This is a genomic window from Paenibacillus sp. FSL K6-2859, from assembly GCF_038008265.1.
Classification (GTDB): Bacteria; Bacillota; Bacilli; order Paenibacillales; family Paenibacillaceae; genus Paenibacillus_AQ; species Paenibacillus_AQ nitricinens.
Genome location: NZ_JBBOYU010000001.1, coordinates 3744032 through 3974717, shown reverse-complemented (window position 1 = coordinate 3974717; position 230686 = coordinate 3744032). Strand labels below are relative to the sequence as shown.

249 protein-coding genes and 5 pseudogenes (2 of these 254 cut by a window edge) are annotated in these 230686 nt (G+C 42.2%); 203 read left to right on the top strand and 51 right to left on the bottom strand.

What is annotated here, in order from left to right; all coding sequences use genetic code 11:
- Nucleotides 1-3255: the 3' portion of a cadherin-like beta sandwich domain-containing protein gene (locus tag MHB64_RS17780; protein ID WP_341135038.1), read on the top strand. The gene continues 1401 nt to the left of window position 1, outside the view; only the last 3255 of its 4656 coding nucleotides appear in the window; its start codon lies beyond the left edge, outside the window; its stop codon occupies nt 3253-3255.
- A 94-nt stretch (nt 3256-3349) separates the two neighbouring features.
- Here the strand turns inward: MHB64_RS17780 and MHB64_RS17775 are convergent, their stop codons facing one another.
- A complete protein-coding gene (locus MHB64_RS17775) occupies nt 3350-4237 on the bottom strand; it encodes a fructose bisphosphate aldolase (RefSeq protein WP_341135037.1) in 888 nt (295 codons plus the stop codon).
- 771 nt (nt 4238-5008) lie between these two features.
- Between MHB64_RS17775 and zwf the strand changes: the two genes are divergently transcribed.
- From zwf to MHB64_RS17760, 3 genes are all read left to right on the top strand, one after another.
- Complete coding sequence (zwf, locus tag MHB64_RS17770) at nt 5009-6544, top strand: glucose-6-phosphate dehydrogenase (protein ID WP_094868868.1); 1536 nt, start codon at nt 5009-5011, stop codon at nt 6542-6544.
- Between the two features lie 72 nt (nt 6545-6616).
- Complete coding sequence (gene gnd / locus MHB64_RS17765; RefSeq protein WP_094868869.1) at nt 6617-7510, top strand: phosphogluconate dehydrogenase (NAD(+)-dependent, decarboxylating); 894 nt, start codon at nt 6617-6619, stop codon at nt 7508-7510.
- Between the two features lie 166 nt (nt 7511-7676).
- Entirely contained in the window at nt 7677-8321 is a 645-nt protein-coding gene (locus tag MHB64_RS17760) for a class I SAM-dependent methyltransferase (RefSeq protein ID WP_179281505.1), read from the top strand.
- An 85-nt stretch (nt 8322-8406) separates the two neighbouring features.
- Here the strand turns inward: MHB64_RS17760 and MHB64_RS17755 are convergent, their stop codons facing one another.
- Entirely contained in the window at nt 8407-9162 is a 756-nt protein-coding gene (locus MHB64_RS17755) for a DeoR/GlpR family DNA-binding transcription regulator (RefSeq protein WP_094875201.1), read from the bottom strand.
- Nucleotides 9163-9620: 458 nt separating this feature from the next.
- Between MHB64_RS17755 and MHB64_RS17750 the strand changes: the two are divergent.
- The 11 genes and pseudogenes from MHB64_RS17750 to MHB64_RS17700 all read left to right on the top strand — a co-directional run.
- A pseudogene (locus tag MHB64_RS17750) lies at nt 9621-9750 on the top strand (lactaldehyde reductase); the annotation flags it as partial.
- 27 nt (nt 9751-9777) lie between these two features.
- Nucleotides 9778-11244 (top strand): rhamnulokinase, encoded by a 1467-nt coding sequence (gene rhaB / locus MHB64_RS17745; protein ID WP_341135036.1) that lies wholly within the window; start codon nt 9778-9780, stop codon nt 11242-11244.
- A gap of 38 nt (nt 11245-11282) precedes the next feature.
- The gene (gene rhaA / locus MHB64_RS17740; RefSeq protein WP_094868871.1) at nt 11283-12539 is read left to right on the top strand and encodes an L-rhamnose isomerase; all 1257 of its coding nucleotides are present in this window, start codon (nt 11283-11285) and stop codon (nt 12537-12539) included.
- A 49-nt stretch (nt 12540-12588) separates the two neighbouring features.
- Nucleotides 12589-13434 (top strand): rhamnulose-1-phosphate aldolase, encoded by an 846-nt coding sequence (gene rhaD / locus MHB64_RS17735; protein WP_341135035.1) that lies wholly within the window; start codon nt 12589-12591, stop codon nt 13432-13434.
- Nucleotides 13435-13592: 158 nt separating this feature from the next.
- Nucleotides 13593-14687: an NADH:flavin oxidoreductase gene (locus MHB64_RS17730; protein ID WP_341135034.1), complete on the top strand. Its 1095-nt coding sequence runs from the start codon at nt 13593-13595 to the stop codon at nt 14685-14687.
- A gap of 273 nt (nt 14688-14960) precedes the next feature.
- A complete protein-coding gene (miaB, locus tag MHB64_RS17725; RefSeq protein WP_341135033.1) occupies nt 14961-16547 on the top strand; it encodes a tRNA (N6-isopentenyl adenosine(37)-C2)-methylthiotransferase MiaB in 1587 nt (528 codons plus the stop codon).
- Between the two features lie 28 nt (nt 16548-16575).
- Nucleotides 16576-17025: a RicAFT regulatory complex protein RicA family protein gene (locus MHB64_RS17720; RefSeq protein ID WP_060623306.1), complete on the top strand. Its 450-nt coding sequence runs from the start codon at nt 16576-16578 to the stop codon at nt 17023-17025.
- Nucleotides 17026-17190: 165 nt separating this feature from the next.
- Complete coding sequence (locus tag MHB64_RS17715; protein ID WP_042128449.1) at nt 17191-17961, top strand: NUDIX domain-containing protein; 771 nt, start codon at nt 17191-17193, stop codon at nt 17959-17961.
- A gap of 30 nt (nt 17962-17991) precedes the next feature.
- The gene (locus MHB64_RS17710) at nt 17992-18531 is read left to right on the top strand and encodes a cysteine hydrolase family protein (protein ID WP_341135032.1); all 540 of its coding nucleotides are present in this window, start codon (nt 17992-17994) and stop codon (nt 18529-18531) included.
- A gap of 52 nt (nt 18532-18583) precedes the next feature.
- Entirely contained in the window at nt 18584-20035 is a 1452-nt protein-coding gene (locus tag MHB64_RS17705) for a nicotinate phosphoribosyltransferase (protein WP_076283476.1), read from the top strand.
- A 96-nt stretch (nt 20036-20131) separates the two neighbouring features.
- Entirely contained in the window at nt 20132-20818 is a 687-nt protein-coding gene (locus MHB64_RS17700; protein WP_341135031.1) for a DUF6273 domain-containing protein, read from the top strand.
- A gap of 95 nt (nt 20819-20913) precedes the next feature.
- Here the strand turns inward: MHB64_RS17700 and MHB64_RS17695 are convergent, their stop codons facing one another.
- A complete protein-coding gene (locus MHB64_RS17695) occupies nt 20914-21369 on the bottom strand; it encodes a hypothetical protein (RefSeq protein WP_306440371.1) in 456 nt (151 codons plus the stop codon).
- Nucleotides 21370-21606: 237 nt separating this feature from the next.
- Nucleotides 21607-22950, bottom strand: a complete 1344-nt coding sequence (locus MHB64_RS17690) for an amino acid permease (RefSeq protein WP_094868877.1) — start codon at nt 22948-22950, stop codon at nt 21607-21609.
- 322 nt (nt 22951-23272) lie between these two features.
- On the opposite strand from MHB64_RS17690, the gene MHB64_RS17685 reads away from it, so the two are divergent.
- The 4 genes from MHB64_RS17685 (at nt 23273) to MHB64_RS17670 (ending at nt 28274) form a co-directional block, all read left to right on the top strand.
- Nucleotides 23273-24283, top strand: coding sequence for a 2-oxoacid:acceptor oxidoreductase family protein (locus MHB64_RS17685; protein WP_094868878.1), 1011 nt, complete (start codon nt 23273-23275; stop codon nt 24281-24283).
- Nucleotides 24284-24308: 25 nt separating this feature from the next.
- Nucleotides 24309-26615 carry a thiamine pyrophosphate-dependent enzyme gene (locus tag MHB64_RS17680; protein WP_341135030.1) on the top strand — a complete coding sequence of 769 codons (2307 nt, stop codon included), beginning with the start codon at nt 24309-24311 and terminating at the stop codon, nt 26613-26615.
- A gap of 152 nt (nt 26616-26767) precedes the next feature.
- Nucleotides 26768-27250 carry a helix-turn-helix domain-containing protein gene (locus MHB64_RS17675; RefSeq protein WP_094868880.1) on the top strand — a complete coding sequence of 161 codons (483 nt, stop codon included), beginning with the start codon at nt 26768-26770 and terminating at the stop codon, nt 27248-27250.
- 16 nt (nt 27251-27266) lie between these two features.
- Entirely contained in the window at nt 27267-28274 is a 1008-nt protein-coding gene (locus MHB64_RS17670) for a carcinine hydrolase/isopenicillin-N N-acyltransferase family protein (protein ID WP_341135029.1), read from the top strand.
- Here the strand turns inward: MHB64_RS17670 and MHB64_RS17665 are convergent.
- Nucleotides 28258-28491: a hypothetical protein gene (locus MHB64_RS17665; RefSeq protein ID WP_341135028.1), complete on the bottom strand. Its 234-nt coding sequence runs from the start codon at nt 28489-28491 to the stop codon at nt 28258-28260. The genes MHB64_RS17670 and MHB64_RS17665 overlap by 17 nt on opposite strands.
- Nucleotides 28492-28613: 122 nt before the next feature.
- On the opposite strand from MHB64_RS17665, the gene MHB64_RS17660 reads away from it, so the two are divergent.
- Entirely contained in the window at nt 28614-29048 is a 435-nt protein-coding gene (locus MHB64_RS17660) for a hypothetical protein (protein WP_341135027.1), read from the top strand.
- Between the two features lie 577 nt (nt 29049-29625).
- Here MHB64_RS17660 and MHB64_RS17655 read toward each other — a convergent pair.
- Complete coding sequence (locus MHB64_RS17655; protein WP_094868883.1) at nt 29626-29838, bottom strand: hypothetical protein; 213 nt, start codon at nt 29836-29838, stop codon at nt 29626-29628.
- A gap of 99 nt (nt 29839-29937) precedes the next feature.
- Complete coding sequence (locus tag MHB64_RS17650) at nt 29938-30450, bottom strand: MogA/MoaB family molybdenum cofactor biosynthesis protein (RefSeq protein WP_094868884.1); 513 nt, start codon at nt 30448-30450, stop codon at nt 29938-29940.
- Between the two features lie 172 nt (nt 30451-30622).
- Here MHB64_RS17650 and MHB64_RS17645 point away from each other — a divergent pair, with 172 nt between their 5' ends.
- The 6 genes from MHB64_RS17645 to MHB64_RS17620 all read left to right on the top strand — a co-directional run bounded on the left by MHB64_RS17645 (nt 30623) and on the right by MHB64_RS17620 (nt 34763).
- Nucleotides 30623-31648 (top strand): CobW family GTP-binding protein, encoded by a 1026-nt coding sequence (locus tag MHB64_RS17645; protein ID WP_094868885.1) that lies wholly within the window; start codon nt 30623-30625, stop codon nt 31646-31648.
- A 94-nt stretch (nt 31649-31742) separates the two neighbouring features.
- Nucleotides 31743-32090, top strand: a complete 348-nt coding sequence (locus tag MHB64_RS17640) for a four-helix bundle copper-binding protein (protein ID WP_042128424.1) — start codon at nt 31743-31745, stop codon at nt 32088-32090.
- 146 nt (nt 32091-32236) lie between these two features.
- Nucleotides 32237-32407 carry a hypothetical protein gene (locus MHB64_RS17635; RefSeq protein WP_341135026.1) on the top strand — a complete coding sequence of 57 codons (171 nt, stop codon included), beginning with the start codon at nt 32237-32239 and terminating at the stop codon, nt 32405-32407.
- A gap of 173 nt (nt 32408-32580) precedes the next feature.
- Nucleotides 32581-33543 (top strand): ATP-binding cassette domain-containing protein, encoded by a 963-nt coding sequence (locus tag MHB64_RS17630; RefSeq protein ID WP_179281508.1) that lies wholly within the window; start codon nt 32581-32583, stop codon nt 33541-33543.
- Nucleotides 33540-34253 carry a hypothetical protein gene (locus MHB64_RS17625; protein ID WP_094868887.1) on the top strand — a complete coding sequence of 238 codons (714 nt, stop codon included), beginning with the start codon at nt 33540-33542 and terminating at the stop codon, nt 34251-34253. Before MHB64_RS17630 ends, MHB64_RS17625 begins: the two co-directional genes overlap by 4 nt.
- Nucleotides 34254-34298: 45 nt before the next feature.
- Nucleotides 34299-34763: a hypothetical protein gene (locus MHB64_RS17620; protein WP_042188942.1), complete on the top strand. Its 465-nt coding sequence runs from the start codon at nt 34299-34301 to the stop codon at nt 34761-34763.
- On the opposite strand, the gene MHB64_RS17615 is transcribed toward MHB64_RS17620, so the two are convergent.
- From MHB64_RS17615 to MHB64_RS17605, 3 genes are all read right to left on the bottom strand, one after another.
- Entirely contained in the window at nt 34740-35993 is a 1254-nt protein-coding gene (locus tag MHB64_RS17615) for a winged helix-turn-helix domain-containing protein (protein WP_341135025.1), read from the bottom strand. The genes MHB64_RS17620 and MHB64_RS17615 overlap by 24 nt on opposite strands.
- A gap of 109 nt (nt 35994-36102) precedes the next feature.
- On the bottom strand, nt 36103-38190 hold the full coding sequence (locus MHB64_RS17610) for an ABC transporter ATP-binding protein (protein ID WP_094868889.1): 2088 nt from the start codon (nt 38188-38190) through the stop codon (nt 36103-36105).
- 47 nt (nt 38191-38237) lie between these two features.
- Nucleotides 38238-39986, bottom strand: coding sequence for an ABC transporter ATP-binding protein (locus MHB64_RS17605; RefSeq protein ID WP_341135024.1), 1749 nt, complete (start codon nt 39984-39986; stop codon nt 38238-38240).
- Nucleotides 39987-40589: 603 nt separating this feature from the next.
- On the opposite strand from MHB64_RS17605, the gene MHB64_RS17600 reads away from it, so the two are divergent.
- A complete protein-coding gene (locus MHB64_RS17600) occupies nt 40590-40907 on the top strand; it encodes a HesB/YadR/YfhF family protein (protein WP_094868891.1) in 318 nt (105 codons plus the stop codon).
- 74 nt (nt 40908-40981) lie between these two features.
- Here the strand turns inward: MHB64_RS17600 and MHB64_RS17595 are convergent, their stop codons facing one another.
- Nucleotides 40982-41497, bottom strand: coding sequence for an ADP-heptose synthase (locus MHB64_RS17595; protein ID WP_094868892.1), 516 nt, complete (start codon nt 41495-41497; stop codon nt 40982-40984).
- 124 nt (nt 41498-41621) lie between these two features.
- Here MHB64_RS17595 and MHB64_RS17590 point away from each other — a divergent pair, with 124 nt between their 5' ends.
- The 3 genes from MHB64_RS17590 (at nt 41622) to MHB64_RS17580 (ending at nt 44954) form a co-directional block, all read left to right on the top strand.
- The gene (locus MHB64_RS17590) at nt 41622-43370 is read left to right on the top strand and encodes an ABC transporter ATP-binding protein (RefSeq protein WP_094868893.1); all 1749 of its coding nucleotides are present in this window, start codon (nt 41622-41624) and stop codon (nt 43368-43370) included.
- A gap of 134 nt (nt 43371-43504) precedes the next feature.
- Nucleotides 43505-44023, top strand: coding sequence for a sigma-70 family RNA polymerase sigma factor (locus MHB64_RS17585; RefSeq protein WP_094875273.1), 519 nt, complete (start codon nt 43505-43507; stop codon nt 44021-44023).
- The gene (locus MHB64_RS17580; RefSeq protein ID WP_341135023.1) at nt 44016-44954 is read left to right on the top strand and encodes a DUF4179 domain-containing protein; all 939 of its coding nucleotides are present in this window, start codon (nt 44016-44018) and stop codon (nt 44952-44954) included. The genes MHB64_RS17585 and MHB64_RS17580 overlap by 8 nt, the downstream gene beginning before the upstream one ends.
- Before the next feature lie 76 nt (nt 44955-45030).
- On the opposite strand, the gene MHB64_RS17575 is transcribed toward MHB64_RS17580, so the two are convergent.
- A complete protein-coding gene (locus tag MHB64_RS17575) occupies nt 45031-45474 on the bottom strand; it encodes a DUF441 domain-containing protein (protein WP_042188929.1) in 444 nt (147 codons plus the stop codon).
- A 1-nt stretch (nt 45475) separates the two neighbouring features.
- Nucleotides 45476-46480 (bottom strand): YpdA family putative bacillithiol disulfide reductase, encoded by a 1005-nt coding sequence (locus tag MHB64_RS17570; protein ID WP_094868895.1) that lies wholly within the window; start codon nt 46478-46480, stop codon nt 45476-45478.
- Between the two features lie 180 nt (nt 46481-46660).
- Between MHB64_RS17570 and MHB64_RS17565 the strand changes: the two genes are divergently transcribed.
- The 4 genes from MHB64_RS17565 to rsgA all read left to right on the top strand — a co-directional run bounded on the left by MHB64_RS17565 (nt 46661) and on the right by rsgA (nt 50252).
- A complete protein-coding gene (locus tag MHB64_RS17565) occupies nt 46661-47257 on the top strand; it encodes a DUF2087 domain-containing protein (protein WP_341135022.1) in 597 nt (198 codons plus the stop codon).
- 121 nt (nt 47258-47378) lie between these two features.
- Complete coding sequence (locus MHB64_RS17560; RefSeq protein ID WP_094868897.1) at nt 47379-47837, top strand: DUF3939 domain-containing protein; 459 nt, start codon at nt 47379-47381, stop codon at nt 47835-47837.
- 156 nt (nt 47838-47993) lie between these two features.
- Complete coding sequence (locus MHB64_RS17555; RefSeq protein ID WP_341135021.1) at nt 47994-48665, top strand: HAD family hydrolase; 672 nt, start codon at nt 47994-47996, stop codon at nt 48663-48665.
- A 495-nt stretch (nt 48666-49160) separates the two neighbouring features.
- A complete protein-coding gene (gene rsgA / locus MHB64_RS17550; protein WP_094868899.1) occupies nt 49161-50252 on the top strand; it encodes a ribosome small subunit-dependent GTPase A in 1092 nt (363 codons plus the stop codon).
- 116 nt (nt 50253-50368) lie between these two features.
- On the opposite strand, the gene MHB64_RS17545 is transcribed toward rsgA, so the two are convergent.
- Nucleotides 50369-50995 carry an FMN-dependent NADH-azoreductase gene (locus MHB64_RS17545; RefSeq protein ID WP_042128394.1) on the bottom strand — a complete coding sequence of 209 codons (627 nt, stop codon included), beginning with the start codon at nt 50993-50995 and terminating at the stop codon, nt 50369-50371.
- A 495-nt stretch (nt 50996-51490) separates the two neighbouring features.
- On the bottom strand, nt 51491-51730 hold the full coding sequence (locus MHB64_RS17540; RefSeq protein ID WP_042128392.1) for a hypothetical protein: 240 nt from the start codon (nt 51728-51730) through the stop codon (nt 51491-51493).
- A 142-nt stretch (nt 51731-51872) separates the two neighbouring features.
- Between MHB64_RS17540 and MHB64_RS17535 the strand changes: the two genes are divergently transcribed.
- Nucleotides 51873-52541 (top strand): hypothetical protein, encoded by a 669-nt coding sequence (locus MHB64_RS17535; protein WP_094868900.1) that lies wholly within the window; start codon nt 51873-51875, stop codon nt 52539-52541.
- On the opposite strand, the gene MHB64_RS17530 is transcribed toward MHB64_RS17535, so the two are convergent.
- Nucleotides 52528-54228: an alpha-amylase family glycosyl hydrolase gene (locus tag MHB64_RS17530; protein WP_256989702.1), complete on the bottom strand. Its 1701-nt coding sequence runs from the start codon at nt 54226-54228 to the stop codon at nt 52528-52530. The two genes, MHB64_RS17535 and MHB64_RS17530, sit on opposite strands and share 14 nt — an antisense overlap.
- Nucleotides 54229-54501: 273 nt before the next feature.
- Between MHB64_RS17530 and MHB64_RS17525 the strand changes: the two genes are divergently transcribed.
- The 7 genes from MHB64_RS17525 to MHB64_RS17495 all read left to right on the top strand — a co-directional run bounded on the left by MHB64_RS17525 (nt 54502) and on the right by MHB64_RS17495 (nt 61802).
- On the top strand, nt 54502-55524 hold the full coding sequence (locus MHB64_RS17525) for an ABC transporter substrate-binding protein (RefSeq protein WP_094868901.1): 1023 nt from the start codon (nt 54502-54504) through the stop codon (nt 55522-55524).
- Between the two features lie 53 nt (nt 55525-55577).
- Nucleotides 55578-56354 carry an ABC transporter ATP-binding protein gene (locus tag MHB64_RS17520; protein WP_094868902.1) on the top strand — a complete coding sequence of 259 codons (777 nt, stop codon included), beginning with the start codon at nt 55578-55580 and terminating at the stop codon, nt 56352-56354.
- Nucleotides 56354-57190, top strand: coding sequence for an ABC transporter permease (locus MHB64_RS17515; protein WP_094868903.1), 837 nt, complete (start codon nt 56354-56356; stop codon nt 57188-57190). Before MHB64_RS17520 ends, MHB64_RS17515 begins: the two co-directional genes overlap by 1 nt.
- Before the next feature lie 95 nt (nt 57191-57285).
- Nucleotides 57286-58272 carry an aromatic acid exporter family protein gene (locus tag MHB64_RS17510; protein WP_094868904.1) on the top strand — a complete coding sequence of 329 codons (987 nt, stop codon included), beginning with the start codon at nt 57286-57288 and terminating at the stop codon, nt 58270-58272.
- Nucleotides 58273-58437: 165 nt separating this feature from the next.
- Complete coding sequence (locus MHB64_RS17505) at nt 58438-59460, top strand: HD-GYP domain-containing protein (protein ID WP_094868905.1); 1023 nt, start codon at nt 58438-58440, stop codon at nt 59458-59460.
- 225 nt (nt 59461-59685) lie between these two features.
- Nucleotides 59686-60243 carry an outer spore coat protein CotE gene (locus MHB64_RS17500; RefSeq protein ID WP_036687755.1) on the top strand — a complete coding sequence of 186 codons (558 nt, stop codon included), beginning with the start codon at nt 59686-59688 and terminating at the stop codon, nt 60241-60243.
- A 566-nt stretch (nt 60244-60809) separates the two neighbouring features.
- Nucleotides 60810-61802, top strand: coding sequence for a putative amidoligase domain-containing protein (locus tag MHB64_RS17495; protein WP_179283561.1), 993 nt, complete (start codon nt 60810-60812; stop codon nt 61800-61802).
- Between the two features lie 113 nt (nt 61803-61915).
- Here the strand turns inward: MHB64_RS17495 and MHB64_RS17490 are convergent, their stop codons facing one another.
- Nucleotides 61916-62713 carry a GNAT family N-acetyltransferase gene (locus tag MHB64_RS17490; protein WP_341135020.1) on the bottom strand — a complete coding sequence of 266 codons (798 nt, stop codon included), beginning with the start codon at nt 62711-62713 and terminating at the stop codon, nt 61916-61918.
- Between the two features lie 373 nt (nt 62714-63086).
- On the opposite strand from MHB64_RS17490, the gene mutS reads away from it, so the two are divergent.
- From mutS to glnA, 13 genes are all read left to right on the top strand, one after another.
- Nucleotides 63087-65840 carry a DNA mismatch repair protein MutS gene (gene mutS, locus MHB64_RS17485; protein ID WP_341135019.1) on the top strand — a complete coding sequence of 918 codons (2754 nt, stop codon included), beginning with the start codon at nt 63087-63089 and terminating at the stop codon, nt 65838-65840.
- Between the two features lie 32 nt (nt 65841-65872).
- Entirely contained in the window at nt 65873-67858 is a 1986-nt protein-coding gene (gene mutL, locus MHB64_RS17480; protein ID WP_341135018.1) for a DNA mismatch repair endonuclease MutL, read from the top strand.
- A gap of 42 nt (nt 67859-67900) precedes the next feature.
- Nucleotides 67901-68680, top strand: coding sequence for a class I SAM-dependent methyltransferase (locus MHB64_RS17475; protein ID WP_094868910.1), 780 nt, complete (start codon nt 67901-67903; stop codon nt 68678-68680).
- Nucleotides 68670-69650 carry a tRNA (adenosine(37)-N6)-dimethylallyltransferase MiaA gene (gene miaA / locus MHB64_RS17470; protein WP_076283510.1) on the top strand — a complete coding sequence of 327 codons (981 nt, stop codon included), beginning with the start codon at nt 68670-68672 and terminating at the stop codon, nt 69648-69650. The genes MHB64_RS17475 and miaA overlap by 11 nt, the downstream gene beginning before the upstream one ends.
- Nucleotides 69651-69669: 19 nt before the next feature.
- Complete coding sequence (gene hfq, locus MHB64_RS17465) at nt 69670-69909, top strand: RNA chaperone Hfq (RefSeq protein WP_042128368.1); 240 nt, start codon at nt 69670-69672, stop codon at nt 69907-69909.
- A gap of 139 nt (nt 69910-70048) precedes the next feature.
- Nucleotides 70049-72619, top strand: a complete 2571-nt coding sequence (locus MHB64_RS17460; protein WP_094868912.1) for a transglycosylase domain-containing protein — start codon at nt 70049-70051, stop codon at nt 72617-72619.
- A gap of 208 nt (nt 72620-72827) precedes the next feature.
- Entirely contained in the window at nt 72828-73382 is a 555-nt protein-coding gene (locus tag MHB64_RS17455) for a DUF402 domain-containing protein (RefSeq protein ID WP_042128364.1), read from the top strand.
- 4 nt (nt 73383-73386) lie between these two features.
- A complete protein-coding gene (locus MHB64_RS17450; protein WP_094868913.1) occupies nt 73387-74043 on the top strand; it encodes a YdcF family protein in 657 nt (218 codons plus the stop codon).
- Nucleotides 74044-74136: 93 nt separating this feature from the next.
- Nucleotides 74137-75102 (top strand): AAA family ATPase, encoded by a 966-nt coding sequence (locus MHB64_RS17445; protein ID WP_042188887.1) that lies wholly within the window; start codon nt 74137-74139, stop codon nt 75100-75102.
- A gap of 40 nt (nt 75103-75142) precedes the next feature.
- Nucleotides 75143-76432 carry a GTPase HflX gene (gene hflX, locus MHB64_RS17440; protein ID WP_341135017.1) on the top strand — a complete coding sequence of 430 codons (1290 nt, stop codon included), beginning with the start codon at nt 75143-75145 and terminating at the stop codon, nt 76430-76432.
- Nucleotides 76433-76564: 132 nt separating this feature from the next.
- On the top strand, nt 76565-77818 hold the full coding sequence (locus MHB64_RS17435; RefSeq protein WP_094875166.1) for a methionine gamma-lyase family protein: 1254 nt from the start codon (nt 76565-76567) through the stop codon (nt 77816-77818).
- 83 nt (nt 77819-77901) lie between these two features.
- The gene (locus MHB64_RS17430) at nt 77902-78312 is read left to right on the top strand and encodes a MerR family transcriptional regulator (RefSeq protein WP_042128355.1); all 411 of its coding nucleotides are present in this window, start codon (nt 77902-77904) and stop codon (nt 78310-78312) included.
- Nucleotides 78313-78345: 33 nt separating this feature from the next.
- On the top strand, nt 78346-79674 hold the full coding sequence (gene glnA / locus MHB64_RS17425; protein ID WP_042128352.1) for a type I glutamate--ammonia ligase: 1329 nt from the start codon (nt 78346-78348) through the stop codon (nt 79672-79674).
- 115 nt (nt 79675-79789) lie between these two features.
- Here the strand turns inward: glnA and MHB64_RS17420 are convergent, their stop codons facing one another.
- From MHB64_RS17420 to MHB64_RS17410, 3 genes are all read right to left on the bottom strand, one after another.
- A complete protein-coding gene (locus tag MHB64_RS17420; protein WP_280787648.1) occupies nt 79790-80923 on the bottom strand; it encodes a site-specific integrase in 1134 nt (377 codons plus the stop codon).
- Nucleotides 80924-80999: 76 nt separating this feature from the next.
- Entirely contained in the window at nt 81000-81422 is a 423-nt protein-coding gene (locus MHB64_RS17415; RefSeq protein WP_280787647.1) for an ImmA/IrrE family metallo-endopeptidase, read from the bottom strand.
- Nucleotides 81423-81443: 21 nt separating this feature from the next.
- Nucleotides 81444-81851, bottom strand: a complete 408-nt coding sequence (locus MHB64_RS17410; protein ID WP_280787646.1) for a helix-turn-helix domain-containing protein — start codon at nt 81849-81851, stop codon at nt 81444-81446.
- 103 nt (nt 81852-81954) lie between these two features.
- On the opposite strand from MHB64_RS17410, the gene MHB64_RS17405 reads away from it, so the two are divergent.
- From MHB64_RS17405 to MHB64_RS17395, 3 genes are all read left to right on the top strand, one after another.
- Nucleotides 81955-82188 (top strand): helix-turn-helix transcriptional regulator, encoded by a 234-nt coding sequence (locus tag MHB64_RS17405; protein ID WP_280787645.1) that lies wholly within the window; start codon nt 81955-81957, stop codon nt 82186-82188.
- 454 nt (nt 82189-82642) lie between these two features.
- Complete coding sequence (locus MHB64_RS17400; protein ID WP_280787643.1) at nt 82643-82840, top strand: hypothetical protein; 198 nt, start codon at nt 82643-82645, stop codon at nt 82838-82840.
- Entirely contained in the window at nt 82837-83019 is a 183-nt protein-coding gene (locus MHB64_RS17395; protein ID WP_280787642.1) for a hypothetical protein, read from the top strand. The genes MHB64_RS17400 and MHB64_RS17395 overlap by 4 nt, the downstream gene beginning before the upstream one ends.
- On the opposite strand, the gene MHB64_RS17390 is transcribed toward MHB64_RS17395, so the two are convergent.
- Nucleotides 83016-83420 carry a DUF6173 family protein gene (locus MHB64_RS17390; protein ID WP_280787708.1) on the bottom strand — a complete coding sequence of 135 codons (405 nt, stop codon included), beginning with the start codon at nt 83418-83420 and terminating at the stop codon, nt 83016-83018. The genes MHB64_RS17395 and MHB64_RS17390 overlap by 4 nt on opposite strands.
- Before the next feature lie 103 nt (nt 83421-83523).
- Here MHB64_RS17390 and MHB64_RS17385 point away from each other — a divergent pair, with 103 nt between their 5' ends.
- The 19 genes from MHB64_RS17385 (at nt 83524) to MHB64_RS17295 (ending at nt 92713) form a co-directional block, all read left to right on the top strand.
- The gene (locus MHB64_RS17385) at nt 83524-84300 is read left to right on the top strand and encodes a phage antirepressor KilAC domain-containing protein (RefSeq protein WP_341135016.1); all 777 of its coding nucleotides are present in this window, start codon (nt 83524-83526) and stop codon (nt 84298-84300) included.
- A 213-nt stretch (nt 84301-84513) separates the two neighbouring features.
- Nucleotides 84514-85032 (top strand): hypothetical protein, encoded by a 519-nt coding sequence (locus MHB64_RS17380; RefSeq protein WP_280787639.1) that lies wholly within the window; start codon nt 84514-84516, stop codon nt 85030-85032.
- A complete protein-coding gene (locus MHB64_RS17375; protein WP_280787638.1) occupies nt 85022-85420 on the top strand; it encodes a hypothetical protein in 399 nt (132 codons plus the stop codon). The genes MHB64_RS17380 and MHB64_RS17375 overlap by 11 nt, the downstream gene beginning before the upstream one ends.
- Nucleotides 85420-85743, top strand: a complete 324-nt coding sequence (locus MHB64_RS17370; protein WP_280787637.1) for a hypothetical protein — start codon at nt 85420-85422, stop codon at nt 85741-85743. The genes MHB64_RS17375 and MHB64_RS17370 overlap by 1 nt, the downstream gene beginning before the upstream one ends.
- An 18-nt stretch (nt 85744-85761) precedes the next feature.
- Complete coding sequence (locus tag MHB64_RS17365; protein ID WP_341135015.1) at nt 85762-86754, top strand: Lin1244/Lin1753 domain-containing protein; 993 nt, start codon at nt 85762-85764, stop codon at nt 86752-86754.
- Nucleotides 86751-86918, top strand: a complete 168-nt coding sequence (locus MHB64_RS17360; RefSeq protein WP_341135014.1) for a hypothetical protein — start codon at nt 86751-86753, stop codon at nt 86916-86918. The genes MHB64_RS17365 and MHB64_RS17360 overlap by 4 nt, the downstream gene beginning before the upstream one ends.
- Complete coding sequence (locus MHB64_RS17355; protein ID WP_341135013.1) at nt 86912-87181, top strand: hypothetical protein; 270 nt, start codon at nt 86912-86914, stop codon at nt 87179-87181. Before MHB64_RS17360 ends, MHB64_RS17355 begins: the two co-directional genes overlap by 7 nt.
- Nucleotides 87178-87369 carry a hypothetical protein gene (locus MHB64_RS17350; RefSeq protein ID WP_341135012.1) on the top strand — a complete coding sequence of 64 codons (192 nt, stop codon included), beginning with the start codon at nt 87178-87180 and terminating at the stop codon, nt 87367-87369. The genes MHB64_RS17355 and MHB64_RS17350 overlap by 4 nt, the downstream gene beginning before the upstream one ends.
- Nucleotides 87323-87847, top strand: a complete 525-nt coding sequence (locus MHB64_RS17345; protein ID WP_341135011.1) for a Holliday junction resolvase RecU — start codon at nt 87323-87325, stop codon at nt 87845-87847. The genes MHB64_RS17350 and MHB64_RS17345 overlap by 47 nt, the downstream gene beginning before the upstream one ends.
- A gap of 92 nt (nt 87848-87939) precedes the next feature.
- A complete protein-coding gene (locus MHB64_RS17340; protein WP_076144262.1) occupies nt 87940-88329 on the top strand; it encodes a hypothetical protein in 390 nt (129 codons plus the stop codon).
- A gap of 2 nt (nt 88330-88331) precedes the next feature.
- Entirely contained in the window at nt 88332-89039 is a 708-nt protein-coding gene (locus MHB64_RS17335) for a hypothetical protein (RefSeq protein WP_341135010.1), read from the top strand.
- Between the two features lie 54 nt (nt 89040-89093).
- Entirely contained in the window at nt 89094-89456 is a 363-nt protein-coding gene (locus tag MHB64_RS17330; RefSeq protein ID WP_341135009.1) for a hypothetical protein, read from the top strand.
- Entirely contained in the window at nt 89428-90093 is a 666-nt protein-coding gene (locus tag MHB64_RS17325; RefSeq protein WP_341135008.1) for an HNH endonuclease, read from the top strand. Before MHB64_RS17330 ends, MHB64_RS17325 begins: the two co-directional genes overlap by 29 nt.
- Before the next feature lie 49 nt (nt 90094-90142).
- Nucleotides 90143-90421: a LexA family protein gene (locus MHB64_RS17320; protein WP_341135007.1), complete on the top strand. Its 279-nt coding sequence runs from the start codon at nt 90143-90145 to the stop codon at nt 90419-90421.
- A gap of 38 nt (nt 90422-90459) precedes the next feature.
- Nucleotides 90460-91146 (top strand): hypothetical protein, encoded by a 687-nt coding sequence (locus MHB64_RS17315; RefSeq protein WP_341135006.1) that lies wholly within the window; start codon nt 90460-90462, stop codon nt 91144-91146.
- 53 nt (nt 91147-91199) lie between these two features.
- Nucleotides 91200-91370, top strand: a complete 171-nt coding sequence (locus tag MHB64_RS17310) for a DUF6877 family protein (RefSeq protein WP_341135005.1) — start codon at nt 91200-91202, stop codon at nt 91368-91370.
- 5 nt (nt 91371-91375) lie between these two features.
- Nucleotides 91376-91786: a YopX family protein gene (locus tag MHB64_RS17305; protein WP_341135004.1), complete on the top strand. Its 411-nt coding sequence runs from the start codon at nt 91376-91378 to the stop codon at nt 91784-91786.
- The gene (locus tag MHB64_RS17300) at nt 91783-92247 is read left to right on the top strand and encodes a hypothetical protein (protein ID WP_341135003.1); all 465 of its coding nucleotides are present in this window, start codon (nt 91783-91785) and stop codon (nt 92245-92247) included. Before MHB64_RS17305 ends, MHB64_RS17300 begins: the two co-directional genes overlap by 4 nt.
- A 118-nt stretch (nt 92248-92365) precedes the next feature.
- Nucleotides 92366-92713 carry a hypothetical protein gene (locus MHB64_RS17295; RefSeq protein ID WP_341135002.1) on the top strand — a complete coding sequence of 116 codons (348 nt, stop codon included), beginning with the start codon at nt 92366-92368 and terminating at the stop codon, nt 92711-92713.
- Between the two features lie 135 nt (nt 92714-92848).
- Here MHB64_RS17295 and MHB64_RS17290 read toward each other — a convergent pair whose 3' ends face one another.
- A complete protein-coding gene (locus MHB64_RS17290; RefSeq protein WP_341135001.1) occupies nt 92849-93319 on the bottom strand; it encodes a DUF2716 domain-containing protein in 471 nt (156 codons plus the stop codon).
- A gap of 277 nt (nt 93320-93596) precedes the next feature.
- Between MHB64_RS17290 and MHB64_RS17285 the strand changes: the two genes are divergently transcribed.
- The 4 genes from MHB64_RS17285 (at nt 93597) to MHB64_RS17270 (ending at nt 96109) form a co-directional block, all read left to right on the top strand.
- Nucleotides 93597-94004: a YopX family protein gene (locus MHB64_RS17285; RefSeq protein WP_341135000.1), complete on the top strand. Its 408-nt coding sequence runs from the start codon at nt 93597-93599 to the stop codon at nt 94002-94004.
- 13 nt (nt 94005-94017) lie between these two features.
- Nucleotides 94018-94239, top strand: a complete 222-nt coding sequence (locus MHB64_RS17280; protein ID WP_341134999.1) for a hypothetical protein — start codon at nt 94018-94020, stop codon at nt 94237-94239.
- Nucleotides 94240-94283: 44 nt separating this feature from the next.
- Entirely contained in the window at nt 94284-94805 is a 522-nt protein-coding gene (locus MHB64_RS17275; RefSeq protein WP_341134998.1) for a sigma-70 family RNA polymerase sigma factor, read from the top strand.
- Nucleotides 94806-94963: 158 nt separating this feature from the next.
- Complete coding sequence (locus tag MHB64_RS17270) at nt 94964-96109, top strand: DUF3800 domain-containing protein (protein ID WP_280787621.1); 1146 nt, start codon at nt 94964-94966, stop codon at nt 96107-96109.
- 191 nt (nt 96110-96300) lie between these two features.
- Here the strand turns inward: MHB64_RS17270 and MHB64_RS17265 are convergent, their stop codons facing one another.
- Entirely contained in the window at nt 96301-97101 is an 801-nt protein-coding gene (locus MHB64_RS17265) for a hypothetical protein (protein ID WP_280787620.1), read from the bottom strand.
- Between the two features lie 238 nt (nt 97102-97339).
- Here MHB64_RS17265 and MHB64_RS17260 point away from each other — a divergent pair, with 238 nt between their 5' ends.
- The 38 genes from MHB64_RS17260 to MHB64_RS17075 all read left to right on the top strand — a co-directional run bounded on the left by MHB64_RS17260 (nt 97340) and on the right by MHB64_RS17075 (nt 124221).
- A complete protein-coding gene (locus MHB64_RS17260) occupies nt 97340-97633 on the top strand; it encodes a hypothetical protein (RefSeq protein WP_280787619.1) in 294 nt (97 codons plus the stop codon).
- Nucleotides 97634-97691: 58 nt separating this feature from the next.
- Complete coding sequence (locus MHB64_RS17255) at nt 97692-98549, top strand: terminase small subunit (protein ID WP_280787618.1); 858 nt, start codon at nt 97692-97694, stop codon at nt 98547-98549.
- Nucleotides 98542-99786 (top strand): PBSX family phage terminase large subunit, encoded by a 1245-nt coding sequence (locus MHB64_RS17250; protein WP_341134997.1) that lies wholly within the window; start codon nt 98542-98544, stop codon nt 99784-99786. The genes MHB64_RS17255 and MHB64_RS17250 overlap by 8 nt, the downstream gene beginning before the upstream one ends.
- A gap of 19 nt (nt 99787-99805) precedes the next feature.
- The gene (locus MHB64_RS17245) at nt 99806-101317 is read left to right on the top strand and encodes a phage portal protein (protein ID WP_341134996.1); all 1512 of its coding nucleotides are present in this window, start codon (nt 99806-99808) and stop codon (nt 101315-101317) included.
- Nucleotides 101295-101528 carry a hypothetical protein gene (locus tag MHB64_RS17240; RefSeq protein WP_341134995.1) on the top strand — a complete coding sequence of 78 codons (234 nt, stop codon included), beginning with the start codon at nt 101295-101297 and terminating at the stop codon, nt 101526-101528. The genes MHB64_RS17245 and MHB64_RS17240 overlap by 23 nt, the downstream gene beginning before the upstream one ends.
- Entirely contained in the window at nt 101525-103330 is a 1806-nt protein-coding gene (locus tag MHB64_RS17235) for a minor capsid protein (RefSeq protein ID WP_341134994.1), read from the top strand. The genes MHB64_RS17240 and MHB64_RS17235 overlap by 4 nt, the downstream gene beginning before the upstream one ends.
- Nucleotides 103287-103448, top strand: coding sequence for a hypothetical protein (locus MHB64_RS17230; protein ID WP_341134993.1), 162 nt, complete (start codon nt 103287-103289; stop codon nt 103446-103448). The genes MHB64_RS17235 and MHB64_RS17230 overlap by 44 nt, the downstream gene beginning before the upstream one ends.
- 54 nt (nt 103449-103502) lie before the next feature.
- Nucleotides 103503-103658 (top strand): hypothetical protein, encoded by a 156-nt coding sequence (locus MHB64_RS17225; RefSeq protein WP_341134992.1) that lies wholly within the window; start codon nt 103503-103505, stop codon nt 103656-103658.
- A 54-nt stretch (nt 103659-103712) separates the two neighbouring features.
- Nucleotides 103713-103964, top strand: a complete 252-nt coding sequence (locus MHB64_RS17220) for a hypothetical protein (RefSeq protein ID WP_341134991.1) — start codon at nt 103713-103715, stop codon at nt 103962-103964.
- A gap of 105 nt (nt 103965-104069) precedes the next feature.
- Nucleotides 104070-104711 (top strand): phage scaffolding protein, encoded by a 642-nt coding sequence (locus tag MHB64_RS17215; RefSeq protein ID WP_341134990.1) that lies wholly within the window; start codon nt 104070-104072, stop codon nt 104709-104711.
- A gap of 18 nt (nt 104712-104729) precedes the next feature.
- Nucleotides 104730-105101: a hypothetical protein gene (locus tag MHB64_RS17210; RefSeq protein ID WP_341134989.1), complete on the top strand. Its 372-nt coding sequence runs from the start codon at nt 104730-104732 to the stop codon at nt 105099-105101.
- A 23-nt stretch (nt 105102-105124) separates the two neighbouring features.
- A complete protein-coding gene (locus tag MHB64_RS17205) occupies nt 105125-106168 on the top strand; it encodes a major capsid protein (RefSeq protein ID WP_341134988.1) in 1044 nt (347 codons plus the stop codon).
- A 45-nt stretch (nt 106169-106213) separates the two neighbouring features.
- On the top strand, nt 106214-106579 hold the full coding sequence (locus MHB64_RS17200; RefSeq protein ID WP_341134987.1) for a hypothetical protein: 366 nt from the start codon (nt 106214-106216) through the stop codon (nt 106577-106579).
- Entirely contained in the window at nt 106518-106889 is a 372-nt protein-coding gene (locus tag MHB64_RS17195) for a phage head-tail connector protein (RefSeq protein ID WP_445671642.1), read from the top strand. The genes MHB64_RS17200 and MHB64_RS17195 overlap by 62 nt, the downstream gene beginning before the upstream one ends.
- A gap of 1 nt (nt 106890) precedes the next feature.
- A complete protein-coding gene (locus MHB64_RS17190) occupies nt 106891-107262 on the top strand; it encodes an ABC transporter ATP-binding protein (protein WP_341134985.1) in 372 nt (123 codons plus the stop codon).
- Nucleotides 107259-107663: an HK97 gp10 family phage protein gene (locus tag MHB64_RS17185; RefSeq protein ID WP_340974564.1), complete on the top strand. Its 405-nt coding sequence runs from the start codon at nt 107259-107261 to the stop codon at nt 107661-107663. Before MHB64_RS17190 ends, MHB64_RS17185 begins: the two co-directional genes overlap by 4 nt.
- Nucleotides 107664-107665: 2 nt before the next feature.
- Nucleotides 107666-108088 (top strand): phage tail terminator family protein, encoded by a 423-nt coding sequence (locus MHB64_RS17180; protein ID WP_341134984.1) that lies wholly within the window; start codon nt 107666-107668, stop codon nt 108086-108088.
- A complete protein-coding gene (locus tag MHB64_RS17175) occupies nt 108085-108279 on the top strand; it encodes a hypothetical protein (RefSeq protein WP_341134983.1) in 195 nt (64 codons plus the stop codon). The genes MHB64_RS17180 and MHB64_RS17175 overlap by 4 nt, the downstream gene beginning before the upstream one ends.
- 3 nt (nt 108280-108282) lie before the next feature.
- A complete protein-coding gene (locus MHB64_RS17170; RefSeq protein WP_341134982.1) occupies nt 108283-109599 on the top strand; it encodes a phage tail sheath family protein in 1317 nt (438 codons plus the stop codon).
- A complete protein-coding gene (locus tag MHB64_RS17165; RefSeq protein WP_341134981.1) occupies nt 109600-110061 on the top strand; it encodes a phage tail tube protein in 462 nt (153 codons plus the stop codon).
- A gap of 26 nt (nt 110062-110087) precedes the next feature.
- The gene (locus tag MHB64_RS17160) at nt 110088-110510 is read left to right on the top strand and encodes a phage tail assembly chaperone (protein ID WP_341134980.1); all 423 of its coding nucleotides are present in this window, start codon (nt 110088-110090) and stop codon (nt 110508-110510) included.
- 247 nt (nt 110511-110757) lie between these two features.
- The gene (locus tag MHB64_RS17155) at nt 110758-111402 is read left to right on the top strand and encodes a hypothetical protein (protein ID WP_341134979.1); all 645 of its coding nucleotides are present in this window, start codon (nt 110758-110760) and stop codon (nt 111400-111402) included.
- Nucleotides 111403-111463: 61 nt separating this feature from the next.
- Nucleotides 111464-113899, top strand: coding sequence for a tape measure protein (locus MHB64_RS17150; RefSeq protein ID WP_341134978.1), 2436 nt, complete (start codon nt 111464-111466; stop codon nt 113897-113899).
- Nucleotides 113899-114594, top strand: coding sequence for a LysM peptidoglycan-binding domain-containing protein (locus MHB64_RS17145; protein ID WP_341134977.1), 696 nt, complete (start codon nt 113899-113901; stop codon nt 114592-114594). Before MHB64_RS17150 ends, MHB64_RS17145 begins: the two co-directional genes overlap by 1 nt.
- A 4-nt stretch (nt 114595-114598) precedes the next feature.
- Nucleotides 114599-115564 carry an XkdQ/YqbQ family protein gene (locus MHB64_RS17140; protein WP_341134976.1) on the top strand — a complete coding sequence of 322 codons (966 nt, stop codon included), beginning with the start codon at nt 114599-114601 and terminating at the stop codon, nt 115562-115564.
- Nucleotides 115565-115566: 2 nt separating this feature from the next.
- The gene (locus MHB64_RS17135) at nt 115567-115860 is read left to right on the top strand and encodes a DUF2577 domain-containing protein (protein WP_341134975.1); all 294 of its coding nucleotides are present in this window, start codon (nt 115567-115569) and stop codon (nt 115858-115860) included.
- Complete coding sequence (locus MHB64_RS17130; protein WP_341134974.1) at nt 115857-116270, top strand: DUF2634 domain-containing protein; 414 nt, start codon at nt 115857-115859, stop codon at nt 116268-116270. The genes MHB64_RS17135 and MHB64_RS17130 overlap by 4 nt, the downstream gene beginning before the upstream one ends.
- A complete protein-coding gene (locus MHB64_RS17125; RefSeq protein WP_341134973.1) occupies nt 116257-117321 on the top strand; it encodes a baseplate J/gp47 family protein in 1065 nt (354 codons plus the stop codon). Before MHB64_RS17130 ends, MHB64_RS17125 begins: the two co-directional genes overlap by 14 nt.
- Before the next feature lies 1 nt (nt 117322).
- Nucleotides 117323-117736 carry a phosphoglucomutase gene (locus tag MHB64_RS17120; RefSeq protein WP_341134972.1) on the top strand — a complete coding sequence of 138 codons (414 nt, stop codon included), beginning with the start codon at nt 117323-117325 and terminating at the stop codon, nt 117734-117736.
- Between the two features lies 1 nt (nt 117737).
- Nucleotides 117738-118760: a DUF2793 domain-containing protein gene (locus MHB64_RS17115; protein WP_341134971.1), complete on the top strand. Its 1023-nt coding sequence runs from the start codon at nt 117738-117740 to the stop codon at nt 118758-118760.
- A gap of 11 nt (nt 118761-118771) precedes the next feature.
- Nucleotides 118772-119110, top strand: coding sequence for a hyaluronate lyase N-terminal domain-containing protein (locus MHB64_RS17110; RefSeq protein ID WP_280787594.1), 339 nt, complete (start codon nt 118772-118774; stop codon nt 119108-119110).
- A gap of 3 nt (nt 119111-119113) precedes the next feature.
- Nucleotides 119114-119722, top strand: coding sequence for a putative phage tail protein (locus MHB64_RS17105; protein WP_341134970.1), 609 nt, complete (start codon nt 119114-119116; stop codon nt 119720-119722).
- Between the two features lie 11 nt (nt 119723-119733).
- Nucleotides 119734-121977 (top strand): right-handed parallel beta-helix repeat-containing protein, encoded by a 2244-nt coding sequence (locus tag MHB64_RS17100; RefSeq protein WP_341134969.1) that lies wholly within the window; start codon nt 119734-119736, stop codon nt 121975-121977.
- Nucleotides 121978-121993: 16 nt separating this feature from the next.
- Entirely contained in the window at nt 121994-122527 is a 534-nt protein-coding gene (locus MHB64_RS17095; RefSeq protein WP_341134968.1) for an XkdW family protein, read from the top strand.
- Nucleotides 122527-122631: a CD1375 family protein gene (locus MHB64_RS17090; protein ID WP_341134967.1), complete on the top strand. Its 105-nt coding sequence runs from the start codon at nt 122527-122529 to the stop codon at nt 122629-122631. Before MHB64_RS17095 ends, MHB64_RS17090 begins: the two co-directional genes overlap by 1 nt.
- 95 nt (nt 122632-122726) lie before the next feature.
- Nucleotides 122727-123011, top strand: a complete 285-nt coding sequence (locus MHB64_RS17085) for a hemolysin XhlA family protein (protein ID WP_149647245.1) — start codon at nt 122727-122729, stop codon at nt 123009-123011.
- Nucleotides 123012-123929 (top strand): peptidoglycan recognition protein family protein, encoded by a 918-nt coding sequence (locus MHB64_RS17080; protein WP_341134966.1) that lies wholly within the window; start codon nt 123012-123014, stop codon nt 123927-123929.
- A 13-nt stretch (nt 123930-123942) separates the two neighbouring features.
- On the top strand, nt 123943-124221 hold the full coding sequence (locus tag MHB64_RS17075; protein WP_341134965.1) for a holin: 279 nt from the start codon (nt 123943-123945) through the stop codon (nt 124219-124221).
- Between the two features lie 391 nt (nt 124222-124612).
- Here MHB64_RS17075 and MHB64_RS17070 read toward each other — a convergent pair whose 3' ends face one another.
- Nucleotides 124613-125647, bottom strand: coding sequence for a hypothetical protein (locus tag MHB64_RS17070; RefSeq protein WP_341134964.1), 1035 nt, complete (start codon nt 125645-125647; stop codon nt 124613-124615).
- Nucleotides 125648-126058: 411 nt separating this feature from the next.
- Here MHB64_RS17070 and MHB64_RS17065 point away from each other — a divergent pair, with 411 nt between their 5' ends.
- Both MHB64_RS17065 and MHB64_RS17060 read left to right on the top strand, forming a co-directional pair.
- Entirely contained in the window at nt 126059-126763 is a 705-nt protein-coding gene (locus MHB64_RS17065) for a hypothetical protein (protein ID WP_341134963.1), read from the top strand.
- Nucleotides 126764-126768: 5 nt separating this feature from the next.
- Nucleotides 126769-126987 carry a hypothetical protein gene (locus tag MHB64_RS17060; RefSeq protein WP_341134962.1) on the top strand — a complete coding sequence of 73 codons (219 nt, stop codon included), beginning with the start codon at nt 126769-126771 and terminating at the stop codon, nt 126985-126987.
- 47 nt (nt 126988-127034) lie between these two features.
- Here the strand turns inward: MHB64_RS17060 and MHB64_RS17055 are convergent, their stop codons facing one another.
- Both MHB64_RS17055 and MHB64_RS17050 read right to left on the bottom strand, forming a co-directional pair.
- Nucleotides 127035-127373, bottom strand: coding sequence for a hypothetical protein (locus MHB64_RS17055; protein WP_341134961.1), 339 nt, complete (start codon nt 127371-127373; stop codon nt 127035-127037).
- A 116-nt stretch (nt 127374-127489) separates the two neighbouring features.
- The gene (locus MHB64_RS17050) at nt 127490-127843 is read right to left on the bottom strand and encodes a hypothetical protein (protein WP_341134960.1); all 354 of its coding nucleotides are present in this window, start codon (nt 127841-127843) and stop codon (nt 127490-127492) included.
- Nucleotides 127844-128211: 368 nt separating this feature from the next.
- Here MHB64_RS17050 and MHB64_RS17045 point away from each other — a divergent pair, with 368 nt between their 5' ends.
- The 4 genes from MHB64_RS17045 (at nt 128212) to MHB64_RS17030 (ending at nt 130169) form a co-directional block, all read left to right on the top strand.
- Complete coding sequence (locus MHB64_RS17045) at nt 128212-128457, top strand: hypothetical protein (RefSeq protein ID WP_341134959.1); 246 nt, start codon at nt 128212-128214, stop codon at nt 128455-128457.
- Between the two features lie 11 nt (nt 128458-128468).
- Complete coding sequence (locus MHB64_RS17040; RefSeq protein WP_341134958.1) at nt 128469-128684, top strand: hypothetical protein; 216 nt, start codon at nt 128469-128471, stop codon at nt 128682-128684.
- Between the two features lie 254 nt (nt 128685-128938).
- Entirely contained in the window at nt 128939-129664 is a 726-nt protein-coding gene (locus MHB64_RS17035; protein WP_341134957.1) for a hypothetical protein, read from the top strand.
- A 79-nt stretch (nt 129665-129743) separates the two neighbouring features.
- The gene (locus MHB64_RS17030; RefSeq protein ID WP_339316847.1) at nt 129744-130169 is read left to right on the top strand and encodes a hypothetical protein; all 426 of its coding nucleotides are present in this window, start codon (nt 129744-129746) and stop codon (nt 130167-130169) included.
- Nucleotides 130170-130366: 197 nt separating this feature from the next.
- Here MHB64_RS17030 and MHB64_RS17025 read toward each other — a convergent pair whose 3' ends face one another.
- The gene (locus MHB64_RS17025; RefSeq protein ID WP_341134956.1) at nt 130367-130582 is read right to left on the bottom strand and encodes a DUF3006 domain-containing protein; all 216 of its coding nucleotides are present in this window, start codon (nt 130580-130582) and stop codon (nt 130367-130369) included.
- Nucleotides 130579-131640, bottom strand: coding sequence for an MBL fold metallo-hydrolase (locus tag MHB64_RS17020; RefSeq protein WP_341134955.1), 1062 nt, complete (start codon nt 131638-131640; stop codon nt 130579-130581). The genes MHB64_RS17025 and MHB64_RS17020 overlap by 4 nt, the downstream gene beginning before the upstream one ends.
- 188 nt (nt 131641-131828) lie before the next feature.
- On the opposite strand from MHB64_RS17020, the gene MHB64_RS17015 reads away from it, so the two are divergent.
- The 7 genes from MHB64_RS17015 (at nt 131829) to MHB64_RS16985 (ending at nt 136889) form a co-directional block, all read left to right on the top strand.
- Nucleotides 131829-132407 carry a YdcF family protein gene (locus MHB64_RS17015; protein ID WP_341134954.1) on the top strand — a complete coding sequence of 193 codons (579 nt, stop codon included), beginning with the start codon at nt 131829-131831 and terminating at the stop codon, nt 132405-132407.
- A gap of 154 nt (nt 132408-132561) precedes the next feature.
- Nucleotides 132562-133119 (top strand): GNAT family N-acetyltransferase, encoded by a 558-nt coding sequence (locus MHB64_RS17010; RefSeq protein WP_341134953.1) that lies wholly within the window; start codon nt 132562-132564, stop codon nt 133117-133119.
- Between the two features lie 149 nt (nt 133120-133268).
- The gene (locus MHB64_RS17005; protein ID WP_341134952.1) at nt 133269-133862 is read left to right on the top strand and encodes a DUF2441 domain-containing protein; all 594 of its coding nucleotides are present in this window, start codon (nt 133269-133271) and stop codon (nt 133860-133862) included.
- A gap of 113 nt (nt 133863-133975) precedes the next feature.
- Complete coding sequence (locus MHB64_RS17000) at nt 133976-134317, top strand: hypothetical protein (protein WP_341134951.1); 342 nt, start codon at nt 133976-133978, stop codon at nt 134315-134317.
- A 161-nt stretch (nt 134318-134478) separates the two neighbouring features.
- Nucleotides 134479-135276, top strand: a complete 798-nt coding sequence (locus MHB64_RS16995; RefSeq protein ID WP_341134950.1) for a phosphotransferase — start codon at nt 134479-134481, stop codon at nt 135274-135276.
- Nucleotides 135277-135604: 328 nt separating this feature from the next.
- On the top strand, nt 135605-136108 hold the full coding sequence (locus tag MHB64_RS16990; RefSeq protein ID WP_341134949.1) for a GNAT family N-acetyltransferase: 504 nt from the start codon (nt 135605-135607) through the stop codon (nt 136106-136108).
- 643 nt (nt 136109-136751) lie between these two features.
- A complete protein-coding gene (locus MHB64_RS16985; RefSeq protein ID WP_341134948.1) occupies nt 136752-136889 on the top strand; it encodes a hypothetical protein in 138 nt (45 codons plus the stop codon).
- 152 nt (nt 136890-137041) lie between these two features.
- Here MHB64_RS16985 and MHB64_RS16980 read toward each other — a convergent pair whose 3' ends face one another.
- Nucleotides 137042-137302 carry a DUF2642 domain-containing protein gene (locus MHB64_RS16980; RefSeq protein WP_094868916.1) on the bottom strand — a complete coding sequence of 87 codons (261 nt, stop codon included), beginning with the start codon at nt 137300-137302 and terminating at the stop codon, nt 137042-137044.
- Between the two features lie 544 nt (nt 137303-137846).
- Here MHB64_RS16980 and MHB64_RS16975 point away from each other — a divergent pair.
- Complete coding sequence (locus MHB64_RS16975; protein WP_341134947.1) at nt 137847-137978, top strand: hypothetical protein; 132 nt, start codon at nt 137847-137849, stop codon at nt 137976-137978.
- 135 nt (nt 137979-138113) lie between these two features.
- Here the strand turns inward: MHB64_RS16975 and MHB64_RS16970 are convergent, their stop codons facing one another.
- The gene (locus tag MHB64_RS16970; protein WP_341134946.1) at nt 138114-138281 is read right to left on the bottom strand and encodes a DUF4083 family protein; all 168 of its coding nucleotides are present in this window, start codon (nt 138279-138281) and stop codon (nt 138114-138116) included.
- 335 nt (nt 138282-138616) lie between these two features.
- Here MHB64_RS16970 and MHB64_RS16965 point away from each other — a divergent pair, with 335 nt between their 5' ends.
- Nucleotides 138617-138832: a hypothetical protein gene (locus MHB64_RS16965; protein ID WP_094868917.1), complete on the top strand. Its 216-nt coding sequence runs from the start codon at nt 138617-138619 to the stop codon at nt 138830-138832.
- A gap of 449 nt (nt 138833-139281) precedes the next feature.
- Here MHB64_RS16965 and MHB64_RS16960 read toward each other — a convergent pair.
- Nucleotides 139282-139608 (bottom strand): annotated as a pseudogene (locus MHB64_RS16960) (transposase); the annotation flags it as partial.
- A gap of 890 nt (nt 139609-140498) precedes the next feature.
- Here MHB64_RS16960 and MHB64_RS16955 point away from each other — a divergent pair.
- The 5 genes from MHB64_RS16955 to MHB64_RS16935 all read left to right on the top strand — a co-directional run bounded on the left by MHB64_RS16955 (nt 140499) and on the right by MHB64_RS16935 (nt 143857).
- Nucleotides 140499-141143: a hypothetical protein gene (locus tag MHB64_RS16955; protein WP_341134945.1), complete on the top strand. Its 645-nt coding sequence runs from the start codon at nt 140499-140501 to the stop codon at nt 141141-141143.
- A 208-nt stretch (nt 141144-141351) separates the two neighbouring features.
- Complete coding sequence (locus MHB64_RS16950; RefSeq protein ID WP_094872980.1) at nt 141352-141555, top strand: DUF5316 family protein; 204 nt, start codon at nt 141352-141354, stop codon at nt 141553-141555.
- Nucleotides 141556-141821: 266 nt separating this feature from the next.
- Nucleotides 141822-142445: a DUF4352 domain-containing protein gene (locus tag MHB64_RS16945; protein WP_094877461.1), complete on the top strand. Its 624-nt coding sequence runs from the start codon at nt 141822-141824 to the stop codon at nt 142443-142445.
- Between the two features lie 135 nt (nt 142446-142580).
- Complete coding sequence (locus MHB64_RS16940) at nt 142581-143078, top strand: cupin domain-containing protein (RefSeq protein WP_341134944.1); 498 nt, start codon at nt 142581-142583, stop codon at nt 143076-143078.
- Complete coding sequence (locus MHB64_RS16935; RefSeq protein ID WP_445671612.1) at nt 143075-143857, top strand: MBL fold metallo-hydrolase; 783 nt, start codon at nt 143075-143077, stop codon at nt 143855-143857. Before MHB64_RS16940 ends, MHB64_RS16935 begins: the two co-directional genes overlap by 4 nt.
- A gap of 122 nt (nt 143858-143979) precedes the next feature.
- Here the strand turns inward: MHB64_RS16935 and MHB64_RS16930 are convergent, their stop codons facing one another.
- The 4 genes from MHB64_RS16930 to lexA all read right to left on the bottom strand — a co-directional run bounded on the left by MHB64_RS16930 (nt 143980) and on the right by lexA (nt 146457).
- Nucleotides 143980-144558, bottom strand: a complete 579-nt coding sequence (locus tag MHB64_RS16930; RefSeq protein WP_341134942.1) for a hypothetical protein — start codon at nt 144556-144558, stop codon at nt 143980-143982.
- Nucleotides 144559-144792: 234 nt separating this feature from the next.
- A complete protein-coding gene (locus MHB64_RS16925; protein ID WP_094872972.1) occupies nt 144793-145173 on the bottom strand; it encodes a hypothetical protein in 381 nt (126 codons plus the stop codon).
- Between the two features lie 147 nt (nt 145174-145320).
- Entirely contained in the window at nt 145321-145659 is a 339-nt protein-coding gene (locus MHB64_RS16920) for a L,D-transpeptidase (protein ID WP_094872971.1), read from the bottom strand.
- Between the two features lie 171 nt (nt 145660-145830).
- On the bottom strand, nt 145831-146457 hold the full coding sequence (gene lexA, locus MHB64_RS16915; protein WP_042188849.1) for a transcriptional repressor LexA: 627 nt from the start codon (nt 146455-146457) through the stop codon (nt 145831-145833).
- Between the two features lie 295 nt (nt 146458-146752).
- On the opposite strand from lexA, the gene MHB64_RS16910 reads away from it, so the two are divergent.
- The 18 genes from MHB64_RS16910 to MHB64_RS16825 all read left to right on the top strand — a co-directional run bounded on the left by MHB64_RS16910 (nt 146753) and on the right by MHB64_RS16825 (nt 164782).
- The gene (locus MHB64_RS16910; RefSeq protein ID WP_179281700.1) at nt 146753-147166 is read left to right on the top strand and encodes a LysM peptidoglycan-binding domain-containing protein; all 414 of its coding nucleotides are present in this window, start codon (nt 146753-146755) and stop codon (nt 147164-147166) included.
- 109 nt (nt 147167-147275) lie between these two features.
- Entirely contained in the window at nt 147276-147485 is a 210-nt protein-coding gene (locus MHB64_RS16905; RefSeq protein WP_042128334.1) for a DUF896 domain-containing protein, read from the top strand.
- 49 nt (nt 147486-147534) lie between these two features.
- The gene (locus MHB64_RS16900; protein WP_094872968.1) at nt 147535-148062 is read left to right on the top strand and encodes a hypothetical protein; all 528 of its coding nucleotides are present in this window, start codon (nt 147535-147537) and stop codon (nt 148060-148062) included.
- A 33-nt stretch (nt 148063-148095) separates the two neighbouring features.
- Complete coding sequence (locus MHB64_RS16895) at nt 148096-148881, top strand: HAD family hydrolase (protein ID WP_094872967.1); 786 nt, start codon at nt 148096-148098, stop codon at nt 148879-148881.
- 259 nt (nt 148882-149140) lie between these two features.
- Entirely contained in the window at nt 149141-149572 is a 432-nt protein-coding gene (locus MHB64_RS16890; RefSeq protein ID WP_094872965.1) for a FixH family protein, read from the top strand.
- Between the two features lie 174 nt (nt 149573-149746).
- A complete protein-coding gene (metH, locus tag MHB64_RS16885; protein WP_373455903.1) occupies nt 149747-153124 on the top strand; it encodes a methionine synthase in 3378 nt (1125 codons plus the stop codon).
- A 144-nt stretch (nt 153125-153268) separates the two neighbouring features.
- Nucleotides 153269-154216 (top strand): ribonuclease Z, encoded by a 948-nt coding sequence (gene rnz / locus MHB64_RS16880; RefSeq protein ID WP_094872961.1) that lies wholly within the window; start codon nt 153269-153271, stop codon nt 154214-154216.
- Between the two features lie 284 nt (nt 154217-154500).
- Nucleotides 154501-155289: an HAD-IIA family hydrolase gene (locus MHB64_RS16875; RefSeq protein WP_341134941.1), complete on the top strand. Its 789-nt coding sequence runs from the start codon at nt 154501-154503 to the stop codon at nt 155287-155289.
- 46 nt (nt 155290-155335) lie between these two features.
- The gene (locus tag MHB64_RS16870; RefSeq protein WP_341134940.1) at nt 155336-156151 is read left to right on the top strand and encodes an Fpg/Nei family DNA glycosylase; all 816 of its coding nucleotides are present in this window, start codon (nt 155336-155338) and stop codon (nt 156149-156151) included.
- On the top strand, nt 156045-156998 hold the full coding sequence (locus MHB64_RS16865) for a deoxyribonuclease IV (protein ID WP_341134939.1): 954 nt from the start codon (nt 156045-156047) through the stop codon (nt 156996-156998). Before MHB64_RS16870 ends, MHB64_RS16865 begins: the two co-directional genes overlap by 107 nt.
- 2 nt (nt 156999-157000) lie before the next feature.
- Complete coding sequence (locus MHB64_RS16860; protein WP_341134938.1) at nt 157001-157345, top strand: cyclic-phosphate processing receiver domain-containing protein; 345 nt, start codon at nt 157001-157003, stop codon at nt 157343-157345.
- A complete protein-coding gene (locus MHB64_RS16855; RefSeq protein ID WP_341134937.1) occupies nt 157342-157665 on the top strand; it encodes a thioredoxin family protein in 324 nt (107 codons plus the stop codon). Before MHB64_RS16860 ends, MHB64_RS16855 begins: the two co-directional genes overlap by 4 nt.
- Nucleotides 157665-158447, top strand: coding sequence for an ABC transporter ATP-binding protein (locus MHB64_RS16850; protein WP_094872949.1), 783 nt, complete (start codon nt 157665-157667; stop codon nt 158445-158447). The genes MHB64_RS16855 and MHB64_RS16850 overlap by 1 nt, the downstream gene beginning before the upstream one ends.
- Nucleotides 158444-159511, top strand: a complete 1068-nt coding sequence (locus tag MHB64_RS16845; RefSeq protein ID WP_341134936.1) for an SAM-dependent methyltransferase — start codon at nt 158444-158446, stop codon at nt 159509-159511. The genes MHB64_RS16850 and MHB64_RS16845 overlap by 4 nt, the downstream gene beginning before the upstream one ends.
- 118 nt (nt 159512-159629) lie before the next feature.
- Complete coding sequence (locus tag MHB64_RS16840; RefSeq protein WP_341134935.1) at nt 159630-161132, top strand: serine/threonine protein kinase; 1503 nt, start codon at nt 159630-159632, stop codon at nt 161130-161132.
- A gap of 145 nt (nt 161133-161277) precedes the next feature.
- The gene (locus MHB64_RS16835) at nt 161278-162831 is read left to right on the top strand and encodes an ABC-F family ATP-binding cassette domain-containing protein (protein WP_042188823.1); all 1554 of its coding nucleotides are present in this window, start codon (nt 161278-161280) and stop codon (nt 162829-162831) included.
- A 72-nt stretch (nt 162832-162903) separates the two neighbouring features.
- Entirely contained in the window at nt 162904-163944 is a 1041-nt protein-coding gene (locus MHB64_RS16830; protein ID WP_341134934.1) for a ThiF family adenylyltransferase, read from the top strand.
- Nucleotides 163945-164059: 115 nt separating this feature from the next.
- Nucleotides 164060-164782, top strand: a complete 723-nt coding sequence (locus MHB64_RS16825; RefSeq protein WP_179281698.1) for a response regulator transcription factor — start codon at nt 164060-164062, stop codon at nt 164780-164782.
- Between the two features lie 45 nt (nt 164783-164827).
- Here the strand turns inward: MHB64_RS16825 and MHB64_RS16820 are convergent, their stop codons facing one another.
- Together MHB64_RS16820 and MHB64_RS16815 are read right to left on the bottom strand one after the other, a co-directional pair.
- Nucleotides 164828-165328 carry a C40 family peptidase gene (locus tag MHB64_RS16820; protein ID WP_094872940.1) on the bottom strand — a complete coding sequence of 167 codons (501 nt, stop codon included), beginning with the start codon at nt 165326-165328 and terminating at the stop codon, nt 164828-164830.
- 326 nt (nt 165329-165654) lie between these two features.
- Nucleotides 165655-166296: a thiamine diphosphokinase gene (locus MHB64_RS16815; protein WP_094872938.1), complete on the bottom strand. Its 642-nt coding sequence runs from the start codon at nt 166294-166296 to the stop codon at nt 165655-165657.
- Nucleotides 166297-166457: 161 nt separating this feature from the next.
- Here MHB64_RS16815 and MHB64_RS16810 point away from each other — a divergent pair, with 161 nt between their 5' ends.
- Nucleotides 166458-166922 (top strand): low molecular weight protein-tyrosine-phosphatase, encoded by a 465-nt coding sequence (locus tag MHB64_RS16810; RefSeq protein WP_094877464.1) that lies wholly within the window; start codon nt 166458-166460, stop codon nt 166920-166922.
- Between the two features lie 136 nt (nt 166923-167058).
- Here the strand turns inward: MHB64_RS16810 and MHB64_RS16805 are convergent, their stop codons facing one another.
- Nucleotides 167059-167790, bottom strand: a complete 732-nt coding sequence (locus MHB64_RS16805) for an alpha/beta hydrolase (protein ID WP_280787560.1) — start codon at nt 167788-167790, stop codon at nt 167059-167061.
- A gap of 265 nt (nt 167791-168055) precedes the next feature.
- Between MHB64_RS16805 and pdhA the strand changes: the two genes are divergently transcribed.
- From pdhA to MHB64_RS16760, 9 genes are all read left to right on the top strand, one after another.
- Nucleotides 168056-169123, top strand: a complete 1068-nt coding sequence (pdhA, locus tag MHB64_RS16800) for a pyruvate dehydrogenase (acetyl-transferring) E1 component subunit alpha (protein WP_042188812.1) — start codon at nt 168056-168058, stop codon at nt 169121-169123.
- A gap of 15 nt (nt 169124-169138) precedes the next feature.
- On the top strand, nt 169139-170116 hold the full coding sequence (locus MHB64_RS16795) for an alpha-ketoacid dehydrogenase subunit beta (RefSeq protein ID WP_094872934.1): 978 nt from the start codon (nt 169139-169141) through the stop codon (nt 170114-170116).
- Between the two features lie 103 nt (nt 170117-170219).
- A complete protein-coding gene (locus MHB64_RS16790; RefSeq protein WP_280787559.1) occupies nt 170220-171866 on the top strand; it encodes a 2-oxo acid dehydrogenase subunit E2 in 1647 nt (548 codons plus the stop codon).
- 2 nt (nt 171867-171868) lie between these two features.
- Nucleotides 171869-173281, top strand: coding sequence for a dihydrolipoyl dehydrogenase (gene lpdA, locus MHB64_RS16785; protein WP_094872930.1), 1413 nt, complete (start codon nt 171869-171871; stop codon nt 173279-173281).
- 178 nt (nt 173282-173459) lie between these two features.
- Nucleotides 173460-174434, top strand: a complete 975-nt coding sequence (locus MHB64_RS16780; protein WP_341134933.1) for a S66 family peptidase — start codon at nt 173460-173462, stop codon at nt 174432-174434.
- Between the two features lie 107 nt (nt 174435-174541).
- Nucleotides 174542-175522, top strand: a complete 981-nt coding sequence (locus MHB64_RS16775; protein ID WP_094872926.1) for a thymidylate synthase — start codon at nt 174542-174544, stop codon at nt 175520-175522.
- Between the two features lie 53 nt (nt 175523-175575).
- Nucleotides 175576-176067, top strand: coding sequence for a dihydrofolate reductase (locus tag MHB64_RS16770; RefSeq protein WP_094872924.1), 492 nt, complete (start codon nt 175576-175578; stop codon nt 176065-176067).
- 230 nt (nt 176068-176297) lie between these two features.
- Complete coding sequence (locus MHB64_RS16765) at nt 176298-177785, top strand: glutamate synthase subunit beta (protein WP_341134932.1); 1488 nt, start codon at nt 176298-176300, stop codon at nt 177783-177785.
- A gap of 321 nt (nt 177786-178106) precedes the next feature.
- On the top strand, nt 178107-179819 hold the full coding sequence (locus tag MHB64_RS16760) for a proline--tRNA ligase (protein ID WP_341134931.1): 1713 nt from the start codon (nt 178107-178109) through the stop codon (nt 179817-179819).
- Between the two features lie 10 nt (nt 179820-179829).
- On the opposite strand, the gene MHB64_RS16755 is transcribed toward MHB64_RS16760, so the two are convergent.
- Nucleotides 179830-180693 carry a pentapeptide repeat-containing protein gene (locus MHB64_RS16755; protein ID WP_341134930.1) on the bottom strand — a complete coding sequence of 288 codons (864 nt, stop codon included), beginning with the start codon at nt 180691-180693 and terminating at the stop codon, nt 179830-179832.
- A gap of 186 nt (nt 180694-180879) precedes the next feature.
- Between MHB64_RS16755 and MHB64_RS16750 the strand changes: the two genes are divergently transcribed.
- Complete coding sequence (locus MHB64_RS16750; protein WP_341134929.1) at nt 180880-183135, top strand: type IA DNA topoisomerase; 2256 nt, start codon at nt 180880-180882, stop codon at nt 183133-183135.
- 89 nt (nt 183136-183224) lie between these two features.
- Here MHB64_RS16750 and MHB64_RS16745 read toward each other — a convergent pair whose 3' ends face one another.
- The 3 genes from MHB64_RS16745 to MHB64_RS16735 all read right to left on the bottom strand — a co-directional run bounded on the left by MHB64_RS16745 (nt 183225) and on the right by MHB64_RS16735 (nt 185754).
- Nucleotides 183225-183950, bottom strand: coding sequence for a DsbA family protein (locus MHB64_RS16745; protein ID WP_094872916.1), 726 nt, complete (start codon nt 183948-183950; stop codon nt 183225-183227).
- A 103-nt stretch (nt 183951-184053) separates the two neighbouring features.
- Nucleotides 184054-184800 (bottom strand): HAD family hydrolase, encoded by a 747-nt coding sequence (locus MHB64_RS16740; protein WP_094872914.1) that lies wholly within the window; start codon nt 184798-184800, stop codon nt 184054-184056.
- 36 nt (nt 184801-184836) lie between these two features.
- The gene (locus MHB64_RS16735; RefSeq protein WP_280787556.1) at nt 184837-185754 is read right to left on the bottom strand and encodes an ArsR/SmtB family transcription factor; all 918 of its coding nucleotides are present in this window, start codon (nt 185752-185754) and stop codon (nt 184837-184839) included.
- Nucleotides 185755-185916: 162 nt separating this feature from the next.
- Between MHB64_RS16735 and MHB64_RS16730 the strand changes: the two genes are divergently transcribed.
- The 7 genes from MHB64_RS16730 to MHB64_RS16700 all read left to right on the top strand — a co-directional run bounded on the left by MHB64_RS16730 (nt 185917) and on the right by MHB64_RS16700 (nt 192421).
- Complete coding sequence (locus MHB64_RS16730) at nt 185917-187071, top strand: MFS transporter (protein ID WP_094872984.1); 1155 nt, start codon at nt 185917-185919, stop codon at nt 187069-187071.
- Between the two features lie 90 nt (nt 187072-187161).
- Entirely contained in the window at nt 187162-187887 is a 726-nt protein-coding gene (locus MHB64_RS16725) for a phosphonate ABC transporter ATP-binding protein (protein WP_060623387.1), read from the top strand.
- A gap of 40 nt (nt 187888-187927) precedes the next feature.
- Nucleotides 187928-189205: a hypothetical protein gene (locus MHB64_RS16720; protein WP_094872983.1), complete on the top strand. Its 1278-nt coding sequence runs from the start codon at nt 187928-187930 to the stop codon at nt 189203-189205.
- Nucleotides 189198-189896: a response regulator transcription factor gene (locus MHB64_RS16715; protein WP_042128265.1), complete on the top strand. Its 699-nt coding sequence runs from the start codon at nt 189198-189200 to the stop codon at nt 189894-189896. Before MHB64_RS16720 ends, MHB64_RS16715 begins: the two co-directional genes overlap by 8 nt.
- Nucleotides 189893-191350 carry a sensor histidine kinase gene (locus MHB64_RS16710; RefSeq protein ID WP_094877440.1) on the top strand — a complete coding sequence of 486 codons (1458 nt, stop codon included), beginning with the start codon at nt 189893-189895 and terminating at the stop codon, nt 191348-191350. The genes MHB64_RS16715 and MHB64_RS16710 overlap by 4 nt, the downstream gene beginning before the upstream one ends.
- Nucleotides 191351-191361: 11 nt before the next feature.
- Nucleotides 191362-191751: a GNAT family N-acetyltransferase gene (locus tag MHB64_RS16705; RefSeq protein ID WP_341134928.1), complete on the top strand. Its 390-nt coding sequence runs from the start codon at nt 191362-191364 to the stop codon at nt 191749-191751.
- A 58-nt stretch (nt 191752-191809) separates the two neighbouring features.
- Nucleotides 191810-192421: a GNAT family N-acetyltransferase gene (locus tag MHB64_RS16700; RefSeq protein WP_341134927.1), complete on the top strand. Its 612-nt coding sequence runs from the start codon at nt 191810-191812 to the stop codon at nt 192419-192421.
- 195 nt (nt 192422-192616) lie between these two features.
- Here MHB64_RS16700 and MHB64_RS16695 read toward each other — a convergent pair whose 3' ends face one another.
- Nucleotides 192617-193840: a glucose-1-phosphate adenylyltransferase gene (locus MHB64_RS16695; RefSeq protein ID WP_341134926.1), complete on the bottom strand. Its 1224-nt coding sequence runs from the start codon at nt 193838-193840 to the stop codon at nt 192617-192619.
- Nucleotides 193841-194141: 301 nt separating this feature from the next.
- On the opposite strand from MHB64_RS16695, the gene glgB reads away from it, so the two are divergent.
- From glgB to MHB64_RS16665, 6 genes are all read left to right on the top strand, one after another.
- Nucleotides 194142-195992, top strand: coding sequence for a 1,4-alpha-glucan branching protein GlgB (glgB, locus tag MHB64_RS16690; RefSeq protein WP_445671641.1), 1851 nt, complete (start codon nt 194142-194144; stop codon nt 195990-195992).
- A gap of 48 nt (nt 195993-196040) precedes the next feature.
- Nucleotides 196041-197465: a glycogen synthase GlgA gene (glgA, locus tag MHB64_RS16685; RefSeq protein ID WP_341134924.1), complete on the top strand. Its 1425-nt coding sequence runs from the start codon at nt 196041-196043 to the stop codon at nt 197463-197465.
- 332 nt (nt 197466-197797) lie between these two features.
- The gene (locus tag MHB64_RS16680) at nt 197798-198616 is read left to right on the top strand and encodes a transporter substrate-binding domain-containing protein (RefSeq protein ID WP_341134923.1); all 819 of its coding nucleotides are present in this window, start codon (nt 197798-197800) and stop codon (nt 198614-198616) included.
- Between the two features lie 106 nt (nt 198617-198722).
- On the top strand, nt 198723-199388 hold the full coding sequence (locus tag MHB64_RS16675) for an amino acid ABC transporter permease (protein ID WP_256989731.1): 666 nt from the start codon (nt 198723-198725) through the stop codon (nt 199386-199388).
- Nucleotides 199375-200097 (top strand): amino acid ABC transporter ATP-binding protein, encoded by a 723-nt coding sequence (locus MHB64_RS16670; protein ID WP_042188767.1) that lies wholly within the window; start codon nt 199375-199377, stop codon nt 200095-200097. The genes MHB64_RS16675 and MHB64_RS16670 overlap by 14 nt, the downstream gene beginning before the upstream one ends.
- A gap of 157 nt (nt 200098-200254) precedes the next feature.
- Nucleotides 200255-201784 (top strand): Ppx/GppA phosphatase family protein, encoded by a 1530-nt coding sequence (locus MHB64_RS16665; RefSeq protein WP_179281529.1) that lies wholly within the window; start codon nt 200255-200257, stop codon nt 201782-201784.
- On the opposite strand, the gene ppk1 is transcribed toward MHB64_RS16665, so the two are convergent.
- On the bottom strand, nt 201732-203846 hold the full coding sequence (ppk1, locus tag MHB64_RS16660) for a polyphosphate kinase 1 (RefSeq protein WP_094869161.1): 2115 nt from the start codon (nt 203844-203846) through the stop codon (nt 201732-201734). The genes MHB64_RS16665 and ppk1 overlap by 53 nt on opposite strands.
- Nucleotides 203847-204247: 401 nt before the next feature.
- Between ppk1 and MHB64_RS16655 the strand changes: the two genes are divergently transcribed.
- Nucleotides 204248-204907: a 3D domain-containing protein gene (locus tag MHB64_RS16655; RefSeq protein WP_094869160.1), complete on the top strand. Its 660-nt coding sequence runs from the start codon at nt 204248-204250 to the stop codon at nt 204905-204907.
- 138 nt (nt 204908-205045) lie between these two features.
- Here MHB64_RS16655 and MHB64_RS16650 read toward each other — a convergent pair whose 3' ends face one another.
- The gene (locus tag MHB64_RS16650) at nt 205046-205927 is read right to left on the bottom strand and encodes a polysaccharide deacetylase family protein (protein WP_341134922.1); all 882 of its coding nucleotides are present in this window, start codon (nt 205925-205927) and stop codon (nt 205046-205048) included.
- A 186-nt stretch (nt 205928-206113) separates the two neighbouring features.
- Between MHB64_RS16650 and MHB64_RS16645 the strand changes: the two genes are divergently transcribed.
- From MHB64_RS16645 to MHB64_RS16610, 8 genes are all read left to right on the top strand, one after another.
- A complete protein-coding gene (locus MHB64_RS16645; RefSeq protein ID WP_341134921.1) occupies nt 206114-207148 on the top strand; it encodes an NADH:flavin oxidoreductase/NADH oxidase in 1035 nt (344 codons plus the stop codon).
- Between the two features lie 87 nt (nt 207149-207235).
- Nucleotides 207236-207940, top strand: a complete 705-nt coding sequence (locus tag MHB64_RS16640; RefSeq protein ID WP_341134920.1) for a dihydroorotate dehydrogenase electron transfer subunit — start codon at nt 207236-207238, stop codon at nt 207938-207940.
- Complete coding sequence (locus MHB64_RS16635; protein WP_094869157.1) at nt 207933-208865, top strand: dihydroorotate dehydrogenase; 933 nt, start codon at nt 207933-207935, stop codon at nt 208863-208865. Before MHB64_RS16640 ends, MHB64_RS16635 begins: the two co-directional genes overlap by 8 nt.
- Before the next feature lie 23 nt (nt 208866-208888).
- On the top strand, nt 208889-209227 hold the full coding sequence (gene lpdD / locus MHB64_RS16630) for a prenylated flavin chaperone LpdD (RefSeq protein ID WP_341134919.1): 339 nt from the start codon (nt 208889-208891) through the stop codon (nt 209225-209227).
- A gap of 70 nt (nt 209228-209297) precedes the next feature.
- The gene (locus MHB64_RS16625; protein ID WP_094869155.1) at nt 209298-209966 is read left to right on the top strand and encodes a PspA/IM30 family protein; all 669 of its coding nucleotides are present in this window, start codon (nt 209298-209300) and stop codon (nt 209964-209966) included.
- A 122-nt stretch (nt 209967-210088) separates the two neighbouring features.
- A complete protein-coding gene (locus MHB64_RS16620; RefSeq protein ID WP_094869154.1) occupies nt 210089-210493 on the top strand; it encodes a DUF350 domain-containing protein in 405 nt (134 codons plus the stop codon).
- A 14-nt stretch (nt 210494-210507) separates the two neighbouring features.
- A complete protein-coding gene (locus MHB64_RS16615) occupies nt 210508-211014 on the top strand; it encodes a DUF4178 domain-containing protein (protein WP_094869153.1) in 507 nt (168 codons plus the stop codon).
- A gap of 171 nt (nt 211015-211185) precedes the next feature.
- Nucleotides 211186-212448 (top strand): molybdopterin molybdotransferase MoeA, encoded by a 1263-nt coding sequence (locus MHB64_RS16610; protein WP_341134918.1) that lies wholly within the window; start codon nt 211186-211188, stop codon nt 212446-212448.
- Nucleotides 212449-212677: 229 nt separating this feature from the next.
- On the opposite strand, the gene xerS is transcribed toward MHB64_RS16610, so the two are convergent.
- Nucleotides 212678-213760 carry a tyrosine recombinase XerS gene (xerS, locus tag MHB64_RS16605; RefSeq protein WP_060623783.1) on the bottom strand — a complete coding sequence of 361 codons (1083 nt, stop codon included), beginning with the start codon at nt 213758-213760 and terminating at the stop codon, nt 212678-212680.
- 164 nt (nt 213761-213924) lie between these two features.
- On the opposite strand from xerS, the gene MHB64_RS16600 reads away from it, so the two are divergent.
- The 4 genes from MHB64_RS16600 (at nt 213925) to MHB64_RS16585 (ending at nt 216101) form a co-directional block, all read left to right on the top strand.
- Complete coding sequence (locus MHB64_RS16600; RefSeq protein WP_094878198.1) at nt 213925-214434, top strand: GNAT family N-acetyltransferase; 510 nt, start codon at nt 213925-213927, stop codon at nt 214432-214434.
- A gap of 219 nt (nt 214435-214653) precedes the next feature.
- Nucleotides 214654-214755: a YjcZ family sporulation protein gene (locus tag MHB64_RS16595; RefSeq protein WP_218832623.1), complete on the top strand. Its 102-nt coding sequence runs from the start codon at nt 214654-214656 to the stop codon at nt 214753-214755.
- Nucleotides 214756-214941: 186 nt separating this feature from the next.
- On the top strand, nt 214942-215589 hold the full coding sequence (locus MHB64_RS16590; protein WP_094869150.1) for a TetR/AcrR family transcriptional regulator: 648 nt from the start codon (nt 214942-214944) through the stop codon (nt 215587-215589).
- Nucleotides 215590-215621: 32 nt separating this feature from the next.
- Nucleotides 215622-216101, top strand: a complete 480-nt coding sequence (locus tag MHB64_RS16585) for a flavodoxin domain-containing protein (protein WP_094869149.1) — start codon at nt 215622-215624, stop codon at nt 216099-216101.
- Between the two features lie 260 nt (nt 216102-216361).
- Here MHB64_RS16585 and MHB64_RS16580 read toward each other — a convergent pair whose 3' ends face one another.
- Entirely contained in the window at nt 216362-217297 is a 936-nt protein-coding gene (locus MHB64_RS16580; protein ID WP_341134917.1) for a Gfo/Idh/MocA family protein, read from the bottom strand.
- A gap of 110 nt (nt 217298-217407) precedes the next feature.
- On the opposite strand from MHB64_RS16580, the gene MHB64_RS16575 reads away from it, so the two are divergent.
- The gene (locus MHB64_RS16575; RefSeq protein WP_341134916.1) at nt 217408-218379 is read left to right on the top strand and encodes a helix-turn-helix transcriptional regulator; all 972 of its coding nucleotides are present in this window, start codon (nt 217408-217410) and stop codon (nt 218377-218379) included.
- Nucleotides 218380-218517: 138 nt separating this feature from the next.
- On the opposite strand, the pseudogene MHB64_RS33910 reads toward MHB64_RS16575, so the two are convergent.
- Nucleotides 218518-218726 (bottom strand): annotated as a pseudogene (locus MHB64_RS33910) (Tn3 family transposase); the annotation flags it as partial.
- Between the two features lie 305 nt (nt 218727-219031).
- Between MHB64_RS33910 and MHB64_RS16565 the strand changes: the two are divergent.
- The 7 genes and pseudogenes from MHB64_RS16565 to MHB64_RS16535 all read left to right on the top strand — a co-directional run bounded on the left by MHB64_RS16565 (nt 219032) and on the right by MHB64_RS16535 (nt 224381).
- A complete protein-coding gene (locus MHB64_RS16565; protein ID WP_094869147.1) occupies nt 219032-219568 on the top strand; it encodes an RNA polymerase sigma factor in 537 nt (178 codons plus the stop codon).
- On the top strand, nt 219555-220994 hold the full coding sequence (locus tag MHB64_RS16560; RefSeq protein ID WP_341134915.1) for a hypothetical protein: 1440 nt from the start codon (nt 219555-219557) through the stop codon (nt 220992-220994). The genes MHB64_RS16565 and MHB64_RS16560 overlap by 14 nt, the downstream gene beginning before the upstream one ends.
- A 428-nt stretch (nt 220995-221422) precedes the next feature.
- Nucleotides 221423-222100 carry a stalk domain-containing protein gene (locus MHB64_RS16555; protein WP_280787543.1) on the top strand — a complete coding sequence of 226 codons (678 nt, stop codon included), beginning with the start codon at nt 221423-221425 and terminating at the stop codon, nt 222098-222100.
- 338 nt (nt 222101-222438) lie between these two features.
- Nucleotides 222439-223270, top strand: a pseudogene (locus MHB64_RS16550) (tyrosine-type recombinase/integrase).
- Nucleotides 223254-223544: a hypothetical protein gene (locus MHB64_RS16545; protein ID WP_341134914.1), complete on the top strand. Its 291-nt coding sequence runs from the start codon at nt 223254-223256 to the stop codon at nt 223542-223544. Before MHB64_RS16550 ends, MHB64_RS16545 begins: the two are co-directional and overlap by 17 nt.
- Complete coding sequence (locus MHB64_RS16540; protein ID WP_341134913.1) at nt 223519-223848, top strand: DUF6262 family protein; 330 nt, start codon at nt 223519-223521, stop codon at nt 223846-223848. The genes MHB64_RS16545 and MHB64_RS16540 overlap by 26 nt, the downstream gene beginning before the upstream one ends.
- A 182-nt stretch (nt 223849-224030) precedes the next feature.
- Nucleotides 224031-224381 (top strand): hypothetical protein, encoded by a 351-nt coding sequence (locus tag MHB64_RS16535; RefSeq protein WP_094869142.1) that lies wholly within the window; start codon nt 224031-224033, stop codon nt 224379-224381.
- Nucleotides 224382-224551: 170 nt separating this feature from the next.
- Here the strand turns inward: MHB64_RS16535 and MHB64_RS16530 are convergent.
- The 3 genes and pseudogenes from MHB64_RS16530 to MHB64_RS16520 all read right to left on the bottom strand — a co-directional run bounded on the left by MHB64_RS16530 (nt 224552) and on the right by MHB64_RS16520 (nt 228834).
- Nucleotides 224552-225760, bottom strand: a pseudogene (locus MHB64_RS16530) (IS110 family transposase).
- Nucleotides 225761-226176: 416 nt separating this feature from the next.
- Nucleotides 226177-227022: an AraC family transcriptional regulator gene (locus MHB64_RS16525; RefSeq protein ID WP_094879056.1), complete on the bottom strand. Its 846-nt coding sequence runs from the start codon at nt 227020-227022 to the stop codon at nt 226177-226179.
- A 567-nt stretch (nt 227023-227589) separates the two neighbouring features.
- Nucleotides 227590-228834, bottom strand: a complete 1245-nt coding sequence (locus tag MHB64_RS16520) for an MDR family MFS transporter (RefSeq protein ID WP_094869140.1) — start codon at nt 228832-228834, stop codon at nt 227590-227592.
- A gap of 143 nt (nt 228835-228977) precedes the next feature.
- On the opposite strand from MHB64_RS16520, the gene MHB64_RS16515 reads away from it, so the two are divergent.
- A protein-coding gene (locus MHB64_RS16515; RefSeq protein ID WP_341134912.1) for an ABC transporter substrate-binding protein crosses the window boundary here: on the top strand, nt 228978-230686 show its 5' portion. The gene runs 67 nt beyond the window's last position; only the first 1709 of its 1776 coding nucleotides appear in the window; the start codon lies at nt 228978-228980; the stop codon falls past the right edge of the window.

Below are 230686 nucleotides of genomic sequence, written 5' to 3'. Positions count from 1 at the left end.
GGAATCTCATTACTCCGGTATAGTCAACCTGTTCTTTCTGACGAAGCTCGAAAGCAAGTGGTTGAACAAAGAATTATAGCGGACAATACCGGATTTAATGATCCGGTTACTAAAGCATATAAATATGGAAGTGATGCGATGGGAGCTAATGCTTATACTTTTTTACGGGGTACGAATTCATTGTTCAAATCCGATCAGGCGAATCATCTCATTCCATCCCCCGATTCGGTTATCGCAGGGTGGAAAGACAAAGATATTCAAACCTACACACAAGGTGATGCCCATATTCAGAATGTGGGAACCTTTAATGACAGCACAGAAACGATGGTATTTAGTCTGAACGATGTGGATTCTGCGGGAATCGGAAGCTTCTATAACGATCTGGTTCGTTTTGTGACAAGTGTTTACGTCGTGAAATATGATAAAGACAGTTCTGGCATTTTAAATTTACAGGACGCTGATTTCCGTGAAGTATCTGATAAATTCTTGGAAACGTATAAAGATACTCTAGTAGAAATTAATAACGACAATAGTAAGAAGACTACCAAGTTGACCAAAAGCAATGTCACGCCTTATACGAAAAACGTAATGGACAGTGTCTCCAAGGTGTCTTACCCTGAGGCACTGCAAAAACTATTAGGTAAACGTACCTTGAACGGAAAAATTAACATCACCGGCAATTCGGATAAGTTTGAACTTGCGACTGAGGCTGAAATGACATCCTTGCGTGCAGATTGGGAAAATTATAAGACTCAGGTCAGAGGGAATTTTCCGAACCTAACCGACGAGCAATTTGAGGCTTATTTCACCATCAAGGACATCGCGCGCCGCATTCATCAAGGGATAGGCAGCATCGGCGTTGAACGCTATAACGTGCTGATCGAAGGTCGAAGCGTGGCGAACACGGATGACATCCTGCTTGATGTGAAGGAGCAGAATACCAGCGCGTACATCTCCAAAGACGCTTATATCAAGACAGCGGTAGACCCTGATGTTTATCTGGGTGTAGTCGAAGCTGCGAACCGTTCTTATCTGATCCGGGAAGTCTCGCCTTATAAAGGAGATTACACAGATAAGCCATTCAAAAATAAAGATGAATTGGAGCAATATTTAATAGATGCGGCAAAAGCCTATGCTTATTCGGATTCTCGTCTAGACAAAGTATCCGAAGCACTGAACTACAAATTTGAAGAGCGTTTTGTAACAGATGTACTTCCAGTGTGGAACGATCTTAAGAGCTTTATTCTGAATGCTGCCGAGGATTATTCACACCAAGCGGTAGCGGATTTTGCATTAGTCCAAAGCGATATGCTGGCAGGCAAGCTCATTGATGTCTCGACACTAAATGATTTGACTGTTCAGACAGGTACGTTATTCCCGTCATTCGCTACCGGTATCACCCAGTATGCAGTTAAGGTAGAACACTCCGTCGATTCTATTGAACTAATGGCGAAGGCTACCGATGGCAAAGCGGAGTTGACTGCCCAAGGACAACCCTACAGCAACGGAACCGGAATATCATTTGAGCTTTCAGTTGGAACGAATGAAATCCCATTCACAGTGACGGCTCGGGACGGCTCTACCAAGACTTATACCGTGATCGTGACAAGATCTAAGGCAGAAGAAGTGAAAGGTGTTACAGACTTGAGTGCTCTTACATTATCTAGCGGCACATTGGACCCTTCATTTGCTTCAGAAACCACCGAGTATTCGGTGCATGTGAATAAGGAAGTAACAGGCATTACGGTAACAGCTAGTGTGTACGATAGCTCAGCCACACTTACGGTGAATGGTAAACCGTCCACAAGCGGCCAGCTCAGTGACATGATTCATCTAGAGGTTGGAAGCAACAACATTCCGGTTGTGGTGACCGCGGTCGATGGCACGAGTAAAACCTACAACGTAGACGTTGTAAGAGGAGCTGAGGAAGCAGCCAGTCATGACATGGATTTAAGTGCTCTGATGCTGTCTCACGGTATACTGAACCCGGCCTTTAAACCAGAGGTAACAGACTATACTTCTAAAGTGGGCAATGAAGTGTCCAGCATTACGGTAACAGCAAGTGTATATGACAGATCTGCTGCCTTTACTATAAATGGTACTCCGGCAGTGAATGGACAAACCAGTGAAGCGATTAATTTGAATGTTGGCAGCAATGTTATTCCGATTATAGTGACATCATCAGACGGTATCCGCAAGACGTACTCTTTGACTGTGATCCGAGCTGAAGCTGTTACAACGTTACCAACGGAGCCTTCTAATCCGTCGACCTCGACAGGTGGGACGAATCATGTTAATCCTTCGGTCAATAGCGGAACAGTCACAGTGAATGGTGGTGTACTGTCTTTGAACGGGATAGAAATTAATGTTCCGGCTGGGGCAAAGGATAAAGGATTTACGGTAACAGTAACTAAACTAAGTGATATCTCGAACCTTTTCACTGAAGTAGAATTGAAATTGCTGGGTGATATTTATGAGATCATCAAGAATGTGGAAGGGGATTTTGCTAAAGCGATCACAATTACACTACCTTTTGATAAGCAGAAAGTGGACTTTAACAAATCCGATGTAGGGTTGTACTGGTTGAACGAGCAGACGAAAAAGTGGGTGAAGCTGGATAATCTGCAACTGGATCTGGAAAGTGGAACGGTGTCGGGAACAGTTACGCATTTTACGAAATTTGCTGTTCTGGTCTCTGATAAAATAGTGGCACCCACCCCTTCACAGGATGTGAATTTTGTTGATATGAAGGGACATTGGGCTGAAGCGAGCATCAGAGATCTGATTAAACTCGGTGCGATTAATGGCTATCCGGACAATACTTTTAAACCAGATAGTAAGATTACAAGAGCCGAATTTGTAACGATAATCGTCAAAGCCTTCCAGCTTCAGGCTGAAGTCGGCAAAGTGTTTGGAGACACGAAGACGCATTGGGCTAATGAAGCCATTGCAACTGCATCGGCGCTCGGTGTTGTTAATGGCTATAACGATGGTAACTTTGGACCAGACGAGATGGTTACTCGTGAGCAGGTAGCTGCAATTGTCGTTCGCGCAGCGCACCTCTCAGAAGCGGAGATGAGTGTGAACTTCTCGGACGGCGCCAAGGTCTCCACCTGGGCTCGTCCTGCGCTGGGCGCAGCAATAGCTGAGGGGCTTCTTAAGGGTTATACAGATGGAACATTGAAGCCACAAGGCAGTACTACTCGTGCTGAAGCAGCAACTATTATTCTGAGAGCACTAGCTTTGAAAAAGTAAATCCAAATGAAAAGGGCTGTTTCCTGGCAGGCATTCACCTGCCAAGGAAACAGCCCTTTTATGTGTCTGGCATCTTTACGAAGAGAATAGCTGCTTATTGATTAGAGGCAGCATATATCGCTTCTACAGATTTGGAGAGGAGCGCGTTAAACTCTTCGTCTGACTGCCCGGCGCTTAGTCCTTGCGATAACGCACGCGAGAAGCTGGCGATTAATCCTTGATTACGGGCGAGTTTATCGTTGGCCTCTGCTTGTGTGTAACCGCCGGACAAAGCGACAATTCTTAAAACGTGAGGATCATCCATTAATTCACGATAGAAGTTATTCTCCGTGGGTATGGAGAGCTTAAGCATGACCTTCACATCGTTGCCCAGCTTAGACAATTGAGCTGAAAGTTCTTCTTTTAACAGCTTTTCGGACGCTGTTTTATCATCAGAATGGATATCAACCTCAGGTTCGATAATCGGGATCAGTCCTGCTTCTAAAATTTGCTTGCCGACTTCAAATTGCTGTTCAACCACTTTTTTGATGCCGGAAGGATTGGCTTCTTTAATCACCGAGCGCATTTTCGTTCCAAAGATACTCCGTTCGTTGGCCCGCTTCAGAAGATCACTTAAGCCGGGAATTGGCTTCATGAGCTGTACCCCGTTTTCTGGTTCGGCAAGTCCTTTATCGATTTTCAAAAAGGGCACAATGCCTTTTTCCTCCCACAGATAATCAGCAGTATATTTTCCGTCGATGAGACGGTCCATTGTGTTCTCGAATAAGATGGCACCCAGTATATACTTCGAATCAAATGCAGGGCTCTTGATAATGCGCGTTCGCATCTCGTGAACCATTGCATACATTTGATCTTCATTGGAGTAGCTGTCCTCTGTAATGCCATATTGCAGCAGCGCTTTAGGTGTACTTCCACCACTTTGGTCCAAAGCAGCTATAAATCCCTGTCCCGTCCGAATTCGATCCCATTGTTTCATATTCATGAAAAAATCTCCTTCCTTTCGTGAACTGAATGGCTATTCATGCGTTCTTTAATTATAACACTTAATATACTGGCCTTAAACAAGAGGCAGGGTGAACAAGGGGATTGCCGTCCAACATGAGTGGGTCTCAAGCAAGGAGTTAAGGGCTTCTGAGTCCGATTCAACCAAGGAGATCAGCACGAGTTGACGTAACGGACTGCTTTGCAACTATTTGGTCTAGTTTGCGCATTTTTTGAGAGAAATCGGACTGTGTAGCTCTTATCATCCCTCCGAAGCATACTCTGATAATCTTCCTCGAAGAGGACCTTTTTTATGCTTAAAAATCTAAGTTGAGATAAAGCAAGATCGATTTGTAATATTTTATTGACGTCGTCCATTTTAAAATGATCAATTACTTGAAGTTAGTTTAAAGATACAAGGTAGCGTGAGTAAAGTTGACGACTGGAAATTTTATTCTTGTTACTAATTGGCTGTTGTGATGGATTTTAAACCGGAGGGAGAGGATTCAAGTTGGTTAAAGCCGCACTGGGATTGGAATTTTTCTTTAATCAACGTGAATATCCGAGTAATTTAATGCGAATGATCCCATACTATTTTCTTTGTGACATTAATCATAATTTCCAATTCACAGCTTTGTGAAAATAATAACTTTTCGTAAATGTCGAAATGAGGTTGACGTATGAAAATATCAGTCGTATGATTGATTCTACTGAGTATGTTAGTAATTAAAAGTAAGTATATAAATAATATATAACAACAGGAGGAATGAAAGTGGAATCATCAACATTTGTGCTATTCGGCGCTACAGGAGATTTGGCAAAACGTAAAATCTATCCTGCACTATATAACCTCTTTTTAGATGGTCAAATTTCAGGTCCTCTTTCTGTGATTGGATTAGGAAGAAGAGAAGTTTCGAATGAAGCCTTCCGTAAGCAAGTTCTGCAATCCTTACAGACTTTTTCCAGACAACCAGCGGTTGACTCACCGCAATTGCAGGTGTTCTTGGAAGCTTTTGAATATAGTGTTCTAGATGTGGGGAATACCGAAGATTACTTGAAGCTCCTGGAGCATGTTAAACGTCGCGAGCAGTTGTTCAATATTCCAGAGAATCGGATGTTCTATTTGTCTGTGGGTCCTGAGTTCTTCAAGGAAATCGCAGCTAATATTCACTCCAGCGGTCTGGGTTCCACGAAAGGCTGGAAGCGTCTGATTATTGAGAAGCCTTTTGGCACAGATTTAAAATCAGCAAGAGAACTGAATGATAGCTTGAATGCCGTATTTACTGAAGAAGAAATCTTCCGTATTGACCACTTCCTGGGTAAACCGATGGTCCAGAATTTGGAGGTTCTGAAGTATTCTAATCCAGTGCTAAGAGCACTGTGGAAAAATAGATATATCGCGAATGTTCAAATTACAGCGAGTGAGACTGTCGGCGTTGAAGAACGGGCAGGCTATTATGATAAAGCTGGTGCACTTCGTGATATGTTCCAGAACCATATGCTGCAGTTGATGATGATGATGGCAATGCAGCTTCCTAAAGGCAGTACACCTGAAGAAATCCGTGGGAAGAAAATATACGTCATGGAACATCTCATTCCAATTAGCAAAGATGAGGTTAATAAACATGTTGTCCGTGGACAATATGCAGAGGGTGAAATTAAAGGGAATGCTGTAACAGGTTATTTGAATGAGCCGGGAATTAATCAATCCTCGCAAAATGAGACGTTTATCGCAGCGCGTTTATTTATAGATGATCCGCTATGGAATGATGTACCTTTCTATGTTCGTACTGGGAAGAGAATGAAGGAGAAATCCACACGTATTGTTATTGAGTTTAAAGAACCGTTTAATGATAGTAATAACTTGAATAAAGGAAATGACGTACCGAATTTACTAATTATCGAGATTGGACCGAATGAAGCCATAACGCTACAGCTTAACACGAAAGATCAGCTGCAAAAAGGAAAGCTTGAGCCTGTCCGCGCGACTTATGAAGCGGGTACCTCAGATGTTCCGGAAGCCTACGAGAATCTAATCTTCGATGCACTTCGTGGAGATGCTACCTTCTTCGCTCACTGGAGAGAAGTAGAGCTGTCATGGCAGTGGGTTACACCTATTCAGGAAGCGATGGAAGAGGGGCTTATGCCACTTCACACTTATGCGTCAGGATCATATGGTCCAGATGCGGCTATGGAGCTATTGGGTGAAGATCGCTGGTGGTTCGATGAGGCAGATCAGGAGACAGAAGTTACGTCTGCTCAAGCTGAAGTTGCAGCAACGCAAGAATCTATACGGCCAGGGGCGTAAGCCCCTGCCTGTTTTTTTTACCAAATTTGGAGAAATTACATCACAAGAAGCTATATATCGGAGGGGAATTACATGAAAGTAGGATTAGTTGGATTAGGAAAAATGGGCTTTAATTTGGGCCAGAATTTGCTGGATCATGGGCATGAGGTTGTCGCATTTGATTTGAATGCACCTGCTGTGGAGGAAATGAAAGCAAAGGGCGCTAAAGGAGCAGTGACACTTACTGAACTGGTACAACAATTGGAAACGCCTAGAATCATTTGGATTATGGTACCACATCAGGTTGTGGACTCTGTCATCGCTGAGATCACACCTTTGTTATCCAAAGGAGATATCGTCATAGAAGCGGGGAATTCCCATTATAAGGAATCCATTCGCCGTTATGAGCAATTGAAAGAATACGGAATCAGCTTTATGGATGCAGGTACCTCAGGAGGAATGGAAGGCGCGCGGAACGGCGCTTGTTACATGGTTGGTGGAGATCCTGAAGCTTGGGAGGTTGTGGAGCCCATCTTCCGTGATACGGCTGTGGAAAGCGGCTTTTTATATGCCGGTAAAGCTGGTAGCGGCCATTTTCTGAAAATGGTGCATAACGGTATCGAATACGGCATGATGGCTGCCATCGGTGAAGGCTTTGAGGTGCTGGAGAAGAGTGAGTTTGATTACAACTTTGAGGAAGTCGCCCGGGTGTGGAATCATGGATCTGTTATCCGTTCTTGGCTGATGGAACTGGTTGAACGTGCGTTCTCGAAAGATGCTAAATTGGATGAGATCAAAGGGATTATGCACTCCTCCGGAGAAGGCAGATGGACCCTCGAAACCGCATTTGATCTGCAAGCTGCAACACCAGTGATCGCGATGGCGTTATTAATGCGCTACCGTTCACTTGAGACCGATACCTTCACTGGTAAAGTAGTGGCTGCACTCCGGAATGAATTTGGTGGACATGCCGTTGAAACGAAGTAATTAATGTTAATCATTAGCCCGAATTTCCTCGCAATTCATTCTGCGGTGAAATTTGGGCTTTTGTTTTGCAAAAATTAATAAATGGAGAGAATAGATCGAGTACGACTTTAATCCTTTTAACATATTTTAGAGTTAGATGGGGAAATTACGATAAGGGGGAGTTGACATGCGAAACGGAATTCGAGAAAGAATTCATTTTCTGTATAAATTTCTGCATGCGCCCCGACAATTAGGAAGCGTTACTCCCAGTTCACGCTGGCTGGCAAAAACGATGCTCGACATCCTTCCGTGGCAAGAAATGCATAACATAGCTGAGCTGGGTGCGGGCACTGGAGCAATCACAAGATTTATTCCAAGCAGGGAAGAGACCGGGATGAATGTGCTCCTGTTTGAGAAGGATCCTGATTTTCGTCATCAACTAAGACTTAAATTTCCTGGCCGTATTTTTCTAAACGATTGCCTGCGGCTAAGGCTTGCACTTCATAATAGAAGGTTAGAGAAGTTAGACTGCATCGTGAGCAGTTTGTCTTTTAGGAATTTCTCAGCCTCAGATCGGACGCTTTACTTTGAACAAATCATCTCTTCTTTAAAAGAGAGTGGCTGGTTCATCACTTTTGAATATTTTCCTCAAATGAAGAAGGAATTAATGCAGCATTTTGATATAGTGAGTGTTAAATGGGTACTGTTAAATTTCCCGCCAGCGCTTGTTTACATCTGTAGGAAGAAGGCTTCTACACAAGTAAAGCAGGCAGATCCTATTCATTCTTCCATAGATGTAATATCAATTTCTCAGGTTTCTACAGAAAGATAAGGCTGAAAAATACAACAAATGCCGTCACCCATAGCGCAATGGGAACGGCATTTGTTAAATTAGGCTCAGTATGTTATTACCTATGTTAATAGAGAACCTCAATATTGTCCTCGTTCAGACGTTTCAGCCAAGCTTCAGAAGGCTTGCGGTCCGTGATCAAGAAATCAATTTGGCCAAGCTCAACCAGCTTCGTAAAAGCAGTCTTATCGAATTTGGTGTGATCCGCCAGGAGCACGACCTTGTTCGCTTGCCGCAGCATGAACTTCTTAAGCTCACACTCCGGTTCGTTGGAATCTGTGATGCCTCGTTCCATATCCATTCCTTTACAACTGATGACCGCAGTATCCACATTGTATCTTTGAATGGTGTCATGGGCTACGGGTCCCACCAGCGATAATGACCGGTAGCGAAGTGACCCGCCGGTAGAGATGATATCCATTCCTGAATTCGAGAACTCATGCAAAATATTAATGGAGTTTGTGATGATGGTTAAATTGTTTTTGTTGCCGAGCAATTTTAGAAACTCAAAGGCTGTAGAGCTTGGATCTACCATTAATGTATCTCCATCATTGATTAAATCGAGTGCCTTCAAGGCGATTCCCCGTTTAATATCTGTATTCAAGGCATTTCGTGTAACAAAAGGCAGATCCTCATTCGTATGACGATTCAGCATAGCACCGCCATAGGTACGACTAAGGATGCCATCCTTCTCAAGCTTCTCCAAATCTCTGCGTATCGTCTCTTCTGTAACTTCAAACATCCGGCTCAAATCAGAGACCAGTACCCGTTTATCTTGATGGACGAGATCTATAATTTTTTTACGTCTTTCGGCTGCAAGCATAGGAATCACCTTTCCAAAGCTATATTTTACAATCATAGCGCTAAATATCTGTGTTTTGCAATGAAAACAACGTAAAAACATCTGTACTTTCCAATAATATTCACAAAACAGATATAAAACAAACAAAAACAACATAAATTATATTTAAAATGTTGACAACAAAGATTTAGCGGCATACGATGAAGAAGGAAATAATTCCCTTAGAGATTAGTCGAGTTAGTGTGATGCAAGGCCGGCCCAGCTGCTATTCAGAGGCCAGCCTGAGGCGCAGCAGCCGGAATACTGCGCCCTAGAATGCAGAGTAAAGTGATTAAACTTGGTGTTGATGAATTAACATTAGGAGGCTGGTCAAGAAATGAGCACACATGTGTTTTACGTTCCACCCGATCAATTTTCGTGAGTAAATGGTGTATGCATTTTTCCTAGGCGGACTTGGTTATTTGCATGCGATGGTGCATCAGCTTGGAGTAGATGAGGTCGATCTTGATCTTTTAGCCAGAGAACTCCATGAAGGACGCTTGTGCACCGGGTAATCCTTTTATCCCTACGAAGGAAGAAGTCATTGCACTATTCAAAAAAATACTATAATTCATCCCTTACTTTAGGAGATTCTTTATGAATAATCATATCGCCGTGGATATTGGTGCCTCTAGTGGGCGGTTAGTACGCGGAATACTGCAAGAGGGCGTCCTCACCTTAGAGGAGCTTCATCGGTTTAGCAATCGTTTTGTAGAACAAGAGGATTCTTATTTCTGGGACATAGATTATTTATTCGAGCAGATTATTATAGGGCTTCAGAAAGCTAAGGGGCAAGGCATTACAGCGTGTACGCTGGGGATAGATACATGGGCTGTAGATTATGTTCTTGTGGATGCAGAGGGAACACGTATTCAAGAGGTTTACGCTTATCGTGATCGTAGAACCGATAAGGCTATGGATGAGGTAGCTAAGCATATTTCTCCTCAAACTATATATGAAAAGACTGGTATTCAACAGTTATCTTTTAATACGTTGTATCAGCTTTATGTTCACAGTGAAGAAGAAATAGCCCAAGCGGATCAAATCTTACTCGTGCCTGATTATCTGTATTTCAGATTAACGGGGTACAAGATCAATGAGGTTACTAATGCATCTTCAACTCAGCTATTGAATCTAGAGAGTCGAGATTTCGATAATGACCTGTTGGATTTTCTGAATATTAAAAGAGATCAATTCGCTACATTGACTGAACCTGGAGTAATTATTGGCCCCCTCGATGAAGCACTATTTCAGGAATATGATCTTCCGGATTGCCAACTGATCTGTGTAGCCACACATGATACAGCCTCTGCAGTGCTGGGTGCCCCTCTTCAAAGGGACTCCGCGTATATCAGCAGTGGAACATGGTCATTGCTCGGTGTTGAACGAACTCAGCCACTCAATTCTATGATGGCCATGAAGGCCAATTACACCAATGAATGGGGCGCATACGGAACCTATAGATTCCTCAAAAATGTTATGGGCCTTTGGCTCATCCAAGAGGTTCGCAGGCTAATGGACGATCGTTATAGCTTTGCGGAACTAACAGAGCTTGCACATGGAGAAGAAGGCTTCCGGAGCCTGATCTCCTGTAATGATCCAAGATTTCTCAATCCTTCAAATATGATAGAAGAGATTCGTAATGCCTGCGCAGAGAGCGGGCAGCCTGTTCCTGAGACGCCAGGTCAGTTGGCTCGCTCTATTTTTGACAGCTTGGCATTAACGTACCTTACTTACTTGGAAGAACTAGAAGAATTAATAGAAAGCCGGATCGAGGTTCTGCAAATTGTGGGTGGAGGTGCTAACAACAGCCTGTTATGCCAACTGACTGCTGATGTTATAGGCAGAGAAGTTAAGGCTGGCCCAACGGAATCCACAGCACTTGGTAATCTAGTGGTGCAGATGATTAGCACGGGAAGCCTAACTGATATTAATGAAGCAAGAGATATTATCGCTGAATCATTTGAGATAAAGTCGTTCACACCGCGCCAGACCACTCATCTTGAAGAAATTCTAATTCGCTGGAAAGAGCTTCAGTTGTCCAAAATACAACATCAAATCTAATTAAACTTACGCTATATGATTTTAGGAGGTACTACAGCATGGATCAGAGTATTATCACTAGCTATAATGAAGCCAAAAAATTATACGCAGCCCACGGGATTGATGTGGAGAACGTGCTGGAGCGGCTCGCGCAAATTAAGATTTCCATCCATTGCTGGCAGGGCGATGATGTACAAGGGTTTCTTTTTAAAGATAAAGAACTAAGCGGGGGAATAGCGGTAACAGGAAGTTATCCCGGACGAGCTCGCACGCCAGATCAACTGCGTCAAGATTTAGAAAAAGCATTATCCCTTATTCCTGGTAAGCACAAAGTAAATTTACATGCGATCTATGCAGATACAGATGAAAAAGTTGATTTAGATGAATTGGAGCCACGCCATTTCCAATCTTGGGTAGACTGGGCGAAAGAGCAGGGGCTGGGCCTTGATTTTAACCCTACTTGTTTCTCACATCCTAAAGCTGCAGACGGTTTTACGCTAAGTCACTCTGACGAGAAGATTCGTAACTTCTGGATTAAGCATTGTAAGGCTTCGCGGACGATTGCTGAACATTTTGGTAAAGAGCTGGGGCAACCTTGCGTAACTAACTTTTGGGTGCCAGACGGATATAAAGATGCACCAGTCGATCGTTTAGCGCCAAGAGTGCGGTTAAAGGAGTCGTTGGATGAGATTTTCAGTGTGGAAATAGATCCTCTTTATAATATTGATGCTTTAGAAAGTAAATTGTTCGGAATCGGTTCTGAGAGTTATGTGGTTGGATCACATGAGTTCTACATGGGCTATGGTTTAACTCGCGGTAAAGCTATCTGTTTGGATGCCGGACATTTCCATCCTACGGAGATGATCTCAAATAAGCTATCTTCGATTCTTATGTTTAGCGAGCAGTTGCTGCTGCATGTAAGCAGACCCGTCCGTTGGGACAGTGACCACGTTGTAACGATGGACGACGAGCTGCTGGAAATTGCCCGTGAACTGGTGCGTGGGGATTTACTCTCCCGAACGAATATCGGACTCGATTTCTTTGATGGCAGTATTAATCATATCGCTGCTTGGGTGATTGGTACACGCAATACCATTAAGGCGTTACTTCGCGCAATGCTCGAACCGGTGGAAGAATTAAAGAGAATAGAGCGGATTGGTGATTACACTTCACGACTAGCGCTTACGGAAGAATTCAAATCGTATCCGTTTGGAGCCGTGTGGGATTATTATTGTGCATCACAAGATACATCCGTTCGGGAGCAATGGCTGGCGGAAGTGAAGAGTTATGAACAGGAAGTTCTGTCTGCAAGATAGAGTGCTAGAGTGGATGTGGAGAGCAGCATATACAAAGGAGAGATTGACAATGAGTACATCTGTTTTGGAATCCAAAGGGTATATTGCAAGTAGTGAGGCTCCATTTATTCAGGAAATGTCAGAGATTACCCGTCATATGTGGGAGCTTGGCTGGGATGAGCTGAATGGCGGTAATGTCAGCTATCTGCTGGATGAAAATGAGGTTGCTAAATATATTAACGTCCTAGAGCCACTACGCACCATTAAACTTACCTTCCCTGTAAAAGAATTAGCCGGCAAATACTTCATCGTGACAGGCTCTGGCAAGTATTTCAGAAATGTGATCAAAGACCCGGAAGCCAATCTCGGTGTGCTTCGTGTTAGTGCCGACGGTGAAAGCGTAGAAGTGTTATGGGGATTACGGAACGGGGCTGTACCTACAAGTGAATTGGCTTCACATTTCATGAGCCATATTGAGCGACTGAAGGTTGACCCTACGCACCGTATCGTATTGCATACACATGCTACGAATGTTATCGCGATGACCTTCACGCATGATCTGGATGAATTGAAGTTTACGAAGACGCTTTGGGAAATGTGCACAGAATGCCTTGTTGTTTTCCCGGATGGCGTTAGTGTCATTCCATGGATTGTTCCTGGCAGCAGTGAAATAGGCCGCGAAACGGCTAAGAAAATGAAGGATCACCGCCTAGTGATCTGGCCGCAGCACGGGATTTTCGGCACAGGCTCCACTATGGATTCCACTTTTGGTCTAGTAGAGACTGTTGAGAAGGCTGCTAAGATCTACAACTTGATTGGCGGAAGAGAAATGAAGCAAAAGATCACGGATCAGCAGCTGTGGGATTTAGCTAAGGCGTTCGGAGTAACTCCAAAAGCTGGTATTCTTGAGGGTTAAGAAGTTCGTAATAGGATAAAACCGGGCATTCGCAGATTTTGCGAGGTCCGGTTTTTATGATTTTTTCTTACATGAAGATCTTAAAATTTGCATTTCCCATCTTTTGGGTGGATAATAAGCTTACTTAAAGTTATCTAATAATTAAATGGAGGTAACATATGAATACTGAACTCTTATTCACACCTTTTCAAGTGGGGAATCTTACATTAGCCAACCGAATTGTCATGGCACCAATGACACGGGTATACTCTCCGGATGGTGTACCAGGGAGTAATGTTGCCGCGTATTATCGCAGACGGGCAGAGGGTGGAGTAGGATTGATTGTTACCGAGGGCACAGCCATTAATCATCCTTCGGCAGTCAGCCACGCCAATATCCCCAATCTACATGAAGAAGCGGCTTTAGAGGGCTGGAAGCAGGTGGTAGAAGAAGTTCACGCAGCTGGAGGTAAGATCATACCCCAATTATGGCATGTGGGAATGGCGCGGACTATAGGGGAAGGCCCTAATGTTGAAGCCCTTCCTATTGGCCCTTCTGGTTTGAATTTAGCAGGAGAACCTGTGACAGAGCCGCTGACTACAGCTGAAGTTGAAAGCTTAGTCTCAGCATTTGCTCAAGCGGCAGCGAACGCGAAAAAAATGGGTTTTGATGGCATTGAGATTCACGGCGCACATGGGTATCTGATAGACCAGTTCTTCTGGGAAAGAACGAACAAACGTACCGATCGATACGGTGGTGATTTGGCAGGTAGAACAACATTTGCAGTAGAGATCATTGAAGCGTGCCGTAAAGCGGTTGGAACAGATTTTCCGATCGTGTTACGCTTCTCTCAATGGAAATTGGGTGCCTATGATGAGAAGCTGGCAAAAAATGCAGCTGAGCTCGAAAGCTTCCTGACCCCACTTAGCAATGCTGGGGTGGATATTTTCCACTGCTCCACTCGTCGCTTCAGTCAACCTGAATTTGAGGGATCTGAACTAAATCTGGCGGGATGGACTAAGAAGATTACTGGGAAGCCATGCATTACAGTGGGCTCTGTTGGCTTACAAAGTGACTTTTTCGCAGAAGATAAAGCTCAGAAGCCAGAAGATAACATAGATGAATTGCTGGAAAGAATGGACCGTGAAGAATTTGATTTAGTGGCAGTTGGCAGAGCACTTATTAGCGATCCGGCTTGGCCTGCCAAAGTTCAAAGTGGAGCTATAGACGAGATTATTCCGTTCACTCCGGACGCTACTAAATCACTGTACTAATGCTTGTTGAACACAGCATGGCATTTTTTTGTGTAAGAGACCGTTTATCTGTTTCAATAGGATAATATCTGCTTATATTACAAGCATACCCCCCTTTAATATAATGGAATTTGACCCTGCCAATCGTTGGCGGGGTATTTTTTTGTAGAGAAGAACTATTCTATTCCGTCATTCAAAGGTCGGGTACTTCTAACTTAGCCCAGCAATATGTTATAATTTTAAATTAGCAAAGTATAAAAATAATTGTTTAACAATAGAGGACGTGAAAACAGCATGACTAAGGGGAACCATAACTCACCGGACTTAAAATCCGGCAAGGGTTCTAAAGATTATTCGAGATATTTTGATTTTAGCGACGCTAAGGTGATTAGTGAAGAAGAAGGTAAGATTACTTACCGGATTAAAGGAAGAAATGTGCAAATTAATAGCCAGCCTGATTACAAAGAAGGAAAACGGCGTGGCAAGGAAGAAATAGAAGTGCATTATGATTTCCAGATTCCTGAAGAAATGCAGAATTTCGGAGTAGACAAATATTATCATATTACGACTTATGGCTGCCAAATGAATGAACATGACACGGAAACGATGAAAGGCCTATTAGAACAGATGGGCTACAAAAGCGTTGACGATCGGAATCATGCGGATCTCATTCTGCTCAACACTTGTGCCATTCGTGAGAATGCCGAGGATAAAGTATTTGGAGAGCTTGGTCATCTTAAGAACTTGAAGATTGAAAAGCCAGGTCTTTTGCTGGGCGTGTGTGGCTGCATGTCGCAGGAGGAAGGCGTTGTCAATCGGATTATGTCTAAGCATGGATTCGTGGATATGATCTTTGGTACGCATAATATTCACCGTCTGCCCCATCTCATTAAAGAAGCTGTATTCAGTAAAGAGCTTGTAGTGGAGGTATGGTCTAAGGAAGGCGACATTATTGAGAACTTACCGAAGAAACGTGAAGGTATGCGTGCTTGGGTAAACATCATGTATGGCTGTGATAAGTTCTGTACGTACTGTATCGTACCTTTTACACGGGGAAAAGAACGAAGCCGCCGTCCGGAAGACGTCATTGCTGAAGTAAGAGAGCTAGCGCGTCAAGGATTCAAGGAAGTGACTTTGCTAGGGCAGAACGTAAACGCATATGGTAAGGATTTTACAGACATCGATTACACCTTTGGTGACCTAATGGATGATATGCGTTTAATTGATATCCCGCGCATCCGCTTTATGACCTCGCATCCACGTGATTTTGACGATAAATTGATTGAAGTACTCGGCAAAGGCGGCAACCTGGTGGAGCATATCCATCTACCGGTTCAATCGGGAAGTACTGCCGTACTTAAGAAAATGAGTCGCAAATATACTCGTGAAGCTTATCTGGAGTTAGTTCGTAAGATCAAGATAAGTGTGCCTAATGCGGTATTAAGTACCGATATAATCGTTGGTTTCCCTGGTGAGACGGACGAGCAATTCGAAGATACTCTTTCGCTAGTGCGCGAGGTTGGGTATGATATGGCATATACGTTCATTTATTCACCTCGTGAAGGTACCCCTGCAGCTGCTATGGAGGACAATGTACCGATGTCAGTGAAGAGCGAACGTCTGCAAAAACTCAATGATCTCATTAAAGAGAATAGTCGGATCATTAATGACCGTATGCTAGGTGAAGTCGTCGAGGTACTGGTAGAAGGCGAGAGTAAGAATAACTCGGAAGTCCTTTCTGGCCGTTCCCGTGCGAACAAGCTGGTCCATTTTGAAGGTTCGAAGGAGCTTATTGGCACCTTTGTAAAAGTGAGAATTACAGATACCAAAACATGGTACATCAAAGGGGATATTGTGGCAGAAGCTGCTGCTGTTCATTAATCATCACATACGAATGGGGAGATGGCTTGTGAGTACAGAGGAACAACGTTTGAATAAATATGGGATGAAGACTTATAATACCCGTGACTTGATCGTACGCGAGGATATTATGGGTAAAGCTAAAGAACTAGCTTCATTGATCTCGACAAGTGAAGAAGTAAAGCATTTTCAGCAGGCTGAGCAAAAAATCCTGAACCACGAGCGGGTTCAAGGTCTAATTGCAACGATTAAGAAAAAGCAGAAGGAGATTGTCGCCTTCGAAAGCTTTAATAATAAAGATATGGTAGCCAAGATCGAGCGTGAAATTGAAGTGTTGCAGGATGAAATTGACGGCATTCCAGTCGTGAACGAATTTCAACAGAGCCAGAGTGACATCAATTATCTTCTCCAGCTTGTCATTTCCGTGATTAGAGATACGGTTTCGGAAAAAATAAATGTGGAAGCCGGCACCGAAGCGCCTCCGACCACATGCGGATAACCCACACTCAGTTTAGGGGGCGGATGCAGATCCGCCCCTTTAAGTTTTACACTATACATAATCCTAATCTTTCTAAGTCCAGTTGTTGATTTTAGAAGTTAAGGTTTGGTACATTTAAAGATACGAATTAGTAAAATTATAGCTTCGGAAAAGGATGGGGCAAATATGAGCGAAAATGGGGAACAAACCTATAACGCCAAAAAATATCGTACACCGGACGGAGTTCCGGCCGACATCGTAATGTTTACACTGACCAAACGCGAACGTAAGACGGTCACGAAGACGCTTCCCTTACGTGAGCTTAAGGTAATGTTAATTAGACGAAAGAAATGGCCATGTGCTGGAATGTGGGCTCTCCCAGGCGGATTCTGTCAGGAGGATGAGTCCATTTATGCTGCGGCTACACGTGAACTCAAAGAAGAGACGGGTGTAGATGGCGGTCATTTGGAATATCTGGGTGTTTACAGTACACCAGGCCGTGACCCTCGCGGATGGATCATCAGTCATGCTTTTTTTGCCCTTGTAGAAGAATGGATGTTGGAGCAGAGACAAGCTTCGGATGATGCTGGCGAGGTAGGTTTATTTACGTTGCAGGAAGCACTTGAAGAGCTGGAGCTCGCTTTTGATCACCATGATATCATCAAGGATGCATACTTGCGAATTCAACAACAAATGCTTCAGACTACGATCGCAAGACAGTTTTTACCTAGACATTTTACTCTCAGTGAGCTTTATCAGGTGATTCAAACGGTAGTGCCTGAATTTAAGGAACCGAATTTTATTCGTAAAATCACTTCAACACGTAGCCGTCAGGGTATATTAAAAGAAGTAAGAGATGAAGAGGGAAATGCGCTTAGTTCAAATCAATACTCCCAGCGTCCAGCTCAGCTCTATATGTTCACAGATCATGAGCCTTTGTTATCCATCTACACGTAGTGGTTTAAATCAGGAGAGGGGATTCATCTCATGAGAGCACTAATAGTGATCGACTTTACGAATGATTTTGTCAACGGAAATCTGCCGGTGGGTCAGCCAGCCGTAGATATCGAGCCTAGAATCAGCCAATTAACGTCGGAGTTTGCCCAAAATGGCGATTATGTCGTTATGGCCGTGGATTTACATGAAGTGCAAGACCCTTACCACCCGGAGAGCAAACTATTTCCTCCTCATAATATACGCGGGAGTGAAGGACGTGAGTTGTTCGGAAGTTTGAAATCTGTGTATGAGCACAATCGCGATTCCATTTATTGGATGGACAAAACGCGTTATAGCGCTTTTAGTGGAACGGATCTGGAAATCAAGCTGCGGGAGCGTGGCATTACTGAACTTCATTTAATTGGGGTCTGCACAGATATTTGTGTACTGCACACCGCAGTGGATGCATATAACAAAGGATTTGCAATTATTGTGCATGAAGATGCAGTTGCCAGCTTTAATCCAAATGGACATACTTGGGCGTTAGAACATTTCCGGGGAAGTTTAGGAGCAGACGTTATTAAGGCATAATACTAGAACAGAACATACACATATAGCAGCGTAGATATTAGGAGATGAGGACTTGAGAAGAGAACTTGCGCTACATACGGATAAGTATCAGATCAATATGATGTACGCTCACTGGGTGAACGGAACGCATAAACGGAAGGCTGTATTTGAAGCTTATTTCCGTAAGCTACCTTTCGGTAACGGCTATGCTGTTTTCGCTGGGTTAGAGCGTATTGTTGGTTATATCGGCGGTTTGCGGTTTACCGAAGATGATATCCGTTACTTGTCTGAGCAAGAAGAGAACTATGCGCCAGCTTTTTTGGAGGAACTGTTACAGTTTCATTTTCAGGGAACCGTTCATTCGATGAAAGAAGGCGCATTGATTTTTCCAGATGAGCCATTAATCCGTGTGGAAGGGACAATTATGGAGGCTCAGCTGGTGGAGACAGCCATTCTGAACTTCATGAACTACCAGACGTTGATCGCTACTAAGGCTTCACGAATTAAACAGGTGGCTCCGAATGACATCTTGCTGGAGTTCGGTACCCGGCGTGCGCAAGAAGCTGATGCAGCGGTGTGGGGGGCTAGAGCGGCCTATATTGGCGGCTTTGATGCTACTTCCAACATGCTGGCAGGCAAAATGTTTAGTATTCCAACCAAGGGAACACATGCACATTCCTGGGTCCAGAGCTTTGGCAGCGAGCAGGAGGCTTTTGATGCCTATGCTAAGGTGATGCCGGACGAAGTTACACTTTTGGTCGACACCTTCGATACACTCCGTAGTGGGGTGCCTAATGCAATCAATACGGCCAAGAAGCTTGAGGCTCAAGGTAAAAAAATGGTCGGTATACGTTTGGATAGCGGTGACTTGGCTTATCTATCCCGTCAAGCGCGTAAGATGTTGGATGATGCTGGTCTGGACTATGTGAAGATAGTCGCTTCCAACGATTTGGATGAGAACACGATCATGGATCTGAAGCTGCAAGGCGCAGCAATTGATACTTGGGGCGTGGGTACACAACTGATCACCGCCTCGGACCAACCCTCTCTGGGTGGCGTCTATAAGCTGGTGGAAATTGAGTCCGCTACTGGAGAAATGATCCCGACGATCAAGATTTCTTCGAATCCTGAGAAAGTATCCACGCCTGGCAAGAAGGACGTATTCCGGATCATAGGTAAAAATGGCAAAGCACTTGCGGATTATATCTGTTTCCCAGAAGAGGAAGCTCCGCGTAACGGTGCACGTTTGAAGCTGTTTAATCCGCTCCATCCATACATGCATAAGTATGTTGAGCGTTACGAGGCATTGCCTATGCTAGAACCTATTTACGTTAATGGATTTCAAGTGTATACTTTGCCGGATTTGAATGAGGTTCGCCGTTATCATCGGGAGCAAAAGGATCTATTCTGGCCGGAGTATCAACGTAAGTTAAATCCCGAGGTATATCGGGTGAATTTAAGTGAAAAGGTCTGGACTAGCAAGCAGCAGTTAATCGCTGAGCATATACGACCGGATATAGAGTAGATTTTGCAGGAGCAATTCTGTCAACAGTGTTAACGCGGGAGAGTGAAGTACCCGCGTTTTTTTGTTTTTTCGGGAGCAAATAAGGAGGAGAACCTGATGGACAAGGCTAAGCATGCTTTTACCTCGAACATGAACTTTAAGCCGGGCGAAATCATTACTTTTGGCACGTATTCACAATCGAAGGATGCTAAAGAACTGCCGATTGAATGGCGGATTCTACATAACTCAGGTAGTGAACTGTTTGTTTTGAGCGAGTACATTTTGGAATGCAAGAGGTATCACGGCAAGAGCGCAGATATTAAATGGCGTGATTGCGTGGATATTACGTGGCACGAAAGTGATTTACGAGTGTGGTTGAACGATGAATTCTATCATACCGCATTCAATGCTGCCGAGAAGGAATTAATAAAGACGACTCATTGCACAGACAACGGAGAGGGTACCCCTGATACAGAGGACAACGTTTTTTTGCTTAGTGTTGAGGAAATAAAGGCATTCTCAGAGATACATGGCAAAGAACTACGGCGTGCGGTTGGCACGGAATTTGCTAAAATGAAAAAGTCCGATGGATGCAGCTTATATGTATATGATAAAACGGATAAAGATAACTATATCATCAAAGACGGCGAAGAGACTGGTTGCTCCTGGTGGTGGCTGCGAACACAGGGAAACAAACCTTCGCGTGCTTTTTTTGTCGGTCCGAGCTGTAGCATTCGCAGCTATGCGAATGTTAGTGTAGCCCGTGACGGCGTGCGCCCGGCTTTGATAATTAATCTTCCATGATCAAAAAAATTGGTCTAGAATGTATACATTTAAAAGAGGCGTATCCCACTCTTCGCTAATGTGAAGAGCAAGGGATACGCCTCCCATTCTAATAACTACAGTCCGATAAACATATTTCTGCTAAACGGCCCCCAGTTTGCCCCTGTATACCCGGATCTCCCTTCTAAATTAACAAAACAAGGGAGCAAGATATAAAGAACACCCATAGTAGCATTCGTATTGAAGGTCATAACAAATCTCATTTTTGAATTATCAATTGCAGCTATCATTCCCTTATCAGCACGAATCGTATTCTCTCTAGTAAGAGCCTCTCCCATTCCTACACTTGCTATGTCATTTGGATTTGGCATATTACTTCTTATCCAATAATTCGAAATATTTGTTGCTGATGCTAAATCCGCAGGTTGATCGTAAGTAACTAAAATTTGATTCATAGCAATTTGTCTTGCCTCTACGACGACAGGATGAGACATCACCATTTCTCTTTCGTCAACAGTTGTATTTCTCATCCCATTGGGATAAATCGAAGTAGGATTATTATACATAGACATTTCTGGTCCCCCCATTATTAATTACAATAGTCATTTGTCACGAGACATTGTATGTAAGGGAGTCATGATTAGTGTTAAATAAATAAATATACAAAAAAAGCGAGGGAGAGTAATGTAAACGCGTGGCTGCGAACTCGTTTTGAATGGCAACAATTAAAAGAGGCGCATCCCTCTCTTCGCTATTGTCGAAGAACAAGGGATACACCTCTTTTTGATACATCAGTCCTAGCTAATACTTTAGTTCTTTTTCTTGAATTTTACGAACGACCAAATCGTTAGCATCAACAGGACTCCTAAACAGGTGCCTATGCTGATACGGTTCTGGGCATCAAAGAGAAAGGAAACCGCAATAATAGTTAAACATGCAAGTGTAATAGCAGTTATATAAGGGAATCCCCATACCTTAAAGGTTGGTTCTTTCGGATAGGATCTTCTCAGCTTAAGCTGTGACATACAAATACTGATCCATACGAGAATAACTACAAAGCCTGGAACAGCCATTAGTAAACGGAACAGTCCATCCTGTGCGAAGTACGCTAACAATGAACCGATAACAAGAACAACGGCACAGAGCTTCAGACTGTTGATGGGTACACCTTTTGCAGAGGTTTTTGCTAAGCTGCGTGGTGCTTCGCCCTGTGACGCCATAGAGTGCAGCATCCGGGTGGCGCCATAGATTCCAGAATTGGCAGCAGAGAGTACCGCTGTAATCAAAATGAAGTTCATAACGTGATCGGCACCCTTAAGTCCTGTAGCGGCTAACACCTGAACAAACGGGCTTGTATGCTCATTCAGTTGATTCCAGGGAATTAATCCGCAGATGATTAAGATCGGTAAGGTATAAAACAGAATGACGCGCAGAATGAAGCTTTTGACAACCTTAGGTAAGACCTTTTCTGCATCCTGAGTTTCTGTCAAGGTTAGCCCAATCAACTCTGACCCGCCGTATGAGAACATGACGACAAGTAGTGCAGAGAAGATGGGGGTCCATCCTCGTGGGAGAAATCCACCATAGTCCGTAAAGTTGTGTAAGTATGGAGTAGCTTCCGTCATTGGCAATAGCCCAAAAATCAATGAGCTTCCTAAGATAATGAAGATGATGATCATAGCAATTTTGATACCGGCTAACCAAAACTCCGTTTCTCCGTAACCACCTACACTCATCATGTTGATGCCGATAATTAAAGCGCCACTTGCTAGACTAAGCAGCCATAATGGAACATCCGGTAACCAGTATTGTAAGAAGCTTCCTGCTGCCAGTACTTCAATTACACAGACGGTCAACCACATAAAGCAATATAACCAACCCACGATAAAGGAGAGTCGTTCTCCAAAAGCTTCACGAATGAAGTCCTTCATGTTCCTATTCGGGTACACCGTAGCCATTTCGGCTATTGCTCCCATGACCACTAAGAGTAGCAAGCCTGCTAATACATAAGTAAGAATAACCGCAGGTCCGGCAATGCTTATGGTCTCAGAACTCCCTTTAAAAATCCCCGTACCGATTACTCCGCCCATCGCCATAAAGCTGATATGCCGAGGAAGCAATTTCTTCTGTAATGATGCTTCGTTTGACTTCACAATTAATGCCTCCTAAGCTGTCTTCGAAAAATTACACCAAGCATCAGTTTATCCTGAAATGGACTAGTTGAAAAGTAAAAATAACACACATTTTTATAAAGAAGGCTGTCTTTTCACTGGAGTGTGATATTTATCATGAAGAATGTGATGAATTTAACATCTTAATTTTTAATTTTATTGCTAAATAAAAGTAGCTAAATAAGTTTAGGTAACACATGGAAAATGCAAGATTTGTCACTTCTCGACTTGCAAAATCAAGATACAATCTTTGAAAAAGTCATAAGGATATTATACGGATGACATTCTGAAAGGGGCTATGTCGGTGGTACAGTTACCAAAAGTGAACGAACTCGGATTTTTTGAGATTCGTCTGGAATCAATTGGAGGGCTAGGCGCGAACTTAGCTGGTAAAATGCTTGCAGAAGCAGGAGTAGTCGGAGCTGGAATGAATGGAGTGAGCTTCTCATCCTATGGTTCTGAGAAAAAGGGATCAGCGGTAAAAGCGCATATCCGTTTTTGTGATTTAAACACGCATATTCGCGACACTTCACCGGTAGAACGACCACATGTCGTAGGAATATTCCATGAAGCGTTGGCTAAGACCGTCAACGTGACTAGCGGAATTTATGATCATAGTACAGTGCTTGTGAACTCAGCCAAGTCACCGGAGGAATTGAAGTCTTCTCTAAACATGATGGCTGGAACTATTGCCGTTGTTGATGCTACGACGATCGCATTAGATGAGAAGAATCGCGTAAACATGGCGATGTTAGGCGCGTTGTTCCGGATGTGCGATTTCTTGGATCCTGAAATTATGAAGGGTGTTATTGAGAAATCTCTTGGCAAAAAATATCCGCAGGCTGTTCAATCCGCATTAACTACTTTCGAACGTGGCTTTAATGAGGTTACTTTCATGCATTTTCCATTGCCTGAAGGTGCGATTATGCCTGAGTTCGTCCGGTCCGATATTTCGGCCTTAGGTTATGAAACACAGCCGATCGGGGGTACCATTACAAATCCTGGCAGCAGCTTTTTAAAGAATCTCAGCATTTCAAGATCCGGTTTATTGCCTCATTTTAAATTAGATGATTGTATTCATTGTGCGCAGTGCGATACGGTATGCCCTGATTTATGTTTTGTTTGGGAGGAGCAACCGGATAAGAAGGGACGTCCGCAAATGTTCCTGCAAGGAATCGATTATCAATACTGCAAAGGCTGTCTGAAATGCGTAGAAGCTTGCCCTACAACGGCATTGTCTGGCGAGCGCGAGGAAGATGGCTACGCAGAGAGCCATACGGTCCGGCATATTTTCGATCTCGTTACTCAGGCCTAATATACGGAGGAAAGGTGGAACATACGTGGCTATTGATTATGAAAAAGAAGTAAGTTCTACGAAGGTAGAACAGAAATTCCTATATGAATCCGGCAATGAAATGGCAGCTTATGCTGCTCATCAGATTAATTATCATGTCATGGGTTATTTTCCGATCTCCCCATCGACAGAAGTGGCTCAATTTCTTGATACGATGAAAGCGAACGGCCAACATGATATTATGCTTATTCCATCAGATGGGGAGCATAGTTCTGCTGGAATTTGTTATGGCGCTTCGACGGCTGGCGGTCGTGTATTTAATGCTACAAGTGCCCAAGGATATATGTTTATGCTTGAGCAATTGCCGGTACAAGCTGGTACACGGATGCCTATGGTTATGAATTTGATCTGCCGCTCGATTTCCGGTCCGCTTAATATTCATGGTGACCATTCTGATTTGTATTTTGCGCTGAATACGGGCTGGCCGATACTGATGTGCCGTGATCCACAATCCGTTTATGATATGAACCTGATGGCATTAAAGCTTGCAGAACACGCCAAAGTGCGTCTTCCAGTAATGGTAGCATCAGATGGTTATTTTACTTCTCACCAGAAACGTCGTGTACAGGCATTTGCACATCGTGAGGATGTTCATAAATTCGTTGGGCCACAACCTCCGGTGGGCTTTACGGATACACTGGACCGCAATAATCCGGTTACTGTAGGTCCTTATATGAATGAACCTGACTACATTAACAACCGCTATCAGCAGTCGGTAGCCATGTATAATGCGGGTGAAGTCTTCGAAGAGATTGCGAAGGAATTCGCTGAATTGACTGGACGACACTATCCTATGATCGAAGAGTATCGGATGAAAGATGCGGAAGTAGCCGTATTCCTGATGAACTCTGCCTCAGAGATCATTAAAGATGTTGTAGATCAGCTTCGTTTGCAAGGGATCAAAGCAGGTGCAATTTCGCCGAATATGATACGTCCTTTCCCGCAGAAGCAAATTGCGGAAGCGCTGAAAAATGTAAAGGCAATCACCGTAGGCGACCGTGCAGATTCGGTTGGTGGTCACGGCGGTAATATGGTAAATGAGATCAAGGCAGCACTGTTCACCTATGGTAACACTACTACAAAGGTCATTAGCCGTATTTACGGGTTGGGCGGTAAGGACTTCTACGCAGAAGATGGTCATGCGTTCTTTGAATTGGCACTAGATGCTGTTGCTGCAAACCGTGTTGAAGTACCGTTTGACTACTATGGTCACAATCCAGGTACGCCGGACAAAGCGCCACAGCGTCTATTGAAGCCGATGAACTTTGATGCGTTGAAGACAGGGTTAATTACGGTTAAACAGGATGAAGCTACAGGGAAATTAAGTGTGCGAATACCCCCACTGCGCAGCTTGACGAAGAAACCTAAACGGCTGGCACCTGGTCATGGCGCATGTCCGGGCTGTGGGATTTTCTCAGGGCTGGAGACGTTCTTCAAAGGGATCGAAGGGGATATCGTTGCTCTGTATCATACAGGGTGTGCCATGGTAACAACTACAGGATATCCATATTCTTCTCATAAATCTACGTTTATTCATAACCTATTCCAAAATGGTGCTGCTACCTTATCTGGTGTGGTAGAAATGTTCTGGGAACGCAAACGCCGCGGTGAATTGGACGGACTTGGACTTCAAGACGACTTTACATTTGTAATGGTAACGGGTGATGGTGGTATGGATATCGGAATGGGACCTGCGATTGGGGCTGCACTACGCGGTCACAAAATGATTATCGTAGAGTACGATAATGAAGGCTACATGAATACAGGGGCTCAGCAGTCCTATTCCACACCATTGGGTCACCGTACTTCTACATCCAGCATTGGTAAGAATCAGCAAGGTAAAGTTACACAGCATAAGGATACTGCGCAAATCATGGCAGCTACTAACATTCCATATGTCTTTACTGGCTCCGAAGCTTACCCGCAGGATCTTGTGAAGAAAGCGGCAAAAGCACAGTGGTACGCTCAGAACGAAGGTCTAGTGTACGGTAAAATCCTGATCGCATGCCCGCTGAACTGGATGTCTGAAGATAAAGAAGGCACCAACATCGTCTCGCTGGCAGTAGAATCTTGCTTCTTCCCTCTATATGAAGTGGAACATGGTTCTACGAATATTACGTACAATCCAGAAGACAAAGGCAAACGCGTTGAGCTCTCAGCTTGGCTGAAGACCATGGGCAAAACCCGTCACTTACTGAAGCCTGAGAATGAGCCGGCTTTACGCAGCTTCGAGGCAGAAGTGGAGCGTCGCTGGAATCGTCTGAAAGCAAAACATGAGCATCCTGATTTGTAAAAGATAATGATGAATAACCCGGCAGATTTCTCTGTCGGGTTATTTTGTATATAACTGTATAGAACGGATGTACGGTTGACATAAAATACGTCAAAATGTAAGATGGGTTTGATTGGATTAGACATATTTTATGTCAATAAGGAATGGTGATCATGGAAAGTAATACTACTGTATCTGCCCTAACAATTTTGCAATACCTTGCATTAATTCATCAAGTGACGTACACCAATGTATGCAGAGAAGTAGGGCTGACCCCGCAACAATTTAGTGATTGGGTCAAGAAACGTCGTCCTGTACCCAAAGAAAGACTGCAAGCATTGGCAGAATTTTTCAAAGTGGATGCTGATCTGTTGATTGATGAGAACAATTACTTGCTTGATCTAACACCAGAAGTAAAAATCGAGGTGCAAATTCTTTTTTTAACCCGGATGTTAAGGAATGAAGAGGAGAATCCGGAGGAGGAAGGCTATCTACAAAAATTGCAACAGCTGCAATGGGAAAAAAGAAAGCAGACATTGATTACAAGATTCTCAGCCCTCTTAGATCAAAAGAATAAGCAGATTGAAGAGTTATGTTTAGCTTTTCTGGATCATATGGAAAATGAAAATAAAGAGGTTCTAAACAAGCTGCTATAAGAAAAGGGAGATGAACATGAGTACAACCTTCCATATGCTTAAAAATGAATTCAATAGAGTCTGTAAAAATCAAGATGTAATCTACGATGGAGTGTATCTTTTTACGAACCAAAGAGGTTTACAGAAGACTGCATTAATGATGCCTCCAGCTCAGCCCGCTTCTTGGATTTCTCAGTATGGAAGCCTAACCATCTCACAAATTGGAAAAGAAAATCCTAATGGGGGGATGAATGAAGTAGGGCTGGTGGTGGAGCAAACGACACTTTGGCAGACTAAATATCCTGCGGTGGATGAGCGACCCGCTTTAGGTGAACTGCATTTTATTCAATATTTACTTGATACCTGTGCTACTGTTCAGGAAGCATTGGTAGCAGCTACGACGGTTCGTATCGATCAAAGCACTTCTAGTTTACATTATCTGTTGGCTGACCGGAGGGGCAATCAAGCGATTCTTGAGTTTTTAGATGGAAGGTTGGTTGTATATAAAGGCAAGCTTTCCATGCCTATTATCGCTAATACAGTGTATGAGGAAGCTGTACAGGAGATTCAGAGGGTGGATTTCAAGGGCTGGGAAGATCGGGATGCTTATGAACAGAATTCACTGGATCGCTATAAGATTGCCTATGAAGCATTAAGCACATTAGCGGAGCAAACGCCTGACACGGATTTTGCATTTAAAGTACTTGCCGCAGCACGGCGCGAGGATACTGTGTATAGCCTGGTATACGATCTGAATCAGCTACAGATAGAGGTGATGACTCAGCGAAACCAAGAAAGAATTAAGATTCGTTTAGAGGACTTTGATTTTTCTGTAAAGGGGCCAGCTCAAGCTGCTAACCTACAAAAGCTGCGTGCAAACCACGAAAGAGCCCAGTTCGAGAATTACTCAGCTGATTTTAATCATAAAGCAGTCCAATCCTTTTTTAGAGATCCGGTTTTGACTTCCGTTTTTAGATGGGAGATCTCTGATGACATGATTCAATTTGTAGCCAATTATCCGGATTCTTTTATAAGGACTGAGTAATAATTTTGGGTTGTAAGACATCCATCTTTTTATACATATAAATTAATGCAATAAAAAAGCCCACAGGAATCAGTAAGCCGAACAAATTGATGTAGAACTCACAAAGTAAAAAGGCTCCAATAATTAACGCCCAATCCTTTAATCTCAATGTTTTTCGCTGATCCCAATAGGACACTAGTAATGAAACAATAAAACAAATCCAAAAGATCCAGCTCAATAAAACCAGTCCTCCTCTCTCCTACATTCTCCATATAATACCACTAGCAGTTTCTTTTCTCGAAAGCGCTTATTTTTGGGTTAATTAGTGTCTGTGTTATTTTCTATGGCCCTAAGATTAGTTTGAATGAAATCCATGAGCTAACGAAGGCTAATAAATATACTGAGCAATTTAATCAGATTAAATCCGTTTCACAATTTTCCGTCGAATCAGATATGAATGGAGTTCTTAAGGCGGCTGCGAGTCAATTGAAAGAAAAGAATCCAAAGTCAGAAATACCTGTAGAGGATCCTCATGTTGCCTTCAGTATATGGGTTCTCCAGCATAGAAATGTAGCAATTAAGGATTTAGATTGGTTATGGTATGAGGCTCCGTTAGAATTACATTATTATTGGCAATCTAACCGCCCAGATCAGCGGGTTACATTGGAATACGTTATTTTTAATGAGGTTGGATACATGGGTGTTTTTGAAAGGAAAAATGAAAAAGAACCCTATCATCTCCGAACGATCTATGAGTTTGACCGCCTTAAAGCATGGTCTCCGATGATACCCTGACTCTGAGTTTAACAAAGATAAATCATGAGTACCGATTCACGACCCAAAATGGAATTTTATTCTCATAGTCATCCAAACCTTTCGCTAGACAAAAGAAAACTGCAATTACGGCTTGACCCCCTTAATCTGTAGTCCGCCACGTTTCATATAAAGATGTACTTTTTGCAGGTTTATTCGACATTTTGTCTTTTACAGTGAGCGATTAGTTAAACGGAAGTATCTTCGAGTTACATTGTGCTGCTGTTTTACTTCTGATCAATCCTTTCTTTGAAAAAACAAGCCATTTGATTTTCAGAGGCTTGCTTTTATAGCTGTGCTATCGTGAATCACTAGAACAAATTCCAGTTGGCCCTTAACTCTAGCATATTGTTCTGTCTTAACTAATAGATAACGGGTAGAGATCATTGTCCCTGCGCTTCCCGCGATTGGTGCTCCGGTTGATAGAAGACATACAGACTAGATAAACGATCCATTTTGTCAAATGTTTTCTGCAAAAGAAGCGAGAGAAGACCCAATGCATTTAGCACGGGTCTGTCTCTCACTTATAGGGGACTTTTAATAGTGGTGTGAAGTAGAGTTATCTTCCGCCTCTAGGCATCATGTTATTGTCGCAAAAAACATCTTTCACAGAATAGGTGTAGCAATGGCGAGGAACGGGTACACAGTGATGACGTCTAACGATTTCAACTGGATGAATCACATTTACTACTTGTGGATGGAAGTGATCTTGATAAACCACCTTAGGTGGGTCAGTAACCGTTTGGGCCGGGCATTTTGGACATTCAGACATTTCCTTCAGCTCCTTTTGTGTGTGGACTTACCGTATTATACGCACAGAACAAAAGCCTGCTTGGTTGTTTGTCTATTGTATTTAAAAATGGGTATTTGCTTAACGCTTGTAAATTTCACGCATAACATGGCGAAGTTCCGGGATAATTAACCGTTCCATAGCCAGTTTTACGGCTCCAGCAGAGCCAGGCATAGAAAAAATTGCGGTCTTTCCCATGGTGCCTGCGATGGCTCGACTAAGAATAGCTGCCGAACCAATGTCCTCTGTAAAGCTTAGCATCCGAAAAATCTCACCGAAGCCAGGTAATGTTTTATCTAGCAAAGAGGCAACAGCTTCATACGTCGTATCCCGTGGAGAAATCCCTGTTCCACCTGTGAGGAGTACAGCTTCTATTCCGGCCTGGTCAACACATTTATACAATAGCTCACGGATATCCTGATAATTATCTTTCGTAATGGTGCTGCCTATCACTTCATACCCGGCTTCTTCGAGCATAGATTTAATCAAAGCTCCTCCGGTATCTGTTTCAGTAGTTCTGGTATCCGAGACAGTAATGATATAGCAGGAAACGGTTTGAGGCGCTTCTTTCCGATGTTCTTCAACAGATGACAAATGGCTCAACTCCTAGATTAGAGATGTTATCATGATAGGGGATGGCAGAAGTAAAGACAAGCTTACGTGTACTTACAGAATGCAGCTGGAATTTGGGGTGCCGCTTGCGTGCTTCGCGCGCATGTAGTACACTCGCTACACATAACTGTAATTTGCTGGGGAGCGATGAAACATGGAACAGGTCGTACCTGTGTATATATTGTCAGGATTTCTGGGGAGCGGCAAAACAACATTGCTGCAGCGCCTACTAGATCATTGGAAAAATCAGGGTTTACGCCCTGCAGTAGTGATGAATGAGTTGGGTGAAGTGAATTTGGATGGATTGCTAGTTGAGCAAACTGTCCCTATGGCAGAACTACTTGGTGGATGCATATGCTGTTCTATCCGAAGTGATCTTAGTACAGAGCTGGCAACACTCATTAAGAAGGAGACTCCGGATGTCGTAGTAATCGAGGCAACAGGAGCTGCAAATCCGCTGGAAATTGTAGATGGCGTAACCGAAATTTCGTTGTATCAAAAGGTAGAACTGAAAAGCTTGATCACCGTTGTTGATGCCGTACATCTTCTTGAACTGTATCGCGCACAGCAGGGGGCAACTTATCGTTTGATGCAGGAACAGATTCGCTGCGCTTCTGTCTTGCTATTGAATAAAATTGACCGTGTAACCGCTGAAGAGGCGGAAGAGGTTACCGCTGTACTACGGAAATGGAACGCTTATGCACCCATTCTGCCAACTGTGCGTTGTGATGTAGAACCGGAGGAATTGCTGCGTGATGCAGGTGGAGTTCTTACGGATGCACAATTGGAAGAGGTTGAGGATGCCAGTGAGAGCTTCTTGCATGATGAAGATGAACACACGACTAGAGGCACACATACTAGCCACGATCATGTTATGGCGTACACACATTATTTTAAACGTCCAGTAAACAGTGAACAATTCGAACAGTTCGTTAAGGAATTACCGCGTGATGTTTATAGAGCTAAAGGTATTGTGACCTTTAATGACACCTCCAGCCGCTTTCTTTTCCAATATGCCTATCGTGAAGCTGATTTTATGAAAATCACACCACAAGGCGAAGTGCCTGACGTTGCCGTATTCATCGGTGAACATTTCTCATCAAATGAACTGCGCACTAGGTTACTGGAGATGGAAGGGCGTACCTTCGTTCGTCCTAGTACAATTAAGAGAAGTCTATAATCAGATCTCCTTGTCAGAAGTTGTAATGGTTCATTCCTAATCTTGTAGGTTAATAGTATCGCATACCCTATAAAAATACAGGAGGTTTAAGGCTATGACCCGAATTCAATATCAGGAGTGCATTGACGCTTGTTTAGAAAGTATGAATGCCTGTAATTATAGCTATGTCTCAAGCCTAAAAGAATATGATCTTGCTTCTCTGCGTGAAAGCATGCGGCTAGATCGTGAATGTGCGGATATTTGTTCATATGCCGTACAAGCGATGACTCGCCAAAGTCCGTTTGTAGCCGGAATTCTCCGTCTATGTGCCGAAATTTGTGAAGCCTGTGCAGATGAAAGCAGCAAGCATATACATACACATTGTCAGGAATGTATTGATGCCTGCCGTAGATGTGCTGAGGCGTGCCGTCTAATTAGCGATGCGGTTGAGGTTTATGCGTAAATACATGTAACCTAACTCTCATATATGAACCGATAACCAGATTGTTGCTGTAGAAATATAGCAACAATCTGGTTTTTTATATTCAGAACAGATGAAACCATTTATATAGCCAGAGCTTGCACAGATCTTTGAATATATTTTAATGGGTGGAGCAAAATAGCAGCCCGATGGACCCGCCTGATCCGGTTGGCTCTTCAGAGGGGACAGGTTTATTACGTGAGCTATATGATTTGCTTATGTTCAGTCAGATTACACCAGAGAAAGCTGCAGAACAGTTCCGGCTTCGAGCTGAAGATATTCTGTCACATACCAAATAAACAAAAAGAGGGAAAGGATTAACGGAAAGCAAACAATTTTATAATAAAACTTCTGGATTTAAGAAAGGGCTGCTTTAGCAGTTCTTTCTTTTTTTGATTAAAATTTGGTTCATATAAGAGGAAATTCGTAGGGAACCGGAGAATTAACAGTAGATATGAAGGGAGCGCGATTAGTGACACACAGAGAAGAACTTAACTTTACTGACATTGGCATAGATGCTACTCCCCTAATAGTACTAGAACAAATTAGTAAGCAATTTGCACGACGAACAGTGTTGGAAGAAGTTTCGATGGTCGTTGAAATGGGAACTGTCACTGCACTTATCGGAAGGAATGGTTCAGGTAAAAGCACGCTGCTGTCTATCTTAGCTGGACTCATCCATGTTTCTTCAGGGAAGTTGAATCGCATTCATCATCATATGAGGATTGGATATGCGCCTGAAATTTTTCCAGGGTCGAAGCTTTCCCCAGAGCAGTATTTGCGAAGCATGGGTCAGATTAGCGGACTTGCACCAGCTCAGATCGAGCAGGAATTAACAATGTTATTCGAACTGTTTCTGTTGGAGAATTTTCGTACACAATCTATGCTAAACTTCTCCAAAGGGATGCTGCAAAAAATAAATCTGATCCAAAGCTTAATGGGAAGTCCTTCATTGCTGCTTCTGGATGAGCCTATGTCGGGATTGGATCTCACTTCCATGAATAAGCTTGTTGACCTTCTGATAAATTTGAAGAAAAAGGGCACAGCCATAGTATTCTCGGTACATGAGCCTCAGTGGATAGAAATGCTAGCCGACCATGTCCATGTACTTCAAGGAGGAAGGATTGTTAAGTCCATTGTGGGGTCTCAGAAGTTGAGAGCAAACCCCACTACTTATATCCGATTATCCAAGCTGTCCATTCAGAATCAGCAGTATCTGAAGGGTATGACAGGGTTTATTTCTTTAGGGGAAGTTAAGGATAGTGCTTATAGTGATTGTATAGGGCTGACTGTAGAGGCTTCACATTCTGACATCTTTCTGCGGTTTGTATTAGAAGCGGGTGGCTCAATACAATCGGTAGATCCCCGAGGGGGACGTGACGGTATAGAACTGTGGATGAGCCCAGCGACCAGAGCTAAGGAGGTCGATTCATGAATTCGCTTATCGCTTATATGCTGCGAAGCTATACCCGATCTCAGCGATATTTCGGCCCATTAGCAGGGATTGTGATTGCGGTTCAGATTTTGTATTCCTATAAACCTAATCCGGTAATGAATAGCTATGCAGCTACTGCAGTAATGCTTTTTATCAGCTGTGCCTGGATGGGCCTCAGCTTTCTAAATCATGAACATCCTGTACATCGGCAGATCGCAGTGGTTCATCTGCGAAGCGCGGTTAAGCATAGTGTAGGGGGTATTCTTTCACTTGCATTTCTTACGTTGCTGCTTGATCTAATCCTTGTTATTTATCCTTGGGTAACGGGCCACTTCGCAGAATCACCAGGGGTGTATCGGTTCAGCTTAGCTCTTGCTGGACACGGGTTATTAGGGATGCTTGGTGTGTCCATTTCCTTATATCTGCAATCTTCGTGGGTTAAGAAAGGCAGCCATGCTGCCGGTATCATGCTGGGAATTGTTATAATGTCACTTGGTGGGACCCAGATCAGTGATAGTTTGCCCGGTTCGTTACATTTTCTGATCTGGTTGTTACCACCTGTCGCCCCAGTTATGGAGGTTATGATGAAAGCTGATACTATACCATTAGCGGAGTTGTTAGGTTCATTTGCACATGCGCTCTTATATATAACACTGCTTATCGGTTTTTATTTGTACAGATCAAGACAGAGAGACTACAACAAAACATAACTTGTATAGATAAAAGTAAAAAGGATATTGAAGTGGAGGGGAAAGATGAAGCATACACAAGTACCAGAGAGTGAACAATCCAAGGAGTTATTTGCGTATTTTGGACTAGCAGTCTATTATGGTCAAGCCCTAGAACAGCAGTTGACCAATTTGTTATTGCTCACCAAATTATCGCAAGGCAAGACGCCCACTGAAGCAGATCTGACGGATCTGTATCAGCGAAAACTCAGCAATTCACTCGGTCAACTCATCAAAGAAATACAGCATCACTTTCCTTTCTCGGAGCAAGAAACCGCTCAGCTAGAAGAAGTATGGAAACAGCGAAACCATATCGTTCACGATTATTTCAAAGAACGGATACAAGAAACATTCACCCCTGCTGGAAGGGCAAAGATGATCGAGGAGTTAAAACGATTCAAAAATAAAGCTAGACGGCTAGAAATCAAATTACAAGGTTATTGTACAGAAATGTTCACGAAACTGGGGCTAGAAGAGGAGACCTTGCACTAATAACTCTTCTAATCCGCAGTCCTCTACAACCTCCGGTCTAAAATGAATCTTAGAAGCTCTAACGCAGCGTGATAGTGCAGATAGAGCTTCGCCTAATGCCGGAAGCATCTCTGGTATTAGGCGCTCACCCGGTTCCCACCACCAATTCATAATATTCAATGTTTGGCTCTTCTTATCCACCACCGGTTCAAATCTCGCAATAAAACGATCATTATATAATAAAGGCAGTACATAATATCCATATTCTCGTTCCAAAGCGGGTTTATAGACTTCCCAGCGGTAATGAAATCCAAATAATTGTCGGATCAGTTCTCGATCCCATATCAAGTTATCGAGTGGAGCTATTACAGCTGCAAACGAATAACCTGATTGACTCTCAGCATCTTCTGACTCTTGCTGTATTACAGCTTCTAAAGTTAGAGCGTCCATGCTACGGATGTAGAGTGGGAGCTTAATACCCTCCACTAGAACTTCCCTGAGGCTATCGCTTTGTAACAGCCTTTGAATCGCTGCCGCACGTTCCTTGCTCTTCAGACCGGAAATCCCCAGCCATCCGTCTCCGGATTTATTCCATAACAGTCCGATACTGCCTATTCTACGCAGCACATACCAATCATGAAATTGTTCATCGGTGGGGTTAGGGTCTTTCGTGTTCAAAAGATGATGTGGTAGCAGACGTTCAGCGAAATCGTAATACCGGCGGGTATGAACACGATGATGAACGACTATCTCCCCCCAAAAGTACATACTTTCCAAAGCGGCACGTGATAGTCTAGCCGGAGCCCAAGCCCAATCCACCTTGTCCTTTCCTTCTACATCCAAGGAGGAGAGAGGACCGCGCTTTATTAGCTCCTCACGAACCTGCTGTACGGCAGCCATTACAGGTTCATTAACCTGATGGTACAAGGCAGAAGCTTCTCTTCTCCGTTTGAAATAAGGCCAGTCCTCTGTACAATAAATGGACATGTTCTTGTCCCAACCATCGAATAGAAGTCGGTCTTGATACAGTAGCTCTTGGGCTTGCTCAGGCGTGAACCCGGGAACTCGTGCTTGGAGGACAAGCTCATGGTTATGGCCTGCGATGTTAAGAGGATCATATTGGATACAGCCTACGTGACGAACATAATCATAAATACTAAGTTTACCGGCAGGAAGAGCGCCCCTGGTTAACTTTTGGTGTGCCAGGAGAAAAAGTCGAGCTTGTTTCTTAGTTATAGTGTATGTACGCATCAAATGCCTCCTTCACCTATATGTATTATTATTTTTCATTTTACAGAACAAACGTTCTAATATCAAGTGTAGAAAAACCCTGAATCACAGATGTGACTCAGGGCATCGATTACATTTTCTCTAACGATGGTTGCAAGCTGCCTAACGAAGTTCGGGAGGATGCACTCTTATTATTGTCTATACTGTTAGAACCAGCACCTACTTGCAGCTGATACATCCGGAAGTATCTGCCGCCGAGTGCCATCAGCTCATCGTGGCTACCGCGCTCTACGATCTCTCCGTGATGCAGAACAAGAATCTGATCTGCACTTCGAATCGTGGATAAACGGTGTGCGATGATGAATGTCGTGCGTCCTTTTTTAAGGACTTCTAATGCATCTTGAATGACGCTTTCGGTCTCCGTATCGATATTGGAGGTGGCTTCATCAAGAATCAGAATAGCAGGGTCGAAGGAGAGCGCTCTGGCAAACGAAATCAATTGCCGCTGACCTGCAGATAGGGTGCTCCCTTTTTCAATAACGGGTTCATCAAAACCTTGAGGAAGGTGGGCCAGCAATTTATCTGCTCCGACTTCCCGTAAAGCCCGTTCAACCCGCTCGCGTGAGATTCGTTCATCCCCCAGGCTGACATTAGAAGCAATCGTACCAGTAAAGAGGTAAGGGTCTTGAAGAACAATCCCCATGTGATTACGCAACCATTGCTTCGGAATATCTGTGACCTTCTGGCCATCAATCGTGATTTCACCTTTTTGCGGATCATAGAACCGGAATAACAAGTTGATTATCGAGCTTTTTCCGGAACCGGTATGACCCACTAGAGCAACCGTTTCTCCCGGACGTGCTTCAAAGGAAATATCGCGAAGGACGAAGTCTTTTTTATAAGCAAAGGACACGTTCTTAAACTCCACTTTTCCTTTATAGCGCGGCATGGAACCGTCGGTAACATTTTCCCCAGGCTCATCCATAAGAGTAAACACACGACCCGCAGATACCATAGAAGTGTCGAGATTTGCAAGCTGGTTCACCATACCTGTAATCGGTTGGAACAAACGTCCAAGCACATCGACGAAGGCGTATAGAACCCCTAAAGATACAAAAGTAGAACCCGTAATACTGCCATGTCCGAAATACCAAAGCACCATCACAAAAGAGAGACTGCGCAACGAGTTCACCAGGTTGTGGGAGGTAAAGGCATTCAAATTCAGCATTTTATTCTGATATTTCAAGTAGTCATCGTTCAGATGCTCAAATTCTTCACCAAGCTGCTTCTGACGGCGGAATATGCGAACAATGGACATTCCTTGAATCGATTCATTAATGATAGCGTTGATCTCACTCAGACGTGAGCGGATAATCGTATTATATTTTGTAGCGATTTTGCGATAGAGCACGATCCAAAGAATAAGAATCGGGATGATGAACAAGCTGATCAGACCTAGCCGGACATCGAGCAAGAACAAGGCGATGTATACGCCTGTAATATTAATAATACCGGTACTGAAATTGGAGAGAACGGCAATGAATAGATCTTTTATCGCCTCAGTATCATTGGTTACACGGGAGACTACCTTACCTGCTGGCAAGTTATCAAAAAAGTAAACCGGAAGTCGCTGGATATGCGCATACACATCGGTTCGCAGTTTTCGGATCACCTGATTCGCTGAAGATTGCAGCCAATAGGTTTTACCAAATTCGGCAAAGATCGAAATCACTAGGAAGATAGCGTACAAACCGACTAGCTGATAAATGCCTGGAAGCTCAGGTTTGTAAAAAGCGAACAGCTCATCTGCTGAAAGCTTAACCGCAGGATAGATGGCTTCGTCCTCACCACGTGTGATATGCATTTCACCATTGCTGAACTTTCGCTCACCATCTGGTTGTGTTACAGCTTCATTAATAAAGTAGAAGGTTCTTCCCTCTTGAAGAATGCGAATTTCTTGACCCTTAGCTTCCCCGGGTTCAAAACGATCTCCTCGTTTATAATAAGCGTTGTTATACTGAACGGCCTCATCTGGAGAAGTAGTGCTAAAATAAGGCTTTTCAATGGCCAGCATATGATTGTCAATCATACTTTTGGCGATAAACGGACCTGCCAGTTCAGCCGCTACCCCGATGGAGAGGAGTAGAAGGGCTGCAATAAAGGTTTTTTTTGCAGTCAATGCGTATTCAAGCAGGCGTTTGCCTGTACTCTTTGTCAACGGTGACACCTCCTAAAAGTTTTGCTTAGTCATAGCTAGTATGTCTATTAATCATTCGATAAATTATTCTCTACTTGCTGCCGGTCATACTGCTCGCGGTACCAGCCATTCATATCTAATAGCTCCTGATGCGTACCACGTTCAACAATGTGGCCGTTATCCAGTACAACGATGATGTCGGCATGTTGAACAGCAGAGAGGCGATGCGTAGAGATCAATGTTGTTTTTCCTGCACGCTCTTGGCGAATATTCTCAATAATCTGGGCTTCCGTACGAGCGTCAACAGCGGATAAAGCATCGTCCAGAATCAGTACATCTGGATTGGCGATAAAAGCTCTGGATAAGGATACACGTTGTTTTTGACCACCGGATAAGGATACTCCACGCTCACCAACCAACGTATCTAAACCATCGGATAATGTGCCTAAGTCATTTTGGAAGGCGGCAGCTGTGATAGCTTTCAAGATCGTATCGTCGTCCGCGTTATCCAGACCAAATTGAATATTCTGACGAACAGATTTAGAGAAGAGGATCTGTTCCTGAGGAACATATCCCATCCAGCTGTGCAGTTGATCTAATGAAATCTGTTGAATTGGAACACCAGAGATGAGAATTTCACCATTACCTGTCGGATATTCTCGTAGCAGCTGTTTGAGCAGCGTTGATTTACCGCTACCTGTACGACCGACTACACCTAGTGTTTGACCTTGGTTCAAGGTCAGACTGACATTAGTCAAATTGTCAATCGTCGATGAAGGATAACGGAAGGTCACATCGTTAAGTTCAATTCGGGTAGGATTTGCAACATGAACCGGGTTAGCGGCACTCTGAACATCTGCTTTGGAGTTTAGCGTCTCATCAATACGTTCGAGAGAGGCACCCCCGCGTTGCATGATGTTGATCAGCTCACCAATGGCGAACATCGGCCATACAATCATCCCGAGGTACATATTGAAGGAGACTAGATCACCCAGCGTGATCTGATTACGGAATACAAGATAAATCCCATAGGTAAGACCGATAATGTAGCTGAGTCCAACGCAGAATCGAATTGTCGGTTCAAAGAAGGCATCTACACGGGCTACAGCCATATTCTTGTTGTATACATCTTCTGTAATATCCGAGAATCGTTTCTCATCGAGTCTCTCTTGTACATAAGCACGGATAACCCGCACACCGGAGACAGATTCGAGAACCTGATCATTCATATCTCCGAATGCATCTTGTGCTAAGGAATAACGATCATGTATTGCTTTGCCATAAAAAATCATAGCGATTGCAATTAACGGTAATGGTACTACCGCTGCGAGAGTCAGCTTCCAACTGACGAGAAAACACATTGCAAACAGTACGACTGTGAGATAGATTGTTGAATCCACCAGAGTGAGCATTCCGAATCCCACGGTAGCTGAGACCGCTCTAATATCGTTGGTTGCCCGAGCCATCAGGTCACCGGTTCTATTGCGTTCGAAGAACGATGGGGTCATGGTCATCAAATGATTCATAAATCTCGAGCGCAGAAGGCGCTCTACGAGGTTGGAGCCTCCGAATAATTTGTGCATCCATATGTAGGTAATCCAATAAATGACTAGCAGTAAAATGAGGATCATGCCGATATACTTGGCTAATGATGCTGTAGTAATAGAACCGCGTACTATGTCGTCAATGGCATTGCCTAGCAGACGTGGGGGTAATAATTCAAGCACACCTACTCCAATAAGTAAGATTAGGCCAATCAGGTAACGCCTTTTTTCTCGGCGAAAGAACCAGCCGAGATTGCGGAGAACGGAGAACAAGTAAATCCCTTCCTTTCAAGTTAAAGTAATAGCTGTGATGTTGGAAAAAAGCGCAAGTGGTTATCTCTATAGCCAGAAGAATCGACGTTATCGTCCTTCAAAGAGGACAATCGTTTCTCGTAGAAATATAAGGAAAATTTATATCGTGAAATATATAAATTCTTATATTTAAACAAAAAAGGCATATCATCCGAAAACGGACGATATGCCTGTAATTTACAGCTATCATGCGCACGGTGCTATACAGCACCAGGCATGTGAGAGACCTACAAGAACTAAAGTTATACGATCATTTACACTCGTATGAACTTCAGGATGGGTTCACCACTTGGGCTGCTTCGGTATTCAGTTGATTGGAAATTCCAACAATAGTTATTTGATATGGCTGTAACTTCGTAAACACCGCGCTCACCCCTTTCATTGTTTTAATGATTAATTTTGGTAATAACTAGCAGACGTTTAGTTATGTTCAGAGTTTATCACTCCGTTTGCAAAGTTGTCAAACTAATTTTTGAGGAGCTTGGGAAAACATTAATTACATAAAGGTGTTTGAAAATCGATTCATTTTCAGTATGATTAGACTATACAAAGGAGCTGAGAGAGATGAACATGGAAATTAGTCAAGCAGCGGCAGCTTGGTTTAAAAGAGAACTGGATCTTAAGAATGGCGACTATATTCGTTTATTTCCCCGCTATAGCTCGGGAGGTGGACTTCACCCTGGTTTCTCCTTGGGTATCGGGATGGAGGCACCTGGACGTCCAGCAATACAAGTTGAACAAGACGGTATTGTGTTCTACATGGAAGAGCAGGATTTATGGTATATGGAGGGCTACGGCTTAACTATTGTGTATTCTGAGGCAGAGGATGACATTGAATATAAGTATGAAGCCAATTCGGTGCCTGGCGGAGTACAGGTTTAAATGTCTTAATTTTGTTTTTTTACGAATGTGAAAAGCCCTTGCCAAAAGGCAGGGCTTTTTCTACGTTGATATAATCAGTGCGAATTGTGGAACGTTTCTTCCTCCATTGCAAAATCGAAATCGTCAATGTCGTATACTTGAACAGGGACCCCACCTTCAATAATGCGTTGAATCAGCTCGAATTGATCGGTAAGAATGGGCACCTTCTCACGTTGTGAAGACAATAGAAGCTCCGTTTCGATGGGATCGAATGTTTCGCCGTAGACAGCGGTATCCATGCTGTTAATGATGGTAATCTTTGATTGTCCGCCTAGTAGAATACCAGAGCTTTTTGCCCAAGGAACGGCCAGACAGCGGTTGATTTTTTTAGCATTTAGAGGCTCTTCGAAATAGGCAATGAGCTCACCAATCTTGAGTTTGACATGCTTGTCATCATCTGGACGGTTCATTAACGGATCATCACTGTCCCGAAGTTCGTATAATTCCATCACGGTCGTATAAGGCACTATATATTCTACAGGGCTGCTCGATATGAGAAGCTGGCCGTAAATCGCCATCATGACGGCTTCCGTCACAAATTGTCTAGACATCTTTATCCTCCTGAAGTTCGGGTACTGCAATCGTACTTATGGACTTAAAAATATAAAAACACTGTAGAGCGCAAAAGTCAACTGTACTTAGCAACTCAGTAAAGAGAAAGGATAGAATATCTCTGTGAAACAATGGAAATCATATTTTACTTTTGTACGGCCTTACATGAAATGGATTGTGTTTACGCTCTTTATAGGTATGATCAAGTTTAGCATCCCGTTGACACTGCCTATGATCCTGAAATACGTGGTCGATGACCTGCTGATGAACCCTGCCATGAGTGCTCAGGAGCGGGTATCGCAATTGATGCTTATTCTCGGAGGCGCTTTTGTTTTATTCGTAATTGTAAGGGGACCGGTGGAGTATTACCGGCAGTATTTTGCCCAGCTGATCACAAGTAAGATATTGTTCGATATGCGCAATAAGCTATACAGTCACTTACAGCGCTTGTCGCTGCGGTATTATCAGAATACAAAAGTGGGCGAAGCAATTTCGAGATTTATAAATGATGTGGAACAGACTAAAAATTTAGTAGAAGTCGGAATGATGAATGTATGGCTGGATTTATTTACGCTAGTGTTTGCGCTTGGTTTTATGTTTTATTTGAATCCAGTGCTGGCGCTAGTATCTATCGCTGTACTTCCGTTTTACGCCTTTGCGGTGAGTAAACTATATAAACGACTTAAGGTGTTAACCAAAGACCGTTCACAGGCTCTAGCTGGCATTCAAGGCTATCTTCATGAACGGATTCAAGGCATTTCGATTATCCGCAGCTTCACGATGGAAAAAGTGGATCAGAAGCAGTTCGAAGATATCAACGGTAACTTTCTCAAAAAAGCGATGGCTCAAACCCGTTGGAATGCGATTACCTTCGCGATTATTAACACACTAACGGATATTGCACCACTGCTAGTCATCGGATACGGGGGTTATCAAGTTATTCATGGCCATTTGACTGTGGGAACCTTTGTTGCTTTCTTCGGCTATCTGGACCGGATGTATGCGCCGCTGCGTCGATTGATTAATTCCTCGACAGTGCTAACTCAAGCCTCGGCTTCCCTTGAACGGGTGCTTGAGCTGCTAGAAGAGCCTTATGATATCGTGGATAAACCGGGAGCAAGACCTCTGACGAATGCACGTGGTGAAATTGATTTTCATAAGGTTTGGTTCAAATACAACGAAGAGAATGATTGGGTACTGAAGGATATCAATTTAAGTATCAAACCTGGGCAGACGGTCGCTTTTGTCGGAATGAGTGGTGGTGGGAAGTCCTCTCTCATAAGCTTGATTCCGCGTTTCTATGACATCAGCAAAGGTAGCCTCCAGATGGATGGTCAGGATATACAAGGTTTGACGCAGGAGAGTTTACGAAGAGCCGTTGGAATGGTGCTTCAAGATAATTTCTTATTTAGTGGGTCTGTAAGAGATAATATCTTGTTCGGTAATCCTAATGCTACAGAGGAGGAAGTCCTCTCGGCGGCGAAAGCTGCCAATGCGCATGATTTTATTGAGCAGCTGCCGCTAGGCTATGACACAGAAGTGGGAGAGCGTGGAGTGAAGCTGTCCGGTGGACAAAAGCAACGGGTTGCGATCGCAAGAGTGTTTCTTAAAGATCCGAAGGTTCTTATATTAGACGAAGCTACATCAGCGCTGGATCTGGAGTCAGAGCATTTAATTCAACAAGCGCTGCAATCCCTCTCATCGGAACGTACTACACTAATTGTTGCACATAGACTGTCTACAATTACACATGCAGATCAGATCGTAGTGCTCGAGAATGGTGAGATCACAGAGCGTGGTACACATGAAGAACTGATGGGGCTAGATGGAAGTTATGCGAGATTGTTTAACGTACAGCATTTGGATACATGATAAGAACTAACCTTACAATAAATTACTTAGGTGGTCTTCTCGGGAGAGAGGGCCATTTTTTTTAAACCCATTTGAGTCTTTTTGAATATCACGTGCGTCTAAAAAGTATAAGCAACATGAAAGGTAGTGAGAACTTGAATACAACAGAGCTGGAGGAAAAGGCGATAGCGGGTGATGAAGACAGCTTTACTGCATTAATAGATGGGATGCAGGAGCGTCTTTACCGTATGGCATACTCCTATGTGAGGAATAAGGATGATGCGCTGGAGATTGTACAGGAGACCGTCTACAAAGCGTATATCTCTATTCATAAACTGAAGCAACCTCAATATTTTAAATCTTGGCTTACAAAAATAGCCGTCAATTGTGCTTTGGACTTTATCCGGAAATCTAAAAAAATCGTGTATATGGATAAAAATCCTGAAGTCAGCTATGTTTCAAAACCGATAGAAGATGTCATTGATCTAAAGGAGGCGTTAAGTGTCCTTGATAAAAAATCAAGAATGATCATTGTTATGAGATATTTCGAAGACTTACCTATTAAAGAAATTGCGGGAGTAATGGAAATGCCAGAGAGCTCTGTAAAAACCGTCATCTATCGGGGTTTAGGGAAATTAAAAATAAATATGAAGGGAAGTGAGTACTTTGGATAATCAACTTGAACGGTTACAGAAAGCATACAACGATATTGAAATCCCCGAAGAACTCTCACAAGCTTCTCGTAAAGGGATTGAAAGAGGAAAACTTCATAAACAACAGAAAAGAGGAACGAAAATGAATGGATTAAAGTGGACAGGATCAGTTGCAGCAGCAGTTATTATTTCTTTTACAGTAGGGGTAAATACGGTGCCAGCCTTCGCGGATAGTATGAATGATGTCCCAGTGCTCGGTAAGCTTGTAAGTGTATTGAAATTTACGGATGGAAGTGCAGGCGGCGGTACGATTCAGGATGGAGTAGATGTCAATTTCATTTCATTGAAACATCAGAAGAACAGTGATCAAATGATTTTAAACTTTGCAAATTCGGACAATACGCAAGACCTAGCAAGCTCTTATAACGTAAAATTCACTGACAATCCTTATACAATGACCGTAACCGTGAGCGGGGCAAGGAACTTCTCAGCTGTTAAAGATCTCGAGACATTAAAGGAAAGCAAGTATGTTCAAGATGCTTATCCTTTAATTACATTGGATGACTCGATGATACGTTTCAATGTAACCTTCAAAGAGCCAGTTGCTTATGAGGTGAAGGAATATAAGGAACCGGCACAGGTTGCAATTACATTGGAGGATAAGAAGGGTAATGTGGGGGAAGGAATTTCTATATATTCCCTTAGAACACTCTCAGAGCCAGCTGGCGAGAGCCAAGGAATGGCTGAAGAGATGTTATTCGGGTTAGAGAACGTGCGCGTATTAAAGGATCAGAAGGGATTATTCCTGGTGGAAGCTGGGTATTTCAATACAGAAGCAGAAGCTTTGGCTCAACTGAAAAAAATTCAAACAGAGCATGAGGTTGGTGATCTGTTGTTTGTAGAAAAACGATCGTCACATGAAATTCCACAGTCCATTTCTCAGGCTGAGTAAATACACAATAGAGCAGCGATTCTCTCGTTAGTGGAGAATTGCTGCTCTATTTTTGTGTTGAATGGTTACCCACCGGTTACATTTTGCCAATCAAGAGCGACAATATACCGGCTGCGATAAGCGGCCCTACAGGGACACCCTTGAACAATGCAACGCCAATCACTGTTCCGATCAGGAGACCCGCAACAACTGTGGGCTGGTTGGTCATAAGGATGGCTCCACGCCCGCCAAGATAAGCGACGAGAATGCCGATCGCAATTGCAAGAAGAGACTTCCAGTGGAGGAAGGACTGACCGACCATCTGCAGCGATATTTTACCGCTGGCCAAAGGCGTCATGACCCCGATCGTAAGAATGATTATCCCGATGGTTAAACCATATTTCTCAAGCCAAGGGAAGGTCTGCTGCAGGCCAAGAACTCTTAGCAGTAGTAGGACGACCATTGCTATTGTTACAGGGGAATTACTGCTTATAATACCGAGCGCAGCAAGACCAAGCAAAAGCAAAGAGGTCATGTCCATCTTAATCGTTCAACTCCTTATTGTGAGAACTGCGCTTCGCAAGAATGTGATCCGCGATAAGTTTACCATGCCCACGACCTGTCTCGATAAATACTTCATTCGCATTACGGCCTGAAGCGATTACTCCTGCAACATAAAGACCTGGAACATTACTTTCCATAGTTGAAGGATTAAAAGCTGGCTTATCCATATCGTCATCCATAACAACGCCGGCAGAAGTGAGAAGCACTCGGCTGGGCCGGAAGCCAGTCAAAGCAAGGACGAAATCATTATCTATGGATTTTTTGTCTCCATTATGACTTGTAACTATAACCGAACTAGCCGTAATTTCAGTAACACGTGATTCCAGATGTAGAGTGATCTTGCCCTTTTGTACCATCCCTTCAAAGATTGGCCGAACCCAAGGCTTAATATTCGAGGAAATGCTCTCACCACGATAGACCATATCGACTGTAGCTCCAACACGCATAAGCTCCAGTGCTGCATCTACTGCAGAATTACTGCCACCAATGACAGTAACTTTCATCCCTGTATATGGATGGGCTTCACCGAAATAGTGGGTAACTTTAGGGAGTTCTTCCCCTGGAATACCGATCATATTCGGTTGATCAAAATAACCTGTAGCGATAACGACATTTGCAGTGATACGTGTGTGATGCTCACCACGCATATTGGACGTATGTACAGCATAGGTTCCATCTTCCAGTGGCTCAATGGATAACGCTTCTTCATAAGCAGCAATATCTAGACCATACTGCTCCGCAGCCCGGCGGTAATAGACAAGAGCTTCGTGGCGGTAAGGTTTATCATTGGTCGAGGTGAAAGGAACGTCTCCGATTTCTAATAACTCAGCAGTACTAAAGAATTGCATATTTGTTGGATACAAATAAATGGAGTGAACGATAAAGCTTTTTTCAATAATGAGACTGGACAGTCCTTGGCGCTGGCATTCGATAGCTGCCGAGAGGCCGCATGGACCTGCACCGATAATAATTACATCTTTCATACAGTGGGTTACCTCCTGATTGTTACTATCTTTTCTTTAAATCCTACCCTAAATTCATTCATTTTGCCATAACCATAAGATTAAACACAATAACCATTGCAAGCATAATGTTGATTGTTATATAATTAGATATATATCTAATGATCATCTAGCTTATGAAGGTGAAGGAGTGTGATTCCAATGCAGGTAGAAAAAATAGTGAACTATCATAAAGCTTTGGCTGACCCAACGCGTCTTCGTTTATTGTTGCTTCTGTCACAAGGAGAAATGCACGGACAAGCGCTGGCTGAGAAATTGAATTTATCGCAACCAACAGTAACTCATCATGCTGCGAAGTTACGTGAAGCGGCATTAATTAAGGAACGACGTGATAAAAATACGGTTTATTTCAAGTTGAATCCAGAGTTCATTAGCAGTGGTGCTGAGTCTTCACTTCAGTTTATTTTTTCAAAAGGAGCGAGGAATATGGAGGAGAAATCACCTGGAAGTAGTCTAAAGGAGTCTGTACTGCGTAATTTTTTTTCGAAGGATGGGCGGCTTCGGCAAATTCCGGCACAATATAAGAAGAAACTGATCGCACTTCAGTACATGGTTGAGAAGCTAGAGCCGGGGGTGGTTTATTCTGAGAAGGAAATTAACGAGTTCATTAAGCAGTTTCATGAAGATTTTGCTACTATTCGGCGTGAATTTATAATGCATCAGTTTATGTATCGAGAGAATGACAAATATGAGCTTAATCCTCAAGAAGTATGGACTCGTTGGGAAGATGTCAAATAATGTTCATGAAGTTATTAACAAAGTGTGTCTATTAGGTTTATCTTGATTAAGAGGGAGGAATTCGAATATAATATAATTGTAAGCGTTAACAAAGATAGTTTTTCGAAAGGAGACTTGTCTTATGTTTTTCAAACGCACAAAAAAACAACCCCAATCGGAACATTTCACCGTTACCCTAAATCAAGTCAAGCAGGCGATCAGACAGTTTGAAGAGGATATGCCTGCGCTCATTAATAGAACAGCTTTAATCCTTGATGACAAAAGAATAGATTTGAGCAGACTAACACGATATTTAGGAGGCATTCCAGAACAGAATTTCTACATGTCACGCGAGACATATGAAGTTTTCGAGGAAGAAGATAAGCTTGTTCCGTATTACCTTGACATGGTCCAGTCGGCTGTCGATAATTATATCAGTGATACAGGTCAGCTGCCACTTGTTGAAGATGCCTGGTTACCTGAGGTCCATTATCGATTGTTAGCGACAGAAAGTTATCTCAAAGAAACCCCTCCTTTTCCACTGTATATTACAGAAGAGGAAATGATGCTGACACATCGAGCGGAGCATTTTGAGCAATGAAACAATTTAATTTAAAGCATATATAGACTGTTCGGTAGAAGGGGAGACAGCTTTTCCTTTTTACAAAATGGTCTTTTCATTGTCTTTAGAGACATAGTACAATAGATTTCTGAATATTCAATTCTGAAATCAACAGCATATAAGGGGAATCGCTTGATGAAAGAGATACAAGCTATATTATTTGATTTGGATAATACGTTAATGGATCGTGATCATACCTTTCGCAGTTTTAGTATACAGTTTGTTCAGGACTTCCTAGGACATTTGGAAGCTGAAGAAGCGCAGAGGGTAATCGAGGATATGATTCACAGAGATGCTGATGGATACCGTGATAAGGACGGATTCTTCGTAGAGCTAAGCGAGGTACTGCCTTGGGAAACGCCAGTTACGGCTGAACATATTCGTACGTATTATGATGCAAGTTATATCAATCATGGTGTTACAATGAAGGATGCGGTGGACGTTCTGAAGTACTGCAAGGAGCGAGGTTATATACTTGGTCTGGTTACCAACGGCAAAGTAGATATCCAGAACACCAAAATTGATACCCTTGCCCTGCGAGACTACTTCAAGGCTATTGTTATTTCTGGAGAAGCAGGAATGGCTAAGCCCGATCCTAAGATTTATCAACTTGCATTAGACAGATTGGGAGTTACTGCAGATCAGACTTTGTTTATTGGAGATCACCCTGTAAATGATATTTGGGGTGCAGGCAAAGCAGGGCTACAAGGCATTTGGCTGCAAAGAAAACATGCCTGGGACGATCAGTTGGACATACAACCTTGGAAGATAATCTGCGAGTTGAACGAGCTTAAGTCCATTTTGTAATTTATCAAAATTTATAGTTGACATTATACGGCAGAGCCGTTTATGATAACAGCATCTTATTTCGGAAGGAGACGATGTTTTATGACAGTTTTAAATGTAATGAACTCAACTGTTGTGGATACGTGTCTTCCGGGAACAGCGGCTGCCGAATAAGTTATTCGTGCAGTTTAGCAGGTAAGCTCTATTACGCTTATTAGAGCCGCGGGAACCGTATTGGGTCCGGCGGCTTTTTTGCGTATATAGAATCGATAGGAATTGTAGTTAATTGTCTATTTCTCTATATATCGCACGGGAAAATGAACTTATCCTTGTCTTTAGGATGAGACATTTTTCTGATTATGTGTGCACTTTTTGTCCTTTTCGTCCTAGAAGAGTTCATGAAGTGTGACCGCCGCCGGAGTCTTAAATCCTGGCGGCTTTTTATGTTCTCGGAGAATGCTGGAAGTACTTAGTAAATAAAAATAAAAACTTAAACAGATCTTTAGGAGGATTCGAATGACTAACATACAGCAATATGGTTGGAATGAAAATTGGAGTTCAAAATGGGGTGAAAAGTGGAAGGAGACGGAGGATAAACGCCTTGTTCCCGGAAGAATTGTAGGCGATTTTGGTAGTAAGTATAGGGTAATGACTGATTTGGGAGAGACATGGGGTGAGCTATCAGGCAAGCTGAGACATACGTTTGTCGCTTCAGGTGATTTTCCAGCGATCGGCGACTGGGTGGCTCTTTCCATGCAGGATGGCGGCGAGCATGCGATTTTACATGGGATATTGCCTCGGCATAGTGTCATCTCACGCAAGGTAGCTGGTAACACACAAGAGGAGCAGATTGTTGCCTCGAATGTAGAAACTTTATTTCTGGTCAGTGCTTTGAATGATGACTTTAATGTTCGGCGGATGGAGAGATACTTAATCATGGCTTGGAACAGCGGAGCCAATCCAGTCATTCTACTGACCAAAGCGGATCTTTGCCTAGATGCAGAGAGTAAAATTGCCGAAATGGAAAGCGCCGCTCCAGGTGTGCCAGTTCATGCGGTTAGTGCATTGCAAGATAATGGCCGTGAGAAACTGCTGCCTTACATTGGGAATGGACAGACAGTAGCTTTAACGGGTTCATCTGGCTGCGGCAAATCAACGATGGTCAACTGGTTATGTGGAAAGAACCTTCAGCTTACACAGGATGTAAGAGAAGGCGATAGCCGTGGACGCCATACTACTACCCACCGTGAACTGTTTATTATGCCGGACGGAGGAATCATAGTGGACACACCAGGGATGCGTGAGCTGCAGCTATGGGAAGATGAAGGTGGATTAGATCTGGCGTTTAGTGATATTAGCAGCTTAGGTGCTGGATGTCGGTTTAGTAACTGTAGACATGAACGTGAGGAGGGCTGTGCGGTACTTGAAGCGGTTCAAAACGGTGAGTTGGAAGAGAAGAGACTGCTGAACTACCGGAAGACACAGCGGGAGCTGATGTACCAAAGCACGAAAGAGGTGAAGCTCAAGAGAAAAACCGCAGCTTCTTCTAAAGTTCATTCGACAAGGACTAGAGGGTACGGCTGGCGTAAAGAACTTGATGAGTATTAGAAGAACTTTATAGACAGCGACGGGGCCAAGGGTAGTATTTAAATAGGCTAGATAATCAAAAAAAAGGGTGACCACTCAGGGTCACCCTTTTTATTAAATTCTTTTATAGGCTTGTATTAGAACGATGCAGCAGTTTCCTTTGCCAATTGTAATCCGTTCTCAATGATTTCAGCGGATTGTGCAGGAAGTTGGTTATGACCTTCGATGATGACTTGAGTAATATCTTTAATACCCCAGAGGTTAAGGTTACCAACGATGAAGTTAACAGCCATTTCAGCACTTGCTGCAGGACCTTCGGAATAAATACCACCTCTAGCGTTCAGAACGATTGCTTTTTTACCTGTCAAAAGACCAACTGGACCTTCAGCAGTGTAAGAGAAGGTTTTGCCAGCTTGGCAAAGGTAATCGACATAAGTATGCAATACAGCTGGTACAGTCATGTTCCACAGTGGGAAACCGAATACTACTTTATCAGCAGCGATAAACTGTTCCAAATATTTATTAACTACAGCAGCACCTGCTGCTTCTTCAGCTGTTAGTTCGTAGCCTTGAGCAGCTTTGTACATACCAGTGATCAGGGTATTGTCGTAGTAAGGAAGTTGCTCTGCAAACAGATCAAGTTCAGTGATTTCATCTTCTGGATTGTTGAGTTTGTAGTTCTCCAAGAATTCATTGTAAAGCTTAACGCTTACGGATTGTTCTGCTGGACGGTTGTTTGCTTTGATAAATAAAACTTTAGACATTATGATTGCTCCCTTGAATGTGTGTATTTAATATTAACTATAAATAATATAGCATGTATTCTTTTGTTTGTAAATTATTTTTTTGTAATTGTTTTTTTGGGGAAATGAGTATTTTATAAAGGAAACAGAGTTTGAAAAATACAAATCCCGGTTAATAAACTTACAAGGTAACAGGAAAATATTCCCTATATCCATAAGGATCTGAATGAATTAAAAGGAGCGATGGACATGTCCATTGATCGGTTTATCATTAAGAAATTGGATAGCTGTCACGAAGAGCATACACGCCAAAATTTAGTGAGACTCTTTAAACTTCGGATACAGAAAGCTGAAAAAGCAGAGAATAAGAACTATAAAATTAGCTGAAATTGCTCCAAACTCATGTAATCATTCATTACTAAAGCAGCAAACTTAAAAACAGCAAGTCTCTTTCTGAGACTTGCTGTTTTGTCTGCCAAAGGATAAAAGAAACTTCACAAAAAAACTACCCCTCTATTAATAGAGGGATAGCGCCAATGAATCATTCTCACTATAACTGTGCAATATAGCCTCAGAGCCTTTAATTTCGATACTAATTAATGAATTCAGGCATTTCTGGATGGCATTCTTGCCCTTTTGAATTTTGAGCTCCAACGTACTGTTAAGTAATCTAAGTACTTTTTGAGTGGGCTGTTTATTTTCTGTTGTGAAATACACAGGTACAAGTTTGTTCTGAAATGTGATGAGCATTCTCATTTTGAAGACACCTCGCTAAAAGTATTTCATGTTAATGATAATACCCTTTGTTTCTTAATTTTACCTTAAAATTAGCTTATGATAACATAAAGATTGTTAGATTAATATACATATATATGAAATACAGGAAGGATACAATGATGTGAATGACAATGGATTGGCCGATTTAACGCATTTTTTATTTCCAGATGAAGCAAAGGGGCAAGCAGTTCTGGATCAGTTACATACAGGTTTAACCGCAGAACGGATCTGTAGATTGAAATATAAAGAGAAGGAGGAAATGAAGGATCTGTGTCTGCAAATACATAAAGACAGGATACTAGTAATCTGCAATAGTAACCCGGAAACCCTTCCCTATGAATTAAAGGATGAAAGTGAAATGGAGAGCTTTTGTCTTCAGCTGTTCGAATGTGAGAACATGAAAGAGCTTTACAATCATGGGATTCCGGCATTACTAATGTCAAAAATAAAGTTTGAGGAGCTGAAAAAAAGCTCATGTTCATCCACGCTGCAAATGCTCTCAGATTGTTTAGCAGCTGAGACAGGGGATGATGTACATTCCATCCAGCTGGCACGGGTGATGAAGTGCTTCATGTCGGAGGGAGAATTACGACTTTGCACATCCAGTGACAGTGGATGGAGGTTCCAGAAAGCACGCTTCTTGGGCGATCATTCCAGTGGCTGGTTGTTACGAATGAGCAGTGATCCATCCAAAGACTGGCTTATAGCCCTCCCGATTTCAAAAGCTCAATTATGTGGGTCAGTAACAAAGTGGGTGTTACATTCTTCCTCATTTCTCACTCCACAATAGCGGTTGAATAAGGAGGGAGGGTAAGTTGATCTGAATTCAAGATCGATTTGACAGCAATCGTCTTTAAGATCTTGGAGTAAGAGAAACCCTCGACATTGGGTTGCAGTACAACGGTTTGTTCTTCTCCAGTAAGGTTATGAACGACGAGCACCTGATCCTGTGTTGTTAGTCGTTCGTAAGCCATAACCCCGGGATTGCCAGAAGCATAGTCACGGATTCCGCCATCCCGGAGCGCAGGAATCTCATTTCTTAGTGCAATAAGCTCACGATATCTTTCTAGCATTGAACCACTGTCATTCAGCTGGCTCTCAACATCAACGTTTATCGCACCCGCATTATTACGTCCGGCCTCCCATGTAGTCTGCCCCTCTCCTTGATCGGCTGCACTCCATCTCATAGGCTCTCGAAGTCCTTCATCTGGCTTCACACCGAGCATTCCAATTTCTTCACCATAATAGATAAAAGGATTCCCAGGCAAAGTTAACAGTAGGGCTGCTGCCATTTTTGCATGATTCGGGTTATTGTCTAATTGACTCATAACTCTGTTTTGATCATGATTTGTCAAGAAAGTAGCATCGGTAAATTGGTTAACGGATATTTTGGAATACAATTTATAGGTTCGTTCCAGCGTAAAGGCCGTCCCGCTATCTTTTTCAGTTTTTACAGAGTTCACTAGTGTTTCTGCTAAGCCAAAGTTAAAGCTTGAGTCAAATGCTTGATCTAAATAAGCTCCGACAGTGACAGCAGAATTCTCCCAGACCTCGCCAACAATGTATGCCTCTGGGTTTACTTCATTCATAGCCTTGCGGAACTCCTGCCACCAGGATACATTTTTAGCAGTAGTAGCCTCAGTTTTGTCACTCAAGAGATCTTCGTAGATATGCTTCGCAGCATCTAGTCGGAAGCCATCCACTCCTTGCTCCAGCCAAAACTTTCCGATGTCCTTCATTTCAGTACGAACTTCTGCATTATCGAAATTCAGATCAGGCATGCCTTCCCAAAATCCGCCCAGATAATGACTGCCAAGGATAGAATGCCATGCATTGCCACCGCCAGCAGCGCTGGCTCCATTTGCGGGACGACCTTGATCCTCGGCCCAGACGTACCAATCACGATATTTGCTGTCACTGTTTTTAGCCGAGTCTACGAACCATGGGTGTTCTTTGGAGGTATGATTCACAACCAAGTCCATAATTATTTTAATTCCTCGTTTATGCGCCTCTGTAATAAGCTCCTGCATATCCTCAATCGTCCCATATTCAGGATTAATCGCACGATAATCAGTTACATCATATCCATGATAGCTTGGTGATGGGTTGATGGGCATGAGCCAAATCCCGCCAATCCCCAAATCAGTCGTGGTTTCAGGATTCCCATCATTTAAGTAATCCAGCTTCTGGGTGATCCCTTTGAGATCTCCAATGCCATCGCCGTCTGAATCATAGAAGGAACGAACAAATAATTCATAATAAACGGTGGAAGGTTGTTCGTCCGTCTTATTTATAACTTTTCCAGCTTGGGGTGCAGCGGTGCTCTGAATGGAGCCTGCTCTAGGGGAGGGCGTGGCAACAGGTGTTTTGTTGATTGAATTACCAGTGCAACCAGACAGCAGTAATGTGGTTAGGCTGATGCACACCAGAGAGCATATTGTAATTTTTTTGGTTTTGAACGTAGCATCTTTATACAAATGTAAAAACTCCTTCTATTGCAAATTTTCTAATACAAGAAATGGAAAGCGCTTTATTTCCTATAGTACTCGAATGCATCCCCTTAGGTAAAACGTTTGCACAGATACAAAAACAGCAAATGAATCGATATTTATCCATTATTTCAATAAAAGTCGCTAGTATCATGGTTATTCTCGGATTTCCCTATGTTATTGAAGGTTTTAACCTTTTAGTAGGCATCTGCATATGCTTTAAGCAAGGGCGAAGGACCCGGTAAGAAAGGAGAATGAAGAATGAAGATTAGGAAAAAGCTGTCATTGTCGCTCATGATCATTACTTTATGCTTTTCAGTGCTTGCCGGTTGCGGCGGAAAGTCAGAGTTGGTAAAGGTGAAGATTGGTGAGGTCACCCGTTCTGTCTTTTATGCACCCGAATATGTTGCCTTATCACAAAATTTCTTTAAAGATGAAGGGCTTGACGTAGAGCTACAGACGATCCCTGGTGGAGATAAAACCATGACTGCACTCCTCTCAGGTGCCATCGATGTTGCATTGGTAGGTTCAGAAACCTCCATTTATGTGTATCAACAGGGTTCAGATGATCCGGTCATTAATTTTGCACAGCTGACTCAGAGGGATGGAACGTTCCTGTTTGCCCGCAAGGCAGACGGAGCGTTTAACTGGGATAAAGTGAAGGGTTCTACCTTCCTGGGGCAAAGAAAAGGCGGAATGCCACAAATGGCAGGTGCGTTTACTTTATCTAAAAAAGGAATAGATCCAACAAAAGATATAACCTTGATCCAAAATATTGACTTTGCCAATATTGCCGGTGCTTATGCTTCAGGTACAGGCGATTATGTGCAGCTGTTTGAACCGCAGGCTTCAATCTTTGAACGTGAGGGCCGAGGGTCAGTAGTGGCTTCGTTTGGTGTGGAGAGCGGCTATTTACCGTACACCGTGTTTATGTCTAAGAACAGCTATATTAGTAAAAATGGAGACACGGTGCAGAAGTTCACAAATGCGATCCAGCGTGCACAGCTTTGGGTGAAGGAACATAGCCCTGAAGAAATTGCGGATGCGATAATGACTTATTTTGATAAGACAGACAAAGATATCGTGATTTCTGCAGTCAAACGTTATAAGGAACAGGATACCTATGCGGTTAATCCGATTATTGATCAAGAAGAATGGAACAATCTGCTCGATGTCATTGATAATGCTGGTGAGCTTAAAGAACGCGTTCCCGCTGACAAAATAGTGAATAATAGCTTTGCTGAGAAAGCAGAGAAGAGCATAAAGAGCAGCACTTCAAAATAAGAGAGAACCGAAGATCCTAAATAAGATGTGTAAAATTGAAGGAGGGGCTGACAATGCTTCCAGTAGTGCAATTAAAGGGAGTAACGCATGCCTATCTTGGCGACCGAGAAGCTTCACTGGCCGTTGAGGACCTAAACCTTAATGTCGAGCAAGGAGAGTTCGTTAGCTTAGTGGGACCAAGTGGTTGCGGCAAGACGACTCTTCTATCAATTATTGCAGGACTGCTGCAGCCCTCTCAAGGCGATGTATTCGTAAATGGCCAGCCCATTACGGGTCCCTCACCAGAGGTTGGGTATATGCTGCAGCAGGATTATCTTTTTCCTTGGCGGAGTATTCTGGACAATGCCGTGCTAGGTCTGGAGCTGACTGGAAGCTTGAACGAGGAGAGCAGAAAGCGGACTTTGGAGCTTCTTCAAGAGATGGGTTTAGAGGGAAAAGAGAACGCCTATCCTTCTCAGTTATCAGGTGGGATGCGCCAGAGAGTCGCTCTGGTACGTACCTTGGCTACGAATCCTGGACTGCTTCTATTAGACGAGCCGTTCTCGGCGCTTGATTACCAGATCAAATTACAGCTGGAGGATTTGGTCTCTGAGACCTTACGCAGCAGGGGAACGACTGCAATCTTAGTCACGCATGATCTATCAGAGGCTATTGCAGTAAGTAGCAGTGTTATTCTTCTACAACGAAATCCAGGGAAGATCCGTAAAGTATTTTCAGTGCCAGAGCAAATTCGGTCAGCACCTCCGCTGTTTGCGCGAGATCTGCCAGGCTTTTCGGAGCTTTTTCATGAAATATGGAAAGAGATGGAGATTGCAGGGAGGGAAAGCTAATGAGGCATACGGAGCAATCGGGATTATTAGCTTCCCGTGAACAGTGGCTGCAGCAAATGCACGGAAATTATAAAAAAAAGAAGCACCGCTGGCGTAATCAGGTGATGGTCGTAAGAAGCAGCCTGTTGCTTCTGTTTTTTGTTCTCTGGGAAGCAGGGGCAAGGATGGGATGGATTGATGAGCTATTATTCAGCTATCCCACCAAAATCTTCCGACAGATTTGGGGAGATATGGTTAGTGGAAGCCTGTGGCCGCATCTGGGGATGACGGTAGGTGAGACTGCGGTAGGCTTTGTACTGGGAACGCTGCTAGGGACACTGCTCGCTGTAATTATTTGGTGGTCTCCTTTTTTATCCGCAGTGCTTGATCCGTATATGGTCGTATTTAACAGTATGCCGAAGGTGGCGCTGGGGCCGATTTTTATCGTCATGTTCGGAGCCGGATTCACTGCTATCGTTGTTACTACTTTATCTATAACGGTAATTATTACGACGCTTGTTGTATACAACAGTTTTTGTAGCGTGGACCCGAATCTGGTCAAGGTGGTTCGCTCTTTCGGAGCTTCCAGAGTTCAGGTGTTCTTTAAAGTGATTCTCCCAGCTTCATTCCCAACGGTGGTATCCACCCTAAAGGTGAATGTAGGGATGTCATGGGTAGGGGTTATTGTAGGGGAGTTTCTGGTCGCTAAATCGGGTCTCGGATATCTGATTATTTATGGTTTTCAGGTGTTTAATTTTACGCTCGTAATGTCTAGTCTTTTGATTATTGCGGCCGTGGCTACGGCAATGTATCAATTAGTGGTATATCTTGAGAAGCGATTGTTATCCCGGCGATGAACCTTATGTAATATTGTGTCTGTACACAAAATCTTGTAACATGTCTATATCTTTACCTATTTATTGGGTTAGTGCTTGTAAGGAGAGATAAGGCTATGGGATTTCGTGTGATTAAAACAGCAGCAGCTACGTTATTATCCGTACTAGTTGCATCTGCAGTAGGTATACCTAATGCGCAGAGTGCAGGCTTGCTGGCAATTTTGGGTGTAGAAGTTACTTTGAAAAGGAGTTTCCGAACGATAACGGCTCGTTTTTTAGCCTCGCTCGTGGGACTCTTTTTTGGCTGCATCCTATTCTGGCTTCTAGGGTTCCATTACTGGGTGCTCGGGCTGTATGTACTCGTAGGCTTCCCGATGATTGTGAAATCTGGCTACAAAGAAGGGATTGTCACCAGCTCGGTTATCGTGTTTCGCGTGTTTGGACAAGCTGAACTATCGCTTCATGTCCTGCTGCAGCAAATAGAGCTTCTGGCTATTGGGCTCGGTTCAGCAGGGCTGGTAAACTTGATTTACATGCCTCAGACTAGTGGAGTCATTTATGGAATTCGTAAAGAAGTGGATCGCTATTTTTCGGTTATTTTTACCCAGATGGCCCGAACGCTTCGAGATCCTGCGTATATTTGGGACGGCAAAGAATTAATTGACGCAGATAATGCAGTACAGCGGGGACTAACGGCCGCTACCCGTGAAATGGAGAATCATGTTATTCATCCTGATGAAGCATGGAATGTTTATTTCTACATGCGGAAGGAGCAACTGGAATCAATTCAAAGTATGGTGCAGCTGCTCTCTCAAGTGTATCGCCATTTACCACATGGGGAGATGGTTGCTGAGTTATTTGACCAGCTTAGCGGGGATGTGCTTGCGGAAGAATATACTGGACGAACTGAGCATTTACTGGACGAGTTGACACGAGAATTCGAAGAAATGGATCTGCCAGAGACACGTGAGGAATTTGAAGTGCGCTCAGCTATCCTTCAATTATGCAGGGAACTGGCACTTTATTTAAAGATCGCTAAGCGACATAAAATCCCGGTCAGTTACAAGCCGGAGAAACGTCTGAAGATTCGAAATAAGGCTTAAATTGAGGCTTTAATAAACTGAAGTATTAACTATCTCTGTCAAAATCACGATAAGATATGTATGAGCTAAAAGTTGATCACAGGATATGATTAACGATTTTATGGTGAGTTCAAATAATAGCAGGAAGTTCGGTAGGCGAATTTTCCGCATTGGCAGGTGAGGCGTATGGATAAAGTTATGGAATCATTTATAGGAAAACAGCTTATAGCTAATCTTTTTAATGACAAAGGAGTATTTGTTTTACCCGCATTGACTTTATTAAGTGCTGAGCATATACGATTAATCCATCAACATAAGATCACGCTAGAGTCTCATGACGTCGTACAGCTGGATAGCGCGGAATTTTTCCAACTTGCAATCGATGATTGCACAGCTGCGATAGAGAATATTTTTGAACAGCTTCGTCAGAACAAAAACAAACGGATTCCTATGCTTGAAGTTCGAAATGAAGTCATTCCGTTTATCCAGCAGGTAAGCGAAAAGAATGACTTTTACGGCGTATTGGCTGCCTTGCAGTCCAAGGATGATTATACATACAGACATAATGTAGCGGTTGGTATTTTATCTACATTGCTAGGTAAATGGCTAAAATTAAAGCCTGAGGATTTAAGTATGCTAACGATCGCAGCGACCCTTCACGATATCGGAAAAATGAGGATTCCGGATGAATTATTAACCAGGCCGGGCCCGTTGACCGCTGAAGAGTATCAGCTAATGAAAAAGCATACGACCTATGGTTACGAAATGATCCGGGACACTATTGGAACCAATCATTTGCAAGCGCTCGTCGCCCTGCAGCATCATGAAAGAATGGACGGCAGTGGTTATCCCTTCGGCGTACTTGGGAATCGGATCACTGATTTCAGTAAAATTGTTGCAGTAGCAGATGTGTTCCATGCGATGACATCCGACCGGTTCTATCGTAAAGCTTCACCTCTTTATGAAGTGTTGTTGCAGATGGAGGAAAGCGTATTTGGCAAGCTTGACCCTTATATTTGTAGAGTCTTTATTAATAAGTTAATGCAGTCAATGATAGGGAATGAAGTGGAATTGACAGATGGACGGACAGGAAAAATCATTATGATTCTTGCTACTGATCCACTGCGTCCCCTCGTGAATATTGATGACGATTTTATTGACCTGAGCAAACATAGATCTATTGGTATTGTGCGCGTAATCCCGCAATAACGGGCTTTATAAAGGTTTTTTAACGTTCAGAACGGATATGTATTAGGCTGGACCATTTTTATAATCTACTCATATCTGTACAAATTTTGAAATAAAATGAACTATAAGTCTCCTGATAAGACGCTCTGGAGGGCTTACTCAAATTTATTTATAGACTAACAATCAACAAATGCCTAGAACCTGCATACACTTGATAGTGAATGATTGTATGGAGGAGGTTTAAAGATGTCATTAAGCCATAAACGTCAAACAAGGGAGATCATTACGAAGGCAATTTGCGGCAAAGGTCGTAAGTTCTCTACAGCAACCCATACCGTGACTCCGCCACATCACCCGACTAGTATTCTGGGGGCTTGGATTATCAACCACCAGTACGAAGCGGTTGCCGCCGGGAACGGAATCGAAGTAATTGGTACTTACGATGTAAACATCTGGTACTCGTACGACAAGAACAAGCAGACCGAGGTAGCTAAGGAAACGGTCTCCTATGTGGAGCTCATTCCGCTTTCGTACCTGGACACGAGACACCGCACTTCTACCGTTGAGGTCTCTGCGGAGGCAACGCAGGAACCCAACTGTGTAGAAGCGGGCGTATCGCCAGGCGGAGGCAGTGTGACGCTTCGCGTAGAGCGCGAATTCGAGGTGGAGTTGGTGGCTGAGACCAAAGTCCGTGTGTATGTCACTGAGCAAAGCGATGATCCGGAAGACAAGGATTATGATTTTGAAGGTGATAGCTTCGATTACGATGATCTAGACCCTGACAATCTGGATGATGAGCTGTAAGGAAGGATACGCCGCCGCTAACTGAGTACTGATGGGTTATGGTCCATTATATGTAGGGAGGGCGGCGGCGTAGAGGGCGAATGCCCTCCTTTTTTTTATTTATTTTTAGAATTAAAAATGGAATCAGAGCGGATTATGAACAACTTGATTCGTATGAATGGGCAAGAAGTGCTAATGCAGGGCTTTCAATCTTAGGCTGCGATGGATGGAGGGTCAGAAGGATGAATGAGGGCTTTAAGGTGTATTCGGGATTATCAACAGCACAGAGAGTGTCCAGATTATTACGGAGTGGGATTGAAGCGGCTCTTACTTCGTCTAGTAAGCAGGAACTATTGCAAATGAAGGGCTCAGAAGTATCTCTGCGGAGAAAACAGATCACTGGTGAAAGAAATCGCTTAGAAGTTACATATGATTCTCTGTCTTCCCATAAGGCCCATAAACAGTGTTATAACATACTCGTGTATAATTTGAGTGTTCTGCAGATCACTCCACTAGGAGCAGGTCCGGGTATGCGCGCAGCCTCCGATGTGCTAGCCGGGGCTGTACCAGGAGAGTGGCGAGGAGTAATGAAATTACTTCAGCGTATTGCGGTCCGGACTTTGTACAGCTTGGGGCTGGATAGCGGTGAGGTCGTGCTGAGGGCAATGGGGAACCGGAGGTATGTCGTGGAGGGAGTCACTCCACTACTACAAGGTTCCGGCAAATCATTGCCAGAGCCTTACCGTTCCGCAGCATTAGCGCTGGAACGTAGCCTTGCTCTGGAGCAGCCAGGCCGCAGCGGCATGCTCATGGGCATGGACCCGGAGTTTATCATCCTCCGGGAGTCCACAGGCCGCGTCGTGCCTGCGTCGCGGTACCTGCCCACGGACGGCGTCGCAGGGTGCGACGCCGGACCTCCGGGAACACGCGGCGCGTTCCCGGTCGCCGAGCTGCGCCCCCAGCCGCGCGGGGAACCGCGCGCGCTGCTGGCGCAGCTGATGTCCGCCGCGGCTACGGCGGACCGGCTTATCGCCGACCGCTCGCTGCGCTGGCGGGCGGGAGGCATGCCGCTGACGGGCTGGGCCCTCGGCGGCCATTTGCACTTCAGCGGCGTGACGCTGACGGCGCCGCTCTTGCGCGCGCTCGACAACTATCTCGCGCTGCCGATGCTTTTGCTTGAGGATGTCCGCGCGGGAGCGCGTCGTCCTCGTTACGGCGTGCTCGGCGATTTCCGGATTCAGCCGCATGGCGGCTTTGAGTACCGGACCTTGCCGAGCTTCCTGGTATCCCCGGTCATCGCTAAAGGCGCGGTCTATCTGGCTCACCTAATCGTGAGCCATTATGAAGACCTGACGCTGCGCCCGCTCGACCGGGAAGAACTGCATATCGCCTACTACGGCGGCGATAAATCCCCGCTGCGCGACGCAGTACCCCCTCTGCTGGCGCAGCTACGCTCTCTAGGCGGCTACGAGAAGGCCGCCCAATACATAGAGCCTTTATTTCAGTATATCGCCGCTGAACGAACTTGGGATGAATCTCGCGATATCCGTGAGCTGTGGTGCAGCAAAGTTAAAGCTTGAGCTTATATTTCAAAATATTAGAAAGTATAAGTTTTTCACATCTCCCTTATATCTAATATTTCTCGCATAACGTTTACCGTCCTAATAAGAACGCCGAGGGCGTTTATGCATGCCTACATGTACACGATGCTCCAAGAACCGATATCTTGGAATCCAAGTCGTTTGTATATGACCCCGGCATGAGGGTTGTCATAAAAGAGGCATAAATTTTTCCCTTCAGAGAGTAAGTCTGTGCATAGCTGTGCAACTACGCTTGTAGCTAATCCTTGCTCTCTGAATGCTTGATGAGTGGCAACCCCTACGATCATAGCTGACATGGAATTTTCCGCTGATGTTGAGGCCGTTGTAATCACTTGATCTTCACGTTTCATGTAATATGTGCGGCCAGTGCCAGTAGACAATGTTTTACGTAGGCTTGTCCTCGATCCAGCCCGACTGCTTTCAAACTCTTCGATTGTATCTGTAAGCGAACAAATCGCTTCCACATCCTGAATGGTTGCTCTATTAATGTCTTCAGCGGAAGAAGAGTACCGTTTAATTTTGGAGTTCATTTCCTTTAATTCAGCAAAGTACAATTGCTTTTCTTGTTTAAAGTTAATTACTCCGTCAAAGGCTTTTACCACTTCGGTTACACCGGAAATCATATGGATATCGTTATCTTGTCGCATGATTGTTGCGAATCCTTCCACATCAAACGGCCCATCTGCGTAAGGAAGATAGCTTCTATAGAAACGTAATAGAACGGCTTTTATAAGGCCATCAGATGGATCTATCTCTCCCCACAATGCCATGAAATCCTGTTCAAACCCGAAATTCTCTACATCTCCAAGGATGAACAAATTAAGAGCAGGCTCTTTTTGTAGCAACGCCATTAGAAGTTCCCGGTCATCCTCCGTAAGTCTTCGTATCATTTGATATTCTCCTTTGATTTTCTTATGATTTAACGCTCTGTGTTAAGATTCTACAATATTAAAATGCAGAAGAATACACCTCTGTCTAATGAATAATGGATACTTGAAAGATAAACAAAAGGTACTACCCTTTGAGCTTCAGTAATAGTGTCGGATTTTGTTTTTTTTGTCTGAGGATCGAGAAGAATGAACTTCTATGCGGTTGCAGGGTGACTTTGTACAAATTTAAGATAGTATAAGTTTCACCCTATACATAATCCTTATATTTCTCGCACAAACGCTTAACGTCCTTAAAGGGACGCCGAAGGCGTTTTTGCTTGGCCTACTTTCTGTTATAATGGAGGACAGCAATAAATAGGCTTGGAGGTTGACCATGGCACAATATACGCCGATGATTGAGCAATATTTAAAAGTGAAGGAAGGGGCAAAGGATGCCTTCCTATTTTTTAGACTGGGCGATTTCTATGAAATGTTCTTTGAAGATGCCATTTTGGCTTCCAAGGAGCTTGAAATTACGTTGACAGGTCGCGAAGGCGGGGGCGCAGAGAAGATCCCGATGTGTGGAGTACCTTATCACGCCGCCGAGGGTTATATTCAACGCCTGATTGAAAAAGGATATAAAGTCGCTATTTGTGAACAGTTAGAGGATGCTTCTGTCACAAAGGGAATGGTGAAGCGGGATATCGTACGTGTCGTGACACCTGGAACGGTTATGGATGGAAAAATCATTGCCGACAAAAGCAACAATTATCTTGTTTGTGTAACCGAAAGTGATGGGATGATGGCATTAGCTGCATGTGATTTAACTACAGGTGAATTGTATGTTACTTCAGTTTTATCTGGTGCAGAGTGGCTGCGCGATGAGATTGGCATTTATGAACCGGCTGAGATCATCGGGGACCCGACGTTATTGGAGCTTTTACGTAGTGAAACGCCTCTGTTGGCGAAACCTGTTGTGTACACACCTTGGGAGAAACGTGAGGAGGAGCTGGCACGTAGACAATTCGGTGAAGCCGCATGGGTTCGTCTGGAGAAAGAACGTGGACAATGTCTAGCGCTGCTAATCTCCTATCTAAACGAGACGCAACGGCGTTCAATGGGACAACTTAGTCAAATTTCTCCTTATGAACCAGGTAATTATATGATTCTTGATCCCTTCACACGCCGGAATCTGGAGCTGACAGAGACGGTCCGAGAACGTTCTAAAAAAGGATCTCTTCTGTGGCTGCTAGACCGTACCGAAACATCCATGGGTGCGCGATTGTTACGTCGCAGAATAGATAAACCGCTGTTGCAGCGCGCTCCGATCGAACGTCGCCTAGAAGCAGTTGATTATTTGTACAATCAGTTTATTGTTCGAGAGGACCTGCGTTTAGCGTTGAAGGAAATTTATGACTTAGAGCGGCTGGTAGGTCGTATTGCCTTTGGTAGCGCGAATGGTCGTGACATGAATGCCTTAAAGCTATCGCTGGCACAAATCCCTGCTTTGAAGGAATTATGTATGACTTCGGGATCTGCAACCTTACGCGAGATCGGTGCTAGCATGGATGAATGTGCCGAGATACGGGAGGATATAGATCGAGCAATTGTTGAAGATGCGCCGGTGTCCGTGCGAGACGGAGGGATTATCCGTTCTGGTTATCATGCCAGGTTGGACGAACTGCGGGAAGCTAGCAGTAATGGTAAACGTTGGATCGCCGAACTGGAAGCGAAAGAACGGCAAGCCACAGGTATCAAATCACTGAAGATCGGCTATAACAAAATCTTCGGTTATTTCATAGAGATCACCAAATCCAATCTGGCTTCGTTGCCGGAAGGGCGTTATGAACGTAAACAGACGCTTGCAAATGCAGAGCGATTTGTTACACCTGAGCTTAAAGAGAAAGAGGCACTGATTCTTGAAGCGCAAGATAAAATGACAGATTTGGAGTACAGCCTGTTTACTGAACTGCGTGATCGAATCAGCGGCCAAATTCCGCGACTGCAGAATCTTGCGGAAAAGGTAGCTGAGATTGATGTGTATCAATGTCTGGCAGCCGTCAGTGCCGAGCATCGCTTCGTAAAACCTGTCCTATCGGATGGGTACGGTCTCCGGCTTGAAGGTGGTCGTCATCCTGTCGTGGAGGCTGTGTTAAAGGATTCGGCATTTATAGCAAACGGAAGCACGCTAAGTAAGGAAGAAGGAAATATTCTTTTGATCACCGGTCCTAATATGGCTGGGAAAAGTACTTATATGCGGCAGGTTGCACTTATTTGTATTATGGCTCAAATTGGCTGTTTTGTTCCGGCCGCCAGTGCGGAAGTTCCGCTTATTGATCGAATCTTTACACGTATTGGGGCAGCTGATGATTTGATCGGAGGTCAGAGTACGTTTATGGTAGAAATGGCCGACATTCAGGTCATGACAGAAAAAGCAACAGCCAGGAGTTTGATTATTATTGATGAGCTTGGAAGAGGAACCTCGACCAGTGAGGGCATGGCGATCGCACAAGCGGTAATTGAGTATGTGCATGATACCATTTCTTGTAAAGCTTTAGTTTCGACGCACTTTCATGAATTGGCCCACTTGGAAGAAAGTCTTAAGGGGCTTAAGAATTACTCTATGGCCGTACAGGAGAGCGGGGATAAAGTAAACTTCCTGCGTAAGCTTGTTCCGGGAGCGGCAGACAGTAGCTATGGGATTTATTGTGCACGCCTAGCAGGGCTTCCTGAAGGGATCATTGATCGTGCTTACGGTCTGCTTCAGAGTATCGAGCAGTCGGCTCATCCAGGTGGTTCCTCTATTCATTATGGGGGTGGACTAGAAAGTCAGGCCGCTGCAAAAGAGATCGCAACTACATCTATCCAACAACCCGAAAATGTCATCGCAGAAACTTCGGGCATTCCTGCGGACTCCTATTCATCAATAGCAGATGAAGTAGTTCAACTGTCTATCTTTGGCGAGGAAGAACCGCGTAAGAATCGGAAAGGTAGTGCGAATCAGTCGGCTGTAGTAACTGAAGTACAAGAGGATCCTGCGATAAAAGAATTCATCACTTCTGTGCGTAACGCAGACCTTATGAATATGACTCCGCTTCAAGCTATGAGTCTGCTGAACGACCTGAAGATGAAAGCAAAGGATCTTTAATTATTGATTGCCTAAATAAGAGGTGAATGAAATTGGCCAAAATTCATATATTGGACGAGCATATTGCCAACCAGATTGCTGCAGGTGAAGTTGTAGAGCGACCAGCTTCTGTTGTGAAGGAGCTAGTTGAGAATGCTATTGACGCAGGAAGCACAAGGATTGAGGTTTCGGTGGAGGAGGGCGGTTTACAGAGCATCCGAGTAAAAGATAACGGCTCGGGGATCGAGCCTGAGGATTGTGAGACCGCCTTTTATCGTCATGCCACAAGTAAAATCGCTAATGGGCGTGATCTATTCCAGATCACTAGCTTAGGGTTCCGTGGTGAGGCACTCCCCAGTATTGCTGCGGTATCCAAAGTCTCTCTTCTAACGGCTACTGCCGATGACGGCAAAGGACGCCTGATTGATATTGAGGGTGGTAATTTAATTCGGAATGAGGATTCCCCTTCGGGCCGCGGGAGCGATCTAGCGGTGCGTGAATTATTTTTTAACACACCGGCACGGCTGAAATATATGAAGAGTATCCAGACAGAGCTTGGTCATATATCGGATGCCATGTATCGAATGGCGCTTGCCCATCCGGGAATCTCTTTTACCTTGCATCATAATGGCAATCAGCTGCTGCACACGCTTGGTAATGGTGATCTGCTGCAAGTGATCGCAGCGGTGTACGGAACCTCCGCAGCCAAGGCTATGCTGCCGATTACGGCAGAGGACTTGGATTATCGTATTTCTGGTTATATAAGTCGTCCGGAATGGACACGCTCAAATCGAAACGCTGTCACTACCATTGTGGGAGGACGATATATTCGCAGCAATGGTCTGAACGCAGCGATCATGCGTGCTTATCATACTTTGCTTCCGATTAACCGCTATCCACTGCTGGTGCTCGAACTGGACATGCATCCTTCACTTGTGGATGTCAATGTTCATCCAGCTAAGCTGGAGGTTCGGTTTAGTAAGGAGAACGAGCTATACACGTTTGTTGAACAAGAAATTCGTAAAGTGTTGTTAGGGCAAAGTTTGATCCCGCGTCCAGGTAAAGAAAGCATTGGGCCAAAGGGCAGCAGTTCATTTATACAGGAGCAGTTTGCTTTTTCTAAAGGGTCAGTTCCGGCACCCCCACCGTCTGAGGTAGGCAAGGATTCAGTTCCTCAGGGATCTGGTAGTTCCTTTAGTAGACAACAACCATCAAATGTTGAGCAGAGCGCCAGTGAGTTCAGAAAAGAGGGGCAGATTGATACTCCGATGACCCGTGAAACGGCTCCATCCTATGGGTCAGGATACCAGTCTTCCTCTTCGCAAGGACGTCAAAATAATGTAAGCAACAATTATACTAATAGCTATCGCCCGCAAGAGAATTTAAGCTCGCCCAAGCCGATTCTTTCTGCGCAAGCGATATGGGCACCGCCAGCCGAGGAAGAAGCTGGGCTTCCTGCCTTCCCGGAACTAAATTATATCGGACAGCATCATGGGACTTATATTATCGCTCAGAATGACGGCGGGCTGTATCTCATTGATCAACATGCGGCTCACGAACGCATAAATTACGAGTTTTTTTACGAGAAGTTCGGTCGTCCTGAAGACGCTTCTCAGGATCTGCTTTTGCCAATTACGCTTGAGTTCACGCCTTCGGAAAGTCGTCAGCTTAGTGAACGTCTACATTGGTTTCAGCAGGCTGGAGTGTACCTAGAACATTTTGGAGGTCAGACTTTTCTGATTCGATCTTTGCCGTATTGGTTTCCTGAAGGCGAGGAGAAAGCGATCGTAGAAGAAATGGCGGAGTGGGTCTTGAGTGAACGATTGATTGACCTAGCAAAGCTACGAGAGAAATCGTCTATTCTATGCTCGTGTAAAGCCTCCATCAAAGCCAACCAGAAACTAACAGAACAGGAAGTCGAGGCGTTGTTGTCTCGTCTGGCAGTATGCAGACAGCCGTATACTTGTCCACATGGGCGTCCGATTGTGATTTCTTTTTCATCCTATGATTTAGAGAAATTGTTCAAACGGGTGATGTAATTGTACGATTAGAAATTTGTTGTAAGTATGACTGGAGGCAACATGATTATAACTACGGGTTATAGCCCGATAATGGAAATTGTAGAGCGAGCTCAGCATCTCGCAGAGAGAACGGGCTGTAAATACGCTCCACGCGAGAAATTCTCCATACCCAAGATGGTGGAACATTACGGAGATGAGGATATACTAATTATTTCTCAAGAAGCCGTTCGTTTACACCGTTTAGGGATGGAGCCAATGGAGTTTCACCCAAGCATGGGTTTCGTTCGTGCGAAACGGATTCTGAAGGGTGATATAGAACCGATGCTTGTCGCTGCTCGAATGCTTCCCGGAGATAGCGTACTAGATTGTACAGCGGGTCTAGGCGCTGATTCCTTGCTGTTTGCTGTGCATGGGGGGGAGTCCTCGGTGATAACCGCTCTGGAGAGCTCATTGCCGCTGTACGCACTGCTCTATGAAGGGATGCGGCACTATACCTCTGGACAAGTAAGGGTAAATGAGGCCTTGCGTAGAATTAATGTCGTGCATAGTGAACATTTAGACTACTTACGTGCGCAACCGGATCGAAGTATAGATATTGTGTACTTCGATCCGATGTTCCGCGTGCCACTGACTGGTTCAGCTTCGATTTCCCCGTTGCGGCAGTTTGCTAATCGTGCAGCGTTATCACCAGAGAGTGTAGCTGAGGCAGTGAGAGTTGCTCGTAAAACTGTTCTTTTGAAAGAAAAGGCTCTGAGCGGCGAATTCGAGAGGCTGGGCTTTACAGAGCTGCTCCGGAGCAACTCCAAAACATCGTACGGGGTGATACACATTGACAACTAAAGAGAGACATAAGGTTCTAGTCTTACTAGGACCAACAGCTGTAGGTAAAACCAGGTTAAGTTTGGAGCTTGCGGCTGCATATAACGCAGAGATTATTTCTGGCGATTCGATGCAGGTTTATCGTGGTATGGATATTGGTACAGCTAAGATTACTCCAGCTGAGATGATGGGAATTCCTCACCACCTAATCGACATTCATGATCCACAGGACCCATATTCTGCTGCTGAATTTCAGGAACAAGGGAGCAGACTTATCGAGGAGATAAGCAGTCGTGGGAAACTTCCATTTATTGTTGGTGGAACGGGTCTCTATATTGAGTCCTTGTGTTACGGTTTTCAATTCTCTGAAGCTGTGGCTGACGAAGCTTTCCGGAAAGAACAGGATCAATTTGCAGAAGAACATGGAGCGCTTGCACTGCATGCCAGACTTGAAGCCGTTGATCCGGTCAGTGCAGCGAAATTGCATCCGAATGACCGTCGGAGAATTATACGGGCACTGGAAATTCATCACCAGACAAATACCACACTTTCCGCTTCTCATGCAGCTCAAAAGAAGGAGTCGCCCTATGACTTATGCCTTATCGGTTTGACAATGGACCGGAAAATACTATATAAACGTATTGAGGACCGAATTGATAGCATGCTTGCGGATGGTCTTGTTGCTGAGGTGAAGGGACTGCTGGAAAACGGCTACAGCAGAAGCCTTGTGTCCATGCAGGGATTGGGCTACAAGGAAATTGCCGCTTACCTCGCAGGGGAACTGACGCTTGAGGAGGCTGTGATACTGCTTAAACGCGATACTCGCCGATTCGCCAAAAGACAGTTGTCATGGTTTCGCCACATGAAGGAAATCGAGTGGATCGATGTCGAAGGTGAGCAAAACTTTTCTGAGAATTTCTCGAAAATACGTGCTATAATAGCAGGAAAGTTTCTCTCAGGTCTTGAATATACTTCTGAACAATATAATTGAACCATTGGGGGTACGTCATATGAACAAGTCCATTAACATCCAAGATACATTCTTGAACCAACTACGCAAAGAAAATATCCCTGCTACAGTATATTTGACCAACGGCTTTCAAATCCGGGGAATTATTAAAGCATTCGACAATTTTACAATCGTTATTGACAGTGATGGACGCCAGCAAATGGTGTATAAGCACGCGATTTCCACCTTTACACCACAGCGCAGTGTGTCGCTTATGCAGGACAATAGTAACGAAGAATAACATTAACAAAATTGAAGTGAAACCTTTCTTGTTAATAAATCGTTTGAATAGAGTGTGAGAGAGCAACCTGAGAAGGTTGTTCTTTTCATTCAGAGAAGTCCATACATGATTTATTCAAGGAAGGGAGTCAGGAGGCATCATGTCTAGAGATGATACATCAAGGACGAACAACAATAGAAATAGAGGATCGTCCAGTTCCAATTCAAAACCAAAACCGAAAAGTAAGAAGAAAAAGAAGTTTTTGACTAAAAAGCGTGTGCTGTGGAGCTTGTTCTTTGCTACAGCTTTGGCCATTTTCTGTGCGCTTGGCGGTTATCTGTTCATTATGCTGAATGGGCAAAAACTACTCCTAGAGAACCAAGATAAGCTAACTGTTAATGAAACGACAAAAGTATATGACCGCAATGCTAATTTAATCGGTGAATTATCGCTTGAGAAAAGTGATCCTGTAGAGTATGAGAAGATTCCACCGTTATTGATCAATGCCTTTGTGGCTACTGAAGATAAACGCTTCTTTGAGCATTCTGGTGTGGATTTATGGTCAATCGGCCGGGCAGCGGTAAAAGATATTGCTGCACGCAGCATGGTAGAAGGTGGTAGTACCATTACTCAGCAGTTGGCCAAAAACATCTTTTTGACACGGGATAAAACATTTTTCCGTAAAGCCACTGAGGTGTCCATTGCTGTAGCATTGGAGAACCAGAAATCTAAAGAAGAGATCATTACGATGTACCTGAACCGAATAAACTTTGGGGGTACGGTCTACGGAATTAAAGCAGCATCGGAAAGATATTTTGGTAAGAGTAATCTGAATGATCTGAAGGTTTGGGAAATTGCGACATTGGCTGCGATGCCTAAGGGGCCGTCGCGTTATAACCCTCTGCGTAATCCAGAGCTTTCAAAGGAACGACGCGCAGTAGTACTTCAGCTTATGAATGAACAAGGTTATATTACGGAGCAAGAGAGAGACGAAGCACAAGCCGTGGATTATAATTATAAGCCACCTGAAAAGAAACAGCGTTATCAAGCTTTTATTGACTTCGCAGTGGAAGAAGCAGAAGAAAAGTTTGGACTATCCGAAGATGACCTGAATATTGGTGGTTACAAGATTTACACTACCATGGATAAGCACGCTCAAGAAACCGTAGAGGATGCTTTTGCAGACAGTGATAACTTCGAGAAGAGTGTAGACGATGAGCTGGTACAAGGTTCTATGACCATCGTGAATCAGGAGAATGGCGGCATTGTCGCACTTCTAGGTGGACGGAATTATGAGAAAAAAGGCTACAGCCGTGTAAATGGCAGCCGACGTTCTCCAGGTTCAGCCTTTAAACCAATCGTTGCTTATGCTCCAGCACTGGAAACTGGAAAGTACGACATGTATTCTACGTTAAGCAACGAGAAGCAGTGTTTTTCTAACTACTGTCCAACTAACCTTCACGGGTATTCCAAGAGTATCAGTATGAGTGATGCTATACAGAAATCAGAGAATATTCCTTCGGTCTGGTTGCTTAATGAAATTGGAGTGAATACCGGATTTAAGTTTGCTAAGAAATTGGGGATTGGACTGGAAGATGAGGACAAGAACCTCTCATTGGCTCTCGGTGGCATGAGCAAAGGAACGAATACACTGGAAATGGCACAAGCCTACAGTGCTTTTGCAAATGGCGGTGAACTTCGAGAATCGTATTCCATTAAATCGATCACTGATAGTAGTGGAGAGACCGTCTTCAAAGCAAATATTTCACCTGAGCGTGTTATGAGTCAGGAGACGGCTTATCAAATGACCGAGATGATGCAAAAGGTTGTAGAGAGTGGTACGGGCAGAAAAGCTAGGATTGATCGTCCAGTTGCTGGTAAGACTGGTACGACTCAAAGTGGATATTCTGGAATCAGCTCAAACCGTGATGTTTGGTTTGTGGGCTACACACCTGAATGGACAGCTGCGGTGTGGATGGGTTATGACAAGCCAAGCAAGAAACATCTGCTTAAGAATAGCAGTGGGCTTGCCGCAGCATTCTGGGGTAAGGTGATGGAGGAAGCGTTAAGGGATGTTCCTAAGAAGTCCTTCCCACAGCCGGACAATGAAATCCCTCCTGCACCTACAGAAACACCTGAGCCAGCTAAGAATGTTAGTGGACTTACTGCAGCTTATGATCCATCTACGATGACAGTAAATCTAAGCTGGCAGGCAGTTCCTGTTGCAGGTGTAGAATATCGTATTTATCGTAGGGAGACATCCGAGGCTGATTTCGGTTTACTGTTAAATACGGTCACGACTAGTGCAGGAGACTTTAGTGCTATGCCTGGTCTGGTTTACGAGTATTATGTTACTTCCTACGATCCTGCAACCCAAGTAGAAAGTGAACCATCGAATGTGGTAACTGTCGCTGTGCAGGATGAGATGCCAACACCTGAGCCAACCATTGATCCAAATCTCCCGACACCAACCCCAGAGAATGGTGGAGATAATGGCTGGGATAATGGCAACGGTGGTAATAATGGTGGTGGTAACGATGGAAGCGGAAATAATGGTGGAACAGGAACCTTGCCTGAGTTCACTACGCCTCCACCGTCAGCAACACCGATACCTACCGCTCCGCCAGATGTACCTTCTGGAGGCGGAAGTTCGGGGAATGACAGTGGTAATGCAACACAAAGCCCTGATCAAGAGGCTAGTAATGTGAATGGTGATACTTCTGTTCAATAGTGACGCTTTGAATTTATGAAGTTAGCTTTTCTTTTCCTGAGGCTGTCTCAAAAGTAGCGAATGCTACTTATGGGACAGCTTCTTTTTTATAACTCCATATGTTTCTATTATGATCAGTGATAAAAATTTGCTGTATTTTGCGGGATGTTTTGAGTGTATCCTCTAAATGTGGTAAGCTGAAGAAACCATACTGGAGAGGGTAATTTCTATGAAACGTAAATTCGGAGACCGGGCCAACTGGCGCCGGATTACGCGTCGCCATTTTGCCTGCCGCTATGTGGAGAGCCGGGAATTCAGCGGATATATTACGCTTTATACCATCTACGGGCTGAAAGAACCACTGTGGAAGAGCTATGGACGGCATACATATCGTATTGCGGATAAAGGTTATTCCTGGCTGCAATATTTCCCCAAAGACAGTCACTATATTGTGACGGCTATGTTCGACGAACGGCAAAATATCATTCAATGGTACATAGACACCTGTAAGGTTCAAGGTGTCACAGACCAAGGCGTTCCATGGTTTGATGATTTGTATCTGGATGTGGTTGTGCTTTGGAACGGCGAGGTGTTCTTGCTTGATGAGGATGAATTAGAGGAAGCGCTGGAGAGGGAAGATATTTCCGAAAGTGATTATAAACTCGCCTGGGAGACAGCCAATACTATTTTACGCGGCATCGATGCTCATGCTTTCCCTTATTTCTCACTATCTTTGAAGCATCGTGCCGAATTATTTCATCATGGAGAATTCAGGAGGAAATAAAGAAATGGAATGGTACGTCTACGGAAGAGGTTCTTCCCCGATTCGGATTGTTTCCAAAAAACGAAAATTCTGGACTAAACGAACGTTGTTTGTTGCTTTAGCGTTTATTGTAATTGCTGGATTGTTGTGGTGTGCTTATGCGTTAAACAATATAAACAAAGCTGCCACGACAGATCCTATGCAAAAGGCGGATGTTGGGATCATTCTTGGCATGTCGATGTGGGGGGATGAGCCTAGCCCTGGTCTGAAGGAACGGCTGGATTACGGGCTGAAGCTTTTTCAAGAAGGAATGTTCCCGCATCTTATTGTATCTGGTGGTTTAGATAAACCTGATTTACAATACACCGAAGCTCAAGGAATGCGTAATTATTTGGTTGCTAAAGGCGTGCCAGATAGCGCCATTTACGTAGAAAATGAAGCTACCAGCACTTACGAGAATCTTTTGTTTAGTAAAGAGATTATGGGACGTGAGGGTTTGTCTTCGGCAATAATCATTACGCATACTTATCATGGGTGGCGGGCTCATGAAATTGCTGACGAGCTTGGATTTGTGAATTCTGAGCTGGGACTTACAGAATCCACCGTTCTATCGATGACAAGACATAAAACACGTGAGGTTCTAGCCTATACGAAATGGAAGCTTCAGCAGCTATTCCTGTGATTTGTCCAAAAAATCCCGAATCTTCTAATAACACTTCATTTACTGGAATAGACTTGATTAGAGAAGTCAGCCCTGGATAATGAGGTGATACCGATGAGCGGACGCGTAGCAGCGGCCAGTGGACGGGAAGAAGAAAGACCGTCCCGACAAATCAATATTGTATTGCGGAGTCAAGAGCCTCCGGCTATAACTAACCCTTCTGGAGAGAGTCGGCCGGTACCTCCCAAAAATCACGGCCACACTAGCCTGTTCCAAGAGTTAACGCAAGAATTGGAAGGTTTAGTGGGTCTGGACAATATCAAAGAGCTAGTCTTTGAAATCTACGCCTTGTTACAGATTGCTCAAATGCGAACTGAGGCAGGCCTTGCAAGCGGCGGGCAAGCTTATCACATGGTTTTTAAAGGGAATCCCGGAACTGGCAAGACAACCGTGGCTAGAATCGTAGCTAAGCTGTTCCAGCGTATGGGTGTACTGACCAAAGGACATCTCATTGAGGTGGAAAGAGCCGACCTTGTAGGAGAATACATCGGTCATACTGCACAGAAGACTCGCGACCTGGTAAAAAAGGCTTTGGGCGGTATTTTGTTTATCGATGAGGCTTATAGCCTTGCTCGCGGTGGAGAAAAGGATTTTGGAAAAGAAGCGATTGATACGCTCGTCAAGGCCATGGAGGATCATCGCAGTCAATTTATACTTATCTTAGCAGGGTACTCTGGAGAGATGGAGTATTTTTTGATGAGCAATCCCGGATTGCCTTCACGGTTTCCGATACAGGTGGAATTTCCTGATTATACGATCGATCAACTGCTGCAAATTGCTGAACTGATGGCTAAAGATCGCGACTATATTTTGATGCCACAGGCGATACTCAAATTAAAGCAGCATTTGTTAGTAGAGAAGACGGAGAGTCTTCATGCTTTCAGTAATGCGCGGTATGTTCGCAACGCCATTGAGAAAGCTGTTCGGGGTCAGGCTGTAAGACTGTTAAACCAGTATGAAAGTACCAGCCCTGGCAAGCAGGAATTAATGACGCTTCGAACTGAGGATTTCAAATTATGAACTACAGGATACTATCACCGTCATAAGGAGCATGACATACATGGCAATAACTACGCATGATACGGAAACAGATGTACAAGATCGGGCGATATTGGTAAGTCTCGTCACAGATAAAATTAAAAGAACCGGAATTGATCCGGAGCTTTCACTACAGGAATTAGTGCAATTAGCTGAAACAGCTGGAGTTGAAGTTCTGGATGTGCTGCGTCAAAACAAGGAAACGCCTGATTCTAGATGGTTTATTGGTAAAGGTAAAGTAGAAGAGCTACGGATGGCTGCAGATGCTCTCGGCGCTAATACAGCTATCTTTGATCAAGAATTGTCCGGAGCCCAAGTACGGAACCTTGAGGAGGCTCTGGATCTTAAGATTATTGACCGGACGCAGCTTATTCTGGATATTTTTGCGGGGCGTGCGAAGACGCGAGAAGGAATTATTCAGGTAGAGCTGGCACAATTGTCCTATCTGTTACCTCGGCTTTCCGGCCAGGGGAAGAACTTATCCAGACTAGGTGGAGGAATTGGTACCAGGGGTCCGGGTGAAAGTAAGCTGGAAACCGATCGCCGACATATTCGTGATCGGATTACAGAGCTGAAACGCCAGCTGGATGAGGTTGTTAAGACTCGTGAGCTGCATCGGGAGCGTCGCCGCAAGGCAGGAGCGGTGCAAGTCGCACTTGTTGGGTATACGAATGCAGGGAAATCAACGCTGCTTAAGCAACTAACCGATGCGGATGTCTATATTGAAAACCAGTTGTTTGCCACACTGGACCCTACTTCTCGTGTACTTGAGCTAGCAGGTGGTAAAGAAGTTGTGCTTACGGATACTGTAGGCTTCATTCAGAATCTTCCGCATGATCTTGTCGCATCTTTCCGTGCAACGCTGGAGGAAGTGAATGAGGCCAATCTGGTGCTACATGTGGTGGATGCCTCTTCGCCAATGCGTGAGGAGCAGATGGAGATTGTCCAATCCATCTTGCAGGATCTAGGTGCATCTGGTACTCCGCAAATCGTACTTTTTAATAAAATTGATCTATGTCAGTCTGAGCAACTGGAAATGTTGCCTACAGGTACAGGGTACTTGAAGATCAGTGCATTTAATTCTGAAGATTTAACTCGAATTACCGATATGATCGCCGATGAACTGGCTGGCGACACACTCAATTTCCGCATTCCCGGAGACCGGGGAGATATTTCTTCCTTGCTCTACAGGGTGGGAGAGGTTTTGGAAACAACTTATGATGAGAACGATGTGCTCTATAACGTTCGTCTTAATAAAGAGGATTATGAAAAATGGGGTTACATGCTTGCTGATTTTGTAGACCAGCAGTAATCTTGTCAGTCATTCCTAAAGTGAAATGCTTCGTTTATAGGTATAAAATAATAGCTAATCTAGAAAGCGTCAGTTTACTGCCGCTTTCTGTCATTATGATGGCAAGTAAATGTAAGGAGCGAATAAGAACGAATGGTAGTTTTTGCAGAGGATATTTTGAGCGCGGCAGAGGCCGCAGAAGTTGAAATAGAAGGCGCTGTCAAAGCCCTTGATCGTATTGTAGATAAGAATCAGTGGAAGGTTATAGAAGCATTCCAGCGTCATCAAGTCAGTGATTTTCACTTTGCCGGTTCAACGGGGTATGCGTATAATGACCGTGGCCGTGAAGTGCTGGATCTTGTCTATGCTGACGTTTTTGGTGCGGAATCTGCTCTGGTGCGCCCGCATTTCGCTTCAGGAACACATACCATATCAACAGCCCTGTTTGGAGTACTGCGTCCAGGAGATGAGCTGCTATACATCACAGGACGTCCGTACGATACCTTACATAAGGTGATTGGTCACCTAGGGGATGGGACAGGTTCTCTCGCAGATTTCGGAATTACTTATCGAGAGGTCGCTCTTACAGCAGATGGTAAGATCGATTGGGATGAGGTAGCTCTCGCTATTAACGAAAATACTAAAGTGATAGGTATCCAAAGATCTCGAGGATATGATTGGCGTGCTTCTTTCACGGTAGCTGAAATTGGTGAAATGACTTCGAAGGTAAAGGTATTAAAACCGGAAGTGATTGTCTTCGTAGACAATTGTTATGGTGAGTTTACTGAGGAGCTTGAGCCACCTCAAGTTGGTGCAGATCTAGTGGCTGGCTCCTTAATTAAGAATCCAGGTGGAGGCATTGCTGAGACGGGCGGTTATATCTGTGGCCGACAGGATCTCGTGGAACTGGCAGCTTATCGATTAACTGCTCCTGGCATAGGTGGTGAAGTAGGGGCTATGTTAGGAACAACTCGAGGGCTTTATCAAGGGTTGTTTATGGCTCCGCACACTGTCGGACAAGCTTTAAAAGGGAGTGTTTTTGCTGCATCCGTATTTCAGCGTTGCGGTTTTGAGACAAAGCCAGCGTGGAATGAGCCTCGTACAGATTTGATTCAGGCGGTTTCCTTTGATGGACCAGAACACTTAATTGCCTTTGTTCAGGGCATACAACGTGCTGCGGCTGTGGACAGCCATGTGGTACCAGAGCCTTGGGATATGCCAGGTTATGAACATCCTGTTATTATGGCTGCAGGTACGTTTATACAAGGTGGAAGTTTGGAGTTATCTGCAGATGCGCCTATACGAGCTCCTTATATTGGCTATATGCAAGGTGGATTAACCTATTCACATGTTAAATATGGCGTTTTGATGGCACTTCAAACTATGCGTGAAAGAAAATTGCTGTAAGAATATCTCACATACCATTGACACGCTGTATTAGGAAATGTACAATGAGATCAGAAAAAGATCATTGGAAGGTTGGATGAGTCATGGGTGATGAAATCCGCAGAAATATGGCACTATTTCCTATTGGAATTGTAATGAAGCTGACAGATTTGTCCGCGAGACAAATTCGTTATTATGAGCAGCACAGTCTGATCGTACCAGCACGTACGTCGGGGAATCAGCGTTTGTTCTCATTTAATGATGTTGAGCGCCTATTAGAAATTAAAGCTCTGATTGAGAAGGGTGTTAATATTGCTGGCATTAAGCAAGTAATGAATCCTGTCTCTAAGGAATCCGAGGAAGCTACTGTTATTACCCCTGATACAGAGGTTAGACGTAGAGAGTTATCCGATTCCCAGCTTCACCGAATGCTGAAGCAAGAACTAGTTTCCGGTAAAAGACCGGGACAAGTGTCTCTAATTCAAGGTGAGTTATCCCGGTTTTTTAATAAATAATAATATATAGAAGTTCGAAAGGGAGAGGATCACATGAGCTTTTCTAAAGAGGATATTTTACGCATTGCCAAGGAAGAGAATGTTCGTTTTATTCGTCTGCAATTTACGGATCTATTAGGTACTATCAAGAATGTAGAGATTCCAGTTAGCCAACTGGAAAAAGCACTTGATAACAAAATGATGTTTGATGGTTCTTCCATCGAAGGTTACGTACGGATTGAAGAATCTGATATGTATCTCTTCCCTGACCTAGATACATGGGTAATCTTCCCTTGGGTGACAGATAGTCGTGTAGCTCGTCTGATTTGTGACGTCTACATGCCAGATGGTACACCTTTTGCCGGAGACCCGCGTGGTATCCTCAAACGTTGTCTGAAGGAAGCGGAAGAAATGGGTTTCACAGCTATGAATGTTGGACCAGAACCTGAATTCTTCCTATTCAAGACAGACGAAAGAGGCAATCCTACAACGGAATTGAATGACCAAGGTGGTTATTTCGATTTAGCGCCAACAGATTTAGGGGAAAATTGTCGTCGTGAAATCGTCTTGACCCTTGAAGAAATGGGCTTTGAAATCGAAGCTTCCCACCATGAAGTAGCTTCCGGCCAGCATGAGATTGACTTTAAATATGCTGACGCGATTACTGCTGCTGACCAAATTCAAACCTTCAAGCTCGTCGTGAAGACGGTAGCCCGTCAACACGGCCTGCATGCAACTTTTATGCCTAAACCATTGTTCGGTATCAACGGATCGGGTATGCACGCTCACCAATCCTTGTTTAAAGGCAAAGAAAACATGTTCTACGACGAAAGCGACAAGCTGGGTCTGAGCAAAACTGCACGTTACTACATGGCTGGTATTTTGAAGCACGCTCGTGCTTTTGCAGCAATTACTAACCCAACAGTGAACTCATACAAACGCCTTGTTCCTGGTTATGAAGCACCTTGCTACGTAGCATGGTCTGCAAGTAACCGTAGCCCAATGATTCGTATCCCGGCTTCTAGAGGTCTTAGCACACGTGTTGAAGTTCGTAACCCGGACCCAGCAGCTAACCCATACCTTGCACTTGCTGTTATGTTGAAAGCAGGTCTAGACGGAATTAAACGTAAGCTTGATCTTCCAGCTCCGATTGACCGTAACATCTATGTGATGTCTGAAGAAGAGCGTATCGAAGAAGGCATTCCAAGCTTGCCATCCGATTTGAAAGAAGCACTTAGCGAAATGATCCGCAGTCATGTGATTACCGAAGCTCTCGGCGAACATGCTTTGGCTCACTTCTACGAGCTAAAAGAAATCGAATGGGATATCTATCGCACACAAGTTCACGAGTGGGAAAGAGCGCAATACATGACTCTTTACTAGAATGAATCAGCCCTTGGCGCTCTAAGCGTTAAGGGTTTTTTTCTGTGGGGGGTAAGGTTAGGGTTTTTTGTAGAGGTTTATGAGCGCCCCCGTAATGCCCCCTAAAAATGTAGTTTCATTCGAGGATACTTCTCATATGAGCTTCAAATTTCTCCATACTGCTTTCATTTATTTTCTTTGAAATATGTGTGTATATGTCTGCAGTGATTCTCATACTACCATGACCTAAACGTTCTTGTACGTACTTCATATCGTTACCAGCCTCAAGTAAAAGGACAGCATGAGTGTGACGAAGAGAATGGATCGGCATCGCTGGGAGACCAATACGTTTCAAAATTCGCGAATAAGAATTGAATAGAGAGGATTTCGGCATGAAATTACCATCATCTCTACAAAGTACTAGATTTAAGTTGTGCTTATATAACTCATTCCAAGCTAATTTATTCTGGTTTTGATGTTTAAAATGTTGTTTCAAATCTTGAATAAGAGATGTGCTAATTTGTATTGTTCGTTCTGAATTAAAAGTCTTTGTATCCCCGAAAAGTTCCTCATCACTATCAGCGGAAAAATCCAGTGTTTTGTTAATGGTTATCATACCTGTTTTGAGATCTACATCATTCCAGGTTAGCGCGGCAGCTTCACCTTTTCTCATACCCGTTTCAATTAATACACGATAGAATATCCAATAAATATAACCATATTGGTGGGCAGCTCTAAGAAACGCAGGTATATTTTCGGATTCTATAAATTTTAAACCTTTAGGTTTTACGGAACCTTTTATTGTGACTCCCTTACACGGATTTTTCTCTAGTTTTCCTATAGTAACAGCTTTCTCTAGTGCACTATTCATGGTATTATGCACAATCTCAACAGTGCTTTTACTATAGCCCTTATCCGCCAATTGATTTAGGAATTTTTGATAAAGAATAGGCTTAAGCTCTGTCAATTTAATCGATTGGAAGAATGGGGCAATATGAGTTTTAATATTGTTCTGATGCTGAATAAGTGTGTTTTTTCGAATTGTTCCCACCTTATATTCCTGAAGCCATTCATTCAAAAACGACAATAACGGTAGATCGCTTTGCTCGTAACCTTCTGCTAACTTTCTCTCAAAAGCTACTGCAGCTATTTGCGCTTCTTTTTTTGTTTCAAAACCTCTTTGAGACTTTTCTTTAATCTTTTGGGTAATCGGGTCTCTATACTTTAATCGAAATTCCCATCCTGTTGGATGTTTCTTGAAATTTGCCATTAGTACACCTCCGTTAGAACTTATGTTCTATTTATGTGTATGTTAAACCGCTTTGCAGCGGTGAGAGCGCAAATACTTAATTAAAAGCACCTTTATAATAAATAACCATTTCTTTAGGGACTTCTATTCTGCTAAAGTACGAAGAAATTGATTCTCCTTGTTCTATGGTGCCTATTGAAGTTAGAAGCATTACTGCAAAAATATTAGCTTGTCTTTCGTATTTTCCTGAAATAAGAAAGGTATGATCATCAATAAAAAAACGATTTGTGCCCGCATGTAGGATATTGTGACCTAATTCGTGGGCACAAATCAAGCGCTGCCATTCATGGCTTAGTTGATTGTTAATTACAATGTACTTCTGACGAAATTTGGTATAAAAAATCCCTTTCGTTGATTCGCCAAGATCCTCAAAAATTATTTTAATTCCTAGACCTTTTGCGATTTGAAATGGACAAAAAGTACGATACTTTCGTATGAGTTTATCTACGATTGTCTGCAATTTGAACCATCCTCTACACGCTTAATTATCATCTTTTTTATAGCGTTTATTGGTGAACTTCTCCTTGCTCGTTTTCTTCGCATCCCAAAATAAACCTGTTAGAATGTCCATGACACGTTGTCGTGACTCTCCATCAATTGGCACACCATCAAACATGATTGCACCTTCGCCTTCAAGCAATTTTTTAAAATCCTTAATGTCTTTTGAGTTGGCCCATTCGGGGATATTATTCATGCTTCTTCCAAGAATAAAATCTGTTGACACCTTGTGAATTTCAGCAAGTTTATCAACGAATTCGATGTCTGGTTTAGCGATATTATTCTCCCAAGCATTATAACGGGCGCGCTTAATACCTAACTCTTCTGCTATTTGATCTTGCGTCCAACCCTTCTTGATCCTTAATTCTGTCAATGTTTGACCTATCCTCATTTCGACAACCTCCAACGAATTGATAAATAAAATATCAAAAAACTTATTGACGATAATATAATTATCAAATATAATCAGAGGTACAAAGGAGGTGCATATTGAAATGTCTTCAAAGCGCCATTTCTTCTCGGAATGTCGTAAGTTGAAAGGTACCCAAGCACAAGTGGCTGTGGATAATCGCATTTCAACTGTTTATGTTCGCATGATCGAGAACGGAACATTTACTCCTGGCAGAGACTTGATGTTCCGGTTATCAAGCTATTTTCAACAATCAGCAGAAGATTTGTTTCCTGATTATTTTGACGGGCTTATTTATTATGCCAATAGCGATAATTAAATTATCTATCGCTAGTATAATAGATAAATAAATTATCGTCAATAATTTACAATTGTTTTTTTTAACCTAATTGATAATTAAATTATCAATAAAGAGGGTGTGGTGATATTTAATGCTAACAGTTCAAATTGATGAAGATGCAACTAAAGATTTTATAAAACAACGTATATTTGAACTCGTAAATGCAGTAGATGCAGAACTTGTTTTCTGGGATACGAATGAATTAAGACGTAGGACATGCATGAGCATTGAATCAATTCATAAATCATTCTTCTACGATTCAAGATTTCCTAAACATAAAATCGGTGGTAAATGGTACTTTCCAGCACGGGAAACTCGAAGATTCTTGGAGTTGTGGCTTGAGGAACAGTCTCGTTAGCTCTATCAATCATTCTAAACAACACAATCGGTTTTATGCCGGTGAGGAAAATGCGGGATTTTAAGGAGGTTGTAAATGAATAAAAAACGTTCTGATTTAGATGTAATATTACAAAACTGTCTTGATCGTGGTTGCACAAGACGACAACTACAAGACTTCATCGATCGGGCTCGAATCTACAATAATGATCGTCTGAATGTGTTAGCACTTATAGATGACTTAGAAGTAAGGTATATAACCTCTTTTGATTTACTGGAAGGAGTGGAGGTATGAACCGGGTAGACGAACAGCGTATTCGGGAGATCATCCAAGAAGAGTTACAGAAGGAACGGGAAATCATGCTCGAACTCATTCAAAAGCGAGTTGAAAAAGGAACAGCCGCCGCAGGAACGGCAGCTTTGGATAGGGCCATTAAGCAAAGTATGGAATTGAAAAGTAAAGGGATTTACTAATCAACTTCTTCGTACACCGCAAAACCAATTCTGCGTGCTGGTTTATCTGGGTCCGACTTAGGTCTGGCCATCAATAAAAAACTCAATTGGTTAATGTGCTGGATGAGTTGAGAATATTGGCCATCGACATATCCATAAAAAAGTAGAATTGAAGGCTCGGAATATCCAATTTCCACAACACTCATAAGAATTGACTGGCCGAAAGATGCCAACCGGACACAAACTTCTTCATCGTCATTAAGCTCTGATTCAAAGGCTTTAATCTCAGTAATCAAGATTTCGTATTGATAGTCACTATTTCGGTAATCTCGATGGAGCGAATCAATATCGAAATCAAAATGTGGCTTCGAAGGGTTTAGCATCTTGTCTCTTTTTGTTTGAGATTCAAGATATCTTTTCATACCGCCCAAAATTGAAGTCTCCTTTCATTGTTATTAGTGAGTCTGGACAACTACCAATATTCGACAGAAGGAATGAAATACCTACTAGAAAGGATGTGACAGCATGGATAACAGATTGCAAATATTTAATCATTCTGACTTTGGGGCTATTCGGACCGTGGATATTCTAGGGAAACCGCATTTTGTAGGGAACGATGTTGCTAGTGCGTTGGAATATTCTAGACCTTACGAGGCAATATCGACCCATTGCAAGGGGGCGGTAAGTTACCGTGTCCCTACAAATGGAGGAGATCAGGAAACGAGAGTGATTCCTGAAGGTGATATTTACCGTTTGATCGTTAAAGCCGCAGATCAATCACGTAGTCAGGTGATAAAAGCAAAGGCGGAAATGTTTGAACACTGGATATTCGATGAAGTGCTTCCATCCATACGGAACACAGGGATGTATGCTGCTGATGAGCTTCTAGATAACCCTGATTTACTGATTCAAGCAGCAACAAAACTAAAGGAAGAGCGTTCAGCACGGCGAGCTCTGGAGGCTAAGGTTAAAGAAGATCGTCCAAAGGTAGTTTTTGCGGAGGCGTTAGAGGTTTCTAAGGATTCAGTGCTTATAGCTGATTTAGCCAAGATCCTAAAGCAGAACGGAATTAATATCGGAGAAATCAGACTCTTTAAAGAACTGAGAGAGCGAGGATATCTAATTAAGTCCGGATCAGAATACAACATGCCAACACAACGATCCATGGAGCTGCAGATTATGGAAATTAAGGTTGGGCAGCGCGGAAGCGCCAGTGAAGGAATGAAGGTGACTCGTACCCCTAAGATCACGGGTAAGGGTATTGGTTACTTTATCAATAAATACAAAGGAGATTTATCATGAACAGAAAACAACGCATAAGAGTCTGTGGGAACCTGCAACAACTTATCGAAACGGCTCCTTCAACTAAACTTCGGGAACGGTATCGTAAGCAATATGTATCAACCGCAAGTCGTATAAATGAAAAACAGCCCACCGGGGTAGGAGCCGGGGAGCCAGTCACGCACATAACAAATTTAATTACAAGTAGTTTAACATGCAATGGGGGCGAACGCAATGATGATATCACATGCGGATATGTATCGTCCTTATGAAGGCAGCAATACACATCCTTATGCCGTACCATTTTACGATACCTATTTTCACGATCATGAAGAAGGAGTTGTATGGAGTAATTCGTATTTATCAGCAATTGTAGTGGTAATTGCATATTACCATCCTCAGACAGAGGTGGACTTTTCTAAAATCGAATTAACGACTGAACAAATGAGGGTTGTGGAATTAGCCAAGGAAATAAGAAGACGTAGGAACCTTCTTGATCGACATCATAATTTTTGTATTGATGTCCCTTTACATCATTACAAGATGGAAATGCAAAAGATGAAGGAACACCTAGCCTTTTTAGATGAGATTGAACCAAGAGTAAAAGTAAATCTCAAAGAATCATTATGTCCAGGATGTGAAGGGTTACTAAAGTCCGGCGAAAAAAATCTGCACTTACCTAATGGCAATGTATGCTGCAATTATGATTGTTATTCTATCATTCTAGCAAAAGAGCACGATCATGGACATTGATATCAAGCAGTATATCAAGGAAATCAAGACACTACGCGCCCAAGCTGATCAGTACGATGGGAATGCCCCGGGCGCGGACATTATGAAGATTGAACTACTGACTAAAGCACATATGCTCATGGGACGTGTGGCAGCTGTGAGAGAGGGTGAGTATTGGCGGATATATGCACTTCGTAAATCCACCTATGCTCGCGCCAAGATGGAACCAGGGCCCGGAGATAAAGAAACACGCGCTGAAATAGCTGTAGAGGAATTGAGAATGTTAGAGGCTGAAGCTATGGAAGAAAGAAAGATGTGGAAAAACGAGCATGAATCGCTGCTACAACAACTATTTGAACTACACCTTAAGGCTAACCGTGAGAATAGGACTCTAGGAGGTGGGCTTTGATGAAAGATGAATCTGCCATTAAGACTATACAAGTTACGGCCATTAGGAGACGTATTAGAATTCTCAAGGCTGAAATGGATAGAGGAACAAATCTTAGCCGGAATCGTGTGATTCAAATTGAAGGAGAAATTTCTGAGTTAAGACAGAAGTTAAAAGCTCTCAATAAAACACACCGTCCTAAACCTAAACACAAATCTCTTGGAAATTGCATTAACCCCAAGTGTCGCAAAAGAATAATGGTTGGACAATCAGTAGTCAAATACGGTCATTTGGGGCTGTGTTGTGATTTTAAGTGTCTGGTTGGTGCAATGAATGGAAGCTAATGAAAGGGGTCTGACATCATGGCAAGGCCATTAAAAGAAGGCCTAGACTATTTCCCGTTGGATATTGATTTCGATCAGGATGATAAATTGATCGTTCCAATAGCTAAATATGGAATGCAGGGACTCGGAGTTATCGTGAAAATTATGATGAATATTTACCGCAATGGATACTTTTATCCATGGGAGGAGCGTGAGCACTACGCCCTTTCTAGCAAGGTTAATGCTGACATTAACACGGTAAGAGAGATCGTAAATGAGTGCATTAACTGGGGATTCTTCAATGAAAATGTATACAAGAATTACAAGGTGTTGACATCAAGAGGGTTTCAGAAAAGGTATATTGAGGCAGCGAAAAGACGAAAAGAAGTAACTTTATTTGAAGGTCATTTACTCATTGATCCGTTAGAAGAAAGTAAGAAGGTATCACACTCAATCGTGATCGTCAGTGCTGAAAGTACACCAGTTAATGTTTACATTAATCCCGACAAACAAGGGAAAATGTTAGCAGAAAGTACACAAAGTAAAGTAAAGGAAAGTAAAGGAGAGGAAAGTAAAGAAAAAGAAAATGATATAAAACCAGCAGATCTAGTGGTGCCGCTGCCAGTTAATCCGTTCCGGATGTTTGAAGCTGAAGGCTTTGGCACAATCAGTTCTGTGATATCTGATCAGATTACTGATTTTATAAATGACTATGGTGAAAGATGGCTATGCGAGGCAATGCGAACTTCGATAATTGCAGGCAAGCGAAATCTTAGTTATGTTCGTGCCATTCTGAAACGATGGAAATCTGAAGGTATAGACGAACCATGGACAAAAGAAAAAGATATACGAAGCAATGCTGCCAGTAATGGATATAGGAATGGTCGGGGTGGACAAAGCGGGAAACCACAAATTGAAATTACTAAGAACCCTGTTGCTCCTCCTACTCAAGAGGAAATCGAACTTCATGAGAAGTCAATGGCTGAACTTCTTGAAAAAAGAAAACGAGCTGAGGAGGAAAAAAATCGATGAACTTTCTAAACTGGAAGACTGACACAGAGCTTCAACAGATAATCAACAATGATTCTCTCGACTATGACATACGCATCCACGCTACTAAAGAACTCATAGCTAGAGAGAAAATAAAAAAACTTATAATGCTGCTCGTCGATCGCAAGCGTGTAAAGGTATGGTGACTATGACTCCTGCTGAAAGACGAAAAGAATACTTACTAAATGAATTCGATAGAATCTTTGAACCCTTGGAATACCGACTGTTTGAACATCTAGCGGCAGCTGATCATATCGTAGCTAAAATTATCTCAGAGGCATCAACTGCAGGTGTTGGGTTATCAACTAGTCAAAAAGTTGTACGGGCCAAGATTGAAGACATGATTGACCAAATAGCCGAGAAACGTGAATTAGAATCTCCGACAAGAAGGAGGAAAGAACTGAAATGACACATTACGAGGTAGGTAAGAAATATAAGAAAATCGTAACCGTTGCAAAAATGTACGAGGGTCTGCCAAGCGTACTTGTGATCGATGACAAGCGATATGTTTTCGATCCGCCGCGTCCAGACGGAAAAGGGGGGCTAAAAGATGGTAGGACAAGGAAACCGCGGGGCGGCGTTCGAAAATCTGATTAATTACACAAATGAATCATATGAACATCGGGGAGTAGCGGTTATCAATAAACGATCAACCCCAGTAAAGGTAACAAAAAGTAAAGGAACAAAGGTACTCGCTGGATTCTTTGAGGCAAAATCAACTGTTGACTATGATGGGATTTATCGTGGAAGAGCTATCTTTTTTGAAGCAAAGTCAATTCAAGAACTTGATCGATTTGACCTAAAGATGGTTGAGGATCATCAATATGATCATCTGGATAAGTGTCATAAGTTTGGCGCACTATGCTTCGTCTTAGTAGAGTTTAGAAAACAACGTAAAACATATCTCCTACCCTTTACAGCATTACGTGCATACAAGGTTGAGGCTTCCAGAGGTGGCCGCAAAAGCATGACGTTGGATAACTTCGAGATTGACGCATTTGAAGTTAGGACAGGCCGTGTCCCTCTTGATTATTTGGCTGCAGTAGATAAAATCTGGTTTGCGGAAACGGCATAGACCCCGAGTATGACAGGGGATCGGGCACCGCCATAACTAAAAACAGAACTGGTGTACCTATTAATACAAATATTAGAAATGGAGTTGAATGCATGAAGACAAATATTGATATCGGAACTTTGGCAAATGGAGCTGTTGGAGAACGAATAAATCTAGAACTTCAAAAAGTTGCCGAGAACGTACAAGACCCGAATACAGATTGGAAGAAAGCTCGAAAGGTGACTATAACAATCACTCTAAAGCCTGATGAAGAACGTGAAATAGCCTTGGTTAGTGCAGATATCAAAACAACCTTGGCTCCTGCTCACGGAATTGCTACAAAACTGATATTTGGAATGGAAAAGGACGGTAATGTAGTTGCTGCTGAGCTTGCTTCGGGAATGAAAAATCAGATGATGATTGACAATGACGGTGATCTAGCAGACGACAAAGGACAAAAAGTATCATATTTGGAACGCAAACAAGCACAAGGGGGCAAATAATTATGATCAAAGAAGCATTGCAATATCTAATCGGACTAGGTAAACAAGAAACAATACGTGAAAATGGTCAAACATTTTCCAATCAACCACTCACTTTACTGAGACAACCAACACCAACAGCTCTTACGGTTCGGAGTCTTTCGGGGTTTGTTGATTATCTGAAGTCTGAATACGATAAACCTGGTGCCCTTATGGTGCAAATAGAAAGTCCAACGAAGGTTACGGCGTTTAGTAGTTTTAATAATGATCAGGTTCGGAAGACATATATTGAGGCTGAAGCGTTGTTACCTACTATCCGATTTGGAAATTGGACGGATGTAGAAGAATTCAACATTCAACTGCAATCTTTATTTCATCCAAATGATACCCGCGCTGATCTGTTGAGGGTTGTCGGTAACATCAAAGAAGAGGCTGTACAATCTTTTGGTGATGATGGAGTTTCGCAACAGGTCACCGCTAAGACAGGTGTTGCTACAGTTGCCACGGTTCCCGTTCCTAACCCAGCGACACTCTTGCCTTACCGAACTTTTATTGAAGTGCAACAACCAGAGTCTTTGTTTGTTTTCCGAATGAAAAATGGACCATATGCTGCATTATTTGAGGCAGACGGTGGAGCGTGGAAGGTCGAGGCAATGGATACGATTAAAGAATATCTGCAGGAGTCATTGAAGGAAGAAATAGAATCAGGGAAGATCGTTCTTATCGCTTAATACACTCATACTGGGGCGGCTTCGGCTGCCCCGTCTTATAAGGAGTGAACTTGAATGCCAAACGCTAAGGGATGGCGCACAAGAAACGAAATGATGGATACAGGCGCGGCCTGCTTTATACCTGATGCTCCTGGGGCATTAACAGGTAGATGGCAAGGTTCACCGCCAGAAGATGGAATTATGCTCACTCGCGGTCGTTGTGCTGAACTTGGCGCACCAGTGAAAGATAGAGAATATCCGGTTGTCTTCATTTATCGCGTTCAAACTAAGGATGATTATAGGTATGTACCTTTTTACCATAGACAAGCTCACGAAATTAATCGAAAGAAAACAAACTACTTGGAAGAAAGAGTACTTCAACGGAGAGAAAACGAGGAGGTGGGTAAAGGTGACCCATCAGACATTTTGGAAGCCTAAGAAGGAAGAGAAGCCTAAGAAGACAAATAGCCTAGGGAAACGCAAGAAGGAGAAAAAAGAGGTATCTCCTTTGAAGCAAAAGATATTTGCAGATCATAAACCCGGTAAAAGCTCAGCGAGCAGAGCGGAGTTTCCGCCTAACATAGTTAAAGAATTGATAACAGAAACGGATGGTATCTGCCAGCAATGCTTATCAGCGCCTGGAACAACCACCCATCACGTTTGGCCGCGTGGTCGAAAAGGAAGAGGAGTGAAAACCAACGGAATTCGATTCTGTGGAGGTTGCCACGACATCGTGCAAATAACTCCGGAATTACTGCAATATTGGATTGATGTGTTTCGGGAACGACACGGTGAATACTTTTGGTTTGATGAACAAGATTGGAACGAACACAATCACAAACTAAATAAGCAGTTGGAGTTAGAAAAGGCAAAAGAGGAACGACTGCAGGAGATAGAACCTTTGGCTGATTTAATCATGACGGCTGCTGGCAGGGATCTCCGAGCAAAAGAAATTAGATTCCTGGAATCATTAGAAACCAAGGATCTAAATACCTTCACAGCAATGTTTACTGATGCTCTTAATGGCTATGCTTCTCAGGGATCCTATCATCCAAATGACCGATTTGAAGATTAGTTAATTCTTATAACAACCAATAAAAGTTATTCTAGATAGGGGGTTGAAGATGGAATTTATTTCGAAAAAGCAGCAAGCAATCATCAACTTTATTGATAAATTCTCATTTGAATTCCAATATCCGCCCAGTATACGGGAAATTGGAGCAGCCATGGGCCACCAGTCAATATCGACAACTCACGGTTTTATTGGACGCTTGGAGAAAAAAAATCTTTTGTCCTGGAAGAGGCATCAACCAAGGACCATTGTGCTTACCAGAAAAGGGATGAATCAGGTAACTAAGGCAAGGGCATCTGAAATAATCGTCCAGGCTGAAGAACTGGCATAGTAAATAAAGGGGCATAGCCCCATAAGGAGAAAAAAACGATGAGTATGGATATGAACGCAATCATTAATGATAAATTGGCCGAACTTAACGCTGAAGGGTATGTAGAAAAAATTATTAAAAAGCAGCTTGAAGACACAATTAAGGATGTTGTTGAAGACTCTTTGAGAAGCTGGAGCGATTTCGGCAAGGGATTGAAAGAAGCCGTAAAAAATCAGCTACAGATTAATCTTGAGCAATTGGATATTCCATCTTATAACCACGTGATTCTCGATGCTATCAAAGCAGAACTGGAAAGATCTGTTCATGATGTTGGTGTTGCCAAAATGCAGGAACAGTTGCAGGAGTTACTGGGAACAAAGCAAGAGTCAATTAATTTCTCTGAAATCATCAAAGAAATGGTTGAGGATGAACTCAAACTTGGGGAACTCGAGTATGAGGATTATAAAGAGATCACGGTCCATGCAGATAAAAATTACAGCACACTCGCCTTCATTTACTTTGACCCACAACCCGATCAACCTAATTATCGCTGTAAATACCGCCTTGTTCTTGATGCAGACGGAAGCGTCAACAGCGTACAGATTTCCGACAAGACATTTGATAAGAAAGCAATTATGGGCGGTCTGCACGGACTTGAAGCAACGCTGTTTAAACTTTACACGCATGGCACGAAGGTCATTATGGATGACTATGAAACAGAGTTTAGCAACCCTGAATATGAGTAAGCAATCTTGAGAGAGGATTAACCACCCTCTTTCCTATATAGGAGCTGAAGAGTTTGAACCCCTTGGAAGAGATTACAAAGATAGCTCATCTGCTGCCTCTGAAAGTGTTACAGGACATAAATACCCGAATAGGCGATTGGTTGGCTTCTGGAGGCAATGAGACCGATCTATATATCCATCAGCAATTGAGATTCGCTAAAAGATTTATTGAAGGGGAGGCATAACCAGTATGAGCAGATCTATTAAGTTTCGCGGTAAGTCGAAAGAAACAGGCCAATGGGTATATGGAGGTCTGGTGCAGGTGAGTAGCACCGGATCTTTGGCAATAGCTACTTTAGACAATAAAGGACACCTTAAGCTGCATGAAATTATCAAGGGGACTGAGGGGCAATACAGCGGCTTAAATGACCGGAATGACCTTGAGATCTATGAGAGAGATATATGTAAAGCCGAAGAAATGTTATTCCCCCTTTCCGGTACTCGGACAGGGATCGTGAAGTATCATGATGGTTCGTTTCTGCTTGAAAATATGGACGGCAAAGACGGAGACTACCTGTTTAGTGAAACGGCTGAAACTACGGTCATAGGAAACATTCACGACAACCCGGAATTGCTCGGGGGAGAGGCGGCGAATTCATGACACCAGAACGGATAGAAGAGATCAAACATTATTTCACGGATGAGCAGTTAGACGAAATGAGTCGTGAGTATCGGACAATGCCCACAGATGGCGAAGGATATGCCATTGAACCAGAGTATGAAGGGATGGTAGCGCGTGGAAATATCGTAAAACTAGTATCTGATGTTAAAACTGCGAGGGCTGCTCTAGAAGAGTCACAACAACGTAATGGGAAACTTGAATTGTATGTTAAGTCACTTGAATTTAACCGCGAGGATACTCAAAAACGTGCTAATGAGAAGTTAAGGGAACGCGACACTGAGTTAGGAGAGGCACAGCAGACCATAGCCCGGCAACAACAAACATGGAAAAAATTACGGGATGTTGTGAGCACTAATGCAACTGGTAGTAGCGGCGAAGTAATTAATGATTACGACATTATGTTAAATATCATGGACGAACTGGAAGGTGGGGAGTCATGACACAATTCTGTCCACGGTGCGGATTTGAAACGGAGAACACGATACCAGACAACAATGGAAATGAAGAAGGACTCCTTTGTAATGACTGTGTATCTGAGTTAACAGGGGAGGTACAGTCATGACACAGTTACAGGTACAGACACTAAGCAATCAGGAGCTTAACTTAGCGCTCTCCGTGATGATGGGATATACGATAGATAAAAAACGACCTGGAAGGTTCTTGAGCGGAAACATTTCATCAATGCCTAGTAGTTACTGCACAGACCCTGCCGCCTCTCTAGAGGTACAGGCAAAGGCTATAGAAGTAGATCATGAGGACTACTTGCTTAAACTGATGGACGTTGTATACGGCGGTTACGTAGCTGTTTCGTCTGAAAGAATCACAGGACTATTCACCGCCACTCCCCGACAGAGGGCAGAGGCTGCATATATGACACTACAGTCATACCAAGTAGATAAGCAGTAGACGCAAACTGCTCAATAGTGAGTTCTAAAAAGAGCCCGTTTTTAGGGCTCCAATATACAAACCAACAGTTGTCTTAAACTGATAAATAAAGTCCGAAACTACTATTGGTTTATTGAACTAACGTTTCCCTTTAATTTAACCTCTTCTGATTATATTACCAAAGATAGCAGGTTTGTTATTTGCAAATTCCTGTATCAAATCCTTATTTATTAGAGTGACGGAGTTCTCCCATGGATGAGCGAAATAACACCATCTTAAATCCTTAGGAAAAAAGATGTAATAATCCCCATTAGGGTAGAAGGGAATAGTCCATTCCCGCTCTCCGTTTGGTAGATGCGGGTTGAACCAAAAACATTCATGCTGCCAATCCAATGCAAAAATATATTCATCTCTATGAATCAAACTTTTAAATACATGCCTGCATCTCTCTTCGAAATCTGATGTAGCATCCCAGGTACCTGTTAAAGAGAACGTTATAAATTCTTCTTCTAATACGGTAATGCTTGGCCAATCGTCTGATTTTGTACTTGGAAAGAAACTGAATTTGTTTTCAAATAAATCCCATGCTTTGCGATATTCTCTATCCGTTAACTCAATCCAATTCATATAAGCCTCCAATTATCGGCTAGTCGCACTTACGCAAACAAGTATAACAAAGAATTCTGGATCAACACTGCGTTATCCTGCTTGTTAGCTTGATGAGGCGCCCGCCAGTCTAATACTTTATTTTTACAGAAATGTTTTGGTAGATGATGCACATTACGAAGATACAGGGACAGAGAGGGTTAATAGCCTCCTCTCCCAAAAGGAGGATATAAGAGATAGTTTGGCTGTACTGAACTTATAAGGGGGCTGAGACCCCAATCAAAGGAGACGATACTCGATGGGCAGAGTACCGAAATACAGAGCGTGGTATAAGCCGAAAGGCGTTATGATCGAACCCGAAAATCTGGTAATGATCAACTTCTACACTAAAGTATTGGGCGTATACATGGAAATGGACGGAAAGGGATACCACGTTCTGAGGATGTCAGACTTCGAACTATTAGAGTACACCGGATTAAAGGACATTAACGATCAGGAGATTTATGAAGGGGACTTTCTACGGATACCAGACCTTTATGAGACTCCAGAAAATACAAGCACAACGTACCATACATCAGTAGTTGATTTCGAAGAATTTGGTTTTCGAGTAGGCGGCAGCCAATTGTGTGATGATTACCAATATATTTCTGATGAATGTGAAGTATACGGCAACATCTACGAGAATCCAGAACTAATAGAGGTATAAGGGGGAGAAGAGGATGAAATACAGGGACACTCAAAATGCATTGAGAGCCGGCCATAGACAGTTTATCTTTACTGCAAGCCCGGGCTTACCTGTAGAAGTATTGAAATGGGGACCGACCTGGGTGAGATTTAAGGATGCATATAACACGTATCCAATCAGCACAAACATGAAGATGTTTTCTATGATGGTGGAATGTATTTATACAGAAAAAAGCCCTGATGCGTCAGGGCAATAGCAGCTTTTATCCTCGACCAAATTATACCACAAAGGGGAATGAGGATGAACATCGCAAATAGTAAGGCTCCTGTAGTAAAGGTAACGGACTTAGGTCCAGCAACTGCCCTAAACTATCAACTCTCCCTCAAAGGCGCGGAGCGAGCATATAGGAAGGCTGACGCTGATGATAAGAAGGTTATCTCAGGTATGAAATCAGATTGCGAGTTTGCCATTGAGTGGCTGTCTACAGGACGGCGACCAGGTAATAAGAGAGGTATAGAACGGCGAGCTGGATATGAGCGCGAAGTACTACTTGATCCAATACGAATGCAGGCTTTCGCTAGTGATTCAAAGGCGGGAAGCCCGGCCAATCTTTCAGACGAACAACGGTTCCAACTAGAATATGCACTTAATCAATTAAGCGAGCGGGAACGAGAATGCTATACATTAGCACATGGTCAATGCTTTCCACATTCTGAGATAGCCAAGATGCTCGGGATTACTTACGGGAGTGTGAGTGAATATGTGCAGCGAGCCCAGCGAAAGATTAGTGACATAGTAGATAACTCTTTGTTTTTTATCTAGATTACACTATATAGAAATATATAAAAGCTATCAGCGATAATATGTTGATAGCTTTTATATATGGAAATTTAATGTATTTTCCAAAGTTTAACAGGAAAAAATAACATGTTATGCTACTATTGTCCTAAATGCAGTATTATTCGACGGGAGTGGTTAAGATGAGCAAAGATATATTGAGAGATTTACAACCAGAGAGTAGCGAGGAGGCACCAGAAAAAAATGAAAAAAAGAAGCTTTCGAAAGAGGAACGTCGACAAAAGGAGATGAGTAACCTTAATAACGCTTTAGCAAGCGGGAATTTGACTACTCTAATTTCAAAAGTAGCCTCTATTTTGAATAGGTTTGAAGAGACCAGAAATTCAGATATGGCGCTTAAAATAAAGTATTGGGAGATATTCGAAGGGTTTACAGGAAACTTTGTGGATGTTAGTCAGATGTTCAAACTAACAAGAGATACATCAATTTCTAGGGCACGCGCTAAAATTCAAAATGAATATAAGCTTTATCAAGCTAATGATAGAATAAAAGCATATAGAAATGATAAGGAAGAATTAGAAAAAGAAATTCAACTCTCAACCAAACCTGGAACTCCTAGTATTACTCTTTATACCGACGAAAGCGGAAAAAGTAACGCCGATAAATACATGATTATTGGCGGTCTTTGGATTTTGGAGAGTGATAGGGTTGCATCGTTACATAGGCACTTTGCTGAATGGCGTTCAGAAAGAAAGAATGAAAGAAATATGCCTAAAGAGTTTCATTTTACCGAGATGCGAGGTGGACAATTACAGCACTACAAGGATTTTTTCTCAGAAATGATATCAATGTCTGATATGTTAAGTTTGAAGGCAGTTGTTTTTGATAGAACCAGTAGTAAGTTTAAATCCATTGATGAGATGATATATGCACTATATTATCAGCATGTCCATCATGGTGTTCAACATGAAGTCAATTCAGGAAGAATAACATTGCCCAGAACGGTTAACTTTTGGAAGGATCAGGAGATTGGTGCCGATAACCTCTTTATGAATGAATTAGAACAACATCTTGTCACACACTTTGAGGGATACTTTAAAAAGAACTTGACTCTCAATACATTCAGCGCGATTGATTCAAAATGGAGTACATTAATTCAGCTCGCTGACTTATATACAGGGTGCATAAATAGGGCAATAAACTCACCTAAAGACGTAGTGAAAAATCATAAAGATGAATTTGCAGAGTTTGTCTTTGATATTCTTAATCTGGATTTAAGTGATCTCAAAAATCAAGAACAAGACATGGCAATGATTCATTATATATAAACTGTGAGCCGCCTTAGAGTAGGCTGTTTTTGTCTAGTAAACGCCCACTGTATATAGGAGGAACCTATTACATAAGGTTCCTTTATAGCGAATATGCATCATAAAGGGACCCAAATCCCATTATCGCGGTATATAGGATATTCGATCGGTATGTTGCTACTTATTAAGGTTGAGTTAGCGCATGCCGATTATTAATTATCAGGGTGTATTATGTACGAAAAACTCCAATTTCCTTTATCCAGAACGGCTATACTGTATACTTCTGTTTTTCTTATAGGGGGATTACCAACAGAATCTATATACTCATAGGTAACTTTAATTAAAGTTGGATTTTTATTGCTAGCTTTAGTGCTGATAATCTTAAATTGGTATTTGTCTTTTATCTCATTCAATTTTTCATCAAGAACATTTTGTGGATCTGTAATTGATCCACGCATTATCGCGAAGTCAATTACTACTTCATGTTCCAAACTGTTTATATTGTGTTCAAATGTCATTGGTTGTCCAATTAGTTGCTTTACATGTGCTAAATATTCGATATATTCACTATAATATTGCTTTTCTAAGTAGTAAAAACATTGATTAATATATTCATATAATGACTTATCATTGTAGTCTGCTGATTCATCATTAAACTGAGAATCAAAATCATCCTCCTCTAAATAGCTATAAGGTTCAAGTAAGGATCTTAAATTCATTATTTCACTTTCAGTAAAGAATTGTTTGTTTTTAAATTTTTCATCAAACTCTTTTACAATTTCTTTAGAAATTTTAAGCAAGTCTTTACTAACATATCTTTCATATTTCGAAGACAGGTCAAGTGTAAAAGTCAAATCCGAGGTATTCTCGACTTGTGCTGGTAATTCTACTCCTTTTATATCAGCTACCACTTGGAGACTCTTTTGATGAAATGCTTGTAATGGGGAACATCCAGTTGCAATTATTATTGATGAAGTAGTGGAAATGATAAGCAAAGCATTTTTTAATTTCATAGAAAAGATAACTCCCTTTTATGTAAAATAATAAAAAAGACATAGGTCCTACTAGTTTAACATCATTAGTAGGAAAAATGTACCAGTATTATAGTTTAAGATAAAAGAATGGAAACCTTTGATTTCTCTTTAACTCCAAAAGCTGCAGAGGTGACGACGAAGTGAGGTACATGGGTAAATAGTAGCAGGAAAATACTTCCTTTACGTCGAAATATGATGTCGAAGGGAGGTGGAAATATTGTTAGAGGAATTAATAAGTCAGGGGCAAGCATTTACTGAAGAAGTGAGCGGACTTGTAGGGACCCAAAGTCTTTCAATTGAGATAGAAAAGTGGGCTTCCCAATCTGTCATGTATCTCAATAAGGAAATTAAAGTTGATGCTGTGACTGATCGAGTGAATAGTGCTTATAAGACTCTGAATGTTAATGCTCATATGAAGCACTCACAAATTCTTGGTGCATTACTTGCTGCTAAAGAAATAAAGGATAAGCATAATGATTTTGCCAAAAAAATATGGGACATGAACAAATAGTGAGAGCGCCTTCGGGCGTTTTTTTTAGTGTCTTAAATACGGAGGTGGTGATAATGTAATGCCAAGAGCACGCGATCCAAACCGTGACCGCGCACTAGAGATATGGCGTGAACACGGTGGGGAAATAACAAACAGGCAGATAGCGGAGCAACTGGACATTGACGAAAAGAAGGTAGCGGTCTGGAAGCAACGTGACAAATGGAGTGTTGTACAACAATCATCAAATAACGTTGTACAACAGCCAAAGAAGAATGTTGTACAACAAAATAAACCAAAGTCCAGTAAACAGAATAAAGAGGTGGCTCGGGGCGATCCGCCGGAAGTAGAAGCTGAGCTAACTGATAAGCAAAGAATGTTTGTCCTTGAATATATGCGAGACTTCAACGCAACTAGAGCTGCATTAGCTGCCGGTTATTCAAAGAGAGCAGCTTATTCCATTGGATGGGAAAACCTGAGGAAACCTGAAGTTCAGGCAGAAATCACAAGGTTGAAGGATCAGATGGTTGGTGAGCTTGGGTTGAGCGTTCATCGGGTCATAGCCGAGTACCTTAAAATCGCATTTGCTGATACTACTGATTACGTAGACTTCGGTACCACGGAAGAGCCAGTAATCGGTATAGATGGACCTACTTATGATGAAGAGGGCGACCCGGTAACCAAAACAGTTAGTTTTGTTCACTTTAAGTCAGCTTATGAGGTAGACGGTACGTTAATTAGTGAAGTGAAACAAGGACGTGATGGTGTAAGCATCAAGTTTTACGATAAGATGCGAGCACTGAAAGAGCTGGAGAAGTACCTAGGTTATATGGATGAAGAAACTAAGCTTCGCGTTCAGAAAATGCAGCTTGAGGTTACGGCTATCAGTAAAACGGTAGAATCAGAGGTTGTATTCATAAAGGATGATCTCCATGAGTAAAGTTATTAGCTTACAGGAGACCGTCGGCAAGGGATACGCAAAGTTTTGGCATTTTAAAGGACGTTATCGAGTAGTCAAAGGCGGTCGGGGTTCGAAAAAAAGCGTAACAGCCGCTTTATCTATTATTGCCAAAATGATGGAATACCCATTAGCCAATACTTTAGTTCTACGTAAGACGTTCAATACTCATAAAGACTCCACCTGGGCACAGCTTAAATGGGCAGCTAATAGGTTGGGGGTAGCAAACAAGTGGCAATTCAAGAAATCGCCACTAGAAGCTATATATAAGCCAACAGGACAAAAGATATTGTTCCGTGGTCTTGATGATCCGATGTCAATCACCTCTATTACGGTGGACACCGGCTATTTGTGCTGGGCGTGGTTTGAAGAAGCCTATCAGATTCTTAACGAAGATGATTTCGATAAGGTGGATATGTCTATTCGTGGTCTGTTGCCAGAAGGGTACTATAAGCAGCTGACGATAACCTTTAACCCTTGGAATGAAAAGCATTGGTTGAAACATCGCTTCTTCGATACCGAGAACCCAGATACATTCGTGGATACTACAACTTACCGCTGTAATGAGTTCCTAGGAGACGAGGACCGCAAACTATTTGAGTGGATGAAGAAGTATAAACCAAAGCGTCATAGGGTAGAGGGTTACGGAGATTGGGGTATTGCTGAGGGTGCTATATATGAAGACTGGCGGGAAGAAGAGTTTGATTACCGAGCTATTGCCAAGCAAAAGGGTTACAGGGCAGTGTTTGGACTCGACTTTGGTTATACGAATGACCCTACTGCTCTTGTATGCGCTCTGGTTAACAAAGAGGAGAAGAAGCTGTATATCTTCGATGAACACTATGAGCATGGCATGCTGAACGATGATATTGCCGATATGCTGAAAGAAAAGGGCTACTCTAAGGAGCGTATCATTGCGGATTCCTCAGAGCCAAAATCCATCGCTGAAATCCGCGGTTTCGGGATTGGTAGGATTAGAGCCGCTGAAAAAGGCGGGGATAGCATCAAGGTTGGTATTCAGACCATTCAGCAGTATGAAATCATCGTTCATAAATTCAAATGTCCGAATGTCAGCATAGAGCTATCAAGCTATGTATGGGAACAGAATAAAGCTGGGAAGTTCACCAAAAAGCCAGTTGATGACTTTAACCATGCTATGGATGCGTTGCGTTATGCCATGGAACAAATCCGTAAGCCTGATGCATTCTCATTTGATTAATAGGAGAGGAGGAAACTAATTGAGTACAACGGAAGAGGTTATCCGAATCATCGAAAAAGGTGCAGCGTCAGCTATGACAAACGCGGAAATCATTAAGCAGGAAATCGATGACTGGTTATCTTCTCAGGAACGTAAGGATATGCTTGCTGGCGAACGCTACTATCGGAATAAGGCAGATATCTTAGAACGTAAGCGAATGACCATTGGAGAAGGCGGGGCGCTGGTTGAAGCTACAAACCTCGCTAATAATAAGATCGTTCATGGATTCTTGCGAAAGCTCGTTGATCAGAAAGCCGGTTATCTGCTGAGTAAGGAAATGAGTATCCAGACAAAGAACAAAGTTTATGATGAACTGTTGACAGGGATTTTTGATAAAGGATTTAAACGACTATTAAAAAGCCTGTTGAAGGAGAGCATTAAAAAGGGTCGCGCATGGTTGCATGTTTATTATGACGAAGAGGGGCATTTCCGGTTTAAAAAGCTGCCTTCTGAAGAAATCATACCGCTATGGAAAGATGCCGCTCATACAGAGCTAGATGCTCTTATTCGTGTATATGAGGTTGAAGCTTATGAAGGGAAAAAGAAAACAACTATCCAAAAGGTTGAATTCTGGCACTCTAAAGGTGTTAACCGTTATGTGATTGGAACGGGAAGTTTAGCTGTACCAACATCGAGCGGACTCATCAAGGATGTGGAATTAGGTGAGTTCAGTAGTCATTTTGAAGCTATTGATGGAGTTGAAAAAGCTGAGTATGCACTAAACTGGGAACACATTCCCTTTATATGTTTTAAATACAACGAGGATGAGCTGCCGTTGCTAACTCTGCTTAAATCACTGGTTGATGATTATGATACCAACAAGTCTGACAACAGTAATAATTTAGAAGATACACCGAATAGCATATTTAAGCTCAAGGGGTACGACGGTACAAACCTTGGAGAATTTCGCCGCAATCTAATGATTTATCGTGCTGTAAAAGTAACAGGTGAAGATAACTCTGATGTCGATACCATGGATATTAATATCAACACAGAGGCTTATAAGCTACACATGGATATGACTAGAAATGATATTTACGAATTTGGACGCGGAGTAGACACCCAAGCAGATTCATTCGCTACAGCTCCAAGTGGAGAGGCTTTGAAATTTCTCTATGCCGATCTGGATATGGATGCTAATGATATCGAAAACGAATTCCAAGCAGCACTTGAGCATCTTTTGTGGTTTGTTGATAAACATATCTTCAATACCACGGGGAATGACTTCTCAGAAGAGACAGTTAATTTCTTATTTAACCGAGATATCGTCATTAATGAATCACAGGTTATCACTGATGTTAAGAACAGTGAGGGAATCGTATCTAAAGAAACACAAGTCGCAAATCATCCGTGGGTTACTGATGTGAAGGAAGAATTGAAACGTCTGGAAGCTGAAGAGGCCGAAAGTCTTGCGAAAATGGATGAATACGGGCTCCCTAATAATGGCACTCCTCCAGGAGGTGATAAAAATGGCGATAACAAAGAAGAGTGAGATGTTGATAAATGAGCTGATTCAAGGTATGACTCGATCAGCAATTGAAACCTATAAAGCAGGGAATACCATAGACGCAGAGGATATTGAATCATTAGCTAGTCTGATATCTTCTATATCTTCTGTACAGGGTGGCGAAGGAGATGGATCATCTGTATGCGGTTTCGTAGTTCCTGCACCTACAGAGGGCGGTGGAGTTGATGAAGAATGAAATCAGCCGCTTATTGGTCCAAACGAATGGAGCAACTGAATGAGTCACTTCTAAATAAGGGAGTACCATTCACAAAGGCAATGAATAAGGAATATCGGAAGGCTCAGATATCCATCCAGACAGATGTTAACAATTTCTATCAGCGTTTTGCGGATAATAACGGGATCGTTAGCTTATCCGCTGCTAAACAAGTTCTCAAAGGCGGCGAGCTCAAAGAATTCAAATGGACCGTTGAGGATTACATTGCTCGCGGTAAAGAGAATGCCATTGATCAGCGGTGGATGAAGGAACTAGAGAATGCCAGCATAAGAGTACGTGTTACCCGCTTAGAATCCATTCAATTGCAGATGAAGCAACATATCGAGGAATTATCCGCTAAGCGTCTGACGGGCACAACGGAGCTACTAGGTAACGTCTACAAGGATGGTTACTATAGAAGTATCTTTGAACTGGAAAAAGGTATCGGTATAGGAGCTTCATTTGCTAAGATCGATAAACGGCAATTGGAAGCTATCTTATCTGCTCCGTGGGCTCCGGATGGTAGCAACTTCTCCCAACGTATATGGACTGATCGCGTCAAACTGACTGGAACGCTTCGTAACATCTTTACTCAGGGGTTAATTCGTGGTGATACCTCTAAACAAATGGTAGAGCAACTTATGGAGCGCTTTGATGTGTCACGGAAGAATGCAGAGCGGTTGATACTGACGGAATCAGCATACTTCGCAGGCCAATCTCGCATAGCTGGCTATAAAGAACTTGGGGTAGAGCAATACCGTTACACTGCCACACTAGACAGCCGCACTTCCATTACTTGCCGAGATCTAGATGGTAAGGTATTTGATGTTGAAGATGCTCAGGTTAATGTTAATTATCCACCTATGCATGCTTACTGCCGATCAACCACCATTCCTCATTATGATGACAACATCAAAGAGAGAGTAGCCCGTGACGAAGACGGTAAGACTTACGAGGTACCAGAGGACATAACATATCCAGAGTGGGAAAAGAAATACGCTCCTGAAGCTTCTGATGCGGTTACCGTGGAGGTGCCATCCAAGAAGACACCTGAAACTCCATTGCCTACTATCGAGATTCCAGGTGGACCAACAAAGGATATTCCAGTACCACAGCAACAATCGATGTCTTTACCTACTATGGATGATTTCGAAGCTGGAGTAGAGGAACCTCGAAGGGGTGTGGTAAACCGGAAATATAATCCGCGTGCCAGTTACTTTGCAGACTTGCCGAATCTGACAGATGATGTCTTGGAAAAGGTAGCAGATGTGAACCGCGAAGTTGCACGAAGTGGATACAAGGAAGCCAAAGAAATTCTTGTGATGCTGGATAAAACCACTGGGGAAGAAATCGCTCGCCTTTCTGGTTCCGTAAATAAGGTAACATTCAGCAAGGAAGTAGACCAAAAACTCCGGGAAGCTTCACCTAGATCGGTTATATTGACACACAACCATCCACGAGGAACGAGGGTCAATGTTAAAGACTCCATTAATCTGGGTGATTATCTCTCAATTGATACTGTGGTTGCTACAGGGCATAACGGGGGGATAAGCTTTGTAAATGCGGCTAAATCAACAGCTGATGGAGTGGCGCTTCGTAGTGTACTCCCTGGCATTTTCTTGGAGATCAATGCAGTGTTACAAAAGGATAAGAAGTATGCTACAATGTCAAAAACAGCACAAGATGAATACTTTGATTATCAAGTGCTGCTAAGACTCGCAAAAGAAATGGGGTGGGTATATGAGGAAGACTTCACAGCAACAAAAACCGATCCGAGAATATGATGACGTACCTCTAAGTCCGGATTTCAGTAAGTCCGGTGATGATTTTGTTGATCATTTGATGCAGCAGCTTCCACCGTTGCCTGATCACATGAAGGATAAAACGAAAGATCAATTATAGAAAGCACTCTCGCAACTAGGGGAGTGCTTTTTATAACTTTAAAGGGTGATCCAATTGGACAAAGAAAAGATCCGCGCACTTTTTGAACAACTTCTTGCAGCTTATAAATGGTCTGAAGAAATAGTTATTGATGAACGCGGGGGAGATTCTGAGGAACTGAAAAGCAACATCAATGGATACCGAGAAGAATTGAATGAACTTTTGAAGTAGTAGCACTCTCCTATATGCGAGGGTGCTTTTTATATTGCTGAATAGGAGGGTGCCATGAAGGTCAGTTTCAGTGATTACAGAAGGAAACTACCGGCTGTCGGTTGGATTGTCTGGGAAATTGACCACTGGACACAGACTATACGCTTATGTAGATGGTGGGCTTATCCCTTCAAGCTGATTTACGTATTCTTTCGTTCCCAGCGAGTAGGGCTATATCATTGGTTTAACAAAGTCGGAATCATGAAGACACCTTTAGGATGCCACATGAGACTTACAGACATTTGGAAACGCGATAAGAAAAGTTAGGCCGTGGGTGAGACTACCGCGGCCTATTTGCTCATGAACCGGAGCATATCGGTTCACTCCCTAAGCTGGAGAGCAGCTATACAAATCTATGGAGGTAGATGATATATGGATTGGCTGAAAGAGTTATTGAAGAAGTTGGGTGTTGAAGATTCCAAGATTGACGGAGCTATTGCAGATGCTGGCAAAGAGATTCCGAAGCACTTTGTTCCGAAGAGTCAGTATAACGATGTTTCTACGGCCAAGCAGCAGGCAGAGAAGGATGTCGCTGAGCGGGACAAGCAAATCGAGGACCTGAGTAAAGCTGCCGGACTGTCAGATGACCTAAAGAAGCAGATTGACCAGCTCAAAACTGATAACAAGTCAGCAAAGGAAAAATATGACACCGACTTGCAACAGATTAAGTTGGACAATGCTATTTCTGCTGCACTCACTGGTAAGGTGCATAACGAGAAGCATGTAACTGGGCTAATAGACAAGGAAAGGTTGGTCATCGGTGATGACGGTAAATTGGTCGGCTTAGACGAGCAGCTTAAGGGTTTACAAACATCGGATGCCTACTTGTTTAAAACCGAGGATAAAGGCGGTGGTGGAGGGTTCAAGTTTAAAGGAACCTCTCTATTGGACGGGAAGGATCAATCTAAGGGTGAACAAGGCGATGACAAGGTTGGTAGCTTCGGCAAGCAATTGGCTGAATCTACTAAAGGCAATGAAGGGTTGGATACAGCCCGAGAAAGCTACTTTAAATAAGAACGGAGGATAAACAAAATGAGTAAATTTAAAGAAACTACCTATGGGAATAAGAAAGAAATTCTTAAATTCCCAGATCACTATGTAGCAATTGCCGTCACAGTGAGCGATGCAGGTGTTATAGCTAACGCTGATGGTAAAAAGATTGTGCCAGCTGGAACTATTCTAGGTGGCGGTGTGATTGCTGACGATACTAAACTGGCGGTAAAGGCTACAACCACTACTGGAGTATCCAATGCTGAAGGTGTTCTGTTGAATGATACAGATGTAACAAGTGGTCCAGCACCAGGAGCGATGCTCATTCATGCGTTCATTAATAAAAATAAAATCCCGACTGCTCCTACTGCTGAAGAACTAACAGCATTGAAGCAGATCACATTTATCGACTAAGAAAGGAAAGGTGAAGATTAATTATGCCTAACATTCAAGATTTAGTAAGAGCTCCAGAGATCGCGGCTTATATTGCGGCTAACCCATCAAACGCTATTCCATATCTGGGAGCAACGTTGTTTCCATCAGCAAAAAAGCTCGGTTTAGATATTGGTTGGATTAAAGGAGCAGGAGGACTACCTGTAGCCTTGATGCCATCGGAATTCGATGCTAAAGCAACTCTGAGAGATCGAATTGGATTCGGTAAGGTAGAAACAGAAATGCCATTTTTCCGTGAAGCTATGCTGTTAAAAGAAAAAGATCGTCAAGAACTGCTAAGACTTTTGGAATCGAACAACAGCGAATATGTAAAATCTCTGATTACTCAAATTTACGATGATAGAGCTAGTTTGGTTAGCGGTGCTGAGGTTAACGCTGAGCGCATGCGTATGCAATTGTTGTCATCGGGTAAAATCAGAATCACAGCCAATCGGATTGACTATGATTATGACTACAACATGAAGGCTGGACATAAGACCATTCTTACAGGATCAGATAAATGGGATGATCCAACAGCTAATATCGTGGGAGACATCAAAGAATGGCAGGACACGATTGAAGATGAGCAAGGTGTACGTCCAACAAAGGCGATCGTTACTCGTAAGACGTGGAATAACATTCTAGCTAACGAAAAGGTGCGTTTGGACATGAATCCTCTTGGTGGGCTAAACATCATCATGACTGATGCGCTGATGCGTCAATACCTGGAGTCAAAACTGGGATTGACGGTTGCGGTTTACAACAAGAAATATGCTCTACAAGATGGCAGCTCACATCAATTCTATCCAGACGATTACTTCACACTGATTCCAGACGGAGCTTTGGGTAAAACGTGGTATGGTACCACTCCAGAAGAAGCTGATCTTATGAGCGGTGCAACAAGTGCAGAAGTATCTATCGTGAATACAGGTGTGGCTATCACAACAATTAAGCAGCCACACCCAGTAAGTGTGGAAACTATCGTTTCTGCAATCACGCTGCCATCATTTGAAACTATCGACAATATTTTTATTGCGAAAGTGGTTTAAGGAGGGGCTAACGCCTCTCCTATTTATTTTGAAAGGATGATGAGAGTGTCTGAAGAAAAGAGAATCGAGATATCTCTGATAACTGGAGCGAAATACAATCGGAAATTCTATAAGGCGAGTGATAAGATTTTGATCCTCCCTAGTGAAGTAGAATCCCTGATTAAGGATGGAGTAATCCGCCGTGAAGATGTTCCTGAATTTGATGATGATGAAGATAAGCAGGATGTGCCGCTGGAAGAAATGAAGCTGCCAGCACTAAAGAAATATGCCAAAGAGCACGACATTGACTTGGGCGAAGCTACGAAGATAAAGGAAGTACTTGCAGTTATTCTGAAAGCAGGTGAAGCAGATGCCGGAGGAGACGGAAAAGTATCTGGACAAGCTGAAGGGACTGCTACTGATCCCGATTGAGGACCTAAGCAAAAATTCCCGGCTACTGTTTGTCTTGGAGACCATCGTCCAGGAGATAAAAACCTACTGCAACATTTCTTCTATTCCTGAAGCCTTAGATAACGTAGTGCTGCATATAGCTGAGGATTACTACCGGACGAAGTATCCAACAGAATTCGAACAGACAGCGCCAGCAGTTACTAGTATCAAGCGTGGGGATGTTACAACAGTGTTCGGATCCGCTAAGGCTACGGTTGTGGTTGGATCTGGGGCAGCTTTTGTGAGGAATTATTCAGCACAGCTAAATGCCTTTAGAAGGCTGAGGTGGTAATATGCCATTCGGAAATGTAATAGCTGAACGTTTAGCTATAGAGAGTACCTATGAAGGGTTGGCTACAGTCTTCGAGATCCAGGATGTTAAAGACCCTGTAACTAGAAAGACCCGACAACAGCCTGTTATGGTGCTAGCAGCTGAGCCATGTGCACTCTCTCAAACTTCCTTGCCTGCTAGTACACAAACTGTAACAGCGGATCAGGTGAACTATGATGCCAAATTGTTTATCTCTCCTGATGTAGTTATTAAGCCAGGTAGTCGAATAACGATCGTGCAGGATGGTATGACTTTTGAAGGTGAGCAAGCAGGTAAACCATTTAGATATCCGACTCATCAGGAGATTAAGCTAAAAGAGGTCCTGAACGCATGAGCATGGGTAAATTCGATTTCTCCGATGTCAAAAAGCTTCAGAAGAACCTTCAACGGATGCAAAATGAATTTCCAGCATTTATGGAGGAGTGTATTCGTGAGCTTGCAGGACGGTTACTGGCGAAGACTATAGCTAGGACTCCGGTAAAATCCGGTGACTTGCGTCGTGGCTGGCAAATTGGTGATGTGGTTCGGCTCCCAGGAGGCGGTGTACACGTTGAGATTGTCAACAATGTGGAGTATGCACTCTATGTTGAGTACGGCCATGTTACCAGACTGCGTACCGGTTGGGTTAACGGTAAATTCATGCTGACCTTATCCGAGCAGGAACTTGAGAGAGAGTTGCCGGGGATCATGGAGAGGAAGCTTAAGAAATACATGGAGAAACACTTGGGGCGGTGAGTATGCAGGATATAAAAAACGCACTCATAAAGAAGCTATCGTTATTTACTCCGGAGTATCCGGTTTATGACGAAGCAGTAGAGCAGGGCATGCAGCAGCCGTGCTTTTTTGTGCTGCTGTTAGAAGGTAGCCAGGCCCGGGGTATAAATCGGCGGTATCAGCGTTTCAATCCATTTGACGTTCATTACTTCCCAGATCGAGATTCAAAAGCGCCTCGGGAAGAATGTGAACTTATGGCCGAACGGCTATATTCAGAATTGGAATATGTAAGTGGAGACAGTGGTATGTACCGTGGTACTAAGATGCGGCATGAAATTGTTGATGGGGTACTCCATTTCTTTATCCATTTCAACGTGCATCTGATCCGGGATAAAGCACCAGATATTAAAATGCAGACTATGAAGCAAGGGGGCGGTATTAAGTGAGTGTGAAAAATGAAAAGGAAGCTATTGAAGCTCCTGAGGCTTCGTATACAAAAGAGCAGTTCTTGAACTCTACCAAATACTCATACCAGGATAAAGATGTCCTGTCGGCGTTGTTGGAGCCGGAAAAGTTGTATACGGCGGCCGAGGCACAGCAGACCATCGAAGAATTTAAGAACAAGGAGGTTGAATAGATTATGGCCGGTGGAACATGGACCACTCAAAATAAAGTAAGACCTGGTGTATATATCAACGTGGAAACGAATGGCGGTGCATTGGGTACAGTCGGCAGCAGGGGAATAACCTCTCTAGCGCTGACACTCCCATGGGGAGCAGCAAAGATCATCACACCGATTATAGCTGGTGAGGATACATTCAAAACACTTGGGTTTGACATTACAGCTTCAGAACTGTTGCCTGTGCGTGAGGCGCAAAAGCGGGCGCGTACAGTATTGCTTTACAAGCTTAATGATGGAGTTAAAGCATCTGCTACAATCGGCGCCTTGATACCAACAGCAAAATACGGTGGTACTCGGGGGAACGATCTAAAGATTGTAGTACAAACCAACATTGACGACAGTAGCAAATTTGATGTGAAAACGTTGCTGGATAACGCAGTGGTGGATACTCAGGTGGTCGCTAACATCGCTGGTCTCAAAGCTAATGACTGGATTGTTTGGGGTGGGACTGGGGCTTTAACAGCAAGCGCAGGGGCTCCTTTAGTGGGCGGTGCTAATGGTACTGTGACTAATGCTGATCATACTGCTTATTTAGCTGCACTGGAGCTGTACGATTTCCAAACAGTTGCGCTCACATCCACGGACAATGCGCTCAAAGCGGTTTATGCTGCCTTTGTACGGCGTTTAAGAGAATCGGAAGGTAAAAAGGTACAGGCTGTACTTGAAAACTACCCTGTAGCCGATTTCGAAGGTGTAATCAGCGTTAAGAATGGTGTGGTTCTCTACGATGGGACAACATTAACAGCAGCACAGGCGACTGCTTGGGTAGCTGGAGCAACGGCCGGTGCAGAAATGAATGAGTCTCTGACCTATGCGGCTTATGATGATGCTGTAGATGTGGCGCCGCGCTATACCAATACACAGATTGAGGCAGCGTTAAAATCTGGAGAATTTCTCTTCACACCGTCCGTTAATCGGGCTGTGGTAGAACAGGATATTAATACGTTCCTCTCTTATACACCAAAGAAAGGGAAGCAACTTCAAAAAAATCGTGTACTCCGAGTGCTGGATGATATAGCGAATGATTTGAAGCGTATCTTTGAATCATTTTACATCGGTAAGGTATCAAACAACGTTGACGGACGAGTTCTGTTTCGCAAAGAGGCCGTTGTCTATTTGGATAGCTTACAGGGTATTGATGCCATTCAAAACTTTGATGCCCAAACGGATATCACTGTCTCTCCTGGCAATGATTCAGATGCTATATATGTCGAAGTTAATATCCAGCCAGTAGACAGTATCGAAAAAGTATATATGAAAGTGCAGGTGAGATAAATGACGTTCTTAGAGGCAAAGGACACGATCAGTGGACAAGAGGGACGAGCTTTCGCCACAATCAACGGTCAGGTAGAGGAAATGTTCTATATTAAGACTATTGAAGCTTCAGTTGAAAAAACAAAGGCAGAAGTGAAGACCCTAGGCCGCCGTGGTGTTCAGCATAAAACAACTGGATGGTCAGGCAGCGGAAGCATGACCATCTATTATGTGACAAGTCGGTTTCGTCAGTTGATGATCGACTATATCAAAACGGGTAGAGATACCAACTTTGATATCACGATAACTAACGAAGATCCAGGATCTACAATTGGATCTCAAACCATAACGCTATTAGGTGTAAATCTGGATAGCGTAGTTATGGTATCTCTGGATACAGAGTCCGATGCACTAGAAGAAGATATCGATTTTACCTTTGAAGATATTGATATGGGTCAAGCATTTAACCCACCAGCCAATTAAAATAAATTTCAGGAGGAATTAATAATATGAGCGACTTTTCAGCATTCTACGCACAAAATGCAGCGGTGGAGACTACAGAAGATTTTGTGGTCTCTCCTAGATTTAAAGATAAAGATGGAAAGGTTATTCCTTGGAAGCTACGTAGTATCACCGAAGAAGAAAATAAAGAACTTCGTAAGGCTGCCACAAAGCGAACCAAAGGTAAATACGGACAATTTACATCTGAAATGGATGCTAATGAATACATGGCGAAAATGGTGGTAGCTTCTGTATCTTATCCGGATCTCAAAAATGCGGAACTTCAAAAGTCCTACGGAGTGCTTGGTTCAGAAATTCTCTTACGCAAGATGCTACTTCCTGGGGAATTCTCGGCTCTCAGCGAGCAGGTACAGACACTAAACGGCTTTGACCAAGACATCAATGAACAGATTGCAGAAGTAAAAAACTAATCGAGGAGGGTGATGGTGAGGCTAACTTAGCTTATTATGCCCTCCACGAGCTTCACATTTTACCACATGACCTTATGGCGATGGGACAGCGGGAACGTGCCGCTATATACGCTATGATTTCTCTTCGGGTGGATAAGGAAAAGAAACAAGCGTCTAAGGCCAGTTCTAAAGGACGCAAAAAGTAATAGACCGTTCATTCCCTGTTTGGTATATTGTTAGTAAATATTACCTCTGGGAGTTGAATCATATGAAAGGCTTGCGTAATGTATTAGCTGCGATTTGTTTTATAGTGTCTATATTCTTCTTGGCTTTTACTATATATTCATTTTCTGACCCTGAAGTTGGGGGAAGAGTATTAGGGGTAACCCTTACAATTGTCTTTATTTTTTTAGGGTATACACTCAGAGTTAAATCTCAGTATAGACAAGAATTAGATAACAATAACGATGAGCAGGGAATATTAGTAACAAGTGCCTTGGATCATGTTGAAGGATTACCTCTAGGGGAGGGGACATTGTGCAACCTATCTGTAACACAAGATAAATTGGTGATAGATGGGGGTGGCACTGACTTTAACATTAACAACTCTCAGATAAGGGCTGTAGAGGTAAAAACGGATACGGAAATTGCGAATATAGTCCATAGCAGTGCAGCTAAAGGAATTGCTGGTGGCTTGTTGTTTGGCCCAATTGGTTTAATTGTCGGGTCAAGAGCAACGAGCAAAGAAAAAAGAACTAACACGCACTATCTCATAATTAATTATACGAATTCTAACGGCGATATGGCCGCTCTCATGTTTGATGGAGGTCATACAGCAGCTTCAGCACAAAAAATAACACATAAGCTTAGACCAATAATAACGAACAATCCAAAGCAATCAGTTCAATTGTAATGTTCCGAAGCACTCCACATTGGAGTGCTTTTTTATGTTATGTAGAAAGGAGGAAGCCAACTTGCCAAGCATTGCAGCGAGTCTTGCATTAAATGATGTCTTTAGCCAGCGCTTGAATCAGGTTAACGCCTCTTTAGCTGCGACTATTCAGTTAATGGCACGATTGCAATCCCAAATGCAGAATCCGATGTTATTAAGAATCAGTGCTTTTGATGTGATCAGCAATTTAGATATGATTAAACAGCAGATTGCCGCTCTAGGAACAGGTAGCCTGATACGAATAAACATTAACTCAACAGAAGTATTACAACAATTAGCTATGATCAGGCAGCGGTTGGGCGGCGAAGAATCAGCAATTAAAATAAGAATCGATGCTGCCGATGTTTCCTCGCAAATTGCGAATATAAAAAGACAGATTGAATCTGAATTAAGTAGTGTCGTTGCGCAGATTCGAATTGAGCTGCCTCGGTCTTTGGAGGCTATGTTTGCAAATCTCCAGCGCTTGGTATCTCAACTCATTAGATCAACGAGACAATTGAGGACGCGCAGTGCAGATGCAGGTGAATTGCAAAGAGCTTTAGAACGTATCGCTAGGCTAGAACAACAAATTGCCGATCTACAGTCTAGGGTAAATGGACAACTTAATAATGCGACAAAAAACACATCAAATTGGCTTAGTAGCCTAAAGAATGTGGTTGCTGCTTATCTATCTATTGCTGCAGCTAAAAAACTTTTGGAAACATCAGATGATGTGGCGCTAACTAATGCTAGGCTAGCAATGGTTAATGATGGCCTTCGAACTCAACTACAGCTGCAACGCCAGGTAATGGACGCGGCGAATGAAACTCGGGCAAACTACCAAGCTACAGCGGATATGGTTACTAAACTCGCCATGAGTACACAAGGTATCTTTAAAACAGATGACGATATTATCAAATTTACGAAGAGTTTTAACAAAGCTTTGGTAATCTCAGGGGCAGGAGCCCAAGAAACGACCGCCTCTATATTGCAAATGGGACAGGCGCTTGGTAGTGGAGTCTTACAAGGCGATGAATTAAGATCGCTTAGTGAGAACGCTCCAGCGTTGATGAGCCTATTAGCAGAGGGGCTTGGAGTTGCCCGTGGTGAACTTAAAGCAATGGGTGCTGATGGAAAGCTAACCTCTGAGATGATTGTTAAAGCTTTTGAAAAACAAAGCGGTAAAATCGATCAGATGTTTAGTCAAATGCCTATGACGTTTGGTTCTGCAATGACGATTATGAAAAATAAAGTAGTTGAATGGATTGGCACCATTAACGGTGCTGAGGGACCTCTTAGCAGGATCACTCAGATGGTACAGGAACTAACGGCATGGTTAAGTACTAGCGACGGAGAACAGTTTTTGAGTGGTTTAAGTGCAGGCATCACTACAACTGTTGATATTGTTGTTTCGTTAGGGGATGCTGCTGCACAGGTATATAGCTATATTACTACGAATTGGACAACTATTGAGCCAATCGTTTGGGGGATTGCTGCAGCTTTGACGGCGTGGAAACTCTCATCTATGGCTGTTGGTTCTGCCTCAATATTTGCATCAATCGGAACGGGAATAATGACGGCGGCAGTGTTTCTTCAAACAGCTGCTACAGGCGGTTTAGCGCTTGCTTGGAGGGGACTAAATGCCGCTATGAAAGCAAATTTATTTATAGCAATAATCACTGTAGTTGTTGCGGTGATAGCTTGGTTATGGAAGTTATACCAAACAAATGATACTTTTGCAGCTGGGTGGCAAAGGACATGGAATGGTTTGTTTAACTTTTTTGATCAGGTACCAATTTTCTTCGCACGTATAGGATATGCAATAGCCGATGCGTTCGGATGGGCGAAAACGAAGTCACTAATCTTCATGGAAGATTTAGCAAATGGTGCAATAGATCGTATCAATGATCTGATTAATACATTGAACAAACTTCCATTCGTCGAACTCGCGACCATTAGCCATATAGAATTAGCAGCTGGAAAAGCGGCTGAGGAAGAAGCAGCAAAACAACAGAGGGCTGCAAGTTTAGCGGCAATGGAGAACAGCGCAGCAACAAAAGCTAAAGAACGTGAGGCTAAAGTTCAAAAGATGTTAGATGACCGAGCTTCTAAACGAGAAGCTGAAGCAGCAGCTGCAGCAGCTAAAAAGGAACAATTGGAAAATGCGGGTAAATCGGTTGGCATGGGATTTGCCGCTGCTAGTGCAGGTGCCGCTACGTCTCCTAAAGTAGATAAATTAAAAAAAGTTGATAAGCTCGGTAAAGTAGAGAAGCCAATTGATATAAGTAAAGAAGACCTAAAGGTTATGCGTGATGTCGCCGAGATGAAGAACATTCAAAACTTTGTGACGTTGACACCCACTATTCAGGTGAAGACAGGACCAGTAACCAATGAGGCTAATGTCGATTCTATCGTTAAGAAGATCGGTAACATGCTTAATGAAGAAGTGGTCAGTACAGCCAAGGGGGTATACTCCTAATGAACGTCGGCTATAGCATTGAATTAAGCTTCAACAACCGAGCTATCTGGTTTGAAATTCCTGTCCTTCCGGAAGAAATTGAAATTGGCGGGGAAGGTGATGGGGAGACTTACAATATAACGGACCTTGGCGAAATCAACGTAATCAAAGCTGCTAAGCTCAAAGAGATCAGCTTCAGCAGCCTTTTCCCGGCTATCGCTGTAGGTGGTACCGTACCAAGCTATGTATCATCAAAAAACTGGGGGCAACCCGCTGACTACATCCAATTGATTGAAACTTGGATGAACAAGCGGAAGCCAGTCCGGTTTATTTTTACTTCAACGGGTCTTAAAATCAACATTGCGGCCAGTATTGAGGAATTCAAGTATAAAGAGGTTGCTGGATCCCCGGGTGATTTTGAATATGACATCAGTTTGAAGGAGTATGTTTTTTACGCTGCTAAAAAAGTGAAGTTGAAGACAACCGAGACAGCAGCCGGTACAACCACTACAACAAAGAAAGAGCCAGCGAAACGCGCAGATGAACGTACCAAGTCGAAAACAGTTACCGTCAAATCCGAGGATACTTTGATGAAGATTGCTAAAAGAGAGCTCGGTGACGGCAGCCGGTGGAAAGAGATTCAGAAGTTAAACAGCTTAACGGACGCGCAGCTGAAGACGCTCAAGATCGGTTCCGTCCTGAAGCTCCCGGGGTGATTGTATGGAATTGTTGATCGATAATAAAAATGGAGACGTCTGGGATGTATCCAGCATCGTTACGGATATATCCTGGAAGACGGTTCGAATTGGCAAGGCGGCATCTCTAGAATTTACTCTTGTAGATCGTGGACCATGGCAAGATAAAAAATTCCAGTTGAATAATGGTGATGTGGTTCGCTATACGGACGAGGGGCATAAGGTCTTTTACGGATATATTTTTAGTATTGAAATCGGGACGACCGAAGAAATATCCATTCTGGCTTATGATCAGGTTCGTTACCTCATGAATAGCGGAACTTATGTATTTACGAAGCAGACAGCGACTCAGGTAGTTCAGAAGATCGCTCAGGACATGCAGCTCAAGACCGGAACGCTGGAAGATACAAAATACATTATTCCTTCCCAGATCCGCGACGACAAAACGTTTATTGACATGATCTGCATGGCGTTAGATGAGACGTTGGTTAATTACGGGACCAACTTCGTATTCTTCGACGATTTCGGGAGTTTGACGATACGTAATGTTTCCAATATGCGTTTTCCTTTTGTGGTAGGTGATGATTCACTTATGACAGATTACTCTTACAGTCGTAACATAGATGATGAGACATACAATCAAATTGTTCTATACAGAGACAACAAGGAGACGGGTAAGCGGGAAACTTACGTCACCAAGGACAGCGCCAGCATTGCAAAGTGGGGATTGCTGCAGCTTTATCAGAGTGTTGATGAGAAGCTGAATCAAGCCCAGATAACAGAGCAGTTAGTACAACAACTATTTATGAAGAATCGAGAGAAGCGAACGCTTAGCATAGAGGCCCTTGGAGATTATCGGATGAGAGCCGGCTGTTACGTGAATCTATATATCAAGGCAATGAATATAAATAAGTTCTTCCTGGTCGATGAATGTACTCATAAGAAAGAAGGCGGAGTACATACCATGGACTTAGAACTAAGGCTGGTGTAATTATGATAGATGCGATAAAACGCGCCGCCATCGAAGCGGTGGATGCTGCTGGTCCGGTTCAGGTACAGCTAGGAATTGTAGAAAAAATAAATCCTCTTGAAGTGCTAGTCGATAATCGGCTTTCACTTTCAGAGGATTTTTTAATTCTTCCGGAGACACTTGCAGAATTTAAATTAGCTATAGGGTCAAATGAATACGAGATCAGAAAGCCATTGGCAGCTGGTGATAAGCTTCTGCTTATCAGGATGCAGGGCGGTCAACGTTACGTAATCATGGATAGGGTGGTGAGTAATTGATACCACAGAGCGATAATGTACTGCTGAATGAGGACATGGAGGAAACTCCCCAACCAAGCCTCACCTATAAACTAGATCTTGTAAACGGACGTGTAGGATCCGTGGTGGTGGACGGATTGGATGCCGTAAAACAGGCGGTTATTAAAATTCTCTCGACAACCCGGTTTGAAAATCTAATTTACAGTGACAATTACGGCAGTGAGGCAGATGTCGGAGCGGTGCGGGGCAGAGCGGTGTTTGAAACGGAAGTGGAGCGCTGGGCTAGGGAGGCATTATTGCAAGATGATCGGATCCTGTCCGTCACCAACTTTAGATTTACTTATGAAGGTGATGCAGTGCTCGTTTTGTTTGACGTTGAGAGCGACTATGGAAACTATACAGACCGATTGGAGGTGAATGGTGGTGTATGAGAACCAAACATTTGAAACTATCTTAGAACGGATGCTAGATCGGGTACCCGATGGGATGGATAAGCGAGAAGGCAGCATTATTTATGATGCAATGGCTCCGGCGGCAATGGAATTAGCTCAGATGTATGTTGAGTTGGATATTAACGCAAATTTAATATTTGCTGATACAGCTAGTGGGGATTATCTGGATCGGTCTATTGCTTGGTCTGGTGTGAGCCGCAAGAAGGCAACAAAGGCTCAACTCCGAGGGCTGTTTTATAATGCCGCCAACAACTTAATGGATATTCCAATTGGTAGTCGCTTTGCGATAGGTTCAATCAATTATAAGGTGGTTACTCGGCTCTCATTAGGAGAGTATCGCCTTGAGGCAGAGGTTGAAGGAATTGCGGGGAATCAGCATTTCGGTGTCTTAATCCCTATTGATTTTGTTAATAATCTAGCAAGAGCTGAATTGACAGAGTTACTTGTCCCTGGAACGGATAGAGAGACTGACGATGTTTTAAGACAGCGGTATCTTGATTCTGCCAGACGTCCAGCGACAAGCGGGAACAAATATCATTACATTGAATGGGCTCTTGAAGTTTCCGGAGTGGGCGGTGCTCGTGTATTTCCTTTATGGTCAGGTCCGAAAACCGTAAAGGTTGTCATCGTAAATACAGAAGGTGCTCCAGCGTCAAGCGTACTCGTAAATCAAGTACAAGACTACATCGATCCGATCGCAGGGAAAGGAGAAGGACAAGCTCCAATAGGTGCGGTCGTAACAGTTACATCAGCCATCGGCAAGACTATTAATATATCAGCTAAGGTAACCTTAGCGCCTGGTTATAGTCTACAAGGTGTAAAAAGTTCCTTTTTGGAGAGATTGGAAGCTTGGCGTAAGTCGGCATCATTTGTATCTACTTATGTAAGTCAGGCCGTAATAGGATCGCTCCTTTTAGGCACCGATGGGGTTATTGATTATGTTGGATTGCTACTCAATGGAGCTGCTGGGAACATTGTTCTTTCCGAAGAAGAGGTGCCAGTGATCGGTACTGTGGAATTGGGGGTGTAACATGGCCTACCCGAATAAAATAGATGTTTTTCAAGAAAAGTTGAACAAAAACCCAACAGGAAACAACTATGTTATTGAGGAAAGAATAACACTTGTTGCAGGCGTTTATGAGGGTTTATTGAATCACGATAATATCAATAACACTACTATCCAAGTCTATAGCGGAAGTAAATTAACTGGTGATAAATTAACAAATTGGACTTTAACTATTCCAAGTGATACACCATGGCGCCGGCTAATTAAGATTTTTAGTAGTGTTGCCGAAGTCTATGTAACCTATGAGACACCAGGGGATACCGTGGAAGCTGATGATATTAACGCACTACAGAAAGCAGTAACAGCCACACAAACAGAGGTAGAGCGTTATAAATCGAGTGGACTTATAGACGGTGGCTCATTTACGAGAGGGGTATAAGATGGCACAGACGATACAAATAAAACGTGGTACTAAAGCTCAACTTAGCACTTATGGTGCATTGCTTGTTGGCGAAATGGGCTTTTGTACAGATACTAAAGAAATATATATCGGAGACGGTACAACAAACTCAATGGTTGGGCGAGCTTTGTCAGGTGCAGAGGCTTCTCGTCCGGTGGCCGCCTCGGTCGGACGGCTGTTTTACGTAACGAGCGGGGCGAATAGTGGATATCTTTATTTTGATGATGGGGCAGCTTGGAGGCGAGTGAACGCCCAAGCACTCAGTGATTTAACAGGGTCGCTAGATAATATAGCGGATGGCGCTACTTATGCAAGGATATTAAAAGCTGATGTCAGTGCAGGGCATATCAATAAGGTGTCAGATGGAACCAATACTAAAACAGCCGCTGAAATCAAAACTCATATTGACGATGCAACTAAACACCGAGTCATTAATGACTCCGGAACAGCTATTACAGATATTTGGTCCGCACAAAAAATAAAAAATGAAATCGAATTGGCAAAACACAATATTGAACCGCAAGCTTCGGTAAAAGATCAACATCTATTAGCACCACCAGCAAGCCCAGTGGAAGCCGATCGTTACATTATTCCTGCGTTAGCAACAGGGGTGTGGGCGGGTAAGACAAACCAGATAGCGGAGTATCAGTCTGGGGCCTGGGCTTACTATTCTCCTGCTGTAGGGTGGACTGCATATGTAGACGATGAGCAGAAAATTTATAGCTGGAATGGTACGGCGTGGGTTCGGACAGGCGGCGCTCTTCAGACGATTACAGCGGGTAATGGTCTAACTGGTGGTGGTCAGTCTGATACAGTGACGTTGACAGTCGGAGCGGGTAACGGGGTTGTTGTGGATTCAACTACTGTAGCTGCCAAGCCAGGTAAAGGGATCGTTGTTAACGCGACCGGGATCGAGGCTAATATTGATGCTTCCAGTATCGTTTATGATGCGGCCAATGGAAATAAACTTACGGTCGCTACGATTGATGGGGGCACGTTCTAGGAGGCTTTGAGATGGCGAGAAAAGTATTAATCCAGATACGTAGAGGAATAGAAAGTGCAATCGGTACATTGGCAATAGGCGAGCTCGGCTATTGTACGGATACTAGTAAGCTATATATAGGTACAACTGGTGGCAATGTTTTGCTCGTAGCTGCTCAAAGCTCAGGCGACATGCTCAAAAGTATCTATGATACTAACAATGATGGGAAAGTGGATTATGCAGCTAACGCCGATACAGTCCCTTGGTCCGGTGTAGCTGGCAAACCAGCAACGTTCACACCTTCATCACATACACACTCCGAATATATGGGTAAGGGTCCGGTAACATGGAACCAATTAAAGGGGGTGTGATGGTTGAGCTATGCAGATTCTTTATACAGCACTCTTCTTTTTTCGGCTGATGAAATAGAAGACAGCGATGAGATAAATAAAGTTGATCTTATGAAATACTTACCATCCTTTTACAGGGGTGTACAAGAAATAGAAGAACTGCAGGAATCATTAGGTTTTGAGATACATGGCTTAACTAAAGGTGTACAGGACGTGCTAGATCAGGCTTATGTCGAAACTGCAACATGGAGCCTTGCACGGTGGGAGGCTGAGCTTGGTTTAAGTTCGGATCCATCAAAGTCTTACGTCAGTAGAAGAGAAATGATTAAGGCTAAACGGCGGGGCACTGGCACAACGACACCCGAAATGATTCAACGAACAGCATCGGCTTTTGCTGGCGGGGATGTATCCGTAGAAGAAGTTCCAGGCGAATATCGGTTCATTATCCGATTCATAGGCATTCTAGGCATACCACCGAATATGGCTGGACTAATTCAGATAATTGATGAAATTAAGCCAGCCCACCTAGCTTATGAGTTTGCTTATACGTATACCTTCTGGGATTCGCTTAAAGCAATATCATGGAATACTGCTGGTAGTGGTACATGGAACGACTTAAGAACTTTTGGATAGGAGAGTGACAAATGAAAACTACAGGGAATTTGGGCTTAAAGAAGCCAGAGGGAACGGATCTCGTTGATATTGCCGATCTGAACGGGAATATGGACATATTGGATAATGCCGTTAATGGCAAAGTTGATAAAGTTTCTGGAAAACAACTATCCACAAACGATTACACAACACCTGAGAAAACAAAGCTGGCGGGTATCGCAACAGGCGCGAATAACTACACGCATCCAAACCACACTGGAGACGTTACCAGTACTGGTGATGGAGTTACAGCTATTGCAGCAGGAGTAATTGTAGATACTGACGTTAATGCTAATGCCGGAATTAAGTTCAGTAAGATAAATGCGGCTGGTTCCATCATGGATAGTGACATCAATGATGAAGCGTATATTAACATGCTCAAGATTGGTACTGGTAGGATAAACAACGACTTGCTTGATACCCTTTATGGTGTGACTGGTCCAATTCAAGGGCAAATAAATAGCAAAGTATCTAAAATAGAGGGTGTAACGCATACAACATCTAATATGACGATTTATGTCCGTCCAGATGGCGTAGACACCAACACCGGACAAGCTAACACAGCAGCAGGGGCGTTTAAGACAATTACGCGGGCTATCTCAGCTATCCCGCAAGTTTTGAACCACGAAGTAGTGATAAACATTGCAGCGGGAACATATGCCGGAGATGTATTGATTTCGGGATTCGGTGGTGATGGATCGCTAAAAGTAACCAATTCCGGTACAATAGCGAGCGGTATAGTTGTCGTGCCTAAATTGACTGTTTCTAGTTGTTCGGCCCAAGTAACTATAACGGGAATAACCGCATCTTCTACAACGTCAACGGCTATCGAGATAATAGCCTGTACTTGGGTTTGGTTGGAAAAATGCTACACGATAAGTGGTGCGTCAAATCAATATGGCGTTTCTGTTTATGGTGCTACTGCTATATTAAGCGACGGAATATACTCGAATAGAGCAACGGCTATATGGGCACGAAATGCTTCTAATGTTTTCGTAACTAACATACAAGGCGCTAATAACGGCACTGGTTATTTAGCTACAGAAGGTTCTAAAATTGGTTTAAGTGCCAATACATTAACAGCCGTTTTGTTATCAGATGCGAGACAGGGTGGGTTGATTTTAGGAGATCCGAGAGAATCATCCATTCCACTACAAACGAATGCAGATGTCACTTACTATGTCCGTACAGATGGTAATGACAATAATGCAGGGGCTACGAATACTGCGGGTGGAGCACTTAAGACCATTCAAAAAGCACTTAGCCTGATACCGATGATTGTAAATCATACAGTGACTATTAATGTAGGAGCTGGTACGTACCCAGAAGAAGTTGCTATATCGGGATTCTCAGGTCGTGGGGCGATTCAGTTAAATGGGGACACGGTGGTAAGTTCTACGAGAACCGCTCATGCCATAGTCGTAACTGATTGTTCATGCCGTACGGAGATAGTAGGGTTTAATGCTTCCAGAACTACCACAGCCGGATTTACTGTCAGAGCATGCTCTGATATATTAATATCTCGTTGCTCCGTTATAACATCGTCTTCTACTTTCGGATTTTATATTGATTCTGCTAAGGCGTACCTAAATGAGTGCCAAGTAAGCAACCGCTATGTGGGAGTTTACGCCCATATAAATGGAGAAATATTAGTGCAATACATGAAAGGTTCAGGTAACACAATTGGTTATAATGCCTCATACGGAGGAACCATCAGCGTCTCTCTTTCTCAAATGGTGGGAACGCAAATGTACTCTACCGCAATGGGCGGCAATATACACAGTGCGGAGGGTGTTCTCAACCCATGGGGAGATAATACGACAATTTCGAGAAGCTTTATATCCGCATGGGCGAATGCCCCAGATCAACTTACGGCAAGTACATGGACAAAGTTGACGTTTGGAAATAAGGTTTATGACCACTTAGGTGAGTTTTCTACTACCACAAATAGGTTTACAGCTACAAAAGAGGGCGTGTATCTAGTGTCGGCTTCAATTAGTCTTGCTACCCCTGGTATTAATTCGGTCTGTACTATGAGCGTATATGTTAATGGGAATAGATCGAAGGACTTTGGGTACACTCAAACTTCCGGTACTCTTAACACCGGATATCAGGGAAGTACTTTAGTGAAAATAAAACCCGGAGATTACCTTGAGATATTCGCAAATTGCAATATGACCGTTGGAATTCCAGCAGGTAATGCATGGAAATATCTTGATATTATACAGGTAGCATAAGAGAGGAGGAGAAAAATTGAATATATCCCAAGCAATTATGTATCTATACCCAAACGCTAACCCAATGCAAGACTTTATAGTGCAGGATAATGGAGCTGAACCTGTAATACGTCCCGGAGCCGAAGAAAAAGGCCGTGTCCGTTATGAGATCAAGCAGCCGGAAGAGAACGAAGATCCCGTTGAGGGTGTGCATTACCGTTATGGCATTGATTACAATCTGCTGACAGTTGGTGAAGACTACGACCTTGTAGAGCGGGGGCCATATATTGCAGTATGGAACTTGGACGTACCACAACCGACAGAAGCTGAACTTCAAGCAGCTTGGAAGGCTTACCAGGAAGCTGAGGCAAATAAGCCACCTGAGTTGACGGAAGTTGAACTTTTACAGCTTGCTCTCACTGATACTTATGAGCAGTTGCTTGAAGCAAAGCAAGAAGCTGTATCAGCCCAGCAGGATGTCACAAGTGCACAGGTCGCTTTAACCGATCTATATGAGTTAACGTTGACGTTGAAAGCTGATGTCGCCACCCTGAAAGGAGGTGCGAACTGATGCCAGCTATTTATGCCAGTCTTATTAAAAAGGGTTTGAAGACATTGGAGCAAGTGCCGTCCGTTATTCGTGCGGATGTTTCTGTGTTACTGGAAGCTGAATAGATTACTAAGCTAGCGCCATATAGTAGGCGTTTTTATTTTGCCCTCGGAACCCCGGGGGCTATTTATATTGGGAGGATTAGAGAGGGGGAGTAGGGATGTCAGGAGGAGGCGGAGTCTTGGGAACAGAGGATAAACTTGTGGAAATTCAGATACAGTTGGCCAGAATCGAAAAGACACTTGAAGCAGTACCTGCCCTAACAACAACTATTGAAGCCACGCGAGATTTAGCGCGTGAAGCTATGCAATCTACTAAATCAGCGCATCATAGGTTAGACAGGATTGAGGATGCACAACGCTGGCTTTGGCGGACTGTTGGCGGGGCAATCATTACAGTGATTATAGGGGCCATTGTGGTGGCTATCAGAATGGGAGGAAACTAAATGATTAAAGACAAATACCCGATTGAACGGCGTTATATTAACAAGCGTCAAAATGTTCGGCCCGGCACCCGTTTAACATCGGGAACGCCGGGTTTTTTAGTTGCTCATGATACTGGCAATCCAGGGGCAACGGCGGATAACCATTTTACTTATTTTCAAAATCTTAAAGACCGCTCAGCCTCGGCTCAGACGTTTATTGATGATACAAAAATACTAGAGATCATTCCAACAGGTACGGGGCTGGATCCAGCAGAAAAGGCTTGGCATGTCCTATACAGCGTTACAACTGACAATAAGCTTTATGGAGATGATGCTAATGATATCGCATTAGGTGTGGAGCTATGCTATGGAGGTAAGATAAATACCCTTGAGGCGTACAAGCGCTTTGTGTGGTATATGGCCTATTGCTGTGACAAGTGGGGTCTAAACCCACTGACACATATCCCAAGCCATAAACAATTGGATCCTGCACGTAAACGTGATATTGATCAGGCATTGGCTACAGTTGGTAAAACTCTAAAGGATTTGCTTTATGATGTGGTATCAGAAATTAAGGAACAGCCAGTATCCGTTGTACCGCCTGTTGCTGTACAGATGCCTGCCTGTGTAGCTCAAAGGCTAATTGATGATTATGTATCCCCAGCATGGTTTGTGGCTCATAGGGAAAAGGATCAGGTGGGTTTAACGCACTTTCACAACCTTGCTGATAACCTTAGAACGGCTTCGGGTATCCCCTTACAGCCAGGTTCAACAGCGCCATTTAAACAATTGCATAAAAGTAATGCTCAAGAAATTATTTTCCGTTGGCTCTCGCCTGAATGGTATTCTGCCAAGTCTAATGGGGATAAATCGGGGATGGTGCTCTTTAATAATTTTGCAAATCACTTGCGTAGAGCAGCTGGTATGCCAGTAGAATAAGGGGGATTCATCTATGGGAAATCAAAACTTAACAGATGTTCTGGCGTTCGCCTCGGTGATTGCCGTTTTTGTGATGGCGGGAGTACAGTTTGTGAAGAAGTCGGTTAACGTGCCTAATAATATATTACCCTTGATTGGCTTAGTTATCGGCTTAGTGATTGGTGTTGTGTCTTATCCTTTTACAGAGTTGGAATTAACTCTACGGTTATGGGCTGGCGGTTTAGCAGGATTATCAGCAACTGGACTATTTGAACTGGCTTTTAGTAAGAGGAATGGCACTACAAAGGAGTAAAGAAGTTTGCCCACTGACTTCGGCGAGTGGGCAAATTAGCTATTTTATTAGTCGGTACTGGAAGAAGTGAATCGATTATTTGAAATATATTTATATTGAATATTATCTACTTCGAGTGCATAATGTTAGTATCAATTCTAAAAGGGAGGACCTGATGTGAGTATAAGTAAGAATGTGATTCTTCATTATATATCAAAAACAGGTACCTTTATGTTCCTTTATGGTTTGATATATATCATACAGGATTTAATTTTCGGGAGAATAAAATTAATTAATAATCATCTTATCTGGGGTATTCCCGTTAAGTTTCTAGTATTTTCCTGCATAAGCGTATTCTTAATATCTAAGTTTGTAAAAATAGGATCACCATATAAATAAAAAAACTCGACCGTTACTGGTCGAGTTTTTCTGTTAATTCTTTGGGTAATTCAGCTTTAAGCTTATCTTTATAGATGATATGTTGCTGTTTAATTTCTTTTAATTTTTGTTCATCTTTATGCTTAACGAATTTGAAAATCTTCTCGAATAAACCTTCGCTTTGTAACTCCAATTCATTTGAACTTTCTTTTTTTGCGTTAGTGTTCTTGAATTTAAAAGAACCACCCACAAGGCCTACAATAACCAATCCAAGTATAGTAACAACATATGGAAGGTTTGATATGAATTCCATTAAACCTGGTGATTGAACATTCAATTTGAGATCTACATCTTCCTTTTTGAATGTTTCATCAGGGCTTTCAGGATTCTCAATCAGCGGTACTAAGTCCAGTAATGTACTTACATATGTAATCATATCTACTGCAGAAATTTGATTTTCTTGTTTCACATTAACAACCAAGTGAGCCTTTTCACCTTTAATGTAATAGGAGTGAAGCGTGCGGTCAATGTAATTCGCATAATCATTTGCATTACTAATGGCTTGATGGGCCTGCATCATTCGGTATAGATACGGATCGAGCCTGTCCCTTTGAACTGTTTTTATCCAGTTCACTTTTCTCCTTTTAGCGAATGAACATAATCCCATATCCACAGCAGTTTCGGTTATTTCTTCAATATAGGTGTCTGATTCAATGATCCCAAAGCTTATGTGTGAAGAGTTATTCGAGGGGATCATAACAATATCATTCACTTTAAGCTCAAACAAAAATCTGTATATTTGACCGTAAATCCTACCGGGCTGAGGAGGTTTTTGTCCTTCCTCAGGCTTGTATGTAATACTTATCAGATCAGTTATTTCATCTTTGTCCGAATTTTTGAATTTATCAATATCAGAAAATTCATTCCATCCTATTCCTATGAACCCATCATGAAAAAATTCATCGTAAAATTCACCACTTTGAGTACGAACTAGCCAGTATTTACGATCTTCAGGTATTATAACAATTGGAATTTCATTCTCTTGAATAAATTGTAACAACTTTTCCATGAAAATCCCCCTTAAAAAACTGTCGATATATAGAGTTTAATTGAATACCAAGCAAGCATCAACAAATATATAATTTTCCAATATTAAAAGGCTTTGCGATTTTATGCGAAACTAAGCTGGATCTAAATGGGGCTCCAATGATTAATAGTTAATATAGAAGGGCAAATGCAGTAATATGAAAAAACAATAACGCAGGTATTGAAATCCTAGCCTGCGTATAGTTTTTTTAGTTAAAAAATCTATATAGATGCCAGACATGGCAGTAGGGAGATACTTTTGCTATTTCATATGCGTCAGACGAGTTTGTTTTAAATCTGTGTAATTTTCCTTACCAGTGATATAGAGTACATATACATAATGTTCCATATAAATTATACTGAAATCAATTTACTTTTTGATTGGAGTGTAAGAATGCGGAATAAACTATTGGAATTTTATAAAGAAAAAGTGAGTGTTGAAGCACTGATTAATTCTAAAATTAAAAGGGTATATCGATTTTTTTCTATTTCTTTTGGAATATTTATTATATCTATTGCATCTCTGCTTATTACCTACCTTATGTTTATATTCGGGTTCCAACAACCACTTGCAATTTCTATATTGGCGATAATATTATCTACAATTTCTTTAATAGTGGCTCTTAATATGTATTTGAGGAGAGCGAGGGCGGTTATTAAGGTAGATTTAAATCTTCCCCTAAAGGAAAAAACGGGCAGATGGCGCACGGAAGATTTCAATGATCATCAGAGAAAATTGATTTTAGAATTCATTAAAGATAATAAACTTGATAAAAAGTGGAAAATCGAAAAAATAATAGCGTCTTTAACTAAAGATAAAGAGTCATTAACAGTTCAGCCACTAATTGCCCCGACAGTTTTTATTTCTTTAATGATACCAATAATTAATCAGCTATTAACTTTCTTGTTAACAAACTACAAAGCGAATGCAGTAGCAATTTTTATTTATGCTGTTCTTTGTACTATAACAGCAACTATTTTCGCAAATTCATTAAAAAAGCAGTTTTGGAGTATTAGGGAAGATTTATCAAAAAACTATTATCACCGCAGAGATCTAATTAATATTCTAGAAGATGTCTTGTTATCACTTGAGGAGTAAACCATTTGAGCACTACATATAAAGTCCTGAAGAGCAATACAGACTTTCTACCTGCAGCCTTGTCACAAATCAAAGTATCCGTGTGGTATCGTGAAGAACCAGACCCAATAGGTCATCTTATGGATTATGGTGGAATTGTAGAGGGATATACACCAGACTATATTAAGCTCGCTGGAGCTCATTTTGTTCGAGGGCAATTTGAATTCAGAGTATACATAAAGTAGCCCGCTAACCTTACACTGGTTGGCGGGCTTTTTTCATAATATCTTTATTAAATTCTATCTACTAGAATTGTAAATGCCTTTATGTTTCCTGATGCATCATAGGCAAATATACTTGCAGCTCCGTATTGAACTGCACTAACCCATCCATTTTCGTGTAATATAATGGCTCCATCATTATAAATTAGTTCACGGAGGACGCCAGGGATGTATCTCTGTTCTCCTGAATCCATGTAAATAGTAATTTCTTCATAAGTAGGTGAACTCGTTACATTAGATACTGGAGTTGGGTCAATAGTTGTGGTAGGAGCAGTTGCTGCAAATGAGGTAGATCCTAAAGCGAAACAAGCAGATACAGTTAACAGGCCAGCTAAGATTTTCTTTTTCATTAATTCCACCATCCTTCAATTTATTATAATTATTTAAGAAGATTTTTTAGTGGTTTCTCAGATGATTTTTCTGATGGATTAAGGAAACAGTTTGAAATTGACCTTTTTTACAGATATTATTTTCTGTCTACGAGAATTGTATAGTAAGTTATGTTTCCATATTCATCTGTAGATTTTATAGTTGCGGCTCCGTATTGAACGGCCTCTACCCATCCGTCTTGATATAATACAATACCTCCGTCATTAAAAACTAATTCCAGGAATCCCGGAAGATATTTCCAATATCCTGAATCCAAGTGGACAATAACCTGTTCAAAAGTACCTTTAGCAGTTATTTCTTGGGAAGTTGCTACATTTGATACTGGTGTAGAGTTAGGATTAGTAGTTGGAGCACTGGCAGCAAATGAGGTAGATCCTAAAGCGAAACAAGCAGAAACAGTTAATAGGCCAGCTAAGATTTTCTTTTTCATAATTCAACCTTCCTTCCTATATTTGGGATACAAACCAATTATGATACATATATATCCAAATGTAAACATATTTTGTAGATTTATAGATTCTTTATAATATATTTGGGATATTAAATATTAATTTAACTTCTAATTCGAGTGATACTCTTATCTTATGACATATTATGTATACATAATGTTCCAAATGAATTAATCTACTATTATGAATAATGAAAACTATCAGTATAGAGATATATACTTTTCTGTGGGGAATCCAGCAATTTTATGGATCGCTATACTTGGCTTAATGCTACTAGGATTTGTTTTGTTTTATTTGATTAAGAAGTACATAAAGCAGAGAAAATGAGGTCAGGTGTTGGGGTGCTTTAATGAAGAAAATCTTTAAAGATTTTGGTGTCCATTTTTGTGCAGCATCTATACTTCTAGGTATTTCTTTATTGTTCAATAATTATGATGTTGCGGATGAGGAACAACTATCTTTGCTGGTTGTAATGATGTGCGGAGCACTCATATCTATTGGTGGATATAACTATTTGAAAAACAGAAAAGGCATAGTGATTATAATCGTGGGAGTTGTTGTTTTAGGAATAGCGCTGTTTACCCTCTCTTTTTAGGAGTGATCGTATTGAGTAATGTATACAAAGTCTTAAAGACTGATGCAGAATTTCTAACGGCTGCTTTGTCACAGTCTCAAGTGGATATACTTGAACGTCGTGGTGATCTGGCTGGATGTATAATTGATTGTGAGGGTCCAGTCCAGAAATGGAGTCCAGTTAGTGTTAAGGTTGCTGATGCTTATTACATGAGAAATGAATTTGAATTTAGGATGATTTTAGCATAAGTTTTATAACAAAAACCTGTTGGCCTTATTGGCTGACAGGTTTTTTTGTTTCAATCTTTTCAATTTTGTATGTTTTTAAACAAAAAAATGGAATTATTTCGTTATTTATTTTGCTTTTTATGTCGAAATTTTAAGTATAATATTTGTCGTATATTGATATATTATGTAATTTAAATAGTATTTTCATACTACATCAAAATAATCCATATTATAGTATATTTATCTAGTATTTAAAAATAGAGAGGATGTTTAAATTGAAAAAAGTATTATCATTTTTACTTGTTTTTGCACTAGTATTCCAAGTCGTACCAGTTTTTGCGTCCGAGAGTCAAACTACCAATACTGAAAGTTGGTGGGATATTGATGTAAAAAAAGCAGAGGAGAATAATCAACGTAATAGAATGAGTGACGAGGAAGGAATCTCTGCACTTAAAGAAATCGCTAAAGAACAACTGGATGCTCAAAACGCTTCTGAAGAGGTTTATCAGGTATTTTATGATTATATAGAAAATAGTTATTCGGAAAATGTTAATAACTTCAGCGCTCGGTCTACAAATGTTCGCATGCCTAGAGGAGGGGAAACTTTCACGCAAGTGTATTCTGGTAGCCTGTATGCAGGGACTCTTAGGGAGCAACTAAACGCGCCAACTGTAACATCATCATTAATTCAAAATTATCAAAATGGCAAGTTAGCTACGTGGTCAGATGTAACAACAGTTTTTGTGAGTTATCTTTTGTCTAGTAAATACCCAGTTATAAGTCACTTAATTGGTTGGTATGGTCTAGCATCGATAATGGATGATCTAATGACCGCTGATGTTATTAGACAGATCAGAGCAACAGGTGGGGCATCAAAATACACGAGTTATAATACAAGCTATGGAGAGAACACTATATTTTTACCATGGGCAGAATATCCATACGTTGACGCGCCAACCGACGGTACGTATAATAAAAATAGCTCGTATACTATTTATTAATTAAAATAAAAAAACTTCCTCATGCTATAATAATAGATGAGGAAGTTTTTTTGATTTCAATATAAAATAGGAGTTGACTATGTCTAGACTTCAGAGAAAAAGCGTTTTATGGCATTATGTTACTACAGGTTTTTTAGTAGCTTTGTGGATGGCATTGCAAGTAACAAGCAAATCTTTTGATGAAAGTTTTTTAGAAGTAATATTTAGTAATTATATCATTCCATTAGTCATTTTTACATTAGTCTTAGTCTCCATAATAATTAAGGAACACGATGAACTACTATCATTACTGCTTATTCTTTTCGCTACATATGTTCATCTCATACCGGGTATCGAAAAGAATTTTCTTATTACGTATGTTGTCTTAATTCTTTTTCCAATTCTCTTTTTAATCAGAGCTGTTCAATTTATTAAAAGAAAAGGCTTAAGAGATTTCCAATCTTATTTAAAATTGCTACTTTTGTTAGGCGTATATATCTATATTATTTTTTATTATCAGTATTAATAAATCCAATTGCACTGAATTATAATAATGGTATTCATAGAGCTGAGTTAACTTTTTTGACTAGAATACTTTTGATTGGGACGGCTAATGTTTATCTACAAGTTTCTCAAATATAAGTATTTCATTTGAATGGATCCTTCCCTAAACTGTGTTTAAAAATCTATAAAAGAAACCCTGGATTTCTCCAGGGTTTCTTTTTAATCTTCGAACAAATCGTCCATTAGCTGCTGAATGTCTTCTTTTCTCTTTTTCGAGTCATTCTTATCGATCAGAATTTCATTATCTTTAAATATAAGAGTATCTCCAGACTTTGCCTCTTTAGGTAAAATTGATTTTAAGATATCCTCAGTTTGCCCTTCAATTTCTACAACGGCATATACTCCTTCGAAGCGATCAATAATTCCTTTTCTCATTTAGAAGCCCCCTTAGTTGTCGTAAAGGATATTTTACTTCCATCACTAATAGCAGTAATTGTACCTTTTTGATCAGTTCGTAACACTGAAGCATTCGCATTTTTTAACCTTGTAAGTATTCCGGAATCTGGATGCCCATAATTGTTTTTACCGACACTTATTACTGCGTACTGTGGTTTAACGGCGTCGATGAATGCTTTGCTGGTTGAACTACTGGAGCCGTGATGTCCGACTTTTAATACGTCTGCTTTTAAATTCATGCCATCGGCTAACATATCGTTTTCAGAAGCCTTTTCAGCATCACCGGTAAAGAGGAAGGACTTGTTCTTATATGTGACCTTTAAGACAGCACTCCAGTCATTAAGATTATCCCCATACGATCTAATAGGTGCCAGAAACTTCGCCTCAACGCCAGTTAGAGGAATAGTAGTGCCTTTAGTCACTGCTATGATAGTACGTCCTTCATTCTTCACAGCGGTTAGAAAATCTTTGTATGTTTCAGTGGTATGTGATACCTTTGGGGCGTAGACAGATTTAACGTCTAACGCTTTCAAAACATCATCTAACCCACCAATGTGATCTGCGTCAGGATGAGTAGCAACGAGGGCATCAAGTGTCTTTACACCAAGGCCATTCAGGTACTTTACTACATTCTTACCCTGATCGTTATTACCTCCGTCAATGAGGACATATTGATTATTCGGAGTCCGGATTAAGGTAGAGTCACCTTGTCCAATATCGAAAAAGTAGACCTGAAGAGTGCCGACATTCTGTTTCTTTGGTAGAAGCAAAGTTGGAGCTGGAACTGGTGTGGCAGTAAGCTTTGCTGTTGGTTTCGCGGTAGGTTTAACAGCTGGTTTAGCCGTAGCATCTGGTTTGGAATTTGAACTACCACCATTGTGGTAATGGTATTCTCCGTCTTTCAATCCCCACTTTGCGCAATTTGTGCGGCAGTAATGACCGCCATCTGCATCTGTGCGTCCTGGTTGTGCCTCAGTAAGTACAGGCATCAACAATAAAACAAGGGATATAAAGAGTGGAACAATAATTCTTTTCATAAAAAATAAATACCCCCAATGAATGATTCTGGGAGTAGTCTATCAGAACAAGGTAATATTTTCTACTTCATTTCGTAACTATTCACTTACTTCTAGCTATATTTTCACTTATCCCTTATTAAGCTAACGGGCAGGTTAAATCCAGTATGTGGTATTATTGTGATGGTGAATAATAGGGGGGAATATAAGTGTCATATCCGTTTGATTGTATTACGAAGTTTATGTTTTTTGAAACAAATATTGATTTGGCTGATGTTATCATGGTTCCCGGAGGAAGCCATCCGCAGTTGATGGAAAGTGCAGCTGAACTATTTCATCAGGGGTTTGCACCTTATATATTACCTTCAGGTGGCTCGACACCGAATGTGAAAACTACAGAATGGGAATTTCTTCGTGACATTGGAATAAAACTAGGCGTACCCGAAAAAGCAATTCTACGTGAAGATAAAGCAACGAACACTTTTGAGAACTCAAGATTTTCGAAGCAAGTACTTCAACAAATGGGGATTCACCCCACTAAGGCAATATTAGTTTGTAAATCGTATCATGCACGACGAGCCTTACTGACTTATCAGATTGATTTTAACGAAACAGCTTTTTTAGTAGAATCTGTAACGGATAAGACTGGAATTACCAAAGATAACTGGTTCCTTGATGATAAGAAAATTACTCCTGTTATGAAAGAACTAACTAAGATTGGACAATACTTTGCCCATCATATACCGAATTGGGTTAGACCGGACCGTTTAACTAACAGGACACTATAGTTCAATAATGAGAGGGCTGCCGAGAGGTAGCCCTTTGTTCAACTAACGGGCAGTTTAGCAGGATACTCCATTAATCTCAAGGTAGCTTATAAAATTGTATTTTGTTACGATAGGTGTAACCAAATTTTGGATGATCTAATGAGGGGGCTATTCTATGTACATAGCTATAATTGATGATCAGACATACCTATCTATTCTCCAGCAGACACATTCTCAAGAGTTATTTGATTTAATTGATGGTAGTCGTGATTCTTTAAAAAGTTGGCTAGAGTTTCCTGATAAAACAATTACAGTTGATGATACAGAGGCCTTTATTCATCGATCTTTAAGTAGATTTGCAAATAATAATGGATACTGGGCGGGTATCTGGCATAAAGGAGAAATCGTAGGATCAATAGGATATTTATGGATTGATTCGGATTCTAAAAGAACTGAAATAGGTTATTGGTTAGGTTCCAAATTTGAAGGTAAAGGTATTATGACTAAGGCCTGTAATACCTTCATAACACATGCTTTTAATGATTTGCATTTAACTAAGGTTGAGATTGGAGCAGCAACTAATAATATCAAAAGTAGGGCGATACCAGAACGTCTAGGATTTACTCAGGAAGGGGTAATTCGAAACTACGAGTTGCTGCACAATCAATACCTTGACCGAGTTATATACGGTCTTATTAAAGAGGAATGGCTAGCGCGAAATTCGCTAACCTAACGGGACACGATAGTTGAATAATACAAATTGATGAGCAGGAGCTAAGGTATCCTGCTTTTTTCATTGAACTAACGGGCAGTTTAGCATAGTAGTTAGGTTGATTTTGTTGTGGTAAAATAAGTAAATACCTTTAGTGATGGGGGAGAGCATTGGTAGATAACGAATTGTATGTATATCACATTGTTACTAAGAAAAAAATGTCTCTGGGACAGGTAATATACTTTGATGACAACCAAAAAAACACCCTGTATCACTTCTTTTTTGAGAAGGAACGTTTGAATTCAAAAGGCGAAGACTTTATTCAGATTCTATATGGTCATTATACTGATGAAGGCTTGAAGATGAACAAAGAAAATGCCGAAATATCGATTAGTTATGTAGGGCAGACAATTAGAGCTATCAGAGAAGTTATAGTTGAAATGGTAAGACTACAAGAATATCCTGAATACCCTTCAAGATTGTCCTGTTTATACGTTGCTAAAAGCTATGAAGACGCATTGAAATGGAAAGATATATTTGATTCATACAATCGAAAAGTTTTACAACTTGTTAAACTGCGGGTTGTAGGAAGTTTCTTTGAGGGCGATGGAAACCTTTTACCGAAAGAAGATGGGGTTCCCTTTTCCTTAAAAATAGAACAGGCTAGGACGTATTGGAAGGGAAATGTTAAAAATGAACTTCCTGAGCTTTTGATTAATGGAAAAATCGAGGTAGTTGAAATTCTTGAAGATTTATCCGATTAATTTACAAGCATTGCTGAAAGCTGACCAATTTTCTAAAGAATGTATGGGTAAAATCATTGAGCTAACGGGGCACAGATAGTTCAGTGAACTAAGAAAATGAGGAGATAATTTAAATGGGACAAGGATACATTTTAGTGAATAAAAGCAAAGGAGAAATAATAAGCTTTGCCCATCTCCCAGCAAGTAAAGCAAAGGAATTAACCGGAAATCCCGTAACAGCAGCTATGACGACCTGGTACCTTTTGAGTAATATAGGCGATCAAATTAGTTTTATTGAAGAGGAAAATGTATTGGACGATTATCACGATGTAACCGATCTGCTCATTGACGATTTGATTAAAAGACAGCTTATAAAAGACGACGGGATTGAGGTATTTGACCCAAATGAACCTGAGATATTCATTCGGCGGCTGAGGAACACGTGGATGGATTGTGAAGCTAACGAGGAACTATAGTGGAATATCGGCTGCTTCTTCAGCCGTTTTTTATTTGTTCAACTAATGGGCAGGTTAGTTTAAAAGTTTCGCGAATACCCTACATATGAATTATTTATAGAGTCCGTGATAAGACGATATTGGAAATAACGCCAAGATACACAAATGAGGAGTACAAAATGATGAATAACCGATTCTCAATGCCAAGTAAATTAGTAAATCAGTCAGAATTACTTAAAACTACAATCATTGAAAAAGGAAGACATTATCAATCTTTGCACATTTTAGAGTTTGATAATTCTGTAAAATATGTGTTGAAAGAAAAAAATGTTGAAGATTCTGGAAGTTTAATGGACGAAGCAGAAAGACTAAAATGGGTAAATGATGTGATTCCTTCTCCTAAAGTAATAAGTTATCAGATGGAGAATGGAAAGGAATATTTAGTTATGACCTATATAGAAGGTTGTACTGCGGAAGAATACCAGCAGGAAGAGGGAGATAAAAGTCTAGGCTATATTTTAGGAGAAGGTTTAAGAACAATACACAATGTGCCCATTGATAATTGCTTTTTCAATGATTTTTTGCCAGAAAAACTGATTGATATGGTCAAAAACAATATTAATGAGAGAAAACATGAAGTCATAGAGGCTATTAATAACTCATTTCCCAACCATACTATTGAGCAACTAATTGATTTTTTGGAGATGAATAAAGCGTCGAGAGAGGAACTAGTTTTTACTCATGGTGACTATGGTTCTGGAAACGTTATGATAAATAATGGATGTATTGAAGCATTTATTGATTTAGGAGCTTCAGGGATATCAGATTCATACTATGATATTTATTATCTTGTAAAAAGTCTTACTTATTATACAGATAGGAAAGAAGAAATAGTTGAATTTATGAAAGGATATGGAATATCTGAATTAGACGAGGATAGAATGAAATTTCATCAAATTATCGATACTTTATTATTGTGATTTATATAGTAGTAACTCTAAGAAGGCGTTGACATTCTGTAGCACCGTATGCTGAGTCGCATTCACTTCTTGATTCTGTCCGAAGCATTTCTAGGAAGAGCAATCAGTCAGACAATTCTGCAATGGCGAAGTCCGTCAGACCCGTGCGTCATGCCGTTAAGCTAACGGAGAACGATAGTTGAATAATACATCACATTGATAAGCAGGTGCTTCGGTATCCTGCTCTTTTTATTAAGCTAACGGGCAGGTTTGGTTAAAAATTGACAGCACACTAAAATGAATTTATATTAATATAATTGAATAATCATACAAAGCGGAGGAGCTTGAGATGTTAGAGAATGAAGGAACTCAGTGGACAAACAATGATGGATTTACAATCAGTACGAATAAGGGCTTTTTGGATATAGATGCAATTCATGAATTTCTTAGTAAGGATTCTTATTGGGTAAATGGTATTGCCAAGGAATTAGTGAAAGAGTGTATTGAAAATTCTATACTTTGTTATGGAGTTTATAAAGGGGATCCCACTGTAAGTCCTGCTAAACAAGTTGGTTTTGCTCGGGTGGTCTCTGATCTTGTAAGGTATTCTTGGCTTGGTGATGTGTTTATTCTTCCTGAGTTTCGAGGGCGAGGACTAAGCAAGTGGCTCATGAGTGTCATCACCGAGAACCCAAAATTAAAAGGAACAGGATTTCATCTCGGAACAAGAGATGCACATACTCTTTATGAACAATATGGATTTAAGCAACTAGAACAAATTGAAAAGAGAATGATGGTTAGACCAATAAATTGGGATGTTATTTATCAAAGCTATAAACTAAGCCAACATTAAACTAACGGGACACGATAGCTCAATAAGACACCTAGCTAATACGATTGTGAAAATCGCCTCGTCAGTGATAATGCTGACGAGGCATTATAATTTGATAGGTCATATATCAAATTCAGCCCATCCTTGTGGCAGTGATTCAAAGTTGATTTCATCGAGGGCTTCTGGTTCAATAATTACTAGTAGTGGTTCATGTATGTCAATTAACGCACCACTTTTCGAATTGAATTACCTATCATATTGAAATATTAACTTTAAACTTTATAGGTACATATTAATAGAAGACATAAACAGGGGCGCCCCCAACATCGCCCCCGTTTTGCCCCCAGATATAACAGTTAATAACCCTATATAACTGTTTCGAAAAAAAAATTCTTCATTAATATAAGGTATTTACGCCCCTTACTACCTTAAACTTAGCGCTGGATCTAAATCGCACACAAGTTCACGAGTGGGAAAGAGCGCAATACATGACTCTTTACTAGGACTTTTAAACCCTTGACGCCTTTGGCGTTGAGGGTTTTTTTGTGTGGGCAATTTAGAATTTTTCATTGCATTTATTAAGTGCCCACAAAATGCCACGAGCAGAGTTTTCGCCAAACATAGTAAAAGAATTGATAAAAGAAACGCATGGTATCTGCCAGCAATGCTTATCAGAGCCGGGAACAACAGCCCATCACGTTTGGCCTCGTGGTTGAAAATACTGCAATATAGGATTGATGTGTTTCGGGAACGGCATGGTGAATACTTCTGGTTTGATGCTCTTAATGGCTATGCTGCATAGGGATCTTTTCAAGCAAATGGCCGATCTGAAGATTAGAAAATTCATATAACAACGTTATAAAGGTGGAATGGATCGGGAAGAAAGAACAGATAACTGCAAGGCAACAAGACATGCAAAAAAGAGCTGTTTTCACAGCTCCTCATAATCGTAAATTACTCAGGCATGATCCAAACAATCTCACATATCCGGACAAAGAACTTTCTACCTCTAGCATCTAACACAACATGGTCTGGTTTGACATCAACTACGCATCCGCTGATTCCACCACGAGTAGTTTCTAACACGACTTGTTTTCCAATAACGGATTTTAAGGTTTCTACAACATATGGATCAACAGGGTATACCACGATGGATTGTGGCATTTGGTGCATTTGATGCATTGAGTTCATTTGATTCATTGGATAGTTCAACATATTACCTCCCAATTGGTTATACGTCATCCTATGCTGATGCCTAGCCAATGTACTGGGCAGTAACCCATTTTCAAAATAAGCCTAAGCCATTAATTGGGTATAGCCCATAAGGAGAGATACACGATGCACTCTGAATGTAAGTATTGCGATAACTCTATGCCACCGACAGATTGCGGCGGGGACTTGGTATGCAGCAGATGCGGCGCTGAATGAGCGGACGCTCGAATTATCACCACATGTAAATTCCTGAATTATACCATAGGGAGGCATAAGCAGTATGAGCCAAGAAAAACGCAAGCCATGCACTAAATGTGGATTTGAATACGGCTTTATAACAGATTTTCAGGAAGACGGTACAGAGTATGAATTCTGCCATAACTGCGGCACTCTTGTTTAGGAAGGTGAAGGAGCGTGACACCAGTACGGATTGAAAAGATCAAGAAGGTATTCGGTTAAGTCGGATTTCTTACTGGCCCTATGGCTGTTGAGTTACTGGCTGCTCTAGAAGAGTCACAACAAAACGCCGAAGTTGAGCAAAAGTTAAATGAGGAAGGGACTGATACCAATAGATAAAGTATATATCCCGAATCATTTGGTTGTAGAAATGCTTAGACTGTCACTGGACGCTGAAATAGTAGATGTAGACCTTGAGGGGGCAGATGTGGTCTTTACTTGAGCCGAGGTTGTAGAAGGAGTTAAGGAGTCATGACACAGTTAAAGGTACACCATGAGGCGGCATATATGACACTACAGGCATACCAAGTAGATAAGCAGTAGACGCATACTGCGACATAAAAAAAGATAAAAGTGATTATACACCCTTATCTTTTTCAAGCAATTCTATTATTCTGTCAAGTTTTTTCTCTATGCTAGCAGTTTTATCTGGAACTTTGTCTTTGGTTCCATAACTACCTTTTAATAGTAAAACCAAGGGAATTGCCCAAACAAATGCCAACGGTATTAAAAAATAATATTGCAAGATAACACCTTATTAATAAGTTTTTATTTTATTATAACAAATTTCAAAAAAAAGGTTCTAATTAAAGTATTTACTGCGCAGTACGAAGATACACCACAATACCAATCTATTAAGGGGTGAGAGGATACATGAGCAAACTTAAAAGTGTTTCGAAATTGATAAATATTTCATAAATGGACGGATGGAAGTCGATGGCGTTCCATGGAAGATAGAGAAAATCAGAGGATTTAGGGTTGAATATTTGCCACAGGCCCCCGAATCGACCGAACAAGCTCAAGCCGTAAAAGAGGGTTAGAGAGTTAACCCTCTCTATCTACACAAGGAGGATATAAGAGATGAATGAGTTAGGAAAAACTCAAAAAACACCCATGACCTATGAACAGTTGAGGCAGTCTCCTGACGAATGTAGAATGCTTGCAATGAACAATTACGGAGTGGCAATAGCAGCAGAGGGAGGGGAACAACGACTGAAAGAGGCAATCGAGAAAAGGTTCGAAAAATTCCAGCATAGCAGTGTAGCAATGATGATTATGATCCTTACAGACGCTTGACATCCTTTACCCAGATACCCCAGCACCCAAGGAGGGCGAATAGATCGTGAATGCCCTTGAATCAATAAATCATATGCGGAAATATAACCAAAGTACAAACTGTGGAAACGACAAAATTATACCATATTTTGCAAACCGAATAATTTTAGTGATCAACCATTAAAGATAAACCATAGTAATCCATAAGCTATTCCGAAGTAAGTAACCACACCCAGTAAAGAGATGGACAGAAGAATAATTATAACTTTCTTGCCGTTCATAAAATTCACCTCGTAATTCGAATAAAACCAATTTTCAGTGTAGGGGAGAGGCCGAGAAAGAAGGATTGGGCACAGCCCTCATCATCCAACTTGATTATAAATTAATAAATACTTACCATCAATTGATTTAATAACTGGAGGTCATACCAAATGAGCGATTTTTTTGAATTAGCATGTCGAGAAGTTTCACAAACGAAGTTTACGAAACTTCGTAAGCGAATTAGGATTGATGACTTCATCTTCCGGCGCTATATCTAAAAAGTATTTCAAGGACATGTCATACTTGGAACGTTCTACGACATCCACATCGGATAGATCAAAGATCGACCTGAGCAATAAATATTTAAACATACGAATCGGAGGCACGGCATTACGACCATTATCAAGGCAATAGTTATTCTGTAATTCTTCATGGATGAAAGAAAAATCCACAAGGTCCATATTATCTTTAGGTACGACAATATCGTAAATGGCTATAAATGGACTGAGGTTAAGGGATTGTTGGTTTGAAATCATCCGGGTCACCACCAAGAATTAATACAATGATTCTACAGCAAAACAGGACCCCCTTCCTCGTAAAGATCGAGGAAGGGGGTCCTGAAATGGAGTTTACATAGCCCTTTATAAGATGCCTGTATAATTTGAATTTAAAAAACATTAGAGGAGGCGTAGCGAAGGAGAAATTTGGAACTGTAGGAGCGATAGCGACCGCCTTTGTCTCCGGATTTCATCCGCGAACAGCGGTACAATTCAAGAAATTCTTACGACAACAGCGGCCGGAAGTCCAAATGTTCTCCGTAGTTATAACTGACTCCTTAGATGTAGGTCTCAAATTAGTGGGGACTTTTTCAATGGCCTCCCTTTGGCGTTGAGGTTTTTTCTGTGGGGGATTTAGTTATGATGTCCATAGAACTTCGAAAGATATCGCAAATGTTTATGCTATGAGCAGGCAAAAGGCCACCTTTACAAGTTTAATGATGGTAAGCGGTAAGGGGTTAACGCTAATACCAAACGCTGAATATACAATGGTAGTATATAGTTTTCCTAGTCATGCTTCGTTGCTCCTTTTAAATATACCTCTGTTATAATCGAAGTAAAAGACGCTTGGGATTCTCATTTTCCCTTCGTTCAAAACCCTTTGTTGGGTTAGATTTTCGGGTTCTGTTAGATGAACACGAGGACGATGTTTATAATGGCTGTGAATAAAGTGATGATGACGGACACAGCTTTAATCGTACCCTGCCTTTCCTCACGGCGTCTTTCTCTTCTTTTTTATAATTACAATATTTGGTTTAGGATTGCAAATCAAATATCGTCCGGATTACAGTTATTGTTAGGAAATGTTTAGATTACAGATGATATAGTAAATACCGCAACCGATGTGGATACATAAGGGGAATTCATTAATGTGGAAACCTAAGATTCAGCAAATATTTAAGTACGTATTTATAATAATATGTATTGTAGCCTTTGGAATTTTCATCTACCCTGGAATATATAAGTATGATAAACTCGATCAAAAATTTCCGGTATTGATCAATCGAATAACAGGGGAAACAAAGATACTTTTTAGCGACTCTTGGTCCACTGTTGGCAATATAGATGAAAAATTAAGTGAGTTTGAAAGCTATAAGAATGAAATATTAGAAGCGATAAATTCACAGAATGAACAAATCAAAGAAAGTGTTATAGAAAGTGTACAGGCAGAATTAGATCATGGGAGAAATCAGTTGATTACTGAAACTGCAAGCGAACCAAATCCAACATATGAAGATGGAACATCAGTGTTTGATGCAGTAAGGAATAGAGACAGAGGGACAGAATCTGCATCAGAATTCATAGCCAGTAGTAAGGAAGCATCAATTAGCTCAATTGGAATCACAAAGTTTGGACTCGGTGATACTAAAGAAACAGTTAAAAAGTCTATGGGAACACCAAGCTCTATAATTAATGATGGAGACACATGGTTTTTTGGTTCATCTATTGTTAATTTTGACAACGGAATCGTAATAGGATGGGTCGATCCTCTTAATGCCTTAAGTCTAGAATAGATCCTATCACCATACTCAATCGGGTATGGTCTTTTGTTGCGCACCAATACGAAACGGGTCAGGGATGAGTATGTGAGTCGGCTTCATGCCATCGAATGGAAAAGGAGAATACCCATACATCATTTTAACTTTTCCGATTAGTAGTGGAGAATAATGTTAGAATATCTTATATATAGATATACAATACTTTCCTGGGAGGAGCACTAATATGCGCATATTCATATATATAGGACTGGCTTTTTTTGTGATCTCTGGTATATGTGTTGGAGGATTTACGACAGGTACTCAGCAAAGAGGGAATTTTTATTCGGAATCCAAAGAAGACCGTAAAATTAAAAACAAAGTAGCGAATTGGACTGCTTTAGGAGGGATTCTCTCCTTGGTTATAGCTGGACTCTTATATTTCTTGTGATCTTTACTTCACTCAAGTTCAAGCGTGGTAAAGAGTGCAATACATGACTTTTTACAAGAACCTTTAGACCCTTGATGTCTTTGCCGTTGAGGTATTTTATATTTATAGTTCTAGTAAAATGGAATTTAATATAACAGTCACAATTATTCTTATCATCTGACATTATTTTATATTTTTCTTGCAAAGGTATATCTTTCATAGGATAATATGGGTATATTTTCCTAGCAAAAGTTAGAAATGGATATTATCTGAGAGGAAGTAGAATATTGAAAACAAAGAAACCTTTTTTTAAAAAATGGTGGTTTTGGCTTATTATTGTTTTTGTTGTAATAGGGGTGATTGGATCACAGGGGAATGATAGTGAACCTACAGTATCAAAATCAGAACCAGCAGTGGCAAAGGTAGATGATACTGCAGCAACAGAGAAACCGGTCGAAACGGAAAAGCCTACCAGCAAGCCTACTGAAGAGCCAAAAGAAACGATGATAACTGAAGTTGGACAAACCATCACAACTAAGAATTTTAAGCTTACAGTTGAATCTCTTGATAAGCCTAAGGGAAACGATTATGTAAAACCATCAGAGGGGAATGAGTTTGTAGAAATCGGAATTATACTTGAGAATATTTCCAGTAAAGATTATATGGTAAGCTCCATGCTAATGTTCAATGCGTATCAAGACAGCTTCTCCATAAATGAAGATCTCATGGCTCATACTTTGGATAGTCAAATAGGAACAATGGACGGCGCTTTAGCTGCGGGAAAGAAAATTCGTGGCAAACTAGCTTACCAGCTTCCTAAGGATTGGAAAGAACTTGAAATCAATACTGATTTTACGGTTTTAAGTTTTAGTTCAGATGGAGAAATCAAAATCGTTCTTCAAAATAAATAGGATATCTCACATATAAGAGTCTCGCCAAAGCTGGCGGGGCTTTTTCATTGTTAAACCTAATAATCATCATTTACATAAAGTACCAAACCGATTATATTGAAAGAACGGCATAAAGGATGAGGGGTGTTATATTTGGTGAAGATTTTTAATGAAAATACAGTTTCGTTTAAGCAAAAGTTATCACCGATCCCTGAGTTTGCTTGGCATACGAGTGAGAGGTTAGCTGAGATCGCTAATTCTAAATATCTTGTCTTCGACATAAGATCGCTTGATCCAGATAAGTATTCCTTTCCTTATCATTTTCATAGAAACGCTGAAGAAATATTTGTGATTTTGACGGGAAAAGCGATGTTAAGAACTCCCGAGGGTTTTACTGAGGTTTCTGAAGGTGATGTGCTATTTTTTGAAATGGGACCTGAAGGAGCGCATCAACTTTATAATCATACGGATGCACCTTGCAAGTATCTTGATCTCCGAACGAACCAGGGCATAGATGTTTGCGAATATCCGGACTCAGGTAAAATCAACATTCTCCCCTATCAAGAAATTTATCAGGCAGATCAACAAGCAGACTATTATAAAGGTGAAGAGCAGGTAAGGGAGAAATGGAACGGAATGGAGGATCATACTTGATTCAAGATCGATGGTTCACAGTCACGAAAATTGATCCACTTACTTATGCAATCAGTGAATATGGACATTGGGAAAAGGTACACTCTTTTTTGCTGTTAGGGGAAGGGCAAGCGGTGTTGATTGATACGGGATTAGGCATCGATAATATAAAAAGAATAACGGATCAGTTAACGGATTTACCTATCGCTGTCATCACTACGCATGTGCATGCAGACCATATAGGCAGTCATGGACAATTTGAGACGATCTATGTTCATAAAGAGGATGAGGATTGGCTAATTAATGGAATACGAGGTTTGTCCCTTGCCCAGATCAGAAAAGATATGAGCCGAGATATTACTCTACCTGTTCCTGAGACGTTTGATCCTAATACGTATACGCCTTTTCAAGGGAAACCAACTGCTCTATTGCGAGAGGGAGATGTGCTTGATTTAGGCGGGCGTAGATTAGAAATTTACCACACACCGGGTCATTCACCAGGTCATATTAGCATCTTTGATCATGCCAACAGGTATCTGTTTACAGGAGATTTGTTGTATGATATTACGCCAATTTATGCTTTTTATCCCTCTACTAGCCCGGCAGATTTAGTGGCTTCTTTAGAAAAGATTGCACAAATTCCAAATGTATCTCAAGTATTCGGTTCTCATAATACGTTGGGTCTAGATCCAGTTATTTTGCAAGAGGTTATGAAGGCAGTTTGTGAATTACGTGAACGAGATCTTGTCGCTCATGGTACGGGTATTCATCAATTTAACGGATTTAGTGTGCAGTTTTAAAATAAATGTTGGCTGCAGCAAAAACGGCCCTCCCAAAAGGACCGTTTTTTCATTCCTTAAGATTTTCAAAATTTCTAATTTGGAAAAGTAAAGTGAAGTAATAAGGGGCGAAAGAGGTGTGTTTATTCGGATACGATCGACCTAAAGAACGCATGCAATTGCTGTACCTGGGAGTAAGCTTCTTTGTACTGATTGTCGGATTGTTGAATGGGCAATAAGCCTGGCAAGAAGGAAATGCTATACATAGGTATTTCATTGCTATTCATGTATATTTTAAGCGTAAGTTCCTCGATAACATCAGCCTCTTCGTCAGCGCTATTAAGCACATTAATATCCGCACTTGAAGCAGTTGTTTTACTGTTTTGTTGTCTTTTAGATACCTTTGAAAGGGTTAGTGCGTTAACGACAATCTCTGAACCCAATACATTTTCGAAGGAGTATAGCTTTGCTATAGCCCTTTTTCTTGTTTTCGGATCGCTGGTGCCTATAGCTATTTTTTTATAAGATTCGTTAAGCGCGATCAAGTGAGATTGATTGGGGGGAATGAATGTTTTGGTGAATATGATGTTAAAAGAGGAGATTGCGTTTAAGAGCTTAGACAGTTCAGAAGAAGTAGATAGTTTTTTCAATTCTAGAATACCGGCACTTAGCATTAAGACTACCCCTAAAATGCCAAACATGTACATCAAAAAAATCAGCATCTAACCACACCTCCAATGATCTCAGTAGAGCAAGGTTTATTGCTTATTGAAAGATATGCTTGAATCCTCTCTACTAGTATCTGTTATAATCGAAAATCGTGGGAATTTAGGAAACGACTACTGATTAGAAAAAGAGAAAGCACCCAGAGTTCTGCCGATTTTGCAAACTGAATGCAAAATTGGGGCAACTGCTGAGTGCTTTGTTGAGAGCTTTTTAAAATAAATATGTCTAAATCATAAGAAATTGAAGGCTGTGATTTGATCGGTATAAACAATTAGCTGTTTGTATTCGATCGGAGATTCATAGCTAGCATAGGGTCTAACAGAAACATCATTAAGGACTACAAAGTTATAACTGAAATTTTTATCGGGATGTTCCGCACCTAAATAAGATATGTATTCATCTACAATGACATCATCCATTAGAGATTTTAAGTCAAAAACATCCTCTTTATTGGAGGTAGAAGGGGAGATGGTCCCTTGAATACTGCCAAATGAGGTGAGTAGATTTACTTTTTTTCCACTAGCTTGATCGTTATTTAACAATAAGCCAGAGAGTTTAACAAGTGCATCGACTTTAAAATCGACGAGGGTTCTAATTTTTGAGTTGTTCAAAACGAAACACTTCCTTTCAATTTGAAATCCTGTTAACATTATTCGACATATAACCACATAATTCCTATTAGGTCATCAAAAATACATAAATACAAACACGCCCCCTCCGTTAAGCAAGGAGTGAGGCGTGTTTATCTATGGATAGATTTAATTTCTGATCGTTACTAGTGTTCCAATTGGAACAATCGCAGCTAGTGCTAACACATCCTCATTGTACATACGAATACAACCATGGGATACTTCGTGCCCTATGGATGAGGGATCATTATTTCCGTGTATCCCATAGTGAGGCTTAGATAGTCCCATCCAAAAGACCCCAAATGGACCGCCTGGATCGGGTTGTTTATTAATGATTGTGAATTCACCGAGTGGTGATTGAGTTAACATTTTACCGATTCCGACTGGGAAGCCCCTGATCACAATGTCGTTATCAAGAAGATAAAGCATACGCTGCGTCAGATCAACTATAATCCGGTAATTTGGCATTGTGCACACTCCTTTCTAATTAAGATATGAGCAGGATGCCTAAACGGTTATTCTTAAAAATGGTCATTTTAGCCTACGGGAACATATGTTCCGGATGGGAGTTAAGCTAAATGCATAGAAAAAAAGGCTGCTCCGCATTCGCGGAACAGCCTTTTTGGTAGGAGTGCATACTTAGTGGATATCTCGAAATAATCCGATAACTCTGCCGAGAATGGTCACGCGATTAAGGCGAAGAGGCTCGTACGCCGGATTCTCCGGCTGAAGACGTATATGATCACGTTCTTTATAAAAAGTCTTAACGGTTGCTTCATCTTCTTCGGTCATAGCTACAACGATATCTCCGTTATCAGCCGTTTGTTGTTGACGAACAATAACATAGTCGCCATTCATAATCCCAGCTTCGACCATACTGTCACCTTGAACCGATAACATAAATACTTTGTTATCTCCAACATAGTGTGTTGGAAGGGGAAAGTAGTCTTCAATATTCTCAGTAGCAGTGATAGGAACCCCGGCGGTAACCTTACCTACGACAGGAATTCGAGCGACGGTTTGTGCGAAATGGTGCACATTCTCAGAATCCTCTTGGCCAAGCAATTCTATCGCACGAGGCTTCGTTGGATCTCGACGGATAAGTCCCTTCTTCTCTAGCCGATCCAAATGACCGTGAACTGTGGAGCTGGAAGCAAGACCAACAGCTTCTCCAATCTCCCGGACGGAAGGAGGATAACCCTTGCTGCGGACTTCGCTACGTATAAATTCCAGGATCGCCAGCTGGCGACTTGAAATCTTTGACATTGGAATCAACCCCATATAGTAATGTTTGGGAAAATTATAACATAGAACTACCGTTCGCACAAACATAAGTTCTAACTATTATAAATATTAATTCGATAGAGTTAATAAATGGTAGTCTTGTATTGATTACATTTCCTTCATCTAAATGGTAAGAGCAGGTTCTTAGATGAATAATATGGTAAATATTGACCTCTGAAAAAAAGAGAACAATTGTTCTAAAATAGTATTGAACAAAACACATGTTCGTGTTATTATGATTTTGGAAGTGAGAACAAGTGTTTGGAGGATGATATTCATGTTAAAATACAGTACATACCGTAGCATCTACGATAAAGCCCCAGTGGTTGAATCTTTAGGACATAATCCTATTACCCGTTATTCAGCTCAGATTAAAGAAATCACAGAGTTTTTGCTTGAAGGCTTGATGCGTTTGTTCCGTAGAGATTTTGTTATTAAGCTGACATTGATCATTGTGCTCGTACTATCAGGACTTACAGTAGTGGGTAATGTATTTGCAGGATCTACTACTTTAATGAAGGATGAGAAGCGCGTAGTGGTTGAACGTGGAGATACACTTTGGAGTATTGCTCTTGAGAATAAACCTTCTGATATGAAGACGGCTGTATATATAGAAGGAATTAAAAAATCCAATGGCATAAAAGGTAGTCAGATTAATGCTGGAGATATTCTCTCTTTACCTATTTATTAATATTCTAAGAACATATTAAGAGGACATGAAGAGCTTGCAGGGAGTAAACCTTGACAAGCTCTTTTTCTCATGGCAGAGTTAGAATTAATTTATAAGGGGAGGGAAAGTTTTGAATATTGATGAGTTGGTCGCGCGTATTAACGAATTGGCACGCAAACAGAAGAGCGTAGGCCTTAATCAAGAGGAAACGGCGGAACGCGCCAAGCTTCGGGAAATTTATTTGGGGAATATCCGCAATAACTTTCGAGCACAATTGAATACGATTGAATTGGTTGATAATGATGAGCATGAACAAGGTAACAAGGGGCTTAAGCATTAACACCCTGTTCCTTTTCATAGATATTTCTGGATGACTAGGGGGAACGCATATGGCCCGTTCTTGGGAAAGAATGGTTCAACGCAACACGCAGCAAATCAACAAGCAAAGAAAGAAACAGGGGAAGGAAACGATTTACGCATCTAAATCTAAATCTCCTGGGAAGAACACCGAAACCTTTAAAGGCCGTAACATTGCATTTCCAGTAGTGTTATTAGTGCTAGGTACTATGTTTTGGATGATTGGTTCAGTGGACCAAGCCAAAGGTAATGGTATGCTTATGAACTGGTTAGGAGTCGTTTTGTACTACTTACTAGCAGCACTTCTGTTCTTCCGACGTCCGTACTTGAAGGTAGAGAATGCTAGACTATCTACTATAAAATTCAATCGCGAACGCTATCTGCCAGCTTCTGATATTGAGAAAATCATCCTCTCGCGTGGAGCAGTTGTCATTAAGCATAAAGGCAAACGCACGAAATGGATTTTTACCAGACTTATGAATCGTTATGATACAACTGCGATGGGGACTAGACTGGAAGCATTCGCAAAAGCTCACCAAATTGAAGTAATTCACGAATAGAAATTAACCAGCCATGGGAGAGGGAGACCTGTAATGCCAATTTCCGCCGTACTATTTGACCTTGATGATACACTGCTCTGGGATGATCGGAGCGTCAATGAAGCATTTCGTTCTGCATGTGAAGCCGCTGGGGATACGATTGATCCACAAGAGCTGGAAATTGCGGTGCGTAAAGAAGCCATAGGACTTTATGAATCCTACGAAACGAACCCGTTTACAAAAATGATTGGGATTAATCCGTTTGAAGCACTTTGGGGGAACTTTACTGCAGGTGAACAGCCGGAATTTCGTCAATTGGAGCAGCTTGCACCGGGATATCGTAAAGAGGCATGGCGTCGTGGTCTTGCAGCACTTGGTGTAGAGGACGAAGCTCTTGCTGGGACATTAGCAGCCAAATTCGCAGCAGAGCGTAGAAATCGGCCTTACATTTATGATGAAACGATTCAGGTGCTTGAAGAGCTGCAGGGTAAAGTGAAGCTATTGCTTCTGACCAATGGTTGCCCTGCATTGCAACAAGAAAAACTGGATGGTGTACCCGAAATCGTTCCTTTCTTTGATCACATCGTGATTTCTGGAAGCTTCGGCAAAGGAAAGCCGGATAAGGAAATTTTTCTGCATGCCCTAGAGCTTTTGGATATTTCACCTGAGCAAGGCGTTATGGTCGGAGATAAGCTTACAACGGATATTCGTGGTGGGTTGGCAACAGGTTTGACTACGGTTTGGATTAATAGAAAAGGCAAACAGCCAGATCCGGAAATTCAGCCGGATTATGAAATCAAACATCTTGGAGAGCTTCTATCATTAGTCCAATCTTTATAAAATTGAGCTGAGGCTTTCATTCATTTAAGCTTTAAGAAGGCAGTGAGTTCCTAGTTACTAGGAGACTTGCTGTCTTTTTTATATCTACATCATTTTTAGTATGATAGATGAGATTTACTAGTATATGATCTAAGTCACAAGAGTTTAGCTGAATTGCTGCGAAATACTGAAAAACCAATAATAATGTGTATAATAGATGGAGAATGTATAACATGAATTGGTAGATTCTTAGTATTCAAATCGACTGGGAGGAATCTAAATGAAGATTTCAAGAACAATAGTTCCTTTATTATTAGGCGCAACACTTTTAGTATTGGGAGGATGTTCATCAGACCAATCTAAACATTCTGGCGTACATAATATGAATATGAACATGGACATGTCTATGGAGCCTATTAAGGTTGAGTTACATTGGAGTCCTGAAGAGGTTGTTGTAAATCAGAAGGTGACCTTTGAGGCGGTGGTGACGCAAGACAACAAGGCAGTGGATGATGCGAAAGAGGTTCTGTTCGAAATTGTGAGCAAAGATGATAGTGAACAGAAAATTGAATTTAAAGGGAAGCTAGTCGGTGATGGAATCTATCAAGCAGAAGGAACACTTGCGAAAGAAGGACAATATATTGTTACATCACACGTAACTGCAAGAACTCAGCATTCTATGCCTAATAAAGAACTCTCTGTGAAACCATAATTAAAAGAATAGCATTTCCTGTGATTACAGATAATGCAGAGTGGAAAGGAAGGCTTTTCGAAATTCCTTTATTCTGCTAAACTTACTCTAATGTTTTACTGGGGGGACTATACGTTGGCTAAATATACACTTGAGGAAAGCTTACAACAAAGAATATTAATTCTAGATGGTGCCATGGGCACAATGATCCAACAGGTGCCTTTGACAGGTGAGGATTTTGGTGGGGAAGAATTGGACGGCTGTAATGAAATGCTAGTATTAACCCGTCCAGAAGTCATTCAGACGATTCATGAGCAGTATCTTGAAGCAGGTGCTGATCTCATTGAAACGAACACATTTGGTGCAACGTCTGTTGTACTTGCTGAATATGATATTCCGCAGCGGGCTCGTGAAATTAATCTGGTTGCAGCAAAGCTAGCCCGCAATGCCGTTGATAAATATGATTCACCAGATCGTCCCCGCTATGTCGTAGGTGCGATGGGTCCTACAACAAAGACACTCTCTGTTACAGGGGGCGTCACTTTCCAAGAGCTCGTTGATAGCTACGAGGAACAGGCAGTGGCATTGATTGATGGTCTTGTAGATGCATTATTGCTTGAGACCTCTCAGGATACGCTGAACGTGAAAGCTGGAAGTATAGGTATTCGAAATGCATTTGAGAAGACGGGTATCAAATTGCCAGTGATGATCTCGGGAACAATAGAGCCGATGGGCACCACACTTGCCGGTCAGAACATTGAAGCATTCTATATTTCTTTAGAACATCTGAAGCCTATCTCTATAGGTCTGAACTGTGCGACGGGTCCAGAGTTCATGCGTGATCATATTCGTTCACTTTCTGCAATCTCTTCTGCAGCTGTGAGTTGTTATCCGAACGCTGGACTGCCAGACGAGAATGGGCATTATCATGAATCTCCTGATTCGCTTGCGCGTAAAATTGCTGCGTTTGCAGAAAAGGGATGGCTTAACATTGCTGGGGGTTGCTGCGGAACGACACCGGAACATATCCGTGCTATGTCTGAGGCGCTTTCACAATTCCCTCCACGTCCGCTTGCAGGAAATCATCCACCGGCACTTTCAGGGATTGAACCTATTTATATTGAGAACGACAACCGTCCATACATGGTAGGCGAACGTACGAATGTATTAGGGTCACGCAAGTTTAAACGTCTTATCGTCGAAGGTAAATATGAGGAAGCCTCAGAAATTGCCCGAGCACAGGTGAAGAGCGGTGCGCAAGTGATCGACGTCTGCGTGCAAGATCCGGACCGTGATGAGACTGAAGATATTAAGCTGTTTCTAGAATTGGTTGTAAAAAAGGTTAAAGTTCCTTTGATGATCGATACTACCGACCCTAATGTTATTGATCTGGCATTACAGTACTGTCAAGGTAAGGCGATAATTAACTCTATTAACCTTGAAGATGGTGAAGAAAAATTCGAGCTGGTCACTCCTTTGATTCACAAGTATGGCGCAGCTATTGTTGTGGGTACGATTGATGAGACTGGACAAGCGATCAAGGCTACGGATAAATTGGAAGTTGCTAGACGTTCTTATGACTTACTGGTGAATAAGTACGGTTTAGCGGCAGAAGATATTATATTTGATACGCTTGTGTTCCCTGTAGGCACCGGGGATGAACAATATATCGGCTCGGCCAAAGAAACAATAGATGGCATTCGTTTGATCAAAGAAGCTCTTCCAGGTGTTCATACGATCTTGGGGATCAGTAACGTTTCCTTTGGGTTACCGGAAGCTGGACGTGAAGTGCTGAACTCAGTATTCCTCTATGAGTGTACTAAGGCTGGCTTGGACTATGCGATCGTAAATACCGAGAAGGTAGAACGTTATGCTTCTATTCCTGCTGAAGACCGTCGTCTTGCTGAGGAGTTAATTTATAATACGAATGACGACACGCTTGCTGCTTTTGTTGCCGCCTTCCGTGGGAAGAAGATTGAGAAAAAAGAAAAGATTTCTAACCTGTCCCTAGAAGAGCGCCTGGCTTCTTACGTGGTTGAAGGCACGAAAGAAGGGCTCATTCCGGATCTGAATGAGGCGCTTACCAAATCAGGACCTTTGGAGATTATCAATGGTCCGTTAATGGCAGGGATGTCAGAGGTTGGACGATTGTTTAATAACAATGAATTGATCGTTGCCGAAGTGCTGCAAAGCGCTGAAGTAATGAAGGCTTCTGTTGGTCATTTGGAGCAGTTTATGAAGAAGGATGAGACATCGGTAAAAGGTAAAATCATGCTGGCAACCGTAAAAGGTGACGTACATGATATTGGTAAGAATTTGGTGGAGATCATCTTATCGAATAATGGTTATCAGATCATTAATTTGGGTATAAAAGTACCACCTGAGACCATTATCGAAGCGTTTCGTCGAGAAAAAGCTGATGCGATCGGATTGTCTGGACTGCTCGTAAAATCGGCACAGCAAATGGTGCTGACTGCACAAGACTTACGGACGGCAGGGATTGATGTGCCGATTATGGTGGGCGGTGCTGCTCTGACTCGTAAGTTCACCAAAACACGGATACGCCCTGAGTATGATGGTTTAGTACTGTATGCTAAGGATGCTATGGATGGACTTGATATTGCTAATCGGCTGATGAACCCAGTTGAACGGGAGAAAATTGCCGAGGAAATTCGCGTGGAAGCTGAAGCGGCTGTTGCGGTAGCTCCAAAGCAAGAGCTTCCTAAGCTAACAAGAGCAGTACGCTCCAAAATTTCTCCAGATGCTCCTGTATTTGTTCCACCGGATTTAGAACGTCATGTCATTCGTAATTATCCATTGGGGCATATTATCCCTTATGTGAACATGCAAATGCTGCTGGGTCATCATCTGGGACTACGTGGTTCTGTAGAAGCTCAGTTAGCTGCTGGTGATCAACGGACTGTTGAGTTAAAAGGGACTGTGGATGACATTCTACATCAAGCGATGCTGGAAGGTACGATTACTCCTCATGCGATGTATCAATTCTTCCCGGCACAATCCAGTGGTAACGATATTATCGTGTATAATCCACAGAATACAGCCGAGATTCTGCATACCTTTACTTTCCCAAGACAAGGTGTAGAACCTTATCTCTGTCTAGCAGACTTTTTGAAGTCGGTCGAGAGTGGAATTATGGATTATGTTGGTTTCTTAGTAGTAACTGCGGGACACGGTGTTCGTGAACTCTCAACAGCCCTTAAGGACAATGGAGATTATTTACGCTCACATGCCTTACAATCTGTAGCGCTAGAGATCGCAGAAGGATTAGCGGAGCGTGTTCATCACATGATGCGGGATACATGGGGTTTCCCAGATCCTGCCGATATGACCATGAAACAAAGACATGGAGCAAGATATCAAGGGATTCGTGTATCCTTTGGTTATCCGGCATGCCCAGATCTGGAAGATCAGGGACCACTATTTAAGCTACTATCCCCGGAGGATATCGGTGTCCATCTTACAGAAGGCTTTATGATGGAGCCTGAGGCATCCGTTTCGGCGATGGTTTTCGCTCATCCAGAGGCGCAGTATTTTAATGTAGAGAAGCTGTAATTCTTTCATTTATACACCTGGTCTGTAGGGGAATTGTATCCCTATCAGCGGAACCTCCCGTAACTGGGGGGTTTTTTGCTGGAAGAAGGACGTTTAGAATAGATAAGAGATTGTTCAGCCAATAAGAGGAAGGGAGGAACAAGGATGGAATTATATTTTTTAGGTACGAATGCAGGGGTACCAACGATACAACGCAATGTAACGTCGATTGCATTAAGACTTCTGGAAGAACGCCGTAGCATTTGGATGTTCGATTGCGGGGAAGGGACTCAGCATCAGGTTCTTCGCTCACCGATTCGCCTAGGGAAGCTGGAAAAGCTATTTATTACACACTTACACGGAGATCATCTATTTGGTCTTCCAGGTTTATTATCTAGTCGTGGTTATCAGGGAGGGACTTCGCCTTTAACGGTTTATGGTCCACCTGGATTGAAGGCATACTTAGATATATCCTTAGCTGTGAGCCAATCCCGAATTCCATACAAGATTGAGATTGTCGAGCATACAGGAGGAACGGTATTTGAGGATGATGGTTTTAAAGTGGAGGCAGCATTATTAGAGCATCGTATTGATAGCTATGGTTACCGGATAACGGAAAAGGATAGTCCCGGGAGCCTCAATACGGAATTACTAAAGAGCTATGGCTTAAAACCTGGACCGTTATATGGAAAATTAAAAAAAGGTGAAGATGTTATAACGGATGAAGGTGTTCGTATCTGCGCTGCTGATGTTGTTAGAGAACCTAAAAGAGGGCGTATTGTTACAATCTTGGGAGACACAAGACCTTGTTCAGGAGCTTTAGAACTCTCACTTCATGCAGACCTTATCGTTCATGAAGCTACCTTTGCTCATGATCTGGCAGAAATGGCTTATCAATATCATCACAGCACAGCTCGTCAGGCTGCAGAGCTAGCAAAGGAAGCCGAAGCAGGACAACTATTGTTGACTCATTTCAGCTCTCGTTACAGTTCGTCTGAAGAGTTGATTCCTTTGCTGGAAGAAGCTGAGCTCATTTTTCCTGAGACATTGTTAGCTGAGGAATTCAGCACATATCCAATTTATCGAGGTCAAAACGGGCAATTGGGGAAATGATTATTTTCCGGGAAAGCGCAGGAAATGACAGTGCTATGCTAAAAAATGCTGGATGAGTCTCTCGTTCGATTTCATTCGACGAAGTGTGTTAGATTTAAAGTAATCACAGGGTGAAAGCAGTACGAATGGCTGGAAATCTTGCCGAAAACCAAGGGGCAATATCATCAAGAAAAAGGTATTACTAACTATTCTAAATCCAAGCTGAGCCTGGTCTTAGATTTTATTAATACAATTATTTATTCATTACATTAATTAAATTTCTTATGGAAATAGAGGGATTTATAATGGAACAGATTAAAGGATTATTGATTGATCTAGATGGTACGTTATACCATGGGCATAAAATGATTCCTGGTGCAGATTTACTGATTGAAGGTCTGCGTGAAGCGGGCATTCCATTTCTATTTGTTACCAACAATTCATCGCGTACAGCAGCTAATGTGGCTGCACATTTATGTGGAATGGGAATCGATGCGAAAGCTGAGGAGGTATGTACCTCATCAATGGCGGCCGCACGTTACATAGCTGAGGAATCACCTGGGGCTGCAGTGGCGATACTTGGAGAAGAGGGTTTGCATGTGGCTTGTACCGAAGCTGGGCTCCGCATCGTCACAGACTCACCCGATTATGTACTGCAAGGCATCGATCGATCTTTCACTTATACTTCGCTATCGCAAGCTTCTCGCTGGATTATGGGAGGTGCTAAGTTTGTACTCACCAATCCAGACTTAATGCTCCCTTCAGATGATGGGGTGATGCCAGGTGCAGGTACGATCGGAGCAGCCATCGAGGCTGCTAGTGGTGTGAGTCCCGTAGTGATTGGTAAGCCGGAATCTCATTTAATCAAGTTTGCAACAGATCTTCTAAATATTGAGCCTGAACATGCTGTGGTAGTTGGTGATAATATGCGTACAGATATAGCTGCTGGAGTAAATGCGGGCTGTCGTACAGTTCTTGTATTTACTGGATTGACTAACGCAGAGAATCTTGAACACTATAAAAACATTACAGGGATCTCACCAGATGAAATTTGTGCCGATTTAACTGAACTTAAAACGTTTCTCGGTGTATAATAGCTAGGATCTTATTACTTCACCAACCTAGAGGGGACGATGAGCTATGCCGGAACTGCCGGAAATGGAGAATTACAAAAAGCTGCTAAGTCAGCATATTATAAATGTGCCAATTTCTGATGTAATCGTGAACAGAGAGAAATCAATTAATATTGAGACAGAAGCTTTTAAAAATGCATTAATCGGTGCCCGTGTTGTTTTTGTTGAGCGGCGTGCCAAGTATATTTTGTTTCATCTTCATGATGGACGAAGACTACTTTTACATTTGATGTTAGGTGGACTCCTTTTTTATGGATCAGAGGAAGAACGGCCGGATCGAAACACACAAGTCGAAATCGTATTTGGAGATCAAATTCTTTACTTCATAGGACTTCGATTAGGGTATCTGCATTTGGTGTCCGTTAAGGAAAGTGAAGCTACAATGGGTAAATTGGGGCCTGAATTGCTGGATCGTAGAATGACGCTAGAACGGTTTACAGGATTATTAAAGGGACGGCGGGGTGCGCTAAAAAGCCTGTTAGTAAATCAGCATGTGATGGCTGGAGTCGGGAATTGCTATGCCGATGAGATTGCTTTTGAAGCTAGGCTGTTGCCTTCTACACTAGTTCAGAATTTAACGTCTGACTCCATAACCCGTCTATTTGAGAGCATCCAAAACGTACTAACTGAGGCCACGGAAATTGGTGGGTACATGGAAATGCCGTTTATGACTGGGGATACAGTTACAGGTTCATATAATAATCAATGTAAAGTGTATGATCGTGAAGGCGAGCCTTGCCTTCGTGACGGGGGAACAATTATCAAAACAGAGCTTTCTGGACGCAAAGTGTTTTATTGCCCAAACTGTCAGCATGACCAATAGTCTTCAAATAGGGGCTCATGTTAGCATTCGCGGTGGATATGGGAGAGCTGCCCGATTCGCTTGGGAGAGCGGTGCAACATGTTTTCAATATTTCCCTAAAAACCCGCGCAGTTTAAAACTTAAACAGTTGGATGTTCGAGATACGAGGGATTGTTTGCTCTTTTGTCAAGAAAAAGGGATCTCCTCGATTGCTCACACACCTTATGGGATTAACATGGCGGCTGGGCTAGATGATGTTACTCCACGAAAGGTTTATGTAGCCTCTCTCTTAAATGATCTGGAGATTGCAGAAGCTTGTGGTTCATTAGGCATCGTTGTTCATTTTGGACATTTTGGTGGAATGGAGCCGTTACAAGGCTATCAAAATATTATACAATGTATGAATGAGGTGCTTCAGTCCTGGGATGGTCGTACTAAGCTGCTTATAGAGAATCAAGCGGGCAACCATGGAAATGAAGGAATTACACTTGAAGAACTTGTGAAAGTTCGAGAGCTTAGCCAATTTCCGGAGAAAATAGGATTTTGTTTGGACACCTGTCACGCTTACGCAGCTGGTATCTGGAACCCTGAGCGAACGGAAGACTTCCTTGAACGAGGAGAGAGACTTGGATTTTGGCCACATCTTGTTGCTGTCCATTTAAATGATTCTAAGTTTCCTTTCGACTCAAGACGCGACAGGCATGCTGGAATAGGACAAGGACATATTGGAGAACAGGGGCTAAAAAGCTTAATGTCCTCCGGGCTTTTACGAAGCTCAGCTGTTGTCATGGAAACGGAGAAGGGTGCGGATGGCAGTCACCGAAAAGAAATTGCTACCGTGCGTGGTTGGTTTGAAGCGGAGGCGTAATTGTGATTCATATCTTTATGGATGATCTTCGAAAAGTACCTAAAGGGTTCGCTCTGGCTCGTTCGACGGAAGAATGTCTTCTAATGTTGCGTGAGTGCGAGGTAGATGTTTTATCACTGGATTACGATATGGGGCCGGATGATTATTCGGGTGGAGAAGTTGCCAGACGGATCGTATTGGAAGGACTGTTCCCCCGAGAAATCTATTTGCACACTTCCAGTCTTTGGGGGCGAAAAGAAATGTATGAGATCTTATATACTGCTAAACCTGAGGGGATGCTTTTGGTAAATGGTCCCCTGAGTTCTGATAAGCTTCACGGTATCGCCGGGGAGACGGACTTGAAATGAAGGCAATGAATGAAGTGGAATTACTGGAGGCGCTCGAGAGTTCAGGTGAACCGCTTATAATATTTTTACACACTCCACTGTGCGGTACTTGTAAGGCAGCTGAACGGATGTTAGAGGTGGCGGCTCATCTATTGCCAGCTGAACTTCAAATGGTTGCAGGCAACGTGAACATGCTGCCGAATTTAGTACAACAATATCGTATTACGAGCGTTCCTGCACTACTTGTAGTTTCTGCAGAACGGGAAAATGATCCGAATGTTTATTATTCCATGGTTTCAGTTGAGCGAGTACTGGAATACATAAGGAGTGTTATATCATAATCATTTCATTACAACATTTATCTCTCCGCAGGGAAGAAAGCTTAATCTTGGACGATGTGTCGCTAGAAGTTAAAGAAGGTGAGAACTGGGTCATTTTGGGACGGAATGGCTCCGGTAAAACCACAATTTTAGAGATGATGACTGGTTATTTGTTTCCTAGCAAAGGGACTGTAGAAGTGCTGGGTAATAAATATGGGCAATGTGATATACGCGAGGTTCGTAAAGAAATTGGCTATATCGGGCCTTCCTTGATGGAAAAGATGTCATTAAATGATCCGGTGTGGGAGGTCGTAGCAACAGGTGCTTACGCTTATTTGCGTTTCTACGAAACAATCCCTACCGAAGTAAAAGAGAAAGCAATCCGCATGCTGGAAGATATGAATCTAGGCAATATGGCATTTCATCCTTTTGGGACCTTGTCACAGGGGGAACGTAAAAAAGCTATGCTGGCAAGATGTCTTATGGCTGACCCTAAGCTATTAATTATGGACGAGCCATGTGCTGGCCTTGATCTATATGAAAGGGAAAAAATGCTGGCTGAAATAGATAAGCTGAGACAGCGTAATGTTTCTGTAGTGTACGTAACTCACCATGTGGAAGAAATTGTCCCGCTTTTCACGCATGTTGCATTAATTCGTGAGGGTAAGCTAGCTGGATCTGGACCGAAAGAAGAAGTATTAACGAATGAAATGATCTTGGCCACTTATGATATTCCTGTTGATGTTGAATGGGATAGCGGTCGTCCCTGGATTAAAATTAGACCTGGAGGCAAAACGATTTGAACGATTTAAGACAAGATACCGAAGAGCAGAACATTGCTCCGGAAGAAGAAGTATATTCCCGATATATTTGTACAGCTAATCACGGATTTGCGCCTTATGCGCAAGAAGAGCTACGCCGTTTATTCGGTGCTGTGAAGAGTACCTTGTTACTTCCAGGCGAAATCTTTCTGGCTACATTGCAATGTGAACCAGAGGAAGTAACGCGCCTACTCACACAGAATCTTCCCATTTTCCTGCGTCATATACAGCCTGTTCAGTTTCAGGATGAAGGAACCATGGAAGCTCTAGAGCGTTTGGCAGTGTATTTAAGTCGCCACAATGAGCTTGAGGGTGCAAAGGTATCCCTGAACGTTCGTAAAGGTGATCCTTCCTTCTGGCAGGACAGTCCGGGAGAACTGCGTGAATGGCTCCAAGAGCAACTGCAGAGCTTAGGCGCAGAATTTACTGTGCAAGATCCAGCCTGGGTTATTTCAGTCTACGCAGACGGGAATGCCTTATATGCAGGTGTGTCCAGACCAGAAGCTAATTTATCTAGCTGGAATGGCGGTGCCATCCGTTTCCGTAAGGAAGATGGACAAATCTCACGTGCCAAGTTCAAACTAATGGAAGCCGAGAAGGAGTTTGATATTCCTTTTTACAGCTTCCGTAATGCGTTAGATATTGGTGCTTCTCCAGGTGGGTGGACTTCTTTCTTACTGGAACGTGGAATGAAGGTTACGGCGGTTGACCCTGCGTTAATGCATGAGTCCCTTCGTAATTATCCGGGCTTGAAAATCCTTCGTAAAAACGCAGGAGAAGTAAAATTCCGGGACAATGAATTTGATCTGCTCGTGTGCGATATGAGCTGGAGTCCTAAGCTGATGGCGAAGCTAGTAACCGGGTTACTCCACAGTCTGTCACCGGGTGGGACAGCCATTGTGACCGTAAAACTGATGCATAAGAAACCACTTGCGATGATCAAAGAAATTATTGCGATGTTTGAAGGGGAGCGCATGCAGATTCAGCGTGCAAAGCAGCTATTCCATAATCGTGATGAAATTACACTTTATATGGTTAAGTACTAAATCAAACATATTCTAAATACTAAGGGAAAGCATCCCGTTATTAACGTTTCCGTATTTTGCGGTAAGAATGTTAATGGCGGAAGCTTTCTCTTTTTTTTTGCGAAAAGGGGGAGTTAGATTGTATTTTGAGACGAAGCTTAAGATTGGACAGGTTATTGATGACAGATACCGAATTACGGGCCTGATTGGTTCAGGTGGGATGAGTATTGTTTATCTTGCAGATGATTTGCGTCTAAAGGGTAAACAATGGGCAGTAAAAGAAAGCTTATGCTTAGATGCGCTGCATTCTGACATCCAAGCGGAAGCCGATATGTTAATTACATTAGCCCACCCACGATTGCCGCGTATTGTCGATTTCTATCTTCCGGATCGAGAAGGGTATTCCTATTTAATTATGGACTATATTGAAGGTGTGAGCTTGAGTCAGCTAATGAAGGATAATCCCGGACCTTTGCCAGGTGACTTCATCATTCAGGCGGCAAAGCAGCTTTTAGAAGTTCTTCAATATCTGCATGGTCATCAGCCACTGATTATCTATCGTGATCTAAAGCCTTCAAATATCATGTTGACACTGCAAAAAGAACTGATGTTAATTGACTTTGGGATCGCACGAAGCTACAAACACGGTATCTCTGAAGATACGGTTAAGCTGGGTACGGTTGGCTTCGCTGCACCTGAGCAATATGGAGGTGGACAGAGTCAGCCAGTATCTGATTTATATGGACTTGGAGCATTAATTCTCTATATGGCAACTGGAGGGCAATGTAGCCACTGGGAGTACGGAATGGAAGATCGGTTATATAACCATATGCCAGTTGGGATAATACCAATCGTAAGACGTTTGCTGCGGCATCATCCGGAGGAACGGTATCAGAATGCAGAAACAGTTCTAGAGGCGTTAGTTAAAGTGGAATCCGAAAGGGAGAGAGGAAGTGTTTTAGCAGTCTCACTACCGCTACCGCTTGAAAAGCGAAAATCGTTTGTTATTGCTTTGCTCGGTGTAGCTTCAGGTCTTGGAACAACACATACTTCTTTTGCGCTGAGTAGCTTTCTTGCACAGAAGGGGGCAACGGCTTGGGTTGATTGTTCACCCAATTCATCGGTTTATGACCGCATTCGCAACCTATTGTACACACAGATTACTCCTGTCCCATCTAAGGAGGAACAAGCTGCTTTTTCATGGAAAGGGGTGCATTATTGGAAACGTCCTATTCACGGAAAAATGGCTGATTTGCTGAGAGGGGATTATCAATTTGTAGTGTTGGATCTTGGCGTTGGGGAATATGAAGGGGCGCTTGCTGAGTTCAAATATAGCGATATGCCAATTCTAATTACTTCTGGTGCAGATTGGCGACTCGAAGATTTACTTCTGTGGATTAGGCGTAAGGGTTTACAGCCTGAGACGAATTGGAGGGTAGGGTTACCGCTAGCTGAACACTCGTCTGCACAACTGCTACAAGCGGCTATAGGTACAGATAAGGTTTTTGCACTACCTTTTCAGCAAGATCCATTCAAGCCTAAGGGGAAATTGATAGAAGTGATCAATGGAATGTTTGAGGAAGTATTAGATTTACCGAGTAAGGGGAAAGCCCGAAGTTTTTTTAAAAGAAAGGCTGAATGAAACGGTTCTCTATGCTTCCTCTTTTCACTCAACTAACTTTTAGTTCAGTGTTGCATTAAAGTGTGTTAAAATATATATTTATACGTGTTTTGAAAAAAATAAGAAAGTATAAGTTTAAGTATAGACAGGAGCTTGCGGAGAATTTATGAGTTTACTTAGTGTAGAAGACGTTTCCCATAATTTTGGGGATCGGACGTTGTTTAAAAATGTTTCTTTCCGGTTGTTACCGGGTGAGCATGTGGGAATCGTAGGAGCAAATGGCGTAGGGAAATCGACGCTTATGAATATTTTGACAGGAAAACTGTTGAAGGATAGTGGAAAAGTAGAGTGGACGCCTCGCGTCCGTTATGGTTACTTGGATCAGCATACGATCTTAACGCCAGGGAAAACCATCCGTGATGTATTGAAGGACGCTTTCTTGCCGCTTTTAGAGCTGGAACAGGAAATGCTAACTATAACTGAAAAGATGGGCGACGCTTCTCCTGAAGAGTTAGAGATGTTACTTGAGCAAATGGGAGACATTCAGGAACAGCTGGACATCGGAGATTTTTATCTTATTGATGTAAAAGTTGAGGAAATGGCGAATGGCCTCGGCCTATCCGTTATTGGACTTGACCGTGATGTTGCTTCACTAAGTGGGGGTCAGCGCACAAAAGTTCTGCTCGCGAAGCTTCTGCTTGAGAAGCCGAATGTACTATTGCTGGATGAGCCTACTAACTATTTGGATGTTGAGCATATCGACTGGTTAACAAACTATTTGAAGCAATATCCATATGCGTTTATATTGATTTCTCATGATACGGAATTCATGAATAAAGTCGTAAATGTGGTCTATCACCTTGAGTTCGGTAAACTTACTCGTTACACTGCGAACTACGAGAAATTCCTGAATATGGCCGAGATGAATAAAATCCAACACATTGATGCTTATGAGAAACAACAGGATTTTATTAAGAAACAAGAGGATTTCATTCAGCGTAACAAAGCTCGTGCCTCCACATCTGGACGGGCGAAAAGCCGTGAGAAACAACTAGATCGTATGGATCGAATTGATCGTCCAGAAGAAGCTGCTAAGCCTACCTTTAAGTTTAAAGAGAGTCGTGCCAGCGGTAAAACAGTCTTCGAAGGCATTGATTTCGAGATCGGATATGATCGTCCGTTGTTACCTATGCTAAATATGACCATTGAGCGTGGAGAGAAGATCGCTATAACTGGTTGTAATGGTGTCGGTAAATCGACGCTCCTGAAGACTATTCTTGGCGTGATTCCTACGTATAGCGGTAAAACGTATCTAGGAGATTATCTGAACTCCGCGTATTTCCAACAAGAAGTGAAAGCAGCTAATCTTACACCTATTGAGGATGTCTGGAATGAATTTTCTAGTCTAACCCAGAATGAAGTGCGTGGACATCTAGCTCGCTGTGGTCTGAAAAATGAGCATATTACCCGACCGCTTAGCATGCTGAGTGGTGGTGAACAAGCTAAGGTCCGTCTTTGTAAACTGTTGATGCGTGAGAGCAACTGGGTTCTGTTCGATGAACCTACCAATCACCTTGATGTTATTGCCAAAGCTGAGCTGAAGCGGGCATTACAAGAATATAAAGGCACAGTTCTGCTCGTCTCCCATGAACCTGATTTCTATGAAGATTGGGTTACGAAAATTTGGGATGTTGAACAGTGGTCAGCAGTACAAGTATAGAATCATCATACTCCCGGGGAATAGCAGACGATCTGCTGTTCTCCGGTTTTTGGATATGGGGAGGGGGATCGAATGATCCATAATGATGGGCGTGAAGAACGTTATTCGCGGCAGGTCCGCTTTGCCCCATTTGGCGTAGAAGGACAAGAAGAGCTCGCGCAGTCTAGTGTATTAGTCGTTGGTGCAGGTGCGCTTGGTACGGGAATTGCAGAGACGTTGGTACGCTGCGGGGTCGGTAAAATTATTTTAGCTGACCGTGATTATGTAGAGTGGAGTAACCTTCAGAGGCAGCAGCTCTATACTGAGGCAGATGCCCAAGAACGTATACCTAAGGCTGCTGCTGCGCAGAGCAGACTTCAACAGATTAATTCTGAGGTCGTTATTGATGCTCACGTTATAGATGTTCGTGCCGAAGAGCTGGAAGGGCTCATTTCAGGGGTTGATCTGATCATGGATGGTACAGATAATTTTGATACTCGGCTCATTATTAATGATATGGCGCAAAAGCACGGTATTCCTTGGATCTATGGTGCATGTGTAGGCAGTTATGGAATAACATATACGATTTTGCCTGGGGAAACTCCATGTCTTCATTGTCTTCTAGGCACAGTACCATTAGGAGGTGATACCTGTGATACGGCAGGTATACTACCGCAGGCAGTCCAACTAGTTACGGCAAATGCAACGGCAGAGGCGTTGAAACTACTAGGTAAGCGTAAAGCTCAATTAAGAAACAAACTGTTAACGTTTGATGTGTGGCGGAATGAATACCATGAAATTGGAGTAAAAGCTGCCAAAAAGAAAAACTGCCCTTCTTGTGGGAGTCATCCGATCTATCCCTATCTAATGGCAGCGAATACCGGACGAGGCGATGTTCTATGTGGGAGGGATACAGTGCAAATTCGCCCTGCGCGACCACAGAAGCTTAATTTGCAGGAAACTGCGGATCGGTTGTCTCGTTTAGGAAGCGGAAGTGTGGACAGCAACGCTTATCTGGTTTCTTTTATAGAAGGACCTTATCGGTTAGTTATTTTTGCTGATGGTAGAGCGTTGATTCATGGGACAAAAGATATTGCTGCTGCTCGAAGCTTTTATCATCGATATTTTGGATAAAGAAGCTGTAAATAGGTGTTGAGGCCATTTCTCAGGAATGGTCTTTTTGTTTTCCGGGAATTCTATATGTACCGCTGTGATGCTGGTGCAAGTCATATGGATATGGGGGGACTTTGTGATTGAACAAATAATATGGTATATGGCTGATAGCAGTAGTAGAGAAGAAGATCGAGCCGTTATAGAAAGTGTGCTACAAGATATTGGACTTGAAGCAACAAAAAGCGAAGATCCCGAGGATCTCCGCTTATCCATATCAAAAGTAGAACCGGTACTGCTGCTTGCTGAGTTATGCGAGGTGGGGACTTGGGAAGGCTGGGACATAATTTCCGCTGTAAGAGCTGAGGGGATGATACTACCGGTAATGGTGATTTCCGGTGAACAATCTGAATCGGGAACTGGGGCAGTTTCGGCGTTCTCAGCCGGGGGTAATGAATATATGACAAAGCCTTTACATACCGGTGAATTCAAACACAGAATTCTAAATTTGTTAACCCTTACTGGACGGCGTCGAAATTTAAACCAAATACTGAGAGTCGATGGTTTAATGCTCGATCCCAGCCGCAGGTTTGTAAGTCGCGACGGGATCGAGTTAAAAATGACACCCAAAGAATTTGATCTATTGTATTATCTCGCTGCGAACCAAGGAATGATATGCTCCCGCATCGAGATACTTAAGGAAGTATGGGGTTACCAATTTCACGCAGATACCAATGTTGTAGATGTTTACATTAGACATATCCGTTTGAAAATGGATAAAGGACACCGGAACAAGTTAATTCACACTGTTCGCGGAACAGGATATGTAATGAGGGCGCCCGAAGGCGGCACCACATCCTGAGACTAGTTCTCTCTTATAGTTATGACTCTACCACAGAGCGATTGTTTACAGTACGCGGCGAGCCTTTAAATATGTTTTTTTCCAATTACCGGAGTTAAGATCGGAAATCGTAACACCTGGTTTACCGTAAGTGTGCAGAATTTTGCCATTGCCTGCATAAACAGCAACGTGAGTTACATTTTTACCGTTTGCTCTGCTACCGCTGGAGAAAAATACTAGATCACCTACACGAAGATCAGCTTTTGATACAGCTGTGCCTACTTTGGATTGATCTACGGATGTACGAGGCAATGTTACATTATATTGTTTAAAGATGTATTTTGTAAAAGAAGAGCAATCAAAAACTTTAGTAGTAGAAGTGGATGCACCGAACTTGTAAGGCACGCCCATATATTTCTTCCCTAAATTCACTACACTTTGACCTTTAGACACGGTAGCTGCTTCAACTTTCGTTGCGCCTACGCCTGTTGCCATCATTGTACCTAAGCCCATTGTAGTAACCATTCCTATAACAATCGCTTTTTTAATCCATTGTTGTTTATTCATGTTGTAGTACCTCCAAGGTGTTAGTCTTTGTTGTTGAATTTGTTTGTCTTGCTTGCCTGATTCGTAGTATAGCAGGTTATCTATTACATAAAAATTGGTAGAGGTGCAATAAAGTGAGGCTGGGCATGGGTTGTAAGCGTTTTATTAAAAATTCATTAAAAGTTACAAAAAATTAATAATTTGATATATTGGGATCATAAAAAAGCCGAAAAACCCTTGGTACTAAAGAGTTTTCACGGCTTTTTCGAATTTGATATAAAAGTTACAATGATGTTTCTAAACTATAAAAAAGTAGCATTTTTACGTTAATTATGTTCCCTATGTATCTAGTCTTTACTCTGAATGATCAGCAGCAATCCACTTCGAATGTTAACCGTTCCTGAGGACGAAATCAGTTTGTTACTCACACCAAGTGATTGTCCAAGCTTCAGGGTAGCGTCAGTTAATGGATATTGAAACCCTTCTAAGGTAATACCTGATACTTCTGGGGTTAAAGGCAGTAAAGAAACGTACGTGTAGCCTAAATCGTTGATCACTACCTTGGAACCTGTAAGGGTTATATAGTTATGAGTGTCCATGACGTAGCAGTTGATTTGACGTTGCAGAGCTCTTGTCATCATTTGAATGCTAGCCAGGGAATGGTCAATACGAGTACCAGTAACACCTAATAGTAGAATCGACTCCGGTTGCAAATCCATCGCAATATCGAGCGCCATCTCGCTATCTGTCAAATCCTTGTTCACGGCATCACAGGTAATGGTCTTCTTACTTTTCTTTTCAATATTTTGAAGTGCCTCAGGTGAAACAGAATCAAAATCACCTACTGCTATATCTGGTGTATATCCGTGCGAAATGAGAAACAATGCTCCTTCATCCGCACCGATAATAAAATCATCTTCATCTAATAGATCGAAATAATCAGGAGATAATGCTCCACCGGCAAAAATAACGACTCGTTTGGATGACATAACATCCATTCCTCCTTTAAACCTCTTGTTGAGTATCCTGTCCAGTATAATGCAGATCGAAAGGTTGCACAATTGACCTCGAGAACGCTAAAATGATAGTGTGCGATCTTTTGAGTATAAATTCACATATAATTAGGTTTAACAACTGGGAGGTGAACAAAATCGTAAGCGTACTGTTTGTATGTCTAGGTAATATTTGTCGGTCACCAATGGCAGAGGCTGTTCTGCGGCATAAGATTAATGAACGAGAATTATCTGATAAGATTCTTGTAGACTCAGCGGGAACTGGAGATTGGCATATTGGCAAGGAACCACATGAAGGAACAAGACATATTCTTGATCAGCACAGCATTAGCTATGAGAATATGATGGCGCGTCTAGTTAGCAGCGAAGACTTCCAAAAGTTTGATTACATCGTCTGCATGGACAAGTCTAATGGAGAGAATGTTCGAAAGGTTTCAGGCGGGGAAGACGCCAAACTAATGTTCTTCATGGATTTATTGCCTGAGGAGGAACTGCGCGAAGTGCCCGATCCTTACTATACAGGTAATTTTGAGCAGGTATATGACTTGATTAACGCGGGCTGTGACATCTTGCTGGAAAGAATGATAAGAGAAAAGCTGTAACCTCTTTGGATTACAGCTCTCTTTGTATGTTTTATATTGTAAATCGAGTAAAGTTGCTGGATTATACTGTAAGCGCCATCAAGTAATCTACATACTGTTCTTTAGATGTTCACTATTTACAACTATCAATAGGTCTTTATGTGTTTAAAAAATAGAGTAGAGATTCTGGGAGTTCTTTCTGCCAGAAGCCCCAGAGATGGCGTCCGTCTTTCTCTCGGTAGGATACGGTTGCTCCACGTGATTCAAGCAATGTTTTTGTTTCTCGATTCATCTGAACAAAATCATAAATACCAGTATCCGTTTTGTAGTCGGTCTCCTGCAGACCAACGACCATATTAATGTTGAGCCAGGATAGATCCACTTCCTCAGCCAGCATGTCGCGGGATTCAGGATAGAATGCACCTGAAAGGCTGATGATACGGGTAAAGATCGCTGGATAAGCAAGGGCAAGATGGAGTGATACACTGCCCCCAAGGGAGTCGCCAGCTAAGATACGTTCGTCCGGCGTACGGCGTACAGGATATTTTTGTTCAATGAAGGGAATAATCTCTTCGGAAAAGCAAGATAAGTACTGTTTGAATCGGTTGCCAAAAGGAGCATATTCTTGGGTTCGCACCGCGACGTCTACTTCGACACCAACAATGATGAAGGGCTCCACGTCTTCTTCTATTATAAGACGTCCAGCAAGTGTAGCAATGCGGCCAAAGTTAAAGAATTCTTCACCGTCTTGGCAGTACACCACTGGGTAGCTTAAAACTTCGTTGTAGCCGGGAGGGAGGTAGATGCGTAACTTGCGTTCCTCCTGCAGATGTTCACTCCAAAGCGTTTCTTTTACAATTGTGCGTTTCAGAAAAACAGAATCGCTCATAGTTGCCACGTCACCTTTCTTGTCGAATTTTGCAATACACACGGATTTGCTCTAAAATGAATAGCTGAGTAACTGTGTGATTAATCATTTACTTGTTCCAAAAGCTTTAAACTGTTATATAAAAATAAATCACCTGTTATACATACAAAATTTAAAGGAATATAAATTTTATAAGTATTTCTTTGACGAAAGTAACCAAACAGGTGTATAATAATATTATAACAGAGGCAGCTGATATTCAAATTTTTTTATTGAGGTGAAGATAATGAGTAAAGTTCCTTATGAAGTGTATACAGAGGACGTCGAGGCTCTAACGGTACTTTCCCCGGATGGAGAAATTATCAACAAGGATAAAATGCCTGATTTAACCGACGATCAACTGAAAGAAATTATGTATCGTATGGTATTTACCCGTACTTGGGATGATCGTGCAGTAAATCTTGGCCGTCAAGGCCGTCTTGGTTTCTACGCACCGGTATCCGGTCAAGAAGCTACTATGATTGGTAGCGAGTACGCTTTGGAGAAAGAAGACTTCTTATGCCCAGGCTACCGTGATATTCCGCAGCTAGTATGGCACGGACTTCCATTGTACCAAGCATTCTTATATTCCCGTGGACACCAGCATGGTGGAGCGATTCCTGATGGCGTTAATGTATTGATGCCACAAATCATCATCGGCGCGCAAATCCTGCACGCTACAGGAATTGCAATGGGCTTTAAATTGAAAAAACAAAAGAGTGTTGCAATTACTTACACTGGTGATGGCGGTTCTTCAGAAGGCGACTTCTATGAAGGCTTGAACTTTGCTGGTCGCTTTAAACTGCCTGTTATCTTCTTTGTTCAAAACAATGGTTATGCGATTACGACTCCGTTCGCAAAACAAACTGCTTCCAAGTCGATCGCTCACAAAGCGGTTGCAGCTGGTATTCCAGGAATTAAAGTTGACGGCATGGACATCTTTGCAGTAATCAGTGCTGTTCGTGACGCTGCTGAGCGTGCACGTAATGGCGAAGGTGCTACATTGATCGAAGCTGTAACTTACCGTTTCCGTCCACACTCCCTTTCTGACGATGCAAGTAAATATCGTTCGAAAGAAGAAGAGGGACAATGGAGTGAAAAGGATCCAATCAACCGTCTTGCCAAGTATTTGGAGAAGAAAGGTCTTTGGACTGAAGAAGATACGCTGCGCGTGAAAGATGAAGCGAAAGCTACAGTTAACGAGCAGATCAAAAAAGCTGAACAAACCGAAAAAATGACAATACCTGGCTTGATCGACAGCATGTTCGAAGTAACACCTAAACATCTGGAAGAGCAAAAAGCCGATTTTGAATAAGGGGGATATCAGGCAATGGCACAAATGAATATGAAAGAAGCGATTCGCGACGCGATGCGCGTTGAACTGAATCGTGACCCTAACGTTCTTATCTTCGGAGAGGATGTTGGTAATGTAGGTGGCGTTTTCCGTGTAACAGAAGGTCTGCAAAAAGAATTTGGCGAAGATCGTATTTTTGATACTCCACTAGCTGAGTCCGCTATCGGTGGTCTGGCATTTGGTCTTGGTGTACAAGGCTTCCGCCCGATTGCTGAAATTCAATTCGTAGGTTTTATCTTTGAAGCACTGGATCAGATCGTTGTTCAAGCGGCACGTCTGCGCTGGCGTTCTGGCGGTAAATATAATGCTCCAATCGTATTCCGTACTCCTTTTGGTGGCGGGGTTAAAGCTGCTGAACTTCACACAGATTCACTTGAAGGTTTGATTGCGCAAAGCCCGGGTATTAAAGTAGTAATTCCTTCAAACCCATATGATGCTAAGGGACTTCTAATCGCGTCTATCCGCGACAATGACCCTGTATTCTTCATGGAGCATTTGAACCTTTACCATGCTTTCCGTGCTGAAGTACCAGAAGGTGAATACACTGTTGAACTTGGCAAAGCAAACGTAGTGCGTGAAGGTACAGACGTATCGATCATTACTTACGGGCTGATGGTACATACAGCTACCAAAGCAGCCGAGCAACTCGAAAAAGAAGGCGTTAACGTTGAAATTATCGACCTTCGTACTGTAAGTCCAATCGACATCGACACTATCGTAGCGTCTGTGAAGAAGACTAATCGTGCAATCGTAGTACAAGAAGCTCAAAAGAGCTCCGGTGTGGCTGCTGAAGTTATTGCACAAATCAACGAAAAAGCTCTGCTGCACTTGGAAGCACCGGTTCTGCGTATCGCAGGTCCTGACACCGTGTATCCATTCGCACAAATTGAAGATACATGGCTTCCAAACCCTGCGCGTATTATTGCAGGCGTGAAGAAAGTTTTGGATTTCTAAAATATTTCCTATGAGAAACGGTTGTCATCCTTTAGGGATGACAACGTCGTTTCTTCTTCTCTAATCATAAGGTCAGTCCCAATTTCACAAGGAGGTTTTCAAAGTGGCAAAGTTTGAATACCGATTCCCTGAACTAGGTGAAGGTTTGCATGAAGGTGAAATCATCAAAATGCATATCAAAGCCGGTGACAAGGTAACGGATGATGATATCGTAATGGAAGTTCAAAATGACAAGGCGGTAGTTGAGGTACCTTGTCCAGTGAACGGTACTGTGTTGGAAGTTTTGACTAAAGATGGTCAAGTATGCCGTGTTGGCGAAGTTGTAGCGATTATCGAAGCTGAGGGCGACGTTCCTGAGCAAGAAGGTCATGCTGCTGAAGAAGCTCCGGCTCCAACTCCAGCTGCTGCTCCTGCATCTTCGAATGCTAAATCAGCAAATTTTGAGTATCGTTTCCCAGAACTAGGTGAAGGTCTGCATGAAGGTGAAATCATCAAAATGCATATCAAAGCCGGTGACAAAGTAACCGATGATGATATCATCATGGAAGTTCAAAATGACAAGGCTGTTGTTGAAGTTCCTTGTCCAGTGAATGGTACTGTGTTGGAAGTTCTGACTAAAGATGGTCAAGTATGCCGCGTTGGCGATGTTGTAGCTATCATTGCAGCAGAAGGTGACGTTCCTGAACAAGCAGGTCATGCCTCTGCTGAAGCCGATGCAGCACAAGGAAGTGCAAATACTACTTCTTCCCCTGCAGCAACTAGCCCATCTGATGCTAAACAAGGCGGGTCTGCAAGTGTAACACCAGCTCCTGACCGCGATGTATTGGCTACACCAAGCGTTCGCAAATTTGCTCGTGAGCAAAAAGTCGATATTTCCAAAGTGAACGGAACTGGAAAAGGCGGCAAAATCACACGTGAAGATGTAGAAGCATTCTTGAAGGGTGGTTCAGCACCTGCTGCAGCACCGGCAGTAGCGGCTACTGAAGCTCCTAAGGCTGCTAAGACCGAAGCTAAAGCAACATCTGCAGCAGCAAGCGGTAATGTAAGTCTTGAAGAAGAACGTGTACCATACAAGGGCATTCGTAAAGCGATCGCTAACGCAATGGTTAAATCTGCTTACACTGCACCACACGTTACCATTATGGACGAAGTAGATGTTACTGAACTGGTAGCATTCCGTACACGTATGAAACCTATCGCTGAGAAAAAAGGCGTTAAGGTTACTTACCTTCCGTTCATTGTTAAAGCTTTGGTTGCGGCTTCCCGTCAATTCCCAGCGCTCAACGCTATGATTGATGAAGAAGCAGGCGAAATCGTCTACAAGAAATACTACAATATCGGTATCGCTACTGATACTCCTAACGGTCTGATCGTTCCAGTTATCAAAGACGCTGATCGTAAGAGCATTTGGATGATCGCTAGCAGCATCACTGACCTTGCTGTTCGTGGTCGTGACGGTAAATTGTCTGCTAACGAAATGAAGGGTAGCACGATCTCCATCAGTAACATTGGTTCTGCTGGCGGCATGTTCTTTACTCCAATCATTAACTTCCCTGAAGTGGCTATCCTCGGAACTGGCCGTATCAGTGAAAAAGCAGTTGTGAAAAATGGTGAAATCGTAGTTGCTCCTGTAATGGCGTTGTCACTCAGCTTTGACCACCGTATTATCGATGGTGCGACTGCTCAAAACTTTATGAACTACATTAAATCGCTGCTCAATAATCCTGAGCTGCTGGTTATGGAGGTATAATTATGGTAGTAGGAGACGCTTCTCTAGATATTGACACATTGGTCATTGGTGCAGGTCCTGGTGGGTATGTAGCGGCAATTCGTGCCGCTCAGCTCGGCCAAAAAGTCCTCATCGTGGATAAATCGGAACTCGGCGGTGTATGTTTGAACCGCGGATGTATCCCTTCTAAAGCACTGATTGCAGCAGCACATCAGTTCGAATCTGCTAAGCATGGTGAAGTTTTCGGTGTTACAGCTGAGAACGTTAAAGTGGATTTTGCCAAAACTCAAGAGTTCAAAAACGGCGTTGTTAAGAAAATGACTAGCGGCGTGACTAGCTTGATGAAGGGTAACAAAATTGAAGTATTTAACGGCGAATGCATGTTTATCAGCGACACAGAAGCACGTGTGTTCAATGATCATGAATCCCCACGTTATCGCTTCAAACACTGTATCATTGCTACAGGTTCCCGTCCGATTGAATTGAAACCTTTCCCATTCGGTGGACGCATTTTGTCTTCGACTGAAGCTCTGGAACTTCCAGAAATTCCGAAGAGCATGATCGTAATCGGTGGTGGATACATCGGCGCTGAACTTGGCCAAATGTACTCCAAATTCGGTACTAAAGTAACCATCATTGAAGGTTTGGATACTGTACTTCCAGGCTTCGATAAAGATATGACTCGTTTGGTTGCGAAGAACATGGCTAAAACTGGCATCGAAATCGTAACTAACGCTAAAGCTGAAAGTGCTGTACAGAACGACAAGGAAGTTACTGTGAAGTATTCTGTTGGTGGCGAATCCAAAGAAGTAACTGCGGATTACTTGCTTGTTACTGTAGGCCGTCGTCCTAACACTGACGGTGAACTTGGACTAGACCTGATTGGTCTTGAGCTCGAAGAGCGTGGATTGATCAAAGTCGATCACCAAGGTCGCACTAGCATTCCTAACATCTTCGCTATCGGCGACGTTGTTCCAGGTCTGGCGTTGGCTCACAAAGCTTCTTATGAAGGTAAGATTGCCGCAGAAGCGATTGCAGGACTTACATCTGTTGTTGACTACAAAGTCATCCCAGCAGTTGTGTTTACAGATCCTGAGTGCTCAAGCGTTGGTTTGACTGAGAAAGAAGCGAAAGACAAAGGCTACAAAGTGAAAGCTGGTAAGTTCCCATTTGCAGGGAATGGCCGTGCCGTATCTTTGAACAGCCCAGAAGGTTTCATCAAAATTGTTGCTAACTCCGAGAACAATCTTGTGCTTGGTGCACAAATCGTTGGTATCGAAGCTTCTAACTTGATCGCTGAACTTGGTTTGGCTATCGAAATGGGCGCAACACTTGAAGATATCGCTTTGACTATTCATGCGCATCCAACCCTTGGCGAAATCGTCATGGAAGCTGCTGAATTGGTTGAAGGTCACCCTATTCACGTAATGAAATAATTTCTTTACCCAATTGCTCTAGCAGGCACTGAAAGGCGGAACGCATTTGCGTTTCGCCTTTTTGAGTTTTCCACTTTTTTTGAAAATAGATATAATGGAAGGAGATGAAACAAATTGATCGAATACTCTATAAAATCATTCATCCGTATTTTAAAAACTTATATAGGGAGGACAAATGATGAAACCCAATAAGTTAAAGCCTGGTGATGAGTTGCGGATCATCTCACCCGCCAGAAGTCTGTCATTAATCGCTGCTGAACAAAGGAAAATTGCCAAAGAACAGCTGCAAAAATTAGGTTTTCGGATATCATTTTCCGTAAATTCCTTTGAGAAGGATGATTTTGTCTCCTCATCGATCGATTCTAGAATAGAGGATTTGCACGAAGCTTTTTTAGATCCGAATGTTAAAGGGATTCTTACGACCATTGGAGGCTTTAATAGCAATCAGCTGCTACGTTATATCGACTATTCCCTCATTGCTGAGCATCCTAAACGATTATGCGGGTATTCGGATATTACGGCTTTAAGTAATGCGATCTATGCTAAAACAGGATTAGTTACATATTCCGGACCACATTTTTCTAGCTTCGCAATGCTTCACGACAATGAATATACAACCGAATATTTCCGTAAGCTGATGATGGACAACAAAGAAATAGTGGTGAGGCCTTCGAAGCATTGGAGTGATGATGAGTGGTATCTGGATCAGGAGAACCGTGTATTTATCAGAAATGAGGGCCCATTCATTATCAATGATGGGGAAGCAAAGGGGACAATTATCGGTGGGAACCTTTGTACATTAAATCTTTTGCAGGGAACGGAGTATATGCCAAGTTTAAAAAATTCGATATTATTTCTAGAGGATGATTATGAATCATCGCCTGCAACGTTTGATAGGGATTTACAATCGCTGATTCATCAACCGGATTTTCGGCATGTTAAAGGATTGGTTATTGGAAGATTCCAACAAGGATCACGCATGACTAAAGAACTGTTGATCAAAATCATAACTTCGAAAGAAGAGCTATCAGACATTCCTGTCATTGCAGACGTGGACTTTGGACATACATCCCCTATGATTACTTTCCCTGTAGGTGGACAAGCCTCACTTCGTGCTTATGGGGTTAGAGTAGAGTTAAGGATATCGGAGTAGTGAACTCCCCAGATTATTAAATAAATTTAAAAAATATCTTACCTTCTACAAAAATCGGATTTTTCAGATATAATATATGAGGTGAAATATTACGGAGGTGCAGTAAATTGAATAATGAGTTAGAACAAACCTATTTGAATTTTTTACAATATATTTTAGATCATGGTGTAAAAAAAGAAGATCGTACCGGAACAGGTACAATTAGTGTATTTGGTTATCAAATGCGATTTGATTTATCCAAAGGCTTCCCATTATTTACAACAAAACGGACACCGTTCCGTTTAATCGCAAGTGAATTATTATGGTTTATTAAAGGCGACACAAACATCCGTTATTTATTGAAAAATAATAATCATATTTGGGATGAATGGGCTTTCAAAAGATGGGTTGAATCAGACGAATATGCAGGTCCAGATATGACGGATTTCGGGAATCGTTGTTTAATTGATGAAGAATTCAATCAAGTTTATCAAGCAGAGATGAAAGCATTTTGTGATCGTGTCTTAGAAGATGATGCGTTCGCAGCGAAGCATGGTGACCTAGGGAATGTTTATGGTAAGCAGTGGCGAAATTGGACATCTTCTACGGGTGAATCCATTGACCAATTACAAGATGTAATTCATCAGATCAAAACAAATCCTGATTCTCGTCGTTTAATTGTAAGCGCATGGAACCCGGAAGATGTTATAAATGCTGGGGCAAAAGGAAGTAAAGCAGCGTTACCCCCTTGCCACGTTATGTTCCAGTTCTATGTTGCCAATGGTAAATTAAGCTGTCACTTGCTGCAGCGCAGCGCTGATTCTTTTCTTGGCGCTAACTTCAATATCCCGTCTTACTCATTACTTACACATTTAATAGCACATGAGTGTGGTCTAGAAGTAGGTGAGTTTGTATATAGCATTAGTGATGCACATATCTATTCAAACCATGTTGATCAAGTAAAAGAGCAATTATCAAGAGACTTAAGACCATTGCCTACATTGGTCATTCATTCAAATCAGAAATCACTTTTTGATATCGAGCTGGAAGACCTTATCATTGAAGGGTACAACCCGCATCCTTCGATAAAAGCGCCGATCGCTGTGTAAATGAATTGTTATCAAGATTTTTTGATCTTAATAGGTAGGAAGGAGCGTGTTTCATGAGTATTAGCTTAATATGGGCAATGGGCACCAACCATGTTATTGGAAAAGATAATGATATGCCTTGGCATTTACCGCTGGATTTTGCTTATTTCAAAGCAGAAACACTGGGGAAGAGAATGCTTATGGGCCGCAAAACGTGGGATTCACTCGGAGGGAAGCCTCTAAAGGGCAGAACAAGCTTAATTATGACTAGAGATACTGGTTATTCTCCTGAAGGTGCAGAGGTTGTACACACGCTTGAGGAAGCTCTCAGCGAGGGTAGAAAAGGCGATGAGCTGATGGTGATCGGCGGTGCGGAAATTTATAAGCTGATGTTGCCATATGCTGACAAGCTGATGTTAACACAAATTGAACAGGATTTTGAAGGGAATACCCGGTTTCCTGATATTGACTGGAGTCTGTGGAAAGAGGTTTCAAATAAGAAGGGAATTCGTGATGAAAAGAATCCGTATGATTACCGTTTTCTTGTTTATGAACGTACGGAATAGCAATAAAACGTTTTCTCTGACATAACATGTGAAATAGTACAAAAAATCAGTAGATTAATCCATTACTGTGCAAAAGTAATGAGTGCTACTATAATTAAAATTAGAAATGATAATCTACAGGTATAGAATGTGCAGGTACTTCATTGCGCTGCTCACAACCATAAGAAGCCGCAATATGCTACAATGTACTATACTTCAACACGAAGAGAACGGATGGGGGAAACGTAAACATGTCTACACCTACAGGTTTTATGGAGTATAAACGGCAGCTCCCAGGTGATCGGGATCCTGAACAGCGGGTAAAAGACTGGGAGGAGTTCCACCATCATTTATCCGAGGACGAGCTTCAGACACAAGGAGCGCGCTGCATGGATTGCGGAACGCCTTATTGTCATACAGGAATTGATATGGCTGGTGGAACCTCGGGTTGTCCAGTTCATAATCTAATTCCCGAGTGGAATAATTTGGTGTACCGCGGACTCTGGAAAGAAGCACTGGAACGTCTGCATAAGACGAATAATTTCCCTGAGTTTACTGGAAGCATTTGTCCTGCCCCTTGCGAAGGCTCTTGCACAGTGGGTCTAATTGGACAGCCGGTGACCATTAAGACCATTGAGCTAGCTATTATTGATAAGGGCTTTGAAGAAGGCTGGGTTGTACCTAATCCTCCAGAGAAACGTACAGGCAAAAAGATTGCAATCGTAGGTTCTGGACCTGCTGGACTAGCAGCAGCAGCTCAACTAAATAAGGCTGGACATACTGTAACTGTATTTGAACGCAGTGACCGCATCGGCGGACTGCTGACATATGGCATTCCCACTATGAAACTCGATAAGAGAGTTGTACAACGTCGTGTAGATTTATTAGCTGCAGAGGGCATTAATTTTGTGGTGAATACAGAGATTGGTAAGGATATTCCTGCTCAACAGCTAGTGGATGAGTATGATGCGGTTGTTCTGTGTGGTGGGGCTACAAAGGCACGTCGGTTTAACGTTGAAGGCAGTGAGCTTAAGGGTGTTATGTACGCCATGGATTATTTAAATGGTACAATTAAGAGCTATCTAAATTCCAATCTTGAAGATGGCAACTATGTATCTGCAGAAGGTAAAGACGTGATCGTCTTGGGTGGCGGTGATACTGGTTCTGACTGTGTTGCTACAGCACTTCGTCATGGCTGCAGCAGCATCACTCAATTTGGTACACATGAAAAAGCACCTCTTCAGCGTGATCCGATTGCTAATCCATGGCCTCAATTCCCGAATGTATACAGCCTGGATTACGCGCAAGAAGAAGCTAAAGCCATTTTTGGAGATGATCCGCGTGAATTTTCTATCATGACTACTAAATTTGTTGGGGATGAAGAGGGCAACTTGAAAGAGCTTCACACCGTACAGATCCGCCGGATCGTAGATGAGACAGGTCGTAAGATCTATCAACCTGTTCCAGGCACTGAAGCTGTATATCCTGCTCAACTCGCTCTGATTGCCATTGGTTTTGATGGTCCTGAACAAGATATTATTCAACAGCTTGAACTTGAAACAGATCGTCGTTCCAATGTGAAAGCACGTTATGGTAAATTCAATACGAACATAGATAAAGTATTTGCTGCTGGCGATATGCGCCGTGGTCAAAGCTTGGTCGTTTGGGCCATCAATGAAGGACGCGAAGCTGCGCGTGAAGTGGATAAATACTTGATGGGTTCAACTGTTCTTGTTTAGGAATTAGGATTTAATACAATATTTAAATGATAAAAGCATTGACCAAGGATCTACGATTCAAAAAGCGTTAGAACAGAGAGGGAACCCACCGGGTGAAAGGTTCCTCGAACACGTGTGAATGGTATCCTGCCTTGGTAGCTGTAGCGGTAGTATTTTCTTACCCGCTGCCGGAATCGACCGTTATCCGATTTGAGAATTGCCATATTCAAAAGAATTGTATGTTGAGCTGGCAGTTGAATAAGGGTGGTATCACGACACATTCGTCCCTGACGAATGTGTCTTTTTGCATTTAAAGAGATAATTTATGGGGAGGGTATTAAGATGCGACAGAGCAATTTATTATTAACAACACTGCGTGAGGTGCCTTCGGAGGCGGAGACCATTAGTCATCAGTTACTGCTGCGTGCAGGATATATCCGCCAATTAGCTGCTGGAGTGTATACCTATTTACCACTTGGTCGGCGGGTTCTGCGGAAGATAGAAGCGATTGTAAGGGAAGAGATGGATCATTCCGGAACCCAGGAGATTTTAATGCCATCCATGCAGCCTGCAGAACTTTGGAAGGAATCAGAACGTTATGATGTTTATGGGAAGGAATTGATGACTTTTAAGGATCGCCATGAGCGGGAATTCATTCTCGGTCCAACGCATGAAGAAGCAGTAACCTCACTTGTGCGGAATGAGATTAGCTCCTATCGTAAGCTTCCTGTTACCGTTTATCAAATTCAGACTAAGTTTCGAGATGAACGGCGACCACGTTCTGGATTGCTAAGAGGAAGAGAGTTCTTGATGAAGGATGCGTACTCTTTTGACATCAGCACAGAAGGACTCGATAAATCATACCTCCAAATGTTCGATGCATATCACCGATTATTTACTCGCTGTGGACTGAAGTTTAGAGCAGTTCTTGCAGATTCTGGTGCGATTGGCGGAGAAGGGGGCAGCCATGAATTTATGGCACTGGCTAATATCGGGGAGGATACGATTGCAGTATGTTCCTCTTGCGATTATGCGGCCAATCTGGAGCAGGCAGAAGCCGTACAGCCTGTAAAGAAAGCATTAAACTTTGAATTACCCGAAATAGAGAAATTCCACACCCCAGATATCCGCACTATAAATCAATTAGAGCAGGAGCTGGAGATCCAGCCCGAGCAGATTATGAAAACATTGATCTATGAAGGAAACGGACAATTCTTTGCTGTAGTGGTTCGAGGAGATCATGAAGTCAATGAGATAAAAGTAAGTAAATATATCGGTGCGGCGGAGATTGCACTTGCTGACTATGATGCTGTGAAATCCTTAACGGGAGTAGAGAGTGGGTTTGTAGGGCCTGTGGGACTGCAAATAACTGTACTCGTTGATGCAGTAGTAACAGAAATGATTCAAGGGACGACGGGGGCGGGAGAAAAAGATTACCATTTCCGAAATGTTGTACCTGGAAGAGATTTTGGGCTTGAACATGTGGGGGATTTTCGTAATGTAGCAGAAGGAGAAGCTTGTCCACACTGCGAGAATGGTGTTCTGCATTTCCAACAAGGAATAGAAGTTGGGCATGTATTTAAACTAGGAACCAGATACAGTGAGAAGCTTAGAGCTACCTTTTTAGACCGTTCTGGCAAGAGTCAGCCTATGATCATGGGGTGTTATGGCATTGGGATCTCACGGCTATTGTCCGCGATAGTAGAACAGAATCATGATGATCAAGGAATAATGTGGCCAGTTGCATTAGCACCTTATCAGGTTCATATTTTGATGATATCCATAAAGGACTTGGAGCAACTGGCAGTTGCAGAGGAGCTGTATTTTCAGCTTACTAAACTCGGTATTGAGACGCTGCTGGATGATAGGGATGAACGTGCTGGCGTTAAATTTAAGGATTCAAGCTTGATTGGTATACCCGTAACGCTAGTAGTCGGTAAAGAAGCTGCACAAGGTAGGGTGGAGTATCTAGAAAGAGCCTCTGCGGGTAAAGAGGTCTTAGAAATGATCGAAGCCCTTTCTCGTATCCAAGAATTCTTTTCGCAGCAGGTATAATTTCTACAACTCATTTCGAAAGCCAATGTTCAGGGCGGGTGAGTGCTGGCGGTAATTTAGTGAGATCATCGCCTTTCGCCGCATTAATCTGCCCCTGAGTTAGAAAAATACTCTCTGATAGATCTGCGCCCCTAAGGTCAGTGTCACGGAAATCTGCACCAATAAGATCTGCATCTCTAAGATCAGCACCTTTAAGGTCAGCGGCAATCAAATAGGCTCCCCTCAGGTTGGCGCCCCTGAGATCTGCATTTTTAAGATTTGCGCCGACAAGGTCAGCGCCACGGCTGAAAGTTCTCGATGCTTTTTTTAGTTTACGACGAGCCTCAGTACGGACAAGTTCACTGACTTGCAACAGCAACAGATTAATCTTTGCTCGATGAGCGTCAACATTCACCTTCTGTAGAGAATCAGGGTTAAGTGAAGTTAGTTGTTCCGTCTCATCGAGTGCTGTTTGCAGCTCAACATGTATTGAATGGGTTATATCTAAGTTCAATGATTCATTTAAGTACCATAGCAATTCGTGCAAATGCCACATGGCCGGAAATACCTCGAACATTTGCTTCGCAGTTTTTGGATTCTTCCGCCAGTCCTCACCAGTATAAGTGACCTGAGAGAGCTTTTGCCCAGCCCCAAAACAGTCATATACAGTACAACCACGAAATCCAAGCGCTCTTAAATCTGTATGTACACCACAGCGAAAGTCCGATTGTAGGTTTTGGCACGGCTGGCCAGCTGCTTTATCCATAGCAAAATCCACTGAAGCTGAAAAAGGTAGTGCGGAACAGCACAAACCGAAGCAGCGCTCACATTCTGCTTTCAGATAGTGACCGTCTCTGTCCGTATAAGGTTCTGTAAATTTGTTGTTTTCAGACACGTTTTGATTCCTCCGATATATAAAACTCGTTTACCAAACTATTCTAATTCATAGAAAAGACTAAGGGAAGTCTGAATTTTTCCAATGCCTACTAACCAATCCATTAAAAAAAACCGAGGTTAATGTTATAATAGAATACTGGACGCATTTTGGACTTAAGAACGAAAAGGTAAGGAGCGATTGTTTTTGAAGACACTCATTATTGCGGAGAAACCGGATATGGGGCGGAATATCGCCGCCGCAATAGAACCAAAGGCCAAAAATTACCGTTCCTATCTTGAAGGGGAGCAGTACATTATTACATGGGCTATAGGGCATTTAATCGGTTTGGCCGAGCCGGATGCTTATGATGTTAAATACAAAAAGTGGAACATTAATGATCTGCCCATTATTCCAGACCAATTCAAACTGGTTCCTAATGCGCGGACAATCGACCAGCTCAAGGTCATTGGAGATCTTGCGAAACGTAGTGATCTTCTAGTGAATTCATGCGATGCCGGGCGAGAAGGGCAGCATATCTTTTCACTCATTCAACGGCATTTGAAGCTGGAGCATCCTGTGAAGCGGCTATGGATCTCGGATTTGACGCCAGAAACCATTCGCAAAGGATTTCAGGAGCTGAAGGATGGATCGGAGTACGAGAATTTAACCAAAGCTGCAAAGGCACGCAGTGAAGCCGATTGGCTCATAGGAATGAATGGATCACGTGCCTTTACTACAAAACATAATGTGCTGCTGTCCGTGGGCAGAGTTCAAACTCCCGTGCTCGCGTTGATTTACGACCGTCAGAAGACCATTGAGGCGTTCTCTTCCCTTAAGTTTTTTGAGGTGGAAGGACATTTTACTCAGAATGAAATGACCTATAAAGGCATGTGGCAGGGAGATCGGCTGACCGACGGGGATAAGGCGGAGGCGCTGGCTGCTAAGGTCAAAGGAAAACCGGGCCGGATTGAGTCTTACGAGGTTAAGGAAACGAAAGAGTATCCCAATAAGCTGTACGATTTAACGCTGCTGCAGCGGGAGGCGAATGGAAAGTACGCTTTTTCCGCGAAAAAGACGCTCGATATCGCTCAAGCGTTATATGAAAAGCATAAGGTGATCTCTTACCCGCGGACGAACTCCAACTATGTTACCGAACAGAATATTCCTGAGATGCATAAGACGTTATCTGCGCTGCAAGGGACGGCTTATGATGAATGGGTGAAGGGTGCGAACCGTAATCTGGTTCATAAAGGGAATAAATTCATCTGCAACCCCTCGAAGGTTGAGGATCACCACGCGATTTTACCTACATATCGTAAAGCATCAGGACTTAGTGCAGATGAGGGAAAGCTGTATGATCTGATTGTTCGGCGCTTTTTGTCTCAGTTCTATCCGGCAGCGGAGTATAAAGTGCATACGGTGATGACCGAGGTTGAAGAGGAAAAGTTCAAAACTACAGTTAAGGAATTATTAAGCCTCGGCTGGAAGGTCATTTACGCAGACCAGAAGAAGGATAAAGCGAAGTCTTCCAAGGGTAAGAACAAGGATGAGGAAGAGGACGAAGAGATCGAAGTGAATGAACCATTTTCTATTGCTCCGGCTGAAGAAGTGGTTTGTAGTGAAGCTATTGTTAAAGAGAAAGATACCCAGCCACCCAAGCATTACACAGAGGGTACGCTGCTTCGAGCGATGGAAAGTGCCGGAAAGCAGATTGAGGATGAAGAGCTTCGCGATGCTATGAAGGATTCAGGGCTTGGAACTCCGGCTACTCGCGCAGCAACGATAGAACGGCTGAAGAATGTCGGATACATCGAAATGCAGGGCAAAAAAATTGCCATTACACAAAAAGGACGAACAGCCATTGAGCTGATTCGTGGAGCGGGTATTGAGCTGTTGACTTCACCGGAAATGACTGGACAATGGGAACGTCGTTTGAACGAAATATCGAGAGGAACGGCTTCGGACGGGCAGTTTATGGAGAATGTAAAAAGATTCGCCTGCATGATTGTAGATAAAGTACGAGTACAATCTCGGGCGTCCAAAACCTCATTTGAAGGGGAGACGCCTTCTGTCAATACAAGTGCTAAAGGGCGAAGTGCTGGAAATACATCTCGTAAAATCACCGACAAACCTGCAGCACCGCGAAAGCGTAAGGTAAGTAGTGAAGAGGAATCCGCCAATTCAGGTCCTAAGGTCATCGGAAGCTGTCCGCGTCCCGGCTGTGGTGGAATGATTTTTATGGGTAAAAAAGGCTACGGCTGCTCTCATTACAAGGAAGGCTGCAAATTCGTGATATGGAAAGAGAATCATGGTCGTACACTCACGGATGCGCAAGTGAAGGCGTTGGTTGAGAAAGGTCGGACAGGCAAGCTAAAGCTTACCAGCGAAGACGGTACACCTCTGGAAGGCAAGCTAGTGCTTCAAAATATGGATACGGGCCAATTAGCAATAGAATCATAGCCGATCGGAACGAATGTGTGTACGGTAAAAAGGTGTCTCTAGCCATGATGGATACATGGCAGAGACACCTTTTTAATAACGCCTTATAATTATTCAGCGGATTTAGCCAGCTGCGCTTCAATCGCTGCAGTTAACCCTTCATAGGAGGAGTCAGGAAGCAAGGCACCGTTTACCATGAATTTAGGTGTTCCGTTGACGCCGTATGATCCCGCGATCTTGAAATCTTCTTTGACGTCGAACATGTAGGTGTGATTCTTGAGATCGGTCTCGAATTGTGTGTAATCAATACCTTCGATGTTATTTTTGACGAAATTTAGAATGAACTTCTGTGTGGCCCATATTTTGCTCTCATCACCTTGATTGGCGTAGAGCTTATGAAGATATTCCCAGAACTTCTCGTTGCTTTGCTTATAAATGGCTTCGCCTGCACTTGCAGCAAGATAGGAATCTCGATCCAAAAAGGCAAAGTTCATGAAGAAGAGCTCAACTTTACCGGTATCCACGTAGTCCTTAACAAATGTATCCAGATATTTCTCCGTCCAATTTTTGCAGGCAGGACATTTGAAATCTGCGAATTCGATGACTTTGATTTTGGCATCAGGGCTTCCAAGATGAGGTTGCTTTTCATATTTCAGCCCATCAACAACAATGCTCCCCTTCACATCGGTGTAGTTAGGTAGCCCCTCTGTACTGTCCGTCTTGTCATTTAGAATGAAGACAATAACAGCAATAAGGATTACAACAATTACGCCTAAGAGCATGGGAAGCATTGTTTTGTTAGTTCGAGAATGGTTGGACTTCACTTTCTTATTCATATCTCATCTCCTACCTCCTATGGGAATGGTACAAAAATAGTATAATCATCCCAAAGGAAGAGAAGATATGTCATTTGTAACAATGTCTGAGGTTACGTTACACCTAGAGTTTCTGCAGAGTAGCAGTACGAATAACAGGAGGAACCTCATGGATGGAGGAAATCGTCTTCACAGCTTGCTGCATCTCTTGCTCTAGTTCTATAAGATTGTAACTCCATTCATTCTGTTGTTTCAGATAGATACTGTTAATGCCTGCGGTTACTGCCGGAAGTACATCTGTGCGTAGCGAGTTACCAATCATCCAAGTACGTTTACGGTCAAAGCCTTGTGTAGTCAAAATATTCTCAAGCGCCTCAACATTTTTATGTTGACGAATATAGATCCGGTCATCAAAGTAAGCATCCAGCTTCATTTGTTCAATTTTACGTTGTTGGATCGTATCGTCTCCACCTGTATACAGGAATAAATGGTGACCATCCTGCTTCAGAGTATCCAGCGTTTCAACCATACCAGGGTAAGCTTCGATTTCTTGATCATAGACGCTTAATCCAAGCTTATGTAACTGTTGCTCTTGAAAACGGTCCGTCGGACGATTATATTTGGCGCAGAAATAGCGGTAGGTAGCGATTAGGGATTTAGGGAAATTATCGCTGGCCAGACCACTTGTGTTGACCGTGTGCACGTCAATTTCTATTTGTTTGTTACGTAATTCACTGGTACTTGGGCCAAATTCATTAAACCAATCGGTCATCAGCTCAAAATATTGCCCTAAAATCAGATCGAAATATTTGTTGCAGTGGACCAGTGTATCATCTAAATCAAAAATCACCTGTTGTGTCGTGTATTTCATATCTCTCACTCCTTGGATCTGTATCTGTATCGTGTTCTATAGGTAAATATAAGACTCTAGAAACATCTGAAGCTCTGATGCGCCGTCAGGGCGAATACTGAAACGTTCATCTTGTTCACCCCTAAGATGGATGCGGAGTAGGCCGGCTACTCGTAGAATCATAAGGTGATGCATCAGCATTTCTCTGGATTGATTAAGATCAGATTGCATCTCCCACAACGACTTGGGTTCATGTGCGACATAGCGTAGCAATCGAAGTCTGGTGGGGTCGGAAAGTGCCTTGGTCATGCGCAAAAGCACCATGGGTGGTTCGTTTTCGTCTTCTAAAGGTACATCTACAGGATACTGTACGATTACCATGGTTTTGTAGAAGCAGTAGGTGTTAATCGGACGATTATGAACAGTTGGTAGTAATACAATTGTTTTAAGATCCGTGATTTCCTCGAAAACTACACCGCCAGATGCGTATTCAATTAGAGAAATGGGGTCCATTTTGCTTTCAAGCATTTTTTTCTCAGAAGCATCTTCAATTAATAGCGGTAATATTTTGTGCTCCACATGGCGGAAGTATTGCTCGTACCAGAGACGCAAGAGTGGACTATAGCTGCTCCGGATCCGAAAAGCATCTTCAATCGTAAACTCCTGAATGAGCGGAGCGATCTGCTGATAACATTCTTCTATGGAGGCTGAATCCAGATCATCTAAGAAATGCTGAACTGACGTTGCGGGTCCTCGAATGTATACCCAGGCATATAGCACATCATAATCCGTAAAAGGCCATTCGGCGGCCTGCATTAAAGCTGTTACCTTATGAGAAGAAATGCGATCTTCCACATCACTTATCCAGTGGGGACCAATGTCCAAATTGGAGATCCATTTTCTAGTTACATATAACATAAAACTGTCCAGCAGTTCATAAACCGGCGATACGTCGATCTTTAATTCGTACTCCATGTCTCATGCACCCCCAGGAAATCCGTAACATCTTCATATTATCTCTTGTTTTGAAGAGGGTTGTCCACTATAATGTTCGGTGTTTGCCAATTGGCGTTAGAACAAATTAGCGTTATTAATCATAGGGGGATATCATCTGTGTCAGACCGGCCAAGATTATCTATTCGAAGTAACAGCAAAATGAATTTCATGATTCTTATTACCGCTACTATAGCGGCTGGACTCAGCCAAGGAATGCTGCTTCCCGTATTATCCATTCTATTGGAGCAGAAAGGAGTTTCCTCTTCGCTTAATGGACTAAATGCAGCTGCTTTATACATAGGATCATTCGGAATGACCTTGATTGCTGAAAGAGTTCTCGGAGCGATTGGATTCAAAAAACTGATTGCTGGCGGGATAAGCTTAGTCTTAGTAAGCTTGCTCTTATTCCCCTTTTTTCCTGGAATCAAAATATGGTTTGTGTTACGTCTACTTGTTGGTGTTGGTGATGCAGCTATCAATTATGCCGCCCAGCTGTGGGTGCTGCTAATGACGCCTGCCGAGCATCGCGGACGAAATCTTTCCCTGTATGGGATGTCCTATGGTCTGGGGTTTAGCTTGGGGCCACTTGGAATCAGTCTGCTGCGCTTTGGTCAGGCAACACCTTTTATTGTTCTAGCTTTTCTTTTTTTGCTGGTCCTAATACTTGCCATTACAATGCTTCCAGATTCACGACCAGATAAAGTTGATAGTGGAGAAAGTCAGGTACGCCGGTTTGGACGTTGTTACAGTTTAGCATGGTTCGCTTTAATTCCTGCACTCCTTTACGGTTTCATGGAAGCAAGCTTAAACAGTAATTTTCCAGTGTATGGCCTCCGGATCGGATACAGCACGGATCAAATTGCAGCCTTATTGCCTTTTGCGGGCATAGGGGGACTGTTGTTACAATTCCCGTTAGGACTGTGGAGTGACCGATTTGGTCGGAAGAAGGTGTTGATTCTTACTGGGATTGGAGGCGGAATTGCCTTCGCATTATTGCCATTAGCAGGTGACCATTTCAAAGTGACGATGGTGCTGTTGATGATTGCAGGTGGACTTGTAGGTTCCTTTTTCTCGTTAGGGCTTAGTCTGGCTGCGGATATTTTACCACGACATTTACTGCCTGCTGCAAATGTGGTTGCTTCTTTTCATTTTAGTATAGGCAGTATTATAGGTCCAGGTATCGGCGGTTTGCTCATGCAAGTCGGCTGGGGCGGGGGGATTTTCGGCTTAATGGGCGCTTTATATATCGCCTTCGGATTGTTGGGGTTATTTTTCTCGCCACGGCAAAAAATTTGAGGTAAGATAAGAACGAGTGCTCGCATGGAAATTCATCTGGCTTTCAGAGTACACTATAGATTATAGATAAAGACAGGGAGAGGCTGAACTATGATCACAGTTGAACACTTAGCAAAGGCAGTTGGGGAAGATAAGAACCCAGTTCTACAGGATATAGGGTTTCAATTAGAACCGGGTGAGTTCGTAGCAATACTTGGAGCTAGCGGTAGCGGTAAGACCACTTTACTGCGCTGTTTAGCGCTGCGTGAGAAGTGGGATAGAGGGAATTTTAGAGTGGACGGTACAGATATAATGGCGAGTGCCTTTACAGGTAAAAGAAAAATCCGCCGCGAATGGGCATACCTGGAGCAGAATGCAGAGCTCAATCCTAACCGTACTGCGTTGAAAAATGTACTGATCGGCCAGTCCGCGCAAACGCCGTTATGGCGAATGGTCACTGGGATGGTGCGTTCAGATGATTATATGGGTGCAATGGATGAATTGGATGCCCTTGGACTCCTGGATAAGGCGAAGATGAAGACAAGTCAACTCAGTGGCGGAGAAAGGCAGCGTGTAGCGATTGCTAGAGCGTTGACTCACGGTGCTAAAGTGATTTTAGCGGATGAACCGGTTACGGGATTAGATCCTAAATCTGCGGAGAGTGTCTTGGAAACATTGCGGAAGCTGTGTAAAGAAACCGGGCTTACGGTTGTAACGGTGTTACCGATTGAATTAGCGGAACGTTTTGCTACGCGTCTATGGGTACTAGAAGATGGCAGAATTAAGCATGATATAAAGGGGCGCAGATTAACGTTCCAAGAGCGTGCAAATCTTTAAATATAGGACACGGATAAGGAAAAGAGTGATGAAGTTGAATATGAGAAGTCTTAGGTGCTTTGTAGCCGCAACGCTGACGTTATCCGTACTGTCAGGTTGTACTTTCATCAGTGATCCTGTTTCTAAGATGAAATCCCCACAATTGTCTGCTGACAAAGCAACGCTTATGGCTGCTATTAATTCACTTAAGCCAGCAGGTTCCACGTTGATTCGTCCGACCAATGACGATGATAGTACCATCTTTACTGAGGATCTCAATAAGGATGGAGTTATGGAGACGCTAGTATTCTATAAGACGCCTGGAGAAGCCGTAATAATTCACGGGATGATACTGGAGAAACAGGGCGACACTTGGGTCAAGAAACTTGTATTCGATGGCGACGGATCTGTACTGGAGTCGGTTGATTTGAAGGATATGACGGGTGATGGGAAGCTTGAAATTGTTACCGGCTATTCACAAGGTGAAGAAAAAGGTCTTGTCGTTTATAGCTATTCCAGCGGATCATTAGAAGAAGTACTTTCACATCCTTATACAAAATATATGATTGAGGATATTAATGGGGATGGAATTGAAGACATCACCGTTGTTTACTTTAAAAGAAATGAATTTGCAACCATTTCGGTCTATCAATACAATGATGGCTTTAAGGTGCTCGATAAGCTTGAGAATATCGACCCTTATTTTAATAATTATTACAATATTGTTGCAGGAAAAATCTCAGAGGATAAAGAAGGAATCGTATTGGATGCTGCGGTGGATTCCCAATCTGCGTATACCTCAATTGTCGTTATGGAGAATAACAAGCTGCGCGTCGTATTACCAGGCGATGCGCGAACTTTTAAAGATCGTCGGATTGCAAGCGAAGATATTGATCATGATGGCATTATTGAAATTGGATTGCTTGAGGCACCTAAAGGATGGGAGTATTTCGATCCAGCTGAAACTCCATACTTTACCACTTATTATAAATGGGATGGAAAAGAAGGTCTGACCTTTGCAACCCAGCTATATCATGATCCATCGGATCGATTCAATATTAATTTTTCACCGGAATGGCATGGGAAGGTGACAGTGGATACGAAATCGGTTCTGGATGAGAACCTTAAGTTCATCATGTCAGATACCGGTGAGACGGTTGCTGAGGTTTCCTTCTTCTCTCCTTCAGAATGGGATCGCGTAAAGAATGACGGTTGGGATCTGCTTGCACGTGATGCAGACAAGGTCATCGCCTACCGCGGTAAGTTAGAACAAAGTACAAGAAAAGAAGGAAGTAATAAAATTGCTTCCCCTATAGAAAGGAAGGGAATAGATGAGTAAAGTACTGATACTGGAAGATGAGGAGTCCATTCGTAGTTTTATTGTCATTAACTTGAAGCGTAATGGGTTTGAAGTGATAGAGGCTGCGGACGGGCATGAAGCCCTTCACAAGTTAACCACGATCCCTGATATTGATATTGCTCTATTGGATGTAATGGTTCCGGGTATTGATGGATTTGAAGTATGTAGGCGGGTAAGAGAAACCAATGAACGTTTGGGGATTATTTTTCTGACAGCCAAGGTTCAAGAGCAAGATAAGGTATATGCATTATCTGTAGGAGCAGATGACCATGTTAGTAAGCCATTCAGCCCGACAGAACTGATTGCTCGAATTCAATCATTGCTGCGCCGAGTAAACGTTCATCGTGAACAGTCAGCGAAAGTTTCTTTCGTTTCAGGACCATTTACCTTGGATCTTATTTCCAAACATTTTAAACGTGATAATGAAGCGATTGAACTGACACCCACGGAGTTTTCATTGATCCAATTCTTTCTCGAAAAAGAAAATACGCCGCTCAGCCGCGATCTTCTGCTGGATCATGTGTGGGGCAAGGAGTATATGGGAGATCCTAAGATTGTGGATGTGAATATTCGTCGTCTGCGTCAAAAGATAGAGAATAATCCGTCAGAGCCAGAATTTTTGCAAACGGTATGGGGACACGGATATAGATGGAAAGGCCAAGTACAATGATTAAGAAGGGGATGCGCAGACAAATTGTTCTACACTACATTCTTGTAGTTTTTTTGGCGCTTCTCCTAGTAGAAGTTATCTTCCTGCTTGCCATCAGAACGTATTATTATGACAGTGTATATAGCAAGATGAAAAATCATATTACCACTGCAGAGTCGTTTTTTCATAAATACGAGCTAGAGGGCGATAACAACTCGACCCAGCTGCAAAAGCTGCTGGAAAGATTTGAGTTGAACAATACTGAGCTAGAAGTATTAACCTTGACTGGGGATATGATCACCAGTTCGACTGGTTTTCAGCCAGACCGTACGATTACAACTAGTGATGTCCCTGAAGCAGTGGGCGGGAGTATCGGGCGCTGGGTAGGGCGCCAGAGCGGTACTAACGAGAGTGTTATGGCTGTGTCTAAAACGGTGCAAATTCACGGACGTGATACGTATATTCTAAGATATCTTACTTCACTCGAAGGTATTAACAACGACTTGCTTAATCTTACATTACTGTCCATTGGTATAGGTGCGGCTGTTATGGCTGTTGTTATCGTGTTCAGCATCGGGCTTGCCAATTCAATTGTAAAGCCGCTCAATAACATTACGGCGGTTTCAGCCCAGATGGCTAAGGGTAGATTTAATGTGCGGATTAAGGGGAATTACAAATTTGAGATTGGTGACTTGGCTTCCACGCTGAATTATATGGCTCAGGAAATTGTGCGCAGCAATCAGATTAAAGATGATTTCATCTCGTCCATTTCACATGAGCTTCGGACGCCCCTTACTAGTATTAAGGGTTGGAGTGAAACCTTGGTCTCTGGAGGCTATGATCCGGAGGAGACGAAGCTTGGAGTCAGCATCATTTCCAAAGAAAGCGAACGCTTGATTGGTCTGGTAGAGGAGATTTTAGACTTTTCAAAGCTGCAGCAGAACCAGATGAAGCTGTCCATTGGGATTGTTGATGTGAAAGTATTACTTCAGGAGACCATACTAAATATATGGGCCAAGGCAGAGAAGAAACGGATTCACTTGCTTCTTGAATGTGAGGAAGGGATCTTTGTTAAAGGGGATGCCAACCGTCTAAAACAAGTATTCTTAAATCTGGTAGACAATGCTGTGAAGTTTTCCCATGAGGACTCCAGTATAGAATTGTCTGCGAAGAGACTTTCCAATACAGAGACTGCTATCATAGTTCGTGATAGCGGCATTGGGATTAGTGAAGCACATATCTCAAGGGTTAAAGACCGTTTCTTTCAAGTGGATGCGTTGAACGGCGGAACGGGCTTAGGTCTAGCCATCTCACAACAAATCGTGGAACTTCACCACGGGAAGCTCGAAATGGAAAGTGAGCTAGGTAGTGGAACTGAAGTTACCGTAATCTTACCTCTTACTGAGAAGCTGCCTGAAGTCAATTCAGATCATGTAGCACAAATTACAGCTACCTTACCTGAATCAGATGTCTAGGAGGTATGGAAATGGAAGTATGGGGGAATTCGATTCGGATCGTTCGTGGAGAGCCTGATCGGACAGGTGATATCTTGAGGCTGCTGCAGGAAGCAGCAAATTGGATGGAGCGAAATGGGATAAAGCAATGGACCCCCGGCCAATTTAACGAGGAGGATATTACAGGTTATTTCGCCGATAGGCATGTATATCTTGCGATTGACGGTGAAGCAGTAGTTGGAATGTTTACGTTACAATTCAGTGATCCTCAATACTGGGGAAGCAAAAACGATGAGTCTTATGCATATTTGCATAGATTAGCTGTAGCGGGATCACACCGCAGTCAGGGACTTGGTCAGCATATGCTTAAATATGCTGTGGTGCGAGCCATTGGAGCTTGGATACAGAGGACTCAGATTTGATACCGTCGCACATAACATTAAACTTAATCGTTATTATCAGAGCATGGGTTTTCATTACATGGGTACTAACGATATGGGAAATGGTCGTTTAGTGAACCTGTATGAGCATTTTGAGGAACAACCTGATGCCGATCGTCTGATTCTTAGATTTATTTCTGAATCGGACTTTGAGCACTTGAAACGATGGAGTGTTTCACCTGAGTATCTGAAGCAATGGGCTGGACCTTCGCTAACTTTTCCTCTTGACGATGACCAGCTTACTAAGTATTTAGATGGAGCTAATCATCCAGCGAATTCTGATCGCCTTATCTTCTGTGCGGTGCACGAAGCTACTCAGCAGGTCGTGGGACACATCAGCTTTTCAGGCATAGACCGGTCCAATCGATCTGCACGTATTGGCAGAGTAGTAGTAGATACTGATTATCAGGGAAGAGGCTTTGGAACAAGGATGATGAATGAAATGCTCCGAATCGGATTTGAGGGCTTGGGTATGCGTCGTCTTTCCCTGGGGGCTTATGCTTTCAACACCGTTGCCCTGAAAACCTATGAGGCACTGGGCTTTAAGCGGGAAGGTGTAGTGCGTGAATCGGCGCTGTTTGGGGAGCAATATGTAGATGGTGTGGAAATGAGCATTTTAGATCGAGAATGGTTAGCACTCCAAGAATCATAAAGATTAACTTCTAACAACCGAAGGAGCTGTTGCTCTGGTCATGATCGACCAGGACAACAGCCCCTTTTTATAAATATAATAATATATAAGTTTCACACTATACATTATCCTTATATTTCTCGCATAAACGCTTACCGTCCATTTGGGACGCCGAAGGCGTTTTTGCTTGATAAAGAATTTATATATATAATGGTTTTATGAAGGGAGAACTTCCCGTAGACGTCCTGTCTTCTCATAAACATCCTGAAACAGACGGGAGGGTTGATTTCGAACCGCTGGCTTAGGAGTTACGGTCTCATAGGGCCCAACAACTACAATATTATTAATACTTCCCTTGACGACAGCACCATCCTTAATAATGGCGCCTTCACCAATAATGGCATTTTCAATCTGTACTCCACGTCCAATGCGAACGCCAGGCATAATAACGCTTTGTTTAATTTGGCTCATTTTTCCAATTTCCACACCATTGAAGATTACTGAACGTTGCAGGCTGCCTTCTTGTGTGCAGAATTCATTCACGAGAGAGTCCGTTGATGGCATCTGAACACGTGGTTTATGAACAGCAAGCTTAGTCCGGCGAATCCGGCTATACATCGGCCAATGAGCTTTGTCGAGCTTCATGCCATTGTTTTTTTGCAGAAGATCCATATGTGCTTCCCAGAGACTACCCACAGTACCAACATCTCTCCAATATCCTTTGAAGCGGTAAGCGAATAAATCATCATTCTGATCAAGCATTGTTGGTATAACGTCTTTACCAAAGTCATGACTGGAATTCGGATTAGCTGCATCCCGCAACAAGTGCTCCTTCAGATAAGCCCACTCAAACAGATATATACCCATAGAAGCTAAATTACTTTTAGGTACTTTTGGTTTTTCCGCAAACTCAGAGATTTTCAGTTCCTCATTTACGTTCATCACTCCAAAACGGCTGGCTTCATCCCATGGCACCTCCATGACGGAGATCGTGGCTTTAGCAGCCTTGCCAACATGATAATCCAGCATTTTGCGGTAATCCATATGGTAAATATGATCACCGGACAGAATAAGTACATGCTCTGGATTACAACTATCGATATACTCAATATTCTTATAAATCGCATCAGCTGTTCCTGTATAGCTGTCTCTGCCTTCAACACCGGAAGGAAGCAAGGTGACACCTTTATCCTTTTGACTATGTAAGCCCCAAGGTTCACCTTCACCGATGTGATCGTGCAAGGATTCAGCTTCATATTGCGTAAGAACACCTACTGTATCGATTTTAGAATTTACACAATTACTTAGTGGGAAATCAATAATTTTATACTGTCCACCGAAAGGGACTGCAGGCTTAGCCATACTGGAAGTCAAGGGAGCCAATCTGCGGCCTTCCCCTCCTGCCAAGAGCATGGCGATACAATCTTTTTTGTTATTCATTTGTTATCCCTCCCATTATTTTGTCAATGCTTGTTATATAAACGCACGACAAGCACTTGAAACGACATAGGTGAAGTATATTGCTGTGTAAAAAGAAAAATTACAATTAATATTTCTTTATCAGAAAATCTTTTGTTTTCACATCAAATCATTTTCAAAATGGTAATATTCGGGTAATCTAATAGGTACAAGCATTCAAAAAGGTGGTGTAGAATTGGCTGAAATCGCAACAATCGATACCCTTCCGTCAGCTGCTGATATTTATTTGTTCCATGAGGGCACCAATTTTCGCAGCTATTCTATGCTGGGTGCGCACACTGCCGCTGAAGAAGGCGTTACGGGCGTGCGCTTTACCGTGTGGGCTCCTCATGCGACATATGTAGGACTAGCTGGTGATCATAATGGCTGGGATGGAACGCAGGACATGGACTCGTTATATAAGATACCCGATTCAGGATTTTGGAGTCGCTTTTTTCCGGGAATAAAGCCGGGAACTTTTTACAAATACAGAATTGTTGCCAGTGATGGTTCCAGCTTTCTCAAAGCGGATCCATTTGCCTTCAAAGCTGAGGTTCGACCGGCAACTGCATCCGTTGTTACGGATCTCAGTGGTTACCGTTGGGGAGATGCTGCATGGCGGAGAAAGAGCAAAGCTCCGTATCATCAACCGCTGAACATTTATGAGATGCATTTTGGAACTTGGCGTCAAAAAGAAGATGGGGAATTTTATAGCTACCAGGAAATGAGTGAAATATTAATTCCTTATTTGGTGGAAATGGGCTATACCCATGTAGAGTTTATGCCACTTGCTGAGCATCCATACGATTTATCTTGGGGCTATCAAGGAACGGGGTATTTCGCAGCTACGAGTCGGTATGGTGAACCCCATGAGTTAATGTATTTAATCGATCACTTGCACCAAGCAGGCATTGGTGTCATTCTGGATTGGGTTCCGGCCCATTTTGCAAAGGATGCACATGGTTTAAGAATGTTTGATGGCTCGCCACTTTATGAATATGCAGATCCAATGTTGGCGGAGAAACCAGGCTGGGGGACTCTTTCGTTTGACTTCAGCAAGCCAGAGATTTCATCGTTCCTCATTTCTAATGCGCTCTTTTGGTTTGAGTATTATCATATTGACGGGATGCGGGTAGATGCGGTTACCAGCATGCTTCGTCTCGATTTTGAAAAACAGGCTCATCAATACCGGCGTAACGTGAATGGGGGTCTGGAGAATTTAGAGGCCATTAAATTTATTCAGAACCTGAACAAAGCGATATTTCAGTACTATCCTAAGGCATTGATGATGGCAGAAGAATCCAGTGCGTGGCCTGGAGTTACAGCGCCAGCTCATGAAGGGGGTCTCGGTTTCAACTATAAATGGAATATGGGATGGATGAATGATACTTTGGGCTACATAGAACATGATTTCTGGGGTCGCCCTCATCATCATAATTTATTAACATTTCCAATATGTTATGCTTATGCCGAAAATTATGCATTACCGTTATCACATGATGAGGTTGTACATGGCAAGAAGTCGTTACTTGACAAAATGCCAGGTTCTTATGAGCAAAAGTTCGCAGGACTTAGGCAACTGCTCGGTTATCAAATTTCCCATCCCGGAAAGAAACTCCTGTTCATGGGAGGAGAATTTGGTCAATTTATCGAATGGAAGGATCAGGAGCAGCTGGATTGGCTACTGCTGGACTATGACAGCCATCGTGGCATGCTAGCTTACACTGCTGCACTTAATAAACTGTATCGCTCGGAGAAAGCCCTGTGGGAGCTTGATCATTCCCAAGAGGGTTATCAATGGATTGATGCAGATGACAATGAACAAAGCGTGATTTCATATCTGCGTAAAGGCAAGAAGCCAGGAGATACGTTGCTGTTTATCATCAATTTTCAACCTGTCCAACGTCAACAGTATCGTATAGGTGTTCCACGCCCAGGAATTTATGAAGAGCTCTTTAGCTCAGAAGATGTAGTGTTCGGAGGGTCGGGTATACACAACTTGCCTCAGAAGAGCAAAAAGTTAGAATGGCATAATCAGGTGAACAGTATAGAGCTAACATTACCGCCTCTTAGCTTCCTGGTGTTTAAGAAATCGTCACGAGTGGGTAAGAGTAAAGAGGCAAATGAGTCATAGATTAAAGAACGAATAGAGAATCCGTACACTTTAAAGGGGGAAATAATCATGAAAGTTTTATTTGCCGCAGCTGAAGCTCATCCATTTATCAAAACGGGTGGTCTGGCCGATGTCATTGGGGCATTACCTAAAGCGCTGAAGGGTGCCGGGGTGGATGTACGAGTGATTTTGCCTAAATATCGTGGGATTCCAGAAAAGTTCACTTCAAAAATGGAGCCTTTAACAGAAGTGTATGTGCCAATCGGTTGGCGTAATCAATACTGCGGAATCGAGCATATGGTTTATGACGGTATCCCCGTTTACTTTATCGACAATGAATATTATTTTGGACGGGACGGAATCTACGGATATATGGACGATGGAGAGCGCTTCGCGTTCTATAATCGTGCGGTGCTGGAGTGTCTGCCAGCGATTGATTTTCAGCCGGACGTCTTGCATTGCCATGATTGGCATGCGGCTGTAATCCCCATGCTGCTACAGGGGCATTATCGACATGATCCATTTTTCAAAGAGATGCGAAGTGTATTTACTATACATAACCTGTTGTATCAGGGCGTGTTTCCTTATGAAGTACTTGGGGAGTTATTGGGTCTCGACAGTAGTTATTTTCTAGGGGTTGAGTATTACGGAAATGTGAATTTCTTAAAAGGAGGCATTGTATACAGCGACCGTGTCACCACAGTAAGTCCAACCTACTCGGAAGAAATTCGGACACCTTATTATGGTTACGGATTGGATGGTCTGTTAAATGCGAGAGCGGATGTTTTGAGCGGTATTGTGAATGGAATTGATACAAAAAGCTATAATCCTGCAACAGATACAAGTCTTGTTACCCGTTACCGTTCTAATCTATCTAAGAAAACGGAGAACAAATTAGCCTTGCAGGAGGAATTAGGACTACCTGTGGATGCCAATATTCCGATGGTAGCTATGGTTACTCGTCTTGTGGATTCCAAAGGCTTAGATTTGCTTACTCGTGTATTGGATGAACTGCTATATAATGATGACATTCAATTTGTACTGCTTGGAACTGGGGATGAGTCCTATGAGCGATGGTTCAGGGAAGCAGCTTGGCGTTATCCGTCAAAGCTATCTTCGCAAATCCTCTTTAATGATGCTCTCTCACGTAAAATATATGCCGCTAGTGATATCTTTCTTATGCCTTCCAAGTTTGAACCTTGTGGCATCAGTCAGCTTCTCGCTTTGCGCTATGGCAGCATACCCGTTGTGCGGGCAACCGGTGGCCTGAATGACACGGTTCAACCTTATAATGAAGAATCCGGTGAAGGGAACGGCTTTACGTTCAGCAACTATAACGCCCACGATATGATGTTTACACTTCGCCGGGCGATCTCGTTATACAAGCAGCCAGAACACTGGAAAAAGATTACGAAAAATGCCTTCGCTGGCGATTATAGCTGGAATGTATCGGCTCAGCAGTACATTGATATTTACAATGAAATTACGGAATAAAGATTCATCAGATTCTGTAATAGGTTAATAAGGGAGTGCGCTGAAGTATGACTCATACTTTAGTGTACTCCTTTTTTTGATGGAAATTATTAAGGGCAATTTGCCGCATGATTTGGTTAAGAGAGGGAATAGTAAAAATGTATAAAATTATATAAAAATTAAATAAATTTGGAATGATAGGTCTAAGAAGATGAGCTCTTTGCTGTGAAACCCAATAAAAGGAAGTTATTGTCACAATTATGCCTTTGCATATTCATGCGTTCTGATTTATAATAAGTCGGTCAAAGGGACTACTAAGATTTTTTTTTCATAAGAATAGGGGAGATATAGAAATGAACAAATGGGGTAAACTTAGTTTAGGTATGCTATTAGCAGTAGGCCTGTTGTCAGGCTGCGGTCAAAATAAAAATGATAGTGATACCGCTGCAAGTGGAGATGCAACTAACGGTGGGGCTACTAAGAAGCTTACTATGGGCACAAGTGCAGATTTTCCTCCTTACGAATTCCATAAGGTAGTAGACGGTAAAGATACTATCGTGGGCTTCGATATCGATATTGCTAAGGAAATTGCTGCCGATATGGGTGCAGAGCTTGTGATTAAGGACTTGCCATTCGATTCACTATTAAACGAATTGTCCAGTGGAAGAGTAGATATTGTAATTTCTGGACTTAGCCCGACGGAAGAACGCAAAAAAGCTGTTGATCTTTCAGACATTTATTACAAGGCGGAGCAAGCGATTGTTGTGCGCGAAGCGGACAAAGATAAATACGCCACTATGGATGCTGTAAAAGGTACAAAGATTGGTGTACAAACCGGATCCATTCAAGAAGAAATTGCTAAAGGGATCGAGGGAGCGAAAATCACTTCGCTTGGTAAAATCTCCGAAATCGTTCTACAATTGCAATCCAATCGTGTAGATACTGCTATCATTGAAGGACCCGTTGCCAAATCATTCGTTAAGAATGTTCCTGGTCTTGTAATCACTGATGCTAAGCCAGAAGTTGAGGATGACGGTTATGCTATTGGTATAAAAAAAGGAAACAAAGAGCTACTGGATCAAGTAAACAGCACACTGACACGTTTAAACTCAGAAGGTAAAATTGATGAGTTTGTGACGGCAGCTAGTGAGCTTGCAGATAGCACGAAATAAAGAAATAACGTATTTTTTTAAAGGCTGCTTAAGTAAATTGTATGTGTATACAGAAAATAGCGGCAATAAGCTATTTTCTATTTTTTTGGAGATGGGAGGATAGAATATGGACATTAAATTATTTCAAATGGCTTATGATTATCGTGATTTTTTCCTGACCGGTTTGCAGTATACCTTACTGCTTGCTGTTCTGGGTGTATTCTTTGGTTTTATTCTAGGGATTATCGTTTCCTTGCTACGTATGTCCAAATGGGGTGTGCTTCGCTTCTTGGCAACAGCCTGGGTAGAATTCCTTCGTGGTACACCTATGCTTGTACAACTGTTTCTCATCCATTATGGATTGGCTACGTTTGGGATTGAGTTTACACCGATTCAGTCGGGTGCAATTACCTTATCCATTAACAGTTCTGCTTATCTTGCAGAGATTTTCCGTGCGGGGATACAGGGTGTAGATCGTGGACAAATGGAGGCAGCCCGTTCTCTTGGTATGAAGCAAGGGATGACTATGCGTCATATTATACTCCCTCAAGCACTTAAGAGTGTTCTTCCGGCCATCGGAAATGAATTCATCACTATTATCAAGGAATCATCCATTATTTCTTTTATCGGCGTAACGGATTTGATGTTTCAAGCCCGAACAGTTACAACGATTTCTTACGATGGTATGACACCCCTAGTAATTATCGCATTTATGTACTTTGTGCTGACATTTACGCTATCGAAGATTCTGGGTAGACTGGAAAGGAGGCTGAATACCGATGATCGCCGTTAAGAATTTGCAAAAAAATTATGGGAAGCTGGAAATTCTCAAGGGAATTGACTTGGAGATTCATAAAGGTGAGGTCGTCGTCGTTATCGGACCGAGTGGATCGGGTAAAAGTACCTTTCTGCGCTGTTTGAATCTCCTGGAGCAGCCAACTGGTGGCGAAATCACTTTTGAAGGTGAATCTATTACCTCCAAAAAGCACGATATTAATGTCACGCGTGAGAAGATGGGAATGGTATTTCAGCAATTTAACCTCTTTCCTCATAAAACAGTTCTGCAGAACATTACACTAGCACCGATTAAGGTAAAAAAACAGCAGCAGTCCGAAGCGGATAAATTCGCAATGGAGCTGCTTAAGACAGTAGGCCTTGAAGATAAAAAGGATGCTTATCCTGCTCAGCTGTCCGGAGGACAGAAGCAACGGATCGCGATTGCCCGTGCGCTGGCGATGCAGCCTCATGTGATGCTCTTTGACGAGCCAACCTCAGCCCTTGATCCAGAGATGGTCGGTGAGGTGCTGGAGGTTATGAAGAAGCTTGCAGAAGATGGGATGACTATGGTCATTGTTACACATGAGATGGGCTTTGCCCGCGAAGTGGGCGACCGTATTCTATTTATGGATGGCGGCGTGATTGTAGAGCAGGGTACACCTGCACAAGTATTCGGCAATCCTCAGCATGTACGTACTCAGGATTTTTTAAGTAAAGTGTTATAAATAAGTCAAATTGTAGCGGCGCTCGGGCAGGTTATCCGGGTGCCGCTTTATTTTTTTAACAGTTGCGTGATTTGAGGATATAATGGACTGAGTTCATTTATTTATGTAAACCATGTATAATAGATGGTCAATCAACTTGAAAAGGAGTACATACATAATGAGAGATGATCTGCGCCGGATCGGCATTATTGATATTGGTTCTAACTCCATACGTCTTGTAATCTATGATACAACGCCGGAGGGAGGCTATAAGATCATCAAGGAGTGTAAGTACTCTGCGCGTCTTAGTGAGAAGATTACGAAGGAAGGCCGACTGGAACAGAAGGATATGGAGACCATAATTCCAGTCTTGCGCCAGTTTAAAGAGATCTGCAATGCTTTTGAAGTGGAGACTATTCGCGCAGGGGCTACAGCGGCAATCAGAAATGCAGCTAACTCCAGTGAAATTATTACCTTTTTGTCAGAAGCATCTACCATTCCAATTGAGGTTATCAGTGGTCATCAGGAAGCTTACTTTGGTTTCTTGGGTGTTATAAACGCATTTAATGTTGAGGATGGCTACGTCATCGATATTGGTGGCGGGAGTACTGAAATTACACTTTTTCGCGGGCGGCGATATCAACATAGCATTTCCTTTCCGTTCGGAGCGGTGAATACCAATCTTATGTTTGGTCAAGGCGGGAACTGGAATGGAGAGCAGATTCAGAAACTTGAAACCTATGTTCTGGGGAGATTGGTTGAACATGATTGGCTTAACGCAACAGCAGGTCTTCCGTTGTTTGGTCTGGGAGGCACGGTTCGTTCTTTAGGGAAGCTGGATCAAAAGACTAGAGCCTACTCTTTACCAAACTCTCATGGCTACACCATGGCCAGTGAGACGATTGAACATTTTATGAACACATTACCTTCAATGCCTTATGATAAACGTAAAGATTTAGACGGGTTGTCTAAGAGTCGGGCAGATATCATTGTGTCCGGGTTGATTATTTTTCATACGGTATATCAGTATATTGGGGCTAGCCAGGCTGTAATCAGCGGGGAAGGGCTCAGGGAAGGTATGTTACATGATTTACTGAAGCCAGAGCAACCGGTGCGGGACAGTGCGCTTGAATACAGCTTAAATACGATCATTCGGTTTGATATTCGTACCTCTAAACGGTATTTAGATCATATTAATAAGCTTGCGCTAAGTCTGTTTGACGCGTTCAAGGATGAGGAGAATAAAGCTGAACATGAGATGTTAATTTATGTATCCATCATGCTACATCGAACGGGGTCTAACATTAACTATTATCAATCTAAACGGCACACCCTGTATTGGCTGATGAATTCACCGATTCGTGGACTGACACACCGCCAGCTTATCCTGTGCGCGTTGATTGCCTCGTACAGCACAAAAAGCCGGAAGCAGAAATTGTCCCAGATGTATAAGGACATTTTGCTGCCTTCCGACGAAGAGTGGATTCATAAGCTCGGATCGCTTGTACAGCTAAGCATTGCACTGGACAGCACCGAGATCGGGATTGTAAGCGGCTTGAAAGCTAATCTACACGGCAATACCCTTAATCTGGACCTTGAGGGCGCTTCAGCGCTTCTGATTGGTCTAGAGGACATTGAGAACGCCATAAAAGCATTTAAGAATGCTTGGGCTGTGAAGGTAAAACTCGATTTTCCTTCCAACGTGTAACATCCATTGCTGCGAACTGGCTCCGGAAAGGGGCCTTTTTGTCGTCTGGTTGCTCGTAATATCCATTAGGCTGTAAGAAGCTTGCCTTCACATTATCTTTAAGGGATAGTTCAAGAATCTTAACAATTTGTTTGCGTATATTGCTGTCTCTTACCGGACACATCAGCTCGATCCGTCGAGTTAGGTTTCTAGTCATCCAATCTGCACTGGATAAATACACCTCAGGATTCCCGCCATTTTCAAAATAGTAAATTCTTGAATGCTCCAGAAAGCGGTCGACAATACTGCGAACCGTAATGTTTTCGCTCAAGCCTTCAATCCCCGGACGAAGACAACAAACCCCCCGAACGATTAAGTCGATAGATACACCAGCCTGTGCGGCACCATATAAATCGTCGATGACTTGTTGATTAGAGAGTGAGTTCATTTTGGCAATGATACGTGCAGGTCTTCCAGCTGCAGCATGCTCCGCTTCACGCTTCATTAATTTTTGTAAGGAAAGGCTCATGTCCGTTGGAGCTACAATGAAGGAATTCCAGTCAAAATCAGCGGAATATCCCGTCATTTGATTAAACAGCTCTGAAGCATCAAGTCCGATATCGCTTTGAGCAGTAAATAGACTGAGATCCGTGTAGACTTTGGCTGTACTGTCATTGTAGTTTCCTGTGCCTACATGTACGTAGCGACGTAGCTCTTGACCTTCCTGACGGACAATCAAGGTAACTTTGGCATGTGTTTTGAGTCCAACAAGACCATATACAACATGACATCCGGATTTTTCAAGTTGACGAGCCCAAGCGATGTTGCGTTCCTCATCAAATCTGGCTTTTAACTCAACAACTACTGTTACCTGTTTTCCGGATTCAGCAGCATTAGCCAGTGCAGTAATCAGAGGAGAGTTACCGCTAACCCGATAGAGTGTCATCTTAATAGCCATTACTTGTTCGTCCTCTGACGCTTGAATGATAAAGTCCGTCATCGCATCAAAGGATTCGTAAGGGTGGTAGACGAGGACATCTCGCTCACGTAATACCTCGAAGAAATCCTCGTTCTCTTCAAATTCAGCTGGGTAGACCGGCTCAATACTTGGATAGTTTAAGTAACTAAAGCCCTTAATACTGCCGGCGAAGTTACGAAGGAAACTTAGATCTAGCGGACCTTCAATTTCGAATACGAAATCTTCAAGTTCAAACTCAGCTTGCAGCTGTTCCAAAGCATATGGATGAATTCCTTTTTGTACTTCAAGTCTTGCTGGAACACCGCGGCGACGCTTGCGCAGCTCCTTTTCAATCTCTTCCAGAAGATCCTCGGCCCCTTCTTCGTCGATCGTGAGATCAGAGTTGCGGGTCAAACGAAATTCACTAACGGCAACCGGCTCGTAACCACTGAATAAAGTTTGAATGTGATGACGGATGACATCCTCTATAAATACGAACTGCCGTTTCTTACTGTTAGATCGGTGTGGTAGTGGAATACATCTTGGCAGATTAGATGGAATTTGCAGAATAGCAAAAAAAGGCTCTTCTTCAAGGCCATTCTTACGAGTAAGAACAACTGCTAAATAGATAAATTGGCTATGAACGAGTGGAAACGGTCGACTCTGATCTACAGCCATTGGCGTAAGTACAGGATAGATGATATCCCGGTAATATTGTTCTATGGACTGTTCCTGTGCATGAGTGAGATCCTCATAATCCACAAAAACGATACCTTCTTTATGCAAACTCCGTGAAATATCACGGAAAATCCGGTATTGGTCGGCAACAATTTTGGTAACTCGTTTGATGAGACGTTTGTATAGCCCGGAAGGGGTGTAGCCAGTGAAATCTTTTTTAGTATAGCCTGCCCGGATTTGATCTTGAATTCCTGCCACTCGAACGCTTATGAACTCATCAAGATTGCTTGAGACGATAGCCAGAAATCTAGCCCGTTCCATTAGCGGATTATCGGGGTCTTGAGCTTCTTTAAGCACGCGTCGGTTAAATTCGATCCAGCTCAAATCTCTATTGAGGTAAGCAGTGGCTGGGCTGCTTTGGTTGTTTTTATTCTCTTCTGTATTCATGGGACCTCCAAATATGATTCGTTGTCTATATCTATTCTATTTATCATATTCTATCATTCTACTATTGGATAAAGCATGAAATGTTAACGCTATGTAAAATATTCGGGAATTTTATATGTTATTTTTTAAAAAAATGTGTATGAATCTTTAAATGTAGTTTACATAATAAAAAATATGTTAACCAGTACCTCCAAAAATGACAATATTGAAACTTGATTTTTCATAATGGTAACAATTACATAAGCACAGGTTACAAAATTGTGATATATTAAGTCCTGTCAGTTTTACAAAAGACTGCAACACACCAAGAAATCACACACGGGATGTACATAAGTACTTAAAATGTACACGAGCGTATACGGAAGTCATACCGTTCACGCCCATCTAATGAGGAGGCAATTATGAAGAACAAATTTAGAACAATTAAAACCCTTGCTGCAATTATGGGAATCAGTGCATTATTGCATGCTGTTCCAGCTCATGCAGACAGCGTTCATATCGCTAAGGATGGCAACACGTTTTATACTTTATCCAAGCAATATAATGTAGGTATGAATGAATTAATGAAAGCAAACCCAAACGTTGCAGCCCTTAACATTTACGAAGGTCTTGAAATTACTATCCCTAGTAAGATGCAGGCTGAGTCCGTAACTACAACTGACAAATCTCCAGTGATTACACCAAGTCTGAATGTAAACTCAGAGTCCAAAACAGTTGAAGCATGGGGGAAGTCGTTTAATTATGACAAATCGATTCAAGTCAAAGCTTCAGCTTATTCTTCTGCAAGCAGTGAGAATGGCGGATGGGGTGCAGTAGATTATTTCGGAAATCCTCTCAAGATCGGTACTATTGCTGTTGATCCAAATGTGATTCCTCTTGGTACCAAAGTATTGGTGACAGGGCATTCACATGATGGATTGCCTAAAGATGCATTCTTAGCAACGGCAACGGATGTGGGCGGTGCTATAAAAGGCAATCGTATTGATATCTTTATTCCTGGTAGCCAAAGCTTTGTATCATCATTTGGTTATCAATATGTACAATTATACATTGTTAAATAGATAGATAAAAATAGAGAAAATTTTAATTAATAAAGAGATATGAAAAGTTCTAAAATAAAGTTACACAGGAAACGGAGGGAGTCCTTAGCGGCTACCTCCGTTTTTTTACGTATAGAAAAAATATATTTGGGGGGTGTTTTATTTACTTTTGGACACCTGTAGTAATTGAGGAACGGTAACGAAAGTATAGCCCCGCTTGCGCATAATCGTGATTACTTCAGGTAAAGCCTGAATCGTTCCTTGTAGATGGCTACCTGGACCGCCTCCACCGTGCTGAAGAATAATCGCTCCTCTTCCAATGTGGGCCAGAATATTATTTCTAACTTGGTTTTTGGAAAGTCCTTTCCAATCCAATGAGTCCACATTCCAATTCACGAGCGTATAGCCATGGCTTTTCGCCCATTTTAGCTGCTGTTCACTGATATCCCCATAGGGTGGGCGTATTAGTCGTGGTTTATATCCGGCCAAGGTTTGTATAATATCCTCGGTTTTTATGATTTGTGATTGAAAATCATTCATCGCAAGCTTCACAAACTGAGGATGATTATACGAATGATTTCCAATCGCATGTCCTTCTCTAATCATTCTTTTCACCAAAGCCGGATGTTTTTTTGCTCTGCTTCCCACCACAAAGAAGGTTGCTTTGACATTATATTTTTTTAGGACGTTTAGCAATTGGGGGGTGAATCTTGGATCAGGAACATCATCAAAAGTAAGTGCTATGACTTTATTCCGAGGTCCACTAGTCTTAAAAGTCTCTGGGTATTTGTGTAACAGCTGACTTAATGTAAGACCTTTAGCGTTTTTAGTGCTGTTAAGCGTCGAACTATTTGTAGCAGCGCTATCTGCTGAAATGGCCGTATCTTCCTCTGAAACGGGTATACTTGGTGTTTGTTCTTGTGGAGTCTTCTGACTCTGCACAGACGCTGACGCAACCTCTGAAGAATAGGTTGGGAATAGCATAGTTATGATTGTTCCTAATATTACGAGCAGTTTCTGACCTCTCCGTTGAAAATACATCCCCATCTGCCTCCTTTACAACCTGATCACCGTCATATTCTTAATTGTTATCCCCATAGCTGGGTAGATTTATGCTGTTGACCATACAGTTTGCGTTAAGATTTCTTGAAGGTTCCAATGCATGTATACTAATAGAACGGGGAATTCCCGAACCCATTATAGATTACGGAAGGGATGGAGACATGAATGTCTGATTTGTTTGCACCGTATGAATTGAAGGGGTTATCGTTGAAGAATCGTATTGTCATGCCGCCTATGTGCCAGTATTCGGTGGATAAAGAGGATGGCATCCCTAATGATTGGCATTATGTTCATTATGTAAGTCGTGCTATTGGCGGTACAGGATTTATTATCGTGGAAATGACTGGCGTTCATCCAGATGGTAGAATCACTAATCGAGATACAGGAATCTGGAATGATTCGCAAATTGAGGCTTATCGTAGAATCACAGATAGTGTACATGCATATGGATCAAAGATCGCTGTTCAATTAGGACATGCGGGACGTAAAGCAGTGGATGCTGAGCCGCCGGTGGCTCCATCAGCCATTCCCTTTGATGCTAATTCCAAAACGCCACAAGCTCTTTCTAAGGAGGGAATTTTAGCGTTGATTGAGGCTTTCCGTGAAGGTGCACGCAGAGCTGTGGATGCAGGATTTGATACGGTCGAAATTCATGGTGCACATGGTTATTTAATTCACCAGTTTCATTCTCCATTGACGAATACCAGAGATGATGAATATGGACAAGATCCTGCGTTGTTCGGAGAACAGATAGTTAAAGCAGTCCGAGAAGTGGTTCCTGTGGACATGCCATTGATTATGAGAATATCTGCGAAGGAATATGTAGAAGGTGGATATGATGCTGAATACGCTCTGGATATTTGCCGACGGTACAAGAATGCTGGAGTGGATCTGTTCCATGTTTCTTCTGGAGGCGAAGGTCCTATAGGTTCAAATGGAGGGCCGGGTGCAGGCCCTGCTTATCAAGTGGATCTGGCAGAGTTTATCCGTAGTGAATTACAAGTGCCTGTAATTGCAGTGGGGCGGCTTGAATCCTTTACTGAGGCACAGTCCATCGTCGCAGAAGAACGGGCAGAGCTGATAGCCGTTGGCCGTGGGATGTTGAGCGATCCCTATTGGGCTTTACATGCGGAAGAGGCACTTGGAGGCGTACGTAATATACCCAAACCTTATGAACGTGGGATCTGGAAAAAGAGATAGCTCGCTTTGAATGTGAAGTTTGTCACAGATTTTATGCTCCTTCTAAGGCAATCTTAATAAAGATAAAATTTGAAGGAGCTTGATAACGTGGGGATGGTTTTAAGTAACGATCGGCTAACTGACGGAGTGTACCACCTTAAAGTTGAAACGAATAGCGGTGGTGAAATGGGTCAATTCTACATGTTACGGGCATGGGGTGCTTATCCGATCCTTTCCAGACCGTTAAGTATACATGAAGTAAAAGAAGATAGTGTTGAATTCTTATATCACGTAGTGGGGGAAGGCACTGAAATATTTTCACGGTTGACTCCTGGTGAATCAGTGGAGCTTGAAGGGCCTTTTGGCACGGGATTCCCTCAGGTGGAAGGAAAGGTTGCGCTTATTGGTGGTGGAATCGGAATAGCGCCGCTATATTATTGTGCAAAGCAGCTGCCTAGTAGTGATATCTTTCTAGGTTTTAGTCGCGAAGCTTACCGGACAGAAGCTTTTCGTCCATTAGCAGCCGAGCTTACAGTAGATGTAGGCGGATTTATTTTGGATCGTGTGGATTTTAGTCATTATGAGCATGTTTTCGTCTGCGGCCCACATCCTATGCTTAAGGCTGCACAGATTAAAGGGTTAGCGGCTGAAGAGGCGGGTAGCAATACAAAAGTTTATCTCTCTTTAGAGAATCGAATGGCTTGCGGTATTGGAGCCTGTCTTGTTTGTAGTGTTTCTTGTCGTGATGGTCAGCGAAAAGCCTGTGCAGACGGACCCGTGTTCCTTTCTGAGGAGGTGATTTTCCATGACTAAGATGAGCACAACAATTGCAGGCGTTCATTTTAAGAATCCGATTGTAATGGCTTCAGGAACCTTTGGCTTTGGTCGTGAATATGGAAAGCTGTATGATGTTTCTTTGTTAGGTGGAATCTCAGGGAAGGGGCTCACCCTCCATCCAAAAGCAGGTAACCCTGGCACTCGAGTATACGAGACAGCCTCTGGTATGTTGAATAGTGTTGGATTGGAGAATCCAGGGGTATCCGCGTTTTTGGAAAAAGAATGCCCTTATTGGGAAACACTCGATACAGCCCGTTTGGTGAATCTTGGGGGCGGAACGCTTGAGGATTACGTACTTGGAGCAGAAATGATCCAGCGTGATGCAGATCTTCGATCAAGCGCAGGTAAACCAGCTGTTGATATGATTGAGTTGAATATTTCCTGTCCAAATGTAAAAGAGGGCGGAATTGCATTTGGAATCAAGACTTCAGAAGCGCAAAAAGTTGTACAAGCTGTTAGGCGTGCCACTAAGCTACCACTTGCAGTAAAGCTGTCTCCAGGTGCTGAGAATATCGTTGAGATGGCTCAAATGTGTGAGGAAGAGGGAGCAGATGCCGTCTCGCTGATTAACACCATTTCCGGGATGAAGATCGATGTGCGACGTAGAAGTAGTGTATTTAATAACTTATATGCCGGACTGTCCGGACCAGCGATTAAGCCAGTTGCTTTGCGTATGGTGCATCAAGTCGCACAGAACATATCTATTCCAGTAATCGGAATGGGGGGCATCACCACAGCTACTGATATTATTGAATTTATTATGGCAGGTGCTTCGGTAATCCAAGTCGGAACCTACAATTTTATGAATTTGAGAGCAGGCAGCCAGCTTGTTGAAGAACTTGAGCAATTCATGGTTCAAGAGAATATTCAATCCTTAGATGAAATACGTGGCATTATATAAAGTGGAGTAGTGAGGAGATACTATTGACTTCAAACAAGATTAACCCTGAGGATATTGAGCTGACGGCGACGCCTGTCGGACGTGATCTCTTACTCGTAATCAGTGGTGGTGTTCGTCATATTGGAGCGGCAAGTACTGCGTATTTGAATGGAGAGCGGGTAGAAGTGCAGACCTCTGCCGTTCCTCATCATAAAGAGCATACGATAAGTGAAGATATTGCGATCAGGGTAGCTAAGGCTCTAAATAGGACCGTCACAGTTGTGATGGGGATTCATTACGATGATCTTTCGAAAGAAGGCATCATGAAGGTAGTAGAGATAGTAAATAATAAAGTTAATCAATATTTAGCGCAACAAATTTGAAACGGAATTGGCAATTCTGCGTAAAAGATATCAAGTGAGTTTTTAAATTATCTTTTGGAGGAATGAAACCATGTCTATATTTAAAAGATTGCGCGATTTAACAATGTCTAACGTGAATGCGATTATTGACAAAGCAGAAGACCCGATTAAAATGACGGATCAGTACATTCGTGATATGACCGAAGATTTGGAAGATGCAGAAAAAGCAGTAGCGGCTCAAATCGCTATTGAGAAGAAGTTCAAGCAGCTGTATGAAGAGCAGGAAGCGCTTGTTAACAAACGTACGCAACAGGCACATGCTGCAGCTCAAGCTGGTAATGTTGACCTTGCTCGCCGAGCTCTGGAAGAGAAAAAGTCTGCTGAAGCTAAACTGGTAGAATACAAAGCTAGCTTCGACCAGAACAAAGCATCTGCGGATAATCTTCGCGGCAAACTTGACGAGATGCGTAAGCAGCTCACACAAATGAAGAACAAACGTGAAACCTTAGTTGCACGTTATAATGCTGCCAAAGCCCAAACTGAAATTAATAAAGCGATGAGCGGCTTCAGCTCTGATTCCGCATCTGCTGGACTGAAACGTATGGAAGAAAAAATGCTGCAAGCAGAAGCTCAAGCCGAAGCCAGCAACGAGATGAGCTCGGGCAACAAATCACTTGATGATGAGTTCGAGAAGTTGAACAAAGATCAAGCAGTAGAAGATGAATTGGCTGCTCTGATGAAACAATACGAGAAGCAATAACATTTGATCTTAGCCGTTTCACGGCTGATGTTCACAGGCGAAGGGGAGACAGGACTATCGTTTCCTCTTCGCTTTATCTATGCTTATGACAGCATGCAAAATGAATAAGCGGGGGCTATAGAATGGATTTCCATATCCTGGTGTCCATGGTCGTGTGGACAGTGAGCGGCGCGGTGTTGCTGTTTGTGCTGATGTTCGTAGATTCACTTTTCACTCGATACAATGATTTAGAAGAGTTAAAGGCTGGAAATATGGCAGTTACTACACGTTTTGTAATGAAGCTATTGGCACAGGCATTCATTTTATCATCATCGATAGCTGCTTCTAACAGTCTGCCAGATGCTTTGCTGATCTCGATTGTATCTTTTTTTCTTTTGCTTATATTGGAAAGAACGGTCCGTCTCCTCTTGGCTAAATGGGGGAATCTGGATCTGGATCATGGTACACAGCTTGGCAAAATCGGGTACGGCTTATTATCAGGCTCACTGCAAATTACGGGAGCTTTAATTATTTCTGCATTTATGTAGGGGGAACGATCAAGTTGAGTATATGGAAACGTATAGGTAATCTTTTCTCCAAACCAGCGGCTCAGGAAGTTCAGAAAAGTATGCTTAATTTGTCTCCCGGAGACATCTGTGAAGTATCGCTCGTTACCTACGAGGTAACCGGCAGGACCCATAATCGTGGACGAAATGCGGTAGTACTGACATTAAGAGATGGTAGTCAAATTGCCTATTTGCATATTGAGGAGCGGGAACAGCTGCAATATGGTTTGTATAAACCAATCGATGGGCGATTAGATAATCCTGCTGAAGTTCCAACAACACTTGAACTGGACGATTATACTTATTTTCTGGAGGAAGAATATGACGGATATGTCGCTGTAGCTGGCCAAACCCCTTTTATGAATGGCGGAGAGCAGCATGTGTGGCAATATCAGTCAGATGACTCTAGACTCCTGCGTGTGGAATGGCAACATGGACGCTTTATGCTTTATGAAGGAGAAAAAGTAATTCCTGGAGATGTGAAGGTTATCAGAGCATCCTAGAATTGAGTTGTAGGAGATGTGGTCTTATGACCGCATCTTTTTTTGTACAACTTTGTGATGAAATAGATAAAGGATTTTGCAGTTCTGCTATTCATTTTACTTCTGGTTGGCTCATGTTAAAATAGTACCTATTGTACTGCAAAAACGGATGATTTAGAGCGGAGGTAAAGTATGAAGGATCATAAATTTCGGAGAACAGCGCTTCAAGTAAAAGAGGCACAGGCCAAAATAATCAAATTTGCTAATCCGCTAGAGTCACAGGAGGTCTCATTGAATCAGGTCTGTGGACGTTATTTGGCCGAGGAAGTGATTGCGCCACATCCTTTTCCCGCGTTTAACCGCTCTAGCATGGATGGATATGCAATTATTGCAGCAGATACAAATCACTGTGTAAATGGACAATTCGTATGGTTAGAAATGGTAGACAATATTCCATGTGGCGCTGTGGCATCGGTAGACATAACTTCGGGAACAGCAGCAAGGATAATGACTGGAGCACAAGTGCCGTCAGGGGCAGATACTGTAGTTATGCTGGAAGTAACGGAGACACGTGAGGAGGAAGGAAAGACTTACGTAGGTATTCGAAAGAAGCAGGAAGCGAAGTCTAATATCACAACGATGGGGCTGGAGTTAAGCTCTGGTGAACTAGTGCTGCCAGCGGGGCGATTAATCACTGCGGGGGATATAGCTGTTCTGGCAGCGTTTGGCATACATACAGTGAAAGTCAATCGTCGGCCTAAGGTAGCTATCTTTGCGACAGGAACGGAGCTGCTAGAGGTACATGAACCACTACAGCCTGGCAAAATTCGAAACAGCAACTCACCCATGCTTGAAGCTTTAGTCAAGGAGGCAGGTGGTGAGCCCGTGATGCTGGGATCTATTGTGGATGATCTGGAGCTGGCTCGAAGTAAAGTACAGATGGCGCTGGAAACCTATGATTTTGTAATTACTACGGGTGGAGTATCGGTAGGAGATTATGATATTATGGGCGATTTGGTTCGTGAACAGAGTGGAGATATGCTATTTAACAAAGTGACGATGCGTCCGGGGAGTGTAACCACTGCTGCTGTTAGAGGCGGTAAGCTGCTGTTAGCTCTATCAGGTAATCCAGGTGCTTGTTTCGTTGGTTTTCAATTGTTCGCACGTCCGGTTATCAGATTAATGCAGTGTGCGTCACAGCCTTTCTTACCAGAATGGAGCGCCACACTCGGTGCAGATTATAACAGAGTGAATGACTTTACCCGATTTGTTAGAGCGCGATTAGAGATCCGTGAAGGCAGCCTTTATGCCATTCCAGCAGCGATAGACGAATCTTCCGTGATGGTCACGATCAAGGATAGTGATTGTCTGATTGTTGTTCCACCAGAGGAACGAGGCTTATCTGAGGGTGCTAAAGTGACTATTATCAAGCTTCCGGGAGAAATACGCGGATAGGATAAAGGTAAAATGCTTTTTGATATTAACAATTGGACGGGAGTAGCTAATTAAATATGCCAGCGATATTATTTACAACATTTCAACATATGAAAAATTCACAATAGAAAAGCCAATAATTCAACATAATGCTACTCTGATCAGTCTTTCTAAACCATGTAAAAAGAGAGCCGGCCACACCTTTTCCATAAAATTCGGATAGGGTATGGCCGGCTTTTTGCAAAAAAAATCAACTATCCAAACGGCGTTCAATCGCCTCAGACATCGTTTTGTCCGTGAGATGAGCATAGATCTCGGTTGTTTCTGTCGAAGCATGCCCGAGCTGTTCTTTCGTTTTATAAATATCGTTTTGCAGGTAATAGTCTGTTGCAAAAGAGTGACGAAGCTTATGTACCGTTAGATAGGGCTTACCAAAGCGTTTTGCATATTTAATGATCATTTCTTGAATGGCTCTTTTGGTCATGCGTTTGCCTTCTTGCCGTCCATTGGGCAAAGCGATAAATAATGCTTTTTCCCTCTTTGGTGTTTTATAACGGGATTGACGAAGGCTTAGATAAAGAGCTAAATCATCTTTAGCTTGTTCTCGAAAATAAACAGGGGTTTTGAAGGTTTCATCATTGTTCCCTTTTCGGGTGACATAAATCAGCTTGTTGTTAACATCCAGATCATCCACGTTTAGATTGACTACTTCGGATACACGAAGACCAGAATTCAGAATTAAGCTGGCAATACAGGCATCGCGTTCACGATTTAATTGAAAGGAGTAAAAGGCCTGCTTGTTACCTTCAACATCTCGTCCATATCCTTCGAAAATGTACCCCACGAATTCCAGCAGTTCCTCATCCTCTAGAATCTTGCCCTTTAATTTAGCAGCAGTGTCCTTAGGTTTATGCGTTCGTTTTACTTCAACCTTGGCCATAATGTTACGCTTAAGCAATGGATAGAAGTTCTCGTCCTCAGCGATCTGACTTAAATAATGAAATAAAGAGCGTAATGCGGACAGCTTACGGGACACGGTTACACGTGTATTGGTTCCCTCAGCTCGGGTAGTGAGGTGCAGGCGGTATCCAACAATACTATCCATATGCAGGGTTTCTAATTCAAGCAATGTGATCTCTGTGTTGGAGCTGGCCTGTGAGAGACCTTCAGCACGCAGCCATCCGAAAAAGGACTCATAGTCCCGAATATACTCCAGAAGGGTGGATGGGGATAGATCAGGTCGCTTATAGTCAATAAACTGCTGAACGAACCAAGGCATGAGAGGTAGCTTTAGATCCAGTTTTTTACGGTCATCGTTCTTTTGAACGCTCATGTGATTCACCTTTTCCATAGTTTTCTTATCATTTCTTCCTTCTATCTTATCATGTTTTGTTCTCCAATAGGCTTAGATCAAAGCTAATCACAAGCGATGACCTTGCTCCTGAATCAACTAAGTTATATGATGTGTAGTAAACATAAATGTCAGAGGTGCACCTAATGGAACTTGGAATGGAGCTGGTTCCCAGAGAGCGGAAACAGACGATAAGCAAATTAATGCAGTTTTACCTATATGATTTCACCCGTTATTTGGAGCTTGATGTAGACCAAGATGGGATATATCCTTCGTATCCGGGACTAGAATCTTTTTGGAGTAGTGGCAACAATAAGTTCGCTTATTTGTTCAAAGTGGACGGGCATATTGCTGGTTTTGCACTTGTAGAACGGTTGTTGCGTAATCCCGAAGGACAGTTTTATATGACTGAGTTTTTTGTAATGCAAAAATATCGACGGAGCGGTGTGGGGACCTGGGCCGCGCATAAATTATTTGATATGTACCCAGGCGACTGGAAGGTGTCACAGGTACGCGCGAATACGCCTGCCCGTAATTTCTGGCATAGAGTGATTGGAGAGTACACCAATGGAGAATTTAAAGAGCGGTTTAACCCGCCTCAAGGAAATCCGAGTCAATACTTCAATACATTAAATAATAATAGGGTTAATATTTGAATGGGAAATAGCGATATTGTAGTCATCAAAAATCAATGCTTATTTTACCGTTCAAGAGATGTACATATATTTTGTTAACATAATAAATATTATGTTAACTTATAATGAATAACCCACAACCTCAACGGGATTGTTGGGTTATTTTTGTTCAAAATACCCAAGCAGAGATGGGGATTTAGCATATCTTATGATGTACTCAATTACAAAGGAGGAGTTAAAATGGGCGAATTCGCAGGAGGATACGGTGGATTTACTAACACAGGAGCTATCTTGGTTCTGTTTATCCTGTTGGTTATCATCACAAAAACTCTTTGTCTGTAATCCTTTAAATTCATGAATAAGGGTTCCGCCAGTCGATTTAGACTGGCGGATTTTTTTATGCCTGTGTATGTGATTAAAGGGTGGAGGATTTGCATGTGACTTACTATATAGAAAATAACTGTATACCATAATATATTTACAGTGTTCAATGATTAAACGATGTTCAAATTATAAGGAGACGTCAAGATGACTAAAGAACAACGGCAATTGCGTGATCGTGAGGAAATGAAGAAAAGGATATTACAGGCTGCGGCTTCGTTGATATCTGAGGAGGGTATTGACAAACTATCCATCCGCAAAATTGCAGAGAGAATCGAGTATTCTCCAGGAATTATTTATCATTACTTTCAGGGGAAAGATGAAATTGTAGTGAGATATTTGCAACAGAAATATACAGATATGGTTGACGGGCTTCAGTCTGTACAACGAAAGGCAGAGCATGAGCTGCCACCAGAGATGCTTTTGAGACAATCACTTGAGCAATGGATCAGGATGACCCTGTCCACAAGTGTAGAATACCGTAATGTAATGCTGAACGATACACCGGCTGTCCTTAGTTACACAGCTGTTTTATTTAAGGGAGCTGCACAGGAGCGTAAAGCGATTGGTATGCTCTGTCAATGTCTATCTAGGTTCGAATCGAAAGAACTCCATAAAGACTCTTCAATAGAGCTTACTGCTCAAGTGATATGGAGCGCTGCGTTCGGATTAATTATGCGTTTGATTGTGGAAAAGGATTTGCCTGAAGAACAGGTCGAAGCACTGATTTCTTGTTATTTGAATTCAATGGTTTCAATAGCAATCAGGGATATACATGAGCCTTTAACACAGTAGGAAGATCAGAGAGTAGGGAGGTAGCGATTAGAATGAAGACTATCATTGTGTATACTTCTAAATATGGTTGTACAGAGAAAGCTGCCTATTTATTGAAACATCAGTTGGGCGATGAGACTGAAGTAGTTAATTTAATGCATGCCAAAGAACCTACACTAGAGCCATATGATATTGTCATCTTAGGTGGATCTATTTATTTTGGGAAAATACAAAAACAAATGATGGAATTTGCTTCAAAATATCAAAATGAATTAGGTAAGAAGCGCGTTGGATTGTTTATTTGTGCAGGAGCGAAGGGGGAGCAAGCCACACAGGAATTGAAATCTTCATTTCCAGAGGGGTTGTATAACCAATCAGTTACAAAAGAAGTGTTCGGAGATGAGATTTACGAAGAGAAGATGACTGTATTAGATCGAATGGTTCTGCGAGTGGTAAAAGGGAAAAACAAGAGTGTAAATGGATTATCGAAAGAGACGATAGAGCGTTTTGCACTTGCGATAATGAAGCGGTGAATGAGTGTGGAAAATAGACTCCCTAGAATTAGTTAACATAATTATGATTATGTTAACTAATTCTTATCTCTGATAGCAATCATTATAAGTTCAGAGAGTGCGTACTTATAAATAAATTCTGTGATTTCATCATATGAAAAATTCACAATAGAAAAATCAAAATCCTGATCATACCTTATGCACTATACATCTACACTGCAACACACGATCACCCTATTAACAAAACCCCTCGAAAAAGGGTACTACACTTCCTCATACATTTATACAAGCTTTTTTTCAATACAAATAGCTAGTTCTATAGCTTGTATGGCATTGTCTAACTCAATTATTGATGAACTACCCTCGATTAGACATTGGAGTGCATACTCCAAACTTTTTTGATAGGGATTAGCTGGTTCTAACAAAAGATCTAGTTTACCTGCAGCGGTATATTCAATTAATGAGCTTTCAACAGCTCCATTCATGTTGTCACTCTCTTGATAGACAAGTTTACCCTGTTCAAAATATGCCTCATAACCTACCGAAAAAGGATAAGTGGCCGGCATCTGTGAAGACACAATGATCTCTGCGTACCTATTAGATTGTTGAAAAACAGCGCGTACTATGGCTTGATCACTTTTACCACCATCAGTTCCCCAAACGAAGTTCGGTTCTATAGACCCCAGCATCCAGGTCACAAAATCCAATTCGTGAATCATAAGCTTTGTAGCGATAGCGTGTAGACCGAGATCACCCCACAAGGGAGGCGTTTCTCTTTTTAAGGTGAGAGATAAAAGCTTTCCATATTTCTCATTATGAGTCGTTTCATAAAGATATTTGAACGCAGGATCGAATTTAATAAACTGGTTGACGAGAATTCGCGAATCATACAATTGTTCGGCTTCTTTCATCGCAAGGGCATCTTCTAGGTTGAAGCAAATGGGTGTCTCACAGAATACATGTTTCCCATGCATAAGCGCATCGACAGCATATTGCCTATGTAAATTAGAGGGCAAACAGATGTCAATTACATCGATGGTGGAATCGAGCATAATATCGTCAATATGAGTAGTTATCTCAACGCCTAAAGCTTGTTTTAGCTTCTGCAGCTTAGCTTCGTTCCGACCAAAGATAATTACTTTGTCTACTCGATCCATTGCCGTCCATAACTGCGCATGATATGCTCCGAATCCAGTGCCCAATACGCCTATATTCATGTGTATCAGCTCCTTTAATGTAATGAACTAATCATAACCTTCTATTGTTGACAACAGCTTGGCAAGAATTATGATGTATACTATAAAAAAGAAAAACTTGGAGGCTCCCCATGCGCTTGCATCGTTTGATAGCGATTTTATTATTAGTGGAATCAAGAGGGAAGATGAAGGCCAATGACTTAGCTGAAGCCTTGGAAACTTCCGTACGTTCTATCTATAGAGACATTGACGTACTTGCTGAAGCTGGAATACCACTGTTATCCACGCCGGGACCGAATGGTGGCATCTCCTTGATGGAGGGGTATACTGTTAACCTAAATCAGCTTCATGGGGAAGATGTAATCAATCTATTTCTAACAGGAATGGGGATTCATACTGGTGGACATACAGATTCCGGATTAAAGCTAAAGGCAACCCTCTTGAAATTAGAAAAATCATTACCCGCTTCCTATCAAAATGATATCCAGAAGGCACAAAGACGTTTTTATTTTGATGATACGCCTTGGTGGACAGAACGCTTAGAGATTCCATGTCTGGAATCGATTCGAACTGCTGTTTGGAGATCTAAGAAACTACAGATTGAATACCACAAGATTAACGGAGTCATTTCGATCAGGAAAATACTGCCCTATGGTCTTGTTGTGAAAAAAGAAGAGTGGTATCTTATAGCCTACTGTGAAGAAGTCGAACAAATTCGTACGTTTAAATGTGAGCGAATCGCCTCTACGCAGCGTATAGACGAAGAGTATGCTATCCCTCAGGACTTCTCTTTAGAAGGGCACTGGAAGCAGCAGGAGAGGGAATTTAAGCAAACTTGTAAAGAGGAAGAGATATATCCGGTATTGATTAGAACGAATAAGAGCCGAGAGGCTTCTATACACGGACTGGAGATCATGAACAGGGTAGAAGAAGGAGATCAAATAACCCTTACTGTAAATATGTTTAGCTATGATAGTGCATGTACAAATGTTTGGGGGATACTTGGTCAATCCGAGATTGTGGAACCTTTGAAACTGAGACAATATGTGAAGGCTCAGGTGAATTTGCTACAGGGGATTTATAATTATCATAATCTCGTTTGAAACGGTCCCGCTCCTTAAAAATGTAAATAGCTCAGTCATTAAGTTTACATAATTAAAAATATGTTAACTAATGTCTCTTTTTTCTTCAATGACCTTTGTATTTATTTATCCACGTAAAATTGCTTCTAATTTTGGTTACTCACTTGCTTTATCTATTGTAAATAATTTTGATAATGATCTTCTATGTTTAGATCCGTCTCATGGTGCAGTAAACCATCCAAAACATGAATTGCACCCCTTGATTTAGTATGAATAATTTTTGTGTAGTAAGAAGAGAATTGATCACTCGTAAATCGATAGATAGTAGCTCCTTTTCCAGTACCGTAATGTGGGTTTGCATCTGCATTTGTGAAATTACAAATGTGTCAAGGGCTTCATTATATAGAAAGCAAACGGAAGGAAAAATCTATTAGTTTAACAAAATGTTCAATATGTTAATAAATCAACATTCAAACTTAATAGCTAACCCCTTTACCATCAAAGGGTTGGCTATTTTTAGTGTACCCGAAATGGGCTGGCTATCCCTTGGTGGTGACAATCGACTTGTATTATCCACTTTCAAAATATCGGATAAATAAAAATTATGTCACAAAACAGCTCTTTGAAATGTTATAGGGGTGCAGTCGACTGATAAATAAAAGGAGGTGAGCTTATGGAGGAAATAGATATTGGAAGAAGGTTTGTTAATGGCGGAGAAGATGAACTGGAAGAGATAATCAATCTCTATGGTGAAAAACTCCTTCGCTATGCAACGGCGATTCTATGTGATTATCATGAAGCAGAAAATATTGTACAAGAAGTCTTTCTTTCAGCCTATCAAAATCGGAATATTTTTGATGGCAATAACCTATCCGCATGGTTGTACAAAATTACATATAATCGCTGCTTAAATCAACTAAAAAAGCGTAAGATCCATTATTTTCATGATATTCGCAGTGAAGTAGTTTTACCAGAGAAAGATAAAGGTTTGAGTGATGAGATGCTTCGTGCGTTACAGAAGCTTAAACCTATGGAACGTGCCTTGTTATATGGGCGGATTATGGATGGGCAGAGTTACGAGGAACTATCTCAGCTTACAGGAAGTTCTCCAGCTGCATTACGCAAACAATATCAACGGGCCAAAGATAAAATAGTTAAATATTTTAATATTGCATATGGTAGAAAGGAGTCTAATTATGGACAAATTTGATATGGACGAAAAACATATACATGAAATGTTTTCCCAAATTACGGTTGATTCAAGTAAACTTGCAGAACAGGTTAAAAGCCGATTGTATGAAGGTAGTACTGACATGCCTGCTAGACACCGCAAACGGTGGACAAGGTCAACAATTGCAGCTATTGCGATATCGTTCGTATTAGTTACTAGTGCAACTGCTTCATCTTTAGGGGATTTTGATTGGTTCATAAAGAGATTTAATCCTGATTTTGGTAAGATTGTTGAACCAGTAGGAGTCTATAGTGAGGACGAAGGAATTCGCATGGAGGTTATCGGTGCACAGAAATATGATAATAGAGCGATTATATACCTATCTCTTCAGGATAGAACAGGTCAAAACCGATTAACGGAACAAACTGATTTTAGAGACGGATTCACTGTAAAAATACATTCACCAACAAACGAGGGAGCCAAAAGTGGAGACGAAGTTTTATCAGCCCGCATGTCATGGAAACAAAAAATGCTTAATTTTAATAAAGATACGAATACCATTTATTATGAGTTTAATATAACGGCTGATCCAGACACACCATTAACAGATCCGTTGGAGCTTGGCAGTTTTCTTATTTATTTTAACGAAAAAGCCTATGAAGACGAACCCATTTCCGTATCCCTTACAGGAATTGAAGATGTAGAAACGATTCCTATTGAAAAAGCACAGATTTTTGGGGGGAGTAATTTACCAAGTAACCTCAGTTCATTAACAGAGGCACTTATGCCAGGCGATTATGCTTCCATGCCCCATGGTGAAAAAGATCAATGGGTTTCAAATATCGGTATTATAGATGGAAAATTGCATGTGCAGACAGGGAAAATTTTTAACAAAGAGTTTGGTCCTAGTGATGCCATGCTTTCTCTAAAGGGTCCAGACGGTAATTTAATCTCCAATGATTATAGTTTGGTATTTCTCAGTGATAAGAAAAATAATCTTCTTGATCTTGAAAAAAACAATTATGATGACGCTAAGTATAAATATGAAGAATTTGTATTTCCTGTAAGCTGCGAAAATCTTAGTAAATACACTCTTTATTATACTGGTTCCGTTTATTCTGGGGTTGAAGGCAACTGGAAGGTGGCGGCAAATTCAAGTGATACTACTGCCAAATTACGTACTTGGAAAAATGATATTTCAGTTGAAGGTCATCTTTTTGAATATATAACCCTCAGTCCTTTAGGATTACAAGTAATCGGTACCTATAAAGGTGAGAATTTCATGGTCAGTGATATGCTACTTGAAATTGAAACAGTAGACGGTATTATCCCATTGGAAGGTGGTGGAGGAAGCCAAAACCCTGATAAACATACCTTCAATTCAAGTTGGGATACGAAAGCGCCTTTAGATATTACCAAAGTTAAAGCAATAATTATAAATGGCACTCGAATACCGGTTAAATAACAAGATAAATAATGTCAGCTCCTGATTCTTTTTGATGCACGGTCACATCATTGTAGTGACCCAAAAGAGATGGGCTGCAAATCAAAGGTTTATTTTAACATCTAGTAAAGTGGAGGATCTCAACATCCAATGTGGCTACGTTGGAGGAAGTAGACACGTTAATAATTCGAGTTGAATTACTTATCATATCTTATCTGAATCGATAGACAATCTGTTTACGTTGTACTGATAAATTCAATTTATGCAGAATAAGGGAAAAATAGAAAAGAAGCATTGGGCTTTATGATATAATGTGGTAAAATCTTCAACTCCAAAAATGCTGAGACTATCCCACATGTAGCGTCATCTTTCAGAGAGAATATCTCTCAAATAACCGTTGTTTCCGGATTTTCTGGATTTGAAGAAATCCCAAGAGGAGGAAAACAGAAATGAAGAAGAAGCTTGTTACGACTTTATGCGGTACCATGATACTTTTAGTGGGCATGGGCACAGGTGCTTTCGCGAGCTCGCATCTCCAAGAAATTAAAGCGTTGTTAAACGGAGATTTAAAAATCAGAGTGAACGGGGAGATTACCCCTCTCAAAGATGGCAATGGCAAAGTGGTGCTTCCCATCACTTATAATGGAACTACGTATCTTCCGGTACGATCTGTTTCTGAGCTGCTGGATGTTCCGGTGAATTATGACGGAACAGCCAAAGAGGTGATTATTGGCGAACAGCAGGCAGGCGTTCCCGTGAACCAGGAGGATTTCAACACCAGTCTGCATACCAAGGACCCTGCACTGACCAAATACGGTGGCAAGAATTATAAGGAAGTTCTGTACAGCGCACCTAATTCCAATATTAAATATACCGCGCTCAGCCCTAACGGCAAATATCAGAAGCTTGTTCTGCAATTCGCTGCAGTCGGCAAGGAAGTGGAGTCTCTTGAAATTAGGGATAATGACAAGAATATGCTCCTTAAAAAAGTAGAGAAGATCTCGCCTAATAGTGATCTCCAGACGATTGAGGTAGATATTTCTGGAGTAAAGAACATCGCAATAAATGTGACACAAGCTGTTGACGGCGGGTTCATTATTCCGCTGGATACTTCAATTTACAAATAAGATTAAGCAGTGAAGCCCACAATGCCGGTAAAGGCGTAGTGGGCTTATTTTCATGTGAGATTATATTAGATTTTTTCTCGTTCTTTTGCATTGAAGAGATTTAAATCCATCCTCCGTTATACGTGGACAGGCTTACAGGGTTTGTGTCGTCGGAGTGTCAGAAGAAAATAAAGTATTAGACTCGATTAATTGTAGTAACGTAAATAGAGGAGGGTTAGTTCATTATATGAACTAATCTCCTCTATTTTTTGTTTAATAGAAATATTAACTTAGGCTTTAAATCTTAGTATAAATTATTTAATATATTGAGGATAAAAGCTTTCGTTGAGGGTGTTGTTGTGAGAGTACAAGAAGTAATTCTTAATGAAAATAAAAAGAGATATTTGCTGTTGGATGCGGTAGGTGTTCCAGTTGTTCCTGTGATGAAGTATTTAAAATACCTGGATCAGACAGGTAAAAGCAACAATACACTGAAGACTTATTGCTATGCATTAAAACAGTATTTCACTTATCTTGAAGAGCGGAAGATAGATTACAAAGAAGTAGGAGTTAAGGATCTTGCTGACTTTGTAGGGTGGTTGCGTAATCCGTTTGAAAGTGGAAAAGTTACCCCATTACAACAGATTGAAGCGAAAAGAACAGAAAAATCAGTGAATCTTATAATCACAGTGGTAACAAGCCTATATGATTGCTTTTTCCGTATTCAAGAGACCAAAACGATATGGTAGGTAAACTGGTAAGACAGGTGAACAGGAATTGTATGTTTCGCAGGGACTTATGGATTTATACGACGACTACCTATAAAACGTGATTGAAGATCATGAAATCGATACGAATTTCGTATTTGTTAAACTGCGGGGAAACCGTGTTGGACAACCGATGAATGACCGTGATGTTCGCGCCTTATTTAAAGTACTGTGTAAGAAAACAGGGATGCACATCCACCCTCACTTGCTGCGGCACACGCATGCAACAATATACTACCGTCAAACGAAAGACATCAAGCAAGTGCAAGAACGATTAGGGCATGCAAATATTCAATCAACTATGAACATGTATGTCCATCCATCGGAAGAAGATATACGTGAGAATTGGGAGAAAGCTCAACATGCATTTCAGCTTGGCAATATACAATCAAAGGAGGTAACTGACAGTGATGTTACAGAATAAAAAACATATGAAAGCGGATAGGTTGAATTATAATCGGCTTGAACAAGAGATCTCCAGCTATCAAGAGCGATTAGTTCATGATGATGGGACCGTATCGTTTCACAAAATAGAGAACCTCTATTTCATGACTGAAAATACTTGGAGTGTAGATGTAATTGGTTCAATAGCTAACTTTCGGGATCAACGAGACAAATATAATCGATCAAATAGAAATATTCGATTCGAATTTAATAACCCATGGGTTAATCTTGAAGACCATACAAAGAGTGGATGAGTCAATTAGGCGACTTGTAAAAGCCAAAGAGAGCATCAATTTTAATAGTGTGGCAACGGATGCTGGCGTAAGCAAAGCAACTCTCTATAATAATCCTGAGATACGTGGACGCATTGAATCGCTTCGTCAGCAGCAGCAAGCTCAAGTGCCAACACCAAAACAAATCAAGCGAGAAATGGATGAAAACAATAAGGACGCCATCATTGCTTCGCTAAAACGTAAGATGAAGAAGCTCGAAGATGAAAATAAAAAATTACGAGAACAACTTAAGTTTTCATATGCGGAGGTTTATCAGAGGATTTGAAAGAATGTATGTTGCCGCCCTATTCAACTAACGGGCAGGATAATGTAATATTCCATAATGGGTTGCATGTTCAGTTATTGGGTAAATTAGCTCAATAAATTCTATACATAAGATTATCTATGGTATAATATGTAAATATATTTTAAAAATACTAAAGCGTTATGAAATGGTGGACTAAACGAATGAATACAATTCAATTAATGGAAACCCATTTAAATATCGATCTTGGAAATTCGCCCTTTTTAAAATTAGATAAAGGGTTGCAAATTCCATACTCTTCGATTAAGGGAATAACAACAGGTAGACCCATACCAAATGCTTTCAAGCTTTATGGTGCTTCTTTTGGAGGAAAAAGAAATGGATTATTTAGATTTAATGGAGGTTATCATCTCTACTTTTTTAATAATGAGGTTGATACCCTTCATTTTGACTTGAATAATTTTCTTGTAGGTAAATTTAAAATATCAAAGTTAATCATTGATGTTAAAAACCCTGAAGAAATAAGTAAAACTATCTCCGAAAGATTGACGTGATAGTTCAATACCGAAAGGTCTACCGCACTGGCTTTTCTCAACTATACTAGCTAATAGCTTGTCAAGATTACCAGTAAAATGAACTTTAGTCATGTGGTATAGTAAAAAATAGGCATGACAAATAACCCTCGAATCCCTTTATTTTGGAAGGTTATACCAATATAAAATGGTCAGGCAGTGCGGAAGGATTTTTTATTTTTAAGGATGAAATAAAGCCAATGAACCAGCTTATTTGCGCATGCAATTAAAGCTACTTTATGTGGCTTTCCTTCGCCTCTTTTGCGATCATAAAAATTTTTAAGTCGCAGATTACGAGAACGGATGAGTCCACACTGGACGGCCATAACTAGCGCATAACGAAGTTGCCGAGAACCACGTTTGGTAATTCGATTCCGTGTTGCCGTAAACTTTCCAGGTGCAAATACACTCGGGTCAATGCCTGTAAAGGCTACTAGTTTCTTTGGATGATCAAAACGGTCTACTTCTCCAATTTCCGATAAAATGGTTGCAGCAATTTTAGGACCAATACCGGGAATCGACTGGATTAAATCATATTCTTCCATTTCTTCAGCGAGAGCATCTATGTTCTCTTCCAATCGAGATAGATGCTCTTGGTACTGAAGAATGAGCGAAATCAAAACTCTCAGGTTAACCAAGTGACTAGAGTACTTAGTCTGCAGAAAAGGATTTTGTTTTGCCGCGTTTAATAGACGCGTAACTCGCACACAGATCCAATTCTCTGACCGCCCTCGTCATGAGGAAAGTAGTTCTGTGAATTTGGACTTTAGCATTTCTTCGTCCGATTGCAATACCAAATTTGAAGTTGGAAACTCAATTAAAAATCGAAGTGAAATGTTAGAATAGATGTCCCCGAAAACACCATTGTACGTAGGGGAAACTTGATCAAGAACAGTTTGAAATTGCAGTTTAGTCTGTACACACATCTTTGTAAGAGACTCATATTGTCTCGTTAGATAACGCAGATTAAGCAGTTGAACATCTCTTTTTTTTAAAGGGCTCAAATTCTTCTTTGTAGTACAACTCTCCCAACAGATAGGCATCAGCAGCATCTGTCTTCACCTTTCGAAGGTTGGACTTTCTAAGCCGATTTGAGATGAGCGGATTAATGACAATATACAAATAATGATGCTGCTCTAAGAACTGAACAACGGGACTCTGGTAAAGCCCAGTTGCTTCGAGAAGTAGCATAGGACGTAGTCCAGAAACATGTTCAACATCCTGAACAGCTTGAAGTAGCTTCGTCAGCCCTTCTCGGGTATGTTCGAATTTAAACGTCCCTCTGTACGGTTTACCTCGCTCTAAAAAGGCTTGTCCATGGCTTTCATTTTTGAAATATCCAGACCAATCACTGGATTCATTCGATGCACCTTCCTAATTTTGATTTACCGGCAGCCCCTGTGATTTCCTCTTGTCGCTCCATAGCATCGCTTGTTATACGGGATCTCAGGTCCCAACCAGCATCAGTCAGGGTCATGACAAGTAGGGGTGAACATTATAGCGCTCGGGATCAAGTCCCACGGGCAGGCACGTTCGACCCGGCTACCTTAATTCTTAAAGCAAATGAAAAAAGGATCAACCAATACGAACGGGCAGTTTATTTGAACAAGATAAGTGGAGGTTTTATGTCCCATTTGACGCAAACGGCGCAGTAATGGGGGGAATGTTGGCCAAAAATTTTAATCGACGGCAGCTCTGAACTAGAAAATAGAGTCATAGGCTGTCACTGTTTTGTTGAACTAACGTTCCCCGTTACTTCAATAATTATAGAGTCTATTCACTTTTCGATGATTGGTACCCACAGTTCATGTTTTATCTTATGTCCTGGTCCTAAAAAATGCTCAATACAAGGTTGGTTTGCAAGCTCGTATCCGGACGTAGGAAGCCATTCTGAATATAACCTCTTCCAAGCATCAATAACATTAGGGAATACAGCATATGTGCTTGGGGCAATTCTAATTTCCTCCATATCGGAAGGTGTTTCAGTGTCATATCGTACTCCCATAAAGTAATCGAATACCTCATCAGTGATAGCCGCCTCTTTGCCGCAAATGCCGACTAAGCTCTCCAGCTTGCATTTAGGTTTTACCCATGACATGTCAATCAAAGCTTGTTTGAAGCCATCCTTATTGGATTTTCTCCACAAAGCGGGAATCTCCTTAAATGCACGAGATGTTTTTACACTTTGACGTTTTCCTACAAAACGCAATTCAGTATCCATTCTTTCAATTCGATATGCCAATTCTACATCCCCTTTAATTGTAATTTGAAAGGAGATTCGAGGATAGGCTTTTAACTGCACACCTGTATCTCTGACTGAATTGGGCGTGACACTGTGAAGCTTCTTGAACGCCCTTGTAAAAGCATCAGATGAGTCATACCCATATTTCAAAGCAATATCAATGATTTTGGCATTACTTGTTTGAATATCAAAGGCTGCTTTGGTAAGGCGTCTACGACGAATATATTCTGAAAGAGATATTCCTAATAATGATGAAAACATCCTTGAAAAGTGAAACTCAGAGCAGCAAGCTGCTTGAGCAACCGAGGAATATTCGATTTTATTATCTAGATTGTTTTCAATATAATCTACAGCAGCATTAAATCTATCAAGCCAATCCATATTCGATCCCCCTTTCAAAATTAATTATAGTGGGATTATTTTTAGTATACCCTGCAAACCATGCCTAAAAATGCAGGAGGTAACAGTTCGACTCTTCGAACACGTTTCATACTTCTCCATACTTTCTTCACTAACATTTCGCTAGCCAATCATTACAATCCTGCCAGTTAGCTTAATACATGTTTTTCATCGAGAGTCATAGCGATTGTTGCGCAGTACGAAGATATTGTGTAATAAAAGAAAGCGTGCTTGTTCAACTAACGGGACACGATAGTTGAACATAAAGGGTTTCACATATTAGTCATGACTAATATGTGAAACCCTTTAATATATCTATCTTTCTTAAATTTATGTCTTGATAAACTCAGAAAATAAAGTTGTAGACTGGCATAGGTAAGGTATTAACCTACTTAAATGATGATGATCACAAAAAGAAGGAGATGTAGATCAATTATTTGGTGAGATCCAATTAATATCATCTTTATTCTTAAAAGTAGCGGGCGATTTAGGTATTTACCCTGAAAATATTGAGTCCATAAAAAACCTTTAGAGACCAGAAATACTAAATTATCCATTAACCGTGTTGGTCTCATCACCATGCGATAACTTCTCTCTAGCAGTAAGCCTCTTGTGCGCTAAGAATAGAAATGGAAGACCTATAGCCGTGGTTAAAGCGAGTGGCAGGAAGATCGTAAGTCCGTTCTGAGCTCCATAATGATCCAACAACACTCCGCCGAAGATAGGCGCGATTACACTCCCCAAATTATTAAAGCCAATCGTTCCAAAGTACGTACCTTTCATTTCTGGCTTCGCAATCCGATCGATTAACATATCCATCATCGTAAAGAGCAGAACTTCCCCTATAGTAAACAGGATCACACTGAACATAAGCAGGGTTACACCTTCGGCTAAACCTACTAAGAGAAGACTAATAGCAACGCAGATATTTCCGAGAATCAATGGAATAATCGGCGAGAATTTGCTAGCCGTACGTACAATAGGATATTGCACCACTAATACCGTGATGGCATTGAGCGACAACATATAGGAGAATAATTGCCCACCATTTGTGAAATGGGTGTTCATTGCTAAATATTGCGCCATAGTTGAACCAAAATGTCCGTATCCAAGTACACAAAAGATAGTACCGAGTAGAACTGGCAAGAATACACGGTCTCTACCGGTTGTTGCCAAGGCTTCAAGTAAACGTGGTGGTTCGGCTTGCGTATGACTCTCCATGGTTGAGCGATGCAATTTGAATTGTACGAATAACACAAGCCCATATGCAACATATACAATACCAGCGATCATAAAAGGAAACGTAGATTCGGCAGAACCGAGCTGTACTCCAATAATCGGACCAAAAACAACACCAAGGTTAATCGCAGCGTATCTAAGATTGAATACTAGCAGCTTACTTTCAGCTGGTGTTATGTCAGATAAAAGTGCCCGTGAGGTGGGCTCAAACACAGATCTGCATAATCCGTTCAACGTATTGACCAGGAAAAATACCCACAGATGTTGGGCAACAGAGAATCCGAAGAATACTGCTGCCCAGCCAAATACGGAGATTAACATGACGATTTTGCGGCCTACAATATCCGAGATATATCCTCCGTAGAAGCTGGCCATTACGCCCGCCAAAGAGCTGACGGCTACCGTAATCCCCGTTTGTGTGGGGGTGGCTCCAAGGACTTGGGTTAAATAGATGGATAAGAATGGAATGCTCATTGAAGTTACCAAACGTCCGAACATCGTACCGACGATGATAGTCCAAGCTAATGGATGAATATGCCTAAGATGCTGGTTCATAATTGAAAAGGTCTCCTAATCTGATAGCTATAATTTAGTACTGCATATTCATTAACGATATATGTATAATTATAATGATAAAAGGGGGAAGTAAAAGTGTAAGATTTACTTACAGTGTTTCACCTTTAAAGGAGTGAGCGATCGTGGACCATATTAGTAATCATTTTTTATGTTTAGCAATAGCCATCCCATCCTCAATAGATATAGGGGAAGGTAATCCTGTGACCATAGATAGACTAGCTTCTATTCTGTGCTGCACTCCTCGTAACGTAAAGTTTATTCTGCGAAAACTTGAAGAGCAGGGTTTTATACACTGGCAGCCTGGAAGAGGGCGTGGAAATATCTCGCAGCTAACTTTTCTACGAACGATTGAAGAGGTGCTGGAGGACAGCTTTCAGGAACTGGTTAATAAGGGGAAGCTTAAGGAAGCTATAGAGTTATTAAGTCGTGGCCAGGTTAGCGACACATTAAAGGAACGGTTATTAATGGTGTTAAATAAGCAGATGGGCTTCCGTAGTGAAACGGAGTCGACATCAGGCTTGGATGTGTTACGAATTACACGAAACCGGCATATGGAAGTGCTGGATCCAGCTTATGTATATACCGCGTTTGAATCCTATTTACTCGGACAAATTTATAGCACATTAGTTACCTATGATGCGGCAAGTGATACCTTTCTCCCCGGATTGGCTCATATGTGGGAAACCAATGAAGACAGCACAAGTTATATTTTTTATCTCCGTAAAGGTGTACGTTTCCATCATGGTAAGATTATGACTTCAAGAGATGTCAAAGAAACCTTTCAGCGACTTATAGATTTGAACAGTCCGGCGTTGAGCTTGTACAAAGATATTGAGCGAGTAGAGATAGAAGGAGATCACAGAATCAGGTTTGAGCTGTCTCGTCCGAATCTCTTTTTTCTCCATATGTTCAGTTGTATTCATATGTCGATTCTTCCTCATGACGTAGATCTTGTAAAAGAAGTGAGTGGAACAGGGCCCTATCGTTTACTAGATCTTAATGAAGATGTGCTAGTTCTCGCGGCATTTGACTATTATTACGGTATACGCCCGCTACTAGATCGTGTGGAAATCTGGTATTTGCCAGAACAAGCTTCAAATGAACGATTGTATGAACTCCCTGAATCTGTTCAGGAAGGTTTATTACCTAATATCATCTGTAACCACAGTATTGACTACCCTGCCTTGGGATGCCGATATCTCTTGTTCAATTTCCATAAAGACGGAATTCATCAACACCAACTATTCCGGCAGGCTATACGAATCCTTTACAGCCGAGAAGCCTTAATTAAGGAGTTAGGAGGGAACCGTAGTACCCCTGCTGATAGCTTTTTACCTTGGGAGAGCAGTAAGAGAAGTATTATTGAGCCTACCCTGGAACACGCTAGAGAGCTTATATTGGCAAGTGGCTACCAGGGAGAGATCTTAACTTTAGCTACAAAGAATAAAAAAGAAGAGCGGGAAGAAGCCCTGTGGCTTCAAGCACGAGCTGCTTCAGTAGGACTGCATATTGAGCTGTATTTATTCAACGAGTTTAACTCTGCAGATATAAAGAACACTGCCGAAATCCTCCTTGCTGAAGAGGTTCTTGAAGATGATTGGCAGTGGGGAATGGTTAACTACTTTAATAATAAACTTAATTATCTTTTTTCTCTGCTGAGAGATGAACAGATCTTGTTATTCTCAGATGTACTTACCGATTTCACGCAATCCCCAAAGGAAGAGAGAATCAAGCTGCTGGATCAGGCAGAAGGTGTGCTTAGGGACAACTATTGGGTGTTATATGGTTGTCATATGAATAAAAAAGCGCAGCTAAATCAAAGCTTGTTTGG

What these genes read in the sequence shown, in the direction of transcription:
- MHB64_RS17775 (WP_341135037.1), bottom strand. Translation starts at nt 4,237, where the DNA reads ATGAATATGAAACAATGGGATCGAATTCGGACGGGACAGGGATTTATA.
- gnd (WP_094868869.1), top strand. Translation starts at nt 6,617, where the DNA reads ATGAAAGTAGGATTAGTTGGATTAGGAAAAATGGGCTTTAATTTGGGC.
- MHB64_RS17760 (WP_179281505.1), top strand. Translation starts at nt 7,677, where the DNA reads ATGCGAAACGGAATTCGAGAAAGAATTCATTTTCTGTATAAATTTCTG.
- MHB64_RS17755 (WP_094875201.1), bottom strand. Translation starts at nt 9,162, where the DNA reads ATGCTTGCAGCCGAAAGACGTAAAAAAATTATAGATCTCGTCCATCAA.
- rhaB (WP_341135036.1), top strand. Translation starts at nt 9,778, where the DNA reads ATGAATAATCATATCGCCGTGGATATTGGTGCCTCTAGTGGGCGGTTA.
- rhaA (WP_094868871.1), top strand. Translation starts at nt 11,283, where the DNA reads ATGGATCAGAGTATTATCACTAGCTATAATGAAGCCAAAAAATTATAC.
- rhaD (WP_341135035.1), top strand. Translation starts at nt 12,589, where the DNA reads ATGAGTACATCTGTTTTGGAATCCAAAGGGTATATTGCAAGTAGTGAG.
- MHB64_RS17730 (WP_341135034.1), top strand. Translation starts at nt 13,593, where the DNA reads ATGAATACTGAACTCTTATTCACACCTTTTCAAGTGGGGAATCTTACA.
- miaB (WP_341135033.1), top strand. Translation starts at nt 14,961, where the DNA reads ATGACTAAGGGGAACCATAACTCACCGGACTTAAAATCCGGCAAGGGT.
- MHB64_RS17715 (WP_042128449.1), top strand. Translation starts at nt 17,191, where the DNA reads ATGAGCGAAAATGGGGAACAAACCTATAACGCCAAAAAATATCGTACA.
- MHB64_RS17710 (WP_341135032.1), top strand. Translation starts at nt 17,992, where the DNA reads ATGAGAGCACTAATAGTGATCGACTTTACGAATGATTTTGTCAACGGA.
- MHB64_RS17700 (WP_341135031.1), top strand. Translation starts at nt 20,132, where the DNA reads ATGGACAAGGCTAAGCATGCTTTTACCTCGAACATGAACTTTAAGCCG.
- MHB64_RS17695 (WP_306440371.1), bottom strand. Translation starts at nt 21,369, where the DNA reads ATGTCTATGTATAATAATCCTACTTCGATTTATCCCAATGGGATGAGA.
- MHB64_RS17675 (WP_094868880.1), top strand. Translation starts at nt 26,768, where the DNA reads ATGGAAAGTAATACTACTGTATCTGCCCTAACAATTTTGCAATACCTT.
- MHB64_RS17670 (WP_341135029.1), top strand. Translation starts at nt 27,267, where the DNA reads ATGAGTACAACCTTCCATATGCTTAAAAATGAATTCAATAGAGTCTGT.
- MHB64_RS17655 (WP_094868883.1), bottom strand. Translation starts at nt 29,838, where the DNA reads ATGTCTGAATGTCCAAAATGCCCGGCCCAAACGGTTACTGACCCACCT.
- MHB64_RS17645 (WP_094868885.1), top strand. Translation starts at nt 30,623, where the DNA reads ATGGAACAGGTCGTACCTGTGTATATATTGTCAGGATTTCTGGGGAGC.
- MHB64_RS17640 (WP_042128424.1), top strand. Translation starts at nt 31,743, where the DNA reads ATGACCCGAATTCAATATCAGGAGTGCATTGACGCTTGTTTAGAAAGT.
- MHB64_RS17625 (WP_094868887.1), top strand. Translation starts at nt 33,540, where the DNA reads ATGAATTCGCTTATCGCTTATATGCTGCGAAGCTATACCCGATCTCAG.
- MHB64_RS17620 (WP_042188942.1), top strand. Translation starts at nt 34,299, where the DNA reads ATGAAGCATACACAAGTACCAGAGAGTGAACAATCCAAGGAGTTATTT.
- MHB64_RS17615 (WP_341135025.1), bottom strand. Translation starts at nt 35,993, where the DNA reads ATGCGTACATACACTATAACTAAGAAACAAGCTCGACTTTTTCTCCTG.
- MHB64_RS17600 (WP_094868891.1), top strand. Translation starts at nt 40,590, where the DNA reads ATGAACATGGAAATTAGTCAAGCAGCGGCAGCTTGGTTTAAAAGAGAA.
- MHB64_RS17595 (WP_094868892.1), bottom strand. Translation starts at nt 41,497, where the DNA reads ATGTCTAGACAATTTGTGACGGAAGCCGTCATGATGGCGATTTACGGC.
- MHB64_RS17575 (WP_042188929.1), bottom strand. Translation starts at nt 45,474, where the DNA reads ATGGACATGACCTCTTTGCTTTTGCTTGGTCTTGCTGCGCTCGGTATT.
- MHB64_RS17570 (WP_094868895.1), bottom strand. Translation starts at nt 46,480, where the DNA reads ATGAAAGATGTAATTATTATCGGTGCAGGTCCATGCGGCCTCTCGGCA.
- MHB64_RS17565 (WP_341135022.1), top strand. Translation starts at nt 46,661, where the DNA reads ATGCAGGTAGAAAAAATAGTGAACTATCATAAAGCTTTGGCTGACCCA.
- MHB64_RS17560 (WP_094868897.1), top strand. Translation starts at nt 47,379, where the DNA reads ATGTTTTTCAAACGCACAAAAAAACAACCCCAATCGGAACATTTCACC.
- MHB64_RS17555 (WP_341135021.1), top strand. Translation starts at nt 47,994, where the DNA reads ATGAAAGAGATACAAGCTATATTATTTGATTTGGATAATACGTTAATG.
- rsgA (WP_094868899.1), top strand. Translation starts at nt 49,161, where the DNA reads ATGACTAACATACAGCAATATGGTTGGAATGAAAATTGGAGTTCAAAA.
- MHB64_RS17545 (WP_042128394.1), bottom strand. Translation starts at nt 50,995, where the DNA reads ATGTCTAAAGTTTTATTTATCAAAGCAAACAACCGTCCAGCAGAACAA.
- MHB64_RS17540 (WP_042128392.1), bottom strand. Translation starts at nt 51,730, where the DNA reads ATGAGAATGCTCATCACATTTCAGAACAAACTTGTACCTGTGTATTTC.
- MHB64_RS17525 (WP_094868901.1), top strand. Translation starts at nt 54,502, where the DNA reads ATGAAGATTAGGAAAAAGCTGTCATTGTCGCTCATGATCATTACTTTA.
- MHB64_RS17520 (WP_094868902.1), top strand. Translation starts at nt 55,578, where the DNA reads ATGCTTCCAGTAGTGCAATTAAAGGGAGTAACGCATGCCTATCTTGGC.
- MHB64_RS17515 (WP_094868903.1), top strand. Translation starts at nt 56,354, where the DNA reads ATGAGGCATACGGAGCAATCGGGATTATTAGCTTCCCGTGAACAGTGG.
- MHB64_RS17510 (WP_094868904.1), top strand. Translation starts at nt 57,286, where the DNA reads ATGGGATTTCGTGTGATTAAAACAGCAGCAGCTACGTTATTATCCGTA.
- MHB64_RS17505 (WP_094868905.1), top strand. Translation starts at nt 58,438, where the DNA reads ATGGATAAAGTTATGGAATCATTTATAGGAAAACAGCTTATAGCTAAT.
- MHB64_RS17500 (WP_036687755.1), top strand. Translation starts at nt 59,686, where the DNA reads ATGTCATTAAGCCATAAACGTCAAACAAGGGAGATCATTACGAAGGCA.
- MHB64_RS17495 (WP_179283561.1), top strand. Translation starts at nt 60,810, where the DNA reads ATGAAATTACTTCAGCGTATTGCGGTCCGGACTTTGTACAGCTTGGGG.
- MHB64_RS17490 (WP_341135020.1), bottom strand. Translation starts at nt 62,713, where the DNA reads ATGATACGAAGACTTACGGAGGATGACCGGGAACTTCTAATGGCGTTG.
- mutS (WP_341135019.1), top strand. Translation starts at nt 63,087, where the DNA reads ATGGCACAATATACGCCGATGATTGAGCAATATTTAAAAGTGAAGGAA.
- MHB64_RS17475 (WP_094868910.1), top strand. Translation starts at nt 67,901, where the DNA reads ATGATTATAACTACGGGTTATAGCCCGATAATGGAAATTGTAGAGCGA.
- hfq (WP_042128368.1), top strand. Translation starts at nt 69,670, where the DNA reads ATGAACAAGTCCATTAACATCCAAGATACATTCTTGAACCAACTACGC.
- MHB64_RS17460 (WP_094868912.1), top strand. Translation starts at nt 70,049, where the DNA reads ATGTCTAGAGATGATACATCAAGGACGAACAACAATAGAAATAGAGGA.
- MHB64_RS17455 (WP_042128364.1), top strand. Translation starts at nt 72,828, where the DNA reads ATGAAACGTAAATTCGGAGACCGGGCCAACTGGCGCCGGATTACGCGT.
- MHB64_RS17450 (WP_094868913.1), top strand. Translation starts at nt 73,387, where the DNA reads ATGGAATGGTACGTCTACGGAAGAGGTTCTTCCCCGATTCGGATTGTT.
- MHB64_RS17445 (WP_042188887.1), top strand. Translation starts at nt 74,137, where the DNA reads ATGAGCGGACGCGTAGCAGCGGCCAGTGGACGGGAAGAAGAAAGACCG.
- hflX (WP_341135017.1), top strand. Translation starts at nt 75,143, where the DNA reads ATGGCAATAACTACGCATGATACGGAAACAGATGTACAAGATCGGGCG.
- MHB64_RS17435 (WP_094875166.1), top strand. Translation starts at nt 76,565, where the DNA reads ATGGTAGTTTTTGCAGAGGATATTTTGAGCGCGGCAGAGGCCGCAGAA.
- MHB64_RS17430 (WP_042128355.1), top strand. Translation starts at nt 77,902, where the DNA reads ATGGGTGATGAAATCCGCAGAAATATGGCACTATTTCCTATTGGAATT.
- glnA (WP_042128352.1), top strand. Translation starts at nt 78,346, where the DNA reads ATGAGCTTTTCTAAAGAGGATATTTTACGCATTGCCAAGGAAGAGAAT.
- MHB64_RS17420 (WP_280787648.1), bottom strand. Translation starts at nt 80,923, where the DNA reads ATGGCAAATTTCAAGAAACATCCAACAGGATGGGAATTTCGATTAAAG.
- MHB64_RS17410 (WP_280787646.1), bottom strand. Translation starts at nt 81,851, where the DNA reads ATGAGGATAGGTCAAACATTGACAGAATTAAGGATCAAGAAGGGTTGG.
- MHB64_RS17405 (WP_280787645.1), top strand. Translation starts at nt 81,955, where the DNA reads ATGTCTTCAAAGCGCCATTTCTTCTCGGAATGTCGTAAGTTGAAAGGT.
- MHB64_RS17400 (WP_280787643.1), top strand. Translation starts at nt 82,643, where the DNA reads ATGAATAAAAAACGTTCTGATTTAGATGTAATATTACAAAACTGTCTT.
- MHB64_RS17395 (WP_280787642.1), top strand. Translation starts at nt 82,837, where the DNA reads ATGAACCGGGTAGACGAACAGCGTATTCGGGAGATCATCCAAGAAGAG.
- MHB64_RS17390 (WP_280787708.1), bottom strand. Translation starts at nt 83,420, where the DNA reads ATGAAAAGATATCTTGAATCTCAAACAAAAAGAGACAAGATGCTAAAC.
- MHB64_RS17385 (WP_341135016.1), top strand. Translation starts at nt 83,524, where the DNA reads ATGGATAACAGATTGCAAATATTTAATCATTCTGACTTTGGGGCTATT.
- MHB64_RS17380 (WP_280787639.1), top strand. Translation starts at nt 84,514, where the DNA reads ATGATGATATCACATGCGGATATGTATCGTCCTTATGAAGGCAGCAAT.
- MHB64_RS17375 (WP_280787638.1), top strand. Translation starts at nt 85,022, where the DNA reads ATGGACATTGATATCAAGCAGTATATCAAGGAAATCAAGACACTACGC.
- MHB64_RS17370 (WP_280787637.1), top strand. Translation starts at nt 85,420, where the DNA reads ATGAAAGATGAATCTGCCATTAAGACTATACAAGTTACGGCCATTAGG.
- MHB64_RS17365 (WP_341135015.1), top strand. Translation starts at nt 85,762, where the DNA reads ATGGCAAGGCCATTAAAAGAAGGCCTAGACTATTTCCCGTTGGATATT.
- MHB64_RS17360 (WP_341135014.1), top strand. Translation starts at nt 86,751, where the DNA reads ATGAACTTTCTAAACTGGAAGACTGACACAGAGCTTCAACAGATAATC.
- MHB64_RS17355 (WP_341135013.1), top strand. Translation starts at nt 86,912, where the DNA reads ATGGTGACTATGACTCCTGCTGAAAGACGAAAAGAATACTTACTAAAT.
- MHB64_RS17350 (WP_341135012.1), top strand. Translation starts at nt 87,178, where the DNA reads ATGACACATTACGAGGTAGGTAAGAAATATAAGAAAATCGTAACCGTT.
- MHB64_RS17345 (WP_341135011.1), top strand. Translation starts at nt 87,323, where the DNA reads ATGGTAGGACAAGGAAACCGCGGGGCGGCGTTCGAAAATCTGATTAAT.
- MHB64_RS17340 (WP_076144262.1), top strand. Translation starts at nt 87,940, where the DNA reads ATGAAGACAAATATTGATATCGGAACTTTGGCAAATGGAGCTGTTGGA.
- MHB64_RS17335 (WP_341135010.1), top strand. Translation starts at nt 88,332, where the DNA reads ATGATCAAAGAAGCATTGCAATATCTAATCGGACTAGGTAAACAAGAA.
- MHB64_RS17330 (WP_341135009.1), top strand. Translation starts at nt 89,094, where the DNA reads ATGCCAAACGCTAAGGGATGGCGCACAAGAAACGAAATGATGGATACA.
- MHB64_RS17320 (WP_341135007.1), top strand. Translation starts at nt 90,143, where the DNA reads ATGGAATTTATTTCGAAAAAGCAGCAAGCAATCATCAACTTTATTGAT.
- MHB64_RS17315 (WP_341135006.1), top strand. Translation starts at nt 90,460, where the DNA reads ATGAGTATGGATATGAACGCAATCATTAATGATAAATTGGCCGAACTT.
- MHB64_RS17305 (WP_341135004.1), top strand. Translation starts at nt 91,376, where the DNA reads ATGAGCAGATCTATTAAGTTTCGCGGTAAGTCGAAAGAAACAGGCCAA.
- MHB64_RS17300 (WP_341135003.1), top strand. Translation starts at nt 91,783, where the DNA reads ATGACACCAGAACGGATAGAAGAGATCAAACATTATTTCACGGATGAG.
- MHB64_RS17295 (WP_341135002.1), top strand. Translation starts at nt 92,366, where the DNA reads ATGACACAGTTACAGGTACAGACACTAAGCAATCAGGAGCTTAACTTA.
- MHB64_RS17290 (WP_341135001.1), bottom strand. Translation starts at nt 93,319, where the DNA reads ATGAATTGGATTGAGTTAACGGATAGAGAATATCGCAAAGCATGGGAT.
- MHB64_RS17285 (WP_341135000.1), top strand. Translation starts at nt 93,597, where the DNA reads ATGGGCAGAGTACCGAAATACAGAGCGTGGTATAAGCCGAAAGGCGTT.
- MHB64_RS17280 (WP_341134999.1), top strand. Translation starts at nt 94,018, where the DNA reads ATGAAATACAGGGACACTCAAAATGCATTGAGAGCCGGCCATAGACAG.
- MHB64_RS17275 (WP_341134998.1), top strand. Translation starts at nt 94,284, where the DNA reads ATGAACATCGCAAATAGTAAGGCTCCTGTAGTAAAGGTAACGGACTTA.
- MHB64_RS17270 (WP_280787621.1), top strand. Translation starts at nt 94,964, where the DNA reads ATGAGCAAAGATATATTGAGAGATTTACAACCAGAGAGTAGCGAGGAG.
- MHB64_RS17265 (WP_280787620.1), bottom strand. Translation starts at nt 97,101, where the DNA reads ATGAAATTAAAAAATGCTTTGCTTATCATTTCCACTACTTCATCAATA.
- MHB64_RS17255 (WP_280787618.1), top strand. Translation starts at nt 97,692, where the DNA reads ATGCCAAGAGCACGCGATCCAAACCGTGACCGCGCACTAGAGATATGG.
- MHB64_RS17250 (WP_341134997.1), top strand. Translation starts at nt 98,542, where the DNA reads ATGAGTAAAGTTATTAGCTTACAGGAGACCGTCGGCAAGGGATACGCA.
- MHB64_RS17240 (WP_341134995.1), top strand. Translation starts at nt 101,295, where the DNA reads ATGGCGATAACAAAGAAGAGTGAGATGTTGATAAATGAGCTGATTCAA.
- MHB64_RS17235 (WP_341134994.1), top strand. Translation starts at nt 101,525, where the DNA reads ATGAAATCAGCCGCTTATTGGTCCAAACGAATGGAGCAACTGAATGAG.
- MHB64_RS17230 (WP_341134993.1), top strand. Translation starts at nt 103,287, where the DNA reads ATGAGGAAGACTTCACAGCAACAAAAACCGATCCGAGAATATGATGAC.
- MHB64_RS17220 (WP_341134991.1), top strand. Translation starts at nt 103,713, where the DNA reads ATGAAGGTCAGTTTCAGTGATTACAGAAGGAAACTACCGGCTGTCGGT.
- MHB64_RS17215 (WP_341134990.1), top strand. Translation starts at nt 104,070, where the DNA reads ATGGATTGGCTGAAAGAGTTATTGAAGAAGTTGGGTGTTGAAGATTCC.
- MHB64_RS17210 (WP_341134989.1), top strand. Translation starts at nt 104,730, where the DNA reads ATGAGTAAATTTAAAGAAACTACCTATGGGAATAAGAAAGAAATTCTT.
- MHB64_RS17205 (WP_341134988.1), top strand. Translation starts at nt 105,125, where the DNA reads ATGCCTAACATTCAAGATTTAGTAAGAGCTCCAGAGATCGCGGCTTAT.
- MHB64_RS17195 (WP_445671642.1), top strand. Translation starts at nt 106,518, where the DNA reads ATGCCGGAGGAGACGGAAAAGTATCTGGACAAGCTGAAGGGACTGCTA.
- MHB64_RS17190 (WP_341134985.1), top strand. Translation starts at nt 106,891, where the DNA reads ATGCCATTCGGAAATGTAATAGCTGAACGTTTAGCTATAGAGAGTACC.
- MHB64_RS17185 (WP_340974564.1), top strand. Translation starts at nt 107,259, where the DNA reads ATGAGCATGGGTAAATTCGATTTCTCCGATGTCAAAAAGCTTCAGAAG.
- MHB64_RS17180 (WP_341134984.1), top strand. Translation starts at nt 107,666, where the DNA reads ATGCAGGATATAAAAAACGCACTCATAAAGAAGCTATCGTTATTTACT.
- MHB64_RS17170 (WP_341134982.1), top strand. Translation starts at nt 108,283, where the DNA reads ATGGCCGGTGGAACATGGACCACTCAAAATAAAGTAAGACCTGGTGTA.
- MHB64_RS17165 (WP_341134981.1), top strand. Translation starts at nt 109,600, where the DNA reads ATGACGTTCTTAGAGGCAAAGGACACGATCAGTGGACAAGAGGGACGA.
- MHB64_RS17160 (WP_341134980.1), top strand. Translation starts at nt 110,088, where the DNA reads ATGAGCGACTTTTCAGCATTCTACGCACAAAATGCAGCGGTGGAGACT.
- MHB64_RS17155 (WP_341134979.1), top strand. Translation starts at nt 110,758, where the DNA reads ATGAAAGGCTTGCGTAATGTATTAGCTGCGATTTGTTTTATAGTGTCT.
- MHB64_RS17145 (WP_341134977.1), top strand. Translation starts at nt 113,899, where the DNA reads ATGAACGTCGGCTATAGCATTGAATTAAGCTTCAACAACCGAGCTATC.
- MHB64_RS17140 (WP_341134976.1), top strand. Translation starts at nt 114,599, where the DNA reads ATGGAATTGTTGATCGATAATAAAAATGGAGACGTCTGGGATGTATCC.
- MHB64_RS17135 (WP_341134975.1), top strand. Translation starts at nt 115,567, where the DNA reads ATGATAGATGCGATAAAACGCGCCGCCATCGAAGCGGTGGATGCTGCT.
- MHB64_RS17125 (WP_341134973.1), top strand. Translation starts at nt 116,257, where the DNA reads ATGGTGGTGTATGAGAACCAAACATTTGAAACTATCTTAGAACGGATG.
- MHB64_RS17120 (WP_341134972.1), top strand. Translation starts at nt 117,323, where the DNA reads ATGGCCTACCCGAATAAAATAGATGTTTTTCAAGAAAAGTTGAACAAA.
- MHB64_RS17115 (WP_341134971.1), top strand. Translation starts at nt 117,738, where the DNA reads ATGGCACAGACGATACAAATAAAACGTGGTACTAAAGCTCAACTTAGC.
- MHB64_RS17110 (WP_280787594.1), top strand. Translation starts at nt 118,772, where the DNA reads ATGGCGAGAAAAGTATTAATCCAGATACGTAGAGGAATAGAAAGTGCA.
- MHB64_RS17100 (WP_341134969.1), top strand. Translation starts at nt 119,734, where the DNA reads ATGAAAACTACAGGGAATTTGGGCTTAAAGAAGCCAGAGGGAACGGAT.
- MHB64_RS17090 (WP_341134967.1), top strand. Translation starts at nt 122,527, where the DNA reads ATGCCAGCTATTTATGCCAGTCTTATTAAAAAGGGTTTGAAGACATTG.
- MHB64_RS17085 (WP_149647245.1), top strand. Translation starts at nt 122,727, where the DNA reads ATGTCAGGAGGAGGCGGAGTCTTGGGAACAGAGGATAAACTTGTGGAA.
- MHB64_RS17080 (WP_341134966.1), top strand. Translation starts at nt 123,012, where the DNA reads ATGATTAAAGACAAATACCCGATTGAACGGCGTTATATTAACAAGCGT.
- MHB64_RS17075 (WP_341134965.1), top strand. Translation starts at nt 123,943, where the DNA reads ATGGGAAATCAAAACTTAACAGATGTTCTGGCGTTCGCCTCGGTGATT.
- MHB64_RS17070 (WP_341134964.1), bottom strand. Translation starts at nt 125,647, where the DNA reads ATGGAAAAGTTGTTACAATTTATTCAAGAGAATGAAATTCCAATTGTT.
- MHB64_RS17065 (WP_341134963.1), top strand. Translation starts at nt 126,059, where the DNA reads ATGCGGAATAAACTATTGGAATTTTATAAAGAAAAAGTGAGTGTTGAA.
- MHB64_RS17055 (WP_341134961.1), bottom strand. Translation starts at nt 127,373, where the DNA reads ATGAAAAAGAAAATCTTAGCTGGCCTGTTAACTGTATCTGCTTGTTTC.
- MHB64_RS17050 (WP_341134960.1), bottom strand. Translation starts at nt 127,843, where the DNA reads ATGAAAAAGAAAATCTTAGCTGGCCTATTAACTGTTTCTGCTTGTTTC.
- MHB64_RS17045 (WP_341134959.1), top strand. Translation starts at nt 128,212, where the DNA reads ATGAAGAAAATCTTTAAAGATTTTGGTGTCCATTTTTGTGCAGCATCT.
- MHB64_RS17030 (WP_339316847.1), top strand. Translation starts at nt 129,744, where the DNA reads ATGTCTAGACTTCAGAGAAAAAGCGTTTTATGGCATTATGTTACTACA.
- MHB64_RS17025 (WP_341134956.1), bottom strand. Translation starts at nt 130,582, where the DNA reads ATGAGAAAAGGAATTATTGATCGCTTCGAAGGAGTATATGCCGTTGTA.
- MHB64_RS17020 (WP_341134955.1), bottom strand. Translation starts at nt 131,640, where the DNA reads ATGAAAAGAATTATTGTTCCACTCTTTATATCCCTTGTTTTATTGTTG.
- MHB64_RS17010 (WP_341134953.1), top strand. Translation starts at nt 132,562, where the DNA reads ATGTACATAGCTATAATTGATGATCAGACATACCTATCTATTCTCCAG.
- MHB64_RS17000 (WP_341134951.1), top strand. Translation starts at nt 133,976, where the DNA reads ATGGGACAAGGATACATTTTAGTGAATAAAAGCAAAGGAGAAATAATA.
- MHB64_RS16995 (WP_341134950.1), top strand. Translation starts at nt 134,479, where the DNA reads ATGAATAACCGATTCTCAATGCCAAGTAAATTAGTAAATCAGTCAGAA.
- MHB64_RS16990 (WP_341134949.1), top strand. Translation starts at nt 135,605, where the DNA reads ATGTTAGAGAATGAAGGAACTCAGTGGACAAACAATGATGGATTTACA.
- MHB64_RS16985 (WP_341134948.1), top strand. Translation starts at nt 136,752, where the DNA reads ATGCTTATCAGAGCCGGGAACAACAGCCCATCACGTTTGGCCTCGTGG.
- MHB64_RS16980 (WP_094868916.1), bottom strand. Translation starts at nt 137,302, where the DNA reads ATGTTGAACTATCCAATGAATCAAATGAACTCAATGCATCAAATGCAC.
- MHB64_RS16975 (WP_341134947.1), top strand. Translation starts at nt 137,847, where the DNA reads ATGAGGAAGGGACTGATACCAATAGATAAAGTATATATCCCGAATCAT.
- MHB64_RS16965 (WP_094868917.1), top strand. Translation starts at nt 138,617, where the DNA reads ATGAATGAGTTAGGAAAAACTCAAAAAACACCCATGACCTATGAACAG.
- MHB64_RS16955 (WP_341134945.1), top strand. Translation starts at nt 140,499, where the DNA reads ATGTGGAAACCTAAGATTCAGCAAATATTTAAGTACGTATTTATAATA.
- MHB64_RS16950 (WP_094872980.1), top strand. Translation starts at nt 141,352, where the DNA reads ATGCGCATATTCATATATATAGGACTGGCTTTTTTTGTGATCTCTGGT.
- MHB64_RS16930 (WP_341134942.1), bottom strand. Translation starts at nt 144,558, where the DNA reads ATGCTGATTTTTTTGATGTACATGTTTGGCATTTTAGGGGTAGTCTTA.
- MHB64_RS16920 (WP_094872971.1), bottom strand. Translation starts at nt 145,659, where the DNA reads ATGCCAAATTACCGGATTATAGTTGATCTGACGCAGCGTATGCTTTAT.
- lexA (WP_042188849.1), bottom strand. Translation starts at nt 146,457, where the DNA reads ATGTCAAAGATTTCAAGTCGCCAGCTGGCGATCCTGGAATTTATACGT.
- MHB64_RS16910 (WP_179281700.1), top strand. Translation starts at nt 146,753, where the DNA reads ATGTTAAAATACAGTACATACCGTAGCATCTACGATAAAGCCCCAGTG.
- MHB64_RS16900 (WP_094872968.1), top strand. Translation starts at nt 147,535, where the DNA reads ATGGCCCGTTCTTGGGAAAGAATGGTTCAACGCAACACGCAGCAAATC.
- MHB64_RS16895 (WP_094872967.1), top strand. Translation starts at nt 148,096, where the DNA reads ATGCCAATTTCCGCCGTACTATTTGACCTTGATGATACACTGCTCTGG.
- MHB64_RS16890 (WP_094872965.1), top strand. Translation starts at nt 149,141, where the DNA reads ATGAAGATTTCAAGAACAATAGTTCCTTTATTATTAGGCGCAACACTT.
- metH (WP_373455903.1), top strand. Translation starts at nt 149,747, where the DNA reads ATGGGCACAATGATCCAACAGGTGCCTTTGACAGGTGAGGATTTTGGT.
- rnz (WP_094872961.1), top strand. Translation starts at nt 153,269, where the DNA reads ATGGAATTATATTTTTTAGGTACGAATGCAGGGGTACCAACGATACAA.
- MHB64_RS16875 (WP_341134941.1), top strand. Translation starts at nt 154,501, where the DNA reads ATGGAACAGATTAAAGGATTATTGATTGATCTAGATGGTACGTTATAC.
- MHB64_RS16870 (WP_341134940.1), top strand. Translation starts at nt 155,336, where the DNA reads ATGCCGGAACTGCCGGAAATGGAGAATTACAAAAAGCTGCTAAGTCAG.
- MHB64_RS16865 (WP_341134939.1), top strand. Translation starts at nt 156,045, where the DNA reads ATGATCGTGAAGGCGAGCCTTGCCTTCGTGACGGGGGAACAATTATCA.
- MHB64_RS16855 (WP_341134937.1), top strand. Translation starts at nt 157,342, where the DNA reads ATGAAGGCAATGAATGAAGTGGAATTACTGGAGGCGCTCGAGAGTTCA.
- MHB64_RS16835 (WP_042188823.1), top strand. Translation starts at nt 161,278, where the DNA reads ATGAGTTTACTTAGTGTAGAAGACGTTTCCCATAATTTTGGGGATCGG.
- MHB64_RS16830 (WP_341134934.1), top strand. Translation starts at nt 162,904, where the DNA reads ATGATCCATAATGATGGGCGTGAAGAACGTTATTCGCGGCAGGTCCGC.
- MHB64_RS16820 (WP_094872940.1), bottom strand. Translation starts at nt 165,328, where the DNA reads ATGAATAAACAACAATGGATTAAAAAAGCGATTGTTATAGGAATGGTT.
- MHB64_RS16815 (WP_094872938.1), bottom strand. Translation starts at nt 166,296, where the DNA reads ATGTCATCCAAACGAGTCGTTATTTTTGCCGGTGGAGCATTATCTCCT.
- MHB64_RS16805 (WP_280787560.1), bottom strand. Translation starts at nt 167,790, where the DNA reads ATGAGCGATTCTGTTTTTCTGAAACGCACAATTGTAAAAGAAACGCTT.
- pdhA (WP_042188812.1), top strand. Translation starts at nt 168,056, where the DNA reads ATGAGTAAAGTTCCTTATGAAGTGTATACAGAGGACGTCGAGGCTCTA.
- MHB64_RS16795 (WP_094872934.1), top strand. Translation starts at nt 169,139, where the DNA reads ATGGCACAAATGAATATGAAAGAAGCGATTCGCGACGCGATGCGCGTT.
- lpdA (WP_094872930.1), top strand. Translation starts at nt 171,869, where the DNA reads ATGGTAGTAGGAGACGCTTCTCTAGATATTGACACATTGGTCATTGGT.
- MHB64_RS16780 (WP_341134933.1), top strand. Translation starts at nt 173,460, where the DNA reads ATGAAACCCAATAAGTTAAAGCCTGGTGATGAGTTGCGGATCATCTCA.
- MHB64_RS16770 (WP_094872924.1), top strand. Translation starts at nt 175,576, where the DNA reads ATGAGTATTAGCTTAATATGGGCAATGGGCACCAACCATGTTATTGGA.
- MHB64_RS16765 (WP_341134932.1), top strand. Translation starts at nt 176,298, where the DNA reads ATGTCTACACCTACAGGTTTTATGGAGTATAAACGGCAGCTCCCAGGT.
- MHB64_RS16760 (WP_341134931.1), top strand. Translation starts at nt 178,107, where the DNA reads ATGCGACAGAGCAATTTATTATTAACAACACTGCGTGAGGTGCCTTCG.
- MHB64_RS16745 (WP_094872916.1), bottom strand. Translation starts at nt 183,950, where the DNA reads ATGAATAAGAAAGTGAAGTCCAACCATTCTCGAACTAACAAAACAATG.
- MHB64_RS16740 (WP_094872914.1), bottom strand. Translation starts at nt 184,800, where the DNA reads ATGAAATACACGACACAACAGGTGATTTTTGATTTAGATGATACACTG.
- MHB64_RS16735 (WP_280787556.1), bottom strand. Translation starts at nt 185,754, where the DNA reads ATGGAGTACGAATTAAAGATCGACGTATCGCCGGTTTATGAACTGCTG.
- MHB64_RS16725 (WP_060623387.1), top strand. Translation starts at nt 187,162, where the DNA reads ATGATCACAGTTGAACACTTAGCAAAGGCAGTTGGGGAAGATAAGAAC.
- MHB64_RS16720 (WP_094872983.1), top strand. Translation starts at nt 187,928, where the DNA reads ATGAGAAGTCTTAGGTGCTTTGTAGCCGCAACGCTGACGTTATCCGTA.
- MHB64_RS16715 (WP_042128265.1), top strand. Translation starts at nt 189,198, where the DNA reads ATGAGTAAAGTACTGATACTGGAAGATGAGGAGTCCATTCGTAGTTTT.
- MHB64_RS16710 (WP_094877440.1), top strand. Translation starts at nt 189,893, where the DNA reads ATGATTAAGAAGGGGATGCGCAGACAAATTGTTCTACACTACATTCTT.
- MHB64_RS16705 (WP_341134928.1), top strand. Translation starts at nt 191,362, where the DNA reads ATGGAAGTATGGGGGAATTCGATTCGGATCGTTCGTGGAGAGCCTGAT.
- MHB64_RS16700 (WP_341134927.1), top strand. Translation starts at nt 191,810, where the DNA reads ATGGGTACTAACGATATGGGAAATGGTCGTTTAGTGAACCTGTATGAG.
- MHB64_RS16695 (WP_341134926.1), bottom strand. Translation starts at nt 193,840, where the DNA reads ATGAATAACAAAAAAGATTGTATCGCCATGCTCTTGGCAGGAGGGGAA.
- glgB (WP_445671641.1), top strand. Translation starts at nt 194,142, where the DNA reads ATGCTGGGTGCGCACACTGCCGCTGAAGAAGGCGTTACGGGCGTGCGC.
- glgA (WP_341134924.1), top strand. Translation starts at nt 196,041, where the DNA reads ATGAAAGTTTTATTTGCCGCAGCTGAAGCTCATCCATTTATCAAAACG.
- MHB64_RS16680 (WP_341134923.1), top strand. Translation starts at nt 197,798, where the DNA reads ATGAACAAATGGGGTAAACTTAGTTTAGGTATGCTATTAGCAGTAGGC.
- MHB64_RS16675 (WP_256989731.1), top strand. Translation starts at nt 198,723, where the DNA reads ATGGACATTAAATTATTTCAAATGGCTTATGATTATCGTGATTTTTTC.
- MHB64_RS16670 (WP_042188767.1), top strand. Translation starts at nt 199,375, where the DNA reads ATGATCGCCGTTAAGAATTTGCAAAAAAATTATGGGAAGCTGGAAATT.
- MHB64_RS16665 (WP_179281529.1), top strand. Translation starts at nt 200,255, where the DNA reads ATGAGAGATGATCTGCGCCGGATCGGCATTATTGATATTGGTTCTAAC.
- ppk1 (WP_094869161.1), bottom strand. Translation starts at nt 203,846, where the DNA reads ATGAATACAGAAGAGAATAAAAACAACCAAAGCAGCCCAGCCACTGCT.
- MHB64_RS16655 (WP_094869160.1), top strand. Translation starts at nt 204,248, where the DNA reads ATGAAGAACAAATTTAGAACAATTAAAACCCTTGCTGCAATTATGGGA.
- MHB64_RS16650 (WP_341134922.1), bottom strand. Translation starts at nt 205,927, where the DNA reads ATGTATTTTCAACGGAGAGGTCAGAAACTGCTCGTAATATTAGGAACA.
- MHB64_RS16645 (WP_341134921.1), top strand. Translation starts at nt 206,114, where the DNA reads ATGTCTGATTTGTTTGCACCGTATGAATTGAAGGGGTTATCGTTGAAG.
- MHB64_RS16635 (WP_094869157.1), top strand. Translation starts at nt 207,933, where the DNA reads ATGACTAAGATGAGCACAACAATTGCAGGCGTTCATTTTAAGAATCCG.
- MHB64_RS16625 (WP_094869155.1), top strand. Translation starts at nt 209,298, where the DNA reads ATGTCTATATTTAAAAGATTGCGCGATTTAACAATGTCTAACGTGAAT.
- MHB64_RS16620 (WP_094869154.1), top strand. Translation starts at nt 210,089, where the DNA reads ATGGATTTCCATATCCTGGTGTCCATGGTCGTGTGGACAGTGAGCGGC.
- MHB64_RS16610 (WP_341134918.1), top strand. Translation starts at nt 211,186, where the DNA reads ATGAAGGATCATAAATTTCGGAGAACAGCGCTTCAAGTAAAAGAGGCA.
- xerS (WP_060623783.1), bottom strand. Translation starts at nt 213,760, where the DNA reads ATGAGCGTTCAAAAGAACGATGACCGTAAAAAACTGGATCTAAAGCTA.
- MHB64_RS16600 (WP_094878198.1), top strand. Translation starts at nt 213,925, where the DNA reads ATGGAACTTGGAATGGAGCTGGTTCCCAGAGAGCGGAAACAGACGATA.
- MHB64_RS16595 (WP_218832623.1), top strand. Translation starts at nt 214,654, where the DNA reads ATGGGCGAATTCGCAGGAGGATACGGTGGATTTACTAACACAGGAGCT.
- MHB64_RS16590 (WP_094869150.1), top strand. Translation starts at nt 214,942, where the DNA reads ATGACTAAAGAACAACGGCAATTGCGTGATCGTGAGGAAATGAAGAAA.
- MHB64_RS16585 (WP_094869149.1), top strand. Translation starts at nt 215,622, where the DNA reads ATGAAGACTATCATTGTGTATACTTCTAAATATGGTTGTACAGAGAAA.
- MHB64_RS16580 (WP_341134917.1), bottom strand. Translation starts at nt 217,297, where the DNA reads ATGAATATAGGCGTATTGGGCACTGGATTCGGAGCATATCATGCGCAG.
- MHB64_RS16575 (WP_341134916.1), top strand. Translation starts at nt 217,408, where the DNA reads ATGCGCTTGCATCGTTTGATAGCGATTTTATTATTAGTGGAATCAAGA.
- MHB64_RS16565 (WP_094869147.1), top strand. Translation starts at nt 219,032, where the DNA reads ATGGAGGAAATAGATATTGGAAGAAGGTTTGTTAATGGCGGAGAAGAT.
- MHB64_RS16560 (WP_341134915.1), top strand. Translation starts at nt 219,555, where the DNA reads ATGGACAAATTTGATATGGACGAAAAACATATACATGAAATGTTTTCC.
- MHB64_RS16555 (WP_280787543.1), top strand. Translation starts at nt 221,423, where the DNA reads ATGAAGAAGAAGCTTGTTACGACTTTATGCGGTACCATGATACTTTTA.
- MHB64_RS16535 (WP_094869142.1), top strand. Translation starts at nt 224,031, where the DNA reads ATGAATACAATTCAATTAATGGAAACCCATTTAAATATCGATCTTGGA.
- MHB64_RS16525 (WP_094879056.1), bottom strand. Translation starts at nt 227,022, where the DNA reads ATGGATTGGCTTGATAGATTTAATGCTGCTGTAGATTATATTGAAAAC.
- MHB64_RS16520 (WP_094869140.1), bottom strand. Translation starts at nt 228,834, where the DNA reads ATGAACCAGCATCTTAGGCATATTCATCCATTAGCTTGGACTATCATC.